At 70.0% G+C, this 228,945-nt stretch carries 213 protein-coding genes, 2 tRNA genes and 5 pseudogenes (1 of these 220 running past the window's edge); 69 read left to right on the forward strand and 151 right to left on the reverse strand.

From position 1 onward, the window contains the following. Positions 1-75: 75 nt before the first annotated feature. A complete protein-coding gene (locus M3Q35_RS25970) occupies positions 76-522 on the reverse strand; it encodes a GNAT family N-acetyltransferase (RefSeq protein ID WP_273935122.1) in 447 nt (148 codons plus the stop codon). 11 nt (positions 523-533) lie between these two features. Further along, positions 534-1,358 (reverse strand): S1 family peptidase, encoded by an 825-nt coding sequence (locus tag M3Q35_RS25975; RefSeq protein WP_273935123.1) that lies wholly within the window; start codon positions 1,356-1,358, stop codon positions 534-536. A gap of 205 nt (positions 1,359-1,563) precedes the next feature. Between M3Q35_RS25975 and M3Q35_RS25980 the strand changes: the two genes are divergently transcribed. Further along, positions 1,564-2,178, forward strand: a complete 615-nt coding sequence (locus M3Q35_RS25980; protein ID WP_273935124.1) for a LysE family translocator — start codon at positions 1,564-1,566, stop codon at positions 2,176-2,178. Between the two features lie 50 nt (positions 2,179-2,228). Here M3Q35_RS25980 and M3Q35_RS25985 read toward each other — a convergent pair whose 3' ends face one another. After that, positions 2,229-2,999, reverse strand: coding sequence for a S1 family peptidase (locus M3Q35_RS25985; protein ID WP_273935126.1), 771 nt, complete (start codon positions 2,997-2,999; stop codon positions 2,229-2,231). 148 nt (positions 3,000-3,147) lie between these two features. On the opposite strand from M3Q35_RS25985, the gene M3Q35_RS25990 reads away from it, so the two are divergent. The 5 genes from M3Q35_RS25990 (at position 3,148) to M3Q35_RS26010 (ending at position 8,229) form a co-directional block, all read left to right on the forward strand. Then, positions 3,148-3,852, forward strand: a complete 705-nt coding sequence (locus M3Q35_RS25990; RefSeq protein WP_273935127.1) for a TetR/AcrR family transcriptional regulator — start codon at positions 3,148-3,150, stop codon at positions 3,850-3,852. A 27-nt stretch (positions 3,853-3,879) separates the two neighbouring features. Further along, the gene (locus M3Q35_RS25995; protein WP_273935128.1) at positions 3,880-5,067 is read left to right on the forward strand and encodes a cytochrome P450; all 1,188 of its coding nucleotides are present in this window, start codon (positions 3,880-3,882) and stop codon (positions 5,065-5,067) included. Positions 5,068-5,218: 151 nt separating this feature from the next. Further along, positions 5,219-6,073, forward strand: a complete 855-nt coding sequence (locus M3Q35_RS26000) for an alpha/beta hydrolase (protein ID WP_273935129.1) — start codon at positions 5,219-5,221, stop codon at positions 6,071-6,073. Positions 6,074-6,078: 5 nt separating this feature from the next. Beyond that, complete coding sequence (gene hisC / locus M3Q35_RS26005) at positions 6,079-7,152, forward strand: histidinol-phosphate transaminase (protein WP_273935131.1); 1,074 nt, start codon at positions 6,079-6,081, stop codon at positions 7,150-7,152. Between the two features lie 18 nt (positions 7,153-7,170). Continuing rightward, entirely contained in the window at positions 7,171-8,229 is a 1,059-nt protein-coding gene (locus tag M3Q35_RS26010) for a glycoside hydrolase family 76 protein (protein ID WP_273935132.1), read from the forward strand. A 102-nt stretch (positions 8,230-8,331) separates the two neighbouring features. Here M3Q35_RS26010 and M3Q35_RS26015 read toward each other — a convergent pair whose 3' ends face one another. The 3 genes from M3Q35_RS26015 to M3Q35_RS26025 all read right to left on the reverse strand — a co-directional run bounded on the left by M3Q35_RS26015 (position 8,332) and on the right by M3Q35_RS26025 (position 13,572). Continuing rightward, a complete protein-coding gene (locus tag M3Q35_RS26015; RefSeq protein WP_273935134.1) occupies positions 8,332-8,616 on the reverse strand; it encodes a hypothetical protein in 285 nt (94 codons plus the stop codon). 179 nt (positions 8,617-8,795) lie between these two features. Next, positions 8,796-12,449 carry a cobaltochelatase subunit CobN gene (gene cobN, locus M3Q35_RS26020; RefSeq protein WP_273935136.1) on the reverse strand — a complete coding sequence of 1,218 codons (3,654 nt, stop codon included), beginning with the start codon at positions 12,447-12,449 and terminating at the stop codon, positions 8,796-8,798. Between the two features lie 310 nt (positions 12,450-12,759). Beyond that, positions 12,760-13,572 (reverse strand): SAM-dependent methyltransferase, encoded by an 813-nt coding sequence (locus tag M3Q35_RS26025; RefSeq protein WP_273935138.1) that lies wholly within the window; start codon positions 13,570-13,572, stop codon positions 12,760-12,762. Between the two features lie 256 nt (positions 13,573-13,828). Here M3Q35_RS26025 and lon point away from each other — a divergent pair, with 256 nt between their 5' ends. Beyond that, a complete protein-coding gene (gene lon, locus M3Q35_RS26030; RefSeq protein WP_273935141.1) occupies positions 13,829-16,168 on the forward strand; it encodes an endopeptidase La in 2,340 nt (779 codons plus the stop codon). Between the two features lie 68 nt (positions 16,169-16,236). On the opposite strand, the gene M3Q35_RS26035 is transcribed toward lon, so the two are convergent. Continuing rightward, on the reverse strand, positions 16,237-16,941 hold the full coding sequence (locus tag M3Q35_RS26035; RefSeq protein ID WP_273935144.1) for a TetR/AcrR family transcriptional regulator: 705 nt from the start codon (positions 16,939-16,941) through the stop codon (positions 16,237-16,239). A 71-nt stretch (positions 16,942-17,012) separates the two neighbouring features. Here M3Q35_RS26035 and M3Q35_RS26040 point away from each other — a divergent pair, with 71 nt between their 5' ends. After that, a complete protein-coding gene (locus M3Q35_RS26040) occupies positions 17,013-18,446 on the forward strand; it encodes an FAD-dependent oxidoreductase (RefSeq protein ID WP_273935146.1) in 1,434 nt (477 codons plus the stop codon). 68 nt (positions 18,447-18,514) lie between these two features. On the opposite strand, the gene M3Q35_RS26045 is transcribed toward M3Q35_RS26040, so the two are convergent. Further along, entirely contained in the window at positions 18,515-19,444 is a 930-nt protein-coding gene (locus tag M3Q35_RS26045) for an oxidoreductase (RefSeq protein ID WP_273935147.1), read from the reverse strand. Between the two features lie 91 nt (positions 19,445-19,535). Between M3Q35_RS26045 and M3Q35_RS26050 the strand changes: the two genes are divergently transcribed. Beyond that, positions 19,536-20,114, forward strand: coding sequence for a TetR family transcriptional regulator (locus M3Q35_RS26050; RefSeq protein WP_273935148.1), 579 nt, complete (start codon positions 19,536-19,538; stop codon positions 20,112-20,114). 9 nt (positions 20,115-20,123) lie between these two features. Here M3Q35_RS26050 and M3Q35_RS26055 read toward each other — a convergent pair whose 3' ends face one another. Continuing rightward, entirely contained in the window at positions 20,124-20,936 is an 813-nt protein-coding gene (locus tag M3Q35_RS26055) for a polysaccharide deacetylase family protein (protein ID WP_273935149.1), read from the reverse strand. A gap of 145 nt (positions 20,937-21,081) precedes the next feature. Here M3Q35_RS26055 and M3Q35_RS26060 point away from each other — a divergent pair, with 145 nt between their 5' ends. Next, a complete protein-coding gene (locus M3Q35_RS26060; RefSeq protein WP_273935150.1) occupies positions 21,082-21,624 on the forward strand; it encodes a YbhB/YbcL family Raf kinase inhibitor-like protein in 543 nt (180 codons plus the stop codon). Between the two features lie 63 nt (positions 21,625-21,687). After that, the gene (locus M3Q35_RS26065) at positions 21,688-23,061 is read left to right on the forward strand and encodes a mycothione reductase (RefSeq protein ID WP_273935151.1); all 1,374 of its coding nucleotides are present in this window, start codon (positions 21,688-21,690) and stop codon (positions 23,059-23,061) included. A gap of 62 nt (positions 23,062-23,123) precedes the next feature. Here the strand turns inward: M3Q35_RS26065 and M3Q35_RS26070 are convergent, their stop codons facing one another. Further along, positions 23,124-24,398 (reverse strand): MFS transporter, encoded by a 1,275-nt coding sequence (locus tag M3Q35_RS26070; protein ID WP_273935152.1) that lies wholly within the window; start codon positions 24,396-24,398, stop codon positions 23,124-23,126. A gap of 48 nt (positions 24,399-24,446) precedes the next feature. Between M3Q35_RS26070 and M3Q35_RS26075 the strand changes: the two genes are divergently transcribed. After that, a complete protein-coding gene (locus M3Q35_RS26075; protein ID WP_273935153.1) occupies positions 24,447-25,130 on the forward strand; it encodes a FadR/GntR family transcriptional regulator in 684 nt (227 codons plus the stop codon). A gap of 71 nt (positions 25,131-25,201) precedes the next feature. Beyond that, positions 25,202-25,615, forward strand: a complete 414-nt coding sequence (locus M3Q35_RS26080; protein WP_273935154.1) for a chorismate mutase family protein — start codon at positions 25,202-25,204, stop codon at positions 25,613-25,615. Between the two features lie 61 nt (positions 25,616-25,676). Here M3Q35_RS26080 and M3Q35_RS26085 read toward each other — a convergent pair whose 3' ends face one another. After that, positions 25,677-27,206: a cobyric acid synthase gene (locus M3Q35_RS26085; RefSeq protein ID WP_273935156.1), complete on the reverse strand. Its 1,530-nt coding sequence runs from the start codon at positions 27,204-27,206 to the stop codon at positions 25,677-25,679. A 41-nt stretch (positions 27,207-27,247) separates the two neighbouring features. Between M3Q35_RS26085 and M3Q35_RS26090 the strand changes: the two genes are divergently transcribed. Continuing rightward, complete coding sequence (locus M3Q35_RS26090; RefSeq protein WP_273935157.1) at positions 27,248-27,934, forward strand: alpha/beta fold hydrolase; 687 nt, start codon at positions 27,248-27,250, stop codon at positions 27,932-27,934. A gap of 58 nt (positions 27,935-27,992) precedes the next feature. Here the strand turns inward: M3Q35_RS26090 and M3Q35_RS26095 are convergent, their stop codons facing one another. The 3 genes from M3Q35_RS26095 to map all read right to left on the reverse strand — a co-directional run bounded on the left by M3Q35_RS26095 (position 27,993) and on the right by map (position 30,471). After that, a complete protein-coding gene (locus M3Q35_RS26095) occupies positions 27,993-28,529 on the reverse strand; it encodes a hypothetical protein (protein ID WP_273935158.1) in 537 nt (178 codons plus the stop codon). 12 nt (positions 28,530-28,541) lie between these two features. After that, positions 28,542-29,357 carry an alpha/beta fold hydrolase gene (locus tag M3Q35_RS26100; protein WP_273935160.1) on the reverse strand — a complete coding sequence of 272 codons (816 nt, stop codon included), beginning with the start codon at positions 29,355-29,357 and terminating at the stop codon, positions 28,542-28,544. A gap of 256 nt (positions 29,358-29,613) precedes the next feature. Beyond that, complete coding sequence (gene map / locus M3Q35_RS26105; protein WP_273935161.1) at positions 29,614-30,471, reverse strand: type I methionyl aminopeptidase; 858 nt, start codon at positions 30,469-30,471, stop codon at positions 29,614-29,616. A 113-nt stretch (positions 30,472-30,584) separates the two neighbouring features. Here map and M3Q35_RS26110 point away from each other — a divergent pair, with 113 nt between their 5' ends. Beyond that, positions 30,585-33,398 (forward strand): hypothetical protein, encoded by a 2,814-nt coding sequence (locus M3Q35_RS26110; protein WP_273935162.1) that lies wholly within the window; start codon positions 30,585-30,587, stop codon positions 33,396-33,398. Between the two features lies 1 nt (position 33,399). Here M3Q35_RS26110 and M3Q35_RS26115 read toward each other — a convergent pair whose 3' ends face one another. From M3Q35_RS26115 to dxr, 5 genes are all read right to left on the reverse strand, one after another. After that, positions 33,400-35,202, reverse strand: coding sequence for a penicillin-binding transpeptidase domain-containing protein (locus tag M3Q35_RS26115; protein WP_273935163.1), 1,803 nt, complete (start codon positions 35,200-35,202; stop codon positions 33,400-33,402). A gap of 56 nt (positions 35,203-35,258) precedes the next feature. Beyond that, a complete protein-coding gene (locus tag M3Q35_RS26120) occupies positions 35,259-36,113 on the reverse strand; it encodes a GNAT family N-acetyltransferase (protein ID WP_273935164.1) in 855 nt (284 codons plus the stop codon). Positions 36,114-36,233: 120 nt separating this feature from the next. Then, complete coding sequence (ispG, locus tag M3Q35_RS26125) at positions 36,234-37,382, reverse strand: flavodoxin-dependent (E)-4-hydroxy-3-methylbut-2-enyl-diphosphate synthase (protein ID WP_273935165.1); 1,149 nt, start codon at positions 37,380-37,382, stop codon at positions 36,234-36,236. Between the two features lie 130 nt (positions 37,383-37,512). Next, a complete protein-coding gene (locus M3Q35_RS26130) occupies positions 37,513-38,733 on the reverse strand; it encodes a M50 family metallopeptidase (RefSeq protein ID WP_273935166.1) in 1,221 nt (406 codons plus the stop codon). Positions 38,734-38,739: 6 nt separating this feature from the next. Further along, entirely contained in the window at positions 38,740-39,963 is a 1,224-nt protein-coding gene (dxr, locus tag M3Q35_RS26135) for a 1-deoxy-D-xylulose-5-phosphate reductoisomerase (RefSeq protein WP_273935167.1), read from the reverse strand. A gap of 157 nt (positions 39,964-40,120) precedes the next feature. On the opposite strand from dxr, the gene M3Q35_RS26140 reads away from it, so the two are divergent. Further along, positions 40,121-40,387 (forward strand): GlsB/YeaQ/YmgE family stress response membrane protein, encoded by a 267-nt coding sequence (locus tag M3Q35_RS26140; RefSeq protein ID WP_273935168.1) that lies wholly within the window; start codon positions 40,121-40,123, stop codon positions 40,385-40,387. Between the two features lie 103 nt (positions 40,388-40,490). Further along, positions 40,491-40,748, forward strand: a complete 258-nt coding sequence (locus M3Q35_RS26145; protein ID WP_273935169.1) for a DUF2631 domain-containing protein — start codon at positions 40,491-40,493, stop codon at positions 40,746-40,748. On the opposite strand, the gene M3Q35_RS26150 is transcribed toward M3Q35_RS26145, so the two are convergent. Together M3Q35_RS26150 and M3Q35_RS26155 are read right to left on the reverse strand one after the other, a co-directional pair. Then, on the reverse strand, positions 40,667-41,239 hold the full coding sequence (locus M3Q35_RS26150; protein ID WP_273935170.1) for a type II toxin-antitoxin system VapC family toxin: 573 nt from the start codon (positions 41,237-41,239) through the stop codon (positions 40,667-40,669). The genes M3Q35_RS26145 and M3Q35_RS26150 overlap by 82 nt on opposite strands. Continuing rightward, positions 41,236-41,520 carry a FitA-like ribbon-helix-helix domain-containing protein gene (locus M3Q35_RS26155; RefSeq protein WP_420704778.1) on the reverse strand — a complete coding sequence of 95 codons (285 nt, stop codon included), beginning with the start codon at positions 41,518-41,520 and terminating at the stop codon, positions 41,236-41,238. Before M3Q35_RS26155 ends, M3Q35_RS26150 begins: the two co-directional genes overlap by 4 nt. A 153-nt stretch (positions 41,521-41,673) precedes the next feature. Here M3Q35_RS26155 and M3Q35_RS26160 point away from each other — a divergent pair. Next, positions 41,674-41,796, forward strand: a pseudogene (locus M3Q35_RS26160) (DUF2631 domain-containing protein); the annotation flags it as partial. Between the two features lie 185 nt (positions 41,797-41,981). Here M3Q35_RS26160 and rlmN read toward each other — a convergent pair. After that, positions 41,982-43,088, reverse strand: a complete 1,107-nt coding sequence (gene rlmN / locus M3Q35_RS26165; RefSeq protein WP_273935172.1) for a dual-specificity RNA methyltransferase RlmN — start codon at positions 43,086-43,088, stop codon at positions 41,982-41,984. Positions 43,089-43,214: 126 nt separating this feature from the next. On the opposite strand from rlmN, the gene M3Q35_RS26170 reads away from it, so the two are divergent. Next, positions 43,215-43,868, forward strand: coding sequence for a PadR family transcriptional regulator (locus tag M3Q35_RS26170; RefSeq protein ID WP_273935174.1), 654 nt, complete (start codon positions 43,215-43,217; stop codon positions 43,866-43,868). On the opposite strand, the gene M3Q35_RS26175 is transcribed toward M3Q35_RS26170, so the two are convergent. Beyond that, positions 43,869-44,597, reverse strand: a complete 729-nt coding sequence (locus M3Q35_RS26175; RefSeq protein ID WP_273944469.1) for a class I SAM-dependent methyltransferase — start codon at positions 44,595-44,597, stop codon at positions 43,869-43,871. A 125-nt stretch (positions 44,598-44,722) separates the two neighbouring features. Here M3Q35_RS26175 and M3Q35_RS26180 point away from each other — a divergent pair, with 125 nt between their 5' ends. Further along, entirely contained in the window at positions 44,723-45,493 is a 771-nt protein-coding gene (locus tag M3Q35_RS26180; RefSeq protein ID WP_273935175.1) for a VOC family protein, read from the forward strand. On the opposite strand, the gene M3Q35_RS26185 is transcribed toward M3Q35_RS26180, so the two are convergent. Continuing rightward, complete coding sequence (locus tag M3Q35_RS26185; protein WP_273935176.1) at positions 45,490-46,482, reverse strand: IS481 family transposase; 993 nt, start codon at positions 46,480-46,482, stop codon at positions 45,490-45,492. The two genes, M3Q35_RS26180 and M3Q35_RS26185, sit on opposite strands and share 4 nt — an antisense overlap. Positions 46,483-46,601: 119 nt before the next feature. Beyond that, complete coding sequence (locus tag M3Q35_RS26190) at positions 46,602-47,621, reverse strand: ROK family transcriptional regulator (RefSeq protein ID WP_273935177.1); 1,020 nt, start codon at positions 47,619-47,621, stop codon at positions 46,602-46,604. 105 nt (positions 47,622-47,726) lie between these two features. Between M3Q35_RS26190 and M3Q35_RS26195 the strand changes: the two genes are divergently transcribed. Then, a complete protein-coding gene (locus M3Q35_RS26195; protein WP_273935178.1) occupies positions 47,727-48,956 on the forward strand; it encodes a DUF1479 domain-containing protein in 1,230 nt (409 codons plus the stop codon). Here the strand turns inward: M3Q35_RS26195 and M3Q35_RS26200 are convergent. The 5 genes from M3Q35_RS26200 to rpsB form a co-directional block, all read right to left on the reverse strand. Then, positions 48,953-49,744, reverse strand: a complete 792-nt coding sequence (locus M3Q35_RS26200) for a phosphatidate cytidylyltransferase (RefSeq protein WP_273944470.1) — start codon at positions 49,742-49,744, stop codon at positions 48,953-48,955. The genes M3Q35_RS26195 and M3Q35_RS26200 overlap by 4 nt on opposite strands. Before the next feature lie 127 nt (positions 49,745-49,871). Next, positions 49,872-50,429, reverse strand: coding sequence for a ribosome recycling factor (gene frr / locus M3Q35_RS26205; RefSeq protein ID WP_273935179.1), 558 nt, complete (start codon positions 50,427-50,429; stop codon positions 49,872-49,874). 61 nt (positions 50,430-50,490) lie between these two features. Then, entirely contained in the window at positions 50,491-51,267 is a 777-nt protein-coding gene (pyrH, locus tag M3Q35_RS26210) for a UMP kinase (RefSeq protein WP_273935180.1), read from the reverse strand. 148 nt (positions 51,268-51,415) lie between these two features. Further along, positions 51,416-52,231 (reverse strand): translation elongation factor Ts, encoded by an 816-nt coding sequence (tsf, locus tag M3Q35_RS26215; protein WP_273935181.1) that lies wholly within the window; start codon positions 52,229-52,231, stop codon positions 51,416-51,418. Between the two features lie 92 nt (positions 52,232-52,323). After that, positions 52,324-53,172, reverse strand: a complete 849-nt coding sequence (gene rpsB, locus M3Q35_RS26220; protein ID WP_273935182.1) for a 30S ribosomal protein S2 — start codon at positions 53,170-53,172, stop codon at positions 52,324-52,326. A gap of 674 nt (positions 53,173-53,846) precedes the next feature. Here rpsB and M3Q35_RS26225 point away from each other — a divergent pair. From M3Q35_RS26225 to M3Q35_RS26245, 5 genes are all read left to right on the forward strand, one after another. Further along, a complete protein-coding gene (locus M3Q35_RS26225) occupies positions 53,847-54,242 on the forward strand; it encodes a M23 family metallopeptidase (RefSeq protein ID WP_273935183.1) in 396 nt (131 codons plus the stop codon). A 140-nt stretch (positions 54,243-54,382) separates the two neighbouring features. Then, on the forward strand, positions 54,383-55,894 hold the full coding sequence (locus M3Q35_RS26230; protein ID WP_273935184.1) for a class I adenylate-forming enzyme family protein: 1,512 nt from the start codon (positions 54,383-54,385) through the stop codon (positions 55,892-55,894). A gap of 16 nt (positions 55,895-55,910) precedes the next feature. Further along, positions 55,911-56,696 carry a phosphosulfolactate synthase gene (locus tag M3Q35_RS26235; protein WP_273935185.1) on the forward strand — a complete coding sequence of 262 codons (786 nt, stop codon included), beginning with the start codon at positions 55,911-55,913 and terminating at the stop codon, positions 56,694-56,696. A 45-nt stretch (positions 56,697-56,741) separates the two neighbouring features. Then, positions 56,742-57,140, forward strand: a complete 399-nt coding sequence (locus M3Q35_RS26240; protein ID WP_273935186.1) for a VOC family protein — start codon at positions 56,742-56,744, stop codon at positions 57,138-57,140. Then, entirely contained in the window at positions 57,140-57,745 is a 606-nt protein-coding gene (locus M3Q35_RS26245) for a histidine phosphatase family protein (RefSeq protein ID WP_273935187.1), read from the forward strand. The genes M3Q35_RS26240 and M3Q35_RS26245 overlap by 1 nt, the downstream gene beginning before the upstream one ends. Positions 57,746-57,755: 10 nt before the next feature. Here M3Q35_RS26245 and M3Q35_RS26250 read toward each other — a convergent pair whose 3' ends face one another. From M3Q35_RS26250 to ffh, 18 genes are all read right to left on the reverse strand, one after another. Further along, complete coding sequence (locus M3Q35_RS26250) at positions 57,756-58,619, reverse strand: FliA/WhiG family RNA polymerase sigma factor (RefSeq protein WP_379794155.1); 864 nt, start codon at positions 58,617-58,619, stop codon at positions 57,756-57,758. 70 nt (positions 58,620-58,689) lie between these two features. Continuing rightward, complete coding sequence (locus M3Q35_RS26255; RefSeq protein WP_273935189.1) at positions 58,690-59,769, reverse strand: tyrosine recombinase XerC; 1,080 nt, start codon at positions 59,767-59,769, stop codon at positions 58,690-58,692. A 184-nt stretch (positions 59,770-59,953) separates the two neighbouring features. Beyond that, the gene (dprA, locus tag M3Q35_RS26260) at positions 59,954-61,075 is read right to left on the reverse strand and encodes a DNA-processing protein DprA (protein WP_379794227.1); all 1,122 of its coding nucleotides are present in this window, start codon (positions 61,073-61,075) and stop codon (positions 59,954-59,956) included. Then, positions 61,075-62,586 carry a YifB family Mg chelatase-like AAA ATPase gene (locus M3Q35_RS26265; protein WP_273935191.1) on the reverse strand — a complete coding sequence of 504 codons (1,512 nt, stop codon included), beginning with the start codon at positions 62,584-62,586 and terminating at the stop codon, positions 61,075-61,077. The genes dprA and M3Q35_RS26265 overlap by 1 nt, the downstream gene beginning before the upstream one ends. Continuing rightward, positions 62,586-62,966 carry a YraN family protein gene (locus M3Q35_RS26270; protein WP_273935192.1) on the reverse strand — a complete coding sequence of 127 codons (381 nt, stop codon included), beginning with the start codon at positions 62,964-62,966 and terminating at the stop codon, positions 62,586-62,588. The genes M3Q35_RS26265 and M3Q35_RS26270 overlap by 1 nt, the downstream gene beginning before the upstream one ends. Positions 62,967-63,160: 194 nt before the next feature. Continuing rightward, positions 63,161-63,502: a DUF2469 domain-containing protein gene (locus tag M3Q35_RS26275; protein ID WP_043722832.1), complete on the reverse strand. Its 342-nt coding sequence runs from the start codon at positions 63,500-63,502 to the stop codon at positions 63,161-63,163. Beyond that, positions 63,499-64,233: a ribonuclease HII gene (locus M3Q35_RS26280; RefSeq protein WP_273944471.1), complete on the reverse strand. Its 735-nt coding sequence runs from the start codon at positions 64,231-64,233 to the stop codon at positions 63,499-63,501. The genes M3Q35_RS26275 and M3Q35_RS26280 overlap by 4 nt, the downstream gene beginning before the upstream one ends. 40 nt (positions 64,234-64,273) lie before the next feature. Then, complete coding sequence (lepB, locus tag M3Q35_RS26285) at positions 64,274-65,233, reverse strand: signal peptidase I (protein WP_273935193.1); 960 nt, start codon at positions 65,231-65,233, stop codon at positions 64,274-64,276. Positions 65,234-65,289: 56 nt separating this feature from the next. Then, complete coding sequence (lepB, locus tag M3Q35_RS26290; RefSeq protein ID WP_273944472.1) at positions 65,290-66,123, reverse strand: signal peptidase I; 834 nt, start codon at positions 66,121-66,123, stop codon at positions 65,290-65,292. Positions 66,124-66,135: 12 nt separating this feature from the next. Further along, positions 66,136-66,504 carry a 50S ribosomal protein L19 gene (gene rplS, locus M3Q35_RS26295; protein ID WP_273935194.1) on the reverse strand — a complete coding sequence of 123 codons (369 nt, stop codon included), beginning with the start codon at positions 66,502-66,504 and terminating at the stop codon, positions 66,136-66,138. Between the two features lie 206 nt (positions 66,505-66,710). Beyond that, complete coding sequence (gene trmD, locus M3Q35_RS26300) at positions 66,711-67,475, reverse strand: tRNA (guanosine(37)-N1)-methyltransferase TrmD (protein ID WP_273935195.1); 765 nt, start codon at positions 67,473-67,475, stop codon at positions 66,711-66,713. Beyond that, positions 67,475-68,002, reverse strand: a complete 528-nt coding sequence (gene rimM / locus M3Q35_RS26305; protein ID WP_273935196.1) for a ribosome maturation factor RimM — start codon at positions 68,000-68,002, stop codon at positions 67,475-67,477. Before rimM ends, trmD begins: the two co-directional genes overlap by 1 nt. After that, positions 67,999-68,238 carry an RNA-binding protein gene (locus M3Q35_RS26310; RefSeq protein WP_043722819.1) on the reverse strand — a complete coding sequence of 80 codons (240 nt, stop codon included), beginning with the start codon at positions 68,236-68,238 and terminating at the stop codon, positions 67,999-68,001. The genes rimM and M3Q35_RS26310 overlap by 4 nt, the downstream gene beginning before the upstream one ends. Continuing rightward, positions 68,235-68,687 carry a 30S ribosomal protein S16 gene (gene rpsP, locus M3Q35_RS26315; protein WP_273935198.1) on the reverse strand — a complete coding sequence of 151 codons (453 nt, stop codon included), beginning with the start codon at positions 68,685-68,687 and terminating at the stop codon, positions 68,235-68,237. The genes M3Q35_RS26310 and rpsP overlap by 4 nt, the downstream gene beginning before the upstream one ends. Positions 68,688-68,992: 305 nt before the next feature. Further along, entirely contained in the window at positions 68,993-69,721 is a 729-nt protein-coding gene (locus M3Q35_RS26320; RefSeq protein WP_273935199.1) for a CPBP family intramembrane glutamic endopeptidase, read from the reverse strand. Between the two features lie 34 nt (positions 69,722-69,755). Next, the gene (locus M3Q35_RS26325) at positions 69,756-70,433 is read right to left on the reverse strand and encodes a CPBP family intramembrane glutamic endopeptidase (RefSeq protein WP_273935200.1); all 678 of its coding nucleotides are present in this window, start codon (positions 70,431-70,433) and stop codon (positions 69,756-69,758) included. A gap of 16 nt (positions 70,434-70,449) precedes the next feature. Further along, positions 70,450-71,523, reverse strand: coding sequence for an amidohydrolase family protein (locus tag M3Q35_RS26330; RefSeq protein WP_273935201.1), 1,074 nt, complete (start codon positions 71,521-71,523; stop codon positions 70,450-70,452). Beyond that, entirely contained in the window at positions 71,520-73,067 is a 1,548-nt protein-coding gene (gene ffh, locus M3Q35_RS26335) for a signal recognition particle protein (RefSeq protein WP_273944473.1), read from the reverse strand. Before ffh ends, M3Q35_RS26330 begins: the two co-directional genes overlap by 4 nt. 70 nt (positions 73,068-73,137) lie before the next feature. Here ffh and M3Q35_RS26340 point away from each other — a divergent pair, with 70 nt between their 5' ends. The 4 genes from M3Q35_RS26340 (at position 73,138) to M3Q35_RS26355 (ending at position 77,766) form a co-directional block, all read left to right on the forward strand. Further along, positions 73,138-74,193: a zinc-binding dehydrogenase gene (locus M3Q35_RS26340; RefSeq protein WP_273935202.1), complete on the forward strand. Its 1,056-nt coding sequence runs from the start codon at positions 73,138-73,140 to the stop codon at positions 74,191-74,193. A gap of 20 nt (positions 74,194-74,213) precedes the next feature. After that, the gene (locus M3Q35_RS26345) at positions 74,214-74,867 is read left to right on the forward strand and encodes a Crp/Fnr family transcriptional regulator (protein ID WP_273935203.1); all 654 of its coding nucleotides are present in this window, start codon (positions 74,214-74,216) and stop codon (positions 74,865-74,867) included. 92 nt (positions 74,868-74,959) lie between these two features. After that, on the forward strand, positions 74,960-75,787 hold the full coding sequence (locus tag M3Q35_RS26350) for a hypothetical protein (RefSeq protein WP_273935204.1): 828 nt from the start codon (positions 74,960-74,962) through the stop codon (positions 75,785-75,787). Next, positions 75,784-77,766, forward strand: a complete 1,983-nt coding sequence (locus M3Q35_RS26355) for a hypothetical protein (protein WP_273935205.1) — start codon at positions 75,784-75,786, stop codon at positions 77,764-77,766. The genes M3Q35_RS26350 and M3Q35_RS26355 overlap by 4 nt, the downstream gene beginning before the upstream one ends. A 616-nt stretch (positions 77,767-78,382) precedes the next feature. Here M3Q35_RS26355 and M3Q35_RS26360 read toward each other — a convergent pair. The 6 genes from M3Q35_RS26360 to ftsY all read right to left on the reverse strand — a co-directional run bounded on the left by M3Q35_RS26360 (position 78,383) and on the right by ftsY (position 85,997). Further along, entirely contained in the window at positions 78,383-80,908 is a 2,526-nt protein-coding gene (locus M3Q35_RS26360; protein ID WP_273935206.1) for a [protein-PII] uridylyltransferase, read from the reverse strand. A 10-nt stretch (positions 80,909-80,918) separates the two neighbouring features. Next, entirely contained in the window at positions 80,919-81,257 is a 339-nt protein-coding gene (locus M3Q35_RS26365) for a P-II family nitrogen regulator (protein WP_273935207.1), read from the reverse strand. Beyond that, positions 81,254-82,582, reverse strand: a complete 1,329-nt coding sequence (locus M3Q35_RS26370) for an ammonium transporter (protein ID WP_273935208.1) — start codon at positions 82,580-82,582, stop codon at positions 81,254-81,256. Before M3Q35_RS26370 ends, M3Q35_RS26365 begins: the two co-directional genes overlap by 4 nt. A 185-nt stretch (positions 82,583-82,767) precedes the next feature. Continuing rightward, entirely contained in the window at positions 82,768-84,246 is a 1,479-nt protein-coding gene (locus tag M3Q35_RS26375; RefSeq protein WP_273935209.1) for a sodium:solute symporter family protein, read from the reverse strand. Then, on the reverse strand, positions 84,243-84,437 hold the full coding sequence (locus M3Q35_RS26380; protein WP_273935210.1) for a DUF3311 domain-containing protein: 195 nt from the start codon (positions 84,435-84,437) through the stop codon (positions 84,243-84,245). The genes M3Q35_RS26375 and M3Q35_RS26380 overlap by 4 nt, the downstream gene beginning before the upstream one ends. 243 nt (positions 84,438-84,680) lie before the next feature. Continuing rightward, positions 84,681-85,997, reverse strand: coding sequence for a signal recognition particle-docking protein FtsY (gene ftsY / locus M3Q35_RS26385; RefSeq protein ID WP_273935211.1), 1,317 nt, complete (start codon positions 85,995-85,997; stop codon positions 84,681-84,683). Positions 85,998-86,059: 62 nt separating this feature from the next. Between ftsY and M3Q35_RS26390 the strand changes: the two genes are divergently transcribed. Next, positions 86,060-87,196: an anhydro-N-acetylmuramic acid kinase gene (locus M3Q35_RS26390; RefSeq protein WP_273935212.1), complete on the forward strand. Its 1,137-nt coding sequence runs from the start codon at positions 86,060-86,062 to the stop codon at positions 87,194-87,196. Further along, on the forward strand, positions 87,183-88,661 hold the full coding sequence (locus tag M3Q35_RS26395) for a sodium:solute symporter (RefSeq protein ID WP_273935213.1): 1,479 nt from the start codon (positions 87,183-87,185) through the stop codon (positions 88,659-88,661). Before M3Q35_RS26390 ends, M3Q35_RS26395 begins: the two co-directional genes overlap by 14 nt. On the opposite strand, the gene M3Q35_RS26400 is transcribed toward M3Q35_RS26395, so the two are convergent. From M3Q35_RS26400 to smc, 4 genes and pseudogenes are all read right to left on the reverse strand, one after another. After that, complete coding sequence (locus M3Q35_RS26400; protein WP_273935214.1) at positions 88,600-89,763, reverse strand: MFS transporter; 1,164 nt, start codon at positions 89,761-89,763, stop codon at positions 88,600-88,602. The two genes, M3Q35_RS26395 and M3Q35_RS26400, sit on opposite strands and share 62 nt — an antisense overlap. Further along, the gene (locus tag M3Q35_RS26405; protein WP_273935215.1) at positions 89,760-91,022 is read right to left on the reverse strand and encodes a GGDEF domain-containing protein; all 1,263 of its coding nucleotides are present in this window, start codon (positions 91,020-91,022) and stop codon (positions 89,760-89,762) included. The genes M3Q35_RS26400 and M3Q35_RS26405 overlap by 4 nt, the downstream gene beginning before the upstream one ends. 256 nt (positions 91,023-91,278) lie before the next feature. Further along, entirely contained in the window at positions 91,279-94,509 is a 3,231-nt protein-coding gene (locus M3Q35_RS26410; RefSeq protein ID WP_273935216.1) for an AfsR/SARP family transcriptional regulator, read from the reverse strand. A gap of 322 nt (positions 94,510-94,831) precedes the next feature. Beyond that, positions 94,832-98,418: pseudogene (gene smc, locus M3Q35_RS26415) on the reverse strand (chromosome segregation protein SMC); the annotation flags it as partial. 90 nt (positions 98,419-98,508) lie between these two features. Between smc and M3Q35_RS26420 the strand changes: the two are divergent. Then, positions 98,509-100,521 (forward strand): peptidoglycan recognition protein family protein, encoded by a 2,013-nt coding sequence (locus M3Q35_RS26420; protein WP_273935217.1) that lies wholly within the window; start codon positions 98,509-98,511, stop codon positions 100,519-100,521. Between the two features lie 54 nt (positions 100,522-100,575). Here the strand turns inward: M3Q35_RS26420 and M3Q35_RS26425 are convergent, their stop codons facing one another. From M3Q35_RS26425 to M3Q35_RS26435, 3 genes are all read right to left on the reverse strand, one after another. Further along, positions 100,576-101,466 carry an anti-sigma factor family protein gene (locus tag M3Q35_RS26425; protein ID WP_273935218.1) on the reverse strand — a complete coding sequence of 297 codons (891 nt, stop codon included), beginning with the start codon at positions 101,464-101,466 and terminating at the stop codon, positions 100,576-100,578. Further along, a complete protein-coding gene (locus M3Q35_RS26430) occupies positions 101,463-101,951 on the reverse strand; it encodes a sigma-70 family RNA polymerase sigma factor (protein ID WP_043722788.1) in 489 nt (162 codons plus the stop codon). Before M3Q35_RS26430 ends, M3Q35_RS26425 begins: the two co-directional genes overlap by 4 nt. Positions 101,952-102,014: 63 nt before the next feature. Next, positions 102,015-102,296, reverse strand: coding sequence for an acylphosphatase (locus M3Q35_RS26435; protein ID WP_273935219.1), 282 nt, complete (start codon positions 102,294-102,296; stop codon positions 102,015-102,017). Between the two features lie 110 nt (positions 102,297-102,406). Between M3Q35_RS26435 and M3Q35_RS26440 the strand changes: the two genes are divergently transcribed. Together M3Q35_RS26440 and M3Q35_RS26445 are read left to right on the forward strand one after the other, a co-directional pair. After that, a complete protein-coding gene (locus M3Q35_RS26440) occupies positions 102,407-103,138 on the forward strand; it encodes a CAP domain-containing protein (RefSeq protein ID WP_273935220.1) in 732 nt (243 codons plus the stop codon). Between the two features lie 111 nt (positions 103,139-103,249). Next, a complete protein-coding gene (locus M3Q35_RS26445; RefSeq protein WP_273935221.1) occupies positions 103,250-103,750 on the forward strand; it encodes a hypothetical protein in 501 nt (166 codons plus the stop codon). Here the strand turns inward: M3Q35_RS26445 and M3Q35_RS26450 are convergent, their stop codons facing one another. Then, positions 103,751-104,359: a phosphate signaling complex PhoU family protein gene (locus M3Q35_RS26450; RefSeq protein WP_273935222.1), complete on the reverse strand. Its 609-nt coding sequence runs from the start codon at positions 104,357-104,359 to the stop codon at positions 103,751-103,753. 137 nt (positions 104,360-104,496) lie between these two features. Continuing rightward, on the reverse strand, positions 104,497-104,727 hold the full coding sequence (locus tag M3Q35_RS26455; RefSeq protein WP_157494940.1) for a hypothetical protein: 231 nt from the start codon (positions 104,725-104,727) through the stop codon (positions 104,497-104,499). Between the two features lie 481 nt (positions 104,728-105,208). Between M3Q35_RS26455 and M3Q35_RS26460 the strand changes: the two genes are divergently transcribed. Continuing rightward, positions 105,209-105,799 carry a PIN domain-containing protein gene (locus M3Q35_RS26460; protein ID WP_273935223.1) on the forward strand — a complete coding sequence of 197 codons (591 nt, stop codon included), beginning with the start codon at positions 105,209-105,211 and terminating at the stop codon, positions 105,797-105,799. Here the strand turns inward: M3Q35_RS26460 and M3Q35_RS26465 are convergent. The 7 genes and pseudogenes from M3Q35_RS26465 to M3Q35_RS26495 form a co-directional block, all read right to left on the reverse strand. Beyond that, entirely contained in the window at positions 105,762-106,445 is a 684-nt protein-coding gene (locus tag M3Q35_RS26465) for a response regulator (RefSeq protein ID WP_273935224.1), read from the reverse strand. The genes M3Q35_RS26460 and M3Q35_RS26465 overlap by 38 nt on opposite strands. After that, positions 106,442-108,968, reverse strand: a pseudogene (locus tag M3Q35_RS26470) (DUF4118 domain-containing protein). The gene M3Q35_RS26465 and the pseudogene M3Q35_RS26470 overlap by 4 nt, the downstream one beginning before the upstream one ends. 19 nt (positions 108,969-108,987) lie before the next feature. Next, a complete protein-coding gene (gene kdpC / locus M3Q35_RS26475; protein WP_273935225.1) occupies positions 108,988-109,629 on the reverse strand; it encodes a K(+)-transporting ATPase subunit C in 642 nt (213 codons plus the stop codon). Between the two features lie 5 nt (positions 109,630-109,634). Next, positions 109,635-111,746 carry a potassium-transporting ATPase subunit KdpB gene (gene kdpB, locus M3Q35_RS26480; protein WP_273935227.1) on the reverse strand — a complete coding sequence of 704 codons (2,112 nt, stop codon included), beginning with the start codon at positions 111,744-111,746 and terminating at the stop codon, positions 109,635-109,637. After that, entirely contained in the window at positions 111,743-113,404 is a 1,662-nt protein-coding gene (kdpA, locus tag M3Q35_RS26485; RefSeq protein WP_273935228.1) for a potassium-transporting ATPase subunit KdpA, read from the reverse strand. Before kdpA ends, kdpB begins: the two co-directional genes overlap by 4 nt. 1 nt (position 113,405) lies before the next feature. Next, a complete protein-coding gene (kdpF, locus tag M3Q35_RS26490; protein WP_273935229.1) occupies positions 113,406-113,507 on the reverse strand; it encodes a K(+)-transporting ATPase subunit F in 102 nt (33 codons plus the stop codon). Between the two features lie 382 nt (positions 113,508-113,889). Next, positions 113,890-116,079, reverse strand: a complete 2,190-nt coding sequence (locus M3Q35_RS26495; RefSeq protein ID WP_273935231.1) for a helix-turn-helix transcriptional regulator — start codon at positions 116,077-116,079, stop codon at positions 113,890-113,892. A 236-nt stretch (positions 116,080-116,315) separates the two neighbouring features. Between M3Q35_RS26495 and M3Q35_RS26500 the strand changes: the two genes are divergently transcribed. Then, positions 116,316-116,765 carry a MarR family winged helix-turn-helix transcriptional regulator gene (locus M3Q35_RS26500; RefSeq protein WP_273935232.1) on the forward strand — a complete coding sequence of 150 codons (450 nt, stop codon included), beginning with the start codon at positions 116,316-116,318 and terminating at the stop codon, positions 116,763-116,765. On the opposite strand, the gene M3Q35_RS26505 is transcribed toward M3Q35_RS26500, so the two are convergent. Together M3Q35_RS26505 and M3Q35_RS26510 are read right to left on the reverse strand one after the other, a co-directional pair. After that, positions 116,756-117,469: an HAAS signaling domain-containing protein gene (locus M3Q35_RS26505; protein WP_273935233.1), complete on the reverse strand. Its 714-nt coding sequence runs from the start codon at positions 117,467-117,469 to the stop codon at positions 116,756-116,758. The two genes, M3Q35_RS26500 and M3Q35_RS26505, sit on opposite strands and share 10 nt — an antisense overlap. Before the next feature lie 5 nt (positions 117,470-117,474). Next, a complete protein-coding gene (locus M3Q35_RS26510) occupies positions 117,475-117,795 on the reverse strand; it encodes a PadR family transcriptional regulator (RefSeq protein ID WP_273935234.1) in 321 nt (106 codons plus the stop codon). 111 nt (positions 117,796-117,906) lie between these two features. Between M3Q35_RS26510 and M3Q35_RS26515 the strand changes: the two genes are divergently transcribed. Then, positions 117,907-118,503, forward strand: a complete 597-nt coding sequence (locus M3Q35_RS26515) for a hypothetical protein (RefSeq protein ID WP_273935236.1) — start codon at positions 117,907-117,909, stop codon at positions 118,501-118,503. Between the two features lie 54 nt (positions 118,504-118,557). On the opposite strand, the gene mutM is transcribed toward M3Q35_RS26515, so the two are convergent. The 14 genes and pseudogenes from mutM to M3Q35_RS26585 all read right to left on the reverse strand — a co-directional run bounded on the left by mutM (position 118,558) and on the right by M3Q35_RS26585 (position 133,650). Further along, entirely contained in the window at positions 118,558-119,424 is an 867-nt protein-coding gene (mutM, locus tag M3Q35_RS26520) for a bifunctional DNA-formamidopyrimidine glycosylase/DNA-(apurinic or apyrimidinic site) lyase (protein WP_273935237.1), read from the reverse strand. A gap of 89 nt (positions 119,425-119,513) precedes the next feature. Then, positions 119,514-120,254 (reverse strand): ribonuclease III, encoded by a 741-nt coding sequence (rnc, locus tag M3Q35_RS26525; RefSeq protein ID WP_273935238.1) that lies wholly within the window; start codon positions 120,252-120,254, stop codon positions 119,514-119,516. Positions 120,255-120,285: 31 nt separating this feature from the next. Then, a complete protein-coding gene (gene rpmF / locus M3Q35_RS26530; protein ID WP_184865833.1) occupies positions 120,286-120,468 on the reverse strand; it encodes a 50S ribosomal protein L32 in 183 nt (60 codons plus the stop codon). A gap of 2 nt (positions 120,469-120,470) precedes the next feature. Then, positions 120,471-121,052 (reverse strand): YceD family protein, encoded by a 582-nt coding sequence (locus M3Q35_RS26535; protein WP_273944474.1) that lies wholly within the window; start codon positions 121,050-121,052, stop codon positions 120,471-120,473. A 333-nt stretch (positions 121,053-121,385) separates the two neighbouring features. Further along, entirely contained in the window at positions 121,386-122,114 is a 729-nt protein-coding gene (locus M3Q35_RS26540) for a DivIVA domain-containing protein (RefSeq protein ID WP_273935239.1), read from the reverse strand. A 119-nt stretch (positions 122,115-122,233) separates the two neighbouring features. Then, a complete protein-coding gene (locus M3Q35_RS26545; protein WP_273935240.1) occupies positions 122,234-122,662 on the reverse strand; it encodes a guanyl-specific ribonuclease in 429 nt (142 codons plus the stop codon). A 63-nt stretch (positions 122,663-122,725) separates the two neighbouring features. Next, a pseudogene (gene coaD, locus M3Q35_RS26550) lies at positions 122,726-123,207 on the reverse strand (pantetheine-phosphate adenylyltransferase). 29 nt (positions 123,208-123,236) lie between these two features. Then, complete coding sequence (gene rsmD / locus M3Q35_RS26555; protein ID WP_273935241.1) at positions 123,237-123,794, reverse strand: 16S rRNA (guanine(966)-N(2))-methyltransferase RsmD; 558 nt, start codon at positions 123,792-123,794, stop codon at positions 123,237-123,239. A gap of 14 nt (positions 123,795-123,808) precedes the next feature. Further along, positions 123,809-125,506, reverse strand: coding sequence for a M16 family metallopeptidase (locus M3Q35_RS26560; RefSeq protein ID WP_273935242.1), 1,698 nt, complete (start codon positions 125,504-125,506; stop codon positions 123,809-123,811). Further along, positions 125,503-126,435 (reverse strand): hypothetical protein, encoded by a 933-nt coding sequence (locus tag M3Q35_RS26565; protein ID WP_273935244.1) that lies wholly within the window; start codon positions 126,433-126,435, stop codon positions 125,503-125,505. Before M3Q35_RS26565 ends, M3Q35_RS26560 begins: the two co-directional genes overlap by 4 nt. A gap of 66 nt (positions 126,436-126,501) precedes the next feature. Further along, positions 126,502-128,202: a M16 family metallopeptidase gene (locus M3Q35_RS26570; protein WP_273935245.1), complete on the reverse strand. Its 1,701-nt coding sequence runs from the start codon at positions 128,200-128,202 to the stop codon at positions 126,502-126,504. After that, positions 128,199-129,116 carry a hypothetical protein gene (locus M3Q35_RS26575; RefSeq protein ID WP_273935246.1) on the reverse strand — a complete coding sequence of 306 codons (918 nt, stop codon included), beginning with the start codon at positions 129,114-129,116 and terminating at the stop codon, positions 128,199-128,201. The genes M3Q35_RS26570 and M3Q35_RS26575 overlap by 4 nt, the downstream gene beginning before the upstream one ends. Before the next feature lie 102 nt (positions 129,117-129,218). Then, positions 129,219-130,100: an arginase family protein gene (locus M3Q35_RS26580; protein WP_273935247.1), complete on the reverse strand. Its 882-nt coding sequence runs from the start codon at positions 130,098-130,100 to the stop codon at positions 129,219-129,221. 172 nt (positions 130,101-130,272) lie between these two features. Next, on the reverse strand, positions 130,273-133,650 hold the full coding sequence (locus tag M3Q35_RS26585; protein WP_273935248.1) for a pyruvate carboxylase: 3,378 nt from the start codon (positions 133,648-133,650) through the stop codon (positions 130,273-130,275). A gap of 274 nt (positions 133,651-133,924) precedes the next feature. Here M3Q35_RS26585 and M3Q35_RS26590 point away from each other — a divergent pair, with 274 nt between their 5' ends. From M3Q35_RS26590 to M3Q35_RS26600, 3 genes are read left to right on the forward strand one after another with little or no spacing between them, the layout of a single operon-like run. Beyond that, positions 133,925-134,824 carry a carbohydrate ABC transporter permease gene (locus tag M3Q35_RS26590; RefSeq protein ID WP_273935249.1) on the forward strand — a complete coding sequence of 300 codons (900 nt, stop codon included), beginning with the start codon at positions 133,925-133,927 and terminating at the stop codon, positions 134,822-134,824. A 23-nt stretch (positions 134,825-134,847) separates the two neighbouring features. Continuing rightward, entirely contained in the window at positions 134,848-135,660 is an 813-nt protein-coding gene (locus tag M3Q35_RS26595; protein ID WP_273935250.1) for a carbohydrate ABC transporter permease, read from the forward strand. 20 nt (positions 135,661-135,680) lie between these two features. Further along, on the forward strand, positions 135,681-137,066 hold the full coding sequence (locus M3Q35_RS26600) for an ABC transporter substrate-binding protein (protein WP_273935251.1): 1,386 nt from the start codon (positions 135,681-135,683) through the stop codon (positions 137,064-137,066). An 89-nt stretch (positions 137,067-137,155) separates the two neighbouring features. Here the strand turns inward: M3Q35_RS26600 and sthA are convergent, their stop codons facing one another. The 3 genes from sthA to recG form a co-directional block, all read right to left on the reverse strand. Continuing rightward, entirely contained in the window at positions 137,156-138,559 is a 1,404-nt protein-coding gene (gene sthA / locus M3Q35_RS26605) for a Si-specific NAD(P)(+) transhydrogenase (protein WP_273935252.1), read from the reverse strand. 91 nt (positions 138,560-138,650) lie between these two features. Further along, a complete protein-coding gene (locus M3Q35_RS26610) occupies positions 138,651-140,024 on the reverse strand; it encodes an ATP-binding protein (protein ID WP_273935253.1) in 1,374 nt (457 codons plus the stop codon). A 94-nt stretch (positions 140,025-140,118) separates the two neighbouring features. Then, positions 140,119-142,287 (reverse strand): ATP-dependent DNA helicase RecG, encoded by a 2,169-nt coding sequence (recG, locus tag M3Q35_RS26615; RefSeq protein ID WP_273935254.1) that lies wholly within the window; start codon positions 142,285-142,287, stop codon positions 140,119-140,121. Positions 142,288-142,382: 95 nt separating this feature from the next. Here recG and M3Q35_RS26620 point away from each other — a divergent pair, with 95 nt between their 5' ends. Continuing rightward, positions 142,383-142,988: a TetR/AcrR family transcriptional regulator gene (locus tag M3Q35_RS26620; protein WP_273935255.1), complete on the forward strand. Its 606-nt coding sequence runs from the start codon at positions 142,383-142,385 to the stop codon at positions 142,986-142,988. 4 nt (positions 142,989-142,992) lie between these two features. On the opposite strand, the gene M3Q35_RS26625 is transcribed toward M3Q35_RS26620, so the two are convergent. After that, positions 142,993-144,171, reverse strand: coding sequence for a Glu/Leu/Phe/Val dehydrogenase dimerization domain-containing protein (locus M3Q35_RS26625; protein WP_273935256.1), 1,179 nt, complete (start codon positions 144,169-144,171; stop codon positions 142,993-142,995). A gap of 264 nt (positions 144,172-144,435) precedes the next feature. Beyond that, positions 144,436-146,010 carry a DAK2 domain-containing protein gene (locus M3Q35_RS26630; protein WP_273944475.1) on the reverse strand — a complete coding sequence of 525 codons (1,575 nt, stop codon included), beginning with the start codon at positions 146,008-146,010 and terminating at the stop codon, positions 144,436-144,438. A 195-nt stretch (positions 146,011-146,205) separates the two neighbouring features. Here M3Q35_RS26630 and rpmB point away from each other — a divergent pair, with 195 nt between their 5' ends. Beyond that, the gene (gene rpmB, locus M3Q35_RS26635; protein ID WP_043722728.1) at positions 146,206-146,397 is read left to right on the forward strand and encodes a 50S ribosomal protein L28; all 192 of its coding nucleotides are present in this window, start codon (positions 146,206-146,208) and stop codon (positions 146,395-146,397) included. A gap of 62 nt (positions 146,398-146,459) precedes the next feature. Here rpmB and M3Q35_RS26640 read toward each other — a convergent pair whose 3' ends face one another. Then, positions 146,460-147,437, reverse strand: coding sequence for a bile acid:sodium symporter family protein (locus tag M3Q35_RS26640; protein ID WP_273935257.1), 978 nt, complete (start codon positions 147,435-147,437; stop codon positions 146,460-146,462). A 102-nt stretch (positions 147,438-147,539) separates the two neighbouring features. Here M3Q35_RS26640 and M3Q35_RS26645 point away from each other — a divergent pair, with 102 nt between their 5' ends. Next, complete coding sequence (locus M3Q35_RS26645) at positions 147,540-147,758, forward strand: DUF2277 family protein (protein WP_273935258.1); 219 nt, start codon at positions 147,540-147,542, stop codon at positions 147,756-147,758. Here the strand turns inward: M3Q35_RS26645 and M3Q35_RS26650 are convergent. Continuing rightward, positions 147,755-148,303 carry a hypothetical protein gene (locus M3Q35_RS26650; protein ID WP_273935259.1) on the reverse strand — a complete coding sequence of 183 codons (549 nt, stop codon included), beginning with the start codon at positions 148,301-148,303 and terminating at the stop codon, positions 147,755-147,757. The two genes, M3Q35_RS26645 and M3Q35_RS26650, sit on opposite strands and share 4 nt — an antisense overlap. After that, positions 148,300-148,977, reverse strand: a complete 678-nt coding sequence (locus M3Q35_RS26655; RefSeq protein ID WP_273935260.1) for a uracil-DNA glycosylase — start codon at positions 148,975-148,977, stop codon at positions 148,300-148,302. Before M3Q35_RS26655 ends, M3Q35_RS26650 begins: the two co-directional genes overlap by 4 nt. Positions 148,978-149,094: 117 nt before the next feature. Between M3Q35_RS26655 and M3Q35_RS26660 the strand changes: the two genes are divergently transcribed. After that, positions 149,095-149,856: a DUF6928 family protein gene (locus tag M3Q35_RS26660; RefSeq protein ID WP_273935261.1), complete on the forward strand. Its 762-nt coding sequence runs from the start codon at positions 149,095-149,097 to the stop codon at positions 149,854-149,856. A 172-nt stretch (positions 149,857-150,028) separates the two neighbouring features. Here M3Q35_RS26660 and M3Q35_RS26665 read toward each other — a convergent pair whose 3' ends face one another. The 5 genes from M3Q35_RS26665 to M3Q35_RS26685 all read right to left on the reverse strand — a co-directional run bounded on the left by M3Q35_RS26665 (position 150,029) and on the right by M3Q35_RS26685 (position 154,734). Further along, positions 150,029-151,006 carry a bile acid:sodium symporter family protein gene (locus M3Q35_RS26665; protein ID WP_273935262.1) on the reverse strand — a complete coding sequence of 326 codons (978 nt, stop codon included), beginning with the start codon at positions 151,004-151,006 and terminating at the stop codon, positions 150,029-150,031. Then, complete coding sequence (locus M3Q35_RS26670) at positions 150,987-151,859, reverse strand: isocitrate lyase/PEP mutase family protein (protein WP_273935263.1); 873 nt, start codon at positions 151,857-151,859, stop codon at positions 150,987-150,989. Before M3Q35_RS26670 ends, M3Q35_RS26665 begins: the two co-directional genes overlap by 20 nt. Before the next feature lie 408 nt (positions 151,860-152,267). Further along, positions 152,268-153,161: a hypothetical protein gene (locus tag M3Q35_RS26675; protein WP_273935264.1), complete on the reverse strand. Its 894-nt coding sequence runs from the start codon at positions 153,159-153,161 to the stop codon at positions 152,268-152,270. Between the two features lie 71 nt (positions 153,162-153,232). After that, positions 153,233-153,754, reverse strand: a complete 522-nt coding sequence (locus tag M3Q35_RS26680) for a gamma carbonic anhydrase family protein (protein WP_273935265.1) — start codon at positions 153,752-153,754, stop codon at positions 153,233-153,235. Between the two features lie 14 nt (positions 153,755-153,768). Beyond that, positions 153,769-154,734: a thiamine-phosphate kinase gene (locus M3Q35_RS26685; protein WP_273935266.1), complete on the reverse strand. Its 966-nt coding sequence runs from the start codon at positions 154,732-154,734 to the stop codon at positions 153,769-153,771. Between the two features lie 96 nt (positions 154,735-154,830). On the opposite strand from M3Q35_RS26685, the gene M3Q35_RS26690 reads away from it, so the two are divergent. Both M3Q35_RS26690 and M3Q35_RS26695 read left to right on the forward strand, forming a co-directional pair. Next, a complete protein-coding gene (locus tag M3Q35_RS26690; RefSeq protein ID WP_273935268.1) occupies positions 154,831-155,064 on the forward strand; it encodes an Lrp/AsnC ligand binding domain-containing protein in 234 nt (77 codons plus the stop codon). 12 nt (positions 155,065-155,076) lie between these two features. Further along, on the forward strand, positions 155,077-155,637 hold the full coding sequence (locus M3Q35_RS26695) for a DUF3515 domain-containing protein (protein ID WP_273935269.1): 561 nt from the start codon (positions 155,077-155,079) through the stop codon (positions 155,635-155,637). 74 nt (positions 155,638-155,711) lie between these two features. Here M3Q35_RS26695 and M3Q35_RS26700 read toward each other — a convergent pair whose 3' ends face one another. Beyond that, positions 155,712-156,794 carry a D-alanine--D-alanine ligase family protein gene (locus M3Q35_RS26700; protein ID WP_273935271.1) on the reverse strand — a complete coding sequence of 361 codons (1,083 nt, stop codon included), beginning with the start codon at positions 156,792-156,794 and terminating at the stop codon, positions 155,712-155,714. A gap of 158 nt (positions 156,795-156,952) precedes the next feature. Here M3Q35_RS26700 and M3Q35_RS26705 point away from each other — a divergent pair, with 158 nt between their 5' ends. Beyond that, positions 156,953-157,582 carry a hypothetical protein gene (locus M3Q35_RS26705; RefSeq protein WP_273935272.1) on the forward strand — a complete coding sequence of 210 codons (630 nt, stop codon included), beginning with the start codon at positions 156,953-156,955 and terminating at the stop codon, positions 157,580-157,582. Here M3Q35_RS26705 and pdxR read toward each other — a convergent pair. Next, on the reverse strand, positions 157,513-158,895 hold the full coding sequence (gene pdxR, locus M3Q35_RS26710; RefSeq protein ID WP_273935273.1) for a MocR-like pyridoxine biosynthesis transcription factor PdxR: 1,383 nt from the start codon (positions 158,893-158,895) through the stop codon (positions 157,513-157,515). The genes M3Q35_RS26705 and pdxR overlap by 70 nt on opposite strands. 56 nt (positions 158,896-158,951) lie before the next feature. Here pdxR and M3Q35_RS26715 point away from each other — a divergent pair, with 56 nt between their 5' ends. Then, on the forward strand, positions 158,952-159,593 hold the full coding sequence (locus M3Q35_RS26715) for a pyridoxamine 5'-phosphate oxidase family protein (protein ID WP_379794165.1): 642 nt from the start codon (positions 158,952-158,954) through the stop codon (positions 159,591-159,593). Between the two features lie 4 nt (positions 159,594-159,597). Here M3Q35_RS26715 and M3Q35_RS26720 read toward each other — a convergent pair whose 3' ends face one another. The 4 genes from M3Q35_RS26720 to M3Q35_RS26735 form a co-directional block, all read right to left on the reverse strand. Continuing rightward, positions 159,598-160,068: a cysteine dioxygenase gene (locus M3Q35_RS26720; RefSeq protein WP_273935275.1), complete on the reverse strand. Its 471-nt coding sequence runs from the start codon at positions 160,066-160,068 to the stop codon at positions 159,598-159,600. A gap of 129 nt (positions 160,069-160,197) precedes the next feature. Next, entirely contained in the window at positions 160,198-161,298 is a 1,101-nt protein-coding gene (locus M3Q35_RS26725) for a cystathionine gamma-lyase (protein ID WP_273935276.1), read from the reverse strand. Further along, entirely contained in the window at positions 161,295-162,299 is a 1,005-nt protein-coding gene (locus tag M3Q35_RS26730) for an NAD(P)H-dependent glycerol-3-phosphate dehydrogenase (protein ID WP_273944476.1), read from the reverse strand. Before M3Q35_RS26730 ends, M3Q35_RS26725 begins: the two co-directional genes overlap by 4 nt. A gap of 7 nt (positions 162,300-162,306) precedes the next feature. Then, positions 162,307-163,041, reverse strand: a complete 735-nt coding sequence (locus tag M3Q35_RS26735) for a lysophospholipid acyltransferase family protein (protein WP_273935277.1) — start codon at positions 163,039-163,041, stop codon at positions 162,307-162,309. A gap of 68 nt (positions 163,042-163,109) precedes the next feature. Between M3Q35_RS26735 and cofC the strand changes: the two genes are divergently transcribed. The 4 genes from cofC (at position 163,110) to M3Q35_RS26755 (ending at position 167,803) form a co-directional block, all read left to right on the forward strand. Then, on the forward strand, positions 163,110-163,748 hold the full coding sequence (gene cofC, locus M3Q35_RS26740; protein WP_273935278.1) for a 2-phospho-L-lactate guanylyltransferase: 639 nt from the start codon (positions 163,110-163,112) through the stop codon (positions 163,746-163,748). A 30-nt stretch (positions 163,749-163,778) separates the two neighbouring features. Continuing rightward, a complete protein-coding gene (locus tag M3Q35_RS26745) occupies positions 163,779-163,967 on the forward strand; it encodes a hypothetical protein (protein ID WP_273935279.1) in 189 nt (62 codons plus the stop codon). Positions 163,968-164,801: 834 nt separating this feature from the next. Further along, complete coding sequence (locus M3Q35_RS26750; RefSeq protein ID WP_273944478.1) at positions 164,802-166,904, forward strand: RNA degradosome polyphosphate kinase; 2,103 nt, start codon at positions 164,802-164,804, stop codon at positions 166,902-166,904. A 2-nt stretch (positions 166,905-166,906) separates the two neighbouring features. Further along, positions 166,907-167,803, forward strand: coding sequence for an NUDIX hydrolase (locus M3Q35_RS26755; protein ID WP_273944479.1), 897 nt, complete (start codon positions 166,907-166,909; stop codon positions 167,801-167,803). Between the two features lie 223 nt (positions 167,804-168,026). Here M3Q35_RS26755 and M3Q35_RS26760 read toward each other — a convergent pair whose 3' ends face one another. From M3Q35_RS26760 to leuC, 3 genes are all read right to left on the reverse strand, one after another. Further along, positions 168,027-168,662, reverse strand: coding sequence for an HU family DNA-binding protein (locus M3Q35_RS26760; protein ID WP_273935280.1), 636 nt, complete (start codon positions 168,660-168,662; stop codon positions 168,027-168,029). A gap of 208 nt (positions 168,663-168,870) precedes the next feature. After that, entirely contained in the window at positions 168,871-169,473 is a 603-nt protein-coding gene (gene leuD / locus M3Q35_RS26765; RefSeq protein WP_273935281.1) for a 3-isopropylmalate dehydratase small subunit, read from the reverse strand. A gap of 11 nt (positions 169,474-169,484) precedes the next feature. After that, the gene (gene leuC / locus M3Q35_RS26770; protein ID WP_273935282.1) at positions 169,485-170,888 is read right to left on the reverse strand and encodes a 3-isopropylmalate dehydratase large subunit; all 1,404 of its coding nucleotides are present in this window, start codon (positions 170,886-170,888) and stop codon (positions 169,485-169,487) included. A 94-nt stretch (positions 170,889-170,982) separates the two neighbouring features. On the opposite strand from leuC, the gene M3Q35_RS26775 reads away from it, so the two are divergent. Then, positions 170,983-171,684 (forward strand): IclR family transcriptional regulator, encoded by a 702-nt coding sequence (locus M3Q35_RS26775; RefSeq protein WP_273935283.1) that lies wholly within the window; start codon positions 170,983-170,985, stop codon positions 171,682-171,684. 833 nt (positions 171,685-172,517) lie between these two features. On the opposite strand, the gene M3Q35_RS26780 is transcribed toward M3Q35_RS26775, so the two are convergent. The 3 genes from M3Q35_RS26780 to M3Q35_RS26790 all read right to left on the reverse strand — a co-directional run bounded on the left by M3Q35_RS26780 (position 172,518) and on the right by M3Q35_RS26790 (position 173,582). Beyond that, positions 172,518-172,590: transfer RNA gene (locus tag M3Q35_RS26780), tRNA-Glu, on the reverse strand. A gap of 56 nt (positions 172,591-172,646) precedes the next feature. Next, positions 172,647-172,718 (reverse strand) — tRNA-Gln (locus tag M3Q35_RS26785). Between the two features lie 117 nt (positions 172,719-172,835). Then, positions 172,836-173,582: an HAD family hydrolase gene (locus M3Q35_RS26790; RefSeq protein ID WP_273935284.1), complete on the reverse strand. Its 747-nt coding sequence runs from the start codon at positions 173,580-173,582 to the stop codon at positions 172,836-172,838. A 288-nt stretch (positions 173,583-173,870) separates the two neighbouring features. On the opposite strand from M3Q35_RS26790, the gene M3Q35_RS26795 reads away from it, so the two are divergent. Further along, positions 173,871-175,091, forward strand: a complete 1,221-nt coding sequence (locus M3Q35_RS26795; RefSeq protein WP_273935285.1) for an FAD-dependent oxidoreductase — start codon at positions 173,871-173,873, stop codon at positions 175,089-175,091. A 63-nt stretch (positions 175,092-175,154) separates the two neighbouring features. On the opposite strand, the gene M3Q35_RS26800 is transcribed toward M3Q35_RS26795, so the two are convergent. The 4 genes from M3Q35_RS26800 to M3Q35_RS26815 form a co-directional block, all read right to left on the reverse strand. Further along, on the reverse strand, positions 175,155-175,802 hold the full coding sequence (locus M3Q35_RS26800; protein WP_273935286.1) for a LuxR C-terminal-related transcriptional regulator: 648 nt from the start codon (positions 175,800-175,802) through the stop codon (positions 175,155-175,157). A 173-nt stretch (positions 175,803-175,975) separates the two neighbouring features. Then, positions 175,976-176,749: a fumarylacetoacetate hydrolase family protein gene (locus M3Q35_RS26805; RefSeq protein ID WP_273935287.1), complete on the reverse strand. Its 774-nt coding sequence runs from the start codon at positions 176,747-176,749 to the stop codon at positions 175,976-175,978. 49 nt (positions 176,750-176,798) lie between these two features. Then, entirely contained in the window at positions 176,799-178,412 is a 1,614-nt protein-coding gene (cimA, locus tag M3Q35_RS26810) for a citramalate synthase (protein ID WP_273935288.1), read from the reverse strand. A 125-nt stretch (positions 178,413-178,537) separates the two neighbouring features. After that, positions 178,538-178,876, reverse strand: a complete 339-nt coding sequence (locus tag M3Q35_RS26815; protein WP_273935289.1) for a hypothetical protein — start codon at positions 178,874-178,876, stop codon at positions 178,538-178,540. A 74-nt stretch (positions 178,877-178,950) separates the two neighbouring features. Here M3Q35_RS26815 and M3Q35_RS26820 point away from each other — a divergent pair. After that, positions 178,951-179,403 (forward strand): annotated as a pseudogene (locus M3Q35_RS26820) (Tm-1-like ATP-binding domain-containing protein); the annotation flags it as partial. A gap of 95 nt (positions 179,404-179,498) precedes the next feature. Here the strand turns inward: M3Q35_RS26820 and M3Q35_RS26825 are convergent. The 6 genes from M3Q35_RS26825 to M3Q35_RS26850 all read right to left on the reverse strand — a co-directional run bounded on the left by M3Q35_RS26825 (position 179,499) and on the right by M3Q35_RS26850 (position 186,241). Continuing rightward, entirely contained in the window at positions 179,499-180,539 is a 1,041-nt protein-coding gene (locus tag M3Q35_RS26825) for a 3-isopropylmalate dehydrogenase (RefSeq protein WP_273935290.1), read from the reverse strand. A gap of 247 nt (positions 180,540-180,786) precedes the next feature. Further along, positions 180,787-182,385 carry a phosphoglycerate dehydrogenase gene (gene serA / locus M3Q35_RS26830; protein WP_273935291.1) on the reverse strand — a complete coding sequence of 533 codons (1,599 nt, stop codon included), beginning with the start codon at positions 182,383-182,385 and terminating at the stop codon, positions 180,787-180,789. A gap of 127 nt (positions 182,386-182,512) precedes the next feature. Beyond that, positions 182,513-182,782 carry a DUF397 domain-containing protein gene (locus M3Q35_RS26835; RefSeq protein WP_273935292.1) on the reverse strand — a complete coding sequence of 90 codons (270 nt, stop codon included), beginning with the start codon at positions 182,780-182,782 and terminating at the stop codon, positions 182,513-182,515. Positions 182,783-182,847: 65 nt separating this feature from the next. Continuing rightward, entirely contained in the window at positions 182,848-183,861 is a 1,014-nt protein-coding gene (gene ilvC / locus M3Q35_RS26840) for a ketol-acid reductoisomerase (RefSeq protein ID WP_273935293.1), read from the reverse strand. A 29-nt stretch (positions 183,862-183,890) separates the two neighbouring features. Beyond that, the gene (ilvN, locus tag M3Q35_RS26845) at positions 183,891-184,397 is read right to left on the reverse strand and encodes an acetolactate synthase small subunit (RefSeq protein ID WP_211765656.1); all 507 of its coding nucleotides are present in this window, start codon (positions 184,395-184,397) and stop codon (positions 183,891-183,893) included. A 5-nt stretch (positions 184,398-184,402) separates the two neighbouring features. Next, positions 184,403-186,241: an acetolactate synthase large subunit gene (locus tag M3Q35_RS26850; protein WP_273935294.1), complete on the reverse strand. Its 1,839-nt coding sequence runs from the start codon at positions 186,239-186,241 to the stop codon at positions 184,403-184,405. A gap of 271 nt (positions 186,242-186,512) precedes the next feature. Here M3Q35_RS26850 and M3Q35_RS26855 point away from each other — a divergent pair, with 271 nt between their 5' ends. Further along, positions 186,513-186,926, forward strand: a complete 414-nt coding sequence (locus M3Q35_RS26855) for a PH domain-containing protein (RefSeq protein WP_273935295.1) — start codon at positions 186,513-186,515, stop codon at positions 186,924-186,926. Between the two features lie 69 nt (positions 186,927-186,995). After that, entirely contained in the window at positions 186,996-188,840 is a 1,845-nt protein-coding gene (gene ilvD / locus M3Q35_RS26860; protein WP_273935296.1) for a dihydroxy-acid dehydratase, read from the forward strand. A gap of 56 nt (positions 188,841-188,896) precedes the next feature. On the opposite strand, the gene M3Q35_RS26865 is transcribed toward ilvD, so the two are convergent. Genes M3Q35_RS26865 through M3Q35_RS26875 form a run of 3 tightly spaced genes read right to left on the reverse strand, consistent with a single transcriptional unit; the run spans position 188,897 to position 191,020 of the window. Further along, entirely contained in the window at positions 188,897-189,448 is a 552-nt protein-coding gene (locus tag M3Q35_RS26865; protein ID WP_273935297.1) for a GNAT family N-acetyltransferase, read from the reverse strand. A 7-nt stretch (positions 189,449-189,455) separates the two neighbouring features. Continuing rightward, a complete protein-coding gene (locus M3Q35_RS26870; protein ID WP_273935298.1) occupies positions 189,456-190,037 on the reverse strand; it encodes a DoxX family protein in 582 nt (193 codons plus the stop codon). Between the two features lie 56 nt (positions 190,038-190,093). Beyond that, entirely contained in the window at positions 190,094-191,020 is a 927-nt protein-coding gene (locus tag M3Q35_RS26875; protein ID WP_273935299.1) for a 2-hydroxyacid dehydrogenase, read from the reverse strand. Between the two features lie 124 nt (positions 191,021-191,144). Here M3Q35_RS26875 and M3Q35_RS26880 point away from each other — a divergent pair, with 124 nt between their 5' ends. Together M3Q35_RS26880 and M3Q35_RS48555 are read left to right on the forward strand one after the other, a co-directional pair. After that, positions 191,145-192,326 carry a PQQ-dependent sugar dehydrogenase gene (locus tag M3Q35_RS26880; protein WP_273935301.1) on the forward strand — a complete coding sequence of 394 codons (1,182 nt, stop codon included), beginning with the start codon at positions 191,145-191,147 and terminating at the stop codon, positions 192,324-192,326. 28 nt (positions 192,327-192,354) lie between these two features. Further along, positions 192,355-193,494 carry a GyrI-like domain-containing protein gene (locus M3Q35_RS48555; RefSeq protein WP_337960476.1) on the forward strand — a complete coding sequence of 380 codons (1,140 nt, stop codon included), beginning with the start codon at positions 192,355-192,357 and terminating at the stop codon, positions 193,492-193,494. 45 nt (positions 193,495-193,539) lie between these two features. On the opposite strand, the gene gatB is transcribed toward M3Q35_RS48555, so the two are convergent. The 4 genes from gatB to gatC are packed head-to-tail and all read right to left on the reverse strand — an operon-like array spanning position 193,540 to position 197,052. Beyond that, the gene (gene gatB / locus M3Q35_RS26895; RefSeq protein WP_273935302.1) at positions 193,540-195,042 is read right to left on the reverse strand and encodes an Asp-tRNA(Asn)/Glu-tRNA(Gln) amidotransferase subunit GatB; all 1,503 of its coding nucleotides are present in this window, start codon (positions 195,040-195,042) and stop codon (positions 193,540-193,542) included. Further along, the gene (locus tag M3Q35_RS26900; RefSeq protein ID WP_273935303.1) at positions 195,039-195,236 is read right to left on the reverse strand and encodes a hypothetical protein; all 198 of its coding nucleotides are present in this window, start codon (positions 195,234-195,236) and stop codon (positions 195,039-195,041) included. The genes gatB and M3Q35_RS26900 overlap by 4 nt, the downstream gene beginning before the upstream one ends. Further along, positions 195,233-196,756 carry an Asp-tRNA(Asn)/Glu-tRNA(Gln) amidotransferase subunit GatA gene (gatA, locus tag M3Q35_RS26905; RefSeq protein ID WP_273935304.1) on the reverse strand — a complete coding sequence of 508 codons (1,524 nt, stop codon included), beginning with the start codon at positions 196,754-196,756 and terminating at the stop codon, positions 195,233-195,235. The genes M3Q35_RS26900 and gatA overlap by 4 nt, the downstream gene beginning before the upstream one ends. Beyond that, positions 196,753-197,052, reverse strand: a complete 300-nt coding sequence (gene gatC, locus M3Q35_RS26910) for an Asp-tRNA(Asn)/Glu-tRNA(Gln) amidotransferase subunit GatC (protein WP_116178337.1) — start codon at positions 197,050-197,052, stop codon at positions 196,753-196,755. The genes gatA and gatC overlap by 4 nt, the downstream gene beginning before the upstream one ends. A gap of 205 nt (positions 197,053-197,257) precedes the next feature. Between gatC and M3Q35_RS26915 the strand changes: the two genes are divergently transcribed. Continuing rightward, positions 197,258-197,911, forward strand: coding sequence for an ACT domain-containing protein (locus tag M3Q35_RS26915; protein WP_273935305.1), 654 nt, complete (start codon positions 197,258-197,260; stop codon positions 197,909-197,911). A gap of 179 nt (positions 197,912-198,090) precedes the next feature. Then, a complete protein-coding gene (locus tag M3Q35_RS26920; RefSeq protein ID WP_273935306.1) occupies positions 198,091-198,951 on the forward strand; it encodes a DUF6923 family protein in 861 nt (286 codons plus the stop codon). On the opposite strand, the gene M3Q35_RS26925 is transcribed toward M3Q35_RS26920, so the two are convergent. Next, positions 198,938-199,645, reverse strand: a complete 708-nt coding sequence (locus M3Q35_RS26925) for a 3-keto-5-aminohexanoate cleavage protein (RefSeq protein ID WP_273935307.1) — start codon at positions 199,643-199,645, stop codon at positions 198,938-198,940. The two genes, M3Q35_RS26920 and M3Q35_RS26925, sit on opposite strands and share 14 nt — an antisense overlap. A gap of 161 nt (positions 199,646-199,806) precedes the next feature. On the opposite strand from M3Q35_RS26925, the gene M3Q35_RS26930 reads away from it, so the two are divergent. Next, entirely contained in the window at positions 199,807-200,214 is a 408-nt protein-coding gene (locus tag M3Q35_RS26930; protein WP_273935308.1) for a hypothetical protein, read from the forward strand. Here the strand turns inward: M3Q35_RS26930 and ligA are convergent. The 5 genes from ligA to M3Q35_RS26955 all read right to left on the reverse strand — a co-directional run bounded on the left by ligA (position 200,200) and on the right by M3Q35_RS26955 (position 207,531). Further along, positions 200,200-202,353 (reverse strand): NAD-dependent DNA ligase LigA, encoded by a 2,154-nt coding sequence (gene ligA, locus M3Q35_RS26935; RefSeq protein WP_379794228.1) that lies wholly within the window; start codon positions 202,351-202,353, stop codon positions 200,200-200,202. The two genes, M3Q35_RS26930 and ligA, sit on opposite strands and share 15 nt — an antisense overlap. A gap of 10 nt (positions 202,354-202,363) precedes the next feature. Beyond that, a complete protein-coding gene (locus M3Q35_RS26940) occupies positions 202,364-203,110 on the reverse strand; it encodes a hypothetical protein (protein WP_273935310.1) in 747 nt (248 codons plus the stop codon). Between the two features lie 114 nt (positions 203,111-203,224). After that, on the reverse strand, positions 203,225-204,184 hold the full coding sequence (locus tag M3Q35_RS26945; protein ID WP_273935311.1) for a serine hydrolase: 960 nt from the start codon (positions 204,182-204,184) through the stop codon (positions 203,225-203,227). 181 nt (positions 204,185-204,365) lie between these two features. Then, positions 204,366-206,225: a glycoside hydrolase family 9 protein gene (locus tag M3Q35_RS26950; RefSeq protein ID WP_273935312.1), complete on the reverse strand. Its 1,860-nt coding sequence runs from the start codon at positions 206,223-206,225 to the stop codon at positions 204,366-204,368. Between the two features lie 274 nt (positions 206,226-206,499). Further along, positions 206,500-207,531 (reverse strand): methionine synthase, encoded by a 1,032-nt coding sequence (locus tag M3Q35_RS26955; RefSeq protein WP_273935313.1) that lies wholly within the window; start codon positions 207,529-207,531, stop codon positions 206,500-206,502. 243 nt (positions 207,532-207,774) lie between these two features. Here M3Q35_RS26955 and M3Q35_RS26960 point away from each other — a divergent pair, with 243 nt between their 5' ends. Further along, on the forward strand, positions 207,775-208,515 hold the full coding sequence (locus M3Q35_RS26960; RefSeq protein ID WP_273935314.1) for a 3D domain-containing protein: 741 nt from the start codon (positions 207,775-207,777) through the stop codon (positions 208,513-208,515). 1 nt (position 208,516) lies between these two features. Continuing rightward, positions 208,517-209,833, forward strand: coding sequence for a cellulose binding domain-containing protein (locus M3Q35_RS26965; protein WP_273935315.1), 1,317 nt, complete (start codon positions 208,517-208,519; stop codon positions 209,831-209,833). A 66-nt stretch (positions 209,834-209,899) separates the two neighbouring features. On the opposite strand, the gene M3Q35_RS26970 is transcribed toward M3Q35_RS26965, so the two are convergent. Genes M3Q35_RS26970 through M3Q35_RS26980 form a run of 3 tightly spaced genes read right to left on the reverse strand, consistent with a single transcriptional unit; the run spans position 209,900 to position 211,903 of the window. Then, positions 209,900-210,289, reverse strand: a complete 390-nt coding sequence (locus M3Q35_RS26970) for a hypothetical protein (protein ID WP_273935316.1) — start codon at positions 210,287-210,289, stop codon at positions 209,900-209,902. Next, entirely contained in the window at positions 210,289-211,095 is an 807-nt protein-coding gene (locus M3Q35_RS26975) for a heavy metal-binding domain-containing protein (RefSeq protein ID WP_273935317.1), read from the reverse strand. The genes M3Q35_RS26970 and M3Q35_RS26975 overlap by 1 nt, the downstream gene beginning before the upstream one ends. A gap of 1 nt (position 211,096) precedes the next feature. Further along, positions 211,097-211,903, reverse strand: coding sequence for a heavy metal-binding domain-containing protein (locus tag M3Q35_RS26980; RefSeq protein WP_273935318.1), 807 nt, complete (start codon positions 211,901-211,903; stop codon positions 211,097-211,099). A gap of 73 nt (positions 211,904-211,976) precedes the next feature. On the opposite strand from M3Q35_RS26980, the gene M3Q35_RS26985 reads away from it, so the two are divergent. Together M3Q35_RS26985 and M3Q35_RS26990 are read left to right on the forward strand one after the other, a co-directional pair. Next, positions 211,977-212,327, forward strand: a complete 351-nt coding sequence (locus tag M3Q35_RS26985) for a DUF1304 domain-containing protein (protein ID WP_273935319.1) — start codon at positions 211,977-211,979, stop codon at positions 212,325-212,327. A 71-nt stretch (positions 212,328-212,398) separates the two neighbouring features. Continuing rightward, the gene (locus tag M3Q35_RS26990; RefSeq protein ID WP_273935320.1) at positions 212,399-213,628 is read left to right on the forward strand and encodes a GGDEF domain-containing protein; all 1,230 of its coding nucleotides are present in this window, start codon (positions 212,399-212,401) and stop codon (positions 213,626-213,628) included. Here the strand turns inward: M3Q35_RS26990 and M3Q35_RS26995 are convergent. Beyond that, complete coding sequence (locus M3Q35_RS26995) at positions 213,606-214,499, reverse strand: LysR family transcriptional regulator (RefSeq protein ID WP_273935321.1); 894 nt, start codon at positions 214,497-214,499, stop codon at positions 213,606-213,608. The two genes, M3Q35_RS26990 and M3Q35_RS26995, sit on opposite strands and share 23 nt — an antisense overlap. Positions 214,500-214,568: 69 nt before the next feature. Here M3Q35_RS26995 and M3Q35_RS27000 point away from each other — a divergent pair, with 69 nt between their 5' ends. Beyond that, the gene (locus M3Q35_RS27000) at positions 214,569-215,483 is read left to right on the forward strand and encodes a serine/threonine dehydratase (RefSeq protein ID WP_273935322.1); all 915 of its coding nucleotides are present in this window, start codon (positions 214,569-214,571) and stop codon (positions 215,481-215,483) included. Here M3Q35_RS27000 and M3Q35_RS27005 read toward each other — a convergent pair. The 4 genes from M3Q35_RS27005 to ngcE all read right to left on the reverse strand — a co-directional run bounded on the left by M3Q35_RS27005 (position 215,470) and on the right by ngcE (position 219,278). After that, a complete protein-coding gene (locus M3Q35_RS27005) occupies positions 215,470-215,880 on the reverse strand; it encodes a hypothetical protein (RefSeq protein ID WP_273935323.1) in 411 nt (136 codons plus the stop codon). The genes M3Q35_RS27000 and M3Q35_RS27005 overlap by 14 nt on opposite strands. Positions 215,881-215,965: 85 nt before the next feature. Further along, on the reverse strand, positions 215,966-216,904 hold the full coding sequence (locus M3Q35_RS27010) for a carbohydrate ABC transporter permease (protein ID WP_273935324.1): 939 nt from the start codon (positions 216,902-216,904) through the stop codon (positions 215,966-215,968). A gap of 13 nt (positions 216,905-216,917) precedes the next feature. Continuing rightward, positions 216,918-217,847 (reverse strand): carbohydrate ABC transporter permease, encoded by a 930-nt coding sequence (locus M3Q35_RS27015; RefSeq protein WP_273935325.1) that lies wholly within the window; start codon positions 217,845-217,847, stop codon positions 216,918-216,920. A gap of 3 nt (positions 217,848-217,850) precedes the next feature. Then, the gene (gene ngcE / locus M3Q35_RS27020) at positions 217,851-219,278 is read right to left on the reverse strand and encodes an N-acetylglucosamine/diacetylchitobiose ABC transporter substrate-binding protein (RefSeq protein ID WP_273935326.1); all 1,428 of its coding nucleotides are present in this window, start codon (positions 219,276-219,278) and stop codon (positions 217,851-217,853) included. Positions 219,279-219,518: 240 nt separating this feature from the next. Here ngcE and M3Q35_RS27025 point away from each other — a divergent pair, with 240 nt between their 5' ends. Beyond that, positions 219,519-220,526 carry a hypothetical protein gene (locus M3Q35_RS27025; protein ID WP_273935327.1) on the forward strand — a complete coding sequence of 336 codons (1,008 nt, stop codon included), beginning with the start codon at positions 219,519-219,521 and terminating at the stop codon, positions 220,524-220,526. Here M3Q35_RS27025 and M3Q35_RS27030 read toward each other — a convergent pair. The 9 genes from M3Q35_RS27030 to M3Q35_RS27070 form a co-directional block, all read right to left on the reverse strand. Then, the gene (locus M3Q35_RS27030; protein ID WP_273935328.1) at positions 220,516-221,142 is read right to left on the reverse strand and encodes a glycosyltransferase; all 627 of its coding nucleotides are present in this window, start codon (positions 221,140-221,142) and stop codon (positions 220,516-220,518) included. The two genes, M3Q35_RS27025 and M3Q35_RS27030, sit on opposite strands and share 11 nt — an antisense overlap. A 604-nt stretch (positions 221,143-221,746) precedes the next feature. Next, positions 221,747-223,009, reverse strand: coding sequence for a glycosyltransferase (locus tag M3Q35_RS27035; protein WP_273935329.1), 1,263 nt, complete (start codon positions 223,007-223,009; stop codon positions 221,747-221,749). Next, complete coding sequence (locus tag M3Q35_RS27040) at positions 223,006-223,689, reverse strand: TetR/AcrR family transcriptional regulator (protein ID WP_273935331.1); 684 nt, start codon at positions 223,687-223,689, stop codon at positions 223,006-223,008. The genes M3Q35_RS27035 and M3Q35_RS27040 overlap by 4 nt, the downstream gene beginning before the upstream one ends. Before the next feature lie 172 nt (positions 223,690-223,861). Then, a complete protein-coding gene (locus tag M3Q35_RS27045) occupies positions 223,862-224,182 on the reverse strand; it encodes an L-rhamnose mutarotase (protein ID WP_273944482.1) in 321 nt (106 codons plus the stop codon). Continuing rightward, entirely contained in the window at positions 224,182-225,252 is a 1,071-nt protein-coding gene (gene mnmA / locus M3Q35_RS27050; RefSeq protein WP_273935332.1) for a tRNA 2-thiouridine(34) synthase MnmA, read from the reverse strand. The genes M3Q35_RS27045 and mnmA overlap by 1 nt, the downstream gene beginning before the upstream one ends. Positions 225,253-225,254: 2 nt before the next feature. Continuing rightward, positions 225,255-226,412, reverse strand: coding sequence for a cysteine desulfurase family protein (locus M3Q35_RS27055; protein ID WP_273935333.1), 1,158 nt, complete (start codon positions 226,410-226,412; stop codon positions 225,255-225,257). Between the two features lie 34 nt (positions 226,413-226,446). Further along, complete coding sequence (locus M3Q35_RS27060) at positions 226,447-227,808, reverse strand: MFS transporter (RefSeq protein WP_273935334.1); 1,362 nt, start codon at positions 227,806-227,808, stop codon at positions 226,447-226,449. Between the two features lie 17 nt (positions 227,809-227,825). Next, a complete protein-coding gene (locus M3Q35_RS27065; protein ID WP_273935335.1) occupies positions 227,826-228,677 on the reverse strand; it encodes a lysophospholipid acyltransferase family protein in 852 nt (283 codons plus the stop codon). Continuing rightward, positions 228,674-228,945, reverse strand: partial view of a GNAT family N-acetyltransferase gene (locus M3Q35_RS27070; protein ID WP_273935336.1) — the final stretch only. The gene runs 493 nt beyond the window's last position; 272 of the gene's 765 nt are visible here — the last part of the coding sequence; its start codon lies off the right edge, out of view — the gene reads right to left on this strand; its stop codon occupies positions 228,674-228,676. Before M3Q35_RS27070 ends, M3Q35_RS27065 begins: the two co-directional genes overlap by 4 nt.

Consider the following 228,945-nt stretch of genomic DNA (forward strand, 5'->3'; position numbering starts at 1 on the left):
TCCACAGTGGACGCTAGCGAGCGGCAAACCGGTGCGGCATCACGCAAGAGGCTCGTCAGTTGGTGACGGAGCGTGCTAAAGGACCCGACGCATCACGATATGTGGGATGCCGTCCTCCAAGAACTCCTCGCCCTCGGTCACATAGCCGAAGCGGGCGTAGAAGTCCTTCACGGACACCTGTGCGTCGAGCACGCTGGGCGCGTCGCCGATCTCGGCCACGGCGGCCTCCATCAGCCGCCCGGACAGGCCGTTGCCCCGCGCGTCGGCGGCGGTGCAGACCCGGCCGATACGAAACGAGTCGGGCTTGTCCTCCAGCAGCCGAAGCGTGGCCAGCACCCGGCCGTCGTCACCGGCCAGCCAGAAATGCCGGGTGCTGGGCGTCAGATCGCGGTCGTCGAGCTCGGGATAGGGGCACTTCTGCTCGACCACGAACACGTCGACCCGCAGCCGCAGCAGGTCGTAGAGCTGCTGCGGCGTCAGGTCGGCGGCCCACTCGCGGCGCAGGGTGGCGTGAAGCGTCATGCCCCTTGGTATCACGCGCGCAACTGGGCAGACACCTCATCCTGGTAGCTGGTCAGCCGGGTGTAGATGCCGGGCTTGCCCGCACGGGCGCAGCCGTCGCCCCACGACACCACGCCGACCAACCGCCCGTCGACGACCATGGGACCGCCGGAGTCGCCGGCACACGCGTCCCGGCCGCCCTGCGGATAGCCGGCGCACACCATGGAGTTGGCGTCGAAGTCGGACTCCTCGGCGGCGCACGTCTTGTCGGCGACCACGGGCACCTGCACGGACTGGAGCGTCGGCGACGGCCCGGCGGTCTCACCGACCCGGCCCCAGCCGAGCACGGTGGCGACGACGCCGGGGGCGTAGCCCGAGGTGTCGCCGGCGGCGACCAGCGGCAGCGTCCGGTAGGGCACGGTCCGCGTCAGCGTCAACACGGCCACGTCGTACCCGGTGCCGACGTCACGGAACCGGGGCTCGAACCACACCGACGAGACCCGGGCCTCGATGCCGTCGTAGCCCCGCAGGTCGGTGCGGCCGGCCACGACCCGCAGCGAGGACGGCGACTTGGCGGCCACGCCGCTGCTGATCATGGGCGTGGTGACGCAGTGCGCGGCGGTGACGACCTTGGTCGGCGCGACCAGCGTGCCGCCGCAGAAGAACTGGCCGTTGCTGGTGGTCAGCGCGACGACCCACGGCGTCGTGGTGGTGCTGGCCTCGTCGCCGCCGACGATCCGCGGCGAGCCGGCGCCGTCGACGGCCGACACCTGCGCATCAGCGGGCACCGCCGCGAAGGATCCAGCAGTGAGCAGCAAGGCGAGAACGGCGGCCGACCGCCGGACGGAAAAGGGCACGGCGAGCACTCCTACAGGGAGGGGGAGGCCACAGACCGTAGCCGATCCACAACGACCGGTGGGCCGCGATCGAGATCACTCACCCGAACGTGTCAAGGCCGGAAAATTTCCCGTTAGGATCGTGTCAGTACCGAAGATTCGGCCGTCTACGACCTAGACGGCGGAAGTTTGTTCTGCCATACCCCGCTTGGACCGGAGTTTCGCCGTGACGTTCGACGTTTCCACCCTGCCCGCCTTCCTGCTCGCCAGCCTCGTCGTGGTCATCACGCCGGGGATGGACGCGTTCCTGCTGCTCAGGACGTCGCTACGGGCCGGGACGAAGGCCGGGCTGCGGGCGTTGGCCGGCGTGCACACGGCCAGCGCGGTGCAGATCGCGCTCGTCGCCTCCGGGCTGGGCGCGCTGCTCGCCGGTTACCCCGCGTTGCTGCACGTGCTGCGCTGGCTCGGGGCCGCCTACCTGGCGTTCCTCGCCCTGCAGATCGTCAGGGGCCTGCTGAAGCCGCGTCGGCCCGAGTCGGACGAACCGGTCGTCGTGGCCCATCCGTTCCGACAGGGCTTCCTGTCCAACCTGATGAACCCGAAGATGCTGCTGTTCTCCCTGGCGTTCCTGCCGCAATTCATCGGATCGGGTGACGCCGTGCTCCAGCTCGGGGTGCTCGGCGCGGTGTTCCTGGTGCTGGCCGCGTGCTGGGAGGCGACGATCGTGCTGGCCGCCGGCCGCATGTCCCGCCGGCTCCAGCGCCCGGGCGTCACGACCACTCTGGACGCCGTGTCGGCCGCCGCCTTCATGACCATCTCAGTAGGACTGGTCCTGGCGTAAAAATGACGCCCGCCCCGGATTCCCGGGACGGGCGCCACAACCCAGCAGAGTCAGCCGGCGGCGATGAGCTCGTCGATGAGCGGCTCGTACGACGCCACGCGGGTGTAGACGCCGTAGTAGCCGGGGCGGGCACAGCCCTCGCCGAACGACGTGATGCCGACCAGCTCCCCGTTCATCTCGAGCGGGCCACCGGAGTCGCCCTGACACGTGTCGACGCCGCCCTGGGCGTAGCCCGCGCACACCATCGCCGTGGCGCGGTACTCCTGGTACGACTTGCCGCACGTGGCGTCAGCCACCAGCGGGACGGACGCCTCCATCAGGTAGCGCGACACCTCACCGCTCTCCGAGGTGCGACCCCAACCGAGCACCAGGCCCATCGCGTTCGTCTGGTACACCGCAGCGTCCTTGGCCAGCGGCAGCGGCGGCACGTTCACCCTGCGGCTCAACGTGATCACCGCCCAGTCGGACCCGCCGGTCGGATCGCCCCGGTAGGCCTTGGCGACCTGGACCGACGTGGCCGTCACGACCCGGCCGTCGGTGCTCTGCTTGTCCTCACGGCCGACGACGACGCGCAGGTTGTCCGCGCGCTGGTCGGCCATGCAGTGCGCCGCGGTGAGCACCTTGGTGGCCGCGACCACGGTGCCGCCGCAGAACTGGAATCCGGTCGCGTCGGTCAGGTAGACGACCCACGGGAACTCCACGATGCTGGCCCGTTCGCCGCCGACGACGCGGGGACTGGCGGCCGCCGGAACGGCGGCGGCGAGGGCGACTAAGACGGCGCACACCACCACGGTCAGGCGGCTCGACCTGGAGATTCGCATACCGGTAACGGAACAGGGCAGTGCCCTCCGTCACAAGGAAACCCACTCGCCGGGGTGTCACACGAAAGGCGTTGACGACCGTGCGCACCCGGTCTAGCGTGACTCGTGACCGGATAAGAAATCTGGTCACGAGTCAAGGAGGCGGACGATGCCGGGGCAGCACGAGCGTGGGGAGCGGATCCTCGACGCGGCCGCCGACCTGGTCCTGCGCTGGGGCTACAAGCGGGTGACCATCGAGGACGTGGCCAAGCAGGCCGGCATCGGCAAGGGCACGGTCTACCTGCACTTCCGCAACCGCTCCGAGCTGTTCCTGAGCGTGCTGGTACGGGAGTCGGTGGCCATGACGGCCGAGATGCTCGACGCGCTGCGGCGCGATCCGATCATGATGCTGCCGGCCGAGCAGGCACAGATGGTCTACCTGGGCGTGATGAAGCGGCCGCTGCTGCGGGCCATGTTCAGCCGGAACATCGAGATCCTCGGCGACCTGGCCGTGGACCCGGCCATGCAGCCGCTGCGGCGGGTCAAGATCGACCTGTTCGGCGATCTGTTTCACGTCCTGCGCGAGCACGGGCTGGTCCGCACCGATCAGGACATCGAGTCGCAGCGCTATGTCATGTCGGCCATCCAGACCGGCTTCTACCTGACCGGTCCGATGCTGGGCCCGTTCGCCGACACACACGACGACGAGGCCGCGGCCAAGCTGTTGGCCCACACCATCCGCCAGGCGCTGCACGCCGACGGCCCGCCCGACCGGACGGCACTGGAAGCGTTGCAGCCCAAGGTGTTCTCCATGCTCCAGGACTTCCACAACGCCCTCGCGGCGACGGTCCACGGCGGCGCGCCGGAGGACTGAGACAACTTCACAAGCTAGGGGATTCACATGACCACCACGGCGAGGCCCACCCTCCAGGACTTCCTCGACTACCTCGAGGGCCTGCGCAAGGAGGGCCAGGTCGTCTTCGCGGACAAGCAGCAGTCCTGGATGGTGCTCGGCCACCCCGAGGTCAACGAGGTACTGCACAACGCCGCCGTGTTCGGCTCGGACATGTCCGAGCTGGTGCCGATGTCGGAGGATTTCGCCCTGTTCCAGAAGGGCAACTTCATCCAGATGGACGACCCGCGGCACCGGCAGCTGCGGGGCACGGTCAGCAAGGCCTTCACGCCGAGGTTCGTGGCCGACATGGAGCCGGCCATCGACGCGCTGACCCGTGAGCTGCTCGACGCCGCCGGCACCGAGTTCGACCTGGTCGACGCGCTGGCCTATCCGCTGCCGGTGATCGTCATCGCCAACCTGCTCGGCATCCCGACCTCCGATCAGGCGCTGTTCCGCCGCTGGGCCGACACGCTGCTGGACCGGGACATCCCGCAGGACAAGTCGATCGCCGAGATCCGGGCCGAGCTGACCGCCCAGGTGGTGCCGGTGATGCGGGAGATGAACGACTACTTCCTCGCGTTCATCAAGGACCGCCGGCGCAACCCCGGCGACGACCTGACCAGCCAGCTGACCCAGGTCGACGACGACGGCCGCAAGCTGGACGACGAGGAGATCATCGGCTTCGTCGGCCTGCTGCTGCTGGCCGGCCACATCACCACCACGGCCACCCTGGGCAACAGCATCCTGACCTTCCACGAGAACCAGGACGCCATCGCCGAGGTCCGCCGTGACCTGTCGCTGCTGCCGGCGGCGATCGAGGAGGTGCTGCGGCTGCGCACGCCGTTCCCGCGGATCGCCCGGATGACCCACGAGGAGGTCGAGCTCGGCGGCGTGACCATCCCGGCCAAGCAGTTCGTGCTGCCCATGCTGTCCGCGGCCAACCGGGACGAGCGGGTGTTCGCCGACCCGGCGAAGTTCGACCTGCGCCGGGAGTCCAACCACCACGTCACCTTCGGCAAGGGCATCCATGTCTGCCTCGGCGCGCCCTTGGCCCGGTTGGAGGCGCGGGTGGCGCTGAAGATCATGCTGGAGCGGTACGCCGACATCGAGGTCGACGTGGCCAAGGTGGAGGAGCGCAACCCGTTCGTCATGGTCGCCGTGACCAAGCTGCCGCTCGCCGTTAAGCCGGTTTGACCAGCTCATGGCTAATACTGTCGGGCGTGGAACGCGATGTGCTCGGTGAGGGCTACGAGGTTGTGACGCTGCCGCTCGGCGCACTGCCGGCGGGTACCGGACCGGGGGCGACAACGTCGCCCACCTGGTCCGGCATCGGGCGGAGAAGCCGGTGAACGGGGCCGTGCTCTACGTGCACGGCTTCGTCGACTACTTCTTCCAGAAGCACGTGGCCGAGCACTTCGCGGCCGCCGGCTACGACTTCTACGCGGTGGACCTGCGGGCCTACGGCCGGTCTCTGCAGCCGGGACAGGTGCCCAACTTCGTCACCGACCTCACGTGCCACTTCGAGGAGCTGGACGCGGCCGCGCGCATCATCCGCGACGAGGACGGCCACTCCCGGCTGACGCTGATGGGCCACTCGACCGGCGGCCTGATCTCGATCATGTGGGCGCACGAGCGCCGTGACGACAACGTGCTCGACGCGCTGGTGCTCAACAGCCCGTGGGTGGACCTCCAGGAGAACTGGTTCATGCGCACGGTCGGCACCTGGGCGGTGGACGTGCTGGGCAAGGTCAGCCCGACCGCCGTCGTGCAGAACGGGCTGGAGAGCCCGTACGGGCTGAGCCTGCACCGCGACGACAACGGCGAGTGGGAGTTCAACACCGACTGGAAGCCCAAGAACGGCTTCCCGGTGCGGGCCGGCTGGCTGCGCACCATCCGCCGGCAGCACGCCAAGCTGCACCGTGGGCTGGACGTGCGGGTGCCGGTGCTGCTGCTGCGGTCCTCGCACAGCCTGCTCAAGACCAAGGCGTGGGCCCCGGAGGCGATGCGGGCCGACACCGTGCTGGACGTGCGGCAGATGCTGAAGTGGGCGCCGAAGATCGGGCAGCACGTGACCGTGGTGTCCATCGAGGGCGGCATGCACGACCTGTTCCTGTCCCCCGAGGCGGTCCGGGAACGGGCCCTCAAGGAGACAGTCGACTGGTTGGCGGGTCTGAACTCGAGAGACCGGATCGTAGAGTGAGACCCATGAGCACCGGACCGAAGCTGCGCGTCGCGCTGGACGACATTCCGACCTACAAGCCGGGCAAGCCGGCCGTCGGCGCGGACGGCGCTCCGGCGTTCAAGCTCTCCTCGAACGAGAACCCGCACGACCCGCTGCCCGGCGTGCTCGAGGCCATGGAGCGGGCGCTGCGCTCGCACAACCGCTACCCGGACATGGGCTGCTCGGCCCTGATCCCGGCGATCGCGGAGCGGCTGGGCGTGCCGGAGACGCACGTGGCCACCGGCACCGGCGGCGTCGGCGTGATCCAGCAGGTGATGCAGGCCGCGTGCGACGACCGGGACGAGGTCATCTACCCGTGGCGGTCGTTCGAGGCGTACCCGATCATCACCAAGATGGTCGGCGCGCACTCGGTGCAGGTGCCGCTGACCCCGGACGAGCACCAGGACCTGGACGCGATCGCCGCGGCGATCACCGACCGGACCCGGCTGATCGTGCTGTGCAACCCCAACAACCCCACCGGCACCGCGATCCGCCGCGCCGAGCTGGAGCGGTTCCTCGACCGCGTGCCCGGCGACGTGCTGGTGCTGATCGACGAGGCGTACCGGGAGTTCGTGCGCGACCCGGAGATCCCGGACGGCCTGGAGATCTACCGCGAGCGTCCGAACGTGGCGCTGCTGCGCACCTTCTCCAAGGCGTACGGGCTGGCCGGGCTGCGCGTGGGCTACGCCGTCGCGCACGAGCCGGTGACGACCGCGCTGCGCAAGGTGGCCGTGCCGTTCGGCGTGAGCCAGCTCGCGCAGGACGCCGCCATCGCGTCGCTGGCCGCCGAGGCCGAGCTGTTCGAACGGGTGGAGCACATCACCAAGGAGCGCGGGCGGGTGCTGGACGCGCTGCGTGACCAGGGCTGGACCGTGCCGAGCTCCGAGGGCAACTTCGTCTGGCTGCGGCTGGGCGAGCGGACCATGGAGTTCGCCGAGCTGGCCCAGGCCAAGGGCGTGATGGTGCGGCCGTTCCCCGGTGAGGGCGCGCGGGTGTCGATCGGCGAGGTCGACGGCAACGACCTGTTCCTCGGAGTCGCCGGAGCCTTCCGATCTTGATCTGTCACGATCAGGTCCATGCTTTCTCGTCTCGGCCCCTTGCTCTGTGTCGCGCTGTTGGCGCTGCCTGTCACCGCGCAGGCGGCACCGACCGCGCCGTCTCCCGCGTTCAAGTGGGTCACTGAGGCGTCCGCGACACTCGACCACTGGTACAACCCGGACGACGGCCGCTACCGCACGACGCAGTGGTGGAACACGGCCAACGCGCTCCAGGCCCAGCTGGTCGCGTCCAGCCTGCTCGGCAACGACCTGGGCGAGCAGCGTGCGAACAACACGTACAACCAGAACGTCGGCACCTGGTTCCGCAACGACTACTACGACGACGAGGGTTGGTGGGGCCTGACCTGGGTGCAGGCCTACGACCAGACCCGCGAGCAGCGCTACCTGGTCGCGGCCGAGTCGCTGTTCACCGACATGGCCGGCGGCTGGGACCTGACCTGCGGCGGCGGCATCTGGTGGTCGAAGAACCGGGACTACAAGAACGCCATCCCCAACGAGCTGTTCCTGTCACTGGCCGCCGCGCTGGCCCTGCGCACCACCGGTGCGGCCGCGGCCAACTACCAGCGCTGGGCCGAGCTGGAGTGGGACTGGTTCGCGCACACCGGCATGATCAATGCTCAGGGTCTGGTCAACGACGGGCTGACCGACGACTGCCACAACAACGGGCGTACCACGTGGACCTACAACCAGGGCGTGGTGCTGGGCGGGCTGGCCGACCTGTACCGGCTGACCGGCCACCGGGATCTGTTGCAGTCGGCCACCTCCATCGCCAACGCCGCGATGACCAGGCTCACCGATGGGAACGGTGTGCTTCATGAGTCGTGTGAGGCCAAACGGTGCGACGTGGACCAGACCCAGTTCAAGGGGATCTTCGTGCGGAACCTGGTGGCGCTCAACGAGGTCGCGCCGTCATCGGCCTACACCGCGTTCGCCGTGCGCAACGCGCTGGCCGTGTGGAAGACCCGCAACCAGGCCAACCAGCTGGGTCTGTTCTGGAGTGGACCGTTCGACACCGCCGACGCCAGCCGCCAGAGCTCCGCACTGGACTGCCTCAACTCGGCCCTGCGCCTGAGTTAGCCCGGGCTCAGTTAACGCTTGGAAGGGGGCCTTCCTGCACTCGGAGTGGAGGAAGGCCCCTTCCAAGCGTCAGTCCTGCGCCTGAGTTGATTGGCGCGTCAGTCAATTCACGATCGGCTGGGTCAGGGTGTCGATGGTGTCGCCGGGCGGCAGCTCGGCGCTGCGCTGCGCCGGCACCGGGGTCGACTCGGCCCGGTTGATCACGACCACGTTGGCCATCGGGTCGGGCTCGTCGGTCAGCATCGGCGACAGCGAGCGGGCCACCGCCTTGAGCCGGCGCAGCCGCCGCGCCACCAGGAAGCCGATGAACCGCGGCGAGGTGAGCCACCAGCCCAGCAGGAGGCCGGCCGCGGCGATCGCGGACAGCAGGACCAGCTCGAACCGCACGGCGCACCCCTTCCCCAGTGACGGACCCGACCCTGTCTGGTACGGCGGCCGAGGTCCTCGGGTTCACCGCCGCGGCATGGTCTCCGCGGCGGCGAACCCGCTGTGCGCTCCCTGTCATTAAAGGACCTTTGGCGGGGAAATGCGCGTGAAGTCACCGGTCTGGGGTCAAACGGCGCGCGTTATTCCTCCAACTGGCCTTCCAGTTCCAGATAGACCGTACGCAGTTGGTCGAGAACGGTCTCGTCCGGTTGCGACCACAGTCCCCGATCGGCTGCTTCCAACAGGCGCTCCGTCACGCCGCGCAGTGCCCACGGGTTCGACGTGCGCATGAAGTCCTGAACTTCCTTGTCGAAAACGTAGGATTCTGCAAGTTGCGCGTACATCCAGTCGTCGACAACACCGGCCGTGGCGTCGAAACCGAACAGGTAGTCCACTGTGGCCGCCAGCTCGAATGCACCCTTGTAACCATGTCGACGCATGGCCGATATCCAGCGGGGGTTGACAACGCGGGCCCGGAACACGCGCTTGGTCTCCTCGCCGAGGGTGCGCGTGCGGACCGCGTGCGGCACCGCCGAGTCGCCGACGTAGGCCGCCGGGTTGTCGCCGGTCAGCGACCGCACCATGGCCACCATGCCGCCGTGGTACTGGAAATAGTCGTCCGAATCGGCGATGTCGTGCTCACGCGTGTCCACGTTCTTGGCCGCCACCTGGATCCGGCGGTACGCGGTCTCCATGTCGGCACGGGCCTGCGTGCCGTCGAGGCCGCGGCCGTAGGCGTAGCCGCCCCAGGTGGCGTAGACCTCGGCCAGATCGCCGTCGTCACGCCAGTTCCGGGAGTCGATCAGCGGCAGCAGACCGGCCCCGTAGGCGCCGGGCTTGGAGCCGAAGATCCGGGTGGTCGCGCGGCGTTCGTCGCCGTGTTCTTCCACGTCGCGGCGGAAGTGGGCGGCGACGTAGTTGTCCTCGTCGGACTCGTCGAGCCGGGCCACCGCGGCGATGGCGTCGTCCAGCACCGCCACCACGTGCGGGAAGGCGTCCCGGAAGAAGCCGGAGATCCGCACCACCACGTCGATCCGGGGACGCCCCAGTTCCGGAACCGGCACGATCTCGAAGCCGGTGACCCGGCGCGACGCGTCGTCCCACACCGGGCGGGTTCCCAGCAGCCACAACAGTTCCGCGATGTCATCGCCCTGGGTGCGCATGGCCGACGTGCCCCACACCGTCAGACCGACGCTGCGCGGCCATTCCCCGGTGTCGGCGCGATGACGTTCCAGCAACGAATCGGCCAAGGCCGAGCCGACGTCGAAGGCGTTGCGGGACGGGATCGCCTTGGGGTCGACGGAATAGAAGTTGCGGCCGGTGGGCAGCACCGACACCAGGCCGCGGGTCGGAGATCCGGACGGGCCCGGCTCGATGAACCGGCCGTCCAGTGCGCGCAGCACATTCGTGATCTCGTCGGTGGTACGGGCCAGTCGCGGCACCAACTCGTCGCGGGCGAAGGCGAGCACCGTCTCCACTGCCTCGATACGTTCCCCCAGCACGGTTTCCGTGCTGCCCTCGGTCGTCCAGCCGTTGTCGTGCACCGAGGTCACCAGCCGGCGGGCCAGCTCCTCCAGCAGGTCAACCGCATCGGCGCCGGTCTGCGCCGGGCCGTCGACCAGTTCGGACAGTCGGCCGGCCTCGACGCGAGCGCCCGGATCGGCCAGCAGCCGCTCCTCGTCCAGTCCGAAGTGGACGGCCAGCGCGGCCCGAAGTCCCGTGATCGCCCCGACCTTGCCGCCGAACACCTGTCGCGCCCGCAGCACCGCGAGCACGTCGTTGATCAGCTCTTCGCCTTCCGGGGCGCGGCCGAGGATGTGCAGGCCGTCGCGGATCTGCACGTCCTTGATCTCGCACAGGTAGCCGTCGATGTGCATGACGAAGTCGTCGAAGTCGTCCTCGCCGGGCGCCTCGGACTGGTGCAGGTCGTGGTGCAGCTTGGCGCTGGTGACCAGTTCCCAGATCTGGCCGCGCACGGTGGCCAGCTTGGTCGGGTCCAGCGCCTGCACGGTCGCGTACTCGTCCAGCAGCTGCTCCAGCTTGGCCATGTCGCCGTACGTGTCGGCGCGGGCCATCGGCGGGATCATGTGGTCGACCACGGTGGCGTGTGCGCGGCGCTTGGCCTGCGTGCCCTCGCCGGGATCGTTCACGATGAACGGGTAGATCATCGGCAGGCCGCCGAGCACGGCATCCGGCGCGCAGTCGTCGGACAGGCCCAACCCCTTGCCCGGCAACCACTCCAGTGTGCCGTGCTTGCCGAGGTGCAGCACCGCGTGCGCGCCGAACTCGTGCTCCAGCCAGCGATAGGCGGCCAGGTACTGGTGCGAGGGCGGCAGGTTCGGGTCGTGGTAGATGGCCACCGGGTTCTCACCGAAGCCGCGCGGCGGCTGGATCATCAGCATCACGTTGCCGAACTGGAGCGAGGCCACGTAGATCTCGTCGTCGGTGACGTAGAGCTGACCCGGCGCCGCACCCCAGTGTTCCGTGACGCCATCGCGGAAACTCTGCGGCAGCGCGTCGAACCAACGGCGATAGGTGGCCGACGGGATCGTGATGGCCGCGCCGGACATCTGCTCCTCGGTCAGCCAGTCCACGTCGTGCCCGCCGGCCGCGATCAGCCGGTGGATCAGCCGGTCGCCGTCCAAAGTGGACACGTCGAGGCCGCCGAGGTCGTAGCCCTGCTCGGCCATCCGCTTGAGCAGGATCACCGCCGAGGCCGGCGTGTCGAGGCCGACCGCGTTGCCGACGCGGGCGTGCTTCGTCGGGTACGACGACAGCACGATCGCGACCTTCTTGTCCGCGTTGGGCACGTGCCGCAGTCGGGCCAACCCCACCGCCGTGCCGGCAACCCTCGCCGCGCGTTCGCCGTCGGCCACGTACACCGGGATGCCGTCCGGGCCGTTCTCCTTGAAGGAGAATGGAACGCCGATCAGCCGGCCGTCGAACTCCGGGATCGCCACCTGCATCGCCGCGTCCATCGGGGACAGTGCCGCGTCGGACTCCCGCCAGGCCGCCCGTGACGACGTGAGGCAGAGTCCTTGCAGCACCGGGATGTCCAGCTGCGCCAACGCCCCCGCGTCCCAGGCGTCTTCGTCGCCGCCCGCGCTGGCGTCCGCCGCCACCGCCCCGCCGGCCGCCAGCACCGTCGCCACGACCGCGTCGCAGCGGCTGAGGACTTCGAGCAGCCCTTCGGACTCGTCGCCGGCCAGGCCGCGCAGCGAGCCGCAGAACACCGGCAGCACATTGGCTCCGGCCGCCTCCACCGCGTCGGCCAGCGTGTCGACAAATGCCGTGTTTCCGGCCAGCGCGTGCGCCCGGTAGAACACGATGCCGACCGTCGGCCTGCCTTCTTCGTGCCGCCTTTCGCCGTGCACGCCGTAAACGGGCGTTTTCACCGGCGGCTCGAATCCCTCGCCGGTCAGCAACACCGTGTCGGACAGGAAGCCGGCCAGCTGCCCCAGGTTGGCCGGGCCACCCTCGACCAGGTACGCAAGCGCTTGCGTGGCCACGCCGGCCGGCACCGTGGAGACCGCCATCAGCTCCGCGTCCGGCGATGCCTCACCGCCGAGGCACACCGTCGGCTTGTTCGCCGCCAGGACCGCGTCCAGGCCTTCTTCCCAGGCCCGCTTGCCGCCCAGCAGCCGCACCACCACCAGATCGGCGTCTCGGAGCAGCGCCGGCAGCTCCTCGACCTCCAGCCGAGCCGGGTTGCCGACCGTGTAGTCGGCCCCGCTGGCCCTGGCCGCCAACAGGTCCGTGTCTGCCGTCGAGAGCAGCAGGACGCGCGAAGTCATCAGCCGTACCCTCCTCGGGGTCCCGCGCCCCGGGTAGAGACATCACGGCCGGTGGTGGAGTGTCTGGCTTTCACAGTGGCGCGACCGCCCCGGACTCCCACCGGGTTCCTCGCTCCCACCGCCGTCTGGTCGGTTCATGCTAACGACCGAACACGCCCAACCCCGACAGTCGAGATCCACCCCACGCGCCCCCACCCCCACGTGAGTGGCTCATTTGGCGTTTTGCCCCCACGTGAGTGGCTCACATGGCCGCCAAGCGCAAATGAGCCACTCAGGTAGGGAATCAGGGGTTGCCCGGTCACGTAGGGCGTCAGGGCTTGCGGGCGACGCCGCCGTAGGACAGGTGGACCTTGCCCTCGTTCTGGTCGCTCCACTCGGAGCGCCACTGCCGCACCGGCACCACGCCGGGATCGATCAGCTCCAGGCCGGTGAAGAACTTGGCCACCTCACCGTAGGTCCGCGGGTGCAGCTGGGCGCTGATCTTGCGGTAGATGCCCTCGACCTCGCTGACCGCGCCCAGCTGCTCCTCGGGCACGAAGTCGACCGTGGCGTGCGAGACGGCCAGGTAGCTGCCGGGGGCCAGCGCGTCGCGGTAGGCCTCGACCAGGCCGTGCGGGTCGTCGGCGTCGGGCAGGTAGTGCAGCACGGCGATGGCGATCAGGCCGACCGGCCGGGAGAAGTCGATCATCTCGCGGACCTGGGGCAGGCCGAGCACCGAGTCGGGGTGGCGCAGGTCGGCCCGCACCGGCGCGACCAGCGGATTGTCGCCGAGGATGGTCCGGCTGTGGGCCACCGCGATGGGCTCGTTGTCCACGTAGACCACGCGGGCGGCGGGATTGATCCGGTGCGCGATCTCGTGCACGTTGCCCACGGTCGGAATGCCGGAGCCGAGGTCGAGGAACTGGTCGACGCCGGCGGCGACCAGGCAGTTGACCACCCGTCTCAGGAAGGACCGGCTGGCCCGCATGCCGTTGGCCACCTCGGGCATGGCCCGCACGGCCTGCTTGGCGGCGGCCCGGTCGACGGCGAAGTTGTGCGCGCCGCCGAGGAAGTAGTCCAGGATCCGGGCCGGGTTGGGGCGGTCGAGGTCGACGTCGGCCGGTATCCACCGAGGACGGTGCATCCGCGCGACCCCTTCCGACTAACTTCACCCGATCGTGTTAATGGTGGGGGCGCGGTCACGCCCTGTCCACACTCCGCGGGCGAACAACACGCAGGGAATGCGCGGCATCACTGCGCGTTGACTACAGGTGTGCCGCACCGTCAACCACCTCACGAAACGTAGTCGGCGGCCGAGATCGCTCACGGCGAACAGCCGTTCGGGAACAGTTCCCGGCTCCAGTTGGTTGAGCCAGTACGACTCAACCTTGGAGGATGACGTGAGCGAAACACTGGCACTCCCGGTGCTCCCGCTGGACGACGTGGTCGTGCTGCCCGGCATGGTGGTGCCGGTCAAGCTCGCCGACGCGGAGATCCGCGCGGCCGTCGAGGCCGCGCAGGCCGGCGACACCGGGTCGAAGGTGCTGCTGGTCCCCCGCCTGGAGGGCAAGTACGCCAAGGTGGGCACGCTGGGTGTGATCACCCAGATCGGCCGGCTGCCCGGCGGCGAGCGCGCCGCCGTGGTCCGCGGCACCGACCGGGTGCGCATCGGCACCGGCACTACCGGCCCCGGCGCGGCGCTGTGGGTGCAGGCCGAGGTCCAGGACGAGCCCGCGGTCGACGAGAGCACGCACGAGCTGGCCAAGGAGTACCGCACCCTGGTCACCTCGATCCTGCAGCAGCGGGGCGCGTGGCAGGTGGTCGACTCGGTGCAGGGCGTCGACGACCCCTCCGCGCTGGCCGACCTGGCCGGCTACGCCTCCTACCTCAGCGACGAGCAGAAGATCTGGCTGCTGGAGACCGTGGACGTCCGCGAGCGGCTGGAGAAGCTGCTGGCCTGGGGCCGTGAGCACCTGGCCGAGCTGGACGTGGCCGAGACGATCCGCAAGGACGTCAAGGAGGGCATGGAGAAGCAGCAGCGCGAGTTCCTGCTGCGCCAGCAGCTGTCGGCCATCCGCAAGGAGCTGGCCGAGCTGGACGGCAAGCCGGCGTCCGAGGAGCAGGACTACCGGGCCCGGGTGGAGGCCGCCGACCTGCCGGAGAAGGTGCGGGAGGCCGCGCTGACCGAGGTGGACAAGCTGGAGCGGACCTCGGAGCAGTCGCCCGAGGTCAGCTGGATCCGGACCTGGCTGGACACCGTCCTCGACATCCCGTGGAACGAGCGGACCGAGGACGCCTACGACATCACCGGGGCGCGGGCGGTGCTGGACGCCGATCACGCGGGCCTCGACGACGTGAAGGACCGCATCATCGAGCACCTGGCGGTGCGGCGGCGCCGGGCCGACAAGGGTCTCGGGGTCGTCGGCGGCCGGCGCAGCGGCGCCGTGCTCGCGCTGGTCGGGCCGCCCGGCGTCGGCAAGACGTCGCTGGGCGAGTCGGTGGCCCGGTCGATGGGCCGCAAGTTCGTCCGGGTCGCCCTCGGCGGCGTCCGGGACGAGGCAGAGATCCGCGGCCACCGGCGCACCTACGTCGGCGCGCTGCCCGGTCGCATCGTGCGGGCCATCAAGGAGGCCGGCTCGATGAACCCCGTCGTGCTGCTGGACGAGGTCGACAAGGTCGGCTCGGACTACCGCGGCGACCCGACGGCGGCCCTGCTGGAGGTGTTGGACCCGGCGCAGAACCACACGTTCCGGGACCACTACCTGGAGGTCGAGCTGGACCTGTCGGACGTGTTGTTCCTGGCCACGGCCAACGTGCTGGAGTCCATCCCCGGCCCGCTGCTGGACCGGATGGAGCTCGTTCGGCTGGACGGGTACACCGAGGACGAGAAGGTCACCATTGCCCGTGATCACCTGCTGGCCCGCCAGCTGGAGCGGGCCGGCCTGACCGCCGAGGACGTCACCGTCACCGACGACGCGCTGCGCCGGCTGGCCGCGGAGTACACCCGGGAGGCCGGGGTCCGCGACCTGGAGCGGTCCATCGCCCGCGTGCTGCGCAAGGCGGCCGTCGACGAGGGCAAGCTGCCGCTGACGGTGTCGAACGACAACCTGCCCGACTTCCTCGGGCGGCCGCGGCACACGCCGGAATCGGCCGAGCGCACGGCGGTGCCGGGCGTCGCCACCGGGCTCGCGGTCACCGGTGTCGGCGGTGACGTGCTGTTCGTCGAGGCCTCGCTGGCCGACGCGGAGACGGGTTCGACCGGGGTGTCGCTGACCGGGCAGCTGGGCGACGTGATGAAGGAGTCGGCGCACATCGCGCTGAGCTACCTCCGCTCGCACGGGGCCGAGCTGGAACTGCCGGTCGGCGACCTGAAGGACCGCGGCGTGCACGTCCACGTGCCGGCCGGCGCGGTGCCCAAGGACGGCCCGAGCGCCGGTGTCACCATGACCACCGCGCTGGCGTCGCTGCTGTCGGGACGGCCGGTCCGGTCGGACGTGGCCATGACCGGCGAGGTGTCGCTGACCGGGCGGGTGCTGCCCATCGGCGGCGTCAAGCAGAAGCTGCTGGCCGCGCACCGGGCGGGTATCACGACTGTGTTGCTGCCCAAGCGGAACGAGCCCGACCTGGACGACGTGCCGACCTCGGTGCGTGAGCAGCTGGAGGTGCACCTGGTGGCGGACGTCCGCGAGGTGCTGGACATCGCCCTGCAGCCGGTGAACGCGCCGGTGCTGAGCGCCTGACCGACCCCGCCGGCCTTCGACGGCCGGCGGGCCCAGACCAACTGAATGATCGCGTGGCCCGCTCCCCCTCAGCGGGCCACGCTTTTTTCTATGCCCGCCAACACACAGTTCAGCCCGAAGGCGAACTGCTGGTCGTGACTGAGGTCTTCGGCGTCGAAGATGCGGCGGGCCACCAGCGGGTACTTCCCGCTGTCGATGATCACTTCCCGCACGTACGGCGAGACCGCGTTGCGCCACTCGTCCTGGGTCATTCCGGTGCTGCGCACGTCTTCCCGTTCCGACAGCTCGGCCAGCACCGCCCCGTGCACGTAGTTCGCCACCGCCCCCAGCAGGGCCGAGGCAAGCGTGATGTCGTCGGTCGCGCCACTGGCCGCCGCCAGCGCCAAGTCGCTGCGGCGCAAGGCGTTCGGGCCCAGCGACGGCCGGCTGCGCAGCTCGGTCGCCAGCCACGGGTGGCGCAGCATCGAGGCCCGCATGCCGTCGGCGACCACCGTCAGGTCGGCCTTCCAGTCACCGGACGGGTCCCGTAGCTCGTCCTCGCCCTGCACGGCGTCGACCATCAACTCCAGCAGCTCGTCCTTGTTCGTGACGTAGCGGTAGAGCGAGGTCGTGCCGGTGCCGGCTTCGGTGGCCACCCGGCGCATGGTCAGCGCCGGTGTGCCTTCGGCGTCGGCGATCCGGATCGCGACCGTGACGATCTGCTCGACGCTCAGCGCCTGCCGGCGGCGCGGCTCCGCCAGTCGGGTCCAGACCAGCGTGAACGGTGGGGCCATGGCGCTCACCCTACTAACTGGGTACAGTGTTCCCAAGACGGGAACGACGTTCCCACTTCGGAGGGGGAAACATGGACGTAGTGATCGTCGGCGGTGGCACGGTCGGCCTGTGCACGGCCGTGTTCCTGGCCCGACAGGGCGTTTCGGTACGGGTGTTGGAGCGGCGGGCCACCGTGTCCGACCACCCGCGGGCCTTCGGCTTGAACCCACGGTCGGCCGAGATCGCCCGTTGGGCCGGTCTCGAGTACGAGACGGAGGACCGGGTCCCGGGCGTGGCCACCGGGCCGAGCCTGGCTTCGTTGACGCCGCTCAGCGGGCCCATCAAGTTCCCCGAGATCGGCCCGGTGGCTTCAGGTAGTTCACCCCAGCACCGCATCGACCAGGCCGCCCTGACCTTGCTCCGCAGCCTCGGCGTACGGGTCGACTTCAACGCCGAAGTCGTTGGCGTGACCGACGACGGCGTGATCACCACGGCATCCGGCGAGACCGTCACCGCGGACTACGTCATCGCCGCCGACGGCGCGCGCAGTCGGGTCCGCGAACTGCTCGGCATCGGCACGACCGGTCCCGGGGTGCTCGGCGACCACATGCTCAACGTGCTGTTCCGGGCCCCCGGCCTGCCGGCGCCCCGGTACTCGATGACCGTGCTGCGCAACGACGAGGCGACCGGGATCTTGATGAAGGTCGACGACGACGGCCGGTGGATCTTCCATGTGCCCCGCGGCGACGCCGACATGCCGGCGTCCGAATTCCAGCGCCTGATCCGCGCCGCCACCGGCCTTTCCGACCTGGACGTGGACGTGATCAGCAAGCTGCCGTGGGCCTCCACCGCCCATGTGGCCGAGAAGTTCCGCCAGGGCAACGTCTTCCTCGTCGGCGACGCCGCCCACGTCGTGCCGCCCACCGGTGGTTTCGGCCTCAACACCGGCATCGCCGACGGCCACAACCTGGCGTGGAAGCTCGCCGCCGGCGGCAGTGCCTTGCTCGACACCTACGAGCTCGAGCGCAGGCCCGTCGCCGAGTTCACCATGGCGCAGTCCCTGATCCGCGGTGAGCACCGCGAGCTCCATTGGGACATCCGCCCCGAGCGCGCCGCCGACCGTGAGGCCGTCGGCATGGCCAACGCCATGGTGGTCATCGCCGGCTACCGCTACGACTCCCCCGCCGTCATCGACCCGGAACCCATGCCGTCACTGGAGGTTCTCACCCTCGACGGCTCCCCCGGCAGCCGCATCCCCCACCTGTGGGTGTCGCCCGGTCGGTCCACTTTGGACCTGGTCGACGGCTTCACCCTGATCACCGGCACCCGCGCCGGCGCTTGGCTCACCGCCGCCCTCGAGGTCGGCATCCGTTCCCACGCCGTCGAGGGTTGGGCCGACGCCGCCGGCATCCAGGAAACCGGCGCCGTCCTCGTCCGCCCCGACGGCTTCGTCGCCTGGCGCACAAAGGAAGAGGGTTCAGCGGTCGAACTCCGCAAGGCCCTCGACCGGGTCCTCTGCCGCTGACGGCGTTATGCAGGGAAGGACGCCTTACCTGCATTGGACGCAGGTAAGGCGTCCTTCCCTGCATCAGGTCAGCCGCGGAGCTCGGCGTAGTCGACGTCGGTGAGCTCGACGGAAACCTCCCACAGCCGGCGGCCGACCTCGGCGTCGTAGGCGGGCTTGAGGAACGGCTGCTTGACGGGGTAGCCGCGAACGTTGCCGAGGCCGTCGGGGCCGTAGTACTCGCCGCCCTGGGCGGCGGGGTCGACGGCGGCGCGGAGGATGGGCAGTGCGCCGCGGGCGGCGGGCTGGGCGATGAGGGGCGTGACGATCTTCATGAACTGGGCGTAGAGGCCACCGCCGCCGAGCTGGGGGCCGCTGTACTGGAGCTCGGTGGCGCTGTAGCCGGGGTGCGCGCCGATGCTGCGCACGTCGACGCCGGCGGCGCGGAGGCGGCGGTCGAGCTCGACGGCGAAGATGGAGTTGGCCAGCTTTGACTGCCCGTACGCGACATTCGCGCCGTAGCCGCGCTCCAACTGGAGGTCGGCGAAGTTGATCCGGCCCATGCGCGCGGCGATGCTGCTGACGCTGACGACCCGGCTGCCGGGCTTGGACAGCAGGCCGGGCAGCAGCAGGCCGGTGAGGGCGAAGTGGCCGAGGTGGTTGGTGCCGAACTGGAGCTCGAAGCCCTGCTTGGTGGTGTGCCGCCGCGGCACGGCCATCACGCCGGCGTTGTTGAGCAACAGGTCCAACGCCGGCAGCTCGGTCGCCAGCTTGCGCACGGAGTCCAGGTCGGCCAGATCCAACGACACCAGCTCGAGGTTCTCGGCCGGGGCCTGCTGGCGCAGCTTGGCAATGGCCGCCTCGCCGCGCTCCTTGCTGCGCGCGGCCACGAAGACGTGCGCGCCGTGCTTGGCCAGCTGCAACGCCTCCAAGAAGCCGAGGCCGGTGTTGGCGCCGGTGATCAGCGCGGTGCGGCCGCTCTGGTCGGGGATGTCCGCTTCGGTCCAGTGCTGTGCCATCCGTGCTCTCCATGATGCGGGGGCCGTTTCCACCGAGTATGACACTCAGTGCCACCTTTGTCATCTGATGCCTTGGGCTACACTCAGGGTCATGACGGAGGGGTTGCGGGCACGGGCTCGCCTGGCGATGCGGACCGAGATCGCCGAGACCGCCTTCGCCCTGTTCCTGCAGCGTGGCTTCGAACAGGTCACGGTGGACGAGATCGCCGAAGCGGCCGGCCTGTCCCGGCGCAGCTTCTTCCGCTACTTCCCCAGCAAGGAAGACGCCGTTTTCGGCCTGCTCTACGACCTTGGCGAGGAGTTGGCGGCGGCCGTCGCCGCCCGGCCGGCCGCCGAGACGCCGTGGACGGCGCTGAGGGCCGCCTGCGCGGTGATGCTGACGCCGATGCTGAGCCGTAGCGACGAAGCGCTGGCCCTGCTGCGTTTGATCAACGACACGCCGACGCTGCGGGCCCGCCATCAGGACAAGCAGGACCGCTGGCGCAAGCTGCTGATCGACGCCCTGCACGCCCGCGGCGTCGACGGCATCGAGGCCGACGTGCTGGTCAGCGCGGCGCTGGCGGTGTTCGACGTGGTGTGCCGGCAGTGGATCGCCAGCCCGGCCGCCGATCCGGTCGGACTGATGGACGAGGCGTTCGCCGTGCTGACGCCGTCGCGGGAAAGTGTTTGACTTCTGGGCTTAGCTCAGCCAGTCGGACAGCGGCACCGGCGTGAGGCCGTCCTGCTTGGCCCGGTTGACGAAGGCCGTGAAGTCCTGCACGAACGTCTTACGGAAGTGCATGAGCACGATGTCCCCGGCCTTGAGCTGCTTGCCGGCCTGGAACTGGACGACGCCGTCGTTGACCGCGGCGGTCCACAGCACCAGGGCCTTCAGGCCGCAGTCGGCGGCGGCACGCTGGGTGTCGGCGTTGAAGTTGCCGAACGGCGGCCGAAAGAGGGTGGGCCGCCGGCCGAACGCCGTGGCGAAGGCGTCCGAATCGTCGCAGATCTCCTTCTTCTGCGCGGCATAGGACATCTTGGCCAGATCCGGGTGATTCACCGTGTGGTTGCCGATGACCAGATCGTCCTTGTCCTGCAACTGCTTGAAGTAGTCCTCGTGACCCTTCACGTAGTGGTCGTTGAGGAACAGCGTCGGCCGCGCGCCGGAATTCTTGATCAGTTCGAGCGCCTGCGGATCACGCACCGCACCGTCGTCGATGGTGATGAACACGTACTTCTTGCCGCCGGTGTCGATGTGCCGGATCACCGGCGCCTTGCCGCCGGCGATGGCCGGCGCATGGGCCTGGGGCTCGCCGAACGGATACGGCTGCGCGGCAGGGGTCGGCGGCGCCGAAGTGGCGGTCGTCGTGGTCGTGGTGCTACTCGGCGGAGTCGTCGTGCTACTGGTGGTGCCGGCGGACAGGCCCGCGGCCGAGACGTCGGTGCCCGCTTCACAGCCGGCAAGCATCGCAACCGTGACAATGGCGGCAACCGCCGCAACAAGAGCACGCACCGTGATCGACCTTCCACCCCGTAATCGAGCCCCACTCGTATTAGTGACGTTCGATCCGGTGACGAGGTTGCACTGTGTCGACAGGCTGGCGCAAATTGACGGGACTAGGGTTGTCCGGACAACCCAGCGTCATGGAGGCCACACCATGAGTCTCGATCGTCCCGTCAAGCCGGACCCCTACGAGCTCCTGCCCGCGGTCGGCTCGTTCGAGGTCACTTCCAAGGACGTCGCGGACGGCCAGCAGTTGCCCAATGCCCAGGTGTTCAACAGTTTCGGCATGAGCGGTGACAACGTGTCACCGCAGCTGAGCTGGTCCGGCTTCCCGGCCGAGACCAAAAGCTTCGTGGTCACCTGCTACGACCCGGACGCGCCCACCCCGTCCGGTTTCTGGCACTGGCTGGCCGTGAACATTCCCGGCTCGGTGACGGAGCTGCCCACCGGCGCGGGCGCGGGCGACGACTCGCTGCCGGCCGGCGCGTTCCACACCCGCACCGACTACGGCACGAACGACTACGGCGGCGCGGCCCCGCCGCAGGGCGACCAGGTGCACCGCTACTACTTCGTGGTGCACGCGCTCGACGTGGAGGCGTTGGAGGTCACACCCGACGCCTCGGCCGCGGTGGTCAGCTTCAACCTGGTCTTCCACACGCTGGCCCGGGCGATCATCACGCCGGTCTACTCGCACTGACGAAACCCTTACGACACGGGTGGCCGGGGGAATCCCCGGCCACCCGTCCTGTTTGATGGATATGTGCGGCACTTCGACTTGGTGGTAATCGGCACCGGCTCCGGCAACTCGATCGTCGACGAGCGCTTCGCCGACTGGGACGTGGCGATCGTCGAGAAGGGCGTGTTCGGTGGCACGTGCCTGAACGTGGGGTGCATCCCCACCAAGATGTTCGTGCACACCGCGGACGTGGCGGCCACCCCGGCCGGCGCGGCCCGGCTCGGTGTGGACGAGGAGCTGCACGGGGTGCGCTGGCCCGAGATCCGGGACCGGGTCTTCGGCCGGATCGACCCGATCGCGGCCGGTGGCCGCCGGTGGCGGATGGAGGGCAACGCCAACGTCACCGTGTACGAGGGCCAGGCCCACTTCATCGGCCCCAAGACCCTGGACACAGGGACGGGCGAGATCATCACCGCCGACCGGTTCGTGATCGCCGCCGGTTCGCGGCCGGTCGTGCCGGACGTGGCCGGCATCGAGGAGGTCGGCTTCCTCACCAACGAGGACGTGATGCGCCTCGACGAGCTGCCCGCGCGGATGATCGTGCTGGGCAGCGGTTTCGTGGCCACCGAGTTCGCGCACGTCTTCGCCTCCTTCGGCGTCGAGGTGACGCTGGTCGCCCGTTCCGGCGTGCTGCTGCGGCACGAGGACGAGGAGATCGCCGCCCGGTTCACCGAGCTGGCGTCGAAGAAGTGGGACGTTCGGCTCAACGCCAAGGCCGTGCGGGTCGAACGCGTCGACGGCACGATCCGCCTGCACCTTGAGACGCCGCGCGGCGCCGAGGTCGTCGAGGGCGACGTGCTGTTGGCCGCCGTCGGCCGGATCCCCAACGCCGACCTGCTCGACGTCGAAGCCACCGGCGTCGCCCTGCACTCCGACGGCCGCATCGTGGTCGATGAGAAGCAGCGGACCGCCGTCGACGGCATCTGGGCGCTGGGCGACGTGAGCTCCGAGCACCAGCTCAAGCACGTGGCCAACCACGAGGCCCGGATCGTGCAGCACAACCTGCTGCACGCCGACGCGCCCATCGACGCCGACCACCGCTTCGTACCGCACGGCGTGTTCTCCTCGCCGCAGATCGGGGCCGTCGGCCTGACCGAGCAGGAGGCCCGCGAGCGCGGCATCCGCTACGTGACGGCCAGTCAGGACTACGCCGACATCGCCTACGGCTGGGCGATGGAGGACACCACCGGCTTCGCCAAGCTGATCGCCGACCCGGCCACCGGCCAGCTGCTCGGCGCGCACATCATCGGCCCGCAGGCGCCGACCCTGATCCAGCTGGTCATCCAGGCGATGAGCTTCGGCATCAGCGCCCGCGCCCTGGCCCGCGGCCAGTACTGGATCCACCCCGCCATGCCCGAGCTCCTGGAAAACGCCCTCCTCAAGCTCCCGCTGGACTGATTTTCACGCTTGGAAGGGGGCCTTCCTCCACTCGGAGTGGAGGAAGGCCCCCTTCCAAGCGTTCAGATGTAGCGGGGGCGGCCGATGAGCCAGCCTAGGATGGCCTGGGCGGCGAGGATGCCTAGGACCAGGATCAGTGGCACGGTCCAGGATCCGAGCAGTCCGCGCACGAGGCCGGCGGCGAAGGGACCGCCGGCGGCGATCAGGTAGCCGAAGCCCTGGGACATGCCGGACAGCTGCGTGGTCTCGGCCGACGTCCGGGTGCGCAGCCCCATCATCAACAGCACCACGGGAAAGATCGTCATCCCGGCGCCGAGCAGCAGCGCCCACAGCAGCGGCACGGCGGCCGGCGCGAACATCAGGCCGAGCACGCCGATCACCGGCGCGACGGTCAGCCCGACCATCACCGCCGACTGGGCCTTCAGCTTGGCCGCCAGGTGCGGGATGACCAGGTTCAGCGGCACGGCGACGACCATGGTGATGCCCAGCAGCACACCGGCCGCGTCCCGACCGATGCCGGCGTCGCGCAGGATTTCCGGCAGCCAGCCCATGATCACGTACGCGAAGACCGACTGTACCGAGAACAGCAGGGTGAACACCCAGGCCATGGGCACCCGCACCAGGTTCCGGTCGCCGTGCGCGGACCGGTCGACGGCCACGGCCTCGGCGTCGCGGCGAGCGCCGATCAGCCACAGCGCCAGGGCCAGCGCGGCCGGGATGGCCCAGGCGGCCAGCGCCGGCCGCCAACCGCCGGTGGCGGTCTCCAGCGGCGGCGTCACCGCGGCGGCAATGGCGCTGCCGCCGGCCATCGCCGCGCTGTAGACGCCGGTGATGAGTCCGATTCGGTTCGGGAACGACTCCTTGACCACGACCGGCACGAGCACGTTGCACACGGCGATGCCGGCACACGCCACGAAAGTTCCACTCAGCAACAGCGAGGAACCGGCCAACACCCGCACGACGAGACCGATCGCCAGCACGGCCAGCGCGGCGGCGATCGCCGGTCCGCCGCCGATCCGGCGGGCCAGCCAGGGCGACACCAGGGCCGCCAGGCCGAAGCAGATGGACGGGGCGGCGGTCACCGCGCTCGCCCAAGCGGAGGTTGCCGTCAGCCCCCGCTGGACGTCGCCGAGCACCGAGGACAGACTGGTCACGGAAATGCGGAGGTTGGCCGCCGCCAGCGTGACCGCAACCGCCAGCAGGGTGGTTCCGGCCAGCACGGCGTGTCGCGAGTCCGGTTTCGTTGCCGGCTCAAGTAAATGCGCTGTCTGGTTGCGCCGGGTGGCACTCTGTTCGGTCGACGGAGTGCGGTCCGGCACATGCTGCTGGGTCGCCACTGTCACACTATGCCAAACGTAGGATGTCCGGACGAGAGGATGACCCCCGTGCCGTTGGCCACTACTCGCCGCACCGGCCTGGTGGACCAGGTGATCGAGCAGATGCGAAAGGCGATCTCGTCCGGGGAGTGGCCCGTCGGCCAACGCATACCGGCCGAGCCCGAACTCGTCAGCGCGCTGGGCGTCGGTCGCAACACGGTCCGGGAGGCCGTCCGGGCGCTGGCCCATGCCGGCCTGCTGGAGGTCCGCCAGGGCGACGGCACCTTCGTGCGCGCCACCAGCGAGCTGTCCGGCGCGGTCCGCCGGCTGGTCGGCGACGAGCTGCGCGAGGTGCTCGAGGTCCGCCGCACGCTGGAGGTGGAGGGCGCGCGGCTGGCCGCCAAGCACCGCACGCCGGAGGACATCCTCCAGCTCGAGGCCGTGCTGGCCGAGCGCAACCAGGCCGCGAACGAGCAGGCGTGGGAGGCCATGATCGAGCGGGACACCGCCTTCCACCTGCTGATCGTGCAGTCGTCGCACAACGCGCTGCTGACCGAGCTGCACCGCGGCCTGACCGAGGTCGTACGGGCCAGTGTGGCCGCGACGGTCAACATCTCGCCCCGCGAGGCCGGCCAGATCTCGCACGACGGCATCCTGGACGCGGTACGCGCGGGCGACCCGGAGCGGGCCGCCCGTGAGGCCGGCAGCTTCCTGGACGAGCTGCTCGAGCGGCACACCGCCGAACGGGCCTGACGAGCGAGGTCCTACGATCAGGGCAGCAAGGGCAATGATCGTGCCGAAGACCTGATCGTGTGAGGTTCTCGATGGACGTGCGCAGTTCCAACCTGTCCCGGCGGGCCGCACTGACCGGCCTGGGTGGGGTGGCCCTGCTTGCCGCGGCGGCCTGCTCCCCGAGCAAGGAGGCCGCGTCCACGCTGCCCGCCAACCAGGTGCCGCCGGCGCCGGCGAACGACGCGTCGGCGTCGATCGCCGAGCAGCAGAAGGTCATCGACGGCCTCGACAAGCAGATCATCGAGCTGCTCAAGCAGCGCGAGGACGCGGCGACGGCCCTGCAGAAGCTCCAGGGCGGCGCCAGCGGCGGCCGTGACCAGGCGGTCGTCTCGGCCTACGCGGCCGGCGCCGGCGCCAACGGCGCGGCCATCGGCCGGGCCGTCGTCGGCGCGGACAGCACCGCCGCGGGCAACAGCAGCCCGACGGCCACCTCGACCTCGCACTGAGCTCGGCTCGAAGCCCCCGGCGACCGCTCGCCGGGGGCTTCGGCATGTCAGTCGAGCGGCGTCAGTCCAATGGAGGGGCGCCCGGCGGCAGGAACGGCAGGCCGGCCGGCGCGCCGTGCTCGATCAGGGCCAGCAGCGCCTCGGTGTCCAGGTGCTGCTCGACCAGGTCGCCGAGCAGGTCCAGCTGGGCCTCGCGGGCCGCCGCGAACGAGTGCCCGTCGGCGGCCGTGAAACCGTCCCTGCCGGCCGTGTCCGCCGCCCAGCGCAGGAACTCCCGGCGGAAGCCGTCGTTCTCCAGCAGGCCGTGCCAGTGCGTGCCCATCACCGGGCCGTCAACCACGCCCTCGATGTCGCCATCCGACTGTTCGATCAGACCGGCCGCCGCCCCGCGCCGCAGCACCTGGCCGTGGTGAATCTCATAGCCGCTGACCGTGTGCCCCAACGCCTTGCCGACCGGCCGGGTCAGCGTCTTGTCCGCGGCGAACCGGATCTCGGTGTCCAGCAGTCCGAGACCCGGCACCTCGCCCGCGCCCGACTCGACGTCGTCGACAATGGTCTGAGCCAGCATCTGAAAGCCGCCGCAGATACCCAGCAGCGGCAGCCCCCGCCGCACATGCAATCGAACAGCATCCGCGATTCCCGTGCGCCGCAGCCAGTCCAGATCGGACACCGTGGCCTTGGACCCCGGCAGCACGACGAGATCCGCATCGGTGAGCCGCGATGGTTCGGTGACAAAACGAACGGCCACACCGGGTTCGCCGGCCAGCGCCTCCACATCGGTCGCGTTGGAGATGCGAGGCAGCCGCACAACCGCCACCCGCAGCCACTGTTCGCCCACCGGCGGGGCCGGACGGCCGATCACGCCATCGGCCACATAGGACAGCGAATCCTCCGCGTCGAGCCAGAGATCCTGCCGCCACGGCAACACGCCGTACACCGAACGGCCCGTGACCCGTTGCAGTTGGCGCAATCCCGGCTCGAGCAGGGCCGGGTCGCCGCGGAACTTGTTGACCACAAATCCGGCCAGCAGCGCCTGATCCGCCGGTTCCAGCAAGGCCAGCGTGCCGTACAGATGGGCGAAAACACCGCCGCGATCGATGTCCCCGACGACGATGACGGGCAGGTTCGCGGCCCGCGCGAGGCCCATGTTGGCGATGTCGGTGGCCCGCAGATTGACCTCAGTGGGTGAACCTGCGCCTTCACAGATGACGGTGTCGAATTCCGAACGGAGGTCCGCAAGGGCCGTTTGGGCGATCACGGACAGCTCACGCTTACGGTCCCGATAGGACAGCGCGCTGACCTCGCCGACCGCTTGGCCGAGCACCACGACCTGCGAGCTGCGGTCGCCGCCGGGCTTGAGCAGCACCGGGTTGAAGCGGACGCTCGGCTCGAGCCCACAGGCCGCCGCCTGCAACGCCTGGGCCCGGCCGATCTCGCCACCTTCGACCGTCACGGCCGAGTTGTTGGACATGTTCTGCGCCTTGAACGGCGCCACCCGCACGCCACGGCGGGCCAGCCAGCGGCAGATGCCGGCGGCCAGCACGCTCTTGCCGGCATCGGATGTCGTGCCGGCGACGAGCAATGCGCCCACAATGTCCCTCCCCGGGTTCTCGGACTGCCATCATCCTCGTCATGGCCACCGTCGTTCTTGTGCACAGCCCCTATCTCGGCCCGGCGAGCCTGCGGCCGTTGGCCGATGCGCTGGCCGCGGGCGGCGTGGAGTCCTGCCTGGTCGACCTGCGGGTCACCGTCAGCGCCGCGCCCGTGCACCAGCGGCTGATCGGTGCTTTCGCCGACGCCATGGATGAGGTGGAGCTCACGTCTCCGGCCGTTCTGGTCGGTCACAGCGGCGCCGGTCCGCTGCTGCCGGCCTTCGCCGCCGAGCTGGACGAGTTGGTCGCCGGGCTGGTCTACATGGACGCCGAGCTACCCACTCCCGGCCGCAGTTTCCGCGAGCTGGAGCCCGCGTTGTTCGCCTCGCTGCGTGCGTCCGCCCGCGAGGGCCAGCTGCCGCGGTGGTCGGACTGGTTCACGCCCAATCCGTTGGTGGAGTTGGTTTCCGACGAAGCCCTCAGGGCCGAGATGGCCGACGAGGAGCCCGAGGTCGCCGTCGAGTTCCTCAAGGAGCACCGGCCGTCCGCGGTGTGGGACGGGCCCAGCGGCTACCTGATGCTGACCGAGGTCTACGCCGCCCACGCCGCCGCGGCGCGGGACCTGGGCTGGCCGGTGCGGGAGTTGGCCTCCAACCACCTCGCACCGGCCACCGACCCCACCCCCGTCGCCACCGCCCTCACCGAGTTGATCGTGTTGCTGGGGTAGACACATGCGCTTCCCATGTGGCGTCCGGTGCCACATGGGAAGCGCATGTGGCGTTTTTCTAAGCCAGCGCCGCTCGCTCAACGCTCTTGGCGTAGTTGGGCGTCTCCAGGGCGTTGTGCGCGGCTACCACGGCGGTCCGCTCGGCCGACGCCTCCTCGAACGTGACACCGGCGGCCTCCAATGCCTTGAGCAGCGACCGGGTCGGCCGGGCGACGACGCGGTTGGTGAAGGTGGCCCGGTCGGGGCCGAGCGCGGTGACGCTGATGTCCCACACCACCTCCACGGTCTGCCAGCCGCCGGGCGACTGGGTCTCGGAGATCGACACGAGCCGGGTGTGGTGCGGCTCAAGGATTTCCGCCACGTAGTGCTGGACGATCAGCTGCCCGCCGAGCTCCTCGACGTTGATGCTCACGCGCCGGCCGTCGGCGTTGGTGCTCCAGCCGGCGGCGTGGTGGTCGGGCACCGCGCACCGGCGGTACTCCTCGTCGCTGAGCCCGGTCAGCCACGCGCCCAGGTCGATCCGGTCCAGCGGCGCGTCGATCACGGCCGTGGCAGCGGAGTCGAGCAGAATCCGATCGACAACCTCGTCAGACATCGTTGTGCCCCTTCAGTTCTTCTGCCACCACTGGGTGAGGAAGCGCGCGTAGTCGTCGGCCCCCTCCTCCCAGATGAAGTGGCCCTTGTCGACGACGTCCAGCCGGCTGCCGGGAATCCGCTCGCGCAGGTACTCGGCGTTGGCCAGCGGCACGACCGGGTCGAACCGGCCGTTGATGATCTGCACCGGCGTGGTGATGCCGCCCAGCTTCTCCCCCAGCACCGGCAGCTGCCGCCGATAGGCCTGCACGTAAGGGATCTGATCGGCGAAGCGCTCGCCGACATACGCCGCCTCGTAGTCCGCACGAACCTCGGCCGGCAGTTGGTAGCCCTGGATGGCGTCCATGGCGACGTTGAGGATGTCCCGCTGCCCCAAGGCCCGGTACGGCGTCAGGTCCTCGTCGTGCACCCACGAATGCAGCGGTTCGCCGAGCTGGAGCGGAACTGCCGCCCCGCCGGTGCCGACGCTGGCGCTGCGGAAGCGGTCGGGGTGCTCGGCCACGGCGAACAGCACCGCGCTGGTGCCGATGTCCGGCCCGACGACGTGCGGCTCGGCCAACCCGAACTCGTCGGCGATGCGCACGATGAACTCGCCCATTGCCTGTGGCGACAACAGATCCGCGCGCAACTCCGAGTGCCCGAAGCCGGGTAGGTCCACCGCTGTCAGGTGGGCATGCTCGGCCAGCCTCGACCAGGTGGCGTCGTAGGCGTACAGGGTCTCCGGCCACGGCGCGAGCAGCAGCGCCTCGACCTCGCGCGGCTCGGTGCTCTGCGCGTAGCGCACGGACAACCCGTCGATGGTGCGGAACCGCGTGTTGATCTCGCTCATGCCCGTTGTCCTCTCGGCTTGAAAATGACCGGTCGTCTTATAATGACCGTTCGTCTTAGCCTGGGTCAAGAGTCGTGTCCCACGGCACAGGGGATCTACCTGAGTGGCTCACTTGGCCCCTGAAGCCAAACGAGCCACTCACATGGGAAACGCGACGGCACGTGAGTGGCTCACTTGGCGCAGGAAGCCAAATGAGCCACTCAGGTGGGGAAGGAGGGCGGTGGGAAGGAGGGCGGCGGGGAGAAGGGCGGCGGCGTCAGGGCAGCGTCAGGATCTCCGCGCCGCTGTCGGTCACCACGATGGTGTGCTCGAACTGGGCGGTCCACTTGCGGTCCTTGGTGGTGACCGTCCAGTTGTCCGGCCAGATGTCGTACTCGATGGTGCCGAGGTTGATCATCGGCTCGATGGTGAAGGTCATGCCCGGCTCCAGCACCGTGTCGACGCTGGGCTCGTCGTAGTGCAGCACGACCAGGCCGCTGTGGAAGGACCGGCCGATGCCGTGGCCGGTGAAGTCGCGCACCACGCCGTAGCCGAAGCGGTTGGCGTAGGCCTCGATGACCCGGCCGACCACGTTGAGCTGCCGACCCGGCCGCACCGCCTTGATGGCCCGCATGGTGGCCTCGTGGGTGCGCTCGACCAGCAGCCGGGCCTCCTCGCTGACCTCGCCGGCCAGGAAGGTGGCATTGGTGTCGCCGTGCACGCCGCCGATGAACGCCGTCACGTCGATGTTGACGATGTCGCCGTCCTCGATCACCGTCGAGTCCGGGATGCCGTGGCAGATGACCTCGTTCAGCGAGGTGCAGCACGACTTGGGGAAGTTCCGGTAGCCCAGCGTCGACGGGTACGCGCCGTGGTCGCACAGGAACTCGTGCACGACGGCGTCGATGTGGTCGGTGGTGACGCCCGGCGCGACCGCCTTGCCACCCTCCTGAAGCGCCTGCGCGGCGATCCGCGAGGCCACCCGCATGGCCTCGATGATCTCCGGCGGCTGCACCCACGGGTCGGTGTTGCGCGCCGGCGCCGGCTTGTCCACGTACTCGGGACGCGGGATGTTGCTGGGGACGGGTCGCCGGGGAGACAACTCACCGGGCTTGAGAGCGGCACGCACGGGCATGCCATCACCCTACGACCACGCCGCCGGACGCAGTGCCGGACCGGGCGTCCACGGGGCGTAACGGGCTGGTCCCGGTGTGCGATGCATCACTCGACCGTGAGGGGGTGCCGGCCGTGGGCGGCCAGCGGAACACGTTCACCGGCACCAACAAGGGCCAGGTCGTGCAGGCCCACAGCATCGACTACGTCAACATCGAGCGGGCCTACGACGGTCCGGTCGAGGTCGGCGACCTCGAGTTCAAGACCGATCTCCCCCGCACGCTCGACATGGGCGATCCCGGGTGCGTGGGCCGCGAGAAGGAGCTGGCCCGGCTGGTCGAGGCGCTCGGACGGGGCAAGAGCGTGGTCCTGCGCGGCCCGGACGGCATCGGCAAGACCACGCTGCTGCGGCATGCGGCGCACCACGAGCAGCTCACGATCCGGGACATCGACGTCGTCATGTGGACATCGCCGGGACTGCCCGACGCCGACAGCATCCTGCGCGCAGCGCTGGACCAGTGCGCCGACTACCCGTCCGGACGGCCCCCTGTCCCCGGGCCCGTGCTCCGGCGCGCGATGACCGGGCTGCGGGCGCTGGTGATCGTCGAGGATCCGCGGTGTACGGCCGCGGAGCTGGCCGAGGTGCGGGGCGCGATGCGGCGCAGCGTCTTCATCGTCACCACGGACCGCGCCGCTCTCAAGGCAGACGTCGACATCCAGCTGTCCGGGCTGCCGGTGCGGGCCAGCCGGCAGGTGCTGCGCTCGCAGTTCAACGGCCGGCTGCCGGCCGCGACCCGGCAACGGGTCGAGCAACTTTGCGAGGGCTACAGCCACCACCCAGGCAAGGTGGTTCGGCTGGGCCGATACCTGGCCACCGCCCAGGCACAGCGCAAGCTCGTCCCGAAGCTCGACACCGACGAGGCCCAGCTGATCGTGCCGCGGCTCGTCGAATGGCTGGACGAGCCCACCCGTACCGCCGTGCTTGCCTTGGCAGCGCTGGACAAAGCCGAGTGGGGCTGGCCACTTCTGGCCGCGGTGGCCGAGATCCCGACCAAAGCCACGGCGAAGTCGTTGCGTAAGAGCAAGTTGGCGGTCGGCAAGCGCCGCCACCGGCTGGCCGCCGGTGTGGTCGAGCACGTCGAGACGGACGTCGTCGCGGTCACCGGGCGGATTACCGACTGGGTGTGGGAAACCGTTGCCGCGGAAGAGATCGCGGCCGAGATCGGGGTGATCGAGCAGGCGCTGGAGCGCACGCTCCGGGAGGACCCCGAAACCGCGCTGTCGCTGGCCTTCGTCGCGGCGACGAAGCTGGCGGCGACCCGGCACTGGGATGCCTGGGGCCGGGTGCTGCCGCTCGGGCTCAAGGCCGCGATCGCCGCGGATTCGCGGCCCGGCCGGCACTACTTCCGCTACTCCCTGGCCGCCCGCAAGAACGCCGACGGCCGGGTCGAGGAGGCCGTCGAGCTGGTCACGGCCCTGATGAGCGACCGGCTGGACACCGTCGACGACAGCACCGCCGAGCGGATCCGGCGGCTGGCCGACCAGGTCGGCTACCGCGGCACCATGCCGGCGGAACAGGCCGCGGGCCTGATCGGGCTGCTCCGCCAGGCCGTGCTGAAGCTGCCGGAACCGGTGCAGCAGTTCGTGATCAGCCATCCGCAGGCGGTACCGGCCAGCGTGCTGGGTCTGGTGTCGCTGCTGGTCGCGGGCCTGTTCACGGCGTCGTCGGCCCATCAGCCGGACACGAAAGCCATCGCCGACCCCGACAACCCGATCATCACCACCACGGCCACGCCGTCGTCGACAACAGGAATCCCCGGCGGGCCAACGACATCGGGGGCGTCGACCGCCGGGTCGACCGGTACGAACGGCGGCACGCCGATCGGCAATCCGACCACCGACGGTCCCGGCCCGACCACCGGCAACGACGGCTCCGGCGGCACGACCTCGCCGCCGCCGACCACGCTCAGCTGGGGCTTCGTCCGGGACGACATGCAGGACGACAACGGCCAGCCCCGCCAGCTCGACGCCAACGCCCCGGGCAACACGGCGAACGCGGACTGGGGCATCTGGAACATGCAGTCGCCACCGGCCGGACATCCGACGGCGACGCACATCGCCGCCGGCTGGGAGCGGATCATGATGCCCCACGCCGGCACGCCCGGCGGCACGGTCATGGTCACCGCCTTCGACGTGAATCCGACCGGTGTGTTCTGCCAGCCGTCGAGCTGGGGACCGAGCGGCGTTGACGAGATCATCGACGTCCGCTGCTTCACGAAGGCCGGCGCTCCAAGCAACGTGAAGGTCTTCGTGTTCTTCGCCGCCGGCGGCGGCGCCAACCCGATCGCCGGCAGCGGCACCCGCTCGTACGTCGTCGATGACCAGCCCGGAGCAGGTTTCTTCAGCCCGGACTGGCAACACGGCCGCAACGCCGGCAACGTCACCCGCACCGGCACCGGCCGCTACACCGCCGAACTTGCCGGCGCCGCAACGGGTGTCGTCGAGCTGACACCGATCGGGGCCGACCCGAAGCACTGTTCGATCCTCGGCCGCAACGGCGCCGCCGTCGACATCGCCTGCTTCAACCAGGGCGGCGCGGTCGACACGGCCTTCGCCGCCAGTGTCGCCAACCAGCAGAACTTCTTGGACGACAAGCGAAAGCCCGTCGGCGACTACATCGTGACGGCCGACCCCAGCCTGCGGTGGGCCAGTGACGGGCAGTCCACCCGCGTCTCGACCGGCCAGTACCACGTGCATTTCGGCAACGGCTATCTGCCGAGCGCCGCGCACGTCACCGCCGAAGGCGACGGCCGCTACTGCATGCTCACGAACCTCAACGACTACAGCTACAAGGACAACACCCTCGTCTGGGTCGCCTGCTACACCACCGGCGGCACGCTGGCCGACACCAGTTTCGACCTGCTCTACACGTCCACCCGCATCTACTGACTCAGTGCACGGCGCGCAGGAAGTTGCCGCCGACCACCACGGCCGGCGAGGAGCTGCCCGCGCCGACCAGCAGCACCGCGAACGCCAGGTCGCCGCGGTAGCCGACGAACCAGCCGTGCGAGTTGGTGCCGTCGCCGAACTCCGCGGTGCCGGTCTTGCCGGCCACGTCGGGGATGTCCTTGATCGCCCGCGCCGTGCCGTCGGTCACCACGGCCCGCATCATCTGCCGCATCGAGTCCAGCACCGGCCCGGGCACCGGCTGCTGGGCCGGCGTGTTGACCTTGGTCTCGGTGCCGCGGATCAGGCTCGGCGTCGGGATGGAGCCCTTCACCACGGTCGAGGCGACCAGCGCCATGCCGAACGGGCTGACCTGGTCCTTGCCCTGGCCGAAGCCGTCCGCGGCACGCTCGACGGTCGAGGTCGGCACCGGCATCGAGCCGGTCACCGTGGTGACGCCCGGCACCGTGAAGTCGGCCCCGATGCCCAGCTGCTTGGCCGTGTCGGCCAGCTGCTGGCTGGTCAGCTGGGTCGCCGCGATCTGCGAGAATGTCGTGTTGCAGGACTGGGCGAACGCGGTGCGCAGCGGCACCGTGCCGAGGTCGAAGTTGTTCTCGTTGGGGATCACCCGGCCGTCGATGGTGATCTTGCCCGGGCACGGCTGCGGTCCGTCCACGGTCACCTTGCCGGCCTCCAGCGCCGAAATGCCCGTGACGATCTTGAACGTGGAGCCGGGCGGGAACTGCCCGGTCAGCGCGATCAGGCCCTGCGCGTCGGCCGGCGCGTTCTGCGCAACGGCCAGGATCTCGCCGGTCGACGGCTGGATCGCCACGATCGCCGCCGGCTGCTGCACTCCGGCGATCGCCGCCTGCGCGGCGGCCTGCGTGCCGGTGCCGATGGTGGTGGTCAGCGAGGTCGCCGCCTGAGGCTCCTTGCCGGCCAGGTCGGCCACCGTGTTGCCGGCGGCGTCCTGGGTCACCACGTGCCAGCCGGCCGCGCCGGCCACCTGGGCGTTCACCGCGGCGCGCAGCGAGGACAGGAACTGCGGGCCGAGCGACTTGTTCTGGGCCAGCAGCTGGTTCTGGGTGGCGAAGGTGACACCGGGCAGCTCGTGGATCTGCGCCCGAACCGTCTGGTAGTCCGAGTCACGCAGGTTGATCACCGAGTACGCCTGGCCGTCCGGCGTCTTGCTGGCCCCCTCGACGATCGACTGCGCGGTGATCGTGTTGTCGAACTTGTTCAACGCCGCGGCCAGCGCCGTGGCCACGGCGTTCAGGTCGGGCGTCTGCTTGCGGTCGACCGCGATGCCGATCACCGGCGTCGGCGCGAGCAGCGGGGCGCCGTCGCGGTCCAGCACCGGGGCCGGATCCGGCTGCTGCACGGTCAGCGCCAGCGACTGCTGGGCCTGAAGCTTCGGGTGCACGTCCTCGGGCTGCCAGTGCACCTTCCAGTCGCCGCTGGACTGGGTCATGGCCAGCGAGCCCTGATACGTCCAGGTCCGGCCCTTGTCCAGGTCCCAGCTGGCGTTGAACGGCACCGTGGCGGTGTCGCCGTTGGGCGGCTGCGAAGCGGCCGCGTTCAGCGTCACCGCCTTCGGCTTGAGCCCCGTCCGCACCTTGTCCATCAGCGCCTTCGACGCGCCTGCGTCGTCGGTGAGCTGCGCGGCAGCGGCGGTGTCGCCCTTGGCGAAATCGGCCAGGAAGGTCTTGGCGATGTCGTCCTGGCTCGGCTTGGACTCGAACAGCCCGCACGCGCCCAGCGGCAGAACCAGCACGAACGCGAAGACCAGCGGCAGCTTTCTCGGCACGGCCGCAGTATGCCAACCGGACCCGACAAATTCGCGTGATATGGCCGTTCGTCGGCTCAGAACAACACCGTGGCGTACCGGCCGACCTCCGAGAAGCCGATCCGGCGATAGGCCGCTCGCGCCGGCGCGTTGAACCCGTTGACGTAGAGGCTGGCCGTGCGGCCCATGCCGCGGACCAGCCGGTCGGCCACCGCCGCCGTGCCGCTCGCGCCCAGGCCCTGGCCCCGCCGGTCCGGCCGCACCCACACGCCCTGGATCTGCCCGACCTTCTCCGACAGCGCGCCGATCTCGGCCTTGTACACGACCTGGCCGGCCTCGAACCGGGCGAACGCGCGACCGGTGCCGATCAGCTCGGCCACCCGGGCCCGGTAGCCCGCGCCGCCGTCGTCAAGGCGGGGATCGACGCCGACCTCCTCGGTGAACATGGCCACCGCGGCCGGCAGGTAGATGTCCAGCTCGTCCGGCCGCACCGGGCGGACCAGCGGGTCCGGCTTGATCGTCGGCGAGCCGCCCATGGCCAGCAGCGGCTGGTGCGGCCGCACCTCGCGGGCCGGGCCCCACACCGGCTCCAGCTCCTGCCACAGCCCCATCACCAGGTCAGCCGGGCCGACCAGGGAGGAACACATGCGGTGCCGGCGCAGCGCACGGTCGGCGAAGTGCCGCAGCGCGGCCCGGTTGCCGGACAGCGGGATCAGGTTCGGGCCGGAGAAGCACAGCCCGTTCAGGCGACCGCTGCGGGCCGGACGGGACTCCAGGCCCCACAGCTCGCCGCCCAGCCGCCACGGGTCGGCACCGGCGATCTCCACGCGCGCGGCGACCATGCAGGACGCGACCGGGTCCTCGGCGAGGACCGCGCGCACCGCCGACACGTCCCGGTCGTCGAGGACCCGGGCCCCGGCAAGCCTCAACACGCTTCCCAGCCTGCCAGATAACGCAGGCAACCTGCGCGCATGAGCACCCACTTAGCGGATCTTAGGCACCAGATGCGACGAGCCGGGCGGCACCGCCCGGCTCGTCCGTCGATCGGGCGTTCAGGACGCCGTGACCACGGGCGATGCGCCGTCAACCGGCTCCATGTCCTCGGCGATGCGCATGGCCTCCTCGATCAGCGTCTCCACGATCTGCGCCTCCGGCACGGTCTTCACGACCTGGCCCTTGACGAAGATCTGGCCCTTGCCGTTGCCCGAGGCCACGCCCAGATCGGCCTCACGGGCCTCGCCCGGGCCGTTCACCACGCAACCCATGACCGCGACGCGCAGCGGCACCTCCATGCCCTCAAGGCCGGCGGTGACCTCCTCGGCCAGCTTGTACACGTCGACCTGGGCCCGGCCGCACGACGGGCAGGACACGATCTCCAGCTTGCGCGGGCGCAGGTTCAGCGACTGGAGGATCTGCGTGCCGACCTTGATCTCCTCGACCGGCGGGGCCGACAGCGAGACCCGGATCGTGTCGCCGATACCCTGGCGCAGCAGCGCGCCGAAGGCCACCGCCGACTTGATCGTGCCCTGGAAGGCCGGGCCGGCCTCGGTCACGCCGAGGTGCAGCGGGTAGTCGCAGGACTCGGCCAGCAGCTCGTAGGCCCGAACCATGACCACCGGGTCGTTGTGCTTGACCGAGATCTTGATGTCGTGGAAGTCGTGCTCGGCGAACAGGCCTGCCTCCCACAGCGCCGACTCGACCAGCGCCTCCGGCGTGGCCTTGCCGTGCTTCTGGAGCAGCCGCGGGTCGAGCGAGCCGGCGTTGACGCCGATCCGGATCGGCGTGCCGTGGTCCTTGGCCGCCTGCGCGATCTCCTTGACCTTGTCGTCGAACTTCTTGATGTTGCCCGGATTCACCCGCACCGCGGCACAGCCGGCCTCGATGGCGGCGAACACGTACTTGGGCTGGAAGTGGATGTCGGCGATCACCGGGATGGAGGACTTGCGCGCGATGGCCGGCAGCGCGTCCGCGTCGTCCTGCGACGGGCAGGCCACGCGCACGATGTCGCAGCCGGCGGCGGTCAGCTCCGCGATCTGCTGCAGCGTGGAGTTCACGTCGGCGGTCAGGGTGGTGGTCATGGACTGGACCGAGACGGGGTAGTCACTGCCGACGCCGACCGTGCCGACGTGCAGTTGCCGGGTCCGCCGCCGCTCGCTCAGTACGGGAGGAGGCGTCGCAGGCATACCAAGGCTGACAACCATGCTGATCCATTCAGATCGTGGGGGCCTTCTACCCCACCAACTTACCGTCTGAACGGACCAGGAGCCGCACCACGGCTACGTGATGCGACGAACCATTACGCAGTGTCAACCCTTGGTCGACCGAGCGCGGTCACCCCAGCTTGACGGGATTCACGATGTCGGCCGTGATGGCCAACAGGGTGTAAGCGCCACCCAAGAGCACCAGCAAGTAGGTCAGTGGCAGCAACTTCACGTAGTCGACCGGCAGACCGGCCGGTTTGCCGCGGAGCTTGCGCACCCAGTCCCGCACCCGCTCGTACAGGTTGACGGCGATGTGGCCGCCGTCCAGCGGCAGCAGCGGCAGCAGGTTGAACACGCCGACGAAGAAGTTCAGGTTGGCCAGCAGGGCCACGAAGAACCACCACAGGCCGCGGTCGGCCGCCTGGCCGCCGATCAGGCTGGCGCCGACCACACTGACCGGGGCGTTCGGGTCGCGCTCGCCGCCGGCCACTGCGTTGAGCAGCGCCGGAATCTTCGTGGGCAGCGCCTTGAGGCCCTCCCAGACGCCGACGAACAGCTGGCCGGTGAACACGCCGGTGGCGCCGATGGCCGCGCCCGGGCCGTAGGTGATCGTGTATGCCTGGCCCATGCCGATCGCGCCGACCTTGCCCACCGGGTCGTTCGGGCCGAGCGGCTTGGTGTAGTCCAGGATGCGGCTCACCGTGGCGATGTTCACCGTCAGCGTCTGCTGCTTGCCGTCCCGCTCGATGACGAACTGCGTCGGGCCGGAGAGCGGCCGGGTGACCTTCACCATCTCGGTGTAGGTGGAGATCGGGTGGCCGCCGACCGAGAGCACCTTGTCGCCCGGCTGGATGCCGGCGTCCTTGGCCGGGGCCGGGTCGGACGCGGTGCAGTCGCTGTACTTGCCGGTGTCCGGGAACTGCTTGGCCTGGGCGCACGGGCTGATGTCGCCGGCGATGGCCAGGTCCTGGTTGTTGGGCAGGCCGAGCGAGATGGCCGCGACGTAGACGATCAGCAGGCCGATGATGAAGTGCGTGATCGAGCCCGCGGACAGCACGATGACGCGCTTCCAGGTCTTCTGCCGGTAGAAGGCGCGGGGCGCGTCCTCGGCCGGCACCTCGTCCAGCGCGGTCATGCCCACGATCTCGCAGAACCCACCGGCCGGGATGATCTTGAAGCCGTATTCGGTCTCGCCGCGCTTGAACGACCAGATCTTCGGTCCGAAGCCGATGAAGTACCTGGTCACCTTCATGCCGAAAGCCTTGGCCGTCAACAGGTGGCCGAACTCGTGCAGGGCCACGGAGATGCCGATGCCCAGCGCGAACAGCACCACACCCAGGACGTACAGCACCGTTTGTCAGTCCCTTCCCGAGCCGACCGGCCGTGCGACCAGTTCACGCGCTCGCGCGCGGGCCCAGTCCTCGGCGGCCAGCACCTCCGCCACATCGCTGGGTTCCCCGCGCCACTGGTCGGCCTCGGTGAGCACCCGCTCAACAGTGTCCACGATGGAGGTGAAGGCAGCGTTGCCCGCGAGGAACGCGGCCACCGCGTCCTCGTTGGCCGCGTTGTAGACCGCCGGCAGGCAGCCGCCGGCCGAGCCGGCCGAGCGGGCCAGCTCCACCGCCGGGAAGTTCTCGTTGTCCAGCGGCTCGAACGTCCAGCTGGCCGCCTTGGTCCAGTCGCAGGCGGCGGCCGCGCCGGGCACCCGGGCCGGCCAGCCCAGGGCCAGCGAGATCGGCAGCCGCATGTCCGGCGGGCTGGCCTGGGCCAGCGTCGAGCCGTCCACGAAGGTCACCATCGAGTGAATTACGGACTGTGGGTGGACCACCACGTCGATGCGGTCGTAGGGCACGTCGAACAGCAGGTGGGCCTCGATCAGCTCAAGGCCCTTGTTGACCAGGGTGGCCGAGTTGGTGGTGATCAGCGGGCCCATCGACCAGGTCGGGTGGGCCATCGCCTGCTCGACCGTGACCTCGTTGAGCTCGTCCCGCCGGCGGCCGCGGAACGGTCCGCCCGAGGCCGTCAGCACCAGGCGGGCCACTTCCGCCTCGGTGCCGCCGCGCAGGCACTGGGCCAGGGCGGAGTGCTCCGAGTCGACGGAGACCAGCTGGCCCGGCTTGGCCGCCTTGAGCACCAGCGGGCCGCCCGCGATCAGCGACTCCTTGTTGGCCAGGGCCAGGCGGGCGCCCGTGGCCAGCGCCTTCAGCGAGGGCTGGAGGCCCTGCGAGCCCGGCAGGCCGTTGAGGATGACGTCGGCCGGGGTGGAGTCGATCAGCTCCTCGTTCGCGTCCGGGCCGGCCAGGATGCGCGGCAGCCGGAAGTCGCCCCGGTTGTAGCCGCGGCGCTGGGCCTCGGCGTACAGCGCGAGCTGGAGATCCTCGGTGGCCGTCGCACGGGTGACCGCGACCGCGTCGACCTCGTGGTCGAGGGCCTGGCGGGCCAGCAGCGCCGGGTCGGAGCCGCCGGCGCTGATGCCGGCGAGGCGGAAGCGGTCTCGGTTGGCGGCGATGACGTCAAGGGCCTGGGTGCCGACCGAGCCGGTCGAGCCGAGCACCAGCACCCGCGGGTTCACGGTGTCCATCGCCGCCCATTCTCACCGATTTCGGGGGCGGCCGGACACCACCGTCGGATGATAACGAGTTGGTAAAAGGTGCGTGGTGATCGTCCGTGGGGGTACATAGGTGCAGCGAGACGGACCGGAGACGCCGGACCGTACCGGTACAAGGAGCGTGACCCTGGTGGGCATCATCGCGTGGATCGTGCTCGGCCTGATCGTCGGCATCATCGCCAAGGCGATCATGCCCGGCCGCGACGGCGGCGGCATCATCCTGACCGCCGTGCTCGGCATCGTCGGCGGCTTCCTCGGCGGCATCATCGGCAAGGCGATCTTCGGCGTCGACCTCGGTGGATTCTTCGACCTGCGCACCTGGCTGCTGGCCATCCTCGGCGCCGTCATCGTGCTGGCCGTCTTCCGGCTGGTGACGGGCCGCAGGTCCCGCGCGTAGGCCGCTACCGGACGTGGCGCCCGGGCGGCCACCCACCCGGGCGCCACGTCACCCCCATGTGCGAAGATTTCGGTTGTCAGCACCCCTAGTACCAGGAGCGATCGTGGCGTCCTCGGAGTTGGAGAAGCGACCGGCCGGCGTCGACCCGCAGGACGAGCCGAGCGCCGAGTGGGGCTGGCACGGCACCTTCCCCAAGGCCACCCGCATCGCCGGCTGGCTCACCGCCATCGCCCTGCTGCTCATGCTCATCGGCAACCACCGTGGGCACATCGAGGACATCTACCTCATCGGCGTCGCCGCGCTGATCGTGATCGCCCTCATCTGGGACCGCATCCGCAGCCGCACCGCCTGGCGCCGCTGACTTTCCGCTTCGAGCAGGCCGTGCCCCATGCCGGGGCGCGGCCTATTCTTTGCCCTTTCCCCGGCGCTTTCCCTTGCGCTCCAGGGGTCCAGCACCATCACGCCGGTGTCGTCGAAGTCCTTCGTGTGGCGGGTGGCCAGGCAGGCCGCGTACTGCCGGCAGACCGCCGCGATCTGCGCGTCCGCCATGCTGATCGGCCGGCCCAGCTCTTCCCGGGCGGTCGCGATCCGGGCGTAGTACTGCGCCGCCCCGCCGTCGAAGGGCAGGATCTGGCCGTACAGGTCTTCCGCCAGCAGCTCCGACACCATCGCCGCCAGCGTCGACTTTCGTTGCCCCTCGGGCAGCCGGGCCACGCCGTAGGACAGCTCCGCCGCCGTCACCGCCGTGATGAACACCTCGTCGGCCGGATAGCGGTCCACCCACCGGACCACCCGTTCGTCCGGCGACTGCCGCATCAGCTCCGACACGACGTTGGTGTCGAGCACGATCATTCGGGAAACTCCGCCCCTCGGGCCGATTCCGTCCGGGCCGGCAGCTCCAGCGGCTCCCCCGCCACCCCGTTGAACCGCTGCGCGATCCGCGTGCCCATGCCCACCGTCGACACCGGCCGGGTCAGCACGTCGGCCAGGATCGCCCGCACCTCCGCCTCCATCGACCGCCCGTTCCCGGCCGCCCGAACCCGGAGCTGCGCCTTCAACTCATCATCGAAGTCACGGATAGTTAAAGTCGCCACACTCCACCTCCGCGCAGTCAATGCAGTCAATGCTAGCACGACCGCCTGCCGATGGACGTGAGCAAAGCTCACACGGGCGCAACCCGGCCGATCAGCCCTCCGCCGCCAGCTGGCCGCAGGCGGCGGCGATCTCCTGGCCGCGGGTGTCGCGCACGAAGATTTCGGTTGTCAGCACCCCTAGTACCAGGAGCGATCGTGGCGTCCTCGGAGTTGGAGAAGCGACCGGCCGGCGTCGACCCGCAGGACGAGCCGAGCGCCGAGTGGGGCTGGTACGGCACCTTCCCCAAGGCCACCCGCATGTCGTCCTCGGTGAGCAGACCGCCGTCCACCAGCCCCCGCTGACACATGAGCGATCACCAAAGCAACAAAACTTTCGTCTATCGCCCACTTTCGAGTGACACGAAAGTCGCTCATCCGCGAAAGTTGTCCAGCAACCGCCACTTTCGCGGCACACGGAACAGCGGCCAACTCGAAAGAAGGCGGTGTGGGTACGCCGACCCTCAGCCCTCCGCCGCCAGCTGGCCGCAGGCGGCGGCGATCTCCTGGCCGCGGGTGTCGCGCACGGTGCACTCCACGCCCTGGTCCTTGACGCGGGCCACGAACTCGTCCTGCACGGGCTTCGGGGAGGCGTCCCACTTGGAACCCGGGGTGGGGTTCAACGGGATCAGGTTGACGTGGGCGTACTGCCCGAGGTGCTTGTGCAGCTTCTTGCCGAGCATGTCGGCGCGCCAGCCCTGGTCGTTGACGTCACGGATGAGCGCGTACTCGATGGAGACGCGACGGCCGGTGCGATCGGCGTAGCCACGGGCGGCCTGGAGGACCTCGGAGACCTTCCAACGGGTGTTGACGGGCACGAGGGTGTCGCGAAGCTCGTCATCGGGGGTGTGCAGCGACACGGCGAGACGGACGTGCAGGCCCTCCTCGGTGAGCTTGCGAATGGCGGGCACGAGACCGACGGTGGAGACGGTGACGGAACGCTGCGAGATGCCGAGGCCGTCGGGGGCGGGGTCACAGATGCGATGCACGGCGTCGATGACCCGGCGGTAGTTGGCGAGCGGCTCGCCCATACCCATGAAGACGATGTTGGACAGCCGGCCGGGGCCGCCGGGGAGCTCGCCGTCACGCATGGCGGCCGCCGCGGAGCGGACCTGGTCGACGATCTCGGCGGTGGACAGGTTGCGGGTGAGCCCGCCCTGCCCGGTGGCGCAGAAGGGACAAGCCATCCCGCAGCCGGCCTGGCTGGAGATACACAGGGTGGCCCGCTCGGGATAGCGCATGAGCACGCTCTCCACCAGGGTCCCGTCGTGGGCCCGCCACAAGGTCTTCCGAGTGGTGCCGTCGTCGCAGCTGAGCTTGCGCACCTCGGTGAGCAAGGTGGGCATCAGCGCGGAGACGAGCCGGTCCCGCGCGGCGGCGGGGATGTCGGTCATCTCGTCGGGGTCGACGGTCAGCCGGGAGAAGTAGTGGTTGGCCAACTGCTTGGCGCGGAACGACTTCTCCCCCAGGTCGGCGACGGCCTGGGCACGTTCGGACGCGGACATGTCGGCCAGGTGCCGGGGCGGCATGGCACGACGGGGGGCATCGAAGACAAGGGGGAGCGCAGTCATAACCCATCCATTCTCCCATGTCGGCCGCTGTGACGACCGTCACTCTATCGGACGTTGTATCGCGATACATCAGCGATATATCGTTAGCGACGTCAGAGAGACACCACAACCCGAAGGGAGCGCATCATGCGCAGCCACTCTCACTTCCGACCGGACCGACACGGGCACGGCTTCGGCACGTTCCCGGGCCAGTTCCCGCACCACACCCCGCCCCGCCCGCCGGAGCCGCCGATGGGCCCGATGCCCTTCGCGGCCGGCGGCCCCTGGCCGGGCGCCCTCGGCGCGATGGCCGGCTTCCGCGGCGGTCGCCGCGGCGGACGGCGCCAGCGTCGCGGCAACGTCCGCGCGGCGGTGCTCGCCCTGCTGGCCGAACGCCCGATGCACGGCTACGAGATGATCCAGGAGCTCGGCCAGCGCACGAACGGCGTCTGGCGGCCCAGCCCCGGCTCGGTCTACCCGACCCTCCAGCTGCTGGACGACGAGGGCCTGATCACGGCCGACGCGGCCAGCGGCAAGAAGCTGTTCACGCTGACCGAGACCGGCCGGGCCGAGGCGGCCAAGCTGGGCGAGGCCAAGCCGTGGGCCGACGCGGTCGGCGAGGCCGACGAGGTCCGCGAGCTGCACACCGCCCTGCGCCAGCTGTTCATGGCGGTGGAGCAGATCACCCAGGCCGGCACCGAGGACCAGAAGTCCCGCGCCGTCGATGCGATCAACGAGGCCAAGCGCCGGATCTACGGCCTGCTCGCCGAGGACGTCGACGCCGATGACGACGGTGAGTGATCACGAAGGCAGGATCAGTCCGGTCGGCTTCCGCCGCACATGCAGGCGGTAGCCGACCGGGATCTCCGTCCCGGCCGTCTCGGCGATCGCCCTGGCGGCCACTGCGGCCGAGAACTCGATACGCAGCACGGCTTCCAGGTCCTCGCGCCGCTCGAACCGCCACACCGTCCGGATCCGCCGTGTGCTGAAACCCTGCTCGTCGAAGAACCGTTGCACGGCAACGGGATCGTAGCCACGGACGTCCTCGCACAGCCAACTTCCGTACGGTGGCGCGGCACCGTCGAGATCGACGACCGCCAACGCGCCGCCGGGCCGTAGCACCCGATCGGCCTCGATCAACCCGGGCTCGCAGCCAGGACCGAAGAAATACGCGGTCCGCGCGTGCACCAGATCCGCGCAGCCGTCGGGCAGCGGCAGCCGTTGCGCCCCACCCTCCAGCACTCGAATGTTCTCTACGGAGCGAGTGCGTTCCTTGGCCCGCTCGACGAGCGGCGGATGCGGCTCCACCCCGGTCACGCTCGCGGCGTCACGAGCGAACGCCGGGAGGTGGAATCCGTCGCCACAACCGATGTCGACGACGTCCGATCCCGCCCAGTCGCAGTCGGCACGCAGCGCACGCCAGATCTCGCCGGTGCTGTCCTGGGCACGGTTCTCCACCGCGTACAGCTCGGGCCACTGCCAGATGTTGGGGCTGGGAAGCACGTGCACGGACGTCAGTCTGGCCCTCATCCGGGCCGCGAGTTGCGGCACCCACGTCATTCCCATGCCGACAAGCCAATCATGTGGCGGCTTGCCATGGGGATGATGCTGCGTTGACCATTGACTACAGGCGGTGAACACGCGAGGAGGTGCCCATGACGCACACCACCGGCATCCTCCCCGGAGCGCCCTGCTGGGTCAGTCTCGACAGCACGGATCCGCCGGCCAGCCGCGACTTCTACGCCGCGGTACTGGGCTGGCGGTACACAGTGGACCGACGCGGCGGCGCGCTGGCGCACGTCGGCCGGGACGAGGCGGCCGCGGGCATCGATCCCGGGCGACGCCACGAATGGCGACTGCACCTGGCGATTCGCAATCCGTGGATCGCCTCGGAACGCGTGCGCCAGCACGGGGGTCGCGTGGTGCGCGGCCCGCTGGAGGGACGCATCGTGATCGCCGAGGACCCCAGTGGCGGCGTGGTCGCGCTGAGCGGGCCGAGACCGGATGTCTCGATGGCGTACGGAATTCACGGCTGCTTCGAGTGGGCCGACCTGAACACGCGGGACGGCCACCTGGCTGACAAGTTCTTCCGCGGCCTGTTCGGCTACAGCCAAGGCCAGGTCGGCGACGGCGTCGACCTGGACTACACGGTCTGGTGGCTGGGCAACCGGGCCGTGCTCGGCCGCTACCGGATGGACGCCGAGTTCCCGGCCGACACCGCGCCGCACTGGATGGTGTTCTTCCGCGTCACCGACACCGACGAAGCGGCCAGCGCCGTCCGCCGGCTGGCCGGAACCGTTGTGGTGGAACCGTTCGACTCGGCATACGGCCGGGTGGCCGTGCTGTGCGACCCGCAGGGCGCGCCGTTCTCGGTGATCGAGCCGCACGAGGAGGAAGAGGAGCCCGTCGACCCGTACGACGACTAGGTGTTCTGACCCGTGAGGTTGGGAACGCGGCTGGCTGGGGGTAGGCCCTTGAGCGCGGTGTGGCCGCGGTGGTGATTGTAGGTGTGTAGCCACTGCGGCAGGGCCTGGCGGCGTTCGGTCTCGGACCGGTAGGGGCGGGCGTAGGCCCATTCGTCGAGCAGGGTGCGGTTGAACCGTTCCACTTTGCCGTTGGTCTGGGGCCGGTAGGGGCGGGTGCGTTTGTGGGTGATGTCTGCGGCGGCCAGGGTGTCGCGCCAGAGTCGTGAGCGGTAGCAGGACCCGTTGTCAGTGAGTACCCGTTTGACGGTGATTCCGTTGGTGTGGAAGAAGGTCTGCGCCCTCTGCCAGAACGCGGCGGCGGTTTCCTTGGTCTCGTCGGGCAGGATCTCGGTGTAGGCCAGACGGGAGTGATCATCGATCGCGTTGTGCAGGAATCCGTAGCCCAGCAAGGGGTTGCGGTAGGCGCTGCGGGTCGCGGTGGCGGTGCGTTGGCTGTTGCGGCCGCCGATCTGACGGCCGTGCACCCGGTGACCGCCGCCGTCGGGGATGTTGCCCAGCTTTTTGATGTCGACGTGGATCAGGTCGCCGGGAGCGTCGCGTTCGTAGCGGCGGATGGGTTGCGCGGTGGCGCGGTCCAGATGCGTCAGGCGAGCCAGGCCGTAGCGACGCAGCACCCGGTGCACCGTAGCCGGGTTCAGGCCGAGCAGGTAGGCGATGCGGGCCGGTCCCCAGCGGCGTAGTACGCGGACCTTGATGATGCGGCGTTCGGTGCGGGTAGGGGTACGGCCAGGGCTGGTGCGAGGACGGGAGGACCGGTCGACCATGCCAGCGGCACCGAGTTGGCGGTAGCGCCGCGCCCAGCGTTGAGCGGTGCTGACCGAGACCTGGAACCGGTCGGCCGCTGGTCGCAGTGGCCAACCGTCGTCCACGACGCAGCGGGCCAGCCGCAGCCTGCCCAGCTCGGTCAAGGGTGCGTTACGGTGGGGCATGAGGGCCTCCGGGAGCTCGGTGTAGACGTCGCAATCCACACCGAACCTGGAGGCCTTCCCTCATTTCAAGATCATCGGTTCACGTGTCTGCCCGTTCGCAACCTCCCAAGGCAGTACAACTAGGCCAGCAGCCGGCCCCGGCCGTGGTCGACCGCCCAGGCGAGGGCGCCGCGCATCGGCGCGGCGTCGCCGAACTCGCCGGCGGCGACGCGAACCGGGGCCGGTGTCGCGCCGTCGATGGCGGTCCGGATGTGCGGCAGGATCTCGGGATGCCCGCCCAGCGGGCCGCCGAACAGGACAAGTTCCGGGTCGAACACCGTGCACGCCGAAGCGACCGCGCGGCCGATGGCTCGGCCGAACTTCCGGTGATCGCCGGCCAGCACGGTCGGCACGTCGATCGCCGGCGGCGTGCCGAATCCTTGGCGTAGCAGGGAATCCGTCAGCGTGAGGTCGTCGTCGGCCTTGAGGTAGCCGATCTCACCGGCCAGCCCGTGCGCGCCGCGAACGAGCTGGTCACCCAGGTACAGGCTCATGCCGATGCCCGCCCCGACATGCACGTAGGCGAAGCTCGCCGCCGACTTGGCCGCGCCACTGCGGCGTTCGGCCAACGCCGCCCAGTTGACGTCGTTGTCCACCATCAGCGGCACGTCGACCACGTCGGCCAGACGGACGAAGCCCTCGGGGTACGGCGATCCCGGCAACGCGATCACCTCCCGGGTGGCCGGGTCGACCGGGTTGGCCACGGCCACGGCGACCGCCCGCAGCGGGCCCTTCGCCTCGATGCCGGCGATCGTCGCCCGCACCTCGGCGACAAGGTCGGTCCCGGGCACCACGCGCCGCTCGGTCAGCACCGTCCGCCGCAGGTCGTACGCGATCGCGTGCACGCCGAACTGGTTCAGCTCCAAGGCGATCACGTGACCGGTGTCGGCGCCAAGCTCGTAGAAGGTCGCGATGCGCCCCCGCTGGCCGGTTTCCCGCGATCCGGTGGCCGTGAGCAGGCCGGCTGCTTCCAGCCGGCGCACCGATTCGGAGATGGTCGGGCGGGAGATGCCGGTGCGGTCGGCCAGATCGACGCGGGTCACCCGGCCGTGCTCGAAGACGTCGTCCAGCACGGCCCGGTCGGTCAGCTCCCGCAGCATCTGCAGGCGCGGCAGCGGCCGGGCGTCGGTGTCTTGTGGCTGGCTGGCGATGGGGCTACGGTAGCAAAATGTTCTAGTTAGGAGTCCTAACCAAAAGGAGCTGACGTGGTCTCCACCCTGCCGAGCGACGTGCCCGCCGCCATCCGCGACACCAAGGCCCGGCTGCGCGCCGGCATCGGCGACGTCGCCGGCCTGCTCGCCGAGATCGAGAAGGACATGCTGGCCGAGGTGGAGGCGGTGCTCGCCGCCGGACCCGCCGCGTTCCCCGTCGTGGCCTACGACGACGTCGCCGCCGGCACGGTCCCGTCCGCCACGCTCGATGCCATCCGCCGCCGGGGCTGCGCCGTCGTCCGCGGCACCTTTCCCCGTGCGCAGGCCGAATCCTGGGACGCCGAGCTGGCCGATTACCTGGCCCGCAACAACTTCGCCGCCCGCTACGCCGGACCCGCCGACGACGTGTTCGGCGGACTGTCGTCCAGCAAGCCCCAGATCTACCCGATCTACTGGTCACGGCCGCAGCTGCAAGCCCGCCAGTCCGAGCGCATGTCGACCGTGCGGACGTTCCTGAACTCGTTCTGGCGCAACGAATCCGAGGGCCGCGTCTGGTTCGACCCGACGCTGGACACCGGCTACCCCGACCGGATCCGCCGCCGCGAGCCCGGATCCTCGTCCAAGGGCCTGTCCGCGCACACCGACTCCGGCTCGGTCGAACGCTGGCTGCTGCCGGCCTACCAGCAGGTCTTCCGGCACGTCTTCAGCGGCCGCTGGTCCTCGTACGACCCTTGGGACGCCGCCCACCGCACCGAGGTCGACGAGTTCGAATCCACGGTCATGTGCTCGTCGTTTCGCACGTTCCAAGGCTGGACCGCGTTGTCCGACATGCGGCCCACCGACGGCGTGCTGCACGTCGTGCCGATCCCGTCAGCCATGGCCTATCTGCTGCTCCGCGCGTTGCAGGACGACGTGCCGGCCGACGATCTCTGCGGCGCCACCAACGGCCGCGTGCTGGCCGTCACCGAGCAGTGGCACGCGCCCCTGCTGCCCGCGCTGACGCCCATTCCCGCCGTCGAGCCCGGCGACACCGTCTGGTGGCACTGCGACGTCATCCACTCGGTCGCCGATGTCAGCGACCAGGAGCGCTGGGGCAACGTCATGTACATCCCCGCCGCACCCATGTGCCCCAAGAACGCCCGCTACGCCGCCGACTGCGGCCGCCGTTTCCTGGCCGGCACCAGCCCCGCCGACTTCGCCGCCGAGGACTACGAGGCCACTTGGCCCGACCGCGCCACCCTCGCCGACCTCACCGCGATCGGCCGGGCCCAACTCGGCCTCTAGGCCGGGATGAACAGGCGCAGCAGCAGCCAGGCCACCACCGCGGACGGCAGCAGCGAGTCCATCCGGTCCATGAGGCCGCCGTGCCCGGGCAGCAGATTGCCCATGTCCTTGATGCCGAGGTCCCGCTTGATCAACGACTCGACCAGGTCGCCGACGGTCGAGGTGATCACGAGCGCCGCGCCGAGCAGCACGCCCTGCCACCACTGGCCGTGCAGCAGCAGGGTGACGGTCAACGCGCCGCCGACGGTGCCGGTGATCATGGAGCCGGCGAAGCCCTCCCAGGACTTCTTCGGGCTGATCAGCGGGGCCATCGGATGCTTGCCGAACAGCACACCCGCCGCGTAGCCGCCGGTGTCCGAGCAGACGACGCCGATGAGGAAGGCCAGCACCCGGTACACGCCGTCGGCCGGCACCACCAGCATCGCCGCGAACGAGGCGAACAGCGGCACATAGGCGGCGACGAAGATCGAGCCGGTCACGTCCCGCACGTAGCCGGACACGCCGTCCCGGAACCGCCAGATCAGGCAGCCGAGGATCGTCACCACGAACGCCGCGAGCAGGCCGACCCGCTCGAACGGCCAAGAGAGCCAGACCATGGCCTGCCCGCCGACCAGCACGGGCACCAGCGCCACCTTGATGCCGCCGGCCCGCTGCATCGCGCCGGCCAGCTCGACCGTGGAGATCGCGACCGCGATGGCCACGATCCCCACGAACGTCTGGGGCACGGTGAACAGGCAGACCAGGATGACCGCGCCCAGGCCGCAGCCCACCGCGACGGCGGCCCACAGGTTGCGGCCCGCCCGCGATGTCTTTGCCGGCGGCGGGTCGCCGGGGTCGCCCGCGGACGAGTCCTGATCGCCCCGCCGGCCACGTGTGGAAGTCACGTCCGTCGAACTCTCTCCTACCGGCCGGTCGTCAGACCTCCAGCAGCTCGGCTTCCTTGTGCTTGACCAGCTGGTCGATCTGCGCCACGTACTTGTCGGTGAGCTGCTGGAGTTCCTTCTCCGCGCGGTTTACGTCGTCCTCGCCGGCCTCGCCGTCCTTGGCGATGCGGTCCAGCTCCTCCTTGGCCTTGCGGCGGATGTTGCGCACCGCGACCTTGGAGTCCTCGCCCTTGCTCTTGGCCACCTTGACCATCTCCCGGCGGCGCTCCTCGGTCAGCGCCGGGATCAGCACGCGGATGATCGAGCCGTCGTTGCTCGGGTTGACGCCGAGGTCCGAGTCGCGGATGGCCTTCTCGATCTCCCGCAGCTGGCTGACGTCGTACGGCTTGACGACGGCCATCCTGGCCTCGGGGATGGTGATGCCGGCCAGCTGGTTCAGCGGTGTCGGCGAGCCGTAGTAGTCGACGACGATGCCCTGGAACATGGCGGCGTTGGCCCGCCCGGTGCGGACCGAGGCGAGATGGTCCTTGGCCACCGACACCGCGGTTTCCATCTTCTCCTCGGCGTCGAGAAGGGTCTCGTCGATCACGGCTGCTCCTTAACGATGCTGCTGGCCGGTTGCCACTTTGCCGGTGCCCACGATCCCAGCGTCAGGCCGAGGGCCTGGAGTCAGGGGTGCTCACCACGGTGCCGATCCTCTCACCGCGCACCGCGCGGGCGATGTTCCCCTCGGTGAGCAGGTTGAACACGATGATCGGCATGTTGTTGTCCTTGCACAGCGCGAACGCCGTGGCGTCGGCGACCTCGAGCCCGCGTTCGAGCACCTCCTGGTGCGTGATGGTCTCGAACTTGCTGGCGTTCGGGTTGCGCCGGGGGTCGGAGTCGTAGACGCCGTCGACCGCCTTGGCCATCAGCACCACGTCGCAGCCGATCTCCAGCGCGCGCTGGGCGGCCGCGGTGTCGGTGGAGAAGTACGGCATGCCGACGCCGGCCGCGAAGATCACGCAGCGGCCCTTCTCCAGGTGCCGCTCGGCCCGGCGCGGGATGTAGGGCTCGGCGACCTGGCCCATCGTGATGGCGGTCTGCACCCGGGTGTCGATGCCCTTCTTCTCCAGGAAGTCCTGGAGCGCGAGGCAGTTCATCACGGTGCCGAGCATCGCCATGTAGTCGGCCCGGTCCCGGTCCATGCCGCGCTGGCTGAGCTCGGCGCCGCGGAAGAAGTTGCCGCCGCCGATGACCACCGCCACCTGGGTGCCGCCGCCGACCACGTCGGCGATCTGGCTGGCCACGGTGTGCACCACGTCCGGGTCGACGCCGACGGCGCCGCCGCCGAACATCTCGCCGCCCAGCTTCAGCAGCACCCGGCGGTAGCCGTTGCCCTCACCGGCGGTGCGGTCCTTGGTCGATCGGTCCTGGGTCAGCGACATCGGTTTCCTCTCGTCGTCCGCGGGGTGGTCCAACGCCAGGTAATTCCACGCCGGTCAATTCCACGCCGGGTAATTCCACGCTGTGTGGTCCTGGCGTGCGAAAGCGGGGCCGCCACGTACTGTGGCAGACCCCGCCTTGCGCCGGGCCTCAGCCCTGGCCCACCTCGAAGCGAGCGAAGCGAGTCACGGTGACCCCGGCCTCGTCAAGCAGGGCCTTCACGGTCTTCTTCGAGTCCTGCACGGACGGCTGCTCCAGGAGCACCACGTCCTTGTAGAAACCGTTGACGCGACCCTCGACGATCTTGGGCAGCGCCGCCTCCGGCTTGCCCTCCTCGCGGGCGGTCGCCTCGGCGATGGAGCGCTCGTGCTCGACGATGTCCGCCGGCACCTCGTCCCGGGTGACGTACTTGGCCTTCATGGCGGCGACCTGCATGCCGACGCCCTTGACCGCGTCGCCCTCGGCGCCGGTGTACTCGACCAGCACGCCGACGGCCGGCGGCAGGTCGGCGGAGCGGCGGTGCAGGTAGACGCTGGTCTGGCCGTCGAAGGCGACGACCTTGGCCAGCTCCAGCTTCTCGCCGATCTTGGCCGACAGCGCCTGGACGCCGTCGGCGACGGTGCCGTCGCCCAGCTTGGCGGCGGTCAGCGCGGCCACGTCGGTCGCGCCGGAGTCCTTGGCGGCGGCGACGATCTTGGCCGCCAGCTCCTGGAACTCCTCGTTCTTGGCGACGAAGTCGGTCTCGCACTGGAGCTCGATCATCACGCCGCCGTCGGCCGCGACCAGGCCGTTGGCGGTGGCCCGCCCGGCGCGCTTGCCGACGTCCTTGGCGCCCTTGATGCGCAGGATCTCGACGGCCTTGTCGAAGTCGCCGTCGGACTCCTCAAGAGCCCTCTTGCAGTCCATCATGCCGGAGCCGGTGAGCTCGCGGAGTCGCTTCACGTCGGCCGCGGTGTAGTTCGCCATCGTGCGGTGTCCGTTTCCTTCTGCGGGTACGCGCGGGTAGTGCGAGGGCACACGCCCGCCCGCGCTCGTCACGCGGGCGGGCGGGTCGCCGGTCAGGACTGGGCGGTGACCTCGGTCGCGGCGGCCGGGGCGGCCTCAGCGGCCGGCGCCGGCGCGGCGGTCTCGGCGTTCGCGCCGACCAGGAGCTCCTGCTCCCACTCGGCCAGCGGCTCCTCGACCGAGCCCGGCTTGTCGGCCGGCTGGGTGCGGGCGCCCGAGCGGGCGATCAGGCCGGCGGCCGCGGCCTCGGCGACCACCTTGGTGAGCAGGGTGGCGGAGCGGATCGCGTCGTCGTTGCCCGGAATCGGGTAGTCGACCTCGTCCGGGTCGCAGTTGGTGTCCAGGATGGCCACCACCGGGATGTTCAGCTTGCGCGCCTCGCCGACGGCGATGTGCTCCTTCTTGGTGTCCACGATCCAGACGGCGCTGGGCACCTTGGACATGTCGCGGATACCGCCGAGGGTCTTCTCCAGCTTGTCCTTCTCACGGGTGAGCATGAGGATCTCCTTCTTGGTGAGACCCTGGAAGCCACCCGTCTGCTCCATCGACTCCAGCTCCTTGAGCCGCTGGAGGCGCTTGTGCACGGTGGTGAAGTTGGTGAGCATGCCGCCCAGCCAGCGCTGGTTCACGTACGGCATGCCGACCCGCAGCGCCTCGTGGGCGATCGCTTCCTGCGCCTGCTTCTTGGTGCCGACGAACAGGATGGAGCCGCCGTGCGCGACGGTCTCCTTGACGAACTCGTAGGCGCGGTCGATGTACGACAGCGTCTGCTGCAGGTCGATGATGTAGATGCCGTTGCGCTCGGTGAAGATGAAGCGCTTCATCTTCGGGTTCCAGCGCCGGGTCTGGTGCCCGAAGTGGACGCCGCTGTCGAGCAGCTGCCTCATGGTGACGACGGCCATGGCCGGTTGCACCTCTTGGTGTCGTGCGCGCCGGGTGGCGCGCGGTTCGGTTGACGCAACGGGTCGGGTGACCCAGTGCCCTGGTGCCTGGCCCACCGCCCGAACCCGCCGGCCGCGCCACCTCTCGCGAGGAGCCACTGCCTTCGAGACCGCCGGACGGCGTTCACCCCGTTGATCAGGGGTAAGCGCTGGCACGCGAAGTCGACCCGCGATAGACAGGTCGCGGGGCAAGCATACGCCCGAACCCCGCCAACGCCCGAATCGGGCTCCCGGTTGTCCACAGCCCCCAGGCCGCCACCCGGGTTGTCCACAATTCGATCATCGCCGCCGACCGCCCCGGTCGCGGAGGTGGACGCTGGCCCCATGCCCGCCCTCGCCACCCTCGCCCTGGCCACCCTCACCCAGGCCACCACCGTCCTGGTCGCCCTCTGCGGCTTCGCCCTGGCTGCCGGTGTCCCAGCCGCCGATGCGCTCCCAGCCGCGACGCTCTCTCCCTCCCCATCACCCCCTTCTCTCTCCGCTTCCCCAACTCCTTCACCTCCCTGTCCTTCTCTTTCGCCCACTGCCCCGCCTGCCGGCCCTTCGCCACCCGCGCCTTCGCCTTGCTCCCATCCACTGCCCCCTCTTTCCCTCCTTTTCCTCGCTACGCGTGGCCAATCGCGCCGCCACATCAGGTGCTGCGGCGGTTCCAGCTCCCTTCGACCCCGTACGGCCCTGGCCATCGCGGCGTCGACCTGGGAGGGACCGACGGCGAAGCGGTGCTGGCGGCGGCGGACGGGGTGGTTTCCTTCGCCGGCCCGGTGGCAACCCGGGGCGTGGTGGCGGTGACCCACGCGGGCGGCGTCCGCACCACGTACGAGCCGGTCCGGCCGGAGGTGACGGTCGGACAGTGGGTCCGCCGCGGCGAGGAGGTGGGGCGGCTGATGCCCGGTCACGAGGGCTGTGCGACGGCCTGTCTCCATTGGGGTGCGCGGCGAGGCGGTGAATACCTGGATCCGTTGCGGCTGCTGTCGACGCAACGCGTACGGCTGTTGCCATGGCGTGAGCCACCGCTGACAGGAGGGACCTGAATTCGCTGTCGAATAGCTGTCGATCGGCCCCCAATTCCCCCAAATCGGTCGCGCACAGCAGGTTCTTAAGTTGCTCCCAAGCGACTCACATCGACCAAGTCAAGAATCGATCAGGTCATCCCACACCGTGAGGAGGCCGCATGGCAGTGGTGTCCCGGCTGCTGACCGCACGGGCGCAGGAACGGCCAACGTCCAAGGCGTTCGTCGTTGGCGCGGACGGCCGGTCGTTGACCTGGTCGGAGCTGGCGTCGCAGGCGGCGCTCTGGCGCGCGGCCGGTCGTGCCACGGCATTGCCGCAGCGGGCCCGGATCGGGCTCGTGGCCACCGATCCGCTCGCGTTCACCGCCGCTTATCTGGGCGTGCTCGCGGCCGGACTGACGGCGGCGCCGCTCGATCCACGGCTCACCGAGTCGGAACTGTCCACTGCGATCTCGCGACTTCGCGTCGATGTGATCGCCACCGACGAACCGGACGCATTCGGCCCGGAAATCGAATTGTGGTCACTGACCGAATTGGGTCCGGTTCCGGTGCGGTCGGCGAACTCGGCCGCTCGGCCGAGTGATGGTGCCGCACTTCGTCCGGCGGTATTGCTGGCCAGTTCCGGCACGACGGGCGCGCCCAAGGGCATTCCGCTGTCCGAATGGCAGCTGATGCACGCCGCACGGCGGGTCGCCCGCCATCACGGGTTCGGCCCCGACCAGCGCGGCTACACGCCGCTGCCGCTGTTCCACGTGAACGCGCAGGTGATGGGCCTGCTCGCCAACGTCGTCAGCGGATCCTCGCTGGTGGTCGACCGCCGGTTCGACGTGAAGGCGTACTGGGACCGTGTCGAGCAGTGGCGGCCGACCTGGCTGAACGCCGTGCCCGCCATCCTCGCGTCGCTGGCCGCCGCGCCCGCGCCGGGTGAGGACGTGGTGCGCGGCATCCGGTTCGCGCGGTCGGCATCCGCGCCGCTACCGGAGCACACGCTGCGCGCGTTCACCGAGCACACGGGAATCGGTGTGCTGGAGACGTACGGCATGACCGAGGCGGCCGGGCAGATCACCGCCAACCCGATCGAGGCTGCCGACCGTCGCATCGGCTCCGTCGGCCTGCCGGTCGGGGTCGGGTTGTCCGTGCTGAGCCCCGACGGCCGCCCGGTCGCGCCCGGTCAGGAGGGCATGATCGCGCTGCGGGGTCGGCAGGTCGTCAGCCACTACCTCGACCTGTCGGCCGACGTTCCCGAGCGCACCCGGCCGGCCCGCGACGCTCGCGGCTGGCTGCTCACCGGCGACCTCGGGGTTCGTGACGAGGCCGGCTTCGTCCGGCTGGCCGGCCGCGCCGACGACGTGATCAACCGGGGCGGCGAGAAGATCCATCCGTTGGAGATCGAGAACGTGCTGCTCGGGCACCCGGCCGTGCGGTCAGCCGCGGTCGTCGGCGCCCCGCACGAGCGGCTCGGGCAGGTGGCCGTCGCCTTCGTCACCGCCGATCCCGCCGCACGGGCCGAGGAACTCGCCCGTGACCTGCACGAACTCTGCGAGCGGGCGCTGACCCGGTACAAGCGCCCGACCACCATCGAGGTCACCGCCGAGCTGCCGACCGGGCCCACCGGCAAGGTCCTGCGCCGCGCGCTGCGGGCCGAGCTGGCGACCGCCGGGGGCGCGCGATGACGTCGTCGAACAACCGTTGCGAGTCCAGGAGGCACCGCATGAGCAGGGCGTGCACGGCACCACCATGATGATCGACCCCGGCCTGCCGACCGGTGTCTTCACCGACGTCATCCAGAGCCACGGGCACCTCGTCGACCTGGTCAAATTCGGCTGGGGCACCGCACTGGTCACCAAGGACATCGACCGCAAGGCGGCCGTGCTCCGCGAGTCCGGCATCGACTTCTACTTCGGCGGCACGCTGTTCGAGCACGCCGTGTGGACCGACCAGCTGGCCGACTACCTCGCGTTGGTCGACCGGACCGAGGCCACCCACATCGAGGTCTCCAACGGCACCATTCCCCTCGACCAGCGCAGCAAGGCCGACTACGTGCGCCGGATGTCGGCCCACCGGCCCGTGCTGTCCGAGGTCGGCTACAAGGACGCCGACCGCTCCGCCCTGCTCACTCCGGCCGACTGGGTCGAGGCCCTGCGCGAGGACCTCGACGCCGGGGCGGCCATGGTGATCACCGAGGCCCGGGAGAGCGGCCGCAGCGGTATCGCCAACTCCGACGGCCAGATGCGCACCGACGTCCTCGGTGCCGTGCTCGACGCCCTCGATCCCGCCACCGTCATGTTCGAGGCCCCGACCAAGGAACTCCAGGTCGAGCTCATCCGCACCGTCGGCCCGCAGGTCAACCTGGGCAACATCGCCACCCACGACGTCGTCGGCGTCGAGACGCTGCGCCGCGGTCTCCGTGGCGACACCCTGCTGGCGCTCACCACCGGCGTCGCCAGCGCCCGCTCGCTCAGCCACTCCAACTAGCGGCTTCTGCTACCGAAACCCTTACACAACAAAGGAAAGACGAGGATGCGCAACCAGTACGACGCCTGCCACATCGCCGTCCCGGCCCGGGACCTGGACGAGGCGCTGGAGTACTACGTCTTCGGGCTGGGCGCGAAGCTGGCCCGCCGCTACGAGGACCGGATCACCCTGGACTTCTTCGGCGACCAGTTGGTCTGCCACCTGTGCGATGACGTGCCGGCGGAGGCGGTGGCCTATCCACGGCACTTCGGCGTCAGCTTCGCCCAGGCCGAGGACTTCGACCGGCTGGTGCGGCTGGTCGAGCACCGCAAGCTGCGGGTGCTGTCCGGCCCGTCGATCCGCTTCGAGGGCACGGCCGAGCAGCACCGCACGCTGTTCCTGGCCGATCCGTCGAACAACGTGATCGAGTTCAAGAACTACGACGACCCCCGCATGCAGTACTGATGACCGACGTGACGACACGCCCCTCGGTCCTGCACCTGGTCCGCCACGGCGAGAGCACATGGAACCTGGCCGGCCGGATCCAGGGCCAGTCGGCCGAGGCCGGCGGCCTCACGGCGGCCGGCCGGGCCCAGGCCCAGCTCACCGCCGACCTGCTGGCCGAACGTCCCGTGCGCCCCACCGCCGTCATCGCCAGCGACCTGGTCCGCGCCCGCGAAACGGCCGAGATCATCGCCGCTCGCCTCGACCTGCCCCTGGAGTTCGATCCCGAGATCCGCGAGCAGAACCTCGGCGTGCTGGAGGGCCAACGGCTCGACTCGCCGTTCGCCGACGACCCGACCGCCCAGGACACCGTCGACCGTCTGTGGCGCGAGCCGTTCCTGCGCCCGGACACCGGCGAGAGCATCGCCGACATGTACGACCGGGTGCACCGCGCCTTCCGCCGGCACGCCGAAGCCCGTCCCGGCCTCGACATCGTGCTGGTCACCCATGGCGGCCCGGTGCGCATGGCCGCCACCGCCGAGCCACCGACGCCCGGCGTCCCGGTCCCCCGCATCGGCGTGGACAACGCATCGGTCACGTCGATCACGATCAGCGCCGTGAGCTGACCGCGTCGGCTCAACTCTCCGACTGCTCGGCGAGCTTGGTGCGCAGGCGGAGCACGGCGCGGGTGTGGAGCTGGCACACCCGGGACTCGGTGACGCCGAGGACGCGACCGATCTCGGCCAGGGTCAGATTCTCGAAGTAGTAGAGGGTGACCACGATGCGGTCGCGCTCGGCCAGCTGGGCGATGGCGTCGGCGAGCTGGCGTCGGCTGTCCTGGTCGACCAGGTTGGCGACGGGATCCTCGGCGTAGTCGTCGGGGAGCGTCTCGGCCAGGGAGGCGGTGCCGCGGCCGGCGGCGATCAGCTCGTCCAGCGCGACGACGCTGGTCAGCTGGAGCTGGGCATAGAGCTCCCGCAGCTCGCTGATGGTGATGGACAGCTCGGTGGCCAACTCGGAGTCGGTCGGGGTGCGCTGCAAGCGGCCACCGAGGCGTTCGAGGGCGCGCTCGACGTCGCGGGCACGACTGCGGACGGAACGGGGCACCCAGTCCTGGGAGCGCAGGTCGTCCAGGATGGCACCACGAATGCGCTGCATCGCGTAGGTCTCGAACTTCAGGCCACGCTCGGGCTCGAACTTCTCGATGGCATCGACCAGACCGAAGATGCCGGACTGGATCAGGTCGCCGACGTCCACGTGTGCCGGAAGGCCGGTGCCGACCCGGCCGGCGACGTACTTGACCAGCGGCGCGTAGTGCAGCACCAGCCGGTCCCGCAGCTCCTGGGCCCGGCTCGCGCCGTAGCTGCGCCACAGCGCGACGATGCCCGCTTCGACGTCGTCGGCCGTGCGCTGGTCACCGGGAAGGACCCCGTCGGGCTGGCCCGCACCATACGAGCCCCGCGAGCCACCGGCGGCCGAGCCGTGGCTGCCGTTGCGCATCGCTGTCGTCTCCGGGGCGCGTGTCTCCAGGGAGGGCACGGTTGCCGTGCGGGAACCTCCCCCGGCGTCCTCAGGAACGGGGGTGGGTTCGCTCATGGATCGCCTTAAGCCGTTCGACGGTGACGTGGGTGTAGAGCTGCGTGGTGGCTAGCGTAGCGTGACCGAGCAGCTCTTGGACGGTCCGCAGGTCCGCTCCCCCTTCCAGCAGGTGCGTTGCGGCCGAGTGCCTTAGGCCGTGCGGCCCCGTGTCGACTGCTCCGGGTACCGCACCGACGGCACCGTGCACGATCTTGCGGGCGGTCCGCTGATCGAGCCGGCCACCCCGCGCGCCGAGCAGCAGCGCGGCCGGCGAACCGGGCCTGACCAGGGCGGATCGCCCTTCGTCGAGCCAGCGACGCAGCGCCCGCTCGGCCGGTGCGCCGAAGGGCACGACGCGTTCACGGTTGCCTTTGCCGAGCACGCGAATCACTCGGCTGGAGTAGTCCACATCGGCCAGGTCCAGGCCGCACAGTTCCGACACCCGGACGCCGGTGGCGTAGAGGAGCTCCAACAGAGCTTGGTCACGCAGAGCAACCGCCGCGCCTTCGGCGGCCCCGCTCTCGGCGGCCGCCAGCATGGCGGCGGCCTGCTCCTGCCGCAGCACCCCGGGCAGCGTCCGATGCGGCCGCGGCGCCATCAGCAGCTGCCCCGGATCGGTCGCCAGGTGCCCACGCCGGCGCGCCCACGCGGTGAACGTCCGGGCCGCCGCCGACCGCCTGGCCAGCGTCGACCGGCTCGCCCCGGCGGCGCGAAGCCCACCGAGCCAGCCGCGCAACGCCGCCAGATCGATGTCGGCCACCGCGACCGGCAGCGACCCTTCCTCGGCACCAAGGCCGTCATCGCCCACGGCACTGCTATCGCCGTCACGCTCATCGGCGTCACGGTTGCCGACGGTCGCATTGCCGGCGTCAGCGTCCGGCGGCGTGGCCGGGGCCAGATGTCCCAGCAGGGACACCACATCGCCGAGGTAGGCGCGCACGGTGTGCTCGGAAAGGTTGCGCTCCAGCCGGAGGTGCCGCTCGTAGTCCGCGAGCACCGCCTCGACGTCAGCGGGCAGCCGCTGGCGGAGCCGGATCAGCTCCGGCCCGGCCGGCCGTCGTGAAGAGGGCATCGAACGCGTGTCACATCCCCGCGAGCGGCGAGGCGGCCTGCGGCCTCAGCGAGACGACCCGCCCGATTCCGTGATGTCCACCCGCGCGGATGACCCTCGTGTGACGGCACATAGCCCAACACGGTGCGCCGCAACCCGTTCGTGGTCAAGCATCGCCACACCCGTTGGAGTGGCCTCTGCCCGTTCATCCCGTTCCGCGGCACCACCCCGCTTCACACTTTTGGACTAGCCCCAACAACTCCAGTTCCGGCAGCAACGCTCTGACCCGCGACAATGGCACGCCGGAACCGACCGCGATGCGCTCGGCGCTCAGACCGCCCCGCGATGGCAACTCCTCGTGCACGCGCAGCATCACCCGATCGAGACCATCGGTGGACCGCGCGGGTTCATCCGATCGAGTAGTTGCGTCCACACCGATCCGTCCGGCATCGGCCATCACGTGCTCCGCCGAGCACACCGCGGTCGCCCCGGCCGTGCGCAACAGGTCGTGGCATCCGACCGACATCGCCGAGGTGACCGGTCCGGGCACCGCCATCAGCGGCCGACCGAGCGCACTCGTTGTCGCGGCGGTGTTTCTCGAACCGCTTCGACGGCCCGCCTCCACCACGACCGTGCCCCCGGCCAGCGCGGCGATCAACCGATTCCGCACCAGGAAACGATGTTTGGCCGGCCGCGTGCCCGGCGGGTACTCGCTGACCACCGCGCCCTGACCGATGATCCGGACCAGCAGGTCCGTGTGGCCCACCGGATAGGCCACATCGACGCCGCAGGCCAGCACCGCGATCGTGGCCCCACCGGCTCGCAGGGCTCCCCGGTGCGCACTGCCGTCGATCCCGTACGCCGCACCGGAAACGACCGTCACGGACCGCTGGGCGAGGTCATAGGCGATCTCCGCGGCGACCTGCTCGCCGTAACTGGTGGCAGCCCGGGCACCGACCACCGCCACCGCCTCGTCAACCAGTTCATCGAGCCTGGCCTCGCCACGCACCCACAACCCCAACGGCTCCGTCAGGCCCGGCACGTCCCGGGCGGCGGCGTTGGCCAGGGCCAGCAGCTGCCAGCCCGGCCATTCCCCGTCCTCGGGGATCACCAGCCGGGCCTGCCGGATCGCGGCCTGTTCCAGGTCCTTCGTGGCGAAGTCCAGGTGCCGGCGGGCCGCCGTCTCGTCGATGGCCGCCTTGCCGGCCCGGACCAGCTCGGCGGCCCGCACCGGCCCGAGGTCGGCCACCAGGGAGACCACCTCCGGCGCCGGTGGCTCGGCGACCCGGAGCAGGTAAGCCCGGGCCAACCGGACGTCGTCGATCATCACGCCGCCCTCCGGTCCCGGAACTCCAGGGCGGCCCCGACGTCGTCGCCGTCGGGACGGTCCTTCGCCGCCAGGTCGGCCAGCGTCCACGCGATGCGAAGGCACCGGTCGGCACCACGGGCACTGACGAAGCCGGTCTCCAGGCCCCGGTCGAGCAGCCGCATGGCCTTTGCCGGCAGCCGGAAGTGTCGCCGCAGCGCCGGGCCCGGCACCTCGGCGTTGGTCTGCCAGCCGTGCTCGGCCCATCGTTCTACGGCTCGCACGCGCGCCTTGGTGACCCGCTCCCGCACTGTTGTGGACCCTTCCGGCGGCCCGAGGTCGCTGTCGTCCATGGCGTGGATGGGGCGCATCCGCGTGCGGATGTCGATGCGATCCAGCAGCGGGCCGGAGAGCCGCGAGAAGTACCGTCGCCGCTCGTTGGGCGAGCACCGGCAGTCGACCTCCCGGATCGGCGCGCACGGGCACGGGTTTGTCGCCAGCACCAGCTGGAACCGGGCCGGATAGCGGGCGACGCCGTCCCGACGGGCGATCCGGACCTCGCCCTCCTCGGTGGCGGTGCGCAGCGCCTCCAACAGCGGAGCGCCGAATTCACAAGCCTCGTCAAGGAAGAGCACCCCTCGGTGGGCCATGCTGATCGCGCCGGGACGAGCCATGCCGACGCCGCCTCCGACGAGCGAGGTCAGGGACGCCGAGTGGTGCGGGGCGATGAACGGCGGCAGCGTCACCAGCGGGATGTCGGTGGACAGCGCGCCGGCTATGGAGTGGATGGCCGTCACTTCCAGCGCCTCGTCCGGCCTGAGCTGCGGCAACAGCCCCACGATGCGTTCGGCCAGCATGGTCTTGCCGGTGCCCGGCGGCCCGACGAGCAGCAGGTTGTGCGCCCCGGCCGCCGCGACCTCCAAGGCCCAGCGGGCCTCGGGCTGACCGACGACGTCGACAAGATCGAGCACCGCCGTCCTGGTCACCGGTTCCACCGGACTCGGTTCGACCAGATCGGACGGCTCGTCCTTCAGCCACGACAACACATCCGCGAGGCGGTAGGCGCCGAACGCCTGGATGCCCTCGACCAGCGCGGCCTCGGCCAATGACTCCCTGGGCACGACCGCACACTTCAGTCCGGCCCGTTTCGCGGCGAGCAGTCGTGGCAGCACGCCGCGCACCGGTCGGATTCGACCGTCCAGGGCCAGTTCGCCGATCATCACGGTGCCGACCAGCTTCGTCTGCGGCACGCTGCCGGCACCGGCGAGCACCGCGCAGGCCAGGCCGAGGTCGTAGCCGGAACCGCCCTTGGGCAGATCGGCCGGGGACAGCGCCAGCGTGACCTGGTCCGGCCATTCCAGTCCCGAGTTCCGGACCGCCGCCCGCACGCGGTCCTTGGACTCGTTCAGGGCGGTGTCGGGCAGGCCCAGCAGTTGGACTTTGGGTTTGCCGTGGCTGACGTCGGCCTCGATCTCCACCGGCACCCCGTCCACCCCGAGCAGCGCCACGGACCACGTGCGCGACAACGACATCAGAACGCTCCCCGGAGATGCTCGAGGCGCGCCGGCCCGTGGCCTGGCCAGAGAATGGAGATGATGTCGAAACGCGTGTCGCAGTAGCGAATGCGATGCGCCGCGCGCCATCGGTGGGTGACTCGGCGGATCCGGGTCGCCTTCACGTAGTCCACCGCTTCGGCCGGCTTGCCGAAGGCCGTGCCCGAGCGCGTCTTCACCTCGCACACCACCAGTCGGCCCCGGGCGTCCACGGCCACGATGTCCAGCTCCCCTTCGGGACATCGCCAGTTTCTGGACAGCACCACCAGGCCTTGGCCCTCCAGGAAGAAGGCGGCCAGGTCTTCGCCCTGCCGCCCCAGTTCGGTCGGGGTGAGGGCACTGCGTCGATCGCGGGTCATGCACTCGACACTGCTCCGAACGCCGCAGTCATCGCGACGCCATTCGGACATCTGTGGACAACTCGGAGTTGTCCACAGGACCCGGCCGAAGCGCCTACCCGCGCCGGAATTCTATGGTTGGGTGGGCGGGGGGCCGTGGCGTGACACAGCGAAAGGGGCCCCGCCCGTAGGCAGAGCCCCTTTCCACGCATCCGTCAGGTGGCGGGGCCGCCGCCGGCGCCGAAGGGGCCGTCCTCGGGCAGCCGCAGGTCGGGCTTGTCGAGCTCCTCGACGTTGACGTCCTTGAAGGTGATGACCCGGACGTTCTTCACGAACCGGGCAGGCCGGTACATGTCCCACACCCAGGCGTCGGACATCCGCACCTCGAAGTAGACCTCGCCCTCGGCGTTGCGCACCTGGACGTCGACGGCATTGGCCAGGTAGAACCGGCGCTCGGTCTCCACAACGTAGGAGAACTGACCGACGATGTCGCGGTACTCCTTGTAGAGCTGAAGCTCCATCTCGGTCTCGTACTTCTCGAGATCCTCCGCGCTCATCGGACCCGCGTCCCTCCTCGTCGTGAGCCAGGTACCCCGACCTCCGGGGACGCTCCATTCTGAACCACGCGGCGTGCCACCTCGTGCGGAGGGCACATGTTGTGCAGTCGACCGGCCGCGGCGACGTTCACGTACGACCAGCGGTGCTCGGCGGTCGGACCGTGCTCGTTCAGGGCGGCGGTGTGCTCAGCAGTGCAATAGCCCTTGTGCACGTCGAAGCCGTAACACGGCAGCTCCTCGTGCAATTCCGTCATGATCCGGTCCCTTGTCACCTTGGCCAGCACCGACGCGGCGGCCACGCAGGCGGCCACCTGGTCCCCCTTGATCACGGCCGTGCTGGGCGCGGTCAGCCCGGGCACCTTGAACCCGTCGACCAGAACATAACCCGGATGGGTGGTGAGCTGGGCCACGGCGCGTCGCATGCCCTCGATGTTGGCCACGTGCACGCCGATCCGGTCGACCTCGGCCGCCGGAATGACGATGACGGCGAAGTCGACGGCCCGGGCCAGCACGAGGTCGTACATCCGCGCCCGCGCGAGCTCGGTGAGCAGCTTGGAGTCGGTGAGTCCCTCGAGCTTGCGGGCATCGCCGGGCCGGAGCACGCAGGACGCGACGACGAGCGGGCCGGCGCAAGCACCACGGCCGGCCTCGTCCACGCCGGCCACGGGGCCTAAACCACGCCGGTCCAACGCCGACTGCAAAGCCCAGTTGCCCGTGCTGCCCCGGATCACCGCCCGCTGCGGCCTGAGCGCGTCGCCCGCGACTACCACCTCAGCGGTCGCCCCGGGCGAACAGTCCGAACAGCTTGCGCCGTATCCGCCGGCCGACCCACAGAGTCGGGAAGGCCGCGGCGAAAGCGACGCCGGCGGGCAGCCCCTCCTGCCAGGCGGGTGCGTGCAGCGCGGAGGCCTGGGCCTGCGGGTCGACGGTGGTCACGCCGCCCCACCGGCTCGGCGGCAGCACGACCACCCGGGCCTTTCCGATCACGTTGGCCACCGGCACGGCACCGGCCAGCAGGTCGCCGTGACCCTGCAACCGGGAGTCGTCGGAGTTGTTGCGGTTGTCGCCCATCACCCACAGCTTGCCGTCGGGCACCTTCACCGGCCCGAACGTCATCTGCGACGGCGGATAGTCGGGGCGCCAGTAGATGTACGGCTCGTTGAGCGGCTTGCCGTCGACCACGACCCGGTTGTTGTCGCAGCACTGCACGGTCTGGCCGCCGACCGCGATGACCCGCTTGATCAGGTCGTACTCGTTGGGCGGGTACAGCGAGATGGCCGACGCGAAGTTCTCGAAGCCCCTGATGATCGCGTTGCTCGACTGCTGGGCCTGGAACTCGCTCTTGTCCCAGTTGTCCGGCGCCTTGAACACGATCACGTCGCCCGGGTGCACGTCGGCGAAGTTGTAGGTCAGCTTGTCGACCAGCACCCGGTCGTCGGTGCAGCCGTCGCAGCCGATGAGCGTCATCTCCATCGACTCGGACGGGATGACGTAGACGCGCGCCAGGAACGTCTGGATCAGGATCGTCAGCACCAGGGCGGTGACGATCAGGATCGGCAGTTCCTTCCAGAACGACCGCTTCTTCTCGGGCCTGCGGCGACGGCGGGTGCGCGTCGTGGCGGCGCCCTCGAGAAGGCCCGGCTCGGCCTGCTCGGATTCGGAAGAAGTCGCGGTCGGTTCCTCCGGCTCCGGGTTGCTCTGCTGGTTCTGCGAGGGCACGACGTCGGTCACCGGGCCAGGTTACGCTAGCGCCGGTGGGGTCGAGGTACAGCTGGCCGTACGGTCCCCTACACGGGTAGTAGCGAATTCGCCCAATCCCGGCGACGCCACCACAGCAGCACCAGACCACCGGCGGCGACCTGCGGATCGTGGTCGGAGATGAAGCCGAAGCGCCCCGGCGGCAACACGATCAGCCGGGCCTTGCCGATCACGTCGGTGATCGCGATGGTGCCGTTCACCCCGCCGCCGCCCTGGAACCGGGAGTCGTTGGAGTTCTGCCGGCTGTCGCCCATCACGAACAGCCGCCCCGCCGGCACCTTCACCGGCGCGAAGTCGTCCATCTGCTGCTTGGCGCCCGGAATGAAGTAGATGTACGGCTCGTCCAGCGGCTTGCCGTCCACCAGCACCCGGTGCTGCGCGTCGCAGCACTGCACGGTCTGCCCGCCGACGGCGATGACCCGCTTGACGAAGTCCCGTTCGTCGACCTGGGCCAGCCCGATCAGCGAGCCCAGCCACTGCAAGCCCTGCACGACCGGGTTGTCGGAGTGCTCGGCGGTGAAGTCGTTGTGCGTCCAGGCTTCCGGGCCGCGGAACACCACGACGTCACCGGGCGACGGGTCGCGGAACCGGTAGACGACCTTGTCGACCAGCACCCGGTCGTCGGTGCAGCCGGCACAGCCGTGCAGCGTCTGCTCCATGGAGCCGGACGGGATGACGTAGACCTTGGCCAGGAAGGTCTGGATCAGGACGGTCAGCACGAGGGCGATCCCGATCAGGATCGCCGTCTCCTTGACAAAGGAGCCGGCGCGCTTACGGCCCTTGCCGCCATCCGAGGATGGCGGCAAGGGCCGTTCCGCGTCGTCGCGCTCGTCCCGGGCCTCGTCGGTGCTCACCGGGGCGATACGAGAGTTCGATCAGGAAGAAGCCTTGGCCGGGAGCGCGTCCCGCTTCTCCTTGATCTTGGCGGCCTTGCCGCGCAGGTCGCGCAGGTAGTACAGCTTGGCCCGGCGCACGTCACCGCGGGTCACGCGCTCGATCTCGGCGATGTTCGGGGAGTGCACCGGGAAGGTGCGCTCGACGCCGACGCCGAACGAGATCTTGCGCACGGTGAAGGTCTCGCGGATGCCGCCGTTCTGCCGGCGGATCACGACGCCCTGGAACACCTGGACGCGCTCGCGCGAACCCTCGATGACGCGGACGTGGACCTTCAGGGTGTCGCCCGGACGGAAGTCCGGGATGTCGGAACGCAGCGACTGAGCGTCCAGAGCGTCCAGGGTGTTCATCGGTGGTCCGTCCTCGTCCTTCGGGTGTCTTCGTACAACCCCCGCGAAACGCACGGACGAACTCCACTGCCGGGAATCCGGGTGCTGGTCCTGCCTGGGGGTCTGGCCCAACTGGCGCACTCCAGCCGTGTTGGCCGGGTGCAGCAACCTGTCCAGTGTGCCAGACGGGCCCGGCGGGCCCAAATCGGGGGTTGCGGGGTCGGGGGTCAGGCCTGGTCAGGACCGCGCAGGCGGTCCAGCAGGGCCCGGTCGTGCTTGTCGAGCTGGTCGTCGCCGAGCCGGTCGAGCAGCTCGGGACGGCGATGGAAGGTGCGTTCGAGGGCCTGGTCGCGCCGCCACCGGTCGATCAGCTTGTGGTTGCCCGAGCGCAGCACGCTCGGCACGGCAAGATCGCGCCACACCTCGGGCCGCGTGTAGCTGGGGCCCTCCAGCAGGCCGTCGGAGAACGAGTCCTGCTCGGCCGAGGCCGGATTGCCCAGCACACCAGGCAGCAGCCGGGCCACGGCCTCGACCATGACCAGCACCGCGACCTCGCCGCCGACCAGCACGTAGTCGCCGATGGAGACCTCGTCGACCTGCATCCGGCCGGCGGAGTCGTCGACGACCCGCTGGTCGATGCCCTCGTAGCGGCCGCAGGCGAAGGCCAGCCACGGCAGCGTGGCGTACTCGCGGGCCATCTCCTGCGTGAACGGCCGGCCCGCGGGCGTAGGCACGATCAGCCGGGGCAGCGTGCCATCGGCCTCGGGCGCACACACGGTGTCCAGCGCCTCGCCCCAGACCTGCGGCTTCATCACCATGCCGGGCCCGCCGCCGTAGGGACTGTCGTCCACGGCCTTGTGCACGTCATGGGTGTAGTCGCGCAGGTCGTGCACGTCGACGCTGATCAGCTTCTTGTCGATGGCCTTGCCGAGCAGCGCGGCCCGCAGCGGCTCGAGGTACTCCGGAAAGATGGTGAGCACGTCGATGCGCATCACGCGTCCAGCAGTCCCTCGGGCGGGTCGATGACCACGCGGCCGGCCGCTACGTCCACGGTCGGCACGATTTCTGTGACGAACGGCACCAGTGCCTCGCTGCCGTCGTCGCGGCGCACGGCCAGCAGATCGCTGGCCGCGGTGTGCAGCACCTCGGCGACCACGCCGACGCGAACGCCGTTGGTGTCCACCACCTCGAGCCCTTCCAGCTCGTGGTCGTAGAACTCCTCGGGATCCTCGGACGGCGTGATGTCGGCCGCGTCGACCAGCAGCAGCAGGCCGCGCATGGCCTCGGCCGCGTCCCGGCCGGCGACACCCTCGAACGTCACCAGCAGCCGTCCGGTATGAGGCCGGACGGCTGCGATGGTGATCGTTCCGGACTTGCCGTCACGCGCGCGGGTGCCCAGCGTGGACCCCGGCGCGAACCGCTCCTCGGGGGAGTCGGTGTGCACGTCCACGACGAGCTCGCCGCGGATGCCGTGCGGCTTGACGACCCGTCCGACCACACGAACGTCGGGACTGCTCAACGGTCGGTGTCCACCACGTCCACCCGCACGCCGCGACCGCCGATACCGGCCATCACGGTGCGCAGGGCAGTGGCGGTCCGGCCGCCCCGGCCGATCACCTTGCCGAGGTCGTCCGGGTGGACGTGCACCTCGAGGGTGCGACCGCGACGGGTGGTCAGCAGGTTGACGCGAACATCGTCGGGGTGATCGACAATGCCCCGGACGAGGTGCTCGAGCGCGTCCGCGAGCAAACTCACGCCTCGCCGCCCTCGGACTTCTCCTCAGCGGCGGCCTCGTCCTTGGACTCGGCCTTCTTGGCGGACGCCTTCTTCTTCGGCGTGGTGGCCTCGGTCGTCGGCTCCTCGCCGGCGGCGGCCAGCGCGGCGTTGAACAGCGCCTGCTTGTCCGGCTTCGGCTCGCGGTGCTTCAGCGTGCCCTCGGCGCCCGGCAGGCCCTTGAACTTCTGCCAGTCGCCGGTGATCTCCAGGATGCGCTGCACGGGCTCGGTCGGCTGCGCGCCGACGCTCAGCCAGTACTGCGCCCGCTCGGTGTCGACCTCGATGAAGCTGGGCTCCTGCAGCGGGTGGTACTTGCCGATCGTCTCGATCGCCTTACCGCTACGACGGGCACGCGAGTCGGCGATGATGATCCGGTACTGGGGCTGGCGGATCTTGCCGAGCCGCTGCAGCTTGATCTTGACGGCCACGGGTAGTGGTACTCCTCAGGCTCTCGTTGCTCCGGGTCGAGCACGGGGGACCGCGTGGGGACACGATCTTCGCGCTCAGGTTTCAGGACGCCACGGCACAGCGAGAGGGACCGGCAATGGCGGACAGCCGTCCATTCTGCCAGACGGGGACGTGCCGACACCAATCGGCCCCGCGAGGCCGCCGCCGGTGCCTGGACCGCGGCGGTTGCTCGATCGAGTCTGTTCATCGATCGAGCAACCGCAAGGGAAGGCACCGGCCTCATGGGCGGCCGAGCTCCGCGCGGGACGCGCGGCACGTCACTGCCTCACCGCCAGATACCGAGGGACATCAGCAGGATGCCGAGTGCCGGCACGAAGTTGTTGATCTGGTGGGCGACGATGCTGGCCGGCAGGCGGCCGGTGACCAGCCGGGCCCAGCCGATGGGGATGGCGATGACCAGCAGCAACGAGGTGCGCAGCGGCTCGAGGTGACTGACCGCGAAGATCGCCGTGCTGAGCACGAACGCGGCCCAGCGGCTCCACTGCAACCGCTCGATGGCCCCCCACAGCAGCCCGCGGAAGATCATCTCCTCGCAGGCCGGGCCGATCAGCCAGGTGTAGACGAACATCACCACGCCCAGCACCAGCGGCAGCGGCTGGGTGTCGGTCACCGAGGCCAGCGCCGACGACGGGTCGAGCTTGCCGATGGTCCGAGCCCAGATGACGGCGGCGATGGCGGTCAGCACCAGGCCGGCCGCGCCGAGCTTGAGGCCGGCCCGCACATCCGGCCAGCTCCACTGCAACCGCAGGTCGATCACGGGCCCGTTGCCGCGCAGCAGCGTGGCCAGCACGGCGACGCCGGCGGCCAGCATGGTCGGCAGGACCGTGACGACGACGATCACGATCGGCCGGGCCGGGCCCGCGAGGTCGTCCGGGCCGGCGGCCGCGGACAGGAACACCGCGGACAGGACGAGCACCACCTCGGCCAGCACGAAGGCGCCGAAGCCCCATCGGTGGGCCGGCGGTGAGTCGACCTGCGCTGTCGGTGGTGTCACCGGCCCTCCTCGGTCCGACGCCTGACGAATGTAGTCAGATCCCCACGATCGTGAAGATCCCTGGCAGCAAGTTGTTCGTGGCGTGGGCGACCATGCTCGCGCCGACCCGCCCGGTGACCAGCCGGGCGCCGCCGATGGCGATGCCCTGGGCGAACAGCGAGGCCAGCCGGGCCGGCTCCAGGTGGATGAAGGCGAAGACCAGCGCGGTGAGCACGAGAATGGTCAGCCGCGGCACGCCGTAGTGCTCCAGCGCGCCCCACAGAGCGCCGCGGACCAGCAGCTCCTCGGTGATCGGGGCGCCGATCACCAGGAACAGCGAGTACCCGACCAGCCAGCCGTCGAGATGGCTGCTGACCGGCGAGGTCGTCGGCGGGATCAGGTGTTGGAGCAGCAGCGAGACCAGCAGGCCGGCGATGAGCGACCCGATGCCCCAGCTCAGGCCGACCTGGAGGTCACGGCGGTTGGGCACGAACCCGAAGTCCTTGACCCCGCCGCGGCCGTACCGGCGGGAGAACCACCACGGCACCAGGCCGAGGAACAGGTTGGCGACGAACGGCACCACCAGCCGCACGCCGGAACGTGGGCCGTCGGGGGCCGGCAGGAAGCCGATGATCAGCAGCGAGACCAGGTAGTACAGGCCGAACCCGAGCAGGAACGCGGTCAGGCCCCAGGAGAGGTCGGCCGGCGGATCCTGTTGTCGCTGTTCGTCCACCGGCACTCCCCAGTCGCTAGCGAACCACCCGTCCACGCAGCATGATCATGGCCGGATCACGCAGCACCTGGAGATCATCTCGTGGGTCGTCGGCGAATACCAGCAGGTCAGCGGGTGATCCCTCGGTCAGTCCCGGCCAGCCCAGCCAGGATCGGGCGGCCCAGGAGCCGGCGGCGAGCGCCTGCTCGCGGCTCATCCCGGCCTCGTGCAGGGCAATCACCTCGTCGACGAGACGGCCGTGCTTGATGCCGCCGCCCGCGTCGGTGCCGGCGTAGACCGGCACGCCGGCCTCCACCGCGCTGCTCACGGTGTGTCGCACGCGGGCGTGCAGTTCACGCATGTGGGCGGCGTAGACCGGGTACTTCTCGGCACCGTCCGCGATGGCCGGGAACAGCTCGATGTTGATCAGGGTCGGCACCAGCGCGGTGCCGCGGGCGGCCATCTCGGCGATCGTGGCGTCGGTCAGGCCGGTGCCGTGCTCGATGCAGTCGATGCCGGCGTTGATCAGGCCCGGCAGTGCGTCCTCGCCGAACGTGTGCGCGGTGACCTTGGCCCCGGCCGCGTGGGCGACGTCAATGGCCTCCTTGAGCACCTCGTCCGGCCACAGCGGGGCCAGGTCGCCCAGGTCGCGGTCGATCCAGTCGCCGACCAGCTTGACCCAGCCGTCGCCGTACGCCGCCTGCTCGGCGACCGCGGCCGGCAGCAGCGACGGGTCCTCCAGCTCGACGCCGAGATGCCGGATGTAGCGCCGCGGCCGGGACAGGTGCCGGCCGGCCCGCACGATCCGGGGCAGGTCGAGCCGTTCCTGGAGCGGGCGGGTGTCGATCGGCACGCCGCAGTCGCGGATCAGCAGCGTGCCGTTGTCGCGGTCGAGCTCGGCCTGCTCGGCCGCCTCGTCCAGCGTGGTCCCGCCGTTCGGGCCGAGGCCGACGTGGCAGTGCGCGTCGACCATGCCGGGCAACAGAAATCCACCGTCCACGATGGTCTCCGCGCCCGGCACGAGCTTCGTGCGCACCCGCCCGTTCACGACCCAGAGGTCGCGTTCCTCGCCGTCCGGCAGGACGACGCCCCGTAGATGGAACCCGCTCACTGGTCCTTGCCGAACTTGAACTTCTTCGGGTCGAAGCCGGGCGGCAGCTGGTCGAGACCGGCCAGGCCGGGCGGCAGCTCCTGCAGGCCCGGGGGCATGTTGGACAGGTCGGGCATGCCGGCCGGGAACCCGCCGGGCAGCCCGGGGAAGCCGCCGCGCATCTTGGGCTGGGTCGGGCCGCGGTTGCCCTTGCCCTTCTTCCCCTTCTTGCCCTTGCGGCTGCCGCCGCCACCGCCGAAGCCCATCCGGCCGGCCATCTGCTTCATCATCTTGCGGGCCTCGAAGAAGCGGGTGACCAGGTCGTTCACCTCGCTCACGGACACGCCGGAGCCCTTGGAGATGCGTAGCCGCCGCGAGCCGTTGATCATCTTCGGGTCGGCCCGCTCGGCCGGCGTCATGCCGCGGATGATGGCCTGGAGCCGGTCCAGCTTCTTCTCGTCGAAGTTGGCCAGCTGGTCCTTCATCTGGCCGGCGCCGGGCAGCATGCCCAGCAGGTTGGCGATCGGGCCCATCTTGCGGACCGCCAGCATCTGCTCGAGGAAGTCCTCCAGCGTCAGCTCGCCGGTGCCCAGCTTGGCCGCGGTCTGCTGGGCCTTCTCCTGGTCGAAGTGCTGCTCGGCCTGCTCGATCAGGGTGAGCAGGTCGCCCATGCCGAGGATCCGGCTGGCCATCCGGTCCGGGTGGAAGACGTCGAAGTCGTCCAGCTTCTCGCCGTTGGAGGCGAACAGGATGGGCTGGCCGGTGACCTCGCGCACGGACAGCGCGGCACCGCCTCGGGCGTCGCCGTCGAGCTTGGTCAGCACGACACCGGTGAAGCCGACGCCGTCGCGGAAGGCCTCGGCGGTGGTCACCGCGTCCTGGCCGATCATCGCGTCGACCACGAACAGCACCTCGTCGGGCTGCACGGCAGCCTTGATGTCGGCGGCCTGCCGCATCAGCTCCTCGTCGATGCCGAGGCGGCCGGCGGTGTCGACGACGACCACGTCGTGCTGGGCCCGCTTGGCCTCGTCGAGGCCGGCCTTGGCCACCTGCACCGGGTTGCCGACGCCGTTGCCCGGCTCGGGGGCGAAGACCGGCACGCCGGCCCGCTCGCCGACCACCTGGAGCTGGGTGACCGCGTTGGGGCGCTGGAGGTCGCAGGCGACCAGCATCGGCGTGTGGCCCTGCTTGCGCAGCCACGCCGCCAGCTTGCCGGCCAGCGTCGTCTTGCCTGCGCCCTGGAGGCCGGCGAGCATGATCACCGTCGGCGGCGTCTTGGCCAGGTTCAGCCGGCGCGTCTCGCCGCCGAGGATGCCGATGAGCTCCTCGTTGACGATCTTGACGACCTGCTGGGCCGGGTTGAGCGCGCCGGAGACCTCCGCGCCCTTGGCCCGGTCCTTGACGCCCGCGATGAACGTGCGCACGACCGGCAGGGCGACGTCCGCCTCCAGCAGGGCGATCCGGATCTCCCGGCAGGTGGCGTCGATGTCCGCGTCGGAGAGGCGACCCTTGCCACGCAGGTTCGCCAGTACCGACGAGAGCCGGTCAGAAAGGGTGTCGAACACGGTCCGCACGACCTCGCAGCTAGACGGTGGTGTTGCGTCGAGGGTAGCCGGAGCGGTACCCACGAGTCTCATGAGCGCCACGATGCCGGCCGGACGGCTCAACCTCCGCACCCTCGAGTTCGCCGTCGAGGAGGTGCCGGTGCCGACGCCGGGGCGGGGCGAGGTGCTGGTGAAGGTCGAGGCCGCGGGCGTGTGCCTGTCCGACATCCACCTGATCGACGGCACCTTGCGGCTACCCGGCAACGACCTGGAGAAGGTCACCCTCGGGCACGAGGTCGCCGGCACGATCGCCGAACTGGGCGAAGGGGTGCGTGAGGACGTCTACCCCGTGGGGCAGCGGGTGCTGCTGCTGGCCGGCATGGCGTGCGGGCGGTGCGCCAACTGTGTGCGGCAGCGGCCCGGATGTCTCAACGGGCTGACGCGTGGCGTCCAGTTCGACGGCGGTTGGGCGCACTACACGCTGGCGCGAACCGCCACCGTCTACCCCATTCCCGACAGCCTGCCCTTCGAGCAGGCGGCGATCATCCCCGACGCCGTCTCCACCCCGTACGCCGCCATCACGCAGACCGCCGCCCTTCGCCCCGCGCAGTCCGCCGGCATCTGGGGCGTCGGCGGTCTCGGCGCTCACGGCGTGCAGATCCTGCGCTTCGCCGGCGCCGCCCCCATCATCGCCGTCGACCCTTTGCCGCACGCCCGTGACCGCGCCCTCAAGCTCGGGGCCGACGTCGCCCTCGACCCCATGGCCGCCGACTTCCGTGAGCAGGCCTTCGCCGCCACCGACGGCCTCGGCCTCGACTACGCCTTCGACTTCGCCGGCGTGCCCGCCGTGCGCGTCCAGGCCGACAGCGTCCTGGCCCGCAACGGCGCCGTCGTGCTCGTCGGCCTCTCCGGGCAGGCGCTGTCCCTCCCCGACGACACCGCCTTCAGCGCCGCCAGGCACCGCCTGCTCGGTCACTACGGCGGCCTGCCCGTGCACCTCGAGGAGCTCATCAAACTCGCCGCTCACCGCCGTCTGGACTTCTCCGGCTCGATCAGCGGCACCTTCCGCTTCGAGGACGCCGCCGAAGCCGTGCGCCAGCTGGCCGAGAAGGTCAACGACCCCATCCGCCTGGTGCTGACGCCCTGACGGGGTGTAGAGAAGCTGGCATGCCCAGAGGGGGATTCCGCGCTCTTGTCAGCGACGAGGAGTGGACCGCGCTGTTGGCGGCGGGCCACCCTCGTCCGTTCCCGCGAGGCAAAGAACTCGTACGGCAGGGTTTCTGCGGCGACTATCTGCTGGCCTTGACCCACGGCCGGGTGCAGGTGCTGCGGTCGGAGGCGGGCGGCGAGCAGAACCTGCTCGTGGCGTTGCGGGCCGGCGGAGACCTGATCGGTGAGATGGCCGCACACGGTGGCGGCGGCGTGCGCAGCGCGACCGTTGTCGCCCTTGACGACTGCCGGGCGCACACCGTGCCGGTCGAGGCGTTCGATCGGTTGCCGGCGGCGCGCAAGCTCACTGACTACGTGGTGCTGAAGCTCTCCGAGAGCGTGCCGTTCCGCGTGCAGCTGGTGCATTTCAAGCCGCAGCAGCGGATCGCCCGGCTGCTGGCCGAACTCGTCGCACTCGCCGGACCTGAGCTGGCACATCCGATGCTGATCCCGTTGTCGCAGGAGCAGATCGCGACCGCGCTCGGCGTCGCCCGCAGCTCGGTCAGCGCGTTCATCGCCGACCTGCGCCGGGACGGTGTGCTCGGTCCGGGTCCCCGCTTGACCGTCGCCGATCCCGAGCGCCTCCTGCACTACACGTCCGAACGAGTGTGATGCGCAGCACAGCGTAACTGTCCGTCGGCGGACAACGACGCCTTCTGGCGCGGACGAGGCTCGATGCCGACCCGCCAAGAAGGAGGATGCCGATGGCCCACAAGACTCTGCCGCCGTACCGAGCGATGCTCGTGGTGGACCTCAAGGACTTCAGCGGTGTGCCCGCCGCTGAGCAGGGAGCGGTCGGCGGTCGGATCCCCGACCTGCTGCACGACACGTTCCAGCGCATGGGCCACGGCTATCTGTGGACCGAGGCCAAGTTCCCCGACCACACCGGTGACGGGTACGCGATGGGTTTTCGCACCAAGCACCTGCCCATCCTGGTCGACAGCTTTTCCTCTACGTTGCAACAGGAACTCGCCGATCTCGGACGGCGAACCGGTGTCCCGCAGCGGATGCGGGTGAGTCTCAGCGTCGGTCCGCTGACCGACAACTCGGGCCCGCGGATCCGGGACGGCCAGGGGGCGGCCCGGATCGAGACCCACCGGCTGCTCGACTCCGAGCCCGTGCGCGACCTGCTCACCCGGTCCAATCCGCAGGTCACCCTGGTGGCCACGATCATCTCGGCCCGGGTGTACCAGGACGTTGTCGTCGGCGGGTACTCCGAACTGCGCGCTGACCACTTCGTCGCGGCCCCGGTCAAGGTGAAGTCCTACGAAGGCAACGCATACCTGCAGGTGCCGCTCCCGTCTGGCGATCTGCTGGCGAACGGGTTCGCGCCGGTGGAGCCGCCCCGAGCCGGCGACCCTGTGGCCGATTCCGGCGAGCATGCGTCGGTGCGGATGGGCAACGTCAGCGGCAACCGGGGCACCGTGATCGGCAGCAGTCGAGGGCCCGTGCAGACCGGCAACGGCGTGCAGGTCAACGACTCCACGATCCACGGCACCGTCATGCGTGACAAGAGGAGCGGGCGGAAATGACGTCGCCGTCCATCGATCACAACACGGGCACCGTGATCGGCAGCAGTGAGGGGGCCGTGCAGACGGGCAACGGCGCGCAGGTCACCAACAGCGAGTTCGACGAACTCTCCATGGACCGGGTGGCCGGCGACAAGTTCACCGCCGACACCATGCTGGTGCTGCAGATCGCCGGCCAGGAGACGAATCGCCGCGTACGGGCGATGCAGTGGTTCTCCGCACGCCGGCTCTCCTCGCTGTCGGCCTGCTTCGTCGAACCAGAGGGATTCAGCCAGGCGCAGACGGTTCTGGTCGAGAAGCGGGCCGTGCTGGTCGCCGGGCCCGCGGGCAGCGGCCGACTGACCGCGGCGGCGATGCTCCTGCACCGCGTTGGCAATGCGAGCCGGATCCGACAGGTCGACATCGACCTCGGCGACGAGGACCAGCCGGTGCTCGACACCGGTCAGGTGCAACCGGGCGAGTCACTGCTGCTCGATCTGTCCACACTAGACCTGCCGGACTTTCTGCGGGCCAGCCGCGAACTGGGCGCGGTGGTGGACCGGGTCGCCGAGGTCGGCGGGCTGGTGGCCGTGGTGCTGCCCGACTACGAGCGGCAGGTGCCCAGCTCGAATCTGCGCGGGCTCCGCGTGGAACTCCGGTTGACCTCCAGCCTGGCCCGCCAAGTCTTCGAGTACCACCTGAAGGCCCGCGGCGTGTCGCCCGGCGGCTCGAATCCGTTGCTGGCGGCGATGTTCGACCGCCCGCGAGCCGGTGAGCTGGCCGAACTGGCCGATCTGGTCACGGAGTCCGGAGGCATCACCGGCAGCTGGGACGAGGCGCTCGTGGTCGCGCTCGGCACGCTGTCCAACTGGTCGGCTGAGCTGACCGAGACGTTCGCCGCCCACCCCGACGCGGCCTGGCGCAGCCTGCTGCTGGCGGCGGCACTGCTGGCCGACTGTCCGCCGGACGCTGTCTTCGAGGCGGATCGGGAGCTGGTCCGGCTGCTTGACTTCCCGGATGTCGACGAGCATCCGTTCGCGCGTCCCGGGCTGACCGAGCGGCTGGCCGACGTCGGCGCCGAGATCGTGGATGAGCAGGTGCGGTTCTCCCGCCCGCGCTACGCGGACGCCGTGCTGACCCACGTGTGGCGGAACTTCCCCGGCTTGCGGCCGACGCTGGCCGGGTGGATCGAGCAGGTACCCCGGCTGGCCCGGACGAGCCTGGTCGATCACGATCGGACACTGCTGGCCGAGCGGTTCACCACGTTGTCACTGCGGCACGGCATGATCGGCGACCTGCTGCAGACCGCACGGCGTTGGGCGAGCGTCGGTGACAACAGGACCACTGCCCTCGCGGTGCAGGTGCTCGGCCGAGCCGTGCTGGATCCCATCCATGGCTGGCAGTTCCGCCGCCGGGTCTACGCCTGGGCGCGGGACAGCTCGGTGTCCCCGAGGTTGGCCGGCGTAGTCATCGCTGTGTGCGAGAGCGTGCTGGCGACGGCCCATCCGGAGGCCGCGATGATCCGGTTGCACCACCTGACCCGGCACCGCGACGAGACCGTCGGATCGGCGGCGGTCGAGGCGCTGCTGCGGCTGGTGGTGGGTCCGCAGTCGCACCGGTGGCTACTCGGTCGCGTCGTCGCTGGGTTGGCTGACGGGGTGCCTGGCCGTGACGTCGAATTGTTCGGACGCCTCGTCGATCCGGCGCGGTCGCACAGCCCGGAGGAATGGGACCTGATCAGGGTCGGCTGGCACGGGGCGTTGGCACGGCCGGAGAGCGTCCCATTGCTCACGGCCTGGCTGTCGACCGCGACCGAGGAACAACTGGATCTGCTGGTCGACGCCTGCGAACACCAGGTCCCGCTGCTCGGTCGCTTGCGGGCGGCCGCCGTGGCCTGGGTCGGTCAGGACCCGGCGTTCCGGCGCCGGATCGGCGAACTGCTCGACACGAAGATCGATTCTGCGATGGGTCTGACGCGCTCGGCGTCCGGCTGGAAGGAATGACCTCATGTTCCGTGAGTTCTTCGCCCGGGTGCGGGCCGAGGCCGAGGCCCAGCGCGTCTCGCGGGTTCGTGTCGACAACGTGCCGATGCGGAGCCTGACCGAGCCGTACAGCTTCGAGTTCTCCTGCACGATCGAGTACGTGCTGGCGCGTCGGGGGCAGCTCCACCGCGCACTACCCGAGGTCGCGAAACACGGGATCCTGCAACGGGTCGCCCGAGTGGCGCTGGGCACGCGCCTGACCGAGGCCGCCCTGCTGCAGACCCACCTGGCGGCGGAACTGGGCCTTGGCAGCCTTGAGCCGACCGGCGAGCTGCGCGTGTGGGCGACCGACGTCGTCGTCACCGCGGCGGAGGCCGATGTCCAGGCCGTCCATCAGCGGCACGAGCTCCAGCGCAAGATGCAGGTGTGGCAGTACGAGCGCGAGATCGAGCGTAAGGCGCGTGACTTCACCGCGGAGATGCTCGCCGAACCGAACCTGGCGGTCGCGTGGTGGTTGTCGCACAATCCGCAGCAGGTGACCCAGGCCCTTGGCATGGTCGAGCCGATCGCCCGGCTCAGCGCGATCATCCACGGCCGGCCGGCGACTGATGCCGTCGAGCTGACCACCGAGGACCAACTACTCGCCGCCACCGAGACGCTGTTCGCCGGTCTTGACGAGTGGAGCCGGGCGCTGCTCGGTGATCAGCTCGCCAAGACGTTGGCCGCGTTCGGGCAGGTCGGTCTGGCCGACCGGGTCCGCCAGCGGCTGGACACACCGGTGACCTGAGGTCCCGGTGTGTCCAGGCGGGCTACCCCTCGCGGCGGCCAGGACGGCGCGTTCGATGTCGCGGCGGCGGGTGGGGTCGAGGGGGTCGCCGTCCTGGGGGACGAGGCAGAAGGAGTCGACGACGGTGCCGCCGAGGGTGGCGACCTTGGCCCACCGCACGTCGAGCTTGGCGCCCTCCAAGGTGGCGGCGAGGCGGTGGAGGAGGCCGATGCGGTCGGCGGCGCGGAGTTCCATGACGATGGCGCCGGCGGCCTCGTCGTCGAACCAGAGGACGCGAGGGGGCGGGGCGTCGGTTGGGGGACCGCCGTAGTCCCGTTCCTTGGCGGAGAGGCGCTCGGACAGGTGGAGCTCGCCGGCGATGGCCCGGGTGAGCTGCTCACGGATGAGGCCGGGATCGGGGAAGGAACCGAAGCGGGGCGACACGGAGAAGACGTCTACGGCTACGTCGGAGTGGGAGCGCAGGGCGGCGGAGTGGACTTCGAGGGAGTTCAGGGCCAAGACGCCGGCGGCGCGGGAGAGAAGGCCGGGACGGTCGGGGGCGACGACGGTGACGACGGCGGTCTGCCCCTCCTCGGCGATGAGCACATCGGGCTTCCCGGACAGGGAAACCTTCTGCGCCAAGGACTGCTGGGAAGCGTCGAGGGGCTCGGGCCGCGGCGAAGGCTCGCCGGCCATGGCGGCGCGGCATCGGCGAACGAGGTCGGCGATGAGACCGGACTTCCAGTCGGTCCACACGCCGGGACCGGTGGCCAGGGAATCGGCCTCGGCCAAGGCGTGCAAGATCTCCAAGAGGGCCGGGTCGCCGCCGAGGGTCTCGACGACGCGGGTGACGGTGGCCTCGTCCTCGACGTCACGGCGAGTGGCGGTGTGCGGCAACAACAGGTGGTGCCGAACGGCGGCCGACAGCACCTGCACGTCGTTGGGCCACAACCCGAGGCGCTCGCCGATCTGGGTGGCCAGGGCGGCCCCGACCTCGGAGTGGTCGGCGTCCCGGCCCTTGCCGATGTCGTGCAGCAAAGCGGCCAGCAGCAACAGGTCCGGCCGGGAGACGGTGGTCGCGAGACGAGCGGCCTGGGCGGTGGCCTGCACGAGGTGCCGGTCGACGGTCCAGGTGTGCGCGAGGTCCCGCGGCGGCAGGTCGCGAACGGCGCCCCACTCGGGGAAAAGCCGGCCCCACAAGCCGGTCCGGTCGTACGCCTCGACGACGTCGATCAGACCGGGACCGGTGCCCAGCAGCCCCAACAGCTCTTCCCGGGCCTCCCGAGGCCACGGCTTGCGCAGCTCGGGCGAGGAATCGGCGAGACGGGTCAGAGTTCCCGGCGCGATGGGGGTGTTGGCCCTGGCGGCGGCGCCGGCGACGCGGAGCAGCAGCCCGGGGTCACGGCTGGGCACGGCATCCCGAGCCAGGGCAACCTCGTTGCCGTGCAGGACAACGCCGTCGTCCAACGGCCGCCTGGCCGGGCCACGCCGCAAAGCCGACCGCCCGAACGCGCCGATTCCCTTACGGGGAGCGGCAGCGCGAGCCGAGCGCAAAGCGACGTCCACGGCGTAGACGACGGTCCGCCCGGCCGAGGACAACGCCCGGGCAAGGCCGAAACGGTCCCCCATGGACAGTGCGGTGGCGACCTCGTCGCCCTCCTGCGCATGCAGCACGTCACGAGATTTTCCGCTGGCGCGCCGCAATTCCGTACGGACGTCGAGCAGCAACTCCCGCGCCTGCTCGACATCGGTCCCGGGCCGGTCGATGACCTGGGCGACGGCCAGGGCGTCCACGAGCTGGAGATCACGCAGCCCGCCGCGCCCGTGCTTGAGGTCGGGCTCGACCCGGTGCGCCACCTCGCCGGACGACGCCCAACGCCGCTTGGCCTGGTCGGCGAGCTCGTCGAGACGGTCCCTGATCCCGGCCCGCCACTGCTGCCGGGCGGAAGTGATCAGACGCTCGGCGACTTCTTGATCGCCGGCCAGGAATCTGGCCTCCAGCAAGCCAAGTGCCACCCGCAGGTCGCTGCCGGCTACGCGCAGCGCCTCGCCGACGGTCCGCACGGAATGGTCCAGCCCAACACCGGAGTTCCACAGCGGGTACCACAGTTTCTCGGCGACCGTGTCGATGTCCTTACGTCCATTGTGGACGAGAACGAGGTCGAGGTCCGAACCCGGCACGAAGTCCCTGCGCCCCAAGGCCCCTACGGCCACCAGGGCGGCCCCGCTGCCCACGCCGGCGGTGCCGGCGTGGGCAGTGAGCCAGAACTCGTGCAGGTCGACCAGCGCTTCTCGCAGCGCTTCCGCCGGCAGTCGCCGGTGACCCGGTGCGGGCTTGAGCAGGAGATCCCTTGCCCGCACCAGGTCATCGGCGGTGACAGCCCCCAGATCCGTCATGCCAGGCCTTTCACAGAGCGTCGTTGCCGCGTTCCCCGGTCCGCACCCTGACCACGGTCTCCACCGGCACGACCCAGACCTTGCCGTCGCCGATCTTGCCGGTGCGGGCCGCCTCGACGACGGCGTCCACCACCTTGTCCGCGCTCACGTCGTCGACCAGCACCTCGACCCGCAGCTTGGGCACGAAGTCGACGGCGTACTCGGCGCCGCGGTAGACCTCGGTGTGGCCCTTCTGCCGGCCGAAGCCCTGCACCTCGCTGACCGTCATGCCCAGCACGCCCAGCCGTTCCAGCGACGCCTTCACGTCGTCCAGCACGAACGGCTTGATGATCGCCGTCACCAGCTTCATGACTTGCTTCCCTCCAGTACCGTGCTGACGCCCGACACCTTGCCCGCGATCCGGCCGCCGCCGGAGATGCCGCCGAACTCGTAGGCGGTCTCCGCGTGCTCGCTCTCGTCGATGCCGGTGACCTCGGCCTCGGCGTCGACCCGGAACCCGATCGTCTTCTTGATGACCCAGCCGATGATGAAGGTGAGCACGAACGAGTAGGCCAGCACCGAGAACGCGCCGATGGCCTGCTTGCCCAACTGGGTGAAGCCGCCGCCGTAGAACAGGCCGTCGGCCCCGGCGGAGTTGACGCTGGTGGTGCCGAAGAAGCCGATGAGCAGGGTGCCGACGATGCCGCCGACCAGGTGCACGCCGACCACGTCGAGGGAGTCGTCGAAGCCGAGGCGGAACTTCAGGCCGACGGCCAGCGCGCAGACCACGCCGGCGATCAGGCCGATCGCCGCCGCGCCGAGGGGATTGACGAAGGCACAGGCGGGAGTGATGGCGACGAGACCGGCGACCGCGCCGGAAGCCGCGCCCAGGGTGGTGGGCTTGCCGTCACGGACCTGTTCGGTGATCAGCCAGCCGAGGACGGCGGCGGCGGTGGCCACGGTGGTCGTGGTGAAGGCGACGGACGCGAGGTCGCTGGCGCCGAGCGCGGAGCCGGCGTTGAAGCCGTACCACCCGAACCACAGCAGGCTGGCGCCCAGCAGCACGAACGGCACGTTGTGCGGACGCATCGGCTCCTTGGGCCAGCCCTTGCGGCGACCCAACAGGATGGCCAGCGCCAGGCCCGCGGCACCCGCGTTGATATGGACCGCGGTACCACCGGCGAAGTCGAGTGCCTTGATCCGGTTGGCCAGCCAGCCGCCCAGGACCGAGCCGTCCGACGAGTCGAAGGCGAACACCCAGTGCGCCACCGGGAAGTAGACGATGGTGACCCAGACCGCCAGGAAGATCACCCAGGACCAGAACTTGGTCCGGTCGGCGATCGCGCCGGAGATCAGGGCCGGGGTGATGACCGCGAACATCAGCTGGAACATGACGAACGCCAGCACCGGGATCTGATGGTCCTTCGGCCCGGTCAGCTGCCCGACGGTGCCCGCGAGCCCCGCGTTGTCGAAGTTGCCGAACAGGCCCGAGAACGCGTCGTTGCCGAAGGCCTCGCTGTAGCCGTAGAGCATCCACAGCACGGTGACCACGGCCAGCGCGATGAAGTTCAGCATGAGCATGTTCAGCACGCTCTTGGAGCGGACCATGCCGCCGTAGAAGAACGCGAGTCCCGGTGTCATCAGCATGACCAGCGCTGCGCTGGCCAACACCCAGGCGGTGTCTCCTGTGTTCACATCGTCCTCCCGTGCGGGCGCCAGTTGCACGGAAGCTTCACCAGCGGCTGTTTCACGGGCCTTCGCGTCATGTTTCGCGGGCGTGAACTGTCGGCGGTGCGGTGTTAACAGGGCATTTCCGCCGGCCTACCCGTCCGGTTTCGGTGACGTTCCGTCAGCGTCCGGGCAGCTGTGCGTCGCCCAACTCAGGCACTGACCGCCTCGGACGGGGCACCCCGTACCGCACGGTGGCGACGGGTGATCATCGTGACCAGGCCCAGCACGAGCAGGTTGGCCAGCAGCGCGACCACGCCGGTGTTCAGGTCCTTGAGCGGCTGCGGCAGCCACGGGGCCAGGCCGGTCAGCGTCGCCCCGCTGATGGTGAACGCGGCGACCACGGCCACCCCGACCACGATGCCGGCGGCCGCGCCGGCGGTGTTGACCAGCCGTCGGCGGCACAGGCTGAGGACCATCGCCGGGAACAGCTGCGTGACCAGCGAGTAGCCCATCAGCAGCAGGGAGACGATGGTGTCGCCGCCGTTGAACGTGAAGTACAGGGCGACCAGCGCGACCACCGGCACCAGGATCTTGGCCAGCACCGCGGTCTGCCGGTCGGTGGTGGCCGGCCGGGCCACCCGGTAGATGTTCTTGGCCAGCATGGTCGCCGCGGTCATCAGGATCAGCGAGCCCGGCACCAGCGCCGTCAGCACGCCGGCGCCACCGACCACGCCCACGAACCACGGGTCGAAGGTCTTGGCCGTGATACGCAGCAGCGACAGGTCGCCGTCGCTGCCCTTCAGCCCCGGCACCACCAGCACGGCGGCGAAACCGGCGAAGAACACGAACAGCAGGATCAGCTGGTACAGCGGCAACACGACGGCGTTGCGACGGAAAACGCGCTCGTCACGGGCGGTGTAGACGGCGCCGAACGAGTGCGGCCACATGTAGAAGCCGAACGCCGACAGCAGCACCGTGGACACGAACCAGCTGGGGCTCATGCCCTTGGACGGCAACGTGAGGAAGCCGGGCTTGGCCGCGTCGATGGCGTGGAACATCGCCCCGAAGCCGCCGAAGTAGTGCAGCGGCAGGTAGATGCCGAGGAACACGACGACCACCAGGATCAGCACGTCCTTGAGCGCCGCGGTCCATGCCGAGCCGCGCACGCCGGAGATCGTCACGTACGCGGCCAGCACCACGGTGCCGGCGATGATCGCCGCCGCGTACGGGATCCGGCCGCCGGAGGTCTCGGAGACGATGATGCCAAGGCCCTTGAGCTGGAGCACCAGGTACGGCACGAGCGCCACGACGCCGACCAGCGACACCAGCACGCCGAGGCCGGGGCTGTCGAACTTGGCCGTGAAGAAGTCGGCCTGGGACAGCAGGCCCTTGCGCTTGGCGTAGCGCCACAGCGTGGGCAGCAGCCAGTACGACATGACGAACGCGATGGAGCCGTAGCACAGGATGTAGAAGGCCGGGCCGCCCTTGCCGTAGGCCCAGCCGGACCCGCCGAGGAAGGTGAAGGTCGTGTAGATCTCGCCGGCCATCAGCAGGAACACGAAGACCGAGCCGAAGCCCCGCCCGCCGACCGACCACTGCTCCAGGTCCATGTCACGGCCGCGGCGGGCCTGTAGCGCCAACGCCACCGCGACCAGCACGGTGGCCACGACCACCAGCAGCGCGGTCACTCGCCGCTCCGGTTGGCCGGGTCGAGCTTGTAGATCACGGCCAGCACGACCGAGGTCAGCACGACCCAGGCCAGCATCCAGAACAGGATGAACGGCAGGCCGAGCACGTACGGCTCGGTCCGGTCGGCGAACCAGGCGCCGCCGAGCATTCCCAGCACCGGCAGCACGCCCAGCAGGTGGCGTGGTCGCATTGAGCCTCCCCGCAGCCCGGCAATTCCGCGATACGGAACCCCTCTACCAGGTTTGGGGGGAATCCAACGTCGACCTCGGACGGTGTGTCAAGACCTACCCACCGAGCGTTACACGACCGACCATCGGATGTCAGCCGAGCAAGGCATCGACGACCCGCGGCGGAACGGGCCCGAAGCTGTGAACGGACCATTCCCAAACTCCGAGTTGAGGAATGGTCCGTTCCGAAGACCGGAAGCCGCTCGTCAGCCGAGCAGGGCGTCGACGAACGCCCCGGGCTCGAACGGGGCCAGGTCGTCCGGGCCCTCGCCGAGGCCGACGAGCTTGACCGGGACGCCGAGCTCGCGCTGGACCTGGAACACGATGCCGCCCTTGGCCGTGCCGTCGAGCTTGGTCAGCACCACGCCGGTGACGTCGACGACCTCGCCGAACACCCGGGCCTGGGTGAGCCCGTTCTGGCCGGTGGTGGCGTCCAGCACCAGCAGCACCTCGTCGACCAGCGCCTGCTTCTCCACGACCCGCTTGACCTTGCCCAGCTCGTCCATCAGGCCGGTCTTGGTGTGCAGCCGGCCGGCGGTGTCGACCAGGACGGCGTCGACCTTCGAGTCCACGCCCTGCTTGACGGCGTCGAACGCGACAGCGGCCGGGTCGGCCCCTTCGCGACCGCGCACGATTTCCGCCCCGACCCGGGAGCCCCAGGTGGCGAGCTGCTCGGCGGCAGCGGCGCGGAAGGTGTCGGCGGCGCCGAGCAGCACGGTGCGGCCGTCGGCCACGAGCACGCGGGCCAGCTTGCCGGTGGTGGTGGTCTTGCCGGTGCCGTTGACCCCGACGACCAGCAGCACGGCCGGCCGGCCGTCGTTGGGCAGCGCCCGCACGGACCGTTCCATGTCCGGGTGCAGCGCCTCGACCAGCACCTCGCGCAGCAGCGCCCGCGCCTCGGCGGCATCACGCACGCCCTGCGAGGCGATCTTCGTACGGAGCGAGGCGACGATCTCGGCCGAGGTGGCGGCGCCGAGGTCGGCCATCAGCAGCTGGTCCTCGATCTCCTCCCAGGAGTCCTCGTCGAGGTCGCCGGCGCCGAGCAGACCGAGCAGGCTCTTGCCGAACATCGTCTGGGAGCGGGCCAGCCGGCCGCGCAGCCGCTGCATGCGACCCTCGGTCGGTTCGATGTCATCGAGTTCCGGCTCGACGGCCATCTCCGGTTCCGGCAGGTCGACGTCGACCAGGGTCCGGCGCTCGGAGTCGCGCGGCACCGAGGCGTCGTCGCCGACGCCGGGCTGGCCGTCGACCTCGGTCCGGTCGGCCACCGGATGCTCGACCGGCTCCCTGACCGCCGTGCCACCGCCCGTAGACCCGTGGGGGGCGGAGCCTTCGCGCGCGGACAAACTGAAGCCGCCGTCGGCCTGGTAGCCGCCGCCCTTGGGCTTGTCCAGCTCCTCCTTCTTCGTCATGTCGATGCGCCGCCGGCGGGCCAGCACGAGCCCGACCACCAGGGCGACGAGCAGGACCGCCAGCACGACGGCGCCGATCACGATGAGCTGGGTAGGAGTCACGTCATCCATCCTCGCATTCAGGCCCTTGCCAACATCTAACGCATCGACGTCAGGTTTGGTAAGAAACATGCATGAAGGTCCTCGGCCTGCTCTCCGGCACGTCCATGGACGGCATCGACGCCGCCGTGGCCGACCTCCGCCTGGCCGGGGACACCGTGGAACTCACGCCGTTGCATGCCACTGCCATTCCTTACCCACAACAGCTGCACACGGAACTGCTCGGCGCGCTGCCGCCGCAGGACTGCACCGCGGCCAAGCTGTGCCAGCTGGACACGTGGGTCGGCCAGGCGTTCGCCGATGCCGGTACGCAAACGCTTGCCGCGCATCCGGACCTGGAACTCGTCGCCTCGCTCGGGCAGACCATCTATCACTGGGTCGACGGTGACCGCTGCAACGGCACGCTCCAGCTCGGCCAGCCGGCGTGGATCGCCGAGGCCACCGGGCTGCCGACGGTCGCCGACCTCAGGGCCCGTGACGTCGCGCGCGGCGGTCACGGCGCGCCGCTGGCCGCGATCCTCGACGCGCTCTGGCTCGCCGGCCGTGACGACCGCACCTGGGTCGCCCTCAACCTCGGCGGCATCGCCAACATCACCGTCGTCGCGCCCGGTCAAGCCCCGATCGCCTACGACACCGGCCCCGGCAACGCGCTGCTCGACCTCGTCGCCCGACGGGTCGGCCTGCACCAGGACGAGGACGGCGAACTCGCCGCCGACGGGACCGTGCAGCAGGACCTGTTGGAGCTGCTGCTGCACGAGCCCTACTACGCGCGGCCGGCGCCGAAGTCGACCGGCAAGGAGCTGTTCCACGTCGGCTATCTCGACGGCACCGAGCACCGGGTCGTCGAGGACGTCATGGCCACCATGGTCGAGCTGACCGCGATCACGGTCGCTGACGCGTGCAGGAAGCATGGCGCGGACGTGGTCGTCGCCTCCGGCGGCGGCGTGCGCAATCCGACGCTGATGCGAGCCCTGCAACGCCATCTCGCGCCGGCCGAACTGTGCGTGAGCGACGACTTCGGCCTGCCCAGCGACGCCAAAGAGGGCTACCTCACCGCCCTGCTCGGCTTCCTGACCTGGCACGGCGTGCCGGCCAACGGCCGACTGCTCGGCTCCGTGACACCCGGCCGCGAGCCGCTGCGCCCGCCCCTGCCGCCCGAGGTTCCCGTGTCCAAGCTGCGTGTAGTGGAGGTGCCCGATGCATCCGGCTGACCTGGTCATCATCGTGCTGTACCTGCTCGCCATGCCGGTGATCGGCCTGCTGCTGCGAGGAAAGCAGCGCACCGGCGCGGACTACTTCGTCGGCGGCCGGAACCTGCCGTGGTGGGCGGTGTGCCTGTCGGTGGTGGCCACCGAGACCTCGACGCTGACGGTGATCAGCACACCGGGTCTGGTGTGGGGCACCGGTTTCACCTATCTCCAGCTGGCACTGGGCTACATCATCGGCCGCTTCCTGGTGTCGATCATCCTGCTTCCCCGCTACTTCAAGGGAAATCTCGTCACCGCGTACGCGTTCCTGGGCGAGCGGTTCGGCACCGCCGCGCAAGGTGTCGCGTCGCTGGCCTTCGTCGTCACCCGGCTGCTGGCCGAGGGCGTGCGGCTGTTCGCAGGCGCGATCCCGATCCAGGCCATCCTGGCCAGCTACGGGATCCACACCGCCTACTGGCACATCGTCCTCGGCCTGACCGTGTTGACCGTGATCTACACGTACGTCGGCGGCGTGCGGTCGGTGGTCTGGGTCGACGTGGTGCAGCTGGCGCTCTACCTCGGCGGTGCGCTGGTGGCGGTCGGCGTGCTGGCGTCCCGGCTGCCGGACAACTGGTTGTCGGTGGCTGCCGCCGGGAATCGGTTGCAGTTCTTCGACTTCACGTCCAATCCGCTGTTCAGCCAGTACGCGTTCGTGACGGCGATCGTCGGCGGCGCGGTGTTCGCGATGGCCTCCCACGGCACGGATCAGCTGATCGTGCAACGACTTCTGGCCACGCGCAGCCTCCGTGACGGCCAGAAGGCGCTGATCGGCAGCGGCATCATCGTGTTCATCCAGTTCGGACTGTTCCTGCTCGTCGGCGCCGGCCTCTGGGTGCTGTACCACGGGGCTTCCCCGACTTCGCTGGGGCTGACCAACACCGACGGCTTCTTCTCCAAGTTCATCGTCGAGGACCTGCCGGTCGGCGTGGCCGGCCTGCTGATCGCCGGCATCCTGGCGTCCACCATGGGCGCGCTGGCCTCGGCGCTGAACGCGTTGTCCACCTCGACCGTCACGGATCTCTACGAGCGGTTCCGCAAACAGCCGCTGCCCGAGGATTCGGCGTTGCGGCACGGGCGGATCTGGACGCTGGTGTGGGCGGCGGTGTTCGTGGTGTTCGGCTCGATGTTCTCCAGCACCAAGGGCCCGGTGATCGAGCTGGGCCTGGGCATCACCGGCTACACCTACGGCGCGCTGCTGGGCTCGTTCGCCTTGGGACTGCTGGTGAAACGGGCCGCGCAGACCGACGCGGTGATCGCGTTCCTGGTGACGGTCGCGGTGATGGCGGTCGTCGTGTCGCTGAAGTTCACCGTCGGCGGCAAGTCGGTCGGACTGGCCTTCCCCTGGTACACGCTGACCGGCGTGATCATCACGCTGATCGTCGGCGGTCTGCTGTCGCTACGGCATCGGGCTCCGGTGCTGACCGGCTGACCGCCCAGCCCGCCAACGCCGACACCACCTGCATGACGCCGACGACGGCCAGGACGCCGGCCGGGCTGAGGACCGTCCGCAACGGACCGACGAGGGCGGCGCCGAGCGCGTAGGCGCCGGTCTTCATGCTGGCCCCGGTCGCACCGACCTGGCTGAGCAGCCCCGCCGGGCTGTACCGCTGGCGCGCGGCCAGCAGCGCCGGGAACTCCGGCCCGAGGGCCAGGCCGGCCAACAGCGCCAGCGCCAGCAGCACGGGGAACGTGCCGGCCAGCGACCAACTGGTCAGCACAACGCCGTAGAGGGCCATCGACGCCAGCACGATCCACCAGCGGTCCTGAAGCCGGATCAGCGCGATGTTCGTGACGACGCAGCCGATCTCCAGCGCCGTGAGGACAAAGCCGGCCGAGCCCTCGCCCCCGCCGAGCTGCTCGGTCCGCTCGGTCAGCGCGACGATCAGCAGGCCCATCGAGCCCCAGCCGAGCGTGGTGGCCAGCGTGACGGCGCGCAGCCTCGGCGTGCGGATCATGTGCCGCAAGCCGGTGAGCACCGGCTGGCGGCCGTGCGGGCTGGCCGGCACCGGCGCGATGAACGCCAACGCCAACACGCTGCCCAGTGCGGCGGCGGCGATGGCCAACACCGCCCCGGTCGGCGAGATCAACTTGGCCAGCAGGCCCGCGGCAGCCGGGCCGGCCATGGCCGCCGCGCTGAACGACAGTGAGTCCATGGAGTTGGCCCTGGCCAGCCGGTCCGGGGCGACCAAACCCGGCACCATCCCGGAGAAGCCGGCGCTGGTCATCGGCAGCGCCAGGCCGGCCAACACGGCCAGCGGCGGCCCGGCCCAGCTCGGCGTGACGACGATGCCGACCATGGCGACGACCAGGGCCAACTGGTTGGCCGCCAACAGGGCACGGCGATGCCGCGTGCCGTCCAACCAGGACCCGAGCAGCGGGCCGGTGAGCATGGACGGGAGGGCGTAGGCGGAGAGCGTGAGCCCGGTCAGGGCAACGTCGGTACCGCGGGTCAGCAGGTAGACCGCGAGGGCCGTGCCGACCATCTCGTCACCGAGGCGGGCCAGCGTGGCCGCCGTGTAATAGGCCCTCACCCAGTCTGTGTACTGCTCACAACGCAGTTTCGGCCAGCGCTTTTCGCCCGGTACAGGGCGGTGTCCGCGGCCAGCAGCAGCTTCTCCAGGGTGTCGCCGGCGCGCGGGTGCACAGCGCAGCCGATGGACACCGTCAGGCCGTCGACCTCGGCCTGTGTGCCGTCGATGGGCACGCCGACGATCATCGTGGCGATCGCGCCGCGGATCCGCTCACCGGCCACCACCGCGCCCGACTCGGAGGTGCCGGGCAGCAGGATGGCGAACTCCTCGCCGCCGAAGCGGCCGACCACGTCGTAGTCGCGGACCTGCCCGCGCAGGGTGTCGGCGACCGCCTTCAGCACCACGTCGCCCGCCACATGGCCGTAGGTGTCGTTGACCCGTTTGAAGTAGTCGAGGTCGACCATCAGTACGCCGAAAGTCCTATTCTCGCGTATCGCTCTGGCGTATTCACGTTGTGCCGAATCGTGCCATGCAAGTGCATTAAGCAATCCCGTTTTATCGTCGGTGCTCGCCGCGACTTCCAACTGCTTCACCAGGACACTTCTGTGCAACATCAACAACGGCGGCAGCACGAGGACAACGAGGACGGGTTGGTAGACCAAAGCCAGGGCGGCGAGACCACCGAGACACAGCGTTACCGTTTCGAGTGCGTTGTCACTCCAGGTGCCGAACAACGCCTGTCTCGACCGTTTCCGGCCGTACAGGAAAATTCCGGTCGCGGCCAAGCAAGCATTGACCAATTCGAACACCAGAGCGGCTGTCAGCACGATCGCCGCGGCCTGCCAGGTCGAGGGCGCGCCGGCGTCCAGCGAGCCGAGACCGGTCACGCGCAGCACCGACGAGGCGGCGAAACAGGACAGCAGCGCCCAGGCCGTGCTCACCGCGACCCGGTGCGGCGGACGCGCCCGCACGTGCCGCCAGACGCGGATCCACAGGTGGAGGTACAGAAGTCCGGCCAGCAGCGACACCATGGCCGGGGACAGCAGCACCGCGCCGGCCAGGTACCAGACCGAGGTCATGTTGATGTGCGTCTCGCCGGACATCCAGCGCCGCATCCGCTCGATCCGGGCCGACAGCTCGGCCTGGCCGATGCCGAGCACCAGCAGCACGCCGAGCCAGCACCAATCCATTCCGTGCTGAGGAAACCGGGTGGCGTCCGAAATCGGCAGCACCACAGCGGCGATCTCGCAAGCAAGTGCGAATGCCAGCCACGCCGGCGACTGCTTCCACACGTCCCAGTTCGGCACCGCGGCGCTCACGTCACGGAAACGTGCGATACTTGTGCGCAAGGCGATACCGAGAAGTGCCATAATCTAACTCGACACCCCCTCTAGTTCGACCGCTCCGCATCGACAACCACCCGACGTGTCTGCCGTCAGCGTAGTCGGCCGTGCGTCACGTGTACCCGGAGGAGGCGACCGACCATGGCGACTCGCGAGGGCTGAGCTCCCCATTCTCGCGCAGACGGCGGCCCGGCGCCGGTCCCCGGCCGACGGATACCCGCACCGTCCGTCTTCACACTCCGTCACCACGAAGCAGGTCGACGGCCTCCCCCGCCTCGGGCACCCCGAGCGGGCCCAGCACCTGCGCCGCCCGTTCCCACGCCTGCCTGGCCGCCGCGGTCGCGCCCTGCGCCCGGCGCCCCCGACCAGCCGTGAGCAGCGCCCTTCCCTCGACGAGGCGCTGGCCCGTCCGCGCGGCCAGCGCCGCCGCGGCCTCGGCGCGATCGACGGCCGGGCCCGATTCGCCCGACGCCAACTGAATCTCGGCGATCACGTGCAGTGTCGCCGCCTCGGCGCAGCGCATGGTCGCCGCGTCGCCGATGTCCAGCGCCTGCCGGGCGTGCGCCAGGGCCGAGGCCGGCTCGCCCAGCGCGAGCTTGGCCCGGGCCAGGCCCAGCTGGGACTGGAGCTCGCCGCTGCCGAACCCGACGCCGCGGCTGAGCTGCAACGCCTCGCCGTGCCGGCGGACCGCCGACTCGGGCCCACCGGTGGCCAACTCGATGGCGCCCAACGTGTTGAGCGCGTTCACCGTCGCGCCGCGCGCGCCGGCGCGGACCGCGAGGGCATGCGACTCCTCGGCTTCGCGCCGCGCCAGCTCGTGCCGGCCCATGTCCAGGTGCACCCCGGCGCACGTGTCCAGCACGTCGAACTCGTCCTCGCCGCCCAGCTCACGGCGGACCCGCAGCGACTCGGTCATCTGCGCGATCGCGTCGGCGTAGCGGCCGAGCTCCCGGTAGGAGTTGGCCATGTTGTTGCGCACCAGGGCCTCGCCGGCCGGCGAGGCGATCTGCCGGTAGCCGTCCAGGGCCTGCTCGAGGAACGCCACCGACTCGTCGAAGTGCCCGAGGTCGAAGTAGATGTAGCCGAGCCGGGACAGTGTCTTGGCCTCGGTCTCGGTAGCCCCGGCGGCGCGGGCCAGCGACAGCGCGTCGGTCGCGTTGGGCGCGGCCCGCTCCGTGACGCCTAACTCCGCGTGGGTGGCGGCCAGCGCGCTGAGCGCGGCCGCCTCGCCGGCGGTCGATCCCGTCTGCCGGAACAGCTCGACGGCCTGCTCCAGGTGGTCGAGGGCCGGCCGGGTCTGGCCGAGGGCGGCGTGCGCCGTGGCCAGGCAGTAGTTCGCGGCGGCCTCGCCGAAGGCGTCGCCGAGCTGGGCCGCCACCCGGCGACCGGCCTGGGCCGTGGCCACGGCGTCGACCGAATGCCGGTTGGTGACCAGGTACCGGCTGATCACCACGGCCAGCTGCCAGCCCATCGGCAGCCCGGCATCGGTGGCGTCGCGGACCAGCGCGACCATGGTGGCCCGCTCGTCGTCCAGGAACTTGGTGACCAGGTCGCGATCGGTGGTCCGGCAGATCACCGCGCCGTCGACCGGCTCCGGCAGCCCGATGTCGAACGGCGGCGCGAGACTCAATGACCGGACGGCCTGCGCCGCGGTGTGCAGGAAGCTGTCCCGCAGCCGGGCCAGCGCCGGGTCGCGCTCCCCGGGCTCGGCGAGCCCGGTGGCGTAGCGGCGGACCGAGTCGGGCAGGTGATATCGGCCGGGCGTGTGCTGGTCGATCAGGTGGGTCCGGTCGAGGACGTCCAATGCAGCCTCGGCATCGTCGTGGTCCAGGACCGACAGCGACGCCGTGGCCAGCATGCCGAACTCCAGGATCGGCGCGGCCCCGAGCAGCCGCAGCATGCGCGCGGCCGCGGCCGGCAGCATCTCGTAGGCGAGGTCGAAGGTCGCGTGCACCGCCGCTTCCTCGTCCTCTTCTACGTCCAGGGCATTCATCAGGCTGCCCTTGCGCAGACGGCGGACGTAGTCGGTGACGGGGCCGTCGATGATCGACCCGGCGGCAATGCGCAGGGCCATCGGCAGATGCGCGCACAGCGTGGCCAGCTCGGCGACGGCCGCCGGCTCGGCCCGCACCATCCGCTCGCCGAGCAGCGCCGCCAGCAGCGCCCGGGAATCCTTGGCCGCCAACACGTCCAGGCTCAGCGGGCTCGCCCCTTGCAACACGATCAGGCCGCGCAGGGCGTTTCGGCTGGTGATCAGAACCGCGCAGCCCGGCTCGCCCGGTAACAGCGGGCGGACCTGGTCGGGGGTGACAGCGTTGTCAAGGACCAGCAGCATGCGCTTGCCGGCCAGCTGCGAGCGGTAGAGCGAGATCTGCTCGTCTTCGTCGGCCGGGATCTGGTGTGGGACAACGCCCAGCGCGCGCAGCAGCCGGGGCAGCACCTCGGCCGGCGTGAGCGGATGGGCCGGGGCCTGACCGCGCAGGTGCACGAACAGCTGGCCGTCCGGGAAGCGCGCCCGCAAGTCGGTCGCGGCCCGCACCGCCAGCGCCGTCTTGCCCACGCCTGCCGGGCCCGACAGCGTCACGACCGGCACCGCGAGGTCCAGCTCCGCCGGCGCCAGCAAGGCCTTCAGGCGGGCCAGTTCCGTTTCCCGTCCGACGAACTCGCTGCCGTGCGCCGGCATTCGGAACACCGGGGCCTGGGCGCTGATGCTCGGCTGCGGCGGGGCCAGCTTGGCGTCGCTGACCAGGATCGCCTGGTGCAGGTCGCGCAGTTCCGCGCCGGGCTCCACCGCCAGCTCGTCGGCCAGCAGCCGTCTTACCTGGTGGTAGATCGTCAGCGCTTCGGCTTGCCGGTCCGAGCGGTACAGCGCCAGCATCAGCTGGGCCCAGAACCTCTCCCGCAGCGGGTTCGCCGTCGTCAGCGCGCGCAGCTCCGTGATCAGCTCGTGGTGCCGGCCCAGCGACAGTTGCGCGTCCAGCCGCAGCTCCGCCGCCACCAGCCGGCGTTCGTCCAGCGCCGCCGCTTCGTGCTGTCTCAGCCTCGGACTCGGCACATCCGCCAGCGCCGGCCCTCGCCACAGCTCCAGCGCCGCCGTCAGCAGTTCGATCGCCCTGGCCGGCTGCGCCGTTCGGGCTTGCGCCAGCAGCAGGTCGAAGCGCCCCGCGTCCACGTCTTCGGCCGGCACGTCCACCCGGTAGCCGTCGGTCACCGTCGTGATCAGTTCCGGCACCCCGACGGCTTGCCGCAGCCTCATCACGTAGGCCCGCAGCGTCGTCCGGGCCCCGTCCGGCGGGTCTTCGTCCCACAGGTTGTCGATCAGCTCTTGCGCACCGACCGTGCGGCCCGTGTACAGCAGCAGGGTCGCCAGCACGATGCGGTGTTTGCCCGCCCGAACCGGCACCGGCTCCCCGTCCTCCGGCACCAGCTCGACCGGGCCGAGCAGACGGAACCTCATGCGCATCGACCCTCCCCTCGGGTCGATCGTATTGGTCCGGTCACGCCCCCGGTTTCACATGTCCCTCACAAGCCCGAATCGTCCCCATTTCCCGACTACCGCTCAGGAAATTCCCGACGGGCGCGGAGGTTCGGACCCGAACGTCCGGTCAGTCCGGGTACCGCTCGTCGGTCGTGGCCTCCGGGGCAACGCCATCCGCCGGCTCCTCCACGACGGACTCGGCAACCGGCTCCGACACGGCCTCGGCGACGGGGTCCGCCTCGGCCACTGGGCCGGCCTCGATCACCGGTGCGGCGGCGGGCTCGACCACGGCCGGGGCGGGCTTGTCGGGGGCCTTTTCCATCTTGCCGCCGCGCAGGCGCTGCGAGATGACGGCGCTGATGCCGTCGCCGCGCATGGAGACGCCGTACAAGGCGTCGGCGATCTCCATGGTGGGCTTCTGGTGGGTGATGATCAACAGCTGGGACTTCTCCCGGAGCTGCTCGAACAGGGAGATGAGGCGGCGCAGGTTGGTGTCGTCGAGCGCGGCCTCGACCTCGTCCATGACGTAGAAGGGCGAAGGGCGGGCGCGGAAGATGGCGACGAGCATGGCGACCGCCGCCAGGGACTTCTCGCCGCCGGACAGCAGGGACAGGCGCTTGACCTTCTTGCCGGGCGGGCGGGCCTCGAGCTCGATGCCGGTGGTCAGCATGTCCTCGGGCTCGGTCAGCACGAGCTTGCCCTCGCCGCCGGGGAACAGCACCTTGAAGACGACCTCGAACTCGCGGGCGACGTCCCAGTAGGCCTCGGTGAAGACCTCGAGGATCTTGTCGTCGACCTCCTTGACCACGGTGAGCAGGTCGCGGCGGGTGGCCTTGAGGTCCTCGAGCTGGGTGGAGAGGAACTTGTACCGCTCCTCGAGGGCGGCGAACTCCTCCAGGGCGAGCGGGTTGACCTTGCCCAACTGGGCCAGGTCGCGCTCGGCCCGCTTGGCCCGGCGGGCCTGGACGTCCCGGTTGTACGGCATGGGCTGCGGCGCGGTGACCGTCTCGCCCTGCTCCTTGGCGGCCTCGTACTCGGCCAGCTCGGTCGGCGTGGGCGGCACCATGACGTCAGGCCCGTACTCGGCCACCAGGTCGTCGAGACCGATGCCGTACTCCTCGGCGATCTTGGTCTCCAGCTGCTCCAACCGCAGCCGCTGCTCGGCCCGCACAACCTCGTCGCGGTGCACGGCGTCGGTCAGCTTCTCCAGCTCGGTAGTCAGCTCACGAACACGCCCGCGCACGGTGCCCAACGCGGCTTCACGGTCGGCGCGACGGGCCTGCGCGGCGTCGCGGTCGGCGGCGGCGCGGTGCAACGACGACGCGATGCGGGTCAGCGCGGTCTCACCGCCGGACACGACGGCGTTGGCCACGGCGGCGCCGCGCACACGAGCGGCACGGGCGCGCTCGGCGCGTTCACGGGCCTCACGCTCGGCACGGGCGGCGCGGCGCAGCTGCTCGGCCTTGCCCTGCAACGCCCGCGCCCGCTCCTCGGCGGTCCGCAACGACAGCCGGGCGTCCATCTCGGACTGACGGGCGTGGTTGAGCTGGTTGGCGGCCTCGTCGCGCTCGGCGGTGTCGGGCTCCTCCTCGACCGCCTCCTCCTGCACGGCGGCGAGCCGTTCCTCCAGCTCGGCCAACTTGCCGACGGCGTCCTCACGGGCCTGCTCCAGCTTGACCCGCTGGCCGCCGATGCGCTCCACCTCAGCCTCGGCCGACCGCACGGCCGCCTTGAGCCGGTTGATCCGCTCGCTCGACCGGGCCCGCCGCACCTTGGCCTCGTTGAGCTGCTCCTTGAGCTCGGCGACCTCGTTGCGCCGGGTCTGCTGCTCGGCCCGGGCCCCGGCCAGCGCAGCGCCGGCGTGCTCGAGGGCCCGCTCGGCCGCGCCCAGCTTGTCCTGCGCCTCGTCGACGGCGGCCTGCACCTCGATCGTGCTCTGCGCCCGCCCCGAACCGCCGATAGCCCAGTCGGTGCCGAGCACATCGCCCTCACGGGTAGCGGCGCGCAGCCCCATCGCCACCAACGACCGTGCGGTCGACAGGTCGTCGACGACGGCCATCTTCTCCAGCGCACGCTCCACGGCCGGCCGCAGCGCCTCGGGCGCCCGCACACAGTCCACGGCCCAGCGCGCACCCGGCGGCAGCATCGGCCAGGACGAACGGTCCGGCACCGGTCCCCCGGCGCCGATCAGCAGCCCGGCACGACCGGCGTCAGAAGTACGCAACAACTCCAGCGCGGCGACGGCGTCCGAACCACCGTTCACGGCGATGGCGTCAGCCACCGGACCGAGCGCGGCGGCCAGCGCGACCTCGGCGCCGGCCTCCACGGTCAACAGCGCGGCCACGGAACCCAGCAGGCCCGGCAGCCGGTCGCCGGCCGCCAGCAGCGCGCCGGCGCCGTCCTTACGGGTCAGCCCCAGCGACAGCGCGTCGACGCGGGCCTTCCAGGACGAAATCTCCTTGTCGGCCGAGCGCTCGGCCTTGACCAGCTCCTCGACCCGGGACCGCGCCACCTTCTCGGCCTCGACGGCCTGGGTGTGCCGGTCCTCGACGCCGGCGTCGCCCTCGTCCTCGGTGCCGGTGACCTCTTGTTCCTCGGCCAGCTCGATACGGGCGATCTCGGCCCGCTCGCCGGCCTCGGCCAGCGAGGTGGACATCCGCTCGATCTCGTCGGCGGTCGCGTTGTTCTTGCTGCGCAACGCTTCCACCTGGCCGGTCAACCGGGCCAGGCCCTCGCGGCGGTCGGCGATCAGCCGCACCGCGGCCAGGTGCGCCTTCTCGGCCGCGGTGACCATGCGCTCCAGCTCGGACCGGCGCTCGCTGCTCTCGGCCAGCACGATCCGGGCCTCGGTGACGGCCTCGTTCAGCTCGGCCTCACGCTCGGCGGTCTGCTCGGCCTCGGCGTCCAGCTCGTCGGGGTCGCGGCCGCCGCGGAAGCCTCCGGCGGGGCCGACAGGTGCCGGGCGCGCTCCATGGCCAGCCGCACGGTGCCGCGCAGCCGCTCCTCCAGCGCCGACAGCCGGTACCAGGTCTCCTGGGCCTGCTGCAGGATCGGCGCGTCCTCGGCGACCAGCTGCTCCAGCTCGGACTGCTTGGCCGAGGCCTGCTGCACCAGCTGCTCGACCTCGGTGCGCCGGGCCCGTGCCGCCGCCTCGTCGGCCTCGTCACGGTGCAGGTCGCCCCGCTGGGTGACCAGGTCGTCGGCGTGCAGGCGCAACCGGGAGTCACGCAGGTCGGCCTGCACGGCCTGGGCCTTGCGGGCGATCTCGGCCTGCTTGCCCAACGGCTTGAGCTGGCGGCGCAGCTCCGCGGTGAGGTCGGTCAACCGGGTCAGGTTGGCCTGCATCGCGTCCAGCTTGCGGAGCGCCTTCTCCTTGCGCTTGCGGTGCTTGAGCACGCCGGCGGCCTCTTCGACGAAGGCGCGGCGCTCCTCGGGCTTGGACTCCAGGATCGCCGACAGCTGGCCCTGGCCGACGATCACGTGCATCTCGCGGCCGATGCCGGAGTCGGACAGCAGCTCCTGGATGTCCAGCAGACGGCAGGAGTTGCCGTTGATCTCGTACTCGGTCGCGCCCTCGCGGAACATCCGGCGGGTGATCGAGACCTCGGTGTAGTCGATCGGCAGCGCGCCGTCGGTGTTGTCGATGGTCAGCGTCACCTCGGCCCGGCCGAGCGGCGCCCGCCCGGCGGTGCCGGCGAAGATGACGTCCTCCATCTTGCCGCCGCGCAGGCCCTTGGCGCTGCCCTCGCCCATCACCCAGCGCAGCGCGTCCAGCACGTTGGACTTGCCGGAGCCGTTGGGGCCGACGACGCAGGTGATGCCCGGCTCGAAGCGCAGCGTCGTCGCCGAGGCGAAGGACTTGAAGCCCTTCAGCGTCAGGCTCTTCAGGTGCACGTCGGTTTACCTTCTTGGCGAGCTTGCTCCGGCCGGGTTATCGGCAGAGGGTACCCGGCGCGCGGGCGGACCAAGCGCACGCTGGGCCGAATGGTGAAAAATGAACTGATACGGGCCAATTCCTGGTCAGTTCTTGACGAAGGTGGTGACCGGGGTCACGGTAAGCGATGTCCCGGCTACTCAGGAGAACTCCGCCATGCCCAGATTCCTCGCCGTGGTGGCGACTTCGGCCAGCCTAGTGCTGCTGACACCGTTCGCCGGCACGGCCCCGGCGACTCCGGCTACCCCTCCGACCGACAGCAGGTCTACGACGCCGCGGCCGCCGAGTTCGGCGTGCCGGCCGAGGTCCTCCTCGGCGTGTCGTACCTGGAATCGCAGTGGAACACCTACGCCGGCACGCCCAGCGTGGCCGCCGGCTACGGGCCCATGCACCTCACCGACTTCGCCACCGCGAACACCGGGCAGCGCCCCGAGTTCGAGGACAGCGACGGACGCGGCGACGACAGCCGGCCGATGCTGCACCCGGCCCCGGTGCCGACTGACGTGCCGGCGGCGGCACTCCAGACGGCGCAGCAGGCCGCCCAGCTGGCCGGTGTCAGTGCGGAGGCCGTGCGCAGCGATCCACGGCAGAACATCCGGGCCGGGGCCGCGCTGCTCGCGTCGTACCAGAAACAACGCAGCGGCAACGCCGGTGACTGGTACGCGGCGGTCGCGAAGTACAGCGGCGCCACCGACAGCGGGTCCGCGGCAGACTTCGCCGACGAGGTCTTCCAGACCATACGACAGGGTGAAACCCGTACCACGGACGACGGACAGCAGGTCACGCTGCGTGCCGACGCCGCGGTCGCGCCGGACACCGGGCAGCTGGCCGAACTGCACCTCACGCCGACCAGGTCGAACGGCGCCGAGTGCCCCCGCGGCGTGTCCTGCGAGCTCGATCCCGCCGCCTACGCCCAGTACGGCCCCGGCCCGGATGACTACGGCAACCACGACACGTCGAACCGCCCGGCCTCGCAGAAGATCGACTACATCGTCATCCACGACACCGAGGCCACCTGGGACACCACGCTCAAGCTGATCCAGGACCCCAAGTACGTCAGCTGGAACTACACGATCCGGTCCCAGGACGGGCACATCGCCCAGCACGTGCTGGCCAAGGACGTGGCCTGGCACGCGGCCAACTGGTACATCAACTCCCGGTCGATCGGCGTCGAGCACGAGGGCTTCCTGGCCGAATCCGGTTGGTACACCGAGGCGATGTACCGCGCCTCGGCCAAGCTCGTGCGCTGGCTGGCCGCGAAGTACCAGATTCCCTTGAACCGCCAGCACATTCTCGGCCACGACAACGTGCCGGCCATCACGCCGACCCTCATTCCCAAGCAGCACACCGATCCCGGCCCCTACTGGGACTGGGACCACTACATGGCGCTGCTGGGCGCGCCGCGACCGCTGCCGCTGCCGGCGCCGCCGTTCGGCATGCTGACCATCCACCCCGACATGGCGACCAACAACGTGCCGTTCACCGGCTGCGTGAAGTCCGGCGTCGCCTGTCCGGACCGGGGCGCCAGCGAGGTCGTGCTGCACTCGCAGCCCAGTGACAGCTCGCCGCTGCTCACCGACATCGGCCTGCACCCCAGTGGCACGCCGCAGACCATGGACGTCAACGATGTCGGCAGCCGGGTGTCGGAGGGACAGCAGTACGCCATCGCTGATCGTCAGGGCGGCTGGGTCGCCATCTGGTACCTGGGTCAGAAGGGCTGGTTCCACGCCAAGGACGCCGTCTTCGCCGCCGGCGTGGTCGTGGCTCCCAAGCCCGGCAGGGCATCCGTGCCGATCTACGGCCGCGCCTACCCGGAGGCATCGGCCTATCCGGCCGGTGCGACGCCGCAGGACATCGTGCCGATGACGTACGTGCTCAGCGCCGGGCAGCGCTACGTGTTCGGCGGGGTCGCGCCGTCGCAGTACCTGGCCACGGTGTGGGATCCGACCGGCACCGTGAACACCAAGCCGGTCAACGGAAAGACCCGCTACTACGAGATCCAGTACGGGCACCGCGTCGAGTTCGTCAACGCGGACGACGTGCTGCTCCTGCCGGCCTTCTGAGACAGGGGAAAGGGCCGGCCTCTGGCTGAGGCCGGCCCTTGTCCCTCTACCCCGTCAGGACTTCGGGGTCAGGTCCACCAGGAACTTCTGGTCGACGGTCACCACGTCCATCCGGTCGATGTCGGCGATGTTGTACGACGTCGCCGTCGGCACCTGGCTGTCCGTCTCGGTCCCGTTGCGCCACCAGCCGACGCTCTGGGACTGACCGTTCTTGTTGTGCACCATCAGCTGGCACACCTGCCCGGCGGGCAGGTTGGCCACCTTGAGGTTGATCGCGGTGCCCCAGGCCTTGCTGGTCAGGTCGGCGCTGGCGGTGACCTTGCTGGTCTGGTCGGTCGCTTGCCACACCGCGGTCGGCGCGTCGGCCTGCGGCGGCCCGCTGGCCAGCGAGCGCTGCACGAACACGGCGCTCACCGCCACCGCCGCCACCAGCACCGCCGCCATCGTGATGAAGTTGCGACGGCTGGTGCGCTTGTCGGTCTCCCTGGTGCGCCGGCGATTGGCCGGGCCCTTGGCCTTCGGTTGCTGCGCGGGCGGTTCCGGTCGCACCGGGGCGGCCGGCCGCTGCGGCGGCCTCGGCTGCTCCGGCACCGGCGGCACCAGATGCCGGCCCGGGTTCGGGTCGTTCATCCGGCCCATGCCCGGCATCTGGCCGAAATCGGGTTGGGGGCGGTTCTTCGGCCGCGGCAGCGGCATCGATGGATGCTCCGGCATACCGGGATCGCCCGGTGGGCCGAGGGAACTCGGGTCCAGGTCGAACCCGTCGATGTCCTCCAAGTCTGCCAAGGAGATCCGCCCCAGCAGTCCGGGCAGCGGTGAGAACCGCACCAGTTCCTGCTGGCAGAACGGACATCCGGCGAGATGGCGCTCCATCTGCGAGCGCTCCCCCGGTTCGAGGGAGCCAAGCACATAGACGCCAAGGGATACTGAGTGCTGGCAACTCATAGCTCGGTCACCCCCCGCTCCTCCAGTGCTCCCCGAAGCGCGCGCAACGCGTAGAAGCAGCGCGACTTGACCGTGCCCGCGGGGACGCCCAGCACAGTTGCAGCCTCGGAGACGGTCCGACGGCAGTAGTACAGCTCCACGATGACCTGGCGATGGTCATGACTGAGCGACCGCATCGCCTCGGCAATCTGCCAGGCCTGCAATACGTGATCCAGTTCGTCGGAGCCCGAGGGCAGCTCATCGGTCTCCAGCGGAACCTCGGGTGCTCTGGCCTCCTTGCGGCGGTGACCGGAGATGATGAGGTTGCGCGCGACCGTGTACAGCCACGGGCCGGCCTGCTCGGGTTCCAGCGAGTCAGCGTGTTTCCACGCGCGCAGCAACGTCTCCTGCACGATGTCCTCGGCGTACTGGTAGTCGCCTCGCACAGCTCGCAACACGTAGCCGAGTAGCGGCCGCCGGTAGCGGCCGTACAGCTGCCGTGCCAACTCGTCACTACGATTCGCGCTCTGACCCACGAACGTCCAATACGGAGCCGGGTCGTGGGCGGTTCAGCGTTCTTCAAAACCTTTTGTGACACCCCTGGCCTCCGACCATCGCTCGACGACGAGATCCACACGTCCAGGGGTGTCACCGGAGTTCAACGCGGCCAGCAACTTCTGACAGGAGTCCCGTGGTCCCTCGGCCACGACCTGCACGCGGCCGTCGGCCAGGTTGGTCGCCGCGCCGTCGAGACCGAGCTCCAGCGCCCGGCTGCGGGTCCACCACCGGAAGCCGACGCCCTGCACGCGGCCGTGCACCCAGGCCGTGAGCCGGACCGTCTGTTCTGTCATCTGGCAATGATCGCGTGCACCACCTCCCACCTGCCCGGAAGGTGGCCCGCGCGCGGTTGTACCCCGTTCGCCCGCCCGTGTGTCACCCATTAGTGGTACGGTCGCCCGCCGTGAGCCCCCGCAGCAGACGACCGGCCACCGCCGGCATGCTCGTCGGACTGACCCTCGGCGCCGCGTGCGCCGGTGGCGCGTCGGTCGCCGTCGGGCCCGCCTCCCTTACCTCCGTGCTGCTCGGCGAGGCCAGCCCGCTCACCACGGCCCCGGCCGTGACGCAGCAGCTGGGCGCCGCAGCCGGCCACGAGCAGAACAGCCGCCTGGTCACCTCCACCGGCGTGCCGGCGGAGACCACGACCACGTCACCGGCCGCCACCACCACGACCACGGCGACCAGCACCACCACGACGACCTCCGAGCCGCCGACCAGCACCACCACCGGCGCGAAGCCCACCACCACCGCCGGCGACGACCTGCCGAAGGAACCGGGCCCGCGGGTGATCGCGCTGGTCAACAAGCACCGGACCGAGATCGGCTGCAAGGCGCTGACCGAGGACAAGCGGCTCGACACCGCCGCCCAGAAGCACAGCGACGACATGCAGAAGAACAACTACTTCTCGCACACGTCGCTGGACGGCCGCAGCTTCGTCGACCGGGAGCGCGCGGAGGGCTATCCCAGCCCCGGCGGCGAGAACATCGCCGAGGGCTACCCCACCGCCGAAGCGGTGTTCAAGGGCTGGATGGACTCCGACGGGCACCGGCGCAACATCGAGGACTGCAGCTTCACCACGATCGGGATGGGCGTGACCACCACGGGGTGGTACTGGGTGCAGGACTTCGGCAGGTAACCGGGTGAAGTTGAGCGTGTTCACCGGATCGCGTGACGCCCGTACTGAGTGCTTTTCACTCTGGCCGACACGACCCGTATTCTCTGGCCGGGGCGGTAACGAGGAGGTCACGTGAGCGAGCCCGAGCGGGCGTTGTTGAGCCCGCCCAAGCGGAGCGGCGCGCCGCGGTCGTCGGCCAAGGTCATGATGGCCGCGGCCGGGGTCGTGGTGGCGACCGCGTTCGCCTCGGTGGCCACCATGGCGGCCGGGCAGACCGCGACGCCGCAGTCGCAGAACCAGAACGTGGACCCGGCCTCGCAGCAGCTCGGCGGCACGACGCAGACCACCGACGCCAACGGCGACACCACCAGCGGCACCGGCGACACCACCAGCAGCAGCTCGTCGACCAGCGCCTCGTCGACGTCGAAGACCACCACGTCCAAGACGACCACGACGACGGCGAAGGAAGGCGGCAGCAACCCGCCCGGCGGCACCACGCCGATCACCCAGCCGGGCGGCGGCGGCACGACGTCGCCAACGCACACGACGACAACCACCACCACGACGACCACGACGACACCGCCCACCACGACGACCACGACCACGCCTCCGGCCGGCAACCCGCCGGAGTGATCAGGCCGCCAGCCCGCCGCGCGCGATGACACTCGTGCGGCGGGCCAGTGCGACCGCGTGGTCGGCGAAACGCTCGTAGTTCTGGCTGAGCACGGTGGCGTCCACCGCGGTGGCGATGCCGTGCGGCCAGTCCTCGCGGGTCACCGTGGCGAACACCACCCGGTGCAGGTCGTCCATGATGTCGTCGCTGGCGTCGAGGAAGGCCGCCAGCTCGGGGTCGCCGGTGCGGATCACCTGTTCCGCCGTGTTGGCCAGGGTGATCGCCAGCTGGCCCATGTCCGCGAACGGGTCGCGCAGCTCCGTCGGCAATACCGGGGCCGGGTACCGTCGGCGGGCCGCTCTCGCGATGTGCAGCGCCAGATCTCCCATGCGCTCCAGGGCATCCACGGCGTGCACCGCCGTAAGGACCACGCGCAGATCCGTGGCCGCCAGCAGGTGTTCCTCGCACTCGGCCCGGGCGCGGGCCAGCGCGGCATCGCCCGTGATGACCTTCTCCGCCATCGACCGGTCGGCGTCCAGCAGCGCGACGCTCGCGTGCCGCATGGCGTCGCCGACCTGGCCGCACAGGTCGGCCAGCCGGTCCAGCCGACGGTGCTTGACCTTGCCCACCTCACCGAGGGTAGGCGCGCGTCAACGGAATGGGTCGCCGGCGGGAAAACCCTGACGCGACCCGAACGCGCGGTGCCGGGCCGACCGCTGGCGGACGGCCGACCCGGGTTCCGCACCACCCCCGCGGGGGTGGAATCTCAGGCGGCCCCGCCGCTGTTGGCGATCCACTGGCCGCCGGTCTGCCTGGCCTGCTTGCGGGCCTCCAGCAACGCGGAGATGACCAGGTCGACCTCCTCGTCGGAGAGGAACGCGACCTCGCCCGGGGGCGCCTGCAGCACCACCTTGTCGCCAGCAGACCACACGCGCAGTGCCCGGCGCTTCTTGCCGAACCCGAGACAGGACACCTCGTGGCCCTCTGGTGAGCTCATGGCCAACTCCTCCCTGCGAGAGGCTGGTCGTCGCGGCCGCGATCCTGGGGGTAGCCGCGCCTCTCGCACGATCACGTAGAACATAGGTGTACGCACCGCAGTTGTTACGCACTCTAACTGCCGAGTTTGCGTCCAAACGGGTGATGTTGTGTCAGCAAACAGGACAAGTTGTCACCATTTGTAAAGGTGGTAGTGCGGTCAACTAGATCACCCTGCGCTGTCGATCGCCCATCCGGCGTCACTCCGCGCCCCGCAGCTCCGTTCGGCCGCACCGGTCGTCTGCACGTGCACATGCCCGAGGAAGTGGTATTGCTGTGCGCGTCCGTCCGACCACGGTGCGTACAATCACGGCATCACGCAGGCCGATGGCCGCATGGAGCCCCAGAAAAATGACAGCGGCCCACACGCGGCCGTCGGGTCGGCCTGCCCAGGTCGACGGGGTCATGGCACGTCACCAACCCCAACGCACCAAGGACACATCGTGGCAAGCGTCATCGCCTACATAGACGGCTTCATCCTGCTCCGCGACCTGCGTGGCAAATACGGGCGTCGGTCCCTCCGGCTGGACCCGGAGGGACTGGTCCAGCGGCTACGCCCGGCCGACGAGCTCCTCGCGGTCAGGTGTTTCACGCCGGACAAGCCGTCGGCCCTCAGGTTTCGTGGCGGCGAGAAGACCGAGATCGTGCTGAGCCGCCGCCGGCGCACGGATGTCACCTGCGCGGACTGCGGTCAGCGGACCGCACATGGCAACAACGGTATGAGTGTCGACATGGCGGCTTCGCTCCTCGCCGACACCGCCACGCGGGCGTCGGACATCGCGCTGGTCGTCTCCGCCGACAGCGACTTCTGCCCCGCGATCCACGCCGCACAGCGCATCGACCCGGACCGCAAGGTGGTTGCGGCTTTCCTCCCGGCACACAGCTCGTTCGAGGTCCGCGCTCTTGTGCCGGTGTCGCTGATCACCCACGGGACGCTCCGCGACTCGCTGCTGCCCGACGTGGATTTCGCCGCACGAGACGAGCCTGATGCAGCCCTCACGTCTCGAAGCGGTAGCCCATGCCGGGTTCGGTGAGCAGGTGGCGGGGGCGGGAGGGCTCGGGCTCGAGCTTGCGGCGGAGCTGGGCGAGGTAGACGCGAAGGTAGTGGGACTCGGTGGCGTACTGGGGACCCCAGACGTCCTGGAGGAGCTGCTTCTGCGCGACGAGGCGGCCGCGGTTGCGGACGAGGACCTCCAAGACGCCCCACTCGGTGGGGGTGAGGTGGACCTCGGAGCCGTCGCGGTGGACCTTCTTGGCGACCAGGTCGACGGTGAAGGACGAGGTCTCGACGACGGCCTCCTCGCCGTCCGCGGCGGAGGACGCGGAGCGGCGGACGGCGGCGCGGAGGCGGGCGAGGAGCTCGTCCATGCCGAAAGGCTTGGTGACGTAGTCGTCGGCCCCGGCGTCGAGGGCCTCGACCTTGTCGGAAGAGTCGGTACGAGCCGACAGCACGAGAATGGGCACGGTGGTCCAACCGCGAAGCCCGGCGATGACGTCGGTGCCGTCGAGGTCGGGGAGGCCGAGGTCCAGGACGACGACGTCGGGCTTGGTCTCGGCGGCCGCCCTCAGCGCGGAAGCGCCGTCGTGGGCGGTGAGGACCTGGTAGCCCCGGGCGGACAGGTTGATCCGCAGTGCCCGGACGATCTGCGGCTCGTCGTCGACGACCAACACCTTCGTCATGACTGCTCCTCCTTGGCCGGCAACGAGATCACCACGGTCAACCCACCGCCGGGTGTGTCCTCGGCGGTGATGGTCCCGCCCATGGCCTCGGTGAACCCCTTGGCCACGCTCAACCCCAGGCCGACCCCGCTGGTCGCGTCCCGGTCCCCCAACCGCTGGAACGGCTGGAACAACGCATCGCCGGCGCCCTTGGGCAGGCCACGGCCCCGGTCGACGACCCGCAGCTCCACCTGCGAGGCATGCGCGCTGGCCCGGACCTCGACGGCGGGCTCACCATTCACGCTGCTCCCCGGCTTGCCGTGGCGCAAGGCGTTGTCGATCACGTTGGCCACCACCCGTTCGAGCAGCCCGGGATCGGCCAGCACGAGCGGCAGCCGCTCGTCCACGTCGACGAACACGGTGCGGCGGTCGTCGATGCCGGACAGGGCCAGCGCGACGATCTCGTCGTAGGCCACGGACCGCAGCTGCGGCCGCACGGCCCCGGTGGCCAGCCGGGACGAGTCGAGCAGGTTGTCGACGAGCCCGGCCAGCCGGTCGGCGGACTCCTCGACGGTGGCGAGCAGCTCGCCGGTGTCCTCATCGGACAGACGCAGCTCGGGATCGCGGAGACTGCCGGCGGCGGCCTTGATCGAGGTCAGCGGCGTACGGAGATCGTGCCCGACGGCCGACAACAGCGCGGTCCGCAGCTCCGTGGTCTCGGCCCGGCGCTGCGCGTCGGCGGTCTGGGCGGCCATCCGCTGCTGCCGCAACGCCAACAGCGCCTGCCCGGCGGCGGCCTCGAGCCCGCCGGTCGGCGGCCTCCAAAGCCTTGCCCCGCAAGGCAAGATGCACCTCAGGCGTCACGGGAACGTCCACATCGGCCTCATCGGGATCATCGCACGGCTTGGGCCCGACACAGGCGACCCGCTCCCACTTGCCGTGCTTGTGCTCGAGCAGCGCCACCGACGTGAGCCCGAAGTTCTCCCGCACCTTCTCCAGCAGCCGCACCAGCGGATACGGGCTGGTGAGCACGGTCCGCGCGTACGACGCGAGCAACGCGGCCTCGGTCCGTGCCCGTGCGGCCTGCTCGGCCCGACGCGCGGCCCGGTCGACCACCAGCGCCACCATCACGGCCACGATCACCATGGCGATCAACGTGATCACGTTCTCGCCGTCGGCGATGGTCAGCGAGTACAGCGGCGGCGTGAAGAAGAAGTTGAGCAGTCCGGCCGACAGCGCGGCGGCGACCACGGCCGGCCCGATGCCGCCGACCAACGCCACGATCACGGTGGCCAGGAAGTAGTCCACGGTGTCGGTGGACACGGTGATGGTGCCGTGCAGCAGCACGCCGATGCCGGTGGCCAGGGCCGGCAGCAGCAGGGCCAGGCCCCAGCCGAGCAGCTGGCGCTGCGGCGTCAGCGGACTGCGCCCCCACTTGAACCGCCAGCCTCGGGTGGCCTCGCTGTGCGTGACCATGTGCACGTCGATCGGCCCGGACTCCTGCACGGTGATCGCGCCGATGCCCTCCTCGAACAGCCGCGCCACCCGCGACCGCCGGGACGTGCCGAGCACGAGCTGCGTGGCGTTCACGCCACGGGCGAAGTCGAGCAGCGCGGTCGGCACGTCGTCGCCGACCACGGTGTGGAAGGTCGCGCCGACGTCGTCGGCCAGCCGCCGGTACTTGGCCACCTTGTCGGCCGGCGCGCCGCGCAGCCCGTCGCCGCGCAGGATGTGCAGCACGAGCAGCTCGGCCCCGGACCGGGTGGCGATCCGCCGGGCCCGCCGGATCAGCGTCTCGCTCTCCGGCCCGGCGGTGATCGCCACCACCACCCGTTCCCTGGTCTCCCAGGTCTCGGTGATCTGCTGCTCCGACCGGTACCGCTGCAACGCCACGTCGACCTGGTCGGCCACCCACAGCAGCGCCAGCTCGCGCAGCGCGGTCAGGTTGCCGACCCGGAAGTAGTTGCCCAGCGCGGCATCGATCTTGCGGGCCGGGTAGACGTTGCCGTGGGCCAGCCGCCGGCGCAGCGCCTCCGGCGTGATGTCGACCAGCTCGATCTGCTCGGCCGAGCGCACGAACTGGTCCGGCACGGTCTCGTGCTGGGCGATGCCGGTGATCCGCTCGACCACGTCGTTGAGGCTCTCCAGGTGCTGCACGTTGACCGTGGACAGCACGTCGATGCCGGCGTCGAGCAGCTCCTCGATGTCCTGCCAGCGCTTGTCGTTGCGCGAGCCGGGCACGTTGGTGTGGGCCAGCTCGTCGACCAGCGCCACCTCCGGCCTACGGGCCAGGATGGCGTCGACGTCCATCTCCTCGAGGTCGAGCCCGCGATGGGTGAGGCGCCGTCGTGGCACGATCTCCAGGCCCTCGACCAGCTGCGCGGTCTTCTCCCGGCCGTGGGTCTCGACCAGGCCGACGACGACGTCGGTGCCGCGGTCGGCGCGGCGGCGCGCCTCGCCGAGCATCGCGAAGGTCTTGCCGACCCCCGGCGCTGCCCCGAGGTAGATGCGCAGCTCGCCGCGCCGCGGTGTGTCCGGTTGCACGTCGCTCAGTCTGCCCTTGTCAGTGCTCTGCTGCCTGGACGGCCAGGTTCAGCGCCAGCACGTTCACCGTCGGCTCGCCGAGGAAGCCGGCGCCCCGCCCGCTGGTGTTGTCGGCCACGATCTTCGCCACCTGGTCGACGGACAGCCCGGTCACCCGGGCCACCCGGTTGATCTGGAGCTGGGCGTAGGCCGGGCTGATCGCCGGGTCCAAGCCCGAGGCCGACGCCGTCACGGCATCGGCCGGCACCTGGTCCACCGACACGCCCTCACGTTCGGCGACGGCCTCCTTGCGGGCCTTGACCTGGGCCACCAGCACCGGGTTGTCGGCCGACAGGTTGGACGGGGCCGAGGTGGCGGCGTCGTTGTCGGCCAGGCCGAGCTTGGTGTTGTCGGTGGCCGAGAAGTCCGACGCGGTGGCCGAGGGCCGGGTGTGGAAGTACGGGTCCCTGTTCGGGTCCTTGGCCACCGGGTTGAGCCCGATCAGCGAGGACCCGACCGGCTTGCCGTCGACCGTCACGATCGAGCCGTTCGCCTGCGCCGACAGCCCCGGGACCTGCCCGATCCCCCACACCACCAGGGGATACGCGATCCCCAGCAGCACCGTCATCAGCAGCACCATCCGGAGCCCGGCGACGGTCTGCTTGACCAGTCCTGAACGCACGACGATCACCCGATTCCAGGGATGAGACGGATCACGAGGTCGATGAGCCAGATGCCGACGAACGGGGTGACGATGCCGCCGACCCCGTAGATCAGCAGATTGCGGCGCAGCACGCTGGACGCGCTGGACGGCCGGTACCGCACGCCCCGCAGGGCCAGCGGGATCAGCAGCACGATGATCAGCGCGTTGAAGATGACCGCGGACAGGATGGCCGAGGTCGGCGTGGCCAGGTGCATCACGTTGAGCCGGCCGAGCCCCGGGTAGATGGCGGCGAACATGGCCGGCAGGATGGCGAAGTACTTGGCCAGGTCGTTGGCGATGCTGAACGTGGTCAGCGCGCCCCGGGTGATCAGCAGCTGCTTGCCGATCTCCACGATCTCGATCAGCTTGGTCGGGTCCGAGTCGAGGTCGACCATGTTGCCGGCCTCCTTGGCGGCCGACGTGCCGGTGTTCATGGCCACGCCGACGTCGGCCTGGGCCAGCGCGGGCGCGTCGTTGGTGCCGTCGCCGGTCATCGCGACCAGCTTGCCGCCCTCCTGCTCCTGGCGGATCAGGGCCATCTTGTCCTCGGGCTTGGCCTCGGCCAGGAAGTCGTCCACGCCGGCCTCGGCGGCGATGGCCCGCGCGGTCAGCGGGTTGTCGCCCGTGATCATCACGGTCTTGATGCCCATGGCCCGCAGTTCGTCGAAACGCTCCTTCATGCCCGGCTTGACCACATCGGACAGTCGGATCACGCCACGCACCGCGGCCACGCCGCCGGACAGCTCGGCGCACACCAGCGGCGTGCCGCCCTCACCGGAGATCCGGTCCACAGCTTCGGTGACTTCTTCCGGGACAACGCCGCCGTTCTCTGTGACCCAGACCCGCACCGCGCTGGTCGCGCCCTTGCGGATCTGGCGGTCACCGATGTCCATACCGGACATCCGCGTCTGAGCGGTGAACGCGACGTTGAGAACCTCGCCGACCAGCTCGGTGGCGCTGACCTGCGCCGGGATTCCGAGATGCGCGGCGCAGAACTCGACAATACTGCGGCCTTCCGGCGTCTCGTCGGCGAGGCTCGAAAGCCGGGCAACGGTGGCCAGGTCGTCCACTGTGGACGAGCCGACCGGGATCAGCTCGGTGGCCCGCCGGTTGCCGAAGGTGATGGTGCCGGTCTTGTCCAGCAGCAGCGTGTCCACGTCACCGGCGGCCTCGACCGCCCGTCCGGACATGGCCAACACGTTGCGCTGCACCAAACGGTCCATGCCGGCGATGCCGATGGCCGACAGCAGCGCGCCGATCGTGGTGGGAATCAGGCAGACCAGCAACGCGGTCAGCACGATCACCGACTGCGGGCTGCCGGAGTAGATGGCCATCGGCTGCAAGGCGACGACCGCGAGCAGGAAGATGATGGTCAGCACGGCGAGCAGGATGGTCAGCGCGATCTCGTTCGGCGTCTTCTGTCGGGAAGCGCCTTCCACCAACGCGATCATCCGGTCCACGAAGGACTCGCCGGGCCGTGTCGTGATCTTGACGACGATCCGGTCGGACAGCACGGTGGTGCCGCCGGTGACGGCGGACCGGTCGCCGCCGGACTCGCGGATGACCGGGGCCGACTCGCCGGTGATGGCCGACTCGTCGACCGTGGCGATGCCCTCGACGACGTCGCCGTCACCCGGGATGACCTCGCCGGCCTCGACGACAACCAGGTCGCCGATCGTCAACTCGGTGCCGGGCACGCGCTCCTCGGAACCGTCCGACCGCAACCGCCGCGCGATGGACTCCTTCTTGGTGCGGCGCAACGACTCCGCCTGCGCCTTGCCGCGGCCCTCGGCCACCGCCTCGGCCAGGTTGGCGAACAACACCGTGAACCACAGCCAGATCGTGGCCACGACGGAGAACACGGTCGGGTTGGTGACGGCGAACACCGTGGACAGCGCCGACCCGATCCAGACCACGAACATGACCGGGTTCTTCATCTGGTGCCGCGGGTTGAGCTTGCGCAGCGCGTCGGGCAGCGAGCTGAGCAGCTGGCGCGGGTTGAAGGCGCCGGCCTGGAGCTTGCGCCCCGCGTTCTCGGCGTGGTGGCGGTCCACCTCCTCCACCGAACGCTGCTGGGAATCAGTGGTCGTGGTCATGACATGGCCTCCGCGATGGGACCGAGAGCGAGCGCCGGGACGAAGGTCAGCGCGGCGACGAGGAGAACGGTTCCGGTGACCATGGACGCGAACAGCGGTCCACTGGTCGGCAGCGTGCCGGCCGACGGCGGCACCTTCTTCTGCACGGCGAGTCCGCCGGCCAGGCACAGCACCGCCAGGATGGGAATGAAGCGGCCGAACGCCATGGCCACGCCCAGCGTGGACTCGAACCAGTCGTTGGTCACCGTCAGCCCGCCGAAGGCGCTGCCGTTGTTGTTGGACGCCGACGCGTAGGCGTAGAGGACCTCGGACAGGCCGTGCGCGCCTGGGTTGGTCAGGGCCGCGCCGGTCGAGGGCAGCACCGCGGCGATGCCGGCGAACACCAGGACCAGGGTCGGCATGGCCAGCATGGCGATGGACGCCATGGTGACTTCCCTGCGCCCCAGCTTCTTGCCCAGGTACTCCGGCGTGCGGCCGACCATCAGGCCGGCGAGGAACACCGCGACGATGGCGAACACCAGGATGCTGTAGATGCCGGTGCCGGTGCCGCCCGGCGATATCTCGCTGAACAGCATGTTCAGCATCGTGCCGCCACCACCGAGGCCGCTGAGGCTGTCGTGGGCGGCGTTGACCGCGCCGGTGGACGTGCCCGTGGTCGAGTTGGCGAACAGCGCCGAGCCGGGGATGCCGAACCGGCTTTCCTTGCCCTCCATGGCACTGCCGGCCAGCAGCGCGGCCGGACCGTTCGGGTGCGCCTCGGCCCACCAGATCACCGCGAGCATGCCGCCCCACAGCACGGCCATCACCGACAGGATGGTGTAGCCCTGCTTCTTGTCGGCCACCATCACGCCGAAGGTGCGGGTCAGGCTGACCGGGATCACCAGCAGCAGGAAGATCTCGACGAGGTTGGTCCACGCGTTGGGGTTCTCGAACGGGTGGGCCGAGTTGGCGTTGAAGATGCCGCCGCCGTTGGTGCCCAGCTCCTTGATCGCCTCCTGGCTGGCCGTCGGGGCCAGCGCGATGGTGTGCTGTGCGCCGTCCACTGTGGTCACGGCGATGCCGCCGGACAGGCTGTCCACCACACCCAGGGCGATCAGCACGATCGCGAACACGAAGGAGATCGGCAGCAGGATGCGGATCACGGTGCGGGTCAGGTCGACCCACAGGTTGCCGATCCGGTCGGTGCCGGCTCGCATGAAGCCGCGGATCAGCGCCACCGCGACGCACATGCCGATGGCCGCCGACACGAAGTTTTGCACGGTCAGGCCGGCCATCTGCACCAGGTGGCCGTAGGCCTGCTCCGGCACGTAGGACTGCCAGTTGGTGTTGGTGACGAAGCTGATCGCGGTGTTGAACGCGGTCGCGGGATTGATCTCCGGTCGGCCGAGGCCCAGCGGCAGCACAGTTTGTAGGCGCTGCAACAGGTACAGCACGACCACGGAGGCGAAGGAGAAGCCGAGCACGCCGTAGGCGTAGGTGGCCCAGCGCTGGTCGGACTCCGCGTCGACGCGGACCACCCGGTACAGCGCGCGTTCCACCCGCCAGTGCTTGGCGCTCAGGTAGGCGCGGGCCATGTAGTCGCCGAGCGGCTTGTACACCGCCGCGAGCGCGGCGAGCAGCAGGGCCACCTGGAGCAGGCCGGCAACAGTGTCGTTCATGTCAGAACTTCTCCGGCTTGATCAGGGCGACGAACAGGTAGACGAGCAACAGCAGGGCGAGCACGCCGCCGAGGACGTTCGCCACCGCACCGGCCCCGTTCACAGCCGCTCCATTCCGCGCAGCATGAGCGCGAGCACTCCGAAGACGCCGATCACCAGCACGGCGTAGGCCAGGTCGGCCATGACGCGCCTTTCCCCTCGTGAAGCGGTCACCCCCACGGCGACCGCGAACGAGATGAGCCTGCATCCGCGGCCACCGGGTGCGACGGCGGCTGATGGCGTCTTGACGCGCCGATATGCCGCATTGACGCGATATTGACGGCGCGGTGAGCCACGTCTCCCACCCGATCAGGGGACGGCGGAACTCAGCGTGACCGCCAACCCGCGCAGCCGATGCAGGGAAGGACGCCTTACCTGCGTTCAACGCAGGTAAGGCGTCCTTCCCTGCATCAAGAACGTGACTCGGTGTAGTTGTGCGTAAACGGTCAGCGGGCCTGGCGGGTGATGTGCGCGGCGACCTGGGTGCGGTTGTTGACGCCCAGCTTGTTCATGATGCTGCGCAGGTGCGTCTGCACAGTTCTGGTGCCCACGAACAACTTCGCCGCGATCTGAGGATTCGTCAGCCCGGCCGCGACCAGCTCGGCCACCTCGCGCTCGCGGGCCGTCAGCTCGGACTCGGCCGGCGCCACCGACCGCATCGCGTGCCCGGCCCGGGCCCCGATCGCCACCGCCCGCCCGAAGCCCATCTCGGCCCCCTCGGCGACGGCCGCATCGAACGCCCGCTCGCCCAGCGCCGCCCGGAGCATGGCGGCGGCCTGCTCGTGCCCCATCGCGAACGGCCCCGGCCGGTACAGCCGCAGGCCGATGTCCGACCACAGCTTGGCCGACGCGCCCAGCAGCAGCGCCGCCCGATCGTGGTAGCCGGCGGCGGCGCAGGCCCAGGACAGCGTCTCCATCGTCCAGCCGCAGCCCCACATGTCGTCGATGGCCTGGAAGCGCCGCAGCGCCTCCTCGATCAGCGTGATCGCCCGCTCCGGGTCGGTTCGGATGAAGTCCGTGCCGTACGCCCAGGTGGCGTTGGCCAGCGAGTAACCGGCCTGCAGCCGCTCGGCCCTGGCCACCAGCTCGCGACCGGCCGCCTCGGCCGTGTCCTCGCCGCTGTTGTGAGCCAGCCACATGTCGGCCGCGAACACGTCGCCGGCCGCGCCGACCCGCTCGAACAGGGCGCGGGCCTCGGTCAGGTGCCGGACCACGGCGTCCCGGTCGATCTCCACGATCCAGGCCCGGATTCCCTTGGCCAGCAACGTGGTCGCGTCGGCCAGGTCGTCGCCGGTGTCGGAGATCAGCTCCGGGGCCTGCGACGGGTCACCGAGGAAGATGGCGATGATGGTCGCCCAGGCCAGGCCGGTGGCCCGCAGCGGCGTCGGCAGCGGCTCGCCGCCGGCCAGCGCCAGACGCAGCCAGCGCAGGCCCTCGGCCAGGCCGCCGACCACGTACCAGCAGTGCGAGCGCAGCAGCGAGATCGCCATGTCCAGCGCGGCAGTGGCTTCGCCGGGCGTGCGCAGACTCCAGTCCACCGAGGCCAGCACGTTGGGCAGGTCATTGCGGATCCGCTCCAGCCAGCGCAGCTCGTCCGGGCCGAGCCAGCTGGTGGCGGCATCGTGGGCCAGGCGCTGGAAGTAATCACGGTGTCGACGGTGCAGTGATTCCGGGTCGTCCAGGCGGCTGGCGCCGTACTCGCGGATCGTCTCCAGCATCCGGTACCGGACCCGGCCACCGCGATGCTCGCTGGTCAGCAGCGACCGCTCGGCCAGCCCCGCCAACGCCGTCAGCACTTCCTCGCGCGGTAGCCGTTCATCGGCGCAAACGTGCTCGGCGGCGGCCAGATCGAGATCGCCGGCGAACACCGACAGCCGCGCCCACAGCAGCCGCTGATGCTCGGTGCAGAGCTGATAGCTCCAGTCCAGTGCCGCGGTCAGGCCGGTGAGCAGCCGAAACCGGTCGTCGAGGCGTTCGAGCAGGGTGGCCATGCCGATGGTCCGCAGCTGCGCGGCCGCCAGCTCGATGGCCAGCGGCAGACCCTCCAGCCGCTGACACAGCCGCAGCGCGGTGTCCCGGTCGCCGGCGCTCGGCACGAAGTCGGGCCGCGCCGCCTGCACGCGGTCGATCAGCAGGGTGACAGCCTCGGCGTCGAGCGGGCGCAGCTCCACCACGTGCTCGCCGGCGATGCCCAGCGGCTGCCGGCTGGTGGCGATCACCCGCAGGTCGGCCGCGGCCGTGAGCATCGCTCGCACGATGCCGCCGACCGTCTCGACGAGGTGCTCACAGTTGTCCAGCACCAGCAGTAAACGCCGGTCGCGGACGTGATCGAGCAGCACTTCCGTGGTGGTGCGGGTGGAGTGGTCGTGCACGCCGAGGCCCTTGGCGATGGTCTCGCAGACCAGCTGCGCGTCGGCGTTGCGGTTGAGCGTGGACAGGTCGGCCCACCAGGCGCCGTCGGCGAAGGACCGCCGCAGCTCGTGCGCGAGCCGTAGGCTCACCCGGGTCTTGCCGACGCCGCCGACACCGGTCACGGTCAGCAGGTGCGCCGAGGTCAGCCGGCGGCGCATCGCGGCCAGGTCGTCACGCCGTCCGACGAACGAGCTGATCTCCGTGGGTAGCGTGCCTCCCGTCATCGACCCACCCTAGAGCCCGCCGGCTACGCCATCGCCTACGCCATCGCGCGGATGCCGGAACCGGTGCCCGGCGGGCACGCTGGGTGACAGGGGAGGGGATGACCGGTGGCCCACTCGCCGGGGGTTGGGTGGGTCACCGTTCCCGTTCGTTCCCCGGCGCGGTGCGCGTCCGGACAGCGGCACAGGTCAGCGGGATATCCTGACCGTCCGCTGTGACCGGTTCGTGGAGGGCTGCCGTGACCACTGAGTTCGAGGTCAGCCAGCAGCAGTCGCTCCAGCTGCTCATCTCGCTGCACCGGTTGTTGCGCACCGTGCGGCAGGCCGCGCCGGCCAACGGGCTGTACCCGACCCAGTTGATCGTGCTGTCCCAGCTGTTGCAGGGCGGGCCGATGCGGGTCGGCGAGCTGGCCGCGCAGGTGCCGTGCTCGCAGCCGACCGCGACCACCATGGTCAGCCACCTGGAGGCGATGGGCCTGGTCGCGCGTGAGCCCGACCCGGACGACCGGCGGGCGATCCAGGTGACGCTGACCGAGACCGGCCGCGAGACCATCATCTCCGTGACCCACGGCGACGCCGAGATCATCGCCGCCCGGCTGGCCGAGCTCACGCCCGAGGAGGCCGCCCAGGTGCTGGCCGTCGCGCCGCTGCTGGAGCGGCTGTCCGGCCAGCGCGTCGATCAGAGGTAGAAGCCGATGCCCAGCACGCCCACGAAGGCCGAGGCCACCGCCGCGTTGGCCGGGACCACCAGCCACAGCAGGCGGCGGTCGACCCGGCTGTAGTAGCCGACCATGATCGAGATCAGCGCGGCCGGCAGCACCAGGAAGACCATGCCGAAGAGGTTGTAGCGGCCGAACGTCATGACCGGCAGCACCCGCAGCAGCCACCAGGCCGGTTGCAGGCTGTAGATGTAGGCCAGCACCTTGCCCGTGACGGTGGACCGGTCCGGGGTGAGGTACGGGGTCAGCGCCTTGACCACCGGCAGCTCCGCGACCGCGTGCACGCCGGCGCGGCCGCGGACCAGGATCGGCAGTGAGATGGCCAGGCCGATCAGTCCCGTCAGCAGGAACAGCGGCAGGCCCCGGTAGAACTCGCGCACCGACACCCCGAACAGCAGCGCGCTGGCCGTGGTGATCAGCAGACCCGTCAGGGCCAGCACCTCGACGCCGTCGTTGCGCTCCGCCTTGAGCTGCTGCGTCGGCTGCTCCGGCCCCGGCGGCGGCGGGTAGCCCGCCGCCGAGCGCAGCTCCGCCGCGTACGCCTCGGGGTTGCCGAGGCGCAGTTCCAGCTGGTCCTCGCCGTGGTCACGGGCCAGCTCGCGGACGTACTCCTCGGCGTCCTCCAGCAGCTCGTCCACCTCGGCCGGCGGCAGGTCGGCGAGGGCGGCCCGCATCCGCGTCAGGAAGCGGTCAGTAGTTGATCCATCGTCTTCGCGAACGTCCGCCACGTCCTGCACGACTCCTCCAGTCGAACGCGCCCCGACTCGCTGACGCGGTAGTACTTGCGGTGCGGGCCCTCCTCGCTCGGCACGACGTAGGAGGTGAGCAGGTCGGCCTTGTACAGCCGGCGCAGCGTGCCGTACACGGAGGCGTCGGCCACCTCGTCCAGGCCGCTCTGGCGCAGCCGGCGCAACACGTCGTAACCGTAGCCGTCCTCCTCCCGGAGCACGGCCAGGACCGCGAGGTCCAGGACGCCCTTGAGCAGCTGGCTGGTGTCCAACCGAACCTCCCGGTGATGCGCTGCGCCCACTATTCCGCAATGCGCACTACTACGCAAGTCGTAGTTGTGGGAAGCACTCCTCATATCCGGCCGGCTGGCAGACTCCCGGCCGTGATGACTGAAGACCTGTTCGTACAGCAGGAAAAGCTCCAGATCGAGGCGCACGCGGTGTGCACGGACCTGGACATCGACGCGAAGCTGGCGGGGCTCGGGGAGCCGGTGCACACGGGGAGCTCGGTGCTGGGGCTGATGGTCCGCCGGGACGTGGACATCACGGTGGCGTGCCAGAAGCTGGACGCGGGGGCGGTGGCGCGGCTGGGGGCGGAGCTGGCGGGGCACGAGCGGATCTGGAAGGTGCAGTTCCGCAACGACACCGGCAGCTGGAACGTGGAGCCGGAGCAGTATCCGGACGGGCTGTACCTGGGCCTGGGCTACGGGTCGGCGGAGGGACAGCGGTGGAACTTCGACATCTGGTTCGTGGACGAGCCGGCGCGCCAGCCGGACCTTGAGCACATCAAGACGTTGCCGCCCCGCCTGACGACCGAGACCCGGCGGGCGATTCTGGCGATCAAGCAGGCCTGGGCGGACAACCCCGACTACGGCAAGACGGTGCGCAGCTACACCATCTACCGCTCGGTGCTGGACGACGGCGTCCGCACGCCGGAGGACTTCACCCGCTGGCTTGCCGACCGGCCCAATGTCACATGAGCGTCATACTTGCCTCTATTCGGCACATCCGGACCGCATGTGCCACAAAAAGGGTTACACGTGGGGGTTCTTGGGCATGGGCTGGCACTTGGGGCAGGAGTAGGACGACCGGTTCATGAAGGGGTCGCGGCGGATGACGGAGCCGCAGCGACGGCAGGCCTTGCCCTCCTGGCCGTAGACCGCCAGCGCCCGGTCGAAGTAGCCGGACTGGCCGTTCACGTTGACGTACAAGGCATCGAAGGAGGTGCCGCCGGCGGCGAGGGCCTCGGTCATGACGTCGGTGGCGGCGGAGAGGAGCGCGCCGGCCTGAGCCCTGGTCAGTTTCTCGGTGGGCCGGGCCCAATGGAGCTTGGTGCGCCACAAGGACTCGTCGGCGTAGATGTTGCCGACGCCGGACACCAAGGTCTGGTCGAGCAGGGCCCGCTTCACGCCGGTTCGCTTGCGCCGCAACGCTGCCACGGCGGCGTCGGGGTCGAAGGCGGGATCCATGGGGTCACGGGCGATGTGCGAGACGGGGGCGGGCAGCGCGGTGCCGTCGACCTCGACGAGGTCGGCGAGGGCCAGCCCACCGAAGGTGCGCTGGTCGACGAAACGCAACTCGGGGCCGCCATCGTCGAAGCGGACCCGGACGCGAAGGTGCTTCTCGTCGGCCGCGTCCGAGGGTTGGACGAGCATCTGACCGCTCATACCCAGGTGGGCGATGATCGCCTCGGCGTCGTCCAGCTCCAGCCACAGGTACTTGCCGCGGCGGCCGGCGGCCACGATGGACCGGCCGGAGAGCCGGTCGGCGAAGTCCACCGGACCGGGCACGTGCCGGCGCACGGCGCGCAGGTTGAGCACCTCGACGGCGGTGATGCGGCGACCGGTCACATGGGCGTCCAAGCCCCGGCGAACGACCTCGACCTCAGGCAACTCCGGCACTGCCCATCCCTCCTATGAAGACCCAGAAGGGGGCATTCCCGGCGCTACGCCTGGAATGCCCCCTTCCGGGCACCACGTCCCCACGAAGATCAGCCGGCGTCGGCCGCCGGCGGGATCTCCGACTTGAGCGTGGTGTAAGCGGCCGCGGCCGCCTTCTGCTCCGCTTCCTTCTTGGTCTTGCCGGTGCCGGAGCCCAGTCCCCGCCCGCCGACATAGACGGTGGCGGTGAACTCCTTGCGATGGTCCGGCCCCTCGTCGTCCACCCGGTACTCGGGCACGCCGAGGCCCTGGGCGGCGGTCAGCTCCTGGAGACTGGTCTTCCAGTCAAGGCCCGCGCCCTTGAGCGGCGCGGCCTCCAGCAGCGGATCGAACAGCCGGTGCACCAGGCCCCGGGCCACGTCGATGCCATGGGCCAGATAGACGGCGCCGATCATCGCCTCGAGACCGTCGGCCAGGATGCTCGCCTTGTCACGGCCGCCGGTCAGCTCCTCGCCGCGCCCCAACAGCAGGTGCGCGCCGAGGCCGCCGTCGCCGAGGTCACGAGCGACGCCGGCCAGCGCCATCATGTTCACCACACTCGCCCGCAGCTTGGCCAACTGCCCTTCGGGCAGGTCGGGGTGTCTGCGGTACAAGTGGTCCGTCACCACGAGCCCGAGAACAGCGTCGCCGAGGAACTCGAGACGCTCGTTGGGCGGCAAACCGCCGTTCTCGTACGCGTAGGACCTGTGAGTGAGGGCCAACACGAGAAGCTCGGGGTCCAACTCGACACCGAGCGCCTCAAGTAGCGGGGTCCGATCCGGTGCCGGACCCCGGGATCCCTTACCTCCCACTGCGCTCAGCCTTCTCGCCGGGAGGCGGCGGTCAGGCCGGCTGGACGACCTGGCGGCCGTCGTACTGGCCGCAGGCCGGGCACGCGATGTGCGGCAGCTTGGGCTGGCGGCAGGCGCGGTTGGAGCAGGCCACCAGGTTGGGGGCGACGGCCTTCCACTGCGAACGGCGCGTACGGGTGTTGGAGCGGGACATCTTCCGCTTCGGGACGGCCACGACTAGCTCTCCTCCTCGGTCCCGCCGAACTTCTCCTGCAGAGCAGCCCAGCGAGGATCAATCGTCTCATGCGCGTGGTCGGGGCCCAGTTCGGCCCACTTGACGCCGCACTCGGCGCACAGTCCACGACAGTCCGGCGAGCACAGCGGAACCTGCGGCAGCGCGAGCACGACCGCGTCGCGCACCACCGGCTCCAGGTCGATGAGGTCGTCGACGAGCCTGGAGATCTCGTCTTCGTCCGTGGTCGCCTCGGTCGCGCTGTCCGGATACGCGAACAGCTCGGTGAAGCGGACCTCGACCTCGCCGGTCAGCGGATCAAGACACCTCGAGCACTCGCCGACCGTGGCCGCCTTGGCGGTTCCGGTGGCGAGGACGCCCTCCACTACCGACTCGACCAGCAGGTCCAGCACGACATCGCTGCCGACCTCGACCCCGATGACATCCGGGAAGCCGAGACCCTCCGGCGCCGGAGCCACTCGGTGGTAGCTGCGGCTGGAGCCGGGTCTACGGCCGATGTCCCTGGTGTCGATAACCCATGGGCCGGCCGTCTGCTGGGGGCGCGCGTGTGATCGTTGCTTAGGCATGGTGGTTGTGTCGCTGGTGGGGTGACTTACCGTGGCCAGCTGGTCAAGAGTACTCAAGAAGGTGGCCGGAAGGAAAATCAGCACGTCGGAGGGGGTGTATCTGTCCACCCGGAGTCGCGAGGCCCCGCCCCTGCTTCGCCCGGTTGCCGGATTTTTCGAGGTCCGCCACCCAACACGCCCCACCACCTGGCCCGATGCGGGCCTCGAAAAATCCGGCAAGGGCGAGGCAGGGGTCACGAGGGGCCGAGCCCCGCGCGGAACGCGCGGCATAGGCACAGCAGGGGTCACGAGGGGCCGAGCCGCGACGCCGGAGGCGGCGCCAAGAACACGGTGCTAATCCCGCGCGTAGTCAAAGGGCGCGCCGGAGGAGGCGCTGGTGCTCGACATCGGGGCCCGCAGGCTGGCCCGGCCCTTGCCGACGGTGCGCAGGGTGTGGGCCAGCAGGTCCTCGAAGTCGGCCAGCTTGGCGTCCACGTAGGCGTCGCACTCCCCGCGCAGGCGGTTGGCCTCGCCGCTGGCGGCGTCGAGCACCCGGGCCGACTCGGCGTGCGCAGCCTGCACGACCTCGGTCTGCTGGACCAGCCGGTGCTGCTCGTTGCGGCCGTCCTCGACGGCCCGCTCGTACGAGGCGCGGCCGGCCTGGACCATGCGGTCGGCCTCGGACCGGGCCCGGCCGGTCAGGTCCTCGTACTCGTGCCGGCCGGCGGTGACGACCCGCTCGGCCTCGTTCTCGGCCTCGGCGATCAGGCGCTCGGCATGCGCACGGGCATCGGCCACCATGCGGTCGGCCTCGGCCCGGGCCTCGGCCAGCATCCGCTCGGACTCCTCGCGGGCCTTGCCGACGCCGGTCTCGCTCTCGTGCTGGGCCTTGGAGATCATGCTGTCGCGGTGGTCGAGCACGTCCTGCGCGTCGTCCAGCTCGCGGGGAATGGCGTCCCGGATGTCGTCGAGCAGCTCGAGCAGGTCGCCACGGGGCACGACACAGCCGGAGGTCATCGGCACGCCGCGCGCTTCCTCGACAATCGTGACGAGTTCGTCGAGGGCCTCGAACACCCGGTACACGTCGCACTCCTCTTGGCTTATACGGCTGGCACTCTCCAGTCTGCCCGCTGAACCCGCGTCGCGCCGGGAGATCGGGGCGTGTCCGGCGCCCGATCTTCACGACCGGGCGCCGGCAGGCCTCACTTGTTGATGTTGACCAGGGAGAACGTGGCGTAGTGGTCGCCGGTGTAGAAGTACTCGCCGGCCGAGCCGGTGATGATGCGGCGGGCGCCGCGGGTGGAGGAGCCGGGGGTCGGCACCGTGTACTCGTGGTAGTAGCTGGCCGAGCACAGCGGCAGGATGTGCTCCTGGTTGCGGAAGACCACGCCGTCGTTCTTGGGATACGGGAACGGCCCGCCCTGTTTGATCAGCTTGACCGTGGTCGTGGCCTGCGCCGGCAGGCTGGACAGGTTGACCTTCTTGTAGCTGCTGGTGTTGCCGCAGGCCACCTGCGCGGCCGCCGGGTGGGCGGGCGCGGCGGCGCTGACCTCGGCCAGACCGAGCGTGCCGAGGACAGCGATGACGAGAGCAAGCAGGGCCTTCACGGCTCGTGACGTGAGGTAGCTCATCCCGGCAACGTAACGCGATCAGGTGATCACCAGAAGGAGTGAACCTGAACCAACGGTTGACAGTCAGGCCCGCTCGGCCAGCCGGGCCAGCAGCCGCTCGTGCACCAGCTCGGGCAGCAGGTGGGCCACGTCGCCCTGATAGGTGGCCACCTCCTTGACCAGCGAGCTGGACAGGAAGCTGTGCAGCGGGTTGGTCGGCATGAACAGCGTCTCCACCTCGGACAGCTGGTGGTTCATCTGCGCCTGCTGGAGCTCGTAGTCGAAGTCGCTGATCGCCCGCAGGCCCTTGATGATCACCTTGACGTCGTTGGCCCGGCAGTAGTCCACGGTCAGCCCGTGCCAGCTGTCCACCCGCACGTTGGGCAGGTGGGCGGTGACCTCGCGGATCATGTCCATCCGCTCGTCCACGGTGAACAGCGTCTTCTTGCTCTTGTTGATCCCGACCAGGATGACCAGCTCGTCGAAGACCTCGGCGGCCCGGGTGACGATGTCCAGATGGCCGTTGGTCACCGGGTCGTAGGAGCCGGGGAAACCGCGCGCCGCATGGCCGGACGGTAACAGGGATGCCGACGGCTCACCGCGTGGCAGCGATCACTGCCCAGTGCAGTGTCGTCTCCCCGTACTTGCGGCTGCGGGTCGGCTCGATGCCCTCGGGCCAGCGCGGATCCTCGCTCCGGGTGGACCGCTCCACGATGAGCGTCGCGTCCTCGGCCGCCCACGACCGCAGGGCGGCCAGCACATCGGCCAGCTCCGGCTCCCCCAGCGCGTACGGCGGGTCGACGAAGATCAGGTCGTAGCGGTCCCCCGGCGTCGTCGCCAGCACCGACTGCACGGTGCCGAGTCGCACGTCCGCGCCCGGCAGGCCGAGGCCCTTGGCGTTGCGGCGCAGGATCTCGCCGGCCCGCCGGTCGGACTCCACGAACGTCGCCAGGACGGCCCCGCGCGACAACGCCTCCAGCCCCAGCGCACCCGACCCGGCGTACAGGTCGAGTACCCGCAGCCCATCCAGGCCGACGGCCGCCTCCAGGGCGCTGAACAGTGCCTCCCGGACGCGGTCCGAGGTCGGGCGGGTGCCGCTGGGCGGCACCTCCAGCCGACGTCCCCCGGCCGCCCCGGCCACGATCCTGGTCACCGGGTCATCGTCGCCTACCGCCTGCGGCGCTGCCCGCGCAGGGCGAGCACGACCATGAAGCCGAAGATCCCGCCGAGCCACCAGAACAGCAGGGTGAGCTTCCAGGTGCCCGTGCTGGCGTCGTCCGGGTACTGCACCAGGGATACGGTCGAGGCGGCCGCGAACAGCAGGCACAGCGCGGGGATCACTGCGAACACGGCGAGGCCCACCTTCCATCCGGTCGACCGCGCGACCGGCGTCGCCGGTGCGGGTGCAGCCGGCGGGGCGGGCGGCATGGGGCGCTGCGGGATGCGGTCGGCCGCGCGGGCCGGCTGCCACACCTTGACCTCGTCGGGCACCAGTTCGTCGATGCCGGCGATGGTCTCGGCCGACACGTCGTACAGGTTCGGCTCGATGCTGACGCTCACCGCGTCCGCGCCGACCAGCCGCCGCGCGCCGTCGGGCCAGCACTGCATCAGCACGCAGTCGCCGTACAGCACGGTCAGCACACCGTGCGGCGACACCATGCTGACGCCGTCGTAGCCGAGAACCAGCGTGAGGTCCTTCTTCTGCAACGAAGGGAACTCGCCGCCGGTCGTCGCCGTGGCCGACCACATCGGGGCCTCGGCAAAACCGGCCCAGTCGACGCGGTTGCCCCGCGGCACCTGCATCAACAGCGAGCCCATGGCCTGCACGGCCACCTCGCGCAGGTCCTCGACGGTCACGGCCGCCAACGCGGCCCGGAAGTCCGTGAGCGAGCAGCGCGGCCGGCCGTAGAGGACGTCGATCGCCTCGGCGAACACCATCGCCCGGGCCGCTTCCGGCCGGTCCAGCGAGGTGGTCGCCTTGTCCCGCACGGCTTCCAGCTCGTCGGCGTCGATACGGCCGACGCGCAGCGCGGTCAGCACGTCGATCAGCCCGCCCAGGACGGCGTCCTGCTTCTCCGGCAGCGCGTCGGCCATCGCGGTGATCGTCGCGCTCTCGCCGTCACGAGGCGCGTACGCCGCCACGACCGCGTAGGAGTTGCCGTCCTCGGTGCGCAACGCCCGGAACAGCGCCCGCTCCAACACCATCGTGAACAGCGACGCCCGGGCCGACCGCTCCACGATCGCCGTGAGACTGACCTTGCCGTTGCCCTCCTCGAAGTACGAAGGCGTCGTCGGCAGCGTGGAGGTGAGCGCCGGCAACGGCTGCGGAGATCCGGACGGCAGGGTCAGGTTCAGCCCCTCCGGCACCTCGCCGGCGATCCACAGCACCGCGTTCTCCCGCGTGAACCGGGTCGCCGCCCAGTCGCGCACGTCGTCGTCGGTGATCGCCTCCAGACCCCACTCCGGGTAGCCCGCCGCGCCGAAGCCGACGGCGCCGTAGCGCCAGACGAGCAGGCTGTCGTGCGGGCGGCCGGCCTCCTCGGTGCGCAGGATCGTCTTCTCCGTGGTGATCCGGTCCAGCGGCAGATCGCGCAGCGAGTCGCAGACGCTGGTCAGATAGGTCGTCACGGCCTTGTCGCTGCCGCTGGTGAAGAAGTGCGTGGTGGTCAGGCCGGTGGACCCGTTGGCGTCGTGCTCCAGCAGGCCGTGCCGGTGCAGCGCCAGGTGCTCGACCAGGTGCGTGATGCCGCGCCTGGACAGCGGCTCGTCGGCGCAGCCGACCCGGAACACCAGGCCGGCCGCGAGCGGGCCGGTGCTGGGGACGACGAGCGTCCTGATGCCGCCGACCTCGGTCTCCTTGATCACTTCACACCGCCGAGGGCTTTGTCGCGCAACTGGTTGAAGGCCACGTCCGGCTTGGTGAGCCGCTTCCACGGGTATTCGCCGGCCACCTCGTCGCCGAGCGGCGCGAAGCAGGCCGCGGCCCGCTCGTGGTCGCCCATCAGACCGAACAGGTAGGCGAACACCCCGTAGGCAGTCGGCCAGTGATAGCCGCCGACGAAGTTCGGGTGCAGCACGGACCTCTCGGCCGCCGCGATGATCTCCCGCTGCACGGCCACCTTCTTCAGGTAGCTCGATTCCTCAACGCCGTTGAGCTCGAAGTAGTGCTCCACGTGCGCCTCGCCGACGGTGGTCGGGCTCAGCGAGCCGGGCGGCGCGGCGTCCATGCACTCACGGGCGAACGTGTGCAGCGCCTCCCACGAGCCGCTCCACTTCGGACACAGCTGCTGCACCAACTGGCTCTGCGCGGCGAAGCTGTGCGGGGCGAACCGCGCCAGTCGGTCGTAGCGGCGGCGGGCCTCGCTCTGCCCGACCTCCAGCCCACGGGCGCTACGCAGCCGGAACACCCAGGCCACCACATCGCCCGGGTCCTCGGCCGTCAGCTCCAACAGGATCGGCTCCGCCTTGAGCAGTTGCGCACGCATGCCGATGAACTGGTCTCGCCGGACGTGGGTGGCCCGCTTGCTCGAACGGATCTCCCACGCCTTGGAGATCAGCCGCGCGGCCAGCAGCCGCCGGGCCAGCGGCGACGGCGGCAGCGCGGCCAGGAACTCCTCCGCGCCGGTCACCTCGGCCACGACGTGGGCCGCGAACGCGGTCATGTCGACGTCGGGCAGGCCGGCGAAGAACAGCTCGATGGCCGTCCAGTCGGCCGCGCGCACCGACTCGCGCAACTCGAGCAGCTCAGGGAAGGCCGCCGCCTGATCGAACCGGCGGGCCGGGGGCGTGATCACCAGCGAGACAATAGATGAAAACCCTTCATCTATGTGGCGGTGTCCCGGTGTGCCGTGGAATCGCTCTCACGATACCGCCTTCGCCCGCCTGCCCTTGCGGAGGACCAGTACCAACGACAGGCCCCAGGCCGCCGCGAGCACCCACTCGAAGATCATCCCGGGCAGCAGCCGCACGTGGTTGCCGTCATTGACAAAGGCCAGGGTGCCGACCACCGCCAGCAGGGTGAAGAACCCCGTCACGATGCTGAGGAAGATCAGGCCGGCTTTCCTCGGCGCGGCCTTCTTCGGCGGCGGCGCCGGGACGGGCATCCCGACCGGGGCCGCCGCAACCTTGGCCGACGGACGCGGGACGTGCGACCGGGCCGGCATCGTGATCCGCACCCTCGGGTGCACCTGCGCGTCGAGCCACCCGATCGCGGTCGGCGGCATGTCGATCATCGCCGGCTCGATGGTCACGGCCGTGCCGTCCGCGCCGACCAGCTGCCGCGCGCCGTCGGGCCAGCAGCGCATCGCCACGCACTCCTGGAACGTCACCGTCACCGCGCCCTTGGGAGTGACCAGGCTGACGCCTTCGCCACCGAGAACCAGCTGCTGTCCCTCCTGCTCCAACGACGCGTGCGCGTTGCCGTGGACCACTTTGGCGGACCACAGCGGCGCCGGCGTGAACCCGGCCCACTCGGCGCCGAGCCCCTTGGGCACCTGAAGCAGCCCGGTCGAGATCATCTCCACGGCAACCGAGCGCATGTCGTCGACCGTCACCGCCGCGTAGGCCGCGCGCAGCTGCGGGACGCTCAGCGCCCGGTGGCCGATCAGCAGGTCGACGGCGGCGCTCGGCAAGGAGTTGGCGACGGCGTCGGGCTGGTCGAGGCGCGCCAGCGTCTTCGTCCGAACGGCTGCGAGGTCGGCCTCGTCGATCCGGCCGACACGCATCGCCGCGAGCACGTCCACGAAGCCGCCCAGCACCGCCGCCTGCTTCTCCGGCAACGCGTCGGCGACGGCCATGATCTGCGCGAACTGCGCGTCCCGCGGCATATACGCGGCGTGCGGCGAGTAGGAGTTGCCGTCTTCGCGCCGCAACGCCTGGAACAGCACCCGGTCCAGCAGGTCGGCGAACAGCGCGGCCCGCGGTCCCCGGCCGACGATGCCGCTGTACGCGAGGGTGGTGGTGGACTCGGCATAGAAGGCCGGTGTGGTCGGCAGGGCCGAGGTCACCGGCGGCATCGGGTTGACCGGCCCGGACGGCAGCGCCAGCCGCAACCCCGCCGGCAGGTCGCCGGCGATCCACAGCACCGCGTTCTGGCGGGTGAACCGCGTGCCGACCCAGTGCCGGAGGTCGTCAGGACCGAGCGCGTCCAGGCCCCACTCGGGATAGCCGACGGTGCCGTGGCCGACCGCGCCGTAGCGCCAGATCGGCAGCGAGGGGACGCCACGACCGGCTTCTTCGGTGCGCAGCACGGACTTCTCGACCGGTAATCGCTCCATCGGCAGGTTGGTCAGCGACTCGCAGACCGCGGTGAGGTAGGCGACCACGTCAGCCGGGGTGCCGCTGGTGAAGAAATGCGTGGTGGTGACGGCCGTGGCGGCGTTGGCCTGATGGTCGATCTCGCCGTGGCGGTGCAGCGCCAGGTGCTCGACCAGATGTGTGATGCCGCGGCGCGGCAGCGGTTCGTCGGCGAAGCCGACGCGGAACACCAACCCGGCCCGCGTCGGCCCGGTGTGCGGCGTGACGAGCGTTCTGACGCCGTCGACCTCGGTGAGACTGATCATCCGTTCCCCCCTACAGCGGCGGATCTGAGCTCCTCGAATCCGGCCGCGGGGTTCTTATAGCACCAGGACCACGGATAATCACTGGCCAGGTCGCCCAGTGCGCGGAAGTGCACGGCCGCTTTGTGCGGATTGCCCGCCCAGGAGGAAAGGATCGCGAACACGCCGTGCGCCTCCACCCAGCCCGGAACCGGGCGAAACGCCGGATGGAACAGGGACTTGCGGGCCGCCGCGTCCAGTTCCGCCTCGACGCCGGCCAGATACTCCCGCCGTTTGTCCTTGTCGTTGATGTTGTGGGCGTGTTCCAGGTGCGCCTCGGCGACCACGGTCGCGCACAACGACCCTGGCGGCGCGGCGTCGAGGCATTCCCGCGCGAATCCGTGCAGTGAATCCCAGGAACCGCCCCATTTCGGACAAAGCTGCTGGGCCAAAGCGGACTGTCCCGAAAAATGGTGCGGATCGGCCCGGGCCAACCGGTCATAGCGGCGCCGCGCCTCGCTCTGACCGAGCCCCAGCCCCTGGCACACCGTGATCCGCTCACGCCAGGCCAGGACATCGGACGGATCGGCCGCGGTGAGGTCGATCAGGATCGCCTCGGCGCTGCGCAGCTGCTCGTGCATGCCGGCGAACTGCTCGGCCGACACGTGCTTGGCCAGCTTGTCGCTGCGGATCTCCCAGGCGTGAACGATGTGCCGCGCCGCCAGCAGCAGCCGGCTCAGCCGCGACGGCGGCACCCGCCGCAGGAACTCCTCGACCCCTTTGACCTTGGCCACGACCCGGACCGCCACCGTCATCCCGTCGTCGGGGATGGTGGCGAAGAACTGCTCGACGGCCGGCCAGTCGCCGGCCGCGAGTGCCGCCTCCAACCGGAGATACACGGGAAAGGCCGCGGTGAGCTCGAATCTCGGAGACGTCACCCGCCGGACGATAGATGAATCCCATTCGCCTACGGCACCGGTTTCGCCGTTCGGAAAGCGCCGTTCCTCTACTCGGAGTAGAGGAACGGGGCTTTCCGAACGTCAGCTGCGAACCGGGTGGGGGGCGGCGAGCTGGGCGGGCAGCGCGGTGGAGTGGGCGTGCAGGGCGGCGCCGACGGCACGCAGGATCGGGGCCAGAACCTGGAGTTTGTCGGGATTGTCGGTGGCGCATTCGGTGATGCCGGCCCCGATGATCGGCCGAATGGCGGCAACGGCCCGAATGGCGTCGACCAGTTCGCTGATCAGCAGACCGCCGGGAACGGGGCAGGTGACGTCGGAGAACTCGCTGGGATCCAACACGTCGAGATCGATGTGCAGATAGAACTGCGGCGCACGGGAAGCGGTGACGGCATGGACGACCCAGGAGGCGTCGTAGTCCCGCTCGATCGGCACGTGGCGCACGAGCCCGCGGTCGACCATGGCCTGCTCGCCGGGATCGAGGGCCCGCGCGCCGGCGAGCACGACGCGCCGCGACACGATCGGACTATCGAGCACGAAGTCGCGGTCGCCTTCGCCGAAGGCGTGGCGTAACGCCATTCCGTGGTACGCACCGGAAGGCGAGGTCGCGGGAGTGTTGAGATCACCGTGGGCGTCGAACCACAGCACGCCGAGCGCCGGCCCGTAGCGCTGCCGGGCGAAGCCGAGCGGCACGGTCTCCACGCCACAGTCGCCGCCGATGGTCAGCACCGGCCCCTGCGCCTGACGTAAGGCCTGCGCCTGGAAGGCCCGGTTGGCCAGCAGCACTTCGCGATTGTGGATGCCGCCCACCAGTTTTGACGTGCCGGCGCGCACCGGCACCCGGCGCACGTCCAGCCCGAGCACCCGGCCGGCTAAGTCGGCGAGCGCGAGCGAGGCAGTGGGCAACCACGGGGACTTGGGGACGACCGCGCCCTGACGCTGGGCCACGGACTGCAACTCCAGCACGAATCACACCTTGCCAGCCAACGAGATCGCGCCACCAGACGGCAACACGGGGAACATCTCGTCACTCTACCGGGTGAAGCGGCAGCGCGCCGTAAAAGTTGCGTCCACAGTAGACAGACCGGTGCCCCCGGGCCGTAAAGACCCCGGGGGCACCGAGAGAGCTAGACCAATGTCAGGACAGCACGATCAGCAGATCGCCGCCTTCCACCTGCTGCTGACGGGAAATGGCCAGCCGGCCGACCGTGCCGGCCTTGGGCGCGGTGATCGCCGCCTCCATCTTCATCGCCTCGATCGTCGCGACGGTCTGGCCGGCCTGCACGCTGTCGCCCTCGGCGACGGCGACGGTGACCACACCGGCGAACGGCGCGGCGACGTGGTTGCCGTTGCCGCGGTCGGCCTTCTCGGCCGCCGGCACGTCGGCCGCCACCGAGCGGTCCCGCACCTGAATCGGCCGCAACTGTCCATTGAGGACGGCCATCACGGTGCGCATGCCGCGTTCGTCGGCCTCGCCGATGGCCTCGAGCGTGATCAACAGCCGTACGCCGCGACCGAGATCGACCGAGTACTCCTCGCCCGGGCGCAGGCCGTACAGCCAGTCCTTGCTGCGCAGCACGCTGGTGTCCCCGTACGCGTCCCGGTGGGTGAGGAACTCCCTGGTCGGGGCCGGGAACAGCAACCGGTTCAGCGTGCCCCGCCGGTTGTCGGCCAGGCCCTGCACGTCCTCCTCGGACAGATCGGCCACGTTCCGCGGCGCGGTCCGGCCGGACAGCGCCTTGGTGCGGAACGGCTCCGGCCAGCCACCGGGCGGGTCGCCCAGCTCGCCGTGCAGGAAGCCGATCACCGAGTCCGGGATGTCGAACCGGCCCGGGTCGGCCTCGAACTCGGCCGGCTCAACACCCGCGCCGACCAGGTGCAGCGCCAGGTCGCCGACCACCTTGGACGACGGCGTGACCTTGACCAGCCGGCCCAGCATCCGGTCGGCCGCCGCGTAGGTGGCCTCGATGTCCTCGAACCGGTCGCCGAGGCCGAGCGCGATGGCCTGCTGCCGCAGGTTGGACAGCTGCCCGCCGGGAATCTCGTGGGTGTAGACGCGGCCGGTCGGCGACGGCAGGCCCGCCTCGAACGGTGCGTACACCTTGCGCACGGCCTCCCAGTACGGCTCGAGGTCGCACACCGCCTGAAGGTTCAGACCGGTGGGACGCGCGGAGTGATCCGTCGCGGCGACGATGGCCGACAGCGAAGGCTGCGAGGTGGTGCCGGCGATCGACGCCGTCGCGCCGTCGATGGCGTCCACCCCGGCCTGGATCGCCGCCAGGTACGTGGCCAGCTGCCCACCCGCGGTGTCGTGCGTGTGCAGGTGGACCGGCAGGTCGAATTCCTTGCGCAGGGCCGTGACCAGGCGCGCGGCGGCCGGCGGGCGCAGCAGGCCGGCCATGTCCTTGATCGCCAGCACGTGCGCGCCGGCCCCGACGATCTGCTCGGCCAGCTTGAGGTAGTAGTCCAGGGTGTAGAGCTGCTCCCCCGGGTCGGACAGGTCGGCGGTGTAGCAGAGCGACACCTCGGCGATCGACTTGCCGGTCTCCCGCACGGCCTCGATCGCCGGCCGCATCTGCTCGATGTCGTTGAGCGCGTCGAAGATGCGGAAGATGTCGATGCCGGTCTCGGTCGCCTCCTCGACGAACGCCCTGGTCACCGCTTCCGGGTAGGGCGTGTAGCCGACGGTGTTGCGGCCGCGCAGCAGCATCTGGAGACAGAGGTTCGGCACGGACTCGCGCAGCGCGGCCAGCCGCTCCCACGGGTCCTCGGCCAGGAAGCGCAACGCCACGTCGTACGTCGCGCCGCCCCAGCACTCCAGCGACAGCAGCTCCGGCGTCATGCGGGCCACGTGCGGCGCGACCTGCAACAAGTCCTTGGTCCGGACCCGGGTGGCCAGCAGCGACTGGTGCGCGTCACGGAAGGTCGTGTCGGTGACCAGCACACCCGGCTCGTTGCGCAGCCAGGCGGCGAAGCCCTCCGGGCCCAGCTCGGTCAGCCGTTGCTTGGAGCCGGCCGGCGGCTCGGTCGACAGGTTCAGCTTGGGCAGCTTGGCCCACGGGTCGATCACCTGCGGCCGCGGGCCGTTGGGCTTGTTCACCGTGACATCGGCCAGGTAGGTCAGCAGCTTGGTGCCGCGGTCGGCCGACTGCCGAGCCGTCAGCAGCTCCGGCCGCTCCTCGATGAACGCCGTGGTCACGCGGCCGTTGCGGAAGTCGTCGTCGTCCAGCACGGCCTGGAGGAACGGGATGTTCGTGGAGACGCCGCGGATACGGAACTCGGCCACCGCGCGCCGGGCCCTGGCCACCGCCGCCTCGAAGTTGCGGCCGCGGCAGGTCAGCTTGACCAGCATCGAGTCGAAGTGCGCGCCGACCGTGCTGCCGGCGCCGATCGCGCCGCCGTCCAGCCGGATGCCGGAGCCGCCGGGCGAGCGGTAGGCGCTGATCACGCCGGTGTCCGGACGGAAGCCGTTCACCGGGTCCTCGGTGGTGATCCGGCACTGCAAGGCGTTGCCGCGCAGGTAGATCGCGTCCTGGCTCAGGCCGAGGTCGGCCAGCGTCTCGCCGGCGGCGATGCGCAGCTGCGACTGCACCAGGTCGACGTCGGTGACCTCCTCGGTCACCGTGTGCTCGACCTGGATGCGCGGGTTCATCTCGATGAAGACGTGGTTGCCGCGCTCGTCGAGCAGGAACTCGACGGTGCCGGCGTTGCGGTAGCCGATCTGCCGGGCGAAGGCCACCGCGTCGGCGCAGATCCGGTCCCGGATCGCCGGGTCCAGGTTGGGCGCCGGGGCCAGCTCGATCACCTTCTGGTGGCGCCGCTGCACCGAGCAGTCGCGCTCGTAGAGGTGGATCACGTTGCCGGCGCCGTCGGCCAGGATCTGCACCTCGATGTGCCGCGGCCGCACGACCGCCTGCTCGAGGAACACGGTCGGGTCGCCGAAGGCCGACTCGGCCTCGCGCATCGCCGCCTCGATCGACTCGCGCAGCACGGCCGGGTCCTCGACCCGCCGCATGCCGCGCCCGCCACCGCCGGCCACCGCCTTGACGAAGATCGGGAAGCCGACCTCGCCGGCCGCCGCCAGCAGCGCGTCCACATCGCTGGACGGCTCGGAGGACTTCAGCGTCGGCAGGCCGGCCGCCTTGGCCGCGGCGATGGCCCGAGCCTTGTTGCCGGTCAGCTCCAGCACCTCGGTCGGCGGACCGACGAAGGTGATGCCGGCCGCCGCGCAGGCCGCCGACAGCTCCGGGTTCTCCGACAGGAAGCCGTAACCGGGATAGATGGCGTCGGCGCCGGCCTTGCGGGCCGCCTCGACGACCTCGTCGACCGACAGGTACGCCCGCACCGGGTGGCCCGGCTCGCCGATCTCGTACGCCTCGTCGGCCTTCAGCCGGTGCAGCGAGTTGCGATCCTCGTACGGGAACACCGCGACCGTCCCGGCGCCCAGCTCGTAGGCGGCGCGGAAGGCGCGGATGGCGATCTCGCCGCGGTTGGCGACGAGCACCTTGGTGAACATCTGGCGTTCCTCCCGTTTTCCTGGGGATCGTCCAGACCGGCACGTTACCGTTGCCATCCATTCATGTGGGAGAACCATCCCGCGTGATGGACATAACGGAACACACACGGTCCGGCCGACCGTGAGCGAGGTCACGCCCCTTGGCTTAGCCTGCGCCAATGTCCCGTGATGACCCCTCGACCGAGCGTGACGTCAGCTCCGTGTCGACTGTCGGCAACGCGGAATTCACCGCAAGCCCCCGAACGGCCTAGTGACCGCCGCAGACTCCGCGTCTGTGTCACAGTCAGTCATCAGCCGCTGGAACCCGCGCGAGCTGGCGCTCACCGTGTTGTTCCTGGCGCCCGCGGTCGTCGGGCTCGGCGCCTTCGTGATCTTCCCGCTGTTCCAGGCGGTCTACCTGGCCACCATGGGCAGCGACATCCTCGGCAACCCCACCCGCTTCGTCGGCTTCCAGCACTTCGAGGAGCTGTTCACGCCGGACTTCGGCGCGGTGCTGGCCCGCACCGCCGCCTTCACCCTCATGGTGGTGGTCGCCGGTGTCGTGCTGCCGATGACCTTGGCCGTGCCGCTGAGCCAGCGGCTGCCCGGCATGCGGGTCTTCCGCACCCTGTTCACGCTGCCGTTCGCCTACTCGGCCTCGGCCGCGTCGGTGGTCTGGCTGCTCATGCTCAACCCGGCCATGTCACCGGTGAACTGGCTGCTCCAGCTGGTCGGCGTGGCCGCGCCGGGCTGGACCACCGACTCCGGCTGGGCGCTGGTCACGGTGGCCGGCGTGACGGTGTGGATGGTGTCCGGCTTCAACCTGCTGGTGCTGGCGGCCGGACTGGCCGGCCTTGACGAGCAGGTGCTGGAGGCGGCCCGCATCGACGGCGCCTCGGGCGTGCGGCACTTCACCGGCATCGTGCTGCCGATGATCTCGCCCAGCCTGTTCTTCGTGATCGTCACGACCACGCTGACCGCGCTGCAGAGCCTGGGCCAGCCCCAGGTGATGACCGACGGCGGGCCCAACGGCGCGACCAGCACGCTGGTCTACTCGATCTTCAACCAGGCGTTCCACAACAACAACAGCAACTACGGCCTGGCCAGCGCGCAGGGCCTGGTCCTGCTGATCGTCGGCGTGCTGCTGGCCGCCGTGCAGTTCGGCGTCATCGAGAGGCGGGTGCACTACCGGTGAGCCGGTTGAACCGACCTGGGCGTGTGACCAGCACGTTCACCTACATCTGGCTCGTGGTGGCGGCCGTCGTGCTGCTGTTCCCGATCCTGCTGACCGTGCTCGGCGGCTTCCTGCCGTCGATCGACCTGCTGCGCCAGCCGCCCAACCTGCTCGGCCACTACACCGTGGACAGCTATATCGGTGCGTTGCGGCAGACGGTGGTGCCGCTGCTGCCGGCGTTCGGCAACTCCCTGTTCGTCGGCCTGGTGATCATGCTGGCCCACCTGGCCACCTCGTGCCTGGCCGCCTATGCGCTGGTGTTCCTGCGCACGCCGCTGCGGACCCCGCTGTTCTGGCTGTTCATGGCCACGATCATGGTCCCGTACGAGGCGATCGTGGTGCCCAACGCGCTGTTCATCCGCAGCCTTGGCATCGGTGACAGCCGCTTCGCGCTGGTGCTGCCGTTCCTGGCCAACGGGTTCGGCGTGTTCCTGCTGCGGCAGGCATTCCGGCAGTTCCCCGGCGAGCTGCGCGACGCCGCCACCATCGACGGCTGCGGACACGTCCGCTTCCTGTTCACCATCCTGCTGCCGGGCTGCCGGCCGGCGATCGCCGCGCTGGCCGTCTGGTCGTTCCTGCAGGGCTGGAACATGTACTTCTGGCCGTTGATCATCTCGTCGACCAACAACTCGCTGAACACCCTGCAGACCGCGGTGTTCGCCTTGCGCAGCAACGACAGCGCCGATCCCGGCCTGTTGCTGGCCGGCATCACGATCACGCTGCTGCCGACCCTGCTGCTCGTGCTGTTCGGCCAGCGCTGGCTGGTTCGCGGCTTCACCGCCGGAGCCGTGAAATGACCTACCGAGGGAGAATTCAGGTGCGTACCAAGTTGGGGCTGGTGGCCGTCGCCGTCGCGGCCGCCACCGCCGTCACCGCGTGCAGCTCGGCCGCCAGCTCCGGCGGCTCCGGCTCCGGCGACCTGTCCGCGCCGGCCGCCAACGCGCTGGACGGCAAGGGCGAAACCGACATCACGTTCTGGCACGCGATGACCGGGACCAACGGCGAGACGCTGAAGAAGCTCACCGACCAGTTCAACGCGGCCAACCAGGGCAAGATCAAGGTGACCCTGGCCTTCAAGAACAACTACGACGACACGCTGTCGGCGTACAAGAACTCGCTCAAGGGCGGCGAGCTGCCCGACCTGCTCCAGGTGTACGACGTCGGCACCCAGTTCATGATCGACTCCAAGGCCACCGTTCCGGCCCAGTCGTTCATCGACGTCGACAAGTACGACGTGAGCGGCATCCAGCCCAACATCGCCGGCTACTACTCGGTCGGCGGCAAGCTGAACTCGATGCCGTTCAACACCTCGATGCCCTTGCTGTACATCAACAAGGACGCCTTCACCCGGGCCGGCCTCGACCCCAACAAGCCGCCGACGACTCTCGACGAGATCAAGGCCGACGCCGAGAAGCTGACCGTCAAGGACGCCAGCGGCAACACCACCCAGTACGGCTTCGGCGCCTCGCTCTACGGCTGGTTCCTCGAGCAGTGGACCGCGGTGGCCAACGCCGCGTACTGCAATCCCGACAACGGCCGCAACGGCCGGGCCACCGCGGCCAACTTCGCGACCGACAACAACGTGAAGCTGCTGACCTGGTGGAAGTCCATGGTGGACCAGGGTCTTGCGCTCAAGCTGGACAGCGACACCAAGAACGGCGACTCGGCCTTCGTGGCCGGCAAGGACGCCATCACGCTGGAGTCCACCGGCTCGCTCGGCGACTTCACCAAGGCCGGTTTCCAGGTCGGCACCGGCTTCTACCCGAAGATCAACGCCTTCGACACCGGCGGCCCGATCATCGGCGGCGCGTCGCTGTGGATCGTCGGCAAGGGCAAGGACGACGCCCACAAGCGGGCGTCCTGGGAGTTCGTGAAGTTCCTGGAGACCAAGGACTCGCAGGCCACCTGGCACACCTCGACCGGCTACTTCCCGGTCAGCAAGGCCGCGCTGGACACCGACGTGGACAAGGCGTGGGTGGCGTCCAAGCCGCAGTTCCAGACGGCCATCACGCAGCTGCAGAGCACCAAGCTGACCACTGCCACCCAGGGCTGCCTGTTCGGCGTGATGCCCCAGGTCCGCAAGGCCGCGGAGAACGCCATGCAGGCCGCGGTGTTGCAGGGCAAGGACCCCAAGCAGGCCCTCACCGACGCCGCCAACTCCCTCTCCCAGCCCATCAAGGACTACAACGACTCCGTCAAGTAACACCCCCGCGAGTCCCGCTCAGCGTCACACCGAAATGTTGAATCCGTTTCAGCGTTTCGGTGTGACTGTGGGCGGGACTCGCCGGGGTTTTAGGTGCTGAGGCGTTCGATCTGGCGGATCTTGTTCATGGCGTCCAGGGCGGCGACCTTGTAGGACTCGGCCAGGGTGGGGTAGTTGAAGACGGCGTCGACCAGGTAGTCGACGGTGCCGCCGCAGCCCATCACGGCCTGGCCGATGTGGATCAGCTCGGTCGCCCCGGTGCCGAACACGTGCACACCGAGGATGGACCGGTCCTCCGGCGACACCAGCAGCTTGAGCACGCCGTAGGAGTCGCCGATGATCTGGCCGCGGGCCAGCTCCCGATAGCGGGAAACGCCGATCTCGAACGGCACCCGGTCGTTGGTCAGCTGGTCCTCGGTCCGGCCGATGAAGCTGATCTCCGGAATGGTGTAGATGCCGATCGGCTGTAGCGTGGACATGGCCTGGACCGGCTCGCCGCAGGCGTGGTACGCCGCCAGCCGGCCCTGCTCCATCGACGTCGCGGCCAGCGCCGGGAAGCCGATCACGTCGCCGACCGCGTAGATGTGCGGCACCGGGGTGCGGAAGTACTCGTCGACCTGGATCCGGCCGCGCTTGTCGGCCTGCAGGCCGGCCTTGTCCAGCTGGAGCGTCTCGGTCATGCCCTGCCGGCCGGCCGAGTACATGACCACCTCGGCCGGGATCTTCTTGCCGCTCTCCAGCACCGCGATCGCGCCCCGCTCGTGCCGCTCCACCGCGGCCACCGTCTCCCGGAACCGGAACGTGACGGCCAGGTCCCGCAGGTGGTACTTGAGCGCTTCGACCACCTCGGCGTCGCAGAACTCCAGCATGCGCTCGCGCGACTCCACCACCGTGACCTTGGTGCCCAGCGCCGCGAACATGGACGCGTACTCGATGCCGATCACACCGGCGCCGACCACGATCATCGACTGCGGCACCCGCTCCAGGGCCAGGATGCCGTCCGAGTCGATGATCGTCTTGCCGTCGAAGTCCACTGTGGGCGGCCGGGCCGGCAGTGTGCCGGTGGCGATCACGATCTTGTCCGCCGTCACCGTCAGCTCGCGGCCGGAGCCGTCGACCACCTCGACCGTGTGCTCGTCCACAAAGTGGCCCATGCCCGGCAGCATCGCCACGTGGTTGCGGGTCAGCTGGCTGCGGATCACCTCGACCTCGCGGCCGATCACGTGATTGGTGCGGGCCAGCAGGTCGGCGACGGTGATGTCCTCCTTGACCTGGTAGCTCGCGCCGTACATCTCGCGCTGGTTGAGCCCGGTCAGGTAGAGGACCGCCTCCCGCAGTGTCTTGGACGGGATCGTGCCGGTCTGGATGCACACCCCGCCCACCATGTCGCGCCGCTCCACCACGGCCGCCTTCTTGCCCAGCTTGGCCGTCGCGATGGCGGCCTTCTGCCCACCAGGCCCGGACCCCAGCACCAGCACATCAAAGTCGCGCACGCGGCCAGTCTGCCCCCTGTCGACCAACCCCGACACCCTGTCGGCGTAGTACGTTAGGGCCGCGTCGCCCACCTTCACCCGGCTGCCACGACTAGTTGCCGAAGATGTCGCCCGCGGTGCACACCAGCGTGCCGGAGGGTGCGGCGCGGACGGTATTCCTGGCGCACAGGGCGTAGCGCATCCTCTCCGGCTCCGCGGCAGGCACCGCGGCGGCCTTTGTGCGCAGCCCACGGGCCAACCGGGGGCCATCGACAGACCTGGCCCACTTGGCTTCGCCGGCCAACACCGGCCGCCGGGTGCGACCGGCCAGCACCACGGCGTCGATCTCCACATCGGACTTGTCGTTCCACCACGACCCGACCGCGACGATCTCCTCGCCCAGTGCCCCGGTTGCAGCCACGGCGCGCAGGTGGGCGCGGAACATCTCCTCCCAGCGGGGCCCCATGAAATGGTCGAGGCAGTCCACCACCACCGGCAGAATGCTCTCGCCGAGCCCGCGCTCGATCTCACCGCGGAACCGGGCCACGATCTCCAGGTAGAAGGCAAGGAAGTTGTCCGCAACCCGGTACATCGCCTGCCGGGTGACGCGACCGGCCTCGGTCACCGGCACCATGCGCTCCACCAGCCGCAACTCGACCAGTCGCTCCAGTGTCCTGGCCGGCTCCGCCCGCAGTGCGTCCTTGATCTCCCCGTAGCGTGTGCGGCCCGACGCGATCGCGTGCAGCGCCGCGGACGGGTACTCGCCGCGTTCGACCTCCGTCGCCAGCACCAACTGTCCCTCGGTCAGTAAAGGAGCACCCGGCTGGCAGATGAGCCGTCGGAGGTTGGCGGTGACATCAGCAGCCTGGTCCCACCACGTCAGGTAGAGCGGGATGCCACCGACCAGGCCGTAGACGAGAGCCCGATCCTCGGGCGGCAGGTCGGGCAGCAGCAAGGCGGCGTCGGCCGGGCGGAACGGGTGCACCTGTAGCGACAGATCGAACCGCCCGTACAGCGGGGCGCGCTGCTCCTGCAACGCCTCCATGTGCCGGACCGCCGAGCCGCACAGCAGGATACGCAGCAACGTCCGGTCGCCGGCGCGGTCGAGAAACGCCCGCAGCACGCCCGGCAACTCGGGTGAGGCCGCCACGAGCTCGGGAAACTCGTCGAGCACCAGCAGCAGCGGCTCATCGACCGCGAGTTGGGCGAGACCGTCCAAAGCGTCGTCCCAGTCCGTGTACGGCCGGGCGGCGAGATCACGCAGCTGGCCCGGCGCCACGGTCGCGGCCTGCCGAGCCAGCAGGGCCAGCTCGCCGGCAACCGGGCGGCCCGCGGCGGTGTGGAAGATCGCCCGCCGGTCGGCGGCGAAGTGCTGGATCAGTGCGGTTTTGCCGACGCGTCGGCGGCCCCACACGACCGCTGGCCGGCGACCGTGCTCGTACCACTGCCGCAGCGCGGCCAGCTCGTCCACCCGGTTTACGAACACGCCGCCACCATACTCACGCCAGCCGTAACTTACAACGGACGTAACTTACAACAGACGTAAGTTACCTCTGACGTGAGTTACCTCGATCGCGGCCTCAGCTTTTCTCCAGGTATTCGGCTCGGGACGCGTCAACGACCTCCCGGAGCATCTGCGCGAGACCGGGGTGCTCCGTCAGGTCGGGGTCGTCGGCGATGACACGCTGGGCCTCGGCGCGGGCCTCCTCGATCACGTCGAGGTCGTCGAGCAGGGAGAGCATCTTCAGGCCGGACTTCACGCCGGACTGGGCGGCGCCGAGGATGTCGCCCTCGCGGCGCAGCTCAAGGTCCATCTGGGCCAGCTCGAAACCGTCGAGGGTGTCGGCGACGGCCTGCAGGCGCTGCATGGTGGACGTGCCGGCGGGCACCTCGGAAACGAGCAGGCAGAGGCCGGCGGCGCTGCCCCGGCCGACGCGGCCGCGCAGCTGGTGCAACTGGCTGACGCCGAACCGGTCGGCGTCCATGATCACCATGACGGTCGCGTTCGGCACGTTCACGCCGACCTCGATCACCGTGGTGGCCACCAGGACCTGCACGTCGTTGGCGGCGAACGCGCGCATCACGGCGTCCTTGTCCTCCGGCGGCATCTTGCCGTGCAGCATCTCGACCCGAAGCCCCTTGAGCGGACCGGCGACCAGGCGCGGCAGCACGTCGGTGACGGCGAGCGGCGGCCGCTGGTCGGAGTTGCCGCCTTTGGGCTCGGCGTCCTCGTCGTCGCCGATACGCGGGCAGACGACGTACGCCTGGTGCCCGGCGGCGACCTCCTCGCGGATCCGCTCCCAGGCCCGCCGCAGCCAGTCCGGCTTCTCCGCGATCGGCACCACGGAGCTGGTGATCGGGGACCGGCCCTGCGGCAGTTCACGCAGCGCCGAGACCTCGAGGTCGCCGTAGACGGTCATGGCCACGGTGCGCGGAATCGGCGTCGCCGTCATCACGAGCACATGCGGGCTGACGCCCTCCCCCGACTTGCCGCGCAACGCGTCCCGCTGCTCGACACCGAACCGGTGCTGCTCGTCGACGACGACAAAACCCAGTTCCGCGAAGGAAACCTTGTCCTGGATCAACGCGTGCGTGCCGACCACGATGCCGGCCGTGCCGGACGCGATGTCCAGCGACGCCTGCCGCCGCTGCGCGGTGTTCATCGAACCGGTCAGCAACACGACCCGCGTCGCCTCCTCGGGCGCGCCCAGCTCGCCGGCCGTGGCCAGCTCGCCCAACATGTCACGCAGCGAGCGGGCATGTTGCGCCGCAAGGACTTCCGTCGGCGCCAGCATCGCAGCCTGCTTGCCGGCGTCCACCACCTGGAGCATGCCGCGCAGCGCCACCAGCGTCTTGCCCGAACCGACCTCGCCCTGGAGCAACCGGTTCATCGGGTGCGTGCCGCCGAGCTCCTCGGCCAGCACCTCGCCGATCTCGCGCTGGCCGTTGGTCAGCTTGAACGGCAGCCGCTCGTCGAACGCGTCCAGCAGACCGCCCGCGCGCCGCGTGCTCGGCTTGGCCGGCCGGGCCGCCGCCGACTTCCGCCGCTGCGCCAACGCCAACTGGATCGACAGCGCCTCGTCCCAGCGCAGCCGGCGCTTGGCCTCGTCGATCGCCGACTGGCTGTCCGGCAGGTGGATCAGCTTCAGCGCCGACTCCAGGTCGAGCAGGCTGTACCGCTTGATCAGGTCGTCCGGCAGCGGGTCGACGATGCCGTCCCACATCCCCAGCACCTGCTCGACGCAGCGCGCGATGCTCCACGTCGGCAGGCCGCTGACCGCCGGATACACCGGGATCAGCTTGCGGGCGAAGGAGGCCACCGCCTTCTCGCTGTCCTCGTCGTCGAGCAGCTGGAACTCCGGGTGGGTCAGCTGCACCGTCTTGTTGAACTTGCCGACCTTGCCGGCGAACAACCCCCGCGCGCCCGGCACCAGCTTGCTCAGGTTCGGGATCTTCTGGCTGAAGAAGACCAGGCTCAGCGGCCGCGTGCCGTCGGTGACGATCACCTCGGTCATCGTGCCCCGCCGGGCCCGCATCGGCTTGCGCGTCACCTTGGCCACGTCCGCCAGCACCGTGACATGCTCGTCCAGCTCGAGGCTGGCGATGGACGTCAGCTTGCCGCGCTCGTCGTAACGGCGTGGGTAGTGCCGCAGCAGGTCGCCCACCGTGTGCAGGTCGAGCCCGTCGGCCAGCGCGTCCGCCGACTTCTTGCCCAGCAGCGGTCCGAGGGAGTCGTCGATGGCAGTCATCGGGTGCTATTCAACCCCCAACCCCCGACACCGCTAATCTGACCGCCCCCTGTCGCAGTGACATTGCCCCGCACCCCACCCCCAGGAGATGCCCCATGCCGCGCCCCAGCGTCGAGGTCGAGCGGCGGGCGCAGATCCTGCGGGCCACCTGCCAGGTGATCGCCGACGGCGGGCTGCGCAACCTGCGCATCTCCGATGTCGCCCGGCTGGCCGGCGTCTCCGGCGGGACCGTGCACTACTACTTCGACACCAAGCAGGACCTGGCCCAGGCCGCGTTCGAGGACTGCTACGAGCGGTCGCTCGAACGGCGGCGCTGGCTGCTCGACTCGCGGGGCGACTCGCTGACCCGCCTGCGCCAGATCGTCGACTCGTACGTGCCCGGCAGCCCCGAGACCATCGAGGCATGGAAGGTCTGGGTCGAGTTATGGGCCGAGAGCCCCCGCTCCCCTCGCCTGCGTGAGCTCAACGACCGCCTCTACGGCGACTGGCGCCGCATCGTCGCCGACATCGTCCGTGACGGCCAGGCCCGTGGGCAGCTGACCGACGGCGATCCGTTCGTGCTGGCCAACATGCTCGTCGGCATGATCGACGGGCTGGCCGTCCAGGTGCTCGCCGGCTCGCAGAGCATGACCGCCGGGCGCATGCGCGCCACCTGCCTCGCCTTCGTCGACACCGTCCTGGCGCGCGCTCACTCCAGGTGAGCGCTCACGCCGCGGAGCCGAACTTGGCGTCGATGTCGCGGACGGCCAGGTCAGCAATACGCGCGGCGGCGGCGCGGGGTGTGATGGCGGCGTGGTCGGCCTCGTCGAGCACGGCGTTGACCAGGCGGCGCATGGCGGAGCGGATCTTGGTGAACGCGCTGTCGGAGTCGGGCTGCACGTCGCCGAACAGGGTCCACCACCACCAACTGCCGCTGGCGGAGTTGGCGACGACGTCGGGGATGACGAGCGCGCCACGCTGCACGAGGCGGCGTTCGGCCTCGGGAAGCACGGGCATGTTGGCCGCCTCGACGACGACGCGGGCCTTGACCTGGTCGACGTTGCGCTCATCGACGGCGTAGGACACGGCCGCGGGGACGAGGACATCGGCCTCGACGTCGAGCCACTGGTCGCCGGGCAGCAGATGGTCGCCGGGGGCGAGGTCATCACGGTCGACGGTGCCGTGGGAGTCGCGCCCGCGCAGCAGGCGTTCCACGTCGAGACCGTCCTGATTGGCCACGATGCCCTTCACATCGGCGATGCCGACGACCTGCACGCCGGCCTCGGCGAGGAAGCGGGCGGTGGAGCCGCCGATCGCGCCGAAACCCTGGACGAAGGCGCGGACATCCTTGGCCGGCAAGGCCAGCCGGTCGAGGGCGACGAGGGCCGCCTCGGCCACGCCGCAGCCGCCGACGAGCTCCTTGAGCCGCAGCCCGCCGACCCGCACCTGGGCCGCCTTGCGCAGCCGCGCCCGCGCCGCCCGCTCGTCGTCGAGCAGCGGGTAGACGGCCTGGATCGACGAGGAGAAGCCGAGTTCGGCCAGCACCTTGTCGATCGTGGACTGTCGCAGCCCGAGATCTTCGCCCATGGTCCAGAACCGCTCGACGTACGGCCGCATCGCGGTCAGGTAACGCCGGAGCACATCGGTGGCCCGAGGGTCGTACGGATCCCAGTCGATGCCGCCTTTCGCGCCGCCCAAAGGGATGTAGCGGCCGGTGGGGTCGTAGTTGAGCGCCTCCTTGACCGAAACGCCCGCGGCCAGCCCGCGAACCTCGTCCAAGGTGCAGCCCGCTCGCATCCGCAGTCCGCCACTGCTCACGCCGCGCACCAGCCGGTCGATCACGAGATAGCCGTGACAACCGGTCACGGGGTCGGTCCAGGTGACCTGAAGGTAGGGTTCACGCACCTGGCCACCTCCTCGCTGGTGACGTGCGGATATGCAGGTACCGCACAGTTGACCCGACGGCTGACTGATGTGTCAATCAACGCGCCTGGACCGCAACCGAGGCGTCAGCTGCCGGACACCCAAGGGGTTCCAGCAGCGCCGCAACAGGTCGTGAGGCGATGGCGACGATGCGTGCGCATGAGCCTCGACGGTCGCGCTCGGTGATCACGGGAATGGCACCGAAGTCCACTGTGGACGATCCGAACAGAACCGTCCACACCGGACCTATTCGACGCCGATGAGCGCGACCGTGCCCGGCTGGCCGCCCGGATATCCGGTCAGCTCGACCTCGGGATGACTCAGCCGCAAATGCCGGCCCAGTTCGTCATCCAGGCCGCCGGGAGCGTCCGCACCTGCGAAAACGGTCACCAGCTCGCCGCCGGCGTCGAGCATCCGGTCGACCAGCCGGCAGGCCGCGGCGACCAGGTCGGCCGGGGCCGGCTCGATCAGCACGACCTCGCCGTCGATCAGGCCGAGCGCGTCGCCGGGCTGGCAGCGGCCGACCCACGTGATGGCCTCGCGTTTGGCGATCACGAGTTCGCCACGCCTCATCGCCGCGGCGGCCTCGGCCATGGCAACGACATCGTCGCCGGGCCGTCGCGTGGGGTCGTGCACGGCGAGCGCGGCCAGGCCCTGCACCGGCGACACCGTCGGCACCACGACAACGTCGCGGCCGTCGCGTTCGGCGGCCTCTGCGACGAGGCCGGCCAGCCCGATGTCGTTGGGCAGCACCACAACCTGCGCCGCGCCGGTCTCGGCCAACACGTCGAGCAGATCGGCGACGGCCGGCTCGCGGCCGGGCGGCAGCACCAGCACCGAGGCGCCCTCGGCCCGGAACAGCTCGGCGGCGTCCTCGCCGGCGACGATGGCCACGACCGCCCGGTCCCGCGCGTAGCGGGCCTTCTGGTCGGCGAAACGCGTGACGGTGATGCGGTGCGGCCGGCCGTTCTCAATGCCGACCTCGATCGCGGCGCCCACGTCGTCACAGTGCACGTGGACCGACCACAGCCCGTGACCGTCGCCGGCCACCACCACGCTGTCGCCGAGCCGGGCCAGCCGCTCACGCAGCGCCTGCTCGTCGGCCAAGCCGTCGAGCAGGTACATCACCTCGTACTCGAAGCCGCTGCTCTCGTGCACCAAAGCTGCTTTGGGCGCGCTCATCGGCGGCAAATCGTGTTCGACGTCACCGTCGAGGCGTTCGGAGACCACGGTCGCCAGGGCGTCCAGGAGCAGCAGCAGCCCGCGGCCGCCGGCGTCGACAACGCCGCGCTCGGCCAGCACAGCCAGCTGCCTCGGCGTGTCCGCAAGCGCTTGCGCAGCGGCCTTCACCGCCGCGCCGGCCACGTCGTCCAGCAGGTCGGAGCCGCATTCCTCGGCGGCGTCGGCCGCCGCCGTCAGCACCGACAACACGGTGCCGGCGACCGGCTTGGCCACGGCGGCCGTGGCCAGTTCGTCGGCCCGGCGCAGGGCGGTCCTGAGCGCGGTGCCGCTGACCGTCAGCGCGCCCTCCCAGCTCTCGGCCAGCCCGCGCAGCACCTGCGAGAGGATCACGCCCGAGTTGCCCCGCGCGCCCGCCACCGCCCCCTTGGCCAGCGCCGACACCGCCGCGCCGACCGCGTCCGCCGGGTCGCGGACCAGGGCGTCCAGCGCCGAGCGCATGGTGTGCAGCAGGTTCGTGCCGGTGTCGCCGTCGGCGACCGGGTAGACGTTGATGCGGTCGATGGCCTCGCGGTCCGCGTCCAGCGCGCGCACCCCGGCCGCCGCCCACCGGCGGACCGCGTCGGCGTCCAGCGCCTCCAGCACGTCCGAGCCCTCCTGTTCGCAGCCTCCGCGGCCGAGGGTAGCGGGGCCGGTTTGGAGCCCCGCCGGATCACCGGTTACCCTGTCATGGTTGCTCTGGTCCGTGGTTGGCCCGGATCAGCGCGCGTCCGTGCCGGTGGCAACGCTCGGTCGGATGCCCCGTGAGGACCATCATTACTTGAAGGAGTGTCTGACATGGCTGCCGTCTGCGACGTCTGCGGCAAGGGGCCGGGCTTCGGCATGTCGGTCTCGCACTCGCACCGCCGGACCAACCGTCGGTGGAACCCGAACATCCAGTCGGTGCGCGCCAAGGTCGCGCCCGGCCAGCGTGCCCGGGTCAACGTGTGCACCTCGTGCCTGAAGGCCGGCAAGGTCGTCCGCGGCTGAGCCGAAGGGGACCGTAGGGGCCGTGTGGACTTCGTCCACACGGCCCCTTCTCTGTGCTTGTTTCAGCCAACGAGCGCGGCCTCCGGGCTGGGCGCGGGAGTCCGGGCGAAGCGCTGGGCCAGCCAGGCACAGACCATGAGCTGGATCTGGTGAAACAGCATCAGCGGCAGCACGATCAAGCCGACCGAGGCCGCCGGGAACAGCACTCCGGCCATCGGCAGGCCGCTGGCCAGGGACTTCTTCGACCCGGCGAACATGATCGTGATCCGGTCCTCGCGGGAGAACCCGAGCCACTTCGGGACGTACCAGGTAAATGCGAGCACGAGGCCCAGCAGCGCGACGTTCACGCCGACGAGTACCAGCAGGCTCGTCAGCGAGAGCCGGCCCCAGATGCCCGCGACCACGCCTTCGCTGAACGCCGTGTAGACGACCAGCAGCACCGAGCCGCGGTCGACCAGGCCCAGCACCGCCTTGTGCCGCGTGACGAATCCCGTCAGCCAGCGGCGGGCCAGTTGGCCGAGCACGAACGGCAGCAGCAGTTGGAGCGTGATGTCCAGCAGGGCCTGGGCCGAGAAGCCGCCACCCCTGGTCGTCAGCAGGGCGCCGACCAGCAGCGGCGTCAGCACGATGCCGACCAGGTTCGAGAACGAGGCCGCGCAGATCGCCGCCGACACGTTGCCGCGGGCGATCGAGGTGAAGGCGATCGAGGACTGCACCGTCGACGGCAGGAAGCATACGTAGAGCAGGCCGAGGTACAGCTCCGGCGAGATCACTCCCGGCACCAGGAACCTCAGCCCCAGTCCCAGCAGCGGGAACAGCACGAAGGTCGCCGCGAACACCGTGCCGTGCAGGCGCCAGTGCTTGATGCCGGCGAGCGCGTCCTGCGGCGACAGGCGGATGCCGTACAGGAAGAACAGCAGGCCGATCGCCACCGTCGTCGCGTCGCCGAACACCGGCACCCACACCCCGCGGGCCGGCAGTACTGACGCCAGCGCCACTGTTCCGAGGATGGCCACGATGTAGGGGTCGATGCGACGCATACATCCAGGATCGATGCAGATCAGCGATTCGGAAACACGCTAACCGCTCTGACTGTGTTCACGAAACGCGATAACGTCGGCCTCGGCCGCACAATGGGCTCCATGTGCCGATCCATCAAGACCTTGCGCCCGCCGTTCACCGACCACGTCACGGACTCCGACATCCGCGCCGCCGCCCTCCAGTACGTCCGCAAGCTCTCCGGCTTCCGCGCCCCCGCCGCCCACAACGCCGAGGCCTTCGCCCGTGCCGTCGACGCCGTGGCCGCCGCCACCGCCGACCTGTTGTCGTCCTTGGAGGTCCGCGGCCAGCACCAGCACTAGCTCTTGCGACGCCGGAGCACGACCTGCCACGCGCTCAACGCCGCCAGCTCGGCCAGCAGCACCGCGAGCACAATGCCGTCGCGCTCGGGGTAGCCGTCCCAGAGCCGTGGCGGCGACAGGACCATGCCGGCCGCCAGCAACAGCGCCAGGATCGCTACCGCGACCAGCGCTGGCGTACCGGCTTCGCGCAGCACCTCTGGCGTGCACCGGTTGGCCAACCCCTGGCGTCGGAACAACATCGCCACCAGGCCGTACAGGATCAGCACCAGCACGGCCGGCACAACCGGGCCGAGCCTCGGGGCCAGGATCGCGGCGAGGCTGCCGAACAGCACGGCCGCGATCACGTGCGGCAGGAACGGAAAGAGCATCCGAGCCGGGTGCCGGCGCGGTGCCGGTGCTGCCGGAGGCGTCGACTCGTTGACGATGTAGACGTCACGGAGCTGGTACACGTCGCGGATGTCGCGGGCCTGGACCACGTTGCCCGGATCGCCGGTCAGCTCGTTCTTCGTCTCACCCGGCTCGGGTATGTCTTCTTCCTCCGTCACGGCAACTTCCACTCGATCGGCTGCGCCCCCTGCCGTACGAGCAGGTCGTTGGCTCGGCTGAACGGCTTCGAGCCGAAGAACCCCCGGTCCGCCGACATCGGGCTCGGGTGGGCCGACTCGATGCACGGCACCCCCGACAGGAGCGGCGCCAGGCTTCGGGCATTGCTGCCCCACAGGATCGCCACCAGCGGCGTCCTCCGCGCGTGCAGCGCCCGGATCGCCTGCTCCGTCACCTGTTCCCAGCCCTTGCCCTTGTGCGAGTTCGGCCGCCCCGGCGCCACCGTCAGCGACCTGTTCAGCAGCAGCACCCCTTGCTCCGCCCAGGGCGACAGATCCCCGTTCGACGGCCTCGGCAGGCCCAGGTCCGATTCCATCTCCGTGTAGATGTTGGCCAGGCTCCTCGGAATCGGCCGCACCTCCGGCGCGACGGAGAAGCTCAGGCCGACGGCGTGCCCGGGCGTCGGGTAGGGGTCCTGGCCGACGATGAGCACCCGCACGTCCGCGAACGGCTGCTTGAACGCGCGCAGCACGTTCTCCCCCGCCGGCAGATACGTGCGCCCCGCCGCCACTTCGGCGCGTAGGAAGTCGCCCATCTCACTGATCCGGTCCGCGACCGGCTCCAACGCCTGCGCCCAGCCGGCTTCGACAACTTCGTTCAACGGACGGGAAGACATGCCGCGAACTGTATCCGGCGCCACCGACACTTCCGGACGGGGCAACCGCCGCCTCGATGTCAGGGGTGGTGGATACGGTGCGGACCACTTGACCATCTGACTTCGTGGAGGACAGGGGTGGGCGCGAAGACAGCGCTGCTGGCGTTGGCCGACGGCGACATCCGACCGGTGTTGGCGACCGGTGCACGCTCGACACAGGCCGAGGCCGAAGAGTTGGTGCGCCGGGTCTTTCCGGGCTACTCGACCGAGTCCATCGGTGAGGGCTCGCTGTTCGAGCACGAGTACCCGCCGGATGACATCGCCTACGCCACCGCGCTGCCCGGGGTGGAGTTGTTGAGCGACCGGCGGCTCGCACGCGACCTACCGTCGGAGCTGCCGGTTCACCTGCGCAAGCTGGGCGCCGGGCGGCGAATCATCATGCACGGCATGCATTCGGTGGTGGACTGGCTCGGCTTCGCCGTGTGGGAGGACGGCGAGCTGGTCCGCTCGCTGAGCCTGTCACCCGACGACGGCATCGTGGAGAACATCGGCCAGCCCTACGACTTCGAGTTGCCGTACTGGGCGGGTGACCATCCGGTCGAGCCCATCCCCGGCTGGCCGAACCAGAGGCCGTATCCGTTGCCGTTTCATCCCCTGGAGCTGGGCGAACTGGCGCTGCGCGCGCTGTTCGGATTCGTGATCGAAGGCTATCCCGACCCGAACGACATCGATACCGGGAGCGTTCCACTGCACGGCTTCCGCGTGACGGATCCCGCTGGGCACGAGCAGGCCGCGCGTGAAGCCGCCCGCGCGAGGACGCTCGCGATGATGGGACCGCCGCGGATGTTCCGGATGGGACCCGATGGGACGATGCAAGAGACCACGCTCGACAACCCGTAGCGGTCTCGCGGCGAACACTGCCCGCCGATCCGGACGGCTGCTGACTTTCAATCCTGACCAGTTCCAAAGTTCTCATCCCCTTCCGGCGGCGCGGCAGCCGCTCGCGCCGCCGGAAGGGGCGGATGGGCGGGAGAGGTGGCCAGGACAGGACCCCACGGCCGCCCACCCGGTATCAAGCGCTGGCCAGGGCGACGGACTCCTTGCGGGTGCCGTAGCGACGGGCCAGCCAAGCGCAGACCATGAGCTGGAGCTGGTGGAAGAGCATGAGAGGCAAGACCGCAAGGCCGACGGTGGCGGCGGGAAAGAGGACGGTGGCCATGGGGAGGCCACTCGCGAGGGACTTCTTGGAGCCGCAGAAGACGATGGCGATCTCGTCCTCGGTGGAGAACTGCAGGCGCCGGGCGGCGTAGGTGGTGACGGCCATGACCACGGCCAGCAACACCAGGTTGACGGCCAACAACACGAGCAAAGAGAGCCAAGAGAGGCGGCCCCAGATGCCGGCTACGACGCCCTCGGAAAAGGCGGCGTAGACGACCAAGAGGATGGAACCGCGGTCGACGTAGCCGAGGATTCGGCGGTGGTGGGAGAGGAAGCCACCGATCCAACGGCGGAGGAGCTGACCGGCGAGGAAAGGGGCCAAGAGCTGCAAGGTGATGTCGCGCACGGCACCGAGGGAGATGCCGCCGGTGCCGGTGAAGAGGAAGACGGTGACGAGCAAGGGCGTCAACAAGATGCCGATGAGGTTGGAGAAGGACGCCGAACAGATGGCGGCGGCGACGTTGCCGCGGGCGATGGAGGTGAAGGCGATGGAGGACTGGACGGTGGACGGCAGACAGCAGAGGAACATCAAGCCGGTCCACAGCTCGGGGGTCAGGGCCCACGGAACCAGCAGCCGGGAGAGCAAACCCAACAGGGGGAACAGGACGAAGGTCGACAAGAAGACCAAGCCGTGCAGTCGCCAGTGGCGGAGGCCGTCGAGGGCCTCACGGGTGGAAAGCCTTGCGCCGTAGAGGAAGAACAGCAGACCGATGGCGAAGGTCGTGACGAGGCCGAAGCCGGTGGCCACCGCCCCGCTCGCCGGGAGCAGCGAGGCGACGGCCACCGTCAACAGCAGGGCCACGATGTAGGGATCAACCCGCAACCGTGACATCGCGACGATCCAACTTGGGGTGGTGCCGGGAAATGTTGCGCTCCAACAGGTCGATGGACGCGGCGACGCCGACGTCACCCTCGGAGACCTCGGGCAGGCGGCCGTCGTTGGCCCGGAGCTCGAGCAAAGCGTTGTCGATGGCGGTGTGAGCGGCGAAAAGGCACGGCGTGGAGTAGATCGCGACGTTGACGCCGAGGTCCTCGAGCTCGGTGAGAGACAGGCGCGGGGACTTGCCGCCGGCGATCTGGTTGAACAACAGCGGCTTGTCGCCGATCACGGCCCGCACCTTGCGGATCCAGTCGACGCTGCGCACCCCGTCGACCAACAGCACGTCGGCATCGGTCTGGGCCAACGCCTCGGCCCGGCGCAGGATCTCGGACTCCTCGGTGGCGTCGGTCCGGGCCACCACGACGAGATCCTTACGGGTCTCCAACACCAGATTGAGCTTCTCGAGGTACTCCTCGAGCGGGAGGATCTGCTTGCCGTCGACGTGACCGCAGCGGCGCGGCCGCTTCTGGTCCTCGAGGATCACGCCGGAAGCGCCGATGCGCTCCAGGTTCTCCACGACGTGGCACGCGACCTCGGGATCGACGTAGCCGTCGTCGATGTCCACGAGCAGGTGCTGCTGCGGGAAGGCCAACCGCAGCCGCTGCACGAAGTTGACCATGTCGGGCCAGGCGATGAAGCCGATGTCGGGTAGCCCGTAGTAGGACGCGGCGAAACCGAATCCGGAGACGAACATGCCGCCGTAGTGCTGCGCGGACAGCGATGCCGAGAACATGTCGAACACGCCGATCAGCGGCGTGATGCTGTCGCTTTGCACATCGCGGCGCAGAGCGCTGCCGTAAGTCATGCGTAAACCCCTTTGAATGAGCGAAGACGTCTCATTGCCCCACAGTGAGATGCATTCGAACCGCGAAGGTCAAGAGAACATTACCTTGACCGTCACAACCGACGGTAGTGACTGAAGATCGGGACGACCAGCGTCCAATCGGGCAAACATCCCAGGTGAGTATCACTCACAGTAGCCAGATGCCACTCTTATGCAGTAACGATCGCCCCGCCTCCGACCAGACAAGGAGGCGCGGAAGAATCAAACGTAAAACCTGGGTAAAATAGAAGAGTGAGGTGGCACACCGATTGGTCTTCACGGGTTTTCCGATCGACGGTCGACGGTCATCGGCGACCCAAGCCACGGTAAAACGCGCCCGATCGGCGTCACCATAGCCCGACCGAGTGACTCTCATATTCACTCAGCGTGTCAGCGAAGTCGACCACTCACTCGGGTGAGCACAACGGCCGGCCAATCTGCGCCGTAAAGCAGTATTTCCACGTGACCGGGCGCCTCGGGATCCATACGCCACTTCTGGGGAACGGCGACCAGCGCGGCCAGCGGCCGGGTCGCGAGCCGGCGCGCCGACCACGGCAGCCGGGCGTGCGCGAGCAGGGTGCCCTCGTCCGGATCGGCCAGCACGACCCTGGTCCAGTCCCCGCGCACCGGCAGCAGCCGCACGTCCGTCCAATCAGGACCGTCCTGCAACCACTTCGACGCCACGGCGGCCTTGCCACGCAGGCGAAGCGGCACCAACAGGGGCGCGGTCGGGCCGGGGGCCTGGAACACGTGGCCGAACTGTCGCGGGCGTAAGAACTTACGGCCCTTTGGTTCGTACGGCAGGGACAACGGCAGCACCTGCTCGTCGCCGTCGAGCACGAGCACGCAGTGCCCGCCATGGTCGACGTCGCCCAGCAGCGTCGCCGGCGCGGGCTCGCCGTCCACCCGCAGCCCACCGACATCGATACCGTCCGGCACGCCGAACAACTGGTCGACGTGACCGCCCTCATCGGCGGCCACGGAGATCTCCGGGCGGGCCGGGCCACCCGGGCTGTACCAACGCATCTGGGCGTACACCCGGCGCTGCGGCTCGCGGTGCGCGACCAGCGAGATCAGCTCGTTGCGACGGGGTTCACGGGCACTGTCGCCGCGGATCAGGGACAGGCCGGTGGCGCCGAGCGCGATCGCGGAACCGACGAGCACCAGCCACAACGGCAGCCAGGCGGACACGAGGGCGATGACGATCGGGCCGACGATGCGTAACCACAGGGGCAGCCGCGAATGGGTGATCGGCGGCGGCGCGTCGAAGCGGGCCGGCAACACCAGCGCATCTGGTAACGCGTCGTCCTCGGCGGTGGCCACAACGCCCCTTTCCAGTGTCCCCCGGAAGGGTACTAGTCGAGGCGGCGAAGACCGTGGCGATACGCCCGCGCGTTGCCGACATAAAGCTCGACGATGCCCTTGGTCATGTCCTCCGGGACCTCGTGCCCCTCACGGACCCGGGCCGGCACGCCCAGCGCCATCGCCCGCGCCGGCACGACACCGTTGAACGACACCACCGCGCCGGCCCCGACCACGGCCCCGTCACCGATCACGGAACCGTTGAGCACCACCGAACCCGACGCGATCAGGCAGCGATCACCGACCGTCGCGCCCTCCACGTGCGCGTTGTGCCCGAGCACGCAGTCCGAGCCGATGACCGTGGCGTGGAACTGGGTGCAGTGCAGCACCGTGCCGTCCTGGATGCTGGTGCGCTCGCCGACGGTGATCGTCCCGTAGTCGCCGCGCAGCACCGCCTGCGGCCACACCGAGGTGTCGGCGCCGATGGTCACCGCGCCGATCACGGTGGCGTCCGGATGCACGAAGGCGTCCGGATGCACGGACGGGACCAGATCACCCAATGCGTAGATGGCCACGAAGGTTTCCTTTGCTAACGCCAGTGTTCCCAGCCCGAGGTGCCCTCGTACGGCCGGCCGTCCACGGTCACGCCGGCGCCGCGGCGCACGGTGCCGATGGTGGCCCAGCCGTCGGGCACGTCGGCCGGCTCGGGGAAGGTGGCGGCCAGGGCGTGGTCCTCGCCGCCGGTGAGCACCCAGTGCCGCGGATTGGCGCCGAGCGCCGAGCCGACGTCGATCAGCCGCTGGTGCACGGGGAGCAGATCGGTGCGGATGTCGATCGCCACGCCCGAGGCCTCCGCGATGTGGCCCACGTCACTGAGCAGCCCGTCGGAGATGTCGAGCATGGCCGACGCGCCGGCCTCGGCCGCCTGCGGCCCGGCGTGGTAGGGCGGCTCCGGCGCCTGCTGCGCGCCGACGATCGCCACCGGCGATCGGAAGCCACGGCCGAGCACCGCCAACCCGGCGGCGGCCCAGCCGAGCCGACCGCACACGGCGAGCACGTCGCCGGGGGCAGCGCCCGAACGGGTAACGGGAGCCAGTCCGCGCATGTCGCCGAGGGCTGTAATCGATATCACTACGGTCGGGCAGCTGACCATGTCCCCGCCGACCACCCCGGCGCCGGCCCGTCTTGCCTCGGCCCAGAGCCCGTCGGTGATGCCGTCGACCAGCGAGGTCGGTGTGTCGGCCGGGCAGGCCATGCCGACCAGCAGGGCCGTCGGGGCGGCCCCCATGGCGGCCACGTCGGCCAGATTGACCGCGGCCGCCTTGCGTCCGACCTGCTCGGGAGACGACCAGTCCAGTCGGAAGTGGACACCCTCGACGAGCACGTCCGTGCTGGCCACCACCCGACCGTCGGGGGCGGCCACCACCGCGGCGTCGTCGCCGGGGCCGAGCAGGGTCGAGGACGGCTGCGCGCGGCCGCGCGTGACCCTCCTGATGAGACCGAACTCACCCACTCCGGCGACCGTGTCCGCGTCTGGTGGCGGCTCCGGGCGCAAGATTGCCTCCGATCATGAGCAGTCGGAACCCCGACTGAGGTACGTTCTGGCCACGTTCCTACCCCGTGCCGGCTGATCGAGACGAAGGGGCGCGCCGTGGTCCACGCGTACATCCTGATCCAAACCGAGGTCGGAAAGGCGGCTGCGGTGGCAGCTGAGATCTCCGGCATAGCCGGCGTCACCACCGCGGAGGACGTCACCGGCCCGTACGACGTGATCGTGCGCGCCGACGCCGACACCGTCGACCAGCTGGGGCAGCTGGTGGTGGCCCGGATCCAGAACGTGGAGGGCATCACCCGGACCCTGACGTGTCCGGTCGTGCACCTGTGATGGAGTAGCGGGGTGAGCGTCACCCCGTCCAAGCCCGTGCTGGCCGCCGCGATCGGCCTGCCGGCGCTGCTCGCCGTCGTCGTGGCGGCGATCGGCGTGATCGGCGGGCCGGCCGCGGCGCCGCCCGTGTCCTCCGGCGACAAGACCGGGCCGCTGGCCCTGGTCTCCATCGACGCGCCCGATGCGGGCTCGCCGGCGTGCGCGAATCTGCTCAAGGCGCTGCCGCAGCAGCTCACCGACTCCGGCGTGCAGGTGCCCAGACGTGAGCTGGCCAAGCCCGCGCCGGCGGCGACCGTGGCGTGGGGCGACGCGCAGCATGAGCCGATCGTGCTGCGGTGTGGGCTGGGCAAGCCACCCGAGCTGACGCAGACCGCGCAACTGGGGACCGTCAACGGCGTGCAGTGGCTGGACGTCGTCGGCGATGCCGGCACGTTGACGCACTACGTGGTGGACCGGTCGGTGTACATCGCCCTGACCGAGTCCAAGGACGCCGGCACCGGCCCCGTGCAGGAGGTGGCCGCCGCCGTCACCAAGACCCTGCCGGCGCAACCGATCGCCCCCAATCCGGGCTGAGCCTGACGCTGTGAACGGACCATTCCAAAACTCCGAGTAGAGGAATGGTCCGTTCCGAACGTCAAGGGCACGGGTCAGCGCAGGCCGGTGCCGCGGGCGATGGCGGTGTCGATGAGGGTGGACAGCAGGGTCGGGTAGTCGACGCCGGTGACGGCCCACATCTTGGGGTACATGGACACGCTGGTGAAGCCGGGCATGGTGTTCAGCTCGTTGATCACCAGCTCGTCGTCCGGCGTGACGAAGAAGTCGACCCGGGCCAGACCCTGGCAGTCCAGCGCGGTGAAGGCGCGAACGGCCATCTCCCGCAGCCGGACGGTGACCTCGTCGTCCAGCTTGGCCGGGATGTCGAACTCGCAGGCGTCGTCGGTGTCCAGGTACTTGGAGTCGAAGTCGTACCAGTCGACGGTGTCGCTGATCATCCGGATCTCGGCCGGCAGCGAGGCCTCGACGCGGCCGTCCGGGAACTCGAGGACCCCGCACTCGACCTCGCGGCCGACGATGGTCGCCTCCACGAGCACCTTGGGGTCGATGGCCCGGGCGTAGTCGATGGCGTGGTCAAGGTCGTCCCAGGAGGTGACCTTGGTGATGCCGGTGGACGAGCCGGCACGGGCCGGCTTCACGAACACGGGCAGCCCAAGGCGGTCCCGCTCCGCCTGCGGCAGCGTCGACTGACCGCGCCGGACCACGGCGTACGGGCCGACCGGCAGACCCTCGGCGGCCAGCAGCTTCTTGGTGAACTCCTTGTCCATCGCCACCGCGCTGGACAGCACGCCCGGCCCCACGTACGGGATGTCGGCCAGCTCGAGCAGACCCTGGATGGTGCCGTCCTCGCCATAGGCGCCGTGCAGCACCGGGAACACCACGTCGACGTGGGCCAGCGCCTCGCCGGCGCGGGACGGCTCCAGCGCGACCAGGTTGTGGTTGACCAGCGTCAGCTCCGCACCCGAGCTGACCTCGGGCAGCTCGCGGCCGGTGACGGCCAGCTGCTCGGCCGAACCCAGCACCCATGTGCCCTCGGTGGTGATGCCGACCGGGACCACCTCGTAGCGCTCCTGGTCCAGGTGTCGGAGCACGCTGCCGGCCGAGACCGCCGACACGCCGTGCTCGGTGCTGCGGCCGCCGAACACCACGGCGACGCGAATCCTGGGCTGGTTCATAGGCAGCGACCATACCCGGCTGGCCGAAGGGTGGCGCTCAGCCACCAACTTGTCGCTCTCCGTGGTGAATTCATACCCGGAACCGTCTCCCACCGTCGACTCCCACCTAGGGGTGCTCACGGATGTGTGACGCCGCAGCGGGCCGCAAAGTTGTTGGCATGACGGCAAAAAGATGGCGGCAGCTGGCGCTGTGGCTGCACGTCGTGTCCGGCGTCGGCTGGATGGCGCAGGCGCTGGCCCTGTTCAGCCTGGTCACGCTCGGTCTCGCGAAGCCGGACCAACTGCCGGCGGCGATGGACATGGCCGACCGGATCGACATGACATTGTTGGCGCAGATGGCCAACGTCTCCACGTTCACCGGCTTCATGCTGGCCGCCGCCACGGCGTGGGGCTTCTTCAAGCACTGGTGGGTGCTGGCCAAGTTCATGATCTCGACCGTGCAGCTGTATCTGGGGATCTTCGTGCTGTCGCCGACGCTGCGCGAGGGGCACGCGAGCGTGCCGATGGCGGTCGGCACGGTGCTGATGGCGAGCGCGATCGGTTTCCAGGCCTGGCTTTCCGTCGCCAAGCCGTGGGGCCGCACGCCGTTGTACGTGAAGCTGCCGACCGCGCCGCGCTGGGTGTTCGCGGCCACGACGCTGATCCCGTTGGCGGACTTGGCGATCGGCTACTCGCTGGGCTATCCGCTGCCGGCGCTGAGCCTGCTGTTCCTGCTGGGTTACGTGATCAGGAGGTCGATGAGCGGCGGCAGGACGCTGATGAGCTGGTCCCGCGAGCAGGCGGTGTAGCCGATCGCGACGCCGTGCCAGCGCGACGGCCCGGTGTGGTGCCGTTCGAGACCGTCCAGTCGCACGCCGAGCCGGGTGGCCTGCCGGACCACCGACCGTTCCCGTTCCAGGGACGGCAACAGCACGACCACGTGCGAGCCGGCGTCGTCGCCGAGCACGGGAATCCCGGCCGTACGAAGGGTTTCCACCACCAGGACGCGTCGTTCGGACAGCTCGCGGCGCAGCCGGCGCAGATGCCGGCCGAGATCTCCGTTGCGGGCCAACTCGACCAGCACGCGCTGCCCGGCCGGGGCCGGCCCGGTGCCGGTGCGCTCCCGGTAGGCCAGCACCGTGCCGGCCAGCTGCGGCGGGCCGACGAGCCAGCCGGCGCCGAGCGTCGGCGTGAGGATCTTGCTGGTGGTGCCCAGGTGCACCACGACGTCCGGGGCCAATGCGGCCAGCAGCGGCAGCGGCGCCACGTCGTAGCGGAGCTCGCCGTCGTAGTCGTCCTCGATGATCAGCCAGCCCTCGCGGCGGGCCCGTTCCACCAGTGCAACGCGGCGGGCCGCCGGCAGTCGACTGCCGAGTGGGTACTGGTGCGCCGGCGAGCAGTAGACGGCCCGGATGCCGGACGGGATCTGGTCGACGAGGATGCCGTCCCGGTCCAGCGGGGCCGGCAGCACCTGGACGCCGGCGGCCTTGAGAGCCTCGACTGCGCGCTGATATCCGGGTTCCTCAACGGCAACGGTGTCGCCGGGCCGGAACGCGCTGACCGCCATCTCGGCCACGGCCGCGCTGGTGCCGCCGGTGGCCAGCACGGCCTCGGTCGCGAGCCCTCCTCGGATCGTCAGACCCCGGTGCCGCAGCAGGTGTTCGGCCACCGCCTCGCGGTACTCGGGCAGCCCGGCCGGATGGTGGCGTACCAACGGTTCGGTGTCGGCGGCCGACCGCCACGCCCGTCGCCAGGCGGCGCGGTCGAGCCCGCCGACCCACGGCCGGCCCAGTTCCAGCGACACCAGGTCCTGCTCGGCCGGCTCCGGTCGGGCCCGGTCCGGCACCGGCGATGATCCCGGCGGCGCGGTCGTCACGTACGTGCCGGAGCCGTGTTTGCCGACGATCCAGCCCTCGGCCAGCAGCTGGTCGTACGCCGCGGCGGTGACGGTCCGGCTCACCTTGAGGTGGCTGGCCAGGGTCCGGGTCGACGGCAGCCGGTCGCCGGCCCGCAGCTGCCCGGCCGCGGCGGCGGCCCGCAGGGCGTCGGCCAGCTGCACGGCCAGCGGGGTGCGGGCCTCGCGGTCCAGCGTGATGAGCAGGGCGTCGTCCGACTCGGGCAAAGTGGCCTTCTCAATTCGGCAAGCAGTGGCTCTTTCATGATGCCACTTACCGGTCGATGCTGGTGACCGTGAGCCGAACACCACTGTCACCGACACCACGGACCGTCGTCAACCGACATCGCGAACGCGCCGCCACCGACCGCGCGGCCCTGGACGACGTGCTCGACTCCGGCCTGATCTGCCACCTCGGCGTGGTCTGGGACGGCGCGCCGGTGGTGCTGCCCACCGGCTACGGCCGCGACGGCGACACGCTCTACCTGCACGGATCCACCGGATCACGCAGCATGGGCGTCGGCCCGGTCTGCGTCACCGTGACGATCGTGGACGGCATCGTCTATGCCCGGTCGGTCATGCACCACTCCATGAACTACCGCAGCGCCTGCGTGCTCGGGACCACCCGACTGGTCGACGACCCGACCGAGAAGCTACGGGGACTCGAGGTCGTCACCGAGCACCTCGCGCCGGGCTCCTGGGACCACGCGCGGCTGCCCAACAAGAAGGAGCTGGCCGCCACGGTCGTGCTGGCCCTTGACCTCACCGAGGCGTCGGTGAAGATCCGCAACGCGCCGCCGAACGACGAGGACTTCGACGTCGAGGCCAACACCGCCTGGGCCGGTGTGCTGCCGCTGACCATGGAATGGGGCGTGCCCGAGTCGGACTCCCCGCTGCCCGTGCCGGAGCACGTGCTCAAGCGGTGACCGCTTACTCCTGAACCGGACCGTCCACCGGGTCGAAGCGGTACGGCGTCATGCGCTGCCGGGTCGGGCCGAACACGTGGATGCTCACCGCAGGGTCAATGCCCTCGTTGCGCATCTGGTGCACGTAGTTCGGCCCGAACACCCGGGACTGGCCGGCGTGCAGCACGTGCAGCGCCTGGCCGTTGCGCCCCGGCTGGCCGACGATCTCGGTCAGGACGCCCTGGACCACGGTGAACGCGCCCTCGGCGCCGCCGTGGTCGTGCAGCTCGGCGCCCTGCCCGGGCAGCCAGCTCATCAGCCACACCTCGTAGCTGGACGTGCTCTGCACCAGCGCGGTCCAGCGCTCGACCGGGTCGTAGCGCAGCAGATGCGCCCAGCTCGAGCGGTCGGCGAGGACCTCGCGGAGGATCTTGGTGGGCTGCTGCGGGGCGACGCGGACGTCGGACAGCACGGTGTTTTCCGGAACGGCGAACATGAGACGGGTGTCTTCCTGCTGGATGGGTGAGTGCGCGGGCAGATCACCGAGGAAGACACAGCGCGCCACAGACCCGGCAGAGGTCGATGTGACCCCGCCGTTCGGTCATGGCACGCAGCAACATGCCAGCTATTGAACCGGCGAGGCCAGCGCCCGGTCAAGCGCACCCACCACGTCCAGTACCAGATCGTGGGAATCCTCCAGTCCGGCGGAGAACCGGACGAGACCTTCCGGAACCGGGTCGCCCCACTGGGCCCGCCGGTCGGCCGTGCTGTGCAGGCCGCCGAAGCTGGTCGCCGAGGCCACCAGCCGGCTGGTGGCCAGGAACCGCGCCACCAGGTCGGCCGAGGCCAGTTCGAACGTGAAGACGCCGCCGAACCGGCGCATCTGCCGGGCGGCGACGGCGTGCGACGGGTCGTCGGGCGAGCCCGGCCAGCGCACGTTGGCCACGGCTTCATGCCCGCGCAGCTTGGCCACCAGCGCCGCGGCGTTCTCGGCCTGCCGGGCCAGCCGCACGTCCAGCGTGCCGAGGCCGCGGTGCACCATCCACGTCTCGAACGGGCCGGGAATCGCGCCGCTGAGACTGCGCTGCCGCTGCAACTCCGTCCACAGTGCCTCGTCGGTCACGGAGATGTGTCCGAAAAGGACGTCGCTGTGCCCGGCAACGGCCTTGGTGTCGCTGGCCACGGAGATGTCCGCACCGAGCTCCAGCGGCCGCTGGCCGATCGGCGTCGCCGTCGTGTTGTCCACCGCGACCAGCGCGCCGGCCGCGTGCGCCAGCTCGGCGATCGCCTTGATGTCGCAGACGTCCAGGCCCGGATTGGACGGCGTTTCCAGCAGCACCAACCGTGCGCCTTCGACAACCTCCCGCGTCCACGGGCCAACCGTCGGCACCTCGCGGGCCTGGACGTCCAGTCCGGCGAGGAAGGTCCGCACGAGGTAATACCCATCAGCGGGTATGGCTATTACATCGCCGGGAGACAGCACCGTCCGCAGGAGCGTGGTGATCGCGGCCATGCCGGACGGGAACACCGTGCACAGGCCGCCGTCCAGCGCGCCGATGGCCGATTCCAGCGCCCGCCAGGTCGGGTTGCCGGCGCGACCGTAGAAGTCGTCGGCACCGAGATGGAAGGGGGCAGCCAGCACGGGTCCGGCCAGGAACGGTTGTCCGGCAACGGGTTCGGCCGCGCCCGCGTGCACGCAGCGCGTGCCGTCGCCCCACTCGCTCACTGGCGTTCCGCCTTCTGGGCCCGGCCGAGCAGTTCCGCGGCCATGGCCCGCGGGTCCAGGCCGTCGTGGCAGACGCGACGCACGCCGTCGGTGATCGGCATGTCGACGCCGTGCTTCGCGCCAAGGTCCTGGATGGACGAGCACGACTTCACGCCCTCGGCGACCTGCCCGTGCGCGGCCTCCTGGGCCTGGGCCAGCGTCTCGCCCTTGCCCAGCCGCTCGCCGAAACTGCGGTTGCGGGACAGCGGCGAGGCGCAGGTGGCGACCAGGTCGCCTAGGCCGGCCAGGCCGGCGAAGGTCATCGGGTCCGCGCCGAGCGCCGCGCCGAGGCGAGCGGTTTCGGCCAGGCCACGGGTGATCAGCGAGGCCATGGTGTTGTCGCCGAAGCCGAGGCCGTGCGCGATGCCGCAGGCCAACGCGATCACGTTCTTGCACGCGCCGCCGAGCTCGCAGCCGACGACATCCGTAATGGTGTACGGCCGGAAGTAGCCGTTGGCGCTGGCTCGCTGCACGGCCACCGCACGCTCATGGTCCATGCAGGCCACGACGGTCGCGGTCGGCTGCTGCGCGGCGATCTCCCGGGCCAGGTTCGGCCCCGACACGACCGCCACGTGCTCGCTCGGCACCTGCGCGACCTCGGCCACGACCTCGCTCATCCGCTTGCCGGTGCCCAGCTCGATGCCCTTGGCCAGGCTGACCAGCGTCACGCCCTCGGGCAGCAACTCCCGCCACGAGGCCAGATTGGCGCGCAGCGTCTGACTCGGCACGGCCAGCACCACGGCCTCGGCCCCGTCGAGGGCCAGGATCGGGTCGGCGGTGGCCCGCAGCGTCTCCGGCAGCCGGATGCCCGGCAGGTAGCCGGTGTTCAGCTTCTGGCCGGTGATCTCGTCGGCCACCTCCGGCCGGCGCGCCCACAGCACCACGTCGCGGCCGGCGTCGGCCAACACCTTGGCGAACGCGGTCCCCCACGACCCGGCCCCCAGCACCGCGATGCGCTGCAGCTCCACGTCAGTCCCCGTTCTTCTCGGCCTTGGCCGGCGAGAAGAAACCCTCGGGCGCCTGCTCGCCGCGGGCCTGCTCGAGCAGCTCCTTGACCCGCCCCATGATCAGGTCCGTGACCTCGCGCAGCACCTGCGCGGTGACCGGCTGGCCCCGGTAGGCCGACAGGTCGATCGGCTCGCCGATGACCGAGGTGACCGTCTTGCGCGGGAACGGCCGGAACTTCTTGTTGTAGCCGTCGTAGATGGCCCGGGTGCCCCAGCGGGCGGCCGGGACCACCGGCACGTCGCTGGCCAGTGCCAGCCGGGCCGCACCGGTGCGGGCGGCCATCGGCCAGCCGTCCGGGTCCTTGGTGATCGTGCCCTCCGGGTAGATCACCAGCAGCTTGCCCTGCTCAAGGCCCTTGTTGGCGACGTCGATGCTCTCCTTGGCCGCGCGCAGGCTCTCCCTGGCGTCACCGCCGCGGAACACCGGCACCTGGCCGGCGCCGACCAGGACCTTGCCCAGCACCGGCACCTTCCACAGCGATGCCTTGGCCATGAAGCGCGGCACCCGCTCGTTGTTGTGCACAAGGATGGCGTCGAACACCGGATCGAGATGCGAGACGTGGTTCATCACCAGCAGCACGCCGCCGTGCCGGGGCAGCTTCGGCCCCTTGTTCACCCGGCGCGCGAGCAGCTTCACCGTCGGATACAGGACGATGGCGCACATCCTGATCCACGGCCCGCCCTTCTCCTTGCGCATCGCACTCCCTCACGTTCGACAATCGCCCGCTGTTCGTTTTCGCCTGGCCGAGTCTGCATGATGGAGAAGTGCGGAGCTACCTCGACCTCGTGGTGCCGGTGAAGCGACTGGACCGGGCCAAGTCCCGGCTGGTCGGAGCGGCCGACGGCGGCATCGGCGACCCGCAGGCGCACGCGGACCTGGTGGTGGCGGTCGCGCTGGACACGATCCTGGCGGCGACGGCCGCGGACGGCGTGCGGGACGTGGTGGTCGTCACGTCCGATCCCATGCTGACGGCGGTGTTGCGGGCTGAGGGAATTCGGTGCGTGGCCGAGGCCGAGCCCGGTCTGAACGAGGCGTACCGGCACGGGGCGTCGGTGCTGGGTGGATCCGGGTCGGGCCGGCACGTCGGCGCGTTGCAGGCCGACCTGCCGGCGCTGCGGTCGGCCGAGCTGGCGGCCGCGATCGCCGCCGCCGACGGCAAGCGTGCGTTCGTCCCGGATCGTCAGGGCACCGGCACGACACTGCTCATCGGCGCGCCGGACGAACCGCTGGACCCGCGGTTCGGCGTCGGGTCGGCCGAGGCGCACCGAGCGTCCGGGGCGATCGAACTCATCGGCGACTGGCCGTCGCTGCGCTGCGACGTGGACACCGAAGCCGATCTCGCGGTGGCCGCACAGCTCGGTCTCGGTGCACGAACGCAGCAGCGGTTCCGGCTGTCGGCCTGATCCACAGTGGACCGCGCTAGGCTGGCCGTCATGGAGCAGGCCACCGTGCACACCCTGCACGGCGACGGTTCGGCCACTGTCCTGCGCGACGACGGTCTGCTGGTCGAGGTGCCCGCGGCGGCGGTTTCGGCCGGCGGCTGGCGCGCGCCGCGGCCCGGACAGCGGGTGACATTGCGCCGGGACAACGGCGTGGTCGTCGAGATGAAACCGCCTTCGTAGCTCTGGGTGTTCATCGTGTCGTTCCTCGCCAGCAGCGCCTTTGGTTCGCTCTGGGGAACAATGGCCACCGTGCGTACGGAAACCAACGACGAGGCCACGGCCGAGCAGACCAAGCCCGCCACCGCCAGGGCGCGGCAGCCACGAGCGACCCCCAGGCGGACGAGCACCCGTAGCACCGCGGCCACCGCCAAGGCCGCGGCGGACACCCCCGCGCCCACCCGGCGGCGCGGCACCGCGAAGGCGGAACCCCAGGCCGAACCGGTGGCCAAGCCCAAGGCGACACGGGCTCGTGCCGCGAAGACGACGGAACCAGCGGCGGAGGCCAAGCCGACCCGCAGCCGAGCCAAAGCCGCAACACCGGCGGCCAAGACCACAACGGCGAAGGCCCCAGCGGCCAAGACCACTGCGGCCAAGCCGAAGACCCAGGCCGCGCGCACCACAGCCGCCAAGCCAAAGGCGGCCGCCACGCCGACCCCAGCCGACACCGCGGCCACGCCCAAGACGCCGACAACGCCCACACCGGCCGCGGCGAAGGCGCCGGCCGACAAAACCACCGCGGCCACGCCCACGACTCAGGCCGCGCGCACCGCCGCGAAGACGGCGGCCACTCGCACGTCAGCCAAGCCGGCCGCCGCAAAAACCGCCGCCGCGCCGAAAACGCGGGCGCCGCGGACTCGCGCCACACCGCCGCCTGCCCCGACCGTCTCCCCGGTGGTCGAGGCCAGGGCAGAGATCACGCCGCTGACCGAAAGCAGGACCGCCGTCGTGACGCCGGTTCCGCCGGCTGAACGCACGCGCCGCCCGCGTCCCGCCGAAGGCCCGGCCCACCGCGTCATCACGCCGCCGGCCGCGACGCAGGACATCGGCGTCACCGATCTGCCCGACGACCGCTACTTCAACCGTGAGCTGTCGTGGCTGGACTTCAACGCCCGCGTGCTGGCGCTGGCTGAGGACGCCTCGCAGCCGCTGCTGGAGCGGGCCAAGTTCCTCGCCATCTTCGCGTCGAACCTGGACGAGTTCTACATGGTGCGGGTGGCCGGCCTGAAGCGCCGTGAGGAGACCGGCCTGACCGTGCGCAGCGCCGACGGCCTGACGCCGAGCGAGCAGCTGAGCCGGATCGCCGCCCGCAGCCAGGAACTGGTCGACCAGCACGCCAAGGCGTTCCTCAACGAGATCCGGCCCGGACTCGAGCAGCACGGCGTGCGCATCGTGTCCTGGCAGGACCTGGAGGAGCCGGACCAGCTGCGGCTGTCCAACTACTTCAGCGAACAGGTGTTCCCGGTGCTCACGCCGCTCGCGGTCGACCCGGCGCACCCCTTCCCTTATATCTCCGGGCTGTCGCTCAACCTGGCCGTCACGGTCCGCACGCCCGAAGGCGGCCCCGAGCAGTTCGCCCGCGTGAAGGTGCCGGACAACGTGCCGCGGCTGATCCGCGTCGAGGCCGACCGGCGCAGCGGCACCGCGACGTTCCTGCCGCTGGAAGAACTGATCGCCGCGCACCTGCGCGAGTTGTTCGCCGGCATGGACATCATCGAGTGCCACGTCTTCCGTATCACCCGCAACGCCGACCTCGAGGTCGAGGAGGACCAGGACGAGGACCTGCTCAAGGCGCTGGAACGGGAACTGGCCCGGCGCCGGTTCGGCCCGCCGGTGCGGCTCGAGGTCGGCGACGACATGACCGACCACGTGCTTCGCCTGCTGCTGCGGGAGATGGACGTGGAGCCGGACGAGGTCGTCGAGGTGCCCGGTCTGCTGGACCTGTCCTGCCTGTGGCAGGTGTACGGGGTGGATCGCAAGGAGCTCAAGGATCCCCCGTTCGTGCCGGCCACCCATCCGGCGTTCGCCGACCGGGAGACGCCGCGCAGCGTGTTCGCCACACTGCGGGACGGGGACGTGCTCGTGCACCATCCCTACGATTCCTTCTCCACCAGCGTGCAGCGTTTCATCGAGCAGGCCGCGGCCGACCCGAACGTGCTGGCCATCAAGCAGACGCTGTACCGCACCTCGGGCGACTCGCCGATCGTCGACGCGCTGATGGACGCGGCCGAGGCCGGCAAGCAGGTGGTGGCGCTGGTCGAGCTGAAGGCGCGGTTCGACGAGGAGGCCAACATCAAGTGGGCCCGTGCGCTGGAAAAGGCCGGCGTGCACGTGGTCTACGGCCTTGTCGGCCTGAAGACGCACTGCAAGACCGCGCTGGTGATCCGCCAGGAGGGCTCGTCCATCAAGCGGTACTGCCACATCGGCACCGGCAACTACAACCCGAAGACCGCCCGGTTGTACGAGGACGTCGGCATCCTGACCGCGGAGCCGGCGATCGGCGCGGACCTCACCGACCTGTTCAACGTGTTGACCGGCTATGCCCGGCAGGAGAACTACCGCACGCTGATGGTCGCGCCCTACGGCGTGCGCCGCGGCATCGTGCAGCGGATCGAGCAGGAGATCGAGCACGCGCGAGCCGGCCGCAAGTCGGGCGTGCGGCTCAAGGCCAACTCGCTCGTGGACGAACAGGTCATCGACGCCCTCTACCGCGCTTCGCAGGCCGGCGTGCCTATCGAGGTGATCGTGCGCGGCATCTGCGCGATCAAGCCGGGAGTGCCGGGTCTGTCCGAGAACATCAAGGTCCGCTCGATCCTGGGACGTTTCCTCGAGCACTCGCGGATCGTGCGGTTCGCCGGTTCGGACGAACTGTGGATCGGCAGCCCCGACATGATGCACCGCAATCTGGACCGGCGGGTCGAGGTGCTGGTGAAGGTGACCGACCCGAAACTGGTCGCGCAGTTGGACAGCGTGCTGGATTCGACGATGGATCCGGCCACCCGGTGCTGGGAGCTCACCTCCGCCGGGAACTGGGATCCGTCCCCGGCGGACGGTTCCCGTGTTCGCGACCATCAGGTCGAACTGATGAAACTCCACAGTGCGAAGGAACAGCAGGTGTGACTATCCGAGCCGCCGGCGCCGTTGTGTGGCGTCCCAGCAGTGTCACCGAGCAGGTCGAAGTGGCCGTGGTGCATCGACCACGATATGACGATTGGTCACTGCCCAAGGGAAAATTGGACGCTGACGAAACGACACCGTCGGCGGCGGTTCGAGAAGTGCTGGAGGAGACCGGCTTCTCGATCGCCTTGGGCCGCCGTCTGCCGTCCGCCGAATACGTGGTGGACGGCCGACGGAAGGTCGTCGAGTACTTCTCGGCCCGCTTCCTCGATGGCGACTTCGAGGCCAACGATGAGGTCGGTCGGCTGAAATGGGTTTCCCCCGATGCCGCCGGGGATCTGTTGAGCTATCAGCACGACCGGCTGGTGCTGGCCGAGTTCACCGCGCTACCGGCCCGTTTGAGCACGCTTCTGCTGGTCAGGCACGCCAAGGCGGGCAAGCGCGACGAGTGGGACGGCGACGACGACCTGCGGCCGCTGAGCCCGTCCGGACAGCGGCAGGCCGCGGCACTGGCCCGGATTCTGCCGCTGTTCGGGGCTGATCGCGTCCATGCGGCCCCCAGGACCCGGTGCGAGGACACGGTGGCCGGGCTGGGTATGGAGATCCGCAGCGAGCCACTGCTGTCCGAGGAGGGCTACTGGGTGAGCCCGTCGGCCGGGGTGGCCCGGTTGCTGGACATCGTGGCCGCCGGCGGCACGCCCGTGGTGAGCAGCCAGGGCGGCGTGATTCCCGATGTGGTCGCCCGATTGGCCGACCTCAACGGCGTGCGCCTTGACGAAATCCCCAGCAAGAAGGCCAGTTTCTGGGTGCTCTCGTTCCGGCCGCCGACGCGGCGCCGGGAGCCGCGGCTGGTCGCCGCCGACTACTTTCCCAGCCCCCTGCCGAAACCGGCCGGTCGCTAGCCCTAGGGGTCGGCAGACCCCTTGTACCCCACGGGTTGTGGTCATACCCCCTGGGGTGCGGGGGTTTTCCCTAATGTTGTAGCCCCACAAAAGGATCAGGGGCCCATGCTGGATGCACGGGCCCCTGGCTCCTGAACGAACCGGTACGCGCGGGTCGTGCACCGGATTCGCTTCTACTTCGTCAGATCACGCCCGGCCGAGCGGGTGACTCGGCCGCACATGGTCACTTCTTGGCGGCAGCGGCCTTCTTCGGCGCGGCCTTCTTCGCGGTGGCGGTCGCGGCCTTCTTCGGCGCGGCCTTGGTCGCGGCCGGCTTCGCGGCAGCGGTGGTGGCCGCAGCGGCCGGCTTGGCGGCGGCCGTGGCGCGCTTCGGCGCGGCCTTCCGCGTGGTGGCGGGCTTCGCGGCGGCAGCGGCCGGCTTGGCGGCAGCGGTGCGACGCGTGGTGGCCGGCTTCGCGGCGGCAGCGGCCGGCTTGGCGGCAGCGGTGCGACGCGTGGTGGTGGCCGGCTTCGCGGCGGCAGCAGCGGTCGTGGTCGCCTTGGCGGCGGCGGCCGGCTTGGCGGCAACGGCCTTCGGCAGCTTCTTGGCGCCGCTGATGACGTCCTTGAACGTCGTGCCGGCACGGAAAGCGGGAACGTTGGTCTTCTTGACCTTCACCGTCTCACCGGTGCGCGGGTTGCGCGCGGTGCGAGCGGCGCGAGCCCGCTTCTCGAACACACCGAAGCCCGTGACGTTGACCTTCTCGCCCTTTTGGACGGTGCGCACGACGATGTCGACGATGCCGTCGACGGCCGAGCTGGCGGCCTTCTTGTCGCCGAGACGCTCGGCCAGAGCCTCAATGAGTTGGGCCTTGTTCACTTCAGTCCCTCCCAGGACACCATCGGCCCTGTAGTTGGGCCACTTCTGGCACACGGTAAGCCAACGCGCCAAGAATTTCCACGCGCCACGCCCATTTTTTTGCTGATGGCACGTTGTTTCCGCCCCACCGGGGGACATAAGCCCGGTTTTCGGGGCGGCGTGGGAGGGTTGGGAGGCCGCCGGATTCGAGTCGCGGCGGCCTCCCCGATCAGCCCGCCGTGACTGGGTTCGTTGTGGGCAGCCAAGTCGCGCGGCCCGTCTCGAATTCCCCGATCGCGTCGACGTTTCGCAAGGTCAGGCCGATATCGTCGAGTCCTTCCAGCAGCCGCCAACGGGTGTAGTCGTCGATCTGGAAGGGGGCCGAGAAGTCCTTGGCGCGGACCGTCTTCGCGGTCAGGTCGACCGTGACCTCGGTGCCGGGCTCGTTCTCGAGCAGCTTCCACAACAGTTCGATGTCGGACTGCTCACACTGCGCCGCCACGAGGCCCTGCTTGCCGGCGTTGCCCCGGAAGATGTCGGCGAACCGGGACGAGACAACCACCCGGAAGCCGTAGTCCATCAGCGCCCACACGGCGTGCTCACGGGACGAGCCGGTGCCGAAGTCGGGGCCCGCGACCAGAACACTGCCGGCGCGGAAGGGTCCCTGGTTGAGGATGAAGTTCTCGTCCGCGCGCCAGGCGGCGAACAGGCCGTCCTCGAAGCCGGTGCGGGTGACGCGCTTCAGATAGACGGCGGGGATGATCTGGTCGGTGTCCACGTTGGACCGGCGCAGCGGGACGCCGACCCCGGTGTGGCTGGTGAACGGTTCCATGGCGTTGCTCCTCAGTCCAGGTCGGCCGGCGACGACAGCGTGCCGCGCACCGCGGTGGCCGCGGCGACCAGCGGCGACACCAGGTGGGTTCGGCCGCCCTTGCCCTGGCGGCCCTCGAAGTTGCGGTTGGAGGTCGAGGCGCTGCGCTCGCCCGGCTTGAGCTGATCGGGGTTCATGCCAAGGCACATGGAGCAGCCCGCGGACCGCCACTCGGCGCCCGCGTCGGTGAAGACCTTGTCCAGTCCCTCGGACTCCGCCTGCGCGCGCACCCGCATCGAACCGGGCACCACCAGCATGCGTACGTCCGATGCGACCTTGCGGCCCTGTAGAACCGCCGCCGCCGCACGGAGGTCCTCGATGCGACCGTTGGTGCAGGAGCCGAGGAAGACGGTGTCGACGTGGATGTCACGCAGCGGCGTGCCCGGCTCCAGGCCCATGTAGGCCAGTGCCTTCTCGGCCGCCACCTTGGCGTTCTCGTCGCCGATGTCCTCCGGGTTCGGCACCCGGTCGCCCAGCGGCAGGCCCTGTCCCGGATTCGTGCCCCAGGTGACGAACGGCGTCAGCGTGTCCGCGTCGATGTCCACCTCGGTGTCGAAGGTGGCGTCGTCGTCCGTGCGCAGCGAGCGCCAGTACTCGACAGCCGCGTCCCAATCCGCGCCCTTCGGCGCGTGCGGGCGGCCGTTGATGTAGTCGAACGTCGTGTCGTCCGGCGCGATCATGCCGGCGCGGGCGCCTGCTTCGATCGACATGTTGCACACCGTCATGCGGGCTTCCATCGACATCGCCTCGATGGCCTCGCCGCGGTACTCCAGGATGTAGCCCTGGCCGCCGCCGGTGCCGATCTTCGCGATCACCGCCAGGATCACGTCCTTGGACGTGACGCCCGGGCGCAGCGTGCCGTTGACGTTGATCGCCATGGTCTTGAAGGGCTTCAGCGGCAGCGTCTGGGTGGCCATCACGTGCTCGACCTCAGACGTCCCGATCCCGAAGGCGATCGACCCGAACGCGCCGTGCGTAGAGGTGTGGCTGTCGCCGCAGACCACCGTCATACCCGGCTGGGTCAGGCCCAGCTGCGGGCCGACCACGTGCACGATGCCCTGTTCCGCGTCGCCCATCGGGTGCAGTCGAACGCCGAACTCCGCGCAGTTGCGCCGAAGCGTCTCCACCTGGGTGCGGGACACCGGGTCGGCGATCGGAAGTTCGACGTCCACCGTAGGAACGTTGTGGTCCTCGGTGGCGATGGTCAGGTCCGGCCGACGGAGTTTCCGGCCGGCGAGCCGCAGCCCGTCGAAGGCCTGCGGGCTGGTGACTTCGTGCACCAGGTGCAGGTCGATGTAGATGAGGTCCGGTTCGGCTCCGTCGCCCTTGCGCACCAGGTGCGCGTCCCAGACTTTCTCCGCGAGCGTGCGGCCCATGGGCTCCTCCCCTTCGGGGATGTCGTGTCAGTTCGGGTTTCCCAGATGGTGGCGCGGCTGGACTTCCCACATCGCGGGAAGCTAGTATCGCGACGTGGGACAGCATAGCGGGATCGGCGTTCTGGACAAGGCGGTGGCGGTGCTCAGCGCCGTCGCCAAGGACCCTTGCGGCCTGGCGGAACTCTGCAACCGCACGGGTCTTCCCCGTGCCACCGCCCATCGCCTCGCCGTAGGCCTCGAGGTGCATCGCTTGCTGCGCCGCGGTTCCGACGGCCGTTGGCGCCCCGGGGCGGCCCTGGCCGAGCTGGCCGGTGGGGCCACCGACCCCCTCCTCGACGCGGCTTCTTCCGTCCTTCCCCGCCTCCGCGACATCACCGGCGAGTCCGTGCAGCTCTACCGTCGTGACGGCATGCAGCGCATCTGCGTAGCCGCCGCCGAGCCCCCCAGTGGCCTCCGCGACACCGTGCCGGTGGGCGCCCGCCTTCCCATGACCGCCGGCTCCGGCGCCAAGGTCCTGGCCGCGTGGGCCGATTCCCCCACCCAGCGCGCCCTCCTCTCCGACGCCCTCTTCGGCGAGCGCACCCTCCTTGAGGTCCGCCGCCGCGGTTGGGCACAGTCGGTCGGCGAACGCGAACCTGGCGTAGCCAGCGTTTCCGCCCCCGTCCGCGACTCTTCCGGCTCCGTCATAGCCGCCGTCTCCGTCTCCGGCCCCGTGGACCGCATCGGCCGCCGCCCCGGCGGCCGCTGGGCCGCCGACCTCCTGGCCGCCGCCGAGGCCCTCCAAAACCGCCTCTAACTCCCCCTCACCCTCTCCGCGGGGTAGGCGAGCCCCCTCGCCTACCCCGCACTTTTTGGGGGCGCGCGGAAGGCGGGAACAGACAGGCAACGACACCCCCTGGCAGGCCGACGCGGAAGCAAGGAGGAGCAAGGACAGGCGGCCCTCACTCACCGCCCGGCAGCCCCAGCAAAGCGGGACACGGAAACGGAAGGCCAGGAAGCACGGCAAAGACCCCGGTACCCGAGAAACCACCAAAGAGGAAGGCAACCGACAGAAGGAAGAAAGAGTCGCGAGAAGAAAGACAGGAGGACCCCGACGGGACAGGAGCCGCCAGCGGGACGAAGCACCAGCAGGACGCCGAAGCCGATGCAGGCCGCAAGGCGGCAAGGCGAAGCACCAGGCCGAAGGCCAGGCAGGACAGCTAAACACGAGCCGAAGCCGAGGCGGCCGAAGCCGAAGGCGAGGCAGGCCACAAGGCCGCAAGGCGACAGGCGAAGCAGCAGCCCGAAGGCCAGGCAGGACGGCTCAACACGAGCCGAAGCCAAAGGTGGACAAGCGAAGCAGCAAGCCGAAGGCAAAGCGGGACGCTGAAGCACGAGCCGGGCAGGCGACAGACAACGCCGAACCCCACGGCGAGCGAAGCGAAGCCCACCCCCACCAGGGCGAGCGAAGCGAAGCCCGAACCCCACCACCGAGGGCGAGCGAAGCGAAGCCCGCAGCGAAGGCGAAGCCGAGCCAAGGGGGTGCAGGGGGCGAAGCCCGCCCTGCCTTGGGGTCTGGGGCGAGAGCCCCAGTGAGAAAACGAAAGATCCCCGTGCTTCGAAGAAGCACAGGGATCGCCCGATCTTGAGTAGCCCCGACGGGATTCGAACCCGCGCTACCGCCTTGAGAGGGCGGCGTCCTAGGCCGCTAGACGACGGGGCCAGGACTTAGTTTTCTTGCTGGGAGGTACCCTAGCACATCGCTTTGGGTGCCTCACGCTGGGGTACCAGGACTCGAACCTAGACTAACTGAACCAGAATCAGTCGTGCTGCCAATTACACCATACCCCATTGGCATTCTGGATCAGCTTTGGTGTTGCCGGAGGCCGTCCGCCCTGCCGGAATGAATACTAGACCATGGCGGGCCCGATCACGAAATCGGGCCGCGGCGGTGCCTGATCGCGCAGGTCAGAGGGCGTCGAGGCCGGGGGTGGAGAGCTCGCAGACGACGAGTTCGGGGAGCTCGGCGAGGCTGTTGATGGTCCATACGCCGGCGGGCGCGAGCTGGGGGTCGAGACCGTCGCGGTTGAGCCATACGCCGTGCATGCCGGCGTCGCGGGCGCCGATGGCGTCGAGGTCGAGGCGGTCGCCGACGTGCACGGTCTCGGCGGGCAGCACGTCGAGGTCGAGGCAGGCGGTGTGGAAAATCACGGGGTCGGGCTTGGCGACACCGAGCTCACCTGCGATGACGACGTGGTCGAAGAATTCGGACAGGCCGACGGCGGCGATCTTGGCGCGCTGCCGGGAGCCGGAGGCGTTGGTCACGGCGGCGACCTTGATGCCGCTGGCCCGCAGCCAGTCGAGCAGGGGCATGGTGTCGTCGAACACCCGCCATGAGCGTTCCATGACGGCGAGGCGGCTGTCTTCGCGCCGCCGGACTTCGGCGTCGTCGAGGTGTTCGCCGAGCACGGCGAAGAAGGCTTTGGTGCGCCGCCAGCGCATGGTGTCGTAGTCGAACTCGCCGGAGATGGCGCGGGCCACGTGCTCGTCGGTGGTGCGCTGCCATGCGGGCCACGCCTCGTCGTGTCCGACAAGGGCGGTCAACGCGGTTCTCGCCGATCCGTCGTAGTCAATCAGCGTGTCGTCGATGTCCAGGCAAACGGCGCGGATTTCGACGGTGGTGCGGGTGGTGAATGCGGAGAGAACTGGCGTCACCAGGAGAGGCTAGGTGCGGATCCCTTGTCCGCGATTCGGCTAACAAGGTGAAGCTACCCCTTGATCGTGGTCACTCTCCGCCGTCCCGCGATTCCGCTGCGCGTGCGACAGGTCACGTTTCTCGGTGTCCGACAACGGGTTTCTCCGAGTCGTGGCGCATCGGTGACGGCGTGCGACCGGCGGCCGTAACGCGGGTCACGTGTGCCTGTCCGGGTGAAGCGGGTTGACGGCGGTGCCGGGCGCGAGCATCCTGAGATTATTCAACAAGCGTTGAAAAGAGGGATGGCGATGGAACGGACGACGTGCTGCGTGGTGGGCGGCGGCCCGGCCGGGATGATGCTGGGGCTGCTGCTGGCCAGGGCCGGGGTGGACGTGACCGTGCTGGAGAAGCACGGCGACTTCCTGCGGGACTTCCGCGGCGACACGGTGCACGCCTCGACACTGCGGCTGCTGGACGAGCTGGGCCTGGCCGAGAACTTCGCCAAGGTGCCGCACCGGCTGCTGACGCAGATCGGCTTCCCGGCGGGGCCGGAGACCACGGTCGGCGTGGATCTGAGCGGTTTGCCCGGCCCGCACAAGCACATCGCGATGGTGCCGCAGTGGGACTTCCTCGACATGATCGCCGACGCGGCGTCGACCGAGCCGACGTTCCACCTGCGCATGAACACCGAGGCGACCGGCCTGACCACGAAGGACGGCCGCGTCACCGGCATCACCTACCGCACCAAGGACGGCGAGAGCGGCGAGATCCAGGCCGATCTCACGGTGGCGTGCGACGGTCGCCGTTCGATCCTGCGCAGCGCGCTGGGGCTGGGGATTCGCAGCTGGCGGGTGCCGATGGACTGCTGGTGGCTGCGGGTGCCGCGGCATGAGGGCGACCCGATCGGCATCGGCGGCATGATCGGCAGCGGCCGCATGGTCGTCTACATCGACCGCGGCGACTACTTCCAGCTGGCCTTCCTGATCGAGAAGGGCTCGGACGCGCGCTGGCGCAAGGCCGGCCTGCAGGCGTTCCGGGACAGCGTCGCCGGCGTGCTGCCGTGGCTGGCCGACCGGGTTGACGCCATCGAGTCGCTGGACGACGCCAAGCTGCTCGACGTGAAACTGGACCGGCTGACCCAGTGGTACAGCGACGGTCTGCTGTGCATCGGTGACGCGGCGCACGCCATGTCGCCGGTCGGCGGCGTCGGTATCAACCTGGCCGTGCAGGATGCCGTTGCAGCGGCAAGGATCCTGGCCGCCCCGCTGCGCCGAGGGACCGTCACGACCGAGGATCTGGCCAAGGTGCAGCGCCGGCGCGGTCCGGCCACCACCATCACGCAGGGCATGCAGCGGCTGATGCATGACAACGCTGTCGGCCCGGCGCTGAGCGGCCGTGTCGATCTGATGAAGCGAACGCCGCTCGCATTGCGGCTGCTGAACCGTTTCCCCAAGCTCGGCCTGATTCCGGCCTACCTGGTGGCAATCGGTTTCCGCCCGGAACACGCGCCCGATTTCGCCCGCCGGTGAGTTCGGAACGGACCATTCCTCAACTCGGAGTTCAGGAAAGGCGCGTTCTCGTCACCGGGGGGCTCAGCGCGGCACCCGTCCACTGAGGACCATCGCCACGACCTGGGCGCGGTCCTTTGCGCCGAGTTTGCGGAGAATGGCCTTCACGTGGGTCTTGACGGTGTCCGTGCTGATGAACAGGTGGTGCGCGATGGTCTGGTTGTCCAGGCCCTTGATCATCTCGGCCAGCACGTCGAACTCGCGGGCCGACAGCTGGGGCAGCACGGCATGCGGGGGCAGGTCGGCCGAGAGCTGGACCTGCCCGCCGAGGCGGGGATCGAGCACGTGGGTGGCGCCGGCCAGCACCTCGCTGAACACCGACACCAACTCCCGCAGCGGTGTCGTCTTGAGCAGGTACGCCGAGGCGCCCTGGTTCAGCGCCGCCTTGGCCCATTCCGGGCTGTCCATCTCGCTGACGACCACGGTGGTCGCCGACGGGCGCTGGGCCCGCACGTCGCGAACCGTGCGCAGGGCACCGGCGCCGGGCACGGCCAGATCGGTCACGACCAGGTCCACCAGCAGCCCACGCAGGCAGCGCAGCGCCTCGGACGAGGTGTGCGCCACACCGACCACCCGGAAACGTTGCGTGCGCTGCAAACAGACGCGCAGCCCCTCGGTGATCAGCTGAGAGGCGTCGACCAACAGCACCCTTGCGGGATCGGGCACCACCATGCCATCACCTCCGCTGCGCTGCGGCCAACCGGTCGGGGCCAGATTGCTGACCTCACTGGTTTCGCAATCGGCTCAACGCGGGATAGCACGCCATGGTTCAGCAGCGGAAGCGCCAAAAGGGCCGGACGGCGCGAAGTTGCGCCGACCGGCCCTTCGATCATGGGCCAAGGCGACTAGACGGCGGCGACCTTGTTGGTGAGTGTGCCGATCCCCTCGATGGACACCGACACGGTCTGCCCGTCGGTCATCGGGCCGACGCCGGCCGGCGTGCCGGTGAGCACCACGTCCCCGGGCAGCAGCGTCATGCCGGCAGTGATCCACTCCAGGATCTCGCCGATGCCGTGCAGCAGGTCGCTGGTGTTGCCGTCCTGCTTGAGCTCGCCGTCCAGCTCGGTGCGCAGGTCGAGGCCGGCCGGGTCGAGGTTGGTCTCGATCCACGGCCCCAGCGGGCAGAACGTGTCGTGGCCCTTGCCGCGCGTCCACTGGCCGTCGGCCTTCTGCTGCTCACGGGCCGTGACATCGTTGGCGATGGTGTACCCGAGGATGGCCGAGCTCGCGTCCTCGGCCTTGAGCCGGCGCACCGGCAGGCCGCCGATGACGATCGCCAGCTCGCCCTCGTAGTCGACGCGGCCGAGGCCGGCCGGCACCTCGATGGTCGCGTCCGGGCCGATCACCGAGGTCGACGGCTTGATGAAGATGACGGGGTCGGCCGGCGGCTCGCCGCCCATCTCGCGGGCGTGGTCGGCGTAGTTCTTGCCGATGCACACCACCTTGGACGGGCGGATCGGGGCCAGCAGCTGTACCGCGGCCAGTGGCCACGTCCGGCCGGTGAACTTCGGGTCCTCGAACACCGAGGTCGACAGTTCCGCAGCGATCAGGCTGTCCGGCTCGCCGCCGATGGCGACGAAGGACGCCCCTTCCGAATGAGAAATCCTGGCGAATCGCACGGGACCGAGCCTAATAGGACGGGCCGCGGTGCGGCCCGTCAGCTACGTCTCACGCCAGGGCGCGCACCCGCATCGCCTTGTGGGCCAGGGCGTCGCAGAGGGCCAGCCAGCTCGCCTCGACGATGTTGTTGTGCACGCCGACCGTCGTCCACTCGTGCTCGCCGTCGGTCGACTCCACGAGCACGCGGGTGATGGCGTCGGTGCCCGGGTGGTCGGTCAGGATGCGCACCTTGTAGTCGGCCAGCTCCACACTGTCCATCCAGGACAGGTGTGGCCGGAGTGCCTGGCGCAGCGCGGCATCCAGCGCGTGCACGGGACCGTTGCCCTCGGCGGTGGCGATCACGCGCTCGCCGCCGACGTGCACCTTGACCGTGGCCTCGGACACGATCACGCCGTCCTGCCGGTGATCCAGCAGCACCCGGTAGGACTCCAAAGTGAACGGTGGTTCGTCCACTTCGGACAGCTCGTTGCGCAGCAACAGTTCCAGCGAGGCATCGGCGGCCTCGAAGGACCAGCCCTTGGCCTCCAGCTCCTTCACCTTCTGCACGGCGCTGCCGACGGCGTCGGGCCGGCCGGCCAGGTCGAGCCCGAGCTCTCGTCCCTTGAGCTCAAGACTCGCCCGGCCGGCCATCTCGGTGACCAGGACCCGCATGCCGTTGCCGACGGTGGCCGGATCGATGTGGTTGTAGAGATCCGGATCCACCTTGATCGCGCTCGCGTGCAGCCCCGCCTTGTGGGCGAAGGCCGACGCCCCGACATAGGCCTGGTGGGTGTCGGGGGCGATGTTCGCGATCTCGGCGAGGGCATGGGACACGCGGGTCAGCTCGGCGACGGAGTCGGCGGGTACCACCGGCATCCCGAGCTTGGTCACGAGGTTCCCGATGACGGCGAACAGGTCGGCGTTGCCGGCCCGCTCCCCGTAGCCGTTGGCCGTGCACTGCACATGGGTCGCGCCGGCCTGCACCGCCGCGAGAGTGTTGGCCACCGCGCAGGACGTGTCGTCCTGGCAGTGGATGCCGACGCGCAGCCCGGTGCGGGCCATCACCTCGGTGACGGTCTGTCCGAGCCCGACCGGCAGCTGGCCGCCGTTGGTGTCGCACAGCACCACCACGTCGGCCCCGGCCTCGCCGGCCGCCTGGAGGACGCGCAGCGCGCACTCCGGGTCGTAGGCGTAGCCGTCGAAGAAGTGCTCCGCATCCAGGAAAACGCGGCGGCCCTGGGCCACCAGGTACCGGACGGTGTCGGCGACCATGGCGCAGTTCTCGTCGACGGTCGTGCGCAGCGCCCGTTCGATGTGCCGACGGTCGGACTTGGCCACCAGCGTGACGACCGGGGCCTGCGAGTCGAGCAGGGCCTGCACCTGAAGGTCGTCCTCGACCTTCACGCCGGCCTTGCGGGTCGACCCGAACGCCACCAGCACCGCGTGCTTGAGCTCCAGCTCGCCGGCCGCGGCGCGGGCGAAGAACTCCGTGTCCTTGGGCAGCGCGCCCGGCCAGCCGCCCTCGATGAAGCCGACGCCGATGCCGTCGAGCAGGCGGGCCACGGCCAGCTTGTCCGTCACCGAATACGTGATGCCCTCGCGCTGGGCGCCGTCCCGCAGGGTGGTGTCGAAGACGTGGAAGCCGTCGCCCAGCGGCGTCCCGGCCGGTGTAGTCCTGCTCAACGGTCTGCTCCTTGCGAGAGGGAAGCTGTAAGTGGCCCTGAAAAGCAAAAGACCCCCTGCGAATGCAAGAGGTCTGCGCGCCGGGTGCCGTCAGGGGCACTACCCGGCGCGCTGCGCAATGATGATCACGGTGTGGAGAGCCACACCCGCATGCTGCCACACCCGGCCCGAACTGACCAAGCGTCGGACGAAACTTCCCACCAGTCGGGAATTTTAACCGAAACAGCCCATGACCGGTCCACCTTGCCGAAATTGGACTGGTCCAATTTCGATGGAAGGAGCAGCCTGGTCGTCAGCCGCCTTCGTCGAAGGGAGAAGGCTGCGTGGTCACTGTCGTCCTGCTGGGCGCGCCGAACGCCGAAGGCGCCGAGTACGCCTGGCTGATGGACCGCGTCCGCGTCGGGGGCTGCGAGCCGGTCGCGCTCGACGGCGTCGGGGCCGCTGACGTCCTGGTCAAGCTGCACGAACAGGGCCGCTTACACGGCGTCCTGGCCGTCGGCGGGCCTACCGGCGGCTCCCCGCCTTCGCGGCCCTACGCGCGTTACCGATCGGGGTGCCCAAGCTGCTCGTCACCGCTCGGGACCACCACACCCACGGCGGCGTCACCGACGTCACCACCATGCACTCCGTGGTCGACATCGTCGGCATCGACCAGGTCTCCGAGCGCATCCTCGACAACGCCGCCGCCGCCATCACCGGCATGGCCCGCAGCTACCACGCCGGCCGGCACAACCCGACCCGCCACCACCGGCCGCTGGTCGCCACCACCGTGCCGGCCACCCGGCCCCGTCTCGAGCACTGGGGCTACGCCGTCGTCGTCGTGCCGGACAGCCGCCCGCTGCCGTCCCTTGTGGACAGCGGCTTCCTCGCCGGCGTCATCTCCACCGACCCGGCCGCCACGTACGACGTCCCCCACGTGGTCTGCGACGACGCCGCCTTCGCCACCGACGCCGCCGACGACCTCCACCACGTCATCACCGGCTCCCCCTAAACCCCGCGAGTCCCGCTTAGCGTCAGGGTGAATGCGTGAAACGGATTCACACATTCGGTGTGACGCTGAGCGGGACTCACGGGGGTTTTGGTGGGTCAGGCGGTGGTGCGGGTGTTGCTCGAGACCAGGGCCGCGAGGCGGTCGCCGATGGCGTACGTGGCGCCGGGCGAGGCGTGGTCGCGGGTGGCCAGGTCGAAGGCGACGGATGCTTCGATCCGGCGGGCGGACTCGTGCTCGCCGAGGTGGTCGAGCATCAGGGCGACCGACAGCACGGCGGCGGTCGGGTCGGCGATGCCCTGCCCGGCGATGTCGGGCGCGCTGCCGTGCACGGGCTCGAACATGCTGGGGTTGCGGCGGGTGACGTCGAGGTTGCCGCTGGCGGCCAGGCCGATGCCACCGGTCACGGCGGCGGCCAGGTCGGTCAGGATGTCGCCGAACAGGTTGTCGGTGACGATCACGTCGAACCGGCCGGGGTCGGTGACCATGTGGATGGTGGCGGAGTCGACGTGCTGGTAGTTGACGGTCACCTCGGGGTGCAGCAGCGACACCTCCTCCACGACCCGGGACCACAGCGAGCCGGCGTGGGTGAGCACGTTGGTCTTGTGCACCAGGGTCAGGTGCTTGCGCGGACGCGCCTGCGCCCGGGAGAAGGCGTCCCGGACCACGCGGTCGACGCCGAACGAGGTGTTGATGCTGACCTCGGTGGCGATCTCGTGCGGGGTGTCCTTGCGCAGCAGGCCGCCGTTGCCGGCGTACAGGCCCTCGGTGCCCTCGCGCACCACGACCATGTCGATGTCGGGCGGGTCGGCGATCGGGCTGCGCACGCCCGGGTACAGCCGAGCCGGCCTCAGGTTGACATGGTGGTCGAGCTCGAACCGGAGCCGCAGCAGCAGCCCGCGCTCCAGGATCCCGCTGGGCACCGACGGGTCGCCGACCGCGCCGAGCAGGATCGCGTCGTGCTGGCGCAGCTCGCCGAGCACGGACTCCGGCAGCAGCTCCCCGGTGGCATGCCACCGCGCCGCACCGAGGTCGTACCGGGTGATCTCCGCTGTCGGAACCACCTCGCCGAGTACCTTCAGCGCCTCGGCAACTACCTCGGGCCCGATCCCGTCACCTGGGATCACCGCGAGCCGCATCCACACACCTCCCGGAGTTCGGTCCCATCACGGGACCATCCATCTCTCGCGTGAGGCTACCCGTACTTCCCCTACTAATCGGAGTCCGAACACGCTTCTGGGGTGATCTCTCCCGAAGTGCGGGACACCCGGATGGCGCAATCGCCACCCGTACGGGTGACATTGCGCCCCTGACCGGCCCCAACCTGCCGTGAAGGGGGCCTTCCTCCACTCCGAGTGCAGGAAGGCCCCCTTCCTGACAAAACGGTCAGATCAGTGAGATGGAGCGCACGGTGTGGGCGCCGACGGCGGCGCCGATCGGCTCCAGCACGCCGGCGTCGACCGGGCGGTCGGCGCGCAGCAGCATGACGGCGTCGGAGCCGTCCTTGGTCTGCGAGATCTGCGCCGCCTCGATGTTGACGCCGGCCTCGCCGAGCAGGGTGCCGACGGTGCCCATGACGCCCGGCCGGTCCTGGTACTCCAGCAGCACGAGCTCGCCGCCGGCCCGCAGGTCGAAGCCGCGGCCGTTGACCTCGACGAGCTTCTCCACGCCGTCGAGGCCGGACAGCGTGCCGGAGACGCGCAGCGCGGTGCCGTCCGGCAGCGCGGCGCTCACGGTCAGCAGGCTGCGGTGGTTGGCGCTCTCCGCCTCCTTGACCAGGTTGACCGACACGCCAAGGGTCTCGGCCAGCGTCGGCGCGTTCACGAACGTGACCTGCTCGTCGACGATGCCGGAGAACACGCCGCGCAGCGCGGCCAGCGGCAGCACCGAGACGTCCTCGTTGGACAGTTCGCCACGGACGGTCACGGTCACCGAGGCCGGGGCCTTGCCGGCCAGGGCCGACAGCACCACGCCGAGCTTCTGGGCCAGCGGCAGGTACGGGCGCACCTCGTCGTTGACCACACCGCCGCTGGCCACGTTGACCGCGTCAGGCACGAAGTCGCCGCGCAGGGCCAGCCGCACCGAGCGGGCCACGTCGGTGCCGGCGCGGTCCTGGGCCTCGGCGGTCGAGGCGCCGAGGTGCGGCGTCACCACGACGTTGGGCAGCTCGAACAGCGGCGAGGACGTGGTCGGCTCGGTCTCGAAGACGTCGATGCCGGCGCCGCCGACGTGACCGTCCCGAATGGACTCGGCCAGCGCCGTCTCGTCGACGAGGCCGCCACGGGCGGCGTTGACGATGATGACGCCCTTCTTAGTCCGGGCCAGCTGCTCCTTGCCGATCAGGCCCTTGGTCTCCGGGGTCTTCGGCAGGTGGATGGAGATCGCGTCGGCCCGCTCGAGGAGCTCGTCCAGGCTGACCAGCTCGATGCCCAGCTGCGCGGCGCGGGCCGGCGCGACGTACGGGTCGTACGCGATCAGCTCGGTGCCGAAGGCGGCGATACGGGCCGCGAACAGCTGGCCGATCTTGCCGAGGCCGACCACACCGACGGTCTTGCCCAGCAGCTCGACGCCGGAGAACGAGCTGCGCTTCCAGGCGCCGCCGCGCAGGCTGGCCGAGGCCTCCGGGATGCGGCGGGCCACCGCCAGCAGCAGGCCGACGGCGTGCTCGGCGGCCGAGGTGATGTTGGACGTGGGCGCGTTGACCACCAGCACACCGTGCTTGGTGGCGGCCGGCACCTCCACGTTGTCCAGGCCGACGCCGGCGCGGGCGACCACCTTGAGCTTGCTCGTCGCCGCGAACACCTCGGCGTCCACCTGGGTGGCCGAGCGGACCAGCAGCGCGTCCGCGTCGGCGACGGCGGACAGCAGGGCGGCCCGGTCGGTGCCGTCGACGTGGCGGATCTCCACCTCGTCCCCGAACACCTCGATGGTGGATGGCGCGAGCTTCTCGGCGATCAGAACGACGGGACGACTGGCATTGGTCACGACACAGCTCCAGGTTTGACGCGCGCGACTTACTCGGACGGGCCACCGGCACGACGCTGTGCTGGACCTCGTCGCATCCTACGAGTTGGCCGCCGTGATGGAAGGGGTGATGTTAACTTCCCCGTAACTACCAGGGCTCATCGAACTCGCCGTCCCGCGCGCCTTTCACGAAGGCGTCCCACTCCGCGGGAGTGAACACCAGAACGGGCCCGGTCGGCTGGGCGGAATTACGCATCGCCACGTAGGTGACGCCGTCGGTGTGCGGCACGAAGGCCACCTCGACGTGCTCGCCCTCGGTGTCGTCGCCGTCACCGCGCTGCCACCGCACGCCGGTCAGGTCCAGGCTGCCGCGGACCTGCTTCTTGTCGTCATAGATCGGCACGGAGTCGTTGCTCACGCCCGGCAGCGTAACGGCGAACGGCCCCCGCTCCGCAGGGAGCGAGGGCCGTCCAGGGGGAAAGCTCAGGCCGTCTCGGTGATCGGACGGTCCACCCACGACATCAGGCCGCGCAGCTTCTTGCCGACCTGCTCGATCGGGTGCGCCTCACCCTCCTGCTGGAGCTTGGTGAAGTTCGGGCGGCCGGCCTCGTCCTCGTTCACCCACTCGGTGGCGAAGGTGCCGTCCTGGATCTCGCCCAGGATCTTCTTCATCTCCTCCTTGACCGACGGCGTGATGACGCGCGGGCCGCGGGTCAGGTCGCCGTACTCGGCGGTGTCGGAGATCGAGTAGCGCATCTTGGCGATGCCGCCCTCGTACATCAGGTCGACGATCAGCTTGAGCTCGTGCAGCACCTCGAAGTAGGCGATCTCCGGGGCGTAGCCGGCCTCGGTGAGCACCTCGAAACCGGTCTGCACCAGCGCGGAGGCGCCGCCGCAGAGCACCGCCTGCTCGCCGAACAGGTCGGTCTCGGTCTCCTCCTTGAAGGTGGTCTTGATGACGCCGGCGCGCGAGCCGCCGATGCCCTTCGCGTAGGACAGGGCCAGCGCCTGCGCGCCGCCGGTGGCGTCCTGCTCGACCGCGATCAGGCAGGGCACGCCCTTGCCGTCCACGAACTGGCGGCGCACCAGGTGGCCCGGGCCCTTCGGCGCGACCATCGCGACGTCCACGTTCGACGGCGGTGTGATCAGGCCGTAGCGGATGTTGAAGCCGTGCCCGAAGAAGATCGCGTCGCCGTCCTTAAGGTTGGGCGCGATGTCGTCGGCGTAGATCTTGCGCTGCTTGGTGTCCGGAGCCAGGATCATGATCAGGTCGGCCTCGGCCGACGCCTCGGCCGGGGTGAGGACCCGCAGGCCCTCCTCCTCCGCCTTGGCCCGCGACTTCGAGCCCTCGGGCAGGCCGATGCGAACGTCCACACCGGAGTCGCGCAGGCTCAGCGCGTGGGCGTGGCCCTGGCTGCCGTAGCCGATGACGGCCACCTTGCGGCCCTGGATGATGCCGAGGTCGGCGTCGTCGTCGTAGAAGGTCTCGACAGTCATGGCTTTCCTTGTGTTCCTTCCGAGGATTTTTAGCGGGCCGCGGTGGCGGTGATGGAGCGGGCGCCGCGTCCGATGGCGACCATGCCGGACTGCACCATCTCACGCAGGCCGTAGGGCTCCAACATCCGCAGCAGCGCGTCGAGCTTGTCGCCGGTTCCGGTTGCCTCGATGGTCAGCGCTTCGGGCGAAACGTCGACCACCTTCGCGCGGAACAGCTGCACCGTCTCCAGCACCTGGCTGCGCACGGTGGCGTCGGCACGGACCTTGACCAGCAGCAGCTCGCGCTGCACGGCCGTGGTCGGTTCCAGTTCGACGATCTTGATGACATTGATGAGCTTGTTGAGCTGCTTGGTGACCTGCTCCAGCGGCAGCTCGTCCACGCCGACCACGATGGTCATCCGGGAGATGTCCGGGTGCTCGGTCGGGCCGACCGCGAGCGACTCGATGTTGAAGCCACGGCGGGAGAACAGGCCGGCCACGCGGGCAAGGACACCCGGCTTGTTCTCGACCAGGACGGACAGAGTGTGCTTGGTCATCGTCATCACACGTCCTCGTCGAACAGCGGGCGGATGCCGCGGGCGGCCATGATCTGGTCGTTGCCGGTGCCGGCAGCCACCATCGGCCACACCTGCGCGTCCTTGCCGACCACGAAGTCGATCACGACCGGGCGGTCGTTGATCTCCATCGCCTGCTGGATCGTGGCGTCCACGTCCTCCTTGGACTCACAGCGCAGCCCGGCGCAGCCCAGCGCCTCGGCCAGCATCTTGAAGTCCGGGATGCGGTGCTTGTGGGTGCCGAGGTCGGTGTGCGAGTACCGCTCCGAATAGAACAGGTTCTGCCACTGCCGGACCATGCCGAGGTTGCCGTTGTTGATCACGGCGACCTTGATCGGCGCACCCTCGATGGCGCAGGTGGCCAGCTCCTGGTTGGTCATCTGGAAGCAGCCGTCGCCGTCGATGGCCCAGACCACCTTGTCCGGCGCGCCGAACTTGGCGCCCATGGCGGCCGGCACGGCGAAGCCCATGGTGCCGAGGCCGCCGGAGTTGATCCAGCTGCTGGGACGCTCGTACTTGATGAACTGAGCGGCCCACATCTGGTGCTGCCCGACGCCGGCGGCGTAGATCGCGTCCGGGCCGGCGATCTGCCCGATGCGCTCGATCACGTACTGCGGGGCCAGCGCGCCGTCGGACGGCCAGTCGTAGCCCAGCGGATAGGTCTCCCGCCAGCCGTACGTCTCGGTGACCCACGGCGCGATGTCGGCGGTCGCGGTGTGCTCCCGCTCGGCCTTCACGGCGGCGATCAGGTCGCCCAGGATCTCCTTGCAGTCGCCGACGATCGGCACGTCCGCGCGGCGGTTCTTGGAGATCTCGGCCGGGTCGATGTCGGCGTGCACGATCTGCGCGTCCGGCGCGAACGAGCTGAGCTGCCCGGTGACCCGGTCGTCGAAGCGGGTGCCCAGCGCGATCAGCAGGTCGGCCTTCTGCATGGCCGCGACGGCCGCGACCGTGCCGTGCATGCCGGGCATGCCCAGGTGCTGCGGGTGCGAGTCCGGGAACGCGCCGCGGGCCATCAGCGTGGTGACCACGGGGATACCGGTCAGCTCGGCCAGCTCCAGCAGCTCGGCGGTGGCGCCGGACTTGATGATGCCGCCGCCGACGTAGAGCACCGGCCGGTGTGCGCCGGTGATCAGCTTGGCCGCCTCGCGGACCTGCTTGCCGTGCGGGCGGGTGGTCGGGCGGTAGCCCGGCAGGCGCAGCTCGGGCGGCCAGGAGAAGGAGGTGGTCTCCTGGAGCACGTCCTTGGGGATGTCGACCAGGACCGGGCCGGGTCGGCCGGTGCTGGCGATGTGGAACGCCTCGGCGATCGCCCGCGGGATCTCCGCCGGGTCGGTCACGAGCACGTTGTGCTTGGTGATCGGCATGGTGATGCCGCAGATGTCGGCTTCCTGGAACGCGTCGGTGCCGATCAGCGCCCGGCTCTGCTGGCCGGTGATGGCGACCACCGGGACGGAGTCCATGTAGGCGTCGGCCAGCGGCGTCACCAGGTTGGTCGCGCCGGGGCCGGAGGTGGCCATGCACACGCCGACCTTGCCGGTGGCCTGCGCGTAGCCGGTGGCGGCGTGGCCGGCACCCTGCTCGTGGCGGACGAGCACGTGGCGCAGCGTCGTGGAGTCGAGCAGCGCGTCATAGGCCGGCATGATCGTGCCGCCGGGAATGCCGAACACGACCTCGCAGCCGACGGCCTCGAGCGAGCGCACGAGCGAGGCGGAGCCGGTCACGCGGACCGGGGCGCCGCCGGGCGGCGCGGGTTTCGGTGGCGGGCCGGGGCGCGGCGGAGTCGCGCCGGGGACCGGGGCTTGTCGCGAGGGTGCGCTGGTCATCGGGGCTGCCTCGGGGTCGGTGGTCCTGCGGAGGATTCATGGTGCAACAAGCATGAAAAAACCCCCGTCAACCACACTCGAAACGTGGTCGAACGAGGGTCGCGCGCCGACGCGGACTCATGGTCCCTAGGCGTCGGCGCGCCTCGGAAGTACGAGGCCGGTGTCACGCAGCATGGCTCGGACGGTACTGCTGGCCGGGTCCGGGCGTCAACTCTGCGGGAAAACGCTCCCGGATGGTGGAACGAAAAGCCCAGGTGCGAGGATCGTGAACGTGAGTGAGTCCGCCCCGCCGTCCGTCCAACGAGTGATCTTTCGCGTGCCGACGACCGGCCTGCTCCCGCTGGGTCTGCTGGCCATCTGCGAGTCGCCGGTGGTGGCGTCCACCAACGCGGTGTTCGCGCTGCTCTACCTGATCCCGATCGTGGGCGCGGTGTGGATCCTGCGCACCCGCACGGTGGTCGACTCCGAGCAGCTGCGCACCCGGACCCTGTTCGGCTCCCGCACGCTGGCCTGGGCCGACATCCGCTCGCTCAAGCTGCCCCGCCGCGGCTGGCTCAACGCCGTGCTGGCCGGGGACGAGCTGGTCCCGCTGCCCGGCGTGCGCACCCGGCACCTGCCGATGCTGGCGGCACTGTCCGGCGGCCGGCTGTCCGATCCCGACGCCGCCGCCGGGGACGCGGAGTAACCTGGTCTGCGAGCCGCGACCCGGTCCACGTCAACTTTTCCGCAAGGCCAATCAGTTTTTGGAGGAGCAGTGCCCCAGCTGCGCTCCCGCACCACGACCCACGGACGCAACGCCGCGGGCGCCCGCGCGCTGTGGCGGGCCACCGGCATGACCGACAGCGATTTCGGCAAGCCGATCGTGGCGATCGCCAACTCCTACACCCAGTTCGTGCCGGGCCACGTGCACCTGCGTGATCTCGGCGACATCGTGGCCGAGGGCGTGCGCGCGGCCGGCGGCGTGCCGCGTGAGTTCCACACCATCGCGGTCGACGACGGCATCGCCATGGGCCACGGCGGCATGCTCTACTCGCTGCCCTCCCGCGAGATCATCGCCGACTCGGTCGAGTACATGGTCAACGCCCACCAGGCCGACGCGCTGGTGTGCATCTCCAACTGCGACAAGATCACCCCGGGCATGCTCAACGCCGCGCTGCGGCTGAACATCCCGGTGGTCTTCGTCTCCGGTGGTCCGATGGAGGCCGGCAAGGCCGTGGTCGTCGGTGGCGTGGCGCAGGCCCCGACCGACCTGATCACCGCCATCTCGGCCTCGGCCAGCCAGGAGGTCGACGACGACGGCCTCACCGTCGTCGAGCGTTCGGCCTGCCCGACCTGCGGTTCGTGCTCGGGCATGTTCACCGCCAACTCGATGAACTGCCTCACCGAGGCGCTCGGCCTCTCGCTGCCCGGCAACGGCTCCACGCTGGCCACCCACGCGGCCCGGCGGTCGCTGTTCGAGAAGGCCGGCACCACCGTCGTCGAGCTGTGCAAGCGCTGGTACGGCGAGGACGACGACTCCGTGCTGCCGCGCTCCATCGCCAACCGCAAGGCGTTCGAGAACGCCATGGCGCTGGACATGGCCATGGGCGGCTCCACCAACACCGTGCTGCACATCCTCGCCGCCGCGCGGGAGGGTGAGATCGACTTCACGCTGGCCGACATCGACGCGGTCGGCCGTCGCGTGCCCTGCCTGTCCAAGGTGTCGCCGAACTCCGACTACCACATGGAGGACGTGCACCGGGCCGGTGGCATTCCCGCGCTGCTGGGCGAGCTGTGGCGGGGCGGGCTGCTCAACGAGGACGTGCACTCGGTGCACAGCCCTTCGCTGTCGGAGTGGCTGTCCACTTGGGACATTCGCGCCGCGTCGCCGTCCGAGGAGGCGCTGGAACTGTTCCACGCCGCGCCGGGCGGAGTCCGCACCACGCAGGCCTTCTCCACCGAGGCGCGGTGGTCCTCTTTGGACACCGACGCCGATGGCGGCTGCATCCGCGACGTCGCGCACGCGTACACCAAGGACGGCGGCCTCGCGGTGCTGCGCGGCAACCTGTCCGTGGACGGCGCCGTGATCAAGTCCGCCGGCATCGAGGAAGAGCTGTGGCGCTTCCAGGGGCCGGCGCGGGTCGTGGAGAGCCAGGAGGAGGCCGTTTCGGTCATCCTCAACAAGGAGGTCCAGCCGGGCGAGGTCATCGTCGTGCGCTACGAGGGCCCGGCCGGCGGTCCCGGCATGCAGGAGATGCTGCACCCGACCGCGTTCCTCAAGGGCTCCGGCCTCGGCAAGAAGTGCGCGCTGATCACCGACGGCCGGTTCTCCGGCGGCTCGTCGGGCATCTCCGTCGGGCACATCTCGCCCGAGGCCGCGCACGGCGGCGTCATCGGCCTGGTCGAGAACGGCGACCAGATCCTGATCGACGTGCACGAGCGCAAGCTGGAACTGCTGGTCGACGAGGCCGTGCTGGCCGAGCGCCGGGCCAAGATGGAGTCCAGCGAGCGGCCGTGGCAGCCGCGTGACCGGCAGCGCCAGGTCACCCTGGCCCTGCGCGCCTACGCCAAGCTCACCACCTCAGCCGCCACCGGCGCCGTCCGCGACCCCTCTCTGTAACCGCTTCAGCGGTCGGAACGGACCATTCCAAAACTCGGAGTTTTGGAATGGTCCGTTCACAACTTCCAGGGGCGGGGGTCGGTCACCAGGAGTGACCAGATTTCCGAGTCGTGGCGGCGGCCGCCGAACAGGTAGGACTCGCGCAGGACGCCGTCCAGGGTCATGCCGAGGCGCTTGGCCGCGGCCTTGCTGCGCTCGTTGGCCGTCATCGTGATCCACTCGATGCGGTGCATGCCCCGCACGTCGAAGGCCCAGTCGATCATCAGCTGGGCCGCCTTGGTGATCAGGCCGTGGCCCTGGGCGTGCGGGGCCAGCCAGACGCCCAGCTCGCAGTTGCCGGTGGTCAGGTCGAACTGCACGAACAGGATCGCGCCGACCAGCTCGCCGCGCAGCCGGATGCCCAGCAGCCGGCCGGCCCCGGCCGCCTGGTGGTCGGCGTAGCGCTGGAGCAGCTCCCGTGCGCTCTCGGTGTCGGTCACCGTGCTGGCCAGCGGGATCCACGGAGCCAGGTGCGCGCGGTGCCGGTCGATGTGCTCGGCGAACTCGTCCGCCTGCCAGGGTTCGAGCGGGGTCAGTTCGGCGTCTTCAGCCAGCGGCAAGGAGAGCATGGGTCAGTTATCTCAGCAGCAGTTGCAGCGCGGCAACCGCGATAACGGCCAGCGAGAACAGCGAGGTGCCGTAGGCCAGGGCGTGCCGGTACCAGGGCGTGCGACGGTCCAGCGAGATCCGGCCCGGGCCGGCGAACAGCACCGCGAAGGCCGCGCCGGCCAGGGCCACCGCCAGCTCGTAGTCGTTCAGGCCGCCGTTCCACTGCAGGATGATCGTGTTGCCCACCACCGCCAGCACCGCGGCCGCCGCGAGCGGCGTGAACAGGCCGAGGATGATCAGCACCGCACCGCCCAGCTCGGCATAGCCCAGGGCCGGCGCGAGGATGTCCGTGTAGCGGAAACCCGCCTGCTGCAACGACTTCGCGAAGTCGCCGAGCCCGTGGCCGCCGAACCAGCCCAGCGTGCGCTGCGCGCCGTGCACTCCGACCAGGCCGCCCAGCATCAGGCGCAGGCCGAGCAGCCCCAGGTCCGCCCCGCCGTGCCAGGGCGCGACCGGCCGGGATGGTGGTTCCTCGTACGCGAGCGTGGTGCCGTACTCGGGCTCTTCGTCGTCATCGAGGTGGTGCAACCCCGTTTCGAAGGTGCTCACCGGCGGCAGGATAGGCAACCTTCGGCCGCCGAACGACCGCCGAACAGAGCAGTCGGTTAGTACTCGCCGTGTACCAGGTTGCGCGGTTCTTCACCTTTGACGAACCTCGCCACCTCCGCTGCCGCCACCCCGTACGCCCTCTTCTCCCGCCCCGTGCAGCTGCCGGCGACGTGCGGCGTGAGCAGCAGGCCGTCCACACTCCACAGTGGATGACCTTCCGGCAGCGGTTCCGGCTCCGTCACATCCAGCGCCGCCCTGATCCTCCCTGTCTGCAACTCGGCCACCAGCGCATCCGTGTCCACCACCGGCCCCCGCGCCCCGTTGACGAGAATCGCCCCGTCCTTCATCCGCGCCAGAAACTGCGCGTCCACCATCCCCGTCGTGTCGGATGTGAGCGGTACTACCATCACCACCACGTCGTACTGTCCGATGAGGTTCGGCAGCTCCTCTTCCCCCCGCACGCCTTCCCGAGCCGTGCGCCCCACGATCGTCGTCTCCACGTCGAACGGTTCAAGCCTCTTCGCGAGCTGATGGCCCAGATCCCCCGCCCCCACGATCAGCACCCGCTTGTCCTGAAGCGTGTCCGTGACCTGGAACGCCCAGCGCCCTTCCCGCTGCGCGTCCAGGAAATACGGCAGGTGCCGGTAGAAGGACAGCAGCACTCCCACCACCCACTCCGCCGTGCTCCCCCCGTGGGCTCCCCGGCACGTCGACAGCTTCACCCCTTCCGGCAGCCGGCCCAGCCACACCTCCGCCCCCGCGCTCAGCAGTTGCACCAGCTTCAGCTTCGGCAGCTTCTCCACCAGCGGCACCGCTCGCTTGCCCGCCAGGAACGGCGGTATCAGCACCTCCGCCTCCCCCGCCTCCGCCGGCAGCTCCCCTTCGACGTCGTACCGCACCGTCCGGACACCCTCGACCGCCGCCAGCGCCTCCAGCGCATGCTCGTCGGGCACCAGCACAGTGATCGCCTCGTGATCGGTCACGCCCCGACCCTAGTCCGCACGGCCTGCTCCCGGTCCCGTCTCGTGCTTGTCGCCCGGGAAGGGGGCACGGGGTACAGGGGGTGCTCACCTGGGGTTCACGTGGGCGCGCTTACGCTCGGGCATCATGCGGAGAGCTAGCCGGGTTGTTGCCTCGTCGGTGGCGCTCGGACTGCTGCTCGGCGGGTGTGCGAGCTTCCCGGATCAGTCGAACGGGGCGGGCGTCCAGGACTGGCAGCCGCAGCCGAAGCTGACCGAGGCGCCGGGACCTGAGCCGAATGCGCCGGGCGGGTCGAACGCGGAGGGCGGCGGGAACGTCCAAGGGCCGAACGGGACGCCCCGGCAGGTGCCGCCGCCGCAAGGGTGCACGGACTTCGACCAAAACGTGATCGGCACGTGCATGGCGCCGCTCGCCGCGGTGGCGGCGCTGCCGGGCGGGGCTAGTGGCCTGGCGGCGGAGCGGACGACGGGCCGGGTGCTGGCGGTGCAAAGGGGCCAAGAGCCGAAGCCGGTGGCGACGATCCAAGTGGACGCGGCGACGGACGGCGGGCTGACGGGGCTGGCGCTGTCGCCGACGTACCAGCAAGACCAACTGGTGTACGCCTACGTGACGACGGCGACGGACAACCGGGTGATGCGGTTCGCGGTCGGGGACACGCCGAAGCCGGTCCTGACGGGCATCCCGAAGGGCCCGACGCACAACCGGGGCGTGCTGGCGGTGGACCGGAGCGGCGCACTGCTGGTGGCGACGGGAGACGCGGGCAACGCGGCGGCGGCGAACGACCCGTCGACGCTGGCGGGCAAGGTGCTGCGCATCGACGGCCTGGGCCACCCGGCGGCAGGCAACCCGAACCCGTCCTCGGCGGTGGTGATCAGCGGCCTGCAAGACCCGGGCGGCATGTGCACGGCGGCGGACGGCAGCGCGGCCTGGGTGACGGACCAGACGCCGAACGCGGACCAGCTGTACCGGATCACGCCGGGCCAACCCCAACTGGGCACACCGGCCTGGAGCTGGCCGGACAAGCCGGGCGTGGCGGGCTGCGCGGCGTTCACGGACGAGATCAGCGTGGCGACGGTGCACAAGCCGGGCATCCAGGTGCTGGTACTGGCCAAGACGGGCGGCTTCACCGGCAAGCCGAGCACGATCATGGACGGCCCGGGCGGCTACGGCCTGATCGGCGCGATGGACGTGGTGGACCAGAACACGCTCCTGGTCGGCACGGTCAACAAGGACGGCGGCAAGCCGGTGTCCAGCGACGACCGGGCGATCATCATCCCGAAGCCCAACGGCGGCCAGCCCAAGGACTGACTCATATTCTAGCGCTAGAATAGGGGGCATGGCCGAGCTGACCGATGGCGAGTTGACGGTGCTGGGGCTGGTGGTCGAACAGCCACGTCACGGCTACGAGCTGGAGAGGGTGATCGAAGAGCGGGGTGTGCGCGCATGGACGGCGCTCGGCTTCTCCTCGATCTACTACGTGCTGGACAAGCTGGCCAAACGCGGCCTGATCGAGACGGCCGGTGCTCCCCCGTCGGGTAAGTCACGGGCGACCTTCCGTGCGACGGAGGAAGGCCGTGAACTGTGCGTAAAGGCCACGCGTGAGGCGCTGGCGACGCTGACGCCCGTACGAGCGCGGGTCCTGATCGGCCTGGCGAACAGCCCGGGCCTGCCGGACAAGGACGTGGCCACAGGACTGACGGAGCGCCTGGAGAAGCTGCGCCGGCAGCACGAAGAGGTCAGGGCGGTCCGCGCCGAGCAGGAACCGCTGCCGACGGCGGCGACGGCGATCTTCGACTACAGCGAAGCCATGCTCGCGGCGGACATCGGCTGGACCGAGGCGACGCTGGCCATGCAGACCTCGATGGACAAGTACGACATCAAGAAGGCCCATCGGGCGCTCTACTCGCCGTCGTCGAAGGACTTCGCCCTGGTCGACGTGCCCGAGCTCCGGTACATCGCGGTCGACGGGCGTGGCGATCCGAACACCTCGAACGAATACGCCAGTGCGATCGAAGCGCTGTACGGGGTGGCCTACACCCTGAAATTCGCCAGCAAGAAGACCCTCGGTAAAGATTTCACGGTCGGACCGCTGGAAGGACTGTGGCGCGCTGATGATCCGTCCGTGTTCACCGCACGACACAAACAGTCGTGGGAATGGACCATGATGATCAGTCAGCCGGACTGGATCACGGAGGACATGGTGCGCTCCGCGGTCGATGCCGTCGCCAAGAAGAAAGAGAACCCCGCGCTCGACAAGGTCCGCCTGCACACCTTCACCGAGGGAAAATGCGTGCAGATCCTGCACATCGGCCCCTACGACGACGAAACCGCCACGCTGGACCGCCTGCACAACCACTATCTCCCCGACAACGGCCTGACCTTCAACGGCGACCACCACGAGATCTATCTCAGCGACGCCCGCCGAACGGCGCCGGCCAAGCTGAAAACGATCCTGCGGCAGCCGGTCAAGCAATGAAAAAGGCCGTTCCCGAAGCCGGGAACGGCCTTTTCACACAACGAGTCAGCTACAGCGCTCGATGATCAGCTCACGGACGCGCTTGGCGTCGGCCTGGCCCTTGGTGGCCTTCATGACGGCGCCGACGATGGCCCCGGCGGCGGCGACCTTGCCGGCGCGGATCTTGTCGGCGACGTCGGGCTGGGCGGCCAAGGCGTCGTCGATGGCGGCGGTCAGGGCGGAGTCGTCGGAGACGACCTTGAGGCCCCGGGCCTCCACCACGGCGTCCGGCTCACCCTCGCCGGCCAGCACGCCGTCGACGACGGTACGGGCCAGCTTGTTGGTGAGGCTGCCGTCGGCGACCAGGGCGACGACCCGCGCCACCTGGGCCGGCGTGATCGGCAGCTCGGCCAGCTCCTTGTTCAGGGTCTTGGCCTGCTGCGACAGGTACGACACCCACCACGACCGGGCGTCGTCCGGCTTGGCCCCGGCCTCGACGGTGGCCGAAACCAGGTCCAACGCGTCGGCGTTGACCAGGTCCCGCAGCTCGGCGTCGCTGAGGCCCCACTCCTGCTGGATCTGCTTGCGCCGCACCCACGGCGGCTGCGGCAGGCTGTCCCGCAGCTGCGCGACCCACTCCCGCGACGGCGCGATGGGCACCAGGTCGGGCTCGGGGAAGTAGCGGTAGTCCTCGGCGGTCTCCTTCGTGCGCCCGGCCCGCGTGGTGGCGGTGGACTCGTCGAAGTGCCGGGTCTCCTGCTTGATCGTCCCGCCGCCGGCCAGCACGGCGGCGTGCCGGGTCATCTCGTAGCGCACGGCCCGCTCGACCGACCGCAGCGAGTTGACGTTCTTGGTCTCGGTGCGGGTGCCGAACTCGGTGGCGTCCTTGGCCATCAGCGACACGTTGGCGTCGCAGCGCATGGAGCCCTGGTCCATCCGCACGTCGGAGACGTTCAGCCCCCGCAGCAGCTCCCGCAGCGTGGCCACGTAGGCCCGGGCGATCTCCGGCGCGCGGGCCCCGGTGCCGGTGATCGGCTTGGTGACGATCTCGATCAGCGGCACGCCGGCCCGGTTGTAGTCGAGCAGCGAGTAGTCGGCGCCGTGGATGCGGCCGGTGGCCCCACCGACGTGCAGCGACTTGCCGGTGTCCTCCTCCATGTGGGCCCGCTCGATGTCCACCCGGAAGATCGTGCCGTCGTCCAGCTCCACGTCGAGGTAGCCGTTGAAGGCGATCGGCTCGTCGTACTGCGAGGTCTGGAAGTTCTTCGGCATGTCCGGGTAGAAGTAGTTCTTCCGGGCGAACCGGCACCACTGCGCGATCTCGCAGTTCAGCGCCAGGCCGATGCGCATGGCCGACTCGACGGCCTTGCCGTTCACGGCCGGCAGCGCGCCGGGCATGCCGAGGCACACCGGGCACACGTGGGTGTTGGGCTCGCCGCCGAACACGTTGGCGCAGCCGCAGAACATCTTGGTGTTGGTGTTGAGCTCGACGTGCACCTCGAGCCCGAGCACGGGGTCGAACCGCTCGAGGACCTCGTCGTAGTCCATCACCTCGGCCACGGCGGTCACGCGTCCCCGTCCTTTCGGGCCCCACGGATGGCCAGCGCCCCACCGGTGACCGCGACCAGCACGCTGGCCAGCGCGTTCACCAGGGACAGCTTGTCGTTCTTGGCCACGGCCTTGCGGGCCTGGGCGCCGGCCGCGACCACGCCGATCAGCGAGCCGACGATGGTGATGGCCAGGCGGATCTTGTTCACGTTCATCGGGAGATCGCCTCCAGTTCGGGCACGCGGTTGATCAGCGGGCCGCCCTGCGCGGCGTCGCGGGCGACCTCGTAGGCGGCGGCGACGCGGTACATCCGCTCGTCGGCCAGCGCGGGCGCCATCACCTGAAGACCGGTCGGCAGGCCGTCCTCGGCGGCCAGCCCGGCCGGCACGCTCAGCGCGGCGTTGCCGGCCAGGTTGGACGGGATGGTGCACAGGTCGTTGAGGTACATGGCCAGCGGGTCGTCGATCCGCTCGCCGATCTTGAACGCGGTGGTCGGCGTCGTCGGCGCGACCAGCACGTCCACCTGCTCGAACGCGGACGAGAAGTCACGCGAGATGAGCGTGCGGACCTTCTGCGCCGAGCCGTAGTAGGCGTCGTAGTAGCCGGCCGACAGCGCGTACGTGCCGAGGATGATGCGGCGCTTGACCTCGGGCCCGAAGCCGGCCTCGCGGGTCAGCGACATGACCTCCTCGGCCGACAGCTCGCCCAGCGCGCCGCCGTCGACCCGCAGGCCGTAGCGCATGGCGTCGAAGCGGGCCAGGTTGGACGAGGCCTCGCTCGGCGCGATCAGGTAGTACGCGCCCAGGGCGTACTTGAAGTGCGGGCAGGAGACCTCGACGACCTCGGCGCCCAGGTCGCGCAGCTGCTGCACGGCGGCGTCGAAGCAGTCGATCACGCCCTGCTGGTAGCCCTCGCCGCGGAACTCGCGCACCACGCCGACCTTGACGCCCTTGAGGTCGCCGGTCGCGCCCTGCCTGGCGGCCTCGACGACCGGCCGCACCGGCTGGTTGATGGACGTGGAGTCCATCGGGTCGTAGCCGGCGATCACCTCGTGCAGCAGGGCGGCGTCGAGCACCGTCCGGGCACAGGGACCGGCCTGGTCCAGCGAGGAGGAGAAGGCGACGAGGCCGTAGCGGGACACGGTGCCGTACGTCGGCTTCACGCCGACGGTGCCGGTCACGGCGCCGGGCTGGCGGATCGAGCCGCCGGTGTCGGTGCCGATGGCCAGCGGCGCCTCGAAGGCGGCCAGCGAGGCCGAGGAGCCGCCGCCGGAACCGCCGGGGATGCGCTCCAGGTCCCACGGATTGTGGGTCGGCCCGTACGCCGAGTTCTCGGTGGAGGAGCCCATGGCGAACTCGTCCATGTTGGTCTTGCCGAGGATGACGACGCCGGCGGCGCGCAGCCGCTCGGTGACGGTGGCGTCGTACGGCGGCAGCCAGTTCTCAAGGATCTTGGAGCCGACCGTGGTGGGCTCGTCGACCGTGGTCAGCACGTCCTTGAGGGCCAGCGGCACGCCGGCCAGCGGGGACGCGACCTCGCCGACGGCGATCTGCTCGTCGACCTTGGCCGCGGCGGCCAGCGCACCCTCGTCGTTGACGTGCAGGAAGGCGTGCACGGCCCCGTCGACGGCGGCGATGCGGTCCAGGTGGGCCTGCGTCACCTCGACCGCGGAGACCTCACGCTTGTGGATCTTGTCGGCCAAGTCCGCGGCCGAAAGACGGATGAGCTCGCTCACTGTTCCTCCCCCAGGATGCGGGGCACGCGGAAGCGGCCCTCCTCGGCGGCCGGCGCGCCGGCCAGCGCCTGCTGCTGGGTCAGGCACGGGCGGACCACGTCCTCGCGGAAGACGTTGGTCAACGGCACGGCGTGGGAGGTCGGCGGCACGTCCTGCTGGGACACCTCGCTGACCTGGGCCACCGCGTTCAGGATGGCGTCCAACTGGCCGGCGAACAGGTCCAGCTCGTCGTCTGTCACGGCCAACCTGGCCAGCCGGGCGAGGTGTGCCACCTCGTCTCGGGAGATGCTGGGCATGCGGAGGTGCTCCTCCAAGCGTGAGCGGGGCTAACGTGCATGACCGATCGAGTCTAGGACGCAGCCGTGCGCAGCTCCGAGCGGGTATCGAGCCGGCTTCGTCTCGTCTGGCGGACGACGATCCTCATCACGGCCGCCGGTCTGCGACAATCGGCGGCCGGTGCGGGCGGCGAGGTCCCGTACACGAGCATGGAGGCGTTGCGCCGTGTCCTTCCTGATCCGGGTGCAGCTCCCGGACCGACCCGGCACCCTGGGCGCGGTCGCGACCGCGCTCGGCGAGATCGGGGCTGACATCCTCAGCGTGGACGTGGTGGAGCGCGCTCCGGGCCTGGCCATCGACGACCTGGTGGTGGAGCTGCCGTCGGGTCGCCTGCCGGACGCGCTGATCACCGCGGCCGAGTCGATCGAGGGCGTCGAGGTCGACGCCGTGCGGCCGTACGCCGGCGTGCTCAACACGCACCGTGAGCTGGAGCTGGTCGAGGAGATCGCCGCGCAGCCGGCCCAGGGGCTGGCCATCTTCGCCGAGGGCGTGCCGCGCATCGTGCGGGCCGGCTGGGCCGTGGTCGTCACGCACGACGGCGACGGCGTGCACCGGGTCGCCGCCAGCACCGCCGCGCCCGAGACCCGCATGGTCACCGTGCCGTGGATGCCGCTGCCGCGGGCCACCATCCTCGACGGCGAGGAGGACTGGGTGCCCGAGACCTGGCAGGAGCTCGGCACCGAGCTGGCCGCCACACCGCTGGGCAAGCCCGAGCGGGTGCTGCTGGTCGGCCGCCCCGGCGGGCCGATGTTCCGGGCCGCCGAGCTGGCCCGGCTGGCCCATCTGGCCGGCATCGTCGCCGTCGTCCTGCCGGACTGAACGCGAAACTGTGCCCGACCGGGCGATGGCGACCACCTCCAATTGGCCGTCGCCATCGCTCCGACCAGCGGCGACAGTTATTACTAGGTAAATTTTGAGAGTTCTCCCAGGCAACTGTTTCGCGATTTCGGCCAATTCCGTCGGGATACTTCGGTCACCGACAGCGAATGGAGAACATCGTGTTCCGAATCAGTGCCGTCGTCGCGGCCGTCGCCCTGGCCACGGTCACCGCCGCGGCGCCGGCGTGGGCGTCCGGCCAGGTTTCGGTCGTGCACTTCGACCTGGCCGCGCATCAGCAGCCGGAGAACATCACCCTGGAGCCGGACGGCTCGGCCGACCTCACGTTCAACGGGGCCAGGCAGGTCGCGCGGGTGACCAGGGACGGCCGGATCACCATCCTGGCCCAGCTGCCGGGCGGTGTCTCCGGCATCGTCCGCACCGGCGACGGCACGCTCTACGTCAACGTCAACGCCGGCGCGCAGACCGGCGTCTACCGGCTCGGTCACGGAGCCGCCACCCTGTTCGCGCCGCTGCCGGCCGGCTTCGTCAACGGGCTCGCGCTGGACGGCCGCACCCTCTACGCCACCGATTCCTCGGCCGGACAGGTGTGGCGGATCCCGTTGAGCACCGGCAAGGCCGCGGTCTGGGCGCAGGGCGGGCCGCTGGCCAAGGTTTCCGGCTTCGGGTCCAACGGCATCAAGGTGCATGACGGGGCCGTCTGGGTCAGCAACACCGACACCGGCATGCTGCTGCGGATCCCCGTCCGCCACGACGGTTCCGCCGGCCCGATCCAGACCCGCGCCACCGGCCTCGCCGGCATCGACGACTTCACCTTCGACGGCCCCGTCGTGCTCGCCGCGATCAACTCCGCCAGCCGGCTCGCCGTCATCCGCCCCGACGGCTCCCACACCATCGCCCTGACCGCCGCCGACGGCCTGTCCAACCCCACTTCCATTGCCGTACGCGGAAAGTCCGTCTACGTGGCCAGCGCCGCGTACCGCACCCAGCTCGACCCCAACCTGCTCATCACCCGGTTCTGAGCAGCGCTCGGGCAGCGCCGATCAGGTCGGCGTTGCCCTGGGCGGGGGTGCCGTCGGGGCGGTGCAGGCAGTCCTCGAGGCCCATACGGGTGGCGAGGCCGAGCCGGGCGGCGGTGTCGAGGACGGGCCAGGCGTCGGAGTCCTCGCCGTGCAGCAGGATGGGCCGGGACGACCAGGAAAGGGCGGCCAGCAAGGGATCCGGGGAGTGGCCGGGCTGGACTTCGGCCAGGACTCGGACGGTGCCGGGCGGGAAGCCGTTGGCCCGCAAGGTCTGTGCGGCTGACACGTGAAAGACGCCGAGCTCGATGCCGATGCCGGCGGCGTGCAGGGCGGCGCAGACGGACTGCCAACCGTCCTCGTGCACGTTCACGGAAGCGGTGTCGGGACGGCCGGCGGCCAACGCGGCCCAGCCGGCGACGAGTTCGGCCCGGCGTACGGGATCGGGCTGGATCCACGCCCCGGTGGTGACGCTGATCTCGACGCCGGGGACGGCGGCACGGACGACGGAGACGGCGGTGGCGACCTCCGGCCCGGCCAACACCTCGAGGCCGGCGGCGTCACGCGGATGCACGTGCAGCGCGGTCACGCCGAGCTCGACGACGGCAGCGGCGTCGGCGGCGAGCTCCTGGGGCGTGACGGGCAGCGCGGGATGGGCGTCCCGGCTTCGACTCCCGTTCAGACAGGCTTGCAGCATGCTTCGACCGTGCCCTGAGAACGCCGCAACGGCAACGGGGCCAATTCATTCGATCGAGCTAAGACTGTGTGGGTTGTCGGACAACGGCTTGGACTGGCCACGACTACTCCGATACGTTCCAGCGGCCAGGGCGTGGGCTCGGCACGAAGCGAGGAGACGTGATGCGAGGCCATCACCGGGTGGTGCATCCCGAGGCGGCCCTCGCGGTCTCGGCCGGCATCACCGGCATCACCTTCGCGGCGGTGGTCGCCGTGATGGCCGTGCAGCACGTCAGCGAGCAGGCCACGGACGTGCGCAACGCGGGCCAGACCCCGGCGCCGACCCCGAGCACCACCACGGTCACGCCGACCCAGCAGCCGCCGACCACGATCATCGTGCAGCAGCCGGCGCCGCAGACGAAGGTGCTGGTGGTGACCAAGGAGGTGCCGGCGCCGACCAGCTCGGCGCCGCGGTCGGCGCCGCAGCCGAGGGACCTGACGCCCTCGACCACGGTGCACGAGCGCTACCAGGAGATGGTCACGGAGTGGCCGTCCATGGCCGGCAACGTCTTCGACCTATTCGTCCACTGAATCGTCTGCCCCGATGGTGGCGACCGCGGTCGCCGCGTCCGGCCCTTCGGCCAGCAGCACCCGGAAGCCGTCCTCGTCCAGCACCGGCACCTTGAGCTGGATCGCCTTGTCGTACTTGGATCCCGGGCTCTCCCCGACCACCACGAACGAGGTCTTCTTCGACACCGAGCCGACGGCCTTGCCGCCGCGCACGATGATCGACTCCTTGGCCTCGTCACGGGAAAAGCCCGGCAGCGTCCCGGTGACCACGATGGACAGGCCCTCCAACACCCGCGGCGTGGCGGCGTCCTGCTCCTCCTCGAGGCGAACGCCGGCGGCACGCCACTTCTCGATGATGTCCCGCCGCCACTCCCACTCGTGCCACTCCAGCACGGCGGCGGCGATGGTCGGGCCGACGCCGTCGGCCGCGGCCAGCTCTTCCTCGCTGGCGGCGAAGATCCGGTCGATGGAGCCGAAGGTGACCGCGAGCGCCCGCGCGGCCGACGGACCGACGTGCCGAATGGACAGTGACACCAGCACCCGCCACAGGTCGCGGTCCTTGGCCGCGTCCAGGTTGACCAGCAGCCGCGCGCCGTTGGCCGACAGCTTGTAGCCGGACTCGGACTTCTTGTCCTGGGCCCGGAACAGCTCGGTCCGCAGCAGTTTGTCCTCGTCGAGGTCGAAGACGTCGCCCTCGTCCTCGATGACATGGGCCTCCAGCAGAGCGGCCGCCGCCTCGTAGCCCAGCACCTCGATGTCCAACGCCTTGCGGCTGGCCAGGTAGAACAGCCGCTCCCGCAGCTGCGCCGGGCAGGACTGCTGGTTGGGGCACCGGATGTCGGCGTCGCCCTCCTTCTCGTACCGCAGCGTGGTGCCGCACTCCGGACAGTCCACCGGCATCACGAATTCACGGGCGTCATCGGGTCGCACGTCGATCACCGGACCGAGGACCTCGGGAATGACGTCGCCGGCCTTGCGGATGACGATGGTGTCGCCGATCAGCACGCCCTTGCGCTTGACCTCGGACGCGTTGTGCAGCGTCGCCCGCGCCACCGTCGAGCCGGCCACGAACACCGGTTCCGTCACGGCGTACGGCGTGACCCGGCCCGTACGGCCGACGCCGACCAGGATGTCCAGCAGCTTGGTGGTGGCCTCCTCCGGCGCGTACTTGTACGCGATCGCCCAGCGCGGGGCCCGGGACGTGGAGCCCAGACGGCGTTGCAGCGCCACCTCGTCGACCTTGACCACGATGCCGTCGATCTCGTGCACGGCGTCGTGCCGGTGCTCGCCCCAGTAGGCGATGTGCGCCTCGACCTCGCCGATCCCCTTGACCAGCTTGGTGTGCGGCGACACCGGCAGCCCCCACGCCGCCAGCGCCCGGTAGGCGTCGGACTGGCGCTCCGGCTCGAAGCCCTCACGCTTGCCCAAGCCGTGGCAGATGAAGCGCAGCGGGCGGCTCGCGGTGACCTTGGGGTCCTTCTGCCGCAGCGAGCCGGCGGCCGAGTTGCGCGGGTTGGCGAACGGTTCCTTGCCCGCCGCGACCTGGGCGGCGTTGACGTCGGGGAAGTCCTCCAGCCGGAAGAACACCTCGCCGCGCACCTCGACCAGCTTGGGCACCGGGAACTCGGCGGTGCCGGTCAGCCGCTCGGGGATGTCCTTGATGGTGCGGACGTTGAGCGTGACGTCCTCGCCGGTGCGGCCGTCGCCGCGGGTCAGCGCCCGGACCAGCTTGCCGTCCTCGTAGAGCAGATTCAGCGCGAGGCCGTCGATCTTGAGCTCGCACAGGAAGTGCGCGTCCTCGCCGATCTCCTTGTGCACCCGGTCGGCCCAGGCCTGGAGGTCCTCGGTGTTGAAGACGTTGTCCAGGCTGAGCAGCCGCTCGAGGTGGTCGACGGTGGTGAAGTCGGTGGAGAAGGTGCCGCCGACGCGCTGCGTCGGCGAGTCGGGGGTGACCAGGCTCGGGTAGGTGTCCTCGATGCCCTGGAGTTCCCGCAGCAGCGTGTCGAACTCGCCGTCGGTGATCGTCGGCGAGTCCGTGACGTAGTAGCGGAACTGGTGGCCGCGGATCTGCTCGGCGAGCTCGCCGTAGTGCGCTCGAACGTCGTCGGGAACCTCTTCGGGGCTGGTCACAGCCCTAAGACTATCGGCACCCACCGACAGTTTCCGGCCGTCAGGCGTCACCGCTCCAGGTGGTCTGACCGATCGGATTGCCGTCGGCGTCCTGGCCCGCCAGGCCCCGCACGATCGTCCGCAACTCCAGCAGCGTGATGCCCTGTTCCGGGGCCGCCTCGGCGGTCTCAACGCGGCGCAGGCGCTCGGCGGCCAGCCGCTCGCCGAGAGTGGCGTCGAGCGGCAGGAAGGTCATGGCCGTACGGGCCTCGTCGGTCAGCGCCGCGAGCTCAGGATGGTGCACGGCGACGTCGACGACGCCCGCGTCCCGGTCGACCTGAGCCACCACCCGAACGTCGGCCAGCCGCAGCCGGTGATCGCCGATGTTGACGGTGACCTCGGTCGGGTCCGGCACCGGCGGCACCGAGTCGTGGTACTCCCAGATCATGTCCTCATCCGGCGCGGCGGCCTGCCAGGCGTCGGTCAAGGGGCGCAGATCGGGGCGCTCCTGGCCGGTGACGACGAGGGCGTAGACGGCGCGCTGGCCGCGTTCCACCGAGAAGTGCAGCTCCGGGTGGATCGCCGCGACCTCCTCGCACAACAGGTGCTCGATGCGCGTGGGCTCGCTGTCGCCAAGGGCCGAGTTGATCTGCGGCAACAGCTCGTTCCAGCGTTCCCAGAACCGGTCGGCGCGGGCCTGCGGGTTCTCCGTCGCGGGTTCCAGCCACTCCGCCACCTGCTCGGAGTCGGGCTCGACGACGGGGGTGTCGTGCTCGGCGTGACGGCGCCGCCACGGGAACCACTTCATCCCGCCATTGTCCGCCTCGGTGCGCCGTTGTCTCCCCTGTTGGGGCCGTTCGGTCCAGCGAATGCGGCCATTCGCGACCAGTTTCCGACGATAGATGAAGCGCATTCGCGTTAGTCAGCTGCCGGCAACTGCCGCAACGGCAGCTTTGCTCACGGCCGAGGCCTGGTCGATGCCGGTCTGCTCGTCGGGCTGCGAGCTGGACAGGTAGGCCACCAGGTAGGTGTGCCCGCTGTGACTGACCTGGCCGATGCTGTTGACCGCCCACAGGTCGTTGTCCGAGTCCACCGGCAGCCAGCCGTTCTTCAACGCCGGCGTGGTCCCGGGATCGGCGGCGGCGGAGACGCCCCAGACCTGGTCAGGCTCGACCTGGTGCATGAGGTCGGCGGCGTACTTGCGGGAGGCGTCGTCCAGCAGCGACTTGGGCGAGGTCAGCACCGACAGCACGGTGAGCTGGTCGGCGACGTTGGTCGTGGTCAGGCCCCAGTAGTCGTCCGTGCCGGCGACCGTGTCGCGTAAGCCGAAGGCGTGGTTGGCCGTGGTCATGCCGGCGGCGCTGCCCACGTCGTCCCATAACGCCGTGGCCGAGTCGTTGTCGCTGGCCTCGATCATCTTGGTGGCGGCCGTGTCCTCGTCGTCGGTGAGCGGCGTGCCCTGCTGCTGCGACTGGTAGAGCAGCACGGCCAGGATGTCGGCCTTGACGATGCTGGCGGTCGCGTAGGTCTCGTCCGGATTGAAGGTGGCGGTGACGCCGGTCTCCTGGTCGAGCACGGCGATGGAGAAGTCGCCGGTCTTGCTGGCGCTCAACGGGGCCATGGCGGCGGCCAGCGCCGCGGTCGGGTCGGACGGGACCGAGGTGGCGTCCACCGTGGGGGTCGGGGCGCTGCTCTTCTTGGTCAGCGTGTCGGTGGCCGCGGCGGACTTCGGCTTCGGCTGCGCACTGCCCGCGACCGGGGACGCGGCGACGCTGCCGTCCACGCCGACCACGACAGCGGCCAGCCCGGCACCGGCGACGACGGCGGCGAGCAACACCAGCACTCGGTGCCGCGTCCACGCCGGCCCGGAATCTCGACCCATGCGGTAAGCCTCGTATACGGACCTGCGGAGAAGCTGAAGAGCAAACCGGGAACACCCTAAGAGTTGCCTGTCAGGATTGCCAGGGAGCGTTCTCGGTCAATGGTGAACCGCTCCATACGGAAATCACCGGACATGGCGAGGGACCGCCCGATCGGGATCGGGCGGTCCCTCTATCCCTGCCTCAGCCTGCCGCAGTCAGGCTGAACGCGAGCGCGGCGGTCGAGGTGAAGTCGAGCGCCGGCTCCGAGCTCTGCCACGTGCGCGCGTCGTCCATGTAGCGCGAGGTGGTGGAGTCGTAGGTCTTGAACGAGGAGACACCGCACTTCTTGCCGCCGTCGGGCAGCGTGTCGATGCTCTTGAACAGGCTGGCCTTGTTCGGGCCGTTGACCACCGCACCGACCGCGACCTTGTCGCCGCCGGTCAGGCTGCCGGCCAGGTTGGCCACCTGGTGCTGCATGCAGTGCGGGAACGTGCTGCCGACGCCGACCACCAGCGAGGTGCCCCACGCGTTCGAGCCGAGCGTGAAGTCGCGCTGCTGGGTGGCGAAGCTGTCGTAGTCGTGCTTGCCGGTCAGCTGGTCGTAGAGCAGGGCCGTGGCGACGAAGCCGAAGCTGTGGCTGGCCACGTCGAAGTCGGTCACGGAGGCGCCGGTGCGGAACGGGCTCTTGGTCGCCTCGGTGACGCCGTCGGACAGCTGGCGGCTCAGGTCACCGGTCAGCTGGGCCTCGGTGACGTCGACCTTGGGCGCGTTCTTCAGGCGCAGCAGCTTCACCAGGTCGGCGTGGCCGAGCGCGCTGGTGTCGTAGACGTTGAGCGTGCCCTTGTCGCTGCTGGCCAGGTAGGCCTTGGCCCACTTGGCCGCGTCCGCCGTGAAGCCGCTGACCCGGTTGTCGCCCAAGGCGTTCGCGGCCAGGCCGAGCTCGGTCGCGCCCAGCTCCAGGTCGTCGAGGTAGGAGGACTCGGGGTAGTAGCCGTGCGGGTAGGCCGAGACGATGCCGCCGCCGGCGGTGTCGGCCAGGGCGTAGATCGACGCCGCGGTCGACAGGTACTGGGTGGCCTTGCTCTTGTCGGTGGCCGCCAGGTTCTGCGCCGCCACCGCGAACGCCGCCGCGACCCGGCCGGCCAGGTTCGGGCTGATCTTCGCGCCGGCCTTGTTGGCCGCGAACACCGGGCGGTTCTTGATGTAGTAGTTCTCGTCGCCCACCTTGACGCTCAGCTTGTCGTCGGCCTCGGGCAGCCGCCAGACGTCGTGGTCGCCGAGGAAGTTCTCCTTGCTGCTGCCGCCGCCCACACCGACCTGGGCGTAGAGCACGCCGGTCTTGGCGTCCCACATCTTGCTCAGGAAGTCCAGGCCGTACCGGGCCTCCGCGCCGAGCGAGGCGCTCGGGCGAACCCGCTGCGAGAGCAGCAGGTTGGTCACCGCGTACGAGGTCGTGACGGTGAACTTGAGGAAGTCGCCGGCGTCGAACCAGCCGCCGGAGGCGTCGATCGTCACGCCGGTCTTGGCCATCTTGCTGCTGATCGTGTCGTCGCCGGTGAAGGTCGGCACGGCGTAGACCGAGGCCGTCTTGTCGGCCAGGTGGCTGGGCTTGCGGTTGAGCACGCCCGGGATGACGTCGGCGCCGTCCCGCTGGACCTGGAAGAACTTGACCACGTCGTCGGCGATCGGCGCGAACAGGGCGTTGGCGCTGTCGACCTTGAACGACGGGGAGAGGGTGCTGCCGACCTTGATCTGGTACGTGCCGGCGGTCTTGAGCGCCGAGATGTCGATCGGGTAGACGGCGCTGTAGGCCGTGCTCCACGTCCCGGTGCTGGCGCCGACCTTGCCGGTCAGCACCGACTTGCCCGCGGCGTCGGTCACCGTGAAGGCCGCGCCCGCGTTCGACGTCGTGCCCATCAGGTACGCGGCCTTGGTCTCGGCGGCCGCGTAGCCCACCTGGTCCACCCGGATCTGGGCGGTCGTCGCCGCCGCGGCGGGGACGGCGAAGCTCACCGAGGCGATCGCGGCCAGGGTCGCGATCGCCGCTGTTCCAACTCTCATGGGGTCCTCCGGTGCAGGGGCCGGCGGCGGCGGGAGCCCAAAAACAGTTAAGAAAGTTTCCTAATTTGTTGAGATGAAAGCTACGTCACAGTCAAGCTCGGGTCAAGAGGATCAACCGGACAAACCCCCTGAATCGAGCCCGGCACAGCCGCCCGAGAGCGCACATGCGGTCCGGACGTGCCTCTGGGAGGCACGTCCGACGCGCATGTGACATTCGAATGTGTCGGAGAGCGGGATTCGGTGTGACGCTAAGCGGGACTCGCGGGGGTTTGGGTCACCACTGCTCGGGGGGCTCGGCGAAGGCCTTGCCCAGCTCTCGTGACAGGGCCATGGCGCGACGGGCCCAGGTGTGGGTGGCGGCGGCGAGGCCGCAGGTGGGCGTGGGGACGGCTCGCTCGGTCAGCAGGGTGCGGGCGAAGCCGAGCTTGTCGACGAGATCGAATGCGGGCTGGGCCAGGGACTTCAACGCAACGGGAACCGCGGGGTCCGTGGTGGGCACGAGGCCGAGCAGCAGCACGGCACCGTCGTCCCAGGTCTCACCGATCTGGTCGAGGACCTCGGCCGAGGCGTTGCGGAGCACCGTGAGGTCGAAGGCCAGGGCGTCGGCACCGGCCGAGCGCAGCAGCGTCAGCGGAGGCTTGTCGGCGCAGCAGTGCACGATGACGGGCTGGCCGGTGGCCCGCCGGGCAGCCTCGATGACCGTGCCGAGGAGTTCCCGGGCCTCGGGCTCGGGCACGGGATTGACGTAGCCGAGCTTCGACGGAGTGGGCAGCAGACCCCGCAGGACGGACGGCAGCATCGGCTCGTCCAGTTGCACCACAACGGATGCACCCGTTCGCTTGGCCACCTCGGCCACGTGGGCGGCGAGGCCCTCGGACAGCGAGGCGGCGAACTCACGAAGTGCGCCCGGATCGGTGAGCACCCGGTGGCCACGCTGGAGCTCGATCAACGACGTGAGCGTCCACGGGCCGGTGACCTGAACCTTCACCACCGACGGCTTGACGTTCTCGACGGCGTCCTGGAATGCGTCGAGGTCGAAGCGCATGAGGTCGACCGCCCGGCGGTGGTCGTGGCCGGGCCGCGTGGCGACCCGGTAGCCGGAGGGCACGACCTCGACGGCGATGTCCACGAGCAGGCCGGCGGTGCGGCCGATCATGTCCGCCCCGACTCCGCGTGCGGGAAGTTCGGCCAGGTGGGGCAGGTCGGGCAGCTCGCCGGCGACGACGCGGTTGGCCTCGCCGGGATCGGTTCCGGGCAGCGACCCGATACCGGTCGCGACGGCCGTCGCCCAGGGTGTCTTCTCCACAGTCGGCAATCCTTCGTCATTTGGTGAACTACTCGAAAAAGGTCTAGACCCATTGACGTTGTGGTCTAGGCCACTTACGGTCGGTAGGCGACGTGAACCCACCGGGCCGCCCGCCGCGTAGAGCGGAGGGTCACCCCCAGTGGGCGACAGCCGTGGTGTGGGGGCGTGACGCGCCCTCGCCCCCACACCACCCCGCTGCGCGCGCATAACTCTCCGCTCCCCTGCCGCAGAGAGGCCTCAACCATGCGCACCTCCGCCCTGCTCGCCGCCCTCATCATCACCGCCGGCACGGTTGCGGCCGCCCCGGCATCCGCGGCGACCACCTTCCCGGCCTGTCAGCACTTCTACACGGGCACCATCCCCGACCGCCCGGTGACCGGCGGACACGGCCCCGGCACCCTGGTCCCGCCGGTCAACGTCAGCGGCCGGCTGCCCGCCCCGTCGGGCGTCAGCGGCGGCGTGTCCGGCAGCACCGTCACCTTCACGTTCAAGCGGGTGGCCGGCGCGGTCGCCTACCGGGCGTTCCGCAACGGCCAGGCGCTGCAGTGGATCAGCGACTGGGGCCAGCCGACGCTGACGGTGACCGACAACAGCCCGTGCCAGAACGCGAACTACCAGCTCTACGCCATGAGCGACGCCTCGGGCTCGGAGCCGTCGATCGGCCAGGTCTCCACCTCGTACCGGGTCGGCTCGGACGGCAAGCTGGCCGCGTGGGCGCTGCCCAAGGGCACCGTCCTCAACTACCGCGTCACCTCGTACAACGACAGCGGCCAGACCGCTCTGGGCTACAACGCCGGCCCGGGCTTCTGCGCGGTCGACGCGCGGAACATCCCGTGGGGCACCAGGTTCACCGTCCCCGGCTACGGCAACTGCTACGCCGCCGACATCGGCAGCTGGATCAAGGACGACATCGTCGACGTGTGGCTGCCGGGCAGCCAGGCCAACGACTGGGGCATCCAGCGACTGAACCTGGTGGTGAGCTGACATGCGCGCCGCGATCGCCCTGCTCGCCGCCCTGCCGGTGGTCGGACTGCTCGTCGCCGCCGGCCTGACCGAGGCCGCCACCACGCCGTCCGCCGTGATCTCCACCGACTCGGCCTGGGGCTCCGGCTACCAGGACAAGGTGACGATCACCGCCGGCAGCTCGGCCATCACCAGTTGGAAGGTCGAGTTCGACCTGCCGGCCGGGTCGAGCATGGGCTCGTACTGGGACGCCTTGGACGCGCCGAGCGGGCAGCACCAGGTGTTCACCAACCGTGAGTACAACGGCTCGCTGGCCGCCGGGGCCAGCACCACGTTCGGCTTCTTGGTCAGCGGTTCGGGGCAGCCGGTCAACTGCAAGATCAACGGCCAGCCGTGCGCCGGCGGCAGCACCCCTCCGACGACGACCACCACAACCACGACCACGACCACCACCGGGACTCCGCCGCCGGTGGGGGCGAAGTTCTCCCCGTACATCGACATCACCTCGCCCACCCCGGCATTGGCCGACGTGGCCAGGTCGACCGGTCAGAAGAGCTTCAACCTGGCCTTCGCGTTGGCCGACTCCACCGGTTGCAATGTTTCGTGGGGCGGCACCATCCCGCTCAACGACGCCCGGATCATCGGCGAGGTCAACGACCTCAAGGCGTTGGGCGGTTCGGTGACGGTGTCGACCGGCGGCGCCGCCGGGCCGTACCTGGAGAACACCTGCGGTTCGGCTTCGGCGCTCACCGCCGCGTACGAGAAGGCGTTGGACGCCGTCGGCAGCAACAGTCTGGACGTCGACATCGAGGCTTCCATCCCGACCGCCATGGTCAACCAGGCGTTGTTGGCCGTGCAGCAGGCGCGTGGCACCACCATCAGTTACACGCTTCGGGTGCAGGCTCAGGATTACGGCATCGACCCGTTCTCCGTGTCCATCCTCCAGGACGCCGCCTCCCGTGGTTTGAACGTCCTGGTCAATCCGATGGTCATGGACTTCGGCTTCACCGGCGACTGGGGCCAGGCCATGGTGTCGGCCGCCAACGCCACCTTGGGCCAGATGAAGTCCATCTGGCCGTCCAAATCGGACGCTCAGCTCCGAGCTTCGCTCGGATTGACCCCGATGATCGGCGTCAACGACAGCGGCATGGTCACGACCAAGGCCGCCGCGCAGACCGTGTTGAGCTTCGCCCAGTCCAACCACATCGGACGGTTGGCGTTCTGGTCCGTCGGCCGGGACAACGGCAACTGCCCGAGCGGCGGCGTCTCCCCGTCGTGCAGCGGCATCCCCCAGTCCCCCTACGACTTCACCAACCTCTACAAGATCTTCAACGGCTGAGATCTTCACGCTTGGAAGGGGGCCTTCCTGCACTCGGAGTGGAGGAAGGCCCCTTCCAAGCGGTCATTATGCTCCGAACAAACGGGAGAGGGCTTCGCGGGCGGCGGCGTCCTGGGCGGCGATGCCGTTGAGCACCTCGGCGAACTCGGCCAACCACTCGTCCACGCCGACCTGACGGCGGGAGATCACCACGCCCCGCACGACCTGGCGGATCTCGGCCTCGACGCCGCCGTGCTTGCCGGCGCGAAGCTCCAAGTGCTTGTCGGCAGTGCGAACCAGGACCGACGTGGCCTGTCCGCGGCCGAACAAGCCCCGCTTGCGCTCGACCTCGACCATGCCGGCGGGCAAAGCATCGCCCAAGGTCTCGGTGAGAACCCGCGTGTACGACTCGACATCGGCACGGTCGGCCTTCAGGGCGGCGACGACGAGGTGGGTGTCCCACATGTTGTCGGCCATCAGTCCACCAGGGGCAGCACGAGCTGCGGCTTGGCGATGGTGTGGTCGGCCCGCAACGGCTTGACCGCGGTGCCGATGGCGAAGAACTCGGTGGTGTGCCCGCCCCACCTGTGCGGCAACGACAACAGCTGCACGCCGACGATGCCCTCGGCCTGCAACGCCTCGGCCTCGGCCTGCATGCGGCTCATGGCCAGCTCCCGAGCGTCGTAGAGCGCCTCGGTGAACTGCGGGATCTCCACGTTCTGTCCGACGTTGCTCATCGCCTGCCAGAACCGCTGGTGCGCGACGTGGTAGACGCACGACCCCATGACCATGCCCAACGGGGCGTAGCCGGCCTGCACCAGCGTCCAGAAGTCCTGACCGGACAGATCGGACGTGAAGGGCTTGCCGGTGTTGTTGCGCCACTGCCCGGGCTGGTCGGCCTTGACCGCGGTGCCGACGGCGATGAACTCGGCCAGGTCGCTGCCGAACTCCTTGAACTCGATGTCCAACCGGACCCCGACGATGCCGTCGGCGCCGAGCACGTCGGCCTCGGCCTCCATCCGGGTCATGGCCAGCTCACGGGCGTGGTACATGGCGTTGGACAGGACCTCGAGCTCCTGGTTCTTGCTCCACCGGCCGAACTGGAACCCGACGTGGTAGATGCTGGACCCCAACACCATGCCCAACGGCCGGAACCCGGCCTCCCGCACCAGCAGGAACTCGTTGACGCTCAGGTCCGAGGTGAACAGCGAGGTCTTCTGGCCGGGTTTCATCTCGGCCAGCCGACGCATGGCGTCCTCGGGAATCCCGTCGACGGTCGTCATCTCACTCTCCCTGCCGGCGCAGCGGCATGATGGTCAACGTGCTGGCCGGGGTGGTGGTTCCCCGGTGGAACTGGGCGATGGCGGTGCCGTACACGTAGGCCAGCGCGGCGATGACCTGCTCGGCGGGCTCCCAGGTGGACAGTGCCATCCGGTTGACGATGCCGCCATCGGCACCGGCCTTGCGGACCACGTCGTGGAACCGGGTCCTGGCCCCGGCCCGAACGTGGTTGATCAGCCGGGTGTACGCGTCGACCTCGATGTTGCCGGCGTAGAACGAGGTCTGGGACTGGGTGGCGATGCCGGTGAAGATCGCGTTGGCCGCACCGGCCCACTCGACCTGGAGCGGCACCCAGCCGGCCAGCATCAGCTTGGCCACGTCGCTGCCGGACAGGTCGGTGGTGAACAGCGACTTCGGCCGGGTCGTGGACTGGGCCCGCACGGCGGTCCCCATGGCCAGGAACTCCTCGGCCTGGCCCAACGAGCTCAGGCTGAGCCGGATGTCGACCACACCGTCGGCGCCGAGCGCACTGGCCTCGGCCCGCAGCCGGTCCAGCGCGGTGTTGTAGCCGGTGTGCAGGGCCTCGAGGTACGGCCGCGAGTACGCGTCCATGTTGCCGTAGCGGTAGCCGGTGAAGGACCGGTACTGGGAGACGGTGCTGAGCACGACGCAGCCCATCACCTCGCCGACCGGCTCCAGGCCGACCGCCTTGATCCCGGCGGCCGATGGGGCGGACAGCAGTGAGGTGCGCACGCCGGAGCGTTTGGCCCTGGTCAGTCGCTCGACCGCGGCCGGGGGCAACCCGTGCATCGATGACCTCCTCGTCGTCCACCATCGTGTCACCGACGGGCGTTTCGGCAACGTGATCCAGCAGACTGTGCCGATGCTGATCGTCGCCGATGTCCTGGTCGCCCTGGTTGCCCTGATCCACGTCTACATCCTGGTGATGGAGATGTTCCTGTGGACCACCCCGCGCACCCGGGCCGCCTTCGGCCTGACCGCCGAGTTCGCCGAGCAGACCAAGGCCCTCGCGGCCAACCAGGGCCTCTACAACGGCTTCCTGGCCGCCGGCCTGATCTGGGGCCTTGTCGCCAGCCGGCCGGCCGAGATCTTCTTCCTGATCTGCGTGATCGTGGCCGGCATCTACGGCGCCGCGACCGCGACCAAGCGGATCCTGTTCGTCCAGGTGGTGCCGGGGGCGCTGGCCCTGCTGTTCGTTCTCCTGGCCGGTTGAGCACGTTCGGCGCTGGCACACCCGGCCGTTCCCGGTCGATACTGCCGGGACACGACGAGGGGTGGCGGGCGGTGCTGGTGCGGCCGGCGAACTGGGCCATCCGCCGGCTGCCGCCCGCACTCATCGCCTTCACCGTCCTCGTCGAGCTGGTCGCGGTGGTGCTGCCGTTCCTCTTACCCGGGCGGCCCCCGACCGGCGGCGACTGGCTGCGCTTCGGGGTGCTGCTGACGGTCGGCGTGGTGCAGGCCGAGCTGTCCCGGCGAACCGAGCGGATGCGACGGTTCCTGGCCAGCACCGTGCACGTGAACATGACCTCGGTGTGGATCTTCGCCGGTGCGGTGGACCTGCCGGTCGGCCTGGCCGTCACGCTCACGGTGGTGCTGTTCGCCCACCTGTGGGAACGGATCTGGCGGCAGCTGGCCAGCCGGCCGGCGCACCGGGTGATCTACACCGCCACCACCGTCGTGCTGTCCGTGCTGCCGGTACGGCCGGTGCTGGCCGCGGTGTCCGGGGCGCTGCCGTTCCTCGACCATGATCTCCGCAACCTGATCGGCATCGCGGCGGCGATGGCCGCGTTCTTCGTCACGAACAGTGCACTCGTCACGATCGCGTTGAAACTGCGCTATCCCGATCTGACGGTGAAAGAACTGTTCGGCGGCTGGGACGTCAACGCGCTGGAGCTGGCCACGCTGTGCCTCGGCGGGCTGACCGCGGTGGTGCTGATGGCCCACGTCTACCTGGTGCCGTTGGTGGTCCTGCCGATCGTGGTGCTGCATCGCGGCGTCCTGATGAGACAGTTCCAAGAGGCCGCCACCACCGATCACAAGACCGGCGTGCTGAACTCGGTGGCCTGGCACGACGCCGCCGCCCGCGAGCTGGACCGGGGCGCCGACTTCGGCGTGCTGATGATCGACCTGGACCACTTCAAGCTGGTCAACGACACGCACGGGCACCTGGTCGGCGACGCGGTGCTGCGCGAGGTCGCGGACACCCTGTGCGACCAGGTCCGCGAGGTGGACGCGGTGGGCCGCTTCGGCGGCGAGGAGTTCGTGGTGCTGTTACCCGGGGCCGCGCTGCCGGACGCGATCCGCGTGGCGGAGCGGATCCGCACCGCCATCGCGGACCTGACCGTGACCGAGGGCAGCGCGGCCGTCTCGGCGCTGTCGGCGTCCATCGGCGTGTCGGTGCACCCGATGGCCGGCGCGGTGCTGGAGCAGGTGCTGCTGGCCGCGGATTCCGCCCTGTACGAAGCGAAACGCGGCGGCCGCAACCGTGTGGTCAGTCTGTTCGACCCGGCGTGAGCAGCCCGACCAGCTCGGCCACGAGTCGCGGCGGGCGCTTGCGGTGCACCACGAAGATCTCCCGCTGCGGCCGGGCCCCGGGCACGGCCCGTACGGCCAGCCGGTCGCGGTCCACGTCCTTGAGCAGGGTCATCGGCACCAGCGAGATCCCGAGCCCGGCCGCCACCAGGGCCAGCGTCACCTCGTAGTCGCCGGTCTCGTACGCCACGTGCGGCCGGATGTCCGCCTGCTCGCACACCAGTTCCAGGCAGACCCGGTTGTAGACGCCGTGCGCGCCGGAAATCCAGTCCTCGTCCCGCAGATCGCGCAGGCCGATCTTGCCGGTGGCCTTGGGATGCCCGGCCGGCAGCACCAGCCGCAGCGGGTCGGCCAGCAGCCGGCTGCGGTGCAAACCGTTGTCCGGCGGCAGGTTGATGCCCGGATAGCGGTGCGTGATGAGCACGTCCAGATCGCGCGACGTGACCAGGCCGTAGCCGCCGGGCGGCTCGATGTCCACAAGGGACAGTCGCGCCCGCGGATGGCGTTCCCGCAGCGCGGCAAGGGCTTCCGGCACGAGCGCCTTGCCGGCCGAGGAGAACGTGCCGATGGCCAGCGACTCCGGCTCGGCCTCGATCGAGGCCCGCACGGCGCGTTCGGCGTCGCGCAGCTCGCCGACCACGCGCTCGCCGTGGCGCAACAGGACTTCGCCCTGACGGGTCAGGGTGACGCCGGCCGGGCCGCGTTCGACCAGCCGGCAGCCCAGCTCGCGTTCCAGCTTGGCCAGCTGCTGGGACAGCGCCGACGGCGTGAAGGCCAGCCGGGCCGCCGCGGCGGTGATCGAGCCGGCATGGCCGATCTCCACGAGCACCCGCAGCCGGGCCGGGTCGAGCATTAAGCGCTCCTAAAGTCGGGTCTGAAATCCTCGCTGGTGATTATGACCCGGCCGCGCGATGGTTGCCCCATGACCACACTCCTGGGGCTGCCGACCGCGGCGGACGTGGCCACCGCGGCGACGACGATCCGCCCGCATGCCCGCCGCACGCCCGTCCTGCGCGCGTCGGTGAACGGCCGGGACGTGCTGCTCAAACTCGAACATCTCCAGCTCAGCGGCTCTTTCAAGCTGCGCGGGGCACTCAACGCGCTGTCCTGTGTCGACCACCCGACCCGGGTCGTCACGGCGTCCGGCGGCAACCACGGGCTGGCCGTGGCCACCGCCGCCGCGCTGCTCGGCGTGCCGGCGACGGTGTACGTGCCGGAGTCGGCCCCGGAGTCCAAGACCCGGCGGATCGAGGCCGCCGGCGCCCGGCTCGTCCGGCACGGCGCGACCTACGCCGAGGCCGCCGACGCCGCGCTGGCCGCCGTGACCTCGCAGGACGTGTACCTGCCGGCCTACGACCACCCGGACGTCATCGCCGGCCAGGGCACCGTCGGCGCGGAGATCGTCGCCGACGCGTCCGAGGTCGACGCCGTGGTGGTGGCCGTCGGCGGGGGCGGGCTGGCCGCCGGCATCGCGCTGGGCATCGGCGACCGGACGACCGTCGCCGTGGAGACCAAGGGCTGTCACGCCCTGCACGCGGCGCTCGAGGCCGGTCGGCCCGTCGACACCGAGGTGAGCGGCGTCGCCTCGTCCGCGCTCGGCGCGACCCGGGTCGGCGACCTGCCGTTCGCCGTACTCAACGCGCCCCGCACCTCGTCCGTGTTGGTCTCCGACGACGAAGTCGTTGCCGCGCAAGCACTTCTGTGGGAAGAGTTCCGCATCGCGGTGGAACCCGCCGCTGCGGCGCCGTTCGCGGCGTGGCTGGCCGGCCGGGTGCCGGCCGAGCGGCCGTGCATCGTGCTCTGCGGCGCCAACAGCGCGTGGACTACGGAACCGTGACCGTCACGGTGTAGGCCTGCATGGCCTGGCAGCTCATCTGGCCGGGCTGGGGCGACGGGCATACCGGCCGGGTGGCGGTGAGCTTGGCCGTTCCCTTGTGCCGGGCCATGAAGTCGGCCTGGGTGCCGCTGATCGGCGGGGAGCCGGTGAGCAGCAGCACGTCCACCGCGTCGGAGTCGCTGGTGATGGCCGACCAGTGCCCCTTGCCGTCCTCCGGCAGCTTCACGGTGAACTTGTCGCCGACCGCGACGCACACCGTCTGCCCGTTGTCGGCCATGGTGAGCTGGTGCGGCGACGGGCACGGTTTGGGATCGGAACTGGTCGATCCGGTCGTCTGCGGGGGCTGAGAGGCCGGCGGCACGCGCGAGCCGCAGCCGGCGACGAGGATCGCTGACATCGCTAGAACCACAAAGGCTGCTCGCATGTCCTCTGGACGGTGCGAGCAGCCCCTGCGGTTGCATCAATACAGTGGTTGCATCAGATTACTTGAGCGTTCCAGCCGTCAGGCCGGCCTGGACCTGCCGCTGGAACAGCACGTACACCACCAGCATCGGCAGCATGGCGATGGTCATGCCGGCGAACAGGCCCGACCAGTCGGACTTGTAGCCCTGCGCGACGGCCAGGTTGAGCAGGCCCTCGGCGAGCACCGAGTGGTCGGTGTCGAAACTGGACTGCTTCTGCTGCAACACCAACGGCAGCAGGTACTGGTTCCACTGGCCGATCACGTTGAAGATGCCGATGCTGATCAGGCCCGGGCGGGCCATCGGCAGCATCACCCTGGCGAACAGCGTGGTGTGCGAGGCCCCGTCCAGCAGCCCGGCCTCCGCGATCTCCGTGGGGAGGGTGCGGAAGAAGGAGTGCAGGAAGAACACCGTGAACGGCAGCGAGAACGCCACGTACACCAGGATCAGCCCGGCGTAGGAGTTCAGCCCGATGTACGGGCCGATCACCGGGATGGTGCCGAGGTTGCCGACGATCTTGAACAGCGGCACCAGGGCCAGGAACACCGGCAGCGTCAACCCGGCGACGAACGCGTAGTAGATGATCCGGTTGCCCGGGAACGAGTACCGGGCCAGCACGTAGGCCGCCATCGACCCGACCACCATGGTGATGGTGACGCCGCCGGCCAGCACGATCACCGTGTTGACGAAGAAGTCGCCGATGTGGCCCGTGGTCCAGGCCCGGCCGAAGTTCTCGAACTGCGGCGAGGCCGGCAGCGACCACGGACTGGACAGGATCTCCTTGTCCGTCTTGAACGAGGACATCACCGCCCACAGCAGCGGCAGCACCACCATCGCCGCCCACAGCAGCAGGAAGCCCTGCGAGAAGAAGTTCACCACGCCGAAGCTGCCGCGCGGCGGCCTGGCCCGCTGCGACTCCGGCGTCGGGGCCGTCGGCGCGGCCGTGACGAGCTGGGTCATGTCGACTACCCCCTCAGAACTCGATGCGGTCGCGTCGGGTGATCCGCAGCTGCACGATGGCCAGCAGCAGCGAGAACACCGCGAGGGCAACGCCCATGGCGCAGGCGAGGCCGAACTTGCCCTGGGTGAACGCGGCCCGGTACAGCACGTTGGAGATCAGCTCGCTGGCATGGTCGGGGCCGCCACCGCCGGTGTCCGGGGTGAGGCCGGTGACCAGGGCGAAGCCGTCCAGCGCGATGAAACCGAGGTACACCCAGGCGACGGAGATGTTCTCCCACAGCAGCGGCAGCGTGATGCGGAAGAACGTCGGCCCGCGGGAGGCGCCGTCCAGCAGCGCCGCCTCGTAGATCTCCTTCGGGATCGACTGCATGGCCGCCGAGAACAGCACCATGTAGAAGCCGACCCCGCTCCACACCATCACCGCGAGCAGGCACCACATGACCAGGTCGGGGGAGTTGAACCACTGCACGGGTTTGTTCGGGTCGACCAGGCCCAGCGCCATCAGGAAGGCGTTGAGCAGCCCGCGCCCGTCGGTGCGGAACACCGACTGGAACAGGATCACGATGATCGCCACGGACAGCACCTGCGGGAAGAACAGCACCACCTTGTACACGCTGGAGCCCCGCACGCCACGGATGCCCGCGCTGTCCTCGCGCCCACCGACATTGAGCATGAACGCGAGGAACAGCGCGAGCAGTATCGTCACCACGGGCATCAGCACCAGCAGGAAAGCGTTGTGCACCACCGCGCCCAGGAAGATGTCGTCCTGGAACAGCCGGGTGTAGTTGCTGATGCCGATGAAGTTCTGGGTGTCGGAGAAGCCACCCCAGTCGGTGAACGAGTAGAACACCGTCTGCACGAACGGCGAGACGACGTAGATCACGTACAGCACCACGGGCACGATCAGGAAGCCCGCGATGAAGGGCAGACGGCGGAATCTCATCGGCTACTTGTCCCGGTGGAACTTCGCGATCGAGCTGTCGGCCGCCACCTTGTCGGCGGCCGCCTGCACCTTGTCGATCCACTGGTCGGCGGTGAAGCGGCCGGCCATCAGCTCACCGGTGGCCGCCTCCCACTCGTTGATCATCGTCGGGTACCAGTCGGTGACCGAGCGGTAGGCCAGCAGGTTGTCACCGGCCGCCGTGTTCACCTTGTTCACCGAGGCCAGGCCGGTGGAGCCGGTGACGCTGTCGGCCGAGCCCTTGACGATGGACAGCGAGCTGGTGGCCTGGGCGAAGTTCTTGGCCGCGTCCTTGCTCAGCATGATGCGCAGGAACTCGAGGCCGCCGGCCACGTTCTTGGCCTTGGCCGGCACGATGAACGGCTCGCCGGCCTCGGCCCGCAGCGTGCCGTAGGGCATCTTGTCGCTTGCGGTGAGGTCGGGCATCGGCAGCACGGTCAGCTCGGTGCCGGCCGGCGTGGTCTTGCGCATCTCGTTCTCGAGCCAGCTGCCGCAGGGCAGGAAGGCCGCCTTGCCGTCGAGGAACGCCTGCTGCGACTCGGTGTGCGTCATGCCCTCGGTGCCCGGCAGCATCCAGCCGTTGTGCACCAGCTCGAGCACGGCGTTGAGCGAGGCCTTGACCGCGTCCACCCGCCAGGCGTTGGGCTTGAGGTTGTCGATGTCGATCAGGACCTGCTTGCCGCCGACCTTGCCGACCCAGTCCATGATCGGCACACCCATGTAGTACGGGTACTTGCCGGCGTGGGCCCACGGCGCGATGCCGGCCGCCTTGATCTGCGGGGCCAGCGTCTTGAACTCGGCCCAGGTCTTCGGCGGCGTCCAGTTGTGCTCGCGGAAGACCTTGGCGTTGTACCAGATGCCGTACACGGTGTAGCCGTAGTTGAGCAGGTAGACCTTGCCGTTGTAGGTGCCGACGTCCAGCACGTTGGGCAGCAGCGTGTCCTTGACCTTGACGTTCGGGTCGTCGTAGCTGGGCGCTTCCAGCAGCGGCGACAGGTCGGTCAGCGCGTTGCTGTCGACCAGCGTGCCCGGCTTGATCTGGTTGGCCCCGGAGTCGTCGATGACGTCCGGCGGGGTGCCGTTGGCGAACCGCGGCTGGAGCTGGTCGGAGATCTTCTGGGTGGCGCTGAAGGCGGCGTTGGCCTTGGGGAACGCCTTCTTGTACAGGTTGATGTCGTACTTGGCGTAGTCGACGCCGAACCCGCCGTCGAAGATGACGACGTCCAGCGGCGCCTCCTCGGCGACGGCGAGCGGGTTGGTCGCGCTCTTGGTCCCGGTCGTGCCGGCCGAGCCGCCGCCACCGCCGGCGCAGGCACTGAGCACACCGGCCGCGGGGCCGGCCAGCACCGCGAGCGCGGCCGCTCGCTGGAGCAGCTGGCGACGGGTGAATTCGGAACCCGGTTGGTTAGCCATCTGGATCTTTCCCCCTGCTGGTCAGGTGGACATTGGTCCTGGTTGAACCGGCCCCGACCCGGTCCAGACCAGTGACCGTAACGCCCATCACAGTTCGACGGGAGCGCCTTGCTCCCGTGACTAACACATCGTGACGCTCCTGTGTCCGACCGTCCGATCCGGCGTCCGTTCGGCGGATGAAGCGAACGTTTGCGACTTTTTCGTCGCGAGATCCCCCGGTTGGCGTGTTGGATGGGGTGTATGGAGTCGGACGAGGAATGGATCGCACGGCTGCGGCGCACGGCACTGCGGGACGCCGAGGAGATCGCGCCGAGGCCGTCCTTTCCCGTGTTCGGCCTGGCCGAGCCCGAGCTCGGGCTCGGGGTGCTGACCTCGCTGAGCGACTCGTCGGCCGAGGAGGTCACCCTGGCCTACGGCGACCCGTTGTCCCAGGACGGGCCGCACCTGTCGATCAACACCGCGCTGCCGGTCGACGAGGAGGCGGCCGGGGCGCTGCGCCGGATGCTCGACGACGAGCACAACCGCATCGTCGACCACGCCGGCGTCGAGGACCCCTATGACGTGCCGGCCGAGCTGTCCGACACGATCACCGCCGTCGACGGGGTCGAGCTGACCGGCCCCATCTACCGGGAGGGCCCGCTGTGGACCGCCCGGTTCACCGTTTCCGACGTCGTGGTCACCGTGGTCGCCCGCGGCGTCGCCCCCGCGGCCCTGCGGCTGTGCACTGTCGGTGATCTTCGGCCGTACCTCGAACGGCGTAGCGAGTGGATCGCCCGGCTGATCGAGGCCCACCGCCGCCGGCCGACCGCCGAGCTCCCGCCGGCCGTCGGCCTGGACGTCTACCGGTCGCTCATCGGCGAGCTGCTCGGCTTCCAGACCCGGCACCGCGAGGCCGCCCGCGAGGGCCGGCTGCCCCGCCGCCGCGTCGGCGACGGCCGGCTCTACGGCCCCATGTGGCAGCGGGCCGTGCGGGAGCTGGAGCGTTCCGGCCGTTTGTCCCGCGAGGCCGCCAACCGCACCGTGACGTCCATGGTCAACCAGCTCACCCGCCTCGCCGACCGCGCCGACTGGTTCGCCGACAAGCGCCTGGCCGACCTGGCCGTCGACGAGACCATTCGCTACGGCGTGCTCAACCAGCCCGTCTCCAGCCGCGACGCCCAGCTGGCCTGGGAACGCGTCACCCTGGACGGCCGGCCCGAGGACACCAAGGTCTGGCTGGAAACCTGGGAGAAGTGGGCTACCGCGTGAGCCGGTCCACCAGCTCCAGCACCGGTTTCACGCCGTCCTCGGCGGCTATCGCCGCCCCGATCCGCCGGGTCCGGTCCCGATAGGACGGATCGTCGAGCACTGTCCTGATGGCCGCGGCCAACCGATCGGGGTCGAGCTGCTTCTGCTTGCCCGCATCGGGCGTGAGGCCAAGGGCCTTGAGGCGGTTGGCCCACAGGAACTGGTCCACCACCCCCGGCACCACGACAGCCGGCACGCCGGCTCGCAGACCCAGCGCAGTGGTGCCCGCACCTGCGTGGTGCACCACGGCCTGCATGTGTGGGAACAGCCACTCGAACGGCGTGTCCCCGATGGGGAACATGTCGTCGCCCTCGGCCTCGAAGCCCGACACGACGCCGCGGACCTTGGCCTTGCGCAGGGCCTCGACGGCGATCTCGCCGGGCGCGCCGCCACGGCCGTTGCCCAGGCTGCCGAAACCGGCGAAGACCGGCGGCGGCCCGTCGGCCAGGAAGGCTTGCAGTTCCTGGGATGGCTGCCAGTCCGGATCCCGGTGCGGCCACCAGAACCCGGTGAGTTCCAGTCCCGGCCGCCAGTCCTTGGGGCGCGGCAGCAGGTGCCGGCTGAAGCCGTGCAGCACCGGCCAGCGCTGTTCCCGTTGGTGGCGCAGGGTTTCCTTGTGGTGGTCGGTTCGAGGCCGAGGTCGCGGCGCAGGTCGTTGATCGACCTCAGGTAGAACCGCTGGCCCAGCGCGGTCAGCCGGCCAAGCGCCCGGTTGCCACGACGGCCGAGCGAGGGCAGGTCGACCATGATCGGCGGGAAGTCTCCGGTCGGTTCGAGCGGCGTCACGTAGGCGCCGAAGCTCGGGATGCCCATCGCCTCGGCCACGTGATAGCCGAAGATCCCGCCGAGCACCGAGTTCACCAGGATGTCGGCGCCCTTCGCGGCCTCGGCCACGGCTGGGCCGAGGCCGGCCATGATCTCGCGGACCTCGCCCAGCATGCCGGCCAGCTTGCGGGTGGAGCCGCCGTCCTCGACGTAGCGGCGGCCGGCTTCGGACTGCGGGCCGACCTCCGGGTCGAACGGCAGCCAGCGGTACTCCAGGCCGGCGGCCTCCACGAGGCCCTTGTACGGTGCGCAGGCCGCCACCGCAACGTCATGGCCGGCCTGCCGCAGGTGCGCGCCGAGGCCCGTGAACGGTGCGACATCGCCGCGCGAGCCGAACGCGACGATCACCACCGTGCTCATCGCACACCCTGGGCGGCGGCGAGCTGGTTCACCAGGCGCACAACGGCTTCGGGGCCGTCCTCGTCCTGGATCCGCGCGCTCAGGTGTTGGGTTCGGGCTCGGTAAGACCCATCACCGATGACACCTCTTACAGCGGCGACGAGACGGTCGGGGTCGAGCTTCTGACGGTGTAGTTTCTGGTAGGGGATCGAGTCGGGCGAGGCGCCGAGTTTGACCAGGCGGGCGCCCCAGAAGTGCTGGTCGACGAACATGGGCACGGTCACGGCCGGGGTGCCGGACCAGAGGCCGAGCGCGGTGGTGCCGGCGCCGCCATGGTGGACCAGGGCCTGCATGCGAGGGAACAGCCAGTCGAAGTCGACGTGGCCGACGCTGATCATGTCATCGCCGTCGACGTCCAGATTGGACACGACCGCCCGAACACCGGCCTTGCGGGCGACGGTCGCGGTGATCTCGGCGAGGCGGCCGGCGACGTTCTCACTGCCGCTGCCGTAACCGAAGTAGACCGGCGGCGGGCCGTCGGCGAGGAAGTCTCGCAACCGCGCCGGGGGCTCCCAGTTGCGCATCGGCGCGAACCAGTAGCCGACCACGTCCAGTCCCGGCCGCCAGTCTCGGGGCCGGGGCACCACGTGTTCGCTGAAGCCGTGCAGGATGGGCCAGCGCCGCTCGTGCTGCTCGCGGCGGACCGCCTTCGGCGTCGTGGGTGGCAGGCTGAGGTCGCGGCGCAGGTCGTTGACCACGCCCTGGAACATCCGGGCCCCCTCGGCCGCGAGCGCCCAGGTCAGTCGGTTGCCCAGGCGGCCGAGCGAGCGCATCGGCAGCGGGGGCGGCGGGAACTCGCCGGTCGGGGCCAGCGGCACCAGGAACGCGCCGGCCGTCGGGATGCCGAGGCCGAGACCAACCTGATAGGCCAGCTGCTCGGTCGGGAAGCCGGTCAGCAGGACGTCCGCGTCCTTCGCCGCTTCGGCCAGCGGGCGGCCCATCTGGCGCATGTCTTCGACCATGCTCGGGATCAGCTCTTTGAGCGTGCGGCTCGAATGACCCTTTTCGAAGTACTGCTTATAGGCCTCGGTCTGCGCGCCGCCCTCCGGATCGCCCGGCAGGCGCCGGAACTCCAGGCCCGCCGGCTCCACCAGTCCACGGAACGCCTCCGCCGTCGCCACCGCCACCTCGTGGCCCGCTCGCCGTAAGCGGTCACCCAGTCCGGCCAGTGGCACCACGTCCCCCCTGGTGCCCATCGCGGCAATCACCACCCTGCTCATGGTTCCCCCTCTTTCGTTGCCTTCTCGAAGATCGTCACAACTTCCTCGCAGTAGCCGATCACGTCGAATTCCTTGTCTCGCACCAGAAACATCACCGCGCCGTCGATCGCCTGACGCAGCGCCATCACCATCGCCAGCACCGGGAACTCGCGGAACTCCCCCGTTCGCCGCCCCAGTTCGAAGATCGCCCCCGGGTCCAGCTCCGCCAGCTCCCCCTGCGGCGGGTTCGCCGCCACCGACTCCGCCATCACCTGGTCCAGGCGTTTGCCCTCCGGTGAGCGGTAACCGATGAACATCTCGTACATCGCCAGCGCCGCCGTGCGGTTCTCGTCGATGAACCGCCCGTTCGCCCTGATGTACGCCGCGAGCTTGCCCCGGGCCGTCTCCTCCGCCCGCACCGGCGGCACCATGTACGGCACCGACGCCAGGAACGTCTCCATCACCAGCGTGTTGAGCAGTTCTTCCTTACCCGCGAAGTGGTACAGCACCACACTCTTCGCCACCCCCGCCCGCTCCGCGATCTTGCTCAGCGACGCCAGCCCGAACCCCACTTCCGCGATCAGCTCGATCGCGCACCCCACCAGCTGCACCCGCCGAGCCTGCTCGGTAAACGTCCGACCGCCCGACCCATCTTTAGACCGCACGGTCAGATGGTAGACCGCTCGGTCGACAAAGGGCAAGGAAAAGGGGCATTTCCAGCGGAAATGCCCCTACCCGCCCAGCGTTTGTTGTCAGGAAGGGCCCCTTACTGACGTTGAACGCCAGGATCGGTCCCTTGATCTTGATCGTGATGTCGGGAAGGGGTCCTTCCTGACGTTGAACGAGAGGATTCGTCCCTTGGTCTTGGGGCGGTCAGTCCAGGTGGAAGACCTCGTCCAAGGGGGTCATGGCCTCGTCGGGGTGGGAGCCGTCCAGGGCTACGAAGAACTCGGCCATTTCGGCCTGCCAGCGGGCGTTGACCTCGCGGGCGGCCATGCCGGCGCGGGCGGCGTCGAAGTCGTCGGTTTCGAGGTAGCCGACGAGGAGGCCGTCGGGGGCGAGGAAGAGGGAGTAGTTGCCCCAACCGGTCTCCCGGAGGGCGGCGCGCATTTCGGGCCAGACGGAGGCGTGGCGGGAGCGGTACTCGTCGAGGCGGTCGGGGCGGACGCGGAGCAAGAAGCAGACGCGGCGCATCAACGGGTGCCGGTGATGGTGGCGCTGCACAGGACCACGTCGTCGCGGTAGAGGACGACGGCCTGGCCCGGGGCGACGCCGCGGAGGGGCTCGCGGAGGGTGACGGAAACGGAACCGTCGACGATCTCGGCGACGCAAGGGGCGAGACCGCCATGGGCGCGGACCTGGGCGGTGCACTCGATGAGACCGGGCCACGGGGTGTGCACGACGGCGTCGGAGGTGGCGATCGCGGAAACCGAGAGCTGCTCGGCGGAGCCGACGCGGACGGTGCCGGAGACGGGCTCCAGGGACAACACGTACCGCGGACGGCCGTCGGGGGCGGGGGCGTCGATGCCGAGACCGTGGCGCTGGCCGACGGTGAAGCCGTGCACACCGGTGTGCTGGCCGAGGACGGCGCCGGTCTCGGCATCGACCAACTGACCGGCCTGCTCACCGAGGCGCTTGGTCAAGAACGACCGGGTGTCGCCGTCGGGAATGAAGCAGATGTCATGGCTGTCGGGCTTGGCGGCGACGGCGAGACCGCGGGCGGCGGCCTCCACGCGGACCTGCTCCTTGACGGTGTCGCCGAGCGGGAACATGGCGTGCGCCAACTGGTCCTCGGTCAGCGAGGCCAGGACGTAGGACTGGTCCTTGCCGACGTCGACCGAACGCCGCAGCTCGGGACGGCCGTCCACAGTGGACAGCTGGGCGTAGTGGCCGGTGCAGACGGCGTCGAAGCCAAGGGCAATGGCCTTGTCCAGCAACGCCTCGAACTTGATCTTCTCGTTGCACCGCAGGCACGGGTTGGGCGTGCGCCCGGCGGCGTACTCGGCGACGAAGTCCTCGATCACGTCCTCGGTGAAGCGCTCGGCGAAATCCCAGACGTAGAAGGGAATCCCGAGCACATCGGCGGCACGCCGGGCGTCATGGGCGTCCTCGACGGTGCAACAGCCGCGAGCCCCGGTCCGCAGCGTGCCGGGCTTGGCCGACAGGGCCAGGTGCACCCCGACGACCTCGTGCCCGGCCTCGACGGCCCGCGCCGCGGCCACGGCGGAGTCGACCCCGCCGCTCATCGCCGCCAGAACCCGCATCGTCACATCCTCACCGTGGAGCCGGCCCGCCGGCGCATGCCGGCGATCCCCGCGTTGCGAGCCCGTTCCACCGCGGGCCCGATCGCCTCGGCCAACGCGGCGACATCAGAAGCAGTCGACGTGTGCCCGAGCGAGAAGCGCAGCGAACCACGGGCGGCCGCGGGGTCGACGCCCATGGCCAGCAGCACATGGCTGGGCTGCGCGACGCCGGCCGTGCAGGCGGAGCCGGTGGAACACTCGATTCCCTTGGCGTCCAACAACATCAGCAGGCTGTCGCCCTCGCAGCCGGGGAACGTGAAGTGCGCGTTGCCGGGCAGCCGGTCCACCGGGTCGCCGTTCAGCACGGCATCGGGCACGGCCTTCAACACCGCCGCCACCAGCGAGTCCCGCAACGAACGGACCCGCGTCGAGGAGTCCTCCACGGAAGCCCGCACCGCGGCGGCGAAACCGACGATCGCCGGCACGTTCAACGTCCCGGAGTGCACGTCCCGCTCCTGCCCGCCGCCGTGCAGCAGAGGCGTGCACTTGACGTCGCGCTTCAACAGCAGCGCCCCGACCCCGTACGGGCCGCCGAGCTTGTGCCCGGTCAACGTCAGCGCGGACGCCCCGGACTCGGCGAAGTTCACCGGCACGGACCCGACCGCCTGTACGGCGTCGGTGTGCAGCGGCACGCCCCGCGAAGCAGCGATCTCGGCCAACTCACGGATCGGGTTGACGGTGCCGACCTCGTTGTTGGCCCACATCACGGTCACCAGACCGACCTGGGAGTCCAACGCCTCCGACAACACCGACGGCTGCACGCGTCCGACCGAATCCACCTCGAGCCAGCCGACGGCATCAGGGCCGAGCCACTGCACGGCGTCGAGCACGGCGTGGTGCTCCACGGTCGAGGCCAGCACCCGAGGCAACGACCGAGCCCAGTAGATGCCCTTGACGGCCAGGTTGTCGCTCTCCGTCCCACCGGCGGTGAAGATCACCTCGGACGGACGGGCGCCCAGCGCGTCGGCGATGTCCTCCCGCGCCTCCTCCACGGCCCGCCGCGCCCGGCGGCCGGAGGTGTGCAGCGACGAGGCGTTGCCCAAGGTGGACAACGCCTCGGTCATCGCCGCCACGGCCTGCGGAAGCATGGGAGTGGTGGCGGCATGGTCGAGATAAGCCATCGCGGAACCAAGGGTAGCCCGTCCGCGTGACGGTTCACGAATGGCTTGCGGCCTGCCGGCTCACCACCAGCGCCCCGAACAGCGTCACCGCGGCCAGCACGATGTTCAGCGGCGTCCAGCCCGCGGTCGGCCCCAGCAGCGCCACCAGGACACCGCCAAGACCCACCACCAAAGACTGCCCGAACAGGTCGGACAGCTGGAGCGCCGCGGTGTTGAAGCCCCGATCGTGTGGCGGCGACAGCTTCAGCACGAGCACGCCGACGCTGGACACGGCCAGCCCCATGCCGAGCCCGGCGAACACCCAGGCCGGCGCGGCCAGCCACGGCGGCCCCCAAACGGGTGCGACGAACGTCACCAGGACCAGCCCCAGCGTGATGAACAGGAAGCCGCGCCGCACCAGCAGCGGACGGGCGATGTCCGGGTGCCGGCCCTGCCACCACGACGCGGCCGACCAGCCCAGCGCGGCGATGGTCAGCGGCACGCCGGCCAGCGCCAGCGAGAAGCCGTGCACATCGTGCAACACCAGCGGCAGGAAGATCTGGCTGCCGAAGAACGAGCCGGACAGCAGGGCCCGCGCCAGGATCACGCTGGGCAGGCCGGCCCGGAACGACACCGTGCCCTTGGGCAGCAGCACCCGCAGCGCCGGCACGACCAGGATCAGGCCGACCACGACCACGGCAAGGCCGACCAGGTTGGCGTGATCACCGGCCCAGCTCAGCACGGCCAGCCCGATCGCGGCGGCCACGGCGGCCGGCACCAGTCCACGCCGTCGCTGCCCCGATTCGTGCGGCTGGAACGCCGGCAGCCGGCGCAGCACGAGCACCACCAGCAGCCAGCCGACCAGCACCAGCGGGGCCAGGCCGAGGAAGATCCACCGCCAGTTCAGGTACGTCGCGATCAGGCCGGCGATCGTCGGCCCGATCAGCGACGGGATCACCCAGGCCGCCGACAGCGCGGCAAACGCCACCGGCCGGTCCCGTTCCGGGAACACCAGCGCGATCAGCACGTACAGCGCCACCACCTGCGCGCCGCCGCCGACACCCTGCAACGCCCGGCCGATCAGCAGCTGGGTCATCTCCTGCGCGCTGCCGGCCACCACCAGACCCAGCGCGAACAGCAGCGGGCCGATCATCAGCACCAGCGCCGGCCCCCGCCGGTCGCACAGCCGGCCGCCCACCACGTTGCCGACCACCGAGGTGGCCAGGAACATGGTGAACGGCCAGGAGTACAGCGCCTCCCCGTGCAGATCGCTGACGATCGACGGCAGCGCCGTGCTCACGCCCATCTGCTCGAACGCCGCCAACGTCACCAGCAACAGCAGTCCGGTGGTGGCGGCTCGACGGTCCGGCGCCCACAGCACGCTCGGCTTACGCGTCGTCTCCCCTACAGCGGTCACCTGGATACTCTGCAACCTCAACTGGGCTGGAGGTCTAGTTCTTTGTGCAAAGCAACTGTCGTTCCGAGCGCTTTGGCCACCTCGACCTCGGCGATGAGAGCCAGGTCACGACGATTGTCGGCCCGACCTGGCGCGATTTCCGGCAGCACGTGCACCTCGACCACCAGCCCCCGCAGCCGGAGCACGCGGCGCATCGAAGTGACCAGGTCCTCGGTGCCGACGAACGCCGCCGGACGGGCGGTCGTGCCGTCGGCCACGCGGTAGCGGATGGCGACCGGGCGGACCGGGACACCGGCGTCCAAAGCGGCCTGGAACAGCGCCGGCCGGAACCGCCCGGACGAGCTGCCGCACCACGTCGTGCCCTCGGGATTGGCGCCGATGGCCAGGCCGGAACGCAGCGCCTCGCTCAGGTCGGACACCGTGTCGGGCAGCCGGGACAGCCGCTCCCGGTCGATGAAGACCGAGCCGGCGGCCGAGATCAGGCCGCCGAGCAGCGGCCAGCCCTTGATGTCCTGTTTGGCCACCATGGCCATCGGCTGTACGGCGTCCAGCACCAGCGAGTCCAGCCAGGACACGTGGTTGCTGACCACCAGCACGCCACGGCCGGGCGTGGCCTGGAACTTCGCTTCGCCGTGCACCTCGATGCGTACGCCGAAGCCGCGCACCAGCGAGGCGAACCAGCGCCGCACGGCGTGCCGGGTGTTGGACCGCAGCACCGGCTTCGCCGCGACGACCAGCAGCCCGCACAGCAGCACCGTCAACGCCGACAGCACGCGCAGCGACACGCGCACGGCCGACACGCGGCGGAACCGCCCCGTGACACAGCTCGGGCCGCAGGGCGACTGCGGCATCCAGGCGTGGGCGCTCACGCTGTCTGCCCGAGGAAGAACTTGAGGTAGCGCTGGTCGACCCGGTCCATGGACAGCAGCACGAACAGGTCGGCGACGCCGAAGTCCGGGTCGTGCGCGGGGCGGCCGCACACCCACGCGCCCAGCCGCAGGTAGCCCTTGAGCAGCGGCGGGACCACCGTGCGCTGCGGGGCCTCGACCGACTCCGGGCGCCACGGGTTCAGCGGCGTCACGCGGTACTCGTCCGGCGAGAGGTGCTTCGCCTGCACCGCGTTCCACACGCCCGCGG

It is taken from the genome of Kutzneria chonburiensis (assembly GCF_028622115.1).
GTDB classification, from domain to species: Bacteria; Actinomycetota; Actinomycetes; order Mycobacteriales; family Pseudonocardiaceae; genus Kutzneria; species Kutzneria chonburiensis.

Bases quoted from the DNA above. Each gene is read 5' to 3' on its own strand.
- M3Q35_RS25970 (WP_273935122.1), bottom strand. From the start codon at position 522: ATGACGCTTCACGCCACCCTGCGCCGCGAGTGGGCCGCCGACCTGACG.
- M3Q35_RS25985 (WP_273935126.1), bottom strand. From the start codon at position 2,999: ATGCGAATCTCCAGGTCGAGCCGCCTGACCGTGGTGGTGTGCGCCGTC.
- M3Q35_RS25990 (WP_273935127.1), top strand. From the start codon at position 3,148: ATGCCGGGGCAGCACGAGCGTGGGGAGCGGATCCTCGACGCGGCCGCC.
- M3Q35_RS25995 (WP_273935128.1), top strand. From the start codon at position 3,880: ATGACCACCACGGCGAGGCCCACCCTCCAGGACTTCCTCGACTACCTC.
- hisC (WP_273935131.1), top strand. From the start codon at position 6,079: ATGAGCACCGGACCGAAGCTGCGCGTCGCGCTGGACGACATTCCGACC.
- M3Q35_RS26010 (WP_273935132.1), top strand. From the start codon at position 7,171: ATGCTTTCTCGTCTCGGCCCCTTGCTCTGTGTCGCGCTGTTGGCGCTG.
- cobN (WP_273935136.1), bottom strand. From the start codon at position 12,449: ATGACTTCGCGCGTCCTGCTGCTCTCGACGGCAGACACGGACCTGTTG.
- M3Q35_RS26025 (WP_273935138.1), bottom strand. From the start codon at position 13,572: ATGCACCGTCCTCGGTGGATACCGGCCGACGTCGACCTCGACCGCCCC.
- M3Q35_RS26035 (WP_273935144.1), bottom strand. From the start codon at position 16,941: ATGGCCCCACCGTTCACGCTGGTCTGGACCCGACTGGCGGAGCCGCGC.
- M3Q35_RS26040 (WP_273935146.1), top strand. From the start codon at position 17,013: ATGGACGTAGTGATCGTCGGCGGTGGCACGGTCGGCCTGTGCACGGCC.
- M3Q35_RS26045 (WP_273935147.1), bottom strand. From the start codon at position 19,444: ATGGCACAGCACTGGACCGAAGCGGACATCCCCGACCAGAGCGGCCGC.
- M3Q35_RS26050 (WP_273935148.1), top strand. From the start codon at position 19,536: ATGACGGAGGGGTTGCGGGCACGGGCTCGCCTGGCGATGCGGACCGAG.
- M3Q35_RS26060 (WP_273935150.1), top strand. From the start codon at position 21,082: ATGAGTCTCGATCGTCCCGTCAAGCCGGACCCCTACGAGCTCCTGCCC.
- M3Q35_RS26080 (WP_273935154.1), top strand. From the start codon at position 25,202: ATGGACGTGCGCAGTTCCAACCTGTCCCGGCGGGCCGCACTGACCGGC.
- M3Q35_RS26090 (WP_273935157.1), top strand. From the start codon at position 27,248: ATGGCCACCGTCGTTCTTGTGCACAGCCCCTATCTCGGCCCGGCGAGC.
- M3Q35_RS26095 (WP_273935158.1), bottom strand. From the start codon at position 28,529: ATGTCTGACGAGGTTGTCGATCGGATTCTGCTCGACTCCGCTGCCACG.
- M3Q35_RS26100 (WP_273935160.1), bottom strand. From the start codon at position 29,357: ATGAGCGAGATCAACACGCGGTTCCGCACCATCGACGGGTTGTCCGTG.
- map (WP_273935161.1), bottom strand. From the start codon at position 30,471: ATGCCCGTGCGTGCCGCTCTCAAGCCCGGTGAGTTGTCTCCCCGGCGA.
- ispG (WP_273935165.1), bottom strand. From the start codon at position 37,382: ATGGTTGTCAGCCTTGGTATGCCTGCGACGCCTCCTCCCGTACTGAGC.
- dxr (WP_273935167.1), bottom strand. From the start codon at position 39,963: ATGGACACCGTGAACCCGCGGGTGCTGGTGCTCGGCTCGACCGGCTCG.
- M3Q35_RS26150 (WP_273935170.1), bottom strand. From the start codon at position 41,239: ATGATCGTGCTCGACACCAACGTCGTGTCGGAGCTGATGCGGCAGTCG.
- rlmN (WP_273935172.1), bottom strand. From the start codon at position 43,088: ATGACTGCGCTCCCCCTTGTCTTCGATGCCCCCCGTCGTGCCATGCCG.
- M3Q35_RS26170 (WP_273935174.1), top strand. From the start codon at position 43,215: ATGCGCAGCCACTCTCACTTCCGACCGGACCGACACGGGCACGGCTTC.
- M3Q35_RS26175 (WP_273944469.1), bottom strand. From the start codon at position 44,597: ATGAGGGCCAGACTGACGTCCGTGCACGTGCTTCCCAGCCCCAACATC.
- M3Q35_RS26180 (WP_273935175.1), top strand. From the start codon at position 44,723: ATGACGCACACCACCGGCATCCTCCCCGGAGCGCCCTGCTGGGTCAGT.
- M3Q35_RS26185 (WP_273935176.1), bottom strand. From the start codon at position 46,482: ATGCCCCACCGTAACGCACCCTTGACCGAGCTGGGCAGGCTGCGGCTG.
- M3Q35_RS26190 (WP_273935177.1), bottom strand. From the start codon at position 47,621: ATGCTGCGGGAGCTGACCGACCGGGCCGTGCTGGACGACGTCTTCGAG.
- pyrH (WP_273935180.1), bottom strand. From the start codon at position 51,267: ATGTCGCTGACCCAGGACCGATCGACCAAGGACCGCACCGCCGGTGAG.
- tsf (WP_273935181.1), bottom strand. From the start codon at position 52,231: ATGGCGAACTACACCGCGGCCGACGTGAAGCGACTCCGCGAGCTCACC.
- rpsB (WP_273935182.1), bottom strand. From the start codon at position 53,172: ATGGCCGTCGTCACCATGAGGCAGCTGCTCGACAGCGGCGTCCACTTC.
- M3Q35_RS26230 (WP_273935184.1), top strand. From the start codon at position 54,383: ATGGCAGTGGTGTCCCGGCTGCTGACCGCACGGGCGCAGGAACGGCCA.
- M3Q35_RS26240 (WP_273935186.1), top strand. From the start codon at position 56,742: ATGCGCAACCAGTACGACGCCTGCCACATCGCCGTCCCGGCCCGGGAC.
- M3Q35_RS26245 (WP_273935187.1), top strand. From the start codon at position 57,140: ATGACCGACGTGACGACACGCCCCTCGGTCCTGCACCTGGTCCGCCAC.
- M3Q35_RS26250 (WP_379794155.1), bottom strand. From the start codon at position 58,619: ATGCGCAACGGCAGCCACGGCTCGGCCGCCGGTGGCTCGCGGGGCTCG.
- M3Q35_RS26255 (WP_273935189.1), bottom strand. From the start codon at position 59,769: ATGCCCTCTTCACGACGGCCGGCCGGGCCGGAGCTGATCCGGCTCCGC.
- dprA (WP_379794227.1), bottom strand. From the start codon at position 61,075: ATGATCGACGACGTCCGGTTGGCCCGGGCTTACCTGCTCCGGGTCGCC.
- M3Q35_RS26265 (WP_273935191.1), bottom strand. From the start codon at position 62,586: ATGTCGTTGTCGCGCACGTGGTCCGTGGCGCTGCTCGGGGTGGACGGG.
- M3Q35_RS26270 (WP_273935192.1), bottom strand. From the start codon at position 62,966: ATGACCCGCGATCGACGCAGTGCCCTCACCCCGACCGAACTGGGGCGG.
- M3Q35_RS26275 (WP_043722832.1), bottom strand. From the start codon at position 63,502: ATGAGCGCGGAGGATCTCGAGAAGTACGAGACCGAGATGGAGCTTCAG.
- rplS (WP_273935194.1), bottom strand. From the start codon at position 66,504: ATGAACACCCTGGACGCTCTGGACGCTCAGTCGCTGCGTTCCGACATC.
- trmD (WP_273935195.1), bottom strand. From the start codon at position 67,475: ATGCGCATCGACGTGCTCACCATCTTTCCGGAGTACCTCGAGCCGCTG.
- M3Q35_RS26340 (WP_273935202.1), top strand. From the start codon at position 73,138: ATGAGCGCCACGATGCCGGCCGGACGGCTCAACCTCCGCACCCTCGAG.
- M3Q35_RS26345 (WP_273935203.1), top strand. From the start codon at position 74,214: ATGCCCAGAGGGGGATTCCGCGCTCTTGTCAGCGACGAGGAGTGGACC.
- M3Q35_RS26350 (WP_273935204.1), top strand. From the start codon at position 74,960: ATGGCCCACAAGACTCTGCCGCCGTACCGAGCGATGCTCGTGGTGGAC.
- M3Q35_RS26355 (WP_273935205.1), top strand. From the start codon at position 75,784: ATGACGTCGCCGTCCATCGATCACAACACGGGCACCGTGATCGGCAGC.
- M3Q35_RS26360 (WP_273935206.1), bottom strand. From the start codon at position 80,908: ATGACGGATCTGGGGGCTGTCACCGCCGATGACCTGGTGCGGGCAAGG.
- M3Q35_RS26365 (WP_273935207.1), bottom strand. From the start codon at position 81,257: ATGAAGCTGGTGACGGCGATCATCAAGCCGTTCGTGCTGGACGACGTG.
- M3Q35_RS26380 (WP_273935210.1), bottom strand. From the start codon at position 84,437: ATGCGACCACGCCACCTGCTGGGCGTGCTGCCGGTGCTGGGAATGCTC.
- ftsY (WP_273935211.1), bottom strand. From the start codon at position 85,997: ATGGATGACGTGACTCCTACCCAGCTCATCGTGATCGGCGCCGTCGTG.
- M3Q35_RS26390 (WP_273935212.1), top strand. From the start codon at position 86,060: ATGAAGGTCCTCGGCCTGCTCTCCGGCACGTCCATGGACGGCATCGAC.
- M3Q35_RS26395 (WP_273935213.1), top strand. From the start codon at position 87,183: ATGCATCCGGCTGACCTGGTCATCATCGTGCTGTACCTGCTCGCCATG.
- M3Q35_RS26410 (WP_273935216.1), bottom strand. From the start codon at position 94,509: ATGCGCATGAGGTTCCGTCTGCTCGGCCCGGTCGAGCTGGTGCCGGAG.
- M3Q35_RS26420 (WP_273935217.1), top strand. From the start codon at position 98,509: ATGGTGAAAAATGAACTGATACGGGCCAATTCCTGGTCAGTTCTTGAC.
- M3Q35_RS26425 (WP_273935218.1), bottom strand. From the start codon at position 101,466: ATGAGTTGCCAGCACTCAGTATCCCTTGGCGTCTATGTGCTTGGCTCC.
- M3Q35_RS26435 (WP_273935219.1), bottom strand. From the start codon at position 102,296: ATGACAGAACAGACGGTCCGGCTCACGGCCTGGGTGCACGGCCGCGTG.
- M3Q35_RS26455 (WP_157494940.1), bottom strand. From the start codon at position 104,727: ATGAGCTCACCAGAGGGCCACGAGGTGTCCTGTCTCGGGTTCGGCAAG.
- M3Q35_RS26465 (WP_273935224.1), bottom strand. From the start codon at position 106,445: ATGACGAAGGTGTTGGTCGTCGACGACGAGCCGCAGATCGTCCGGGCA.
- kdpB (WP_273935227.1), bottom strand. From the start codon at position 111,746: ATGACCACGACCACTGATTCCCAGCAGCGTTCGGTGGAGGAGGTGGAC.
- kdpA (WP_273935228.1), bottom strand. From the start codon at position 113,404: ATGAACGACACTGTTGCCGGCCTGCTCCAGGTGGCCCTGCTGCTCGCC.
- M3Q35_RS26495 (WP_273935231.1), bottom strand. From the start codon at position 116,079: ATGACGGGAGGCACGCTACCCACGGAGATCAGCTCGTTCGTCGGACGG.
- M3Q35_RS26505 (WP_273935233.1), bottom strand. From the start codon at position 117,469: ATGCGGGCCGCCCTCGCCGACCTGCCGCCGGCCGAGGTGGACGAGCTG.
- M3Q35_RS26535 (WP_273944474.1), bottom strand. From the start codon at position 121,052: ATGCCTAAGCAACGATCACACGCGCGCCCCCAGCAGACGGCCGGCCCA.
- M3Q35_RS26545 (WP_273935240.1), bottom strand. From the start codon at position 122,662: ATGAGCTACCTCACGTCACGAGCCGTGAAGGCCCTGCTTGCTCTCGTC.
- M3Q35_RS26570 (WP_273935245.1), bottom strand. From the start codon at position 128,202: ATGATCAGTCTCACCGAGGTCGACGGCGTCAGAACGCTCGTCACGCCG.
- M3Q35_RS26585 (WP_273935248.1), bottom strand. From the start codon at position 133,650: ATGTTCACCAAGGTGCTCGTCGCCAACCGCGGCGAGATCGCCATCCGC.
- recG (WP_273935254.1), bottom strand. From the start codon at position 142,287: ATGACTGCCATCGACGACTCCCTCGGACCGCTGCTGGGCAAGAAGTCG.
- M3Q35_RS26620 (WP_273935255.1), top strand. From the start codon at position 142,383: ATGCCGCGCCCCAGCGTCGAGGTCGAGCGGCGGGCGCAGATCCTGCGG.
- rpmB (WP_043722728.1), top strand. From the start codon at position 146,206: ATGGCTGCCGTCTGCGACGTCTGCGGCAAGGGGCCGGGCTTCGGCATG.
- M3Q35_RS26640 (WP_273935257.1), bottom strand. From the start codon at position 147,437: ATGCGTCGCATCGACCCCTACATCGTGGCCATCCTCGGAACAGTGGCG.
- M3Q35_RS26645 (WP_273935258.1), top strand. From the start codon at position 147,540: ATGTGCCGATCCATCAAGACCTTGCGCCCGCCGTTCACCGACCACGTC.
- M3Q35_RS26655 (WP_273935260.1), bottom strand. From the start codon at position 148,977: ATGTCTTCCCGTCCGTTGAACGAAGTTGTCGAAGCCGGCTGGGCGCAG.
- M3Q35_RS26665 (WP_273935262.1), bottom strand. From the start codon at position 151,006: ATGTCACGGTTGCGGGTTGATCCCTACATCGTGGCCCTGCTGTTGACG.
- M3Q35_RS26670 (WP_273935263.1), bottom strand. From the start codon at position 151,859: ATGACTTACGGCAGCGCTCTGCGCCGCGATGTGCAAAGCGACAGCATC.
- M3Q35_RS26700 (WP_273935271.1), bottom strand. From the start codon at position 156,794: ATGAACCAGCCCAGGATTCGCGTCGCCGTGGTGTTCGGCGGCCGCAGC.
- M3Q35_RS26705 (WP_273935272.1), top strand. From the start codon at position 156,953: ATGACGGCAAAAAGATGGCGGCAGCTGGCGCTGTGGCTGCACGTCGTG.
- M3Q35_RS26715 (WP_379794165.1), top strand. From the start codon at position 158,952: ATGCTGGTGACCGTGAGCCGAACACCACTGTCACCGACACCACGGACC.
- M3Q35_RS26720 (WP_273935275.1), bottom strand. From the start codon at position 160,068: ATGTTCGCCGTTCCGGAAAACACCGTGCTGTCCGACGTCCGCGTCGCC.
- M3Q35_RS26735 (WP_273935277.1), bottom strand. From the start codon at position 163,041: ATGCGCAAGGAGAAGGGCGGGCCGTGGATCAGGATGTGCGCCATCGTC.
- M3Q35_RS26745 (WP_273935279.1), top strand. From the start codon at position 163,779: ATGGAGCAGGCCACCGTGCACACCCTGCACGGCGACGGTTCGGCCACT.
- leuD (WP_273935281.1), bottom strand. From the start codon at position 169,473: ATGGAACCGTTCACCAGCCACACCGGGGTCGGCGTCCCGCTGCGCCGG.
- leuC (WP_273935282.1), bottom strand. From the start codon at position 170,888: ATGGGCCGCACGCTCGCGGAGAAAGTCTGGGACGCGCACCTGGTGCGC.
- M3Q35_RS26795 (WP_273935285.1), top strand. From the start codon at position 173,871: ATGGAACGGACGACGTGCTGCGTGGTGGGCGGCGGCCCGGCCGGGATG.
- M3Q35_RS26800 (WP_273935286.1), bottom strand. From the start codon at position 175,802: ATGGTGGTGCCCGATCCCGCAAGGGTGCTGTTGGTCGACGCCTCTCAG.
- M3Q35_RS26825 (WP_273935290.1), bottom strand. From the start codon at position 180,539: ATGCGGCTCGCGGTGATCCCAGGTGACGGGATCGGGCCCGAGGTAGTT.
- ilvC (WP_273935293.1), bottom strand. From the start codon at position 183,861: ATGACTGTCGAGACCTTCTACGACGACGACGCCGACCTCGGCATCATC.
- ilvN (WP_211765656.1), bottom strand. From the start codon at position 184,397: ATGACCAAGCACACTCTGTCCGTCCTGGTCGAGAACAAGCCGGGTGTC.
- M3Q35_RS26850 (WP_273935294.1), bottom strand. From the start codon at position 186,241: ATGACCAGCGCACCCTCGCGACAAGCCCCGGTCCCCGGCGCGACTCCG.
- M3Q35_RS26865 (WP_273935297.1), bottom strand. From the start codon at position 189,448: ATGCTCTCCTTGCCGCTGGCTGAAGACGCCGAACTGACCCCGCTCGAA.
- M3Q35_RS26880 (WP_273935301.1), top strand. From the start codon at position 191,145: ATGCGGAGAGCTAGCCGGGTTGTTGCCTCGTCGGTGGCGCTCGGACTG.
- M3Q35_RS48555 (WP_337960476.1), top strand. From the start codon at position 192,355: ATGGCCGAGCTGACCGATGGCGAGTTGACGGTGCTGGGGCTGGTGGTC.
- M3Q35_RS26900 (WP_273935303.1), bottom strand. From the start codon at position 195,236: ATGAACGTGAACAAGATCCGCCTGGCCATCACCATCGTCGGCTCGCTG.
- gatC (WP_116178337.1), bottom strand. From the start codon at position 197,052: ATGCCCAGCATCTCCCGAGACGAGGTGGCACACCTCGCCCGGCTGGCC.
- M3Q35_RS26925 (WP_273935307.1), bottom strand. From the start codon at position 199,645: ATGCTGCAAGCCTGTCTGAACGGGAGTCGAAGCCGGGACGCCCATCCC.
- M3Q35_RS26930 (WP_273935308.1), top strand. From the start codon at position 199,807: ATGCGAGGCCATCACCGGGTGGTGCATCCCGAGGCGGCCCTCGCGGTC.
- M3Q35_RS26940 (WP_273935310.1), bottom strand. From the start codon at position 203,110: ATGAAGTGGTTCCCGTGGCGGCGCCGTCACGCCGAGCACGACACCCCC.
- M3Q35_RS26945 (WP_273935311.1), bottom strand. From the start codon at position 204,184: ATGGGTCGAGATTCCGGGCCGGCGTGGACGCGGCACCGAGTGCTGGTG.
- M3Q35_RS26950 (WP_273935312.1), bottom strand. From the start codon at position 206,225: ATGAGAGTTGGAACAGCGGCGATCGCGACCCTGGCCGCGATCGCCTCG.
- M3Q35_RS26960 (WP_273935314.1), top strand. From the start codon at position 207,775: ATGCGCACCTCCGCCCTGCTCGCCGCCCTCATCATCACCGCCGGCACG.
- M3Q35_RS26965 (WP_273935315.1), top strand. From the start codon at position 208,517: ATGCGCGCCGCGATCGCCCTGCTCGCCGCCCTGCCGGTGGTCGGACTG.
- M3Q35_RS26970 (WP_273935316.1), bottom strand. From the start codon at position 210,289: ATGGCCGACAACATGTGGGACACCCACCTCGTCGTCGCCGCCCTGAAG.
- M3Q35_RS26975 (WP_273935317.1), bottom strand. From the start codon at position 211,095: ATGACGACCGTCGACGGGATTCCCGAGGACGCCATGCGTCGGCTGGCC.
- M3Q35_RS26980 (WP_273935318.1), bottom strand. From the start codon at position 211,903: ATGCACGGGTTGCCCCCGGCCGCGGTCGAGCGACTGACCAGGGCCAAA.
- M3Q35_RS26985 (WP_273935319.1), top strand. From the start codon at position 211,977: ATGCTGATCGTCGCCGATGTCCTGGTCGCCCTGGTTGCCCTGATCCAC.
- M3Q35_RS26995 (WP_273935321.1), bottom strand. From the start codon at position 214,499: ATGCTCGACCCGGCCCGGCTGCGGGTGCTCGTGGAGATCGGCCATGCC.
- M3Q35_RS27000 (WP_273935322.1), top strand. From the start codon at position 214,569: ATGACCACACTCCTGGGGCTGCCGACCGCGGCGGACGTGGCCACCGCG.
- M3Q35_RS27005 (WP_273935323.1), bottom strand. From the start codon at position 215,880: ATGTCAGCGATCCTCGTCGCCGGCTGCGGCTCGCGCGTGCCGCCGGCC.
- M3Q35_RS27010 (WP_273935324.1), bottom strand. From the start codon at position 216,904: ATGACCCAGCTCGTCACGGCCGCGCCGACGGCCCCGACGCCGGAGTCG.
- M3Q35_RS27015 (WP_273935325.1), bottom strand. From the start codon at position 217,847: ATGAGATTCCGCCGTCTGCCCTTCATCGCGGGCTTCCTGATCGTGCCC.
- ngcE (WP_273935326.1), bottom strand. From the start codon at position 219,278: ATGGCTAACCAACCGGGTTCCGAATTCACCCGTCGCCAGCTGCTCCAG.
- M3Q35_RS27025 (WP_273935327.1), top strand. From the start codon at position 219,519: ATGGAGTCGGACGAGGAATGGATCGCACGGCTGCGGCGCACGGCACTG.
- M3Q35_RS27035 (WP_273935329.1), bottom strand. From the start codon at position 223,009: ATGAGCAGGGTGGTGATTGCCGCGATGGGCACCAGGGGGGACGTGGTG.
- M3Q35_RS27045 (WP_273944482.1), bottom strand. From the start codon at position 224,182: ATGCGCCGCGTCTGCTTCTTGCTCCGCGTCCGCCCCGACCGCCTCGAC.
- mnmA (WP_273935332.1), bottom strand. From the start codon at position 225,252: ATGCGGGTTCTGGCGGCGATGAGCGGCGGGGTCGACTCCGCCGTGGCC.
- M3Q35_RS27055 (WP_273935333.1), bottom strand. From the start codon at position 226,412: ATGGCTTATCTCGACCATGCCGCCACCACTCCCATGCTTCCGCAGGCC.